203 protein-coding genes, 17 tRNA genes, 1 pseudogene and 1 riboswitch (2 of these 222 only partly in view) are annotated in these 230,686 nt (G+C 43.8%); of the genes and pseudogenes, 80 read left to right on the top strand and 141 right to left on the bottom strand.

Going from position 1 to position 230,686, the window contains the following annotated elements; translation table 11 throughout:
• Both alr and AC3CH4_RS01345 read right to left on the bottom strand, forming a co-directional pair.
• Positions 1 to 994, bottom strand: partial view of an alanine racemase gene (gene alr / locus AC3CH4_RS01350; protein ID WP_017078240.1) — the 5' portion only. 92 nt of this gene lie to the left of the window's left edge; 994 of the gene's 1,086 nt are visible here — the first part of the coding sequence; its start codon is at positions 992 to 994; its stop codon lies off the left edge, out of view.
• Positions 995 to 998: 4 nt separating this feature from the next.
• Complete coding sequence (locus AC3CH4_RS01345) at positions 999 to 2,390, bottom strand: replicative DNA helicase (RefSeq protein WP_171309440.1); 1,392 nt, start codon at positions 2,388 to 2,390, stop codon at positions 999 to 1,001.
• Between the two features lie 176 nt (positions 2,391 to 2,566).
• Between AC3CH4_RS01345 and AC3CH4_RS01340 the strand changes: the two genes are divergently transcribed.
• Positions 2,567 to 3,466: a DUF481 domain-containing protein gene (locus tag AC3CH4_RS01340; RefSeq protein ID WP_065205751.1), complete on the top strand. Its 900-nt coding sequence runs from the start codon at positions 2,567 to 2,569 to the stop codon at positions 3,464 to 3,466.
• Positions 3,467 to 3,720: 254 nt separating this feature from the next.
• Here AC3CH4_RS01340 and rplI read toward each other — a convergent pair whose 3' ends face one another.
• The 5 genes from rplI to rnr all read right to left on the bottom strand — a co-directional run bounded on the left by rplI (position 3,721) and on the right by rnr (position 8,673).
• Complete coding sequence (gene rplI / locus AC3CH4_RS01335; protein WP_004735854.1) at positions 3,721 to 4,173, bottom strand: 50S ribosomal protein L9; 453 nt, start codon at positions 4,171 to 4,173, stop codon at positions 3,721 to 3,723.
• 38 nt (positions 4,174 to 4,211) lie between these two features.
• A complete protein-coding gene (gene rpsR, locus AC3CH4_RS01330) occupies positions 4,212 to 4,439 on the bottom strand; it encodes a 30S ribosomal protein S18 (protein ID WP_000090472.1) in 228 nt (75 codons plus the stop codon).
• A 132-nt stretch (positions 4,440 to 4,571) separates the two neighbouring features.
• Entirely contained in the window at positions 4,572 to 4,985 is a 414-nt protein-coding gene (rpsF, locus tag AC3CH4_RS01325; RefSeq protein ID WP_004735855.1) for a 30S ribosomal protein S6, read from the bottom strand.
• Positions 4,986 to 5,277: 292 nt separating this feature from the next.
• Positions 5,278 to 6,018: a 23S rRNA (guanosine(2251)-2'-O)-methyltransferase RlmB gene (gene rlmB / locus AC3CH4_RS01320; protein ID WP_004735856.1), complete on the bottom strand. Its 741-nt coding sequence runs from the start codon at positions 6,016 to 6,018 to the stop codon at positions 5,278 to 5,280.
• A gap of 156 nt (positions 6,019 to 6,174) precedes the next feature.
• Complete coding sequence (gene rnr / locus AC3CH4_RS01315) at positions 6,175 to 8,673, bottom strand: ribonuclease R (protein ID WP_017078239.1); 2,499 nt, start codon at positions 8,671 to 8,673, stop codon at positions 6,175 to 6,177.
• 248 nt (positions 8,674 to 8,921) lie between these two features.
• On the opposite strand from rnr, the gene AC3CH4_RS01310 reads away from it, so the two are divergent.
• Positions 8,922 to 10,331 (top strand): amidohydrolase, encoded by a 1,410-nt coding sequence (locus AC3CH4_RS01310; protein ID WP_029224282.1) that lies wholly within the window; start codon positions 8,922 to 8,924, stop codon positions 10,329 to 10,331.
• Between the two features lie 187 nt (positions 10,332 to 10,518).
• On the opposite strand, the gene motX is transcribed toward AC3CH4_RS01310, so the two are convergent.
• A complete protein-coding gene (gene motX, locus AC3CH4_RS01305) occupies positions 10,519 to 11,154 on the bottom strand; it encodes a flagellar protein MotX (RefSeq protein WP_171313366.1) in 636 nt (211 codons plus the stop codon).
• A 349-nt stretch (positions 11,155 to 11,503) separates the two neighbouring features.
• Positions 11,504 to 12,820 (bottom strand): adenylosuccinate synthase, encoded by a 1,317-nt coding sequence (locus AC3CH4_RS01300; protein ID WP_017078237.1) that lies wholly within the window; start codon positions 12,818 to 12,820, stop codon positions 11,504 to 11,506.
• Positions 12,821 to 12,992: 172 nt separating this feature from the next.
• On the opposite strand from AC3CH4_RS01300, the gene AC3CH4_RS01295 reads away from it, so the two are divergent.
• Positions 12,993 to 13,181: a DUF2065 domain-containing protein gene (locus AC3CH4_RS01295; RefSeq protein ID WP_026012244.1), complete on the top strand. Its 189-nt coding sequence runs from the start codon at positions 12,993 to 12,995 to the stop codon at positions 13,179 to 13,181.
• Between the two features lie 223 nt (positions 13,182 to 13,404).
• Here AC3CH4_RS01295 and hflC read toward each other — a convergent pair whose 3' ends face one another.
• The 8 genes from hflC to tsaE form a co-directional block, all read right to left on the bottom strand.
• Positions 13,405 to 14,382 (bottom strand): protease modulator HflC, encoded by a 978-nt coding sequence (gene hflC, locus AC3CH4_RS01290; RefSeq protein ID WP_054548394.1) that lies wholly within the window; start codon positions 14,380 to 14,382, stop codon positions 13,405 to 13,407.
• 2 nt (positions 14,383 to 14,384) lie between these two features.
• On the bottom strand, positions 14,385 to 15,587 hold the full coding sequence (gene hflK / locus AC3CH4_RS01285) for an FtsH protease activity modulator HflK (protein WP_017078236.1): 1,203 nt from the start codon (positions 15,585 to 15,587) through the stop codon (positions 14,385 to 14,387).
• Between the two features lie 27 nt (positions 15,588 to 15,614).
• Complete coding sequence (gene hflX, locus AC3CH4_RS01280; RefSeq protein ID WP_004735864.1) at positions 15,615 to 16,922, bottom strand: ribosome rescue GTPase HflX; 1,308 nt, start codon at positions 16,920 to 16,922, stop codon at positions 15,615 to 15,617.
• 44 nt (positions 16,923 to 16,966) lie between these two features.
• Positions 16,967 to 17,233 carry an RNA chaperone Hfq gene (gene hfq / locus AC3CH4_RS01275; RefSeq protein WP_004735866.1) on the bottom strand — a complete coding sequence of 89 codons (267 nt, stop codon included), beginning with the start codon at positions 17,231 to 17,233 and terminating at the stop codon, positions 16,967 to 16,969.
• A 193-nt stretch (positions 17,234 to 17,426) separates the two neighbouring features.
• On the bottom strand, positions 17,427 to 18,359 hold the full coding sequence (gene miaA / locus AC3CH4_RS01270) for a tRNA (adenosine(37)-N6)-dimethylallyltransferase MiaA (RefSeq protein ID WP_054548395.1): 933 nt from the start codon (positions 18,357 to 18,359) through the stop codon (positions 17,427 to 17,429).
• Positions 18,360 to 18,456: 97 nt separating this feature from the next.
• Complete coding sequence (gene mutL, locus AC3CH4_RS01265; RefSeq protein WP_488543194.1) at positions 18,457 to 20,760, bottom strand: DNA mismatch repair endonuclease MutL; 2,304 nt, start codon at positions 20,758 to 20,760, stop codon at positions 18,457 to 18,459.
• Between the two features lie 48 nt (positions 20,761 to 20,808).
• A complete protein-coding gene (locus AC3CH4_RS01260; RefSeq protein ID WP_017078233.1) occupies positions 20,809 to 22,530 on the bottom strand; it encodes an N-acetylmuramoyl-L-alanine amidase in 1,722 nt (573 codons plus the stop codon).
• Positions 22,524 to 22,988, bottom strand: coding sequence for a tRNA (adenosine(37)-N6)-threonylcarbamoyltransferase complex ATPase subunit type 1 TsaE (gene tsaE, locus AC3CH4_RS01255; RefSeq protein WP_004735870.1), 465 nt, complete (start codon positions 22,986 to 22,988; stop codon positions 22,524 to 22,526). Before tsaE ends, AC3CH4_RS01260 begins: the two co-directional genes overlap by 7 nt.
• Positions 22,989 to 23,235: 247 nt before the next feature.
• On the opposite strand from tsaE, the gene queG reads away from it, so the two are divergent.
• A complete protein-coding gene (queG, locus tag AC3CH4_RS01250) occupies positions 23,236 to 24,378 on the top strand; it encodes a tRNA epoxyqueuosine(34) reductase QueG (protein ID WP_488543193.1) in 1,143 nt (380 codons plus the stop codon).
• 631 nt (positions 24,379 to 25,009) lie between these two features.
• On the opposite strand, the gene AC3CH4_RS01245 is transcribed toward queG, so the two are convergent.
• From AC3CH4_RS01245 to orn, 18 genes are all read right to left on the bottom strand, one after another.
• Positions 25,010 to 25,085, bottom strand: a tRNA-Gly gene (locus tag AC3CH4_RS01245).
• Positions 25,086 to 25,162: 77 nt separating this feature from the next.
• Positions 25,163 to 25,239 (bottom strand) — tRNA-Met (locus AC3CH4_RS01240).
• A gap of 61 nt (positions 25,240 to 25,300) precedes the next feature.
• A tRNA-Gly gene (locus AC3CH4_RS01235) sits at positions 25,301 to 25,376 on the bottom strand.
• A 77-nt stretch (positions 25,377 to 25,453) separates the two neighbouring features.
• Positions 25,454 to 25,530, bottom strand: a tRNA-Met gene (locus AC3CH4_RS01230).
• A gap of 103 nt (positions 25,531 to 25,633) precedes the next feature.
• Positions 25,634 to 25,709: transfer RNA gene (locus tag AC3CH4_RS01225), tRNA-Gly, on the bottom strand.
• Positions 25,710 to 25,786: 77 nt separating this feature from the next.
• Positions 25,787 to 25,863: transfer RNA gene (locus AC3CH4_RS01220), tRNA-Met, on the bottom strand.
• A gap of 51 nt (positions 25,864 to 25,914) precedes the next feature.
• Positions 25,915 to 25,990, bottom strand: a tRNA-Gly gene (locus tag AC3CH4_RS01215).
• Between the two features lie 77 nt (positions 25,991 to 26,067).
• Positions 26,068 to 26,144: transfer RNA gene (locus AC3CH4_RS01210), tRNA-Met, on the bottom strand.
• A 61-nt stretch (positions 26,145 to 26,205) separates the two neighbouring features.
• A tRNA-Gly gene (locus AC3CH4_RS01205) sits at positions 26,206 to 26,281 on the bottom strand.
• Between the two features lie 75 nt (positions 26,282 to 26,356).
• Positions 26,357 to 26,433 (bottom strand) — tRNA-Met (locus AC3CH4_RS01200).
• Positions 26,434 to 26,493: 60 nt separating this feature from the next.
• Positions 26,494 to 26,569, bottom strand: a tRNA-Gly gene (locus tag AC3CH4_RS01195).
• Positions 26,570 to 26,644: 75 nt separating this feature from the next.
• Positions 26,645 to 26,721: transfer RNA gene (locus AC3CH4_RS01190), tRNA-Met, on the bottom strand.
• A 104-nt stretch (positions 26,722 to 26,825) separates the two neighbouring features.
• Positions 26,826 to 26,901: transfer RNA gene (locus tag AC3CH4_RS01185), tRNA-Gly, on the bottom strand.
• A 76-nt stretch (positions 26,902 to 26,977) separates the two neighbouring features.
• Positions 26,978 to 27,054 (bottom strand) — tRNA-Met (locus AC3CH4_RS01180).
• 61 nt (positions 27,055 to 27,115) lie between these two features.
• Positions 27,116 to 27,191 (bottom strand) — tRNA-Gly (locus AC3CH4_RS01175).
• 76 nt (positions 27,192 to 27,267) lie between these two features.
• Positions 27,268 to 27,344: transfer RNA gene (locus AC3CH4_RS01170), tRNA-Met, on the bottom strand.
• 61 nt (positions 27,345 to 27,405) lie between these two features.
• Positions 27,406 to 27,481 (bottom strand) — tRNA-Gly (locus AC3CH4_RS01165).
• Between the two features lie 179 nt (positions 27,482 to 27,660).
• Positions 27,661 to 28,206, bottom strand: coding sequence for an oligoribonuclease (orn, locus tag AC3CH4_RS01160; RefSeq protein WP_065682092.1), 546 nt, complete (start codon positions 28,204 to 28,206; stop codon positions 27,661 to 27,663).
• 149 nt (positions 28,207 to 28,355) lie between these two features.
• On the opposite strand from orn, the gene rsgA reads away from it, so the two are divergent.
• The 5 genes from rsgA (at position 28,356) to AC3CH4_RS01135 (ending at position 35,415) form a co-directional block, all read left to right on the top strand.
• On the top strand, positions 28,356 to 29,411 hold the full coding sequence (gene rsgA / locus AC3CH4_RS01155; RefSeq protein ID WP_004733350.1) for a small ribosomal subunit biogenesis GTPase RsgA: 1,056 nt from the start codon (positions 28,356 to 28,358) through the stop codon (positions 29,409 to 29,411).
• 125 nt (positions 29,412 to 29,536) lie between these two features.
• Positions 29,537 to 30,448, top strand: coding sequence for an archaetidylserine decarboxylase (gene asd / locus AC3CH4_RS01150; protein ID WP_065207274.1), 912 nt, complete (start codon positions 29,537 to 29,539; stop codon positions 30,446 to 30,448).
• 296 nt (positions 30,449 to 30,744) lie between these two features.
• Complete coding sequence (locus tag AC3CH4_RS01145) at positions 30,745 to 32,160, top strand: SLC13 family permease (protein ID WP_065207275.1); 1,416 nt, start codon at positions 30,745 to 30,747, stop codon at positions 32,158 to 32,160.
• A gap of 295 nt (positions 32,161 to 32,455) precedes the next feature.
• Positions 32,456 to 34,336 carry a methyl-accepting chemotaxis protein gene (locus tag AC3CH4_RS01140; RefSeq protein ID WP_488543192.1) on the top strand — a complete coding sequence of 627 codons (1,881 nt, stop codon included), beginning with the start codon at positions 32,456 to 32,458 and terminating at the stop codon, positions 34,334 to 34,336.
• Between the two features lie 191 nt (positions 34,337 to 34,527).
• Entirely contained in the window at positions 34,528 to 35,415 is an 888-nt protein-coding gene (locus AC3CH4_RS01135; RefSeq protein WP_114634281.1) for a DMT family transporter, read from the top strand.
• A 71-nt stretch (positions 35,416 to 35,486) separates the two neighbouring features.
• Here AC3CH4_RS01135 and epmA read toward each other — a convergent pair whose 3' ends face one another.
• Positions 35,487 to 36,458 (bottom strand): elongation factor P--(R)-beta-lysine ligase, encoded by a 972-nt coding sequence (epmA, locus tag AC3CH4_RS01130; RefSeq protein WP_102448512.1) that lies wholly within the window; start codon positions 36,456 to 36,458, stop codon positions 35,487 to 35,489.
• Between the two features lie 451 nt (positions 36,459 to 36,909).
• On the opposite strand from epmA, the gene frdA reads away from it, so the two are divergent.
• Genes frdA through frdD form a run of 4 tightly spaced genes read left to right on the top strand, consistent with a single transcriptional unit; the run spans position 36,910 to position 40,280 of the window.
• Positions 36,910 to 38,733, top strand: a complete 1,824-nt coding sequence (gene frdA / locus AC3CH4_RS01125) for a fumarate reductase (quinol) flavoprotein subunit (RefSeq protein ID WP_488543191.1) — start codon at positions 36,910 to 36,912, stop codon at positions 38,731 to 38,733.
• Positions 38,733 to 39,497, top strand: a complete 765-nt coding sequence (locus tag AC3CH4_RS01120; protein WP_004733343.1) for a succinate dehydrogenase/fumarate reductase iron-sulfur subunit — start codon at positions 38,733 to 38,735, stop codon at positions 39,495 to 39,497. The genes frdA and AC3CH4_RS01120 overlap by 1 nt, the downstream gene beginning before the upstream one ends.
• Position 39,498: 1 nt before the next feature.
• Positions 39,499 to 39,882: a fumarate reductase subunit FrdC gene (gene frdC / locus AC3CH4_RS01115; RefSeq protein ID WP_017076351.1), complete on the top strand. Its 384-nt coding sequence runs from the start codon at positions 39,499 to 39,501 to the stop codon at positions 39,880 to 39,882.
• Between the two features lie 11 nt (positions 39,883 to 39,893).
• Positions 39,894 to 40,280, top strand: a complete 387-nt coding sequence (frdD, locus tag AC3CH4_RS01110) for a fumarate reductase subunit FrdD (protein ID WP_017067166.1) — start codon at positions 39,894 to 39,896, stop codon at positions 40,278 to 40,280.
• 313 nt (positions 40,281 to 40,593) lie between these two features.
• Here frdD and efp read toward each other — a convergent pair whose 3' ends face one another.
• Complete coding sequence (gene efp, locus AC3CH4_RS01105; protein WP_004733338.1) at positions 40,594 to 41,160, bottom strand: elongation factor P; 567 nt, start codon at positions 41,158 to 41,160, stop codon at positions 40,594 to 40,596.
• A gap of 33 nt (positions 41,161 to 41,193) precedes the next feature.
• Here efp and epmB point away from each other — a divergent pair, with 33 nt between their 5' ends.
• The 3 genes from epmB to AC3CH4_RS01090 all read left to right on the top strand — a co-directional run bounded on the left by epmB (position 41,194) and on the right by AC3CH4_RS01090 (position 43,342).
• Positions 41,194 to 42,216: an EF-P beta-lysylation protein EpmB gene (gene epmB, locus AC3CH4_RS01100; protein ID WP_488543190.1), complete on the top strand. Its 1,023-nt coding sequence runs from the start codon at positions 41,194 to 41,196 to the stop codon at positions 42,214 to 42,216.
• A gap of 13 nt (positions 42,217 to 42,229) precedes the next feature.
• Positions 42,230 to 42,748 (top strand): prepilin-type N-terminal cleavage/methylation domain-containing protein, encoded by a 519-nt coding sequence (locus tag AC3CH4_RS01095; RefSeq protein ID WP_054547902.1) that lies wholly within the window; start codon positions 42,230 to 42,232, stop codon positions 42,746 to 42,748.
• 105 nt (positions 42,749 to 42,853) lie between these two features.
• On the top strand, positions 42,854 to 43,342 hold the full coding sequence (locus AC3CH4_RS01090; protein ID WP_017076347.1) for an MgtC/SapB family protein: 489 nt from the start codon (positions 42,854 to 42,856) through the stop codon (positions 43,340 to 43,342).
• Between the two features lie 141 nt (positions 43,343 to 43,483).
• On the opposite strand, the gene AC3CH4_RS01085 is transcribed toward AC3CH4_RS01090, so the two are convergent.
• From AC3CH4_RS01085 to AC3CH4_RS01070, 4 genes are all read right to left on the bottom strand, one after another.
• A complete protein-coding gene (locus AC3CH4_RS01085) occupies positions 43,484 to 44,962 on the bottom strand; it encodes a sensor domain-containing diguanylate cyclase (protein ID WP_488543189.1) in 1,479 nt (492 codons plus the stop codon).
• Between the two features lie 262 nt (positions 44,963 to 45,224).
• On the bottom strand, positions 45,225 to 45,782 hold the full coding sequence (locus AC3CH4_RS01080; RefSeq protein WP_004733330.1) for a VC2662 family protein: 558 nt from the start codon (positions 45,780 to 45,782) through the stop codon (positions 45,225 to 45,227).
• 261 nt (positions 45,783 to 46,043) lie between these two features.
• A complete protein-coding gene (groL, locus tag AC3CH4_RS01075; RefSeq protein WP_017086888.1) occupies positions 46,044 to 47,690 on the bottom strand; it encodes a chaperonin GroEL in 1,647 nt (548 codons plus the stop codon).
• A 51-nt stretch (positions 47,691 to 47,741) separates the two neighbouring features.
• Positions 47,742 to 48,032 carry a co-chaperone GroES gene (locus AC3CH4_RS01070; RefSeq protein WP_076667770.1) on the bottom strand — a complete coding sequence of 97 codons (291 nt, stop codon included), beginning with the start codon at positions 48,030 to 48,032 and terminating at the stop codon, positions 47,742 to 47,744.
• Positions 48,033 to 48,486: 454 nt separating this feature from the next.
• Between AC3CH4_RS01070 and AC3CH4_RS01065 the strand changes: the two genes are divergently transcribed.
• The 3 genes from AC3CH4_RS01065 to AC3CH4_RS01055 all read left to right on the top strand — a co-directional run bounded on the left by AC3CH4_RS01065 (position 48,487) and on the right by AC3CH4_RS01055 (position 52,632).
• Complete coding sequence (locus tag AC3CH4_RS01065; protein WP_488543188.1) at positions 48,487 to 49,824, top strand: MATE family efflux transporter; 1,338 nt, start codon at positions 48,487 to 48,489, stop codon at positions 49,822 to 49,824.
• A 134-nt stretch (positions 49,825 to 49,958) separates the two neighbouring features.
• Positions 49,959 to 50,447: a methylated-DNA--[protein]-cysteine S-methyltransferase gene (locus tag AC3CH4_RS01060; RefSeq protein ID WP_488543187.1), complete on the top strand. Its 489-nt coding sequence runs from the start codon at positions 49,959 to 49,961 to the stop codon at positions 50,445 to 50,447.
• Positions 50,448 to 50,754: 307 nt separating this feature from the next.
• A complete protein-coding gene (locus AC3CH4_RS01055) occupies positions 50,755 to 52,632 on the top strand; it encodes an acyltransferase family protein (RefSeq protein WP_488543608.1) in 1,878 nt (625 codons plus the stop codon).
• 153 nt (positions 52,633 to 52,785) lie between these two features.
• Here AC3CH4_RS01055 and AC3CH4_RS01050 read toward each other — a convergent pair whose 3' ends face one another.
• The 26 genes and pseudogenes from AC3CH4_RS01050 to yjbE all read right to left on the bottom strand — a co-directional run bounded on the left by AC3CH4_RS01050 (position 52,786) and on the right by yjbE (position 84,821).
• Complete coding sequence (locus tag AC3CH4_RS01050; RefSeq protein WP_488543186.1) at positions 52,786 to 53,742, bottom strand: IS110 family RNA-guided transposase; 957 nt, start codon at positions 53,740 to 53,742, stop codon at positions 52,786 to 52,788.
• Between the two features lie 354 nt (positions 53,743 to 54,096).
• Positions 54,097 to 55,629 carry a 2,3-bisphosphoglycerate-independent phosphoglycerate mutase gene (gpmM, locus tag AC3CH4_RS01045; protein WP_488543185.1) on the bottom strand — a complete coding sequence of 511 codons (1,533 nt, stop codon included), beginning with the start codon at positions 55,627 to 55,629 and terminating at the stop codon, positions 54,097 to 54,099.
• Between the two features lie 168 nt (positions 55,630 to 55,797).
• A pseudogene (locus AC3CH4_RS01040) lies at positions 55,798 to 56,928 on the bottom strand (ISAs1 family transposase).
• 336 nt (positions 56,929 to 57,264) lie between these two features.
• A complete protein-coding gene (locus tag AC3CH4_RS01035) occupies positions 57,265 to 58,431 on the bottom strand; it encodes a nucleotide sugar dehydrogenase (protein WP_488543184.1) in 1,167 nt (388 codons plus the stop codon).
• Positions 58,432 to 58,498: 67 nt separating this feature from the next.
• Positions 58,499 to 60,436: a polysaccharide biosynthesis protein gene (locus AC3CH4_RS01030; protein WP_488543183.1), complete on the bottom strand. Its 1,938-nt coding sequence runs from the start codon at positions 60,434 to 60,436 to the stop codon at positions 58,499 to 58,501.
• 84 nt (positions 60,437 to 60,520) lie between these two features.
• The gene (locus tag AC3CH4_RS01025) at positions 60,521 to 61,114 is read right to left on the bottom strand and encodes a sugar transferase (protein ID WP_488543182.1); all 594 of its coding nucleotides are present in this window, start codon (positions 61,112 to 61,114) and stop codon (positions 60,521 to 60,523) included.
• The gene (locus tag AC3CH4_RS01020; RefSeq protein WP_488543181.1) at positions 61,107 to 62,267 is read right to left on the bottom strand and encodes a DegT/DnrJ/EryC1/StrS family aminotransferase; all 1,161 of its coding nucleotides are present in this window, start codon (positions 62,265 to 62,267) and stop codon (positions 61,107 to 61,109) included. Before AC3CH4_RS01020 ends, AC3CH4_RS01025 begins: the two co-directional genes overlap by 8 nt.
• A gap of 4 nt (positions 62,268 to 62,271) precedes the next feature.
• Positions 62,272 to 62,877 (bottom strand): GNAT family N-acetyltransferase, encoded by a 606-nt coding sequence (locus tag AC3CH4_RS01015; RefSeq protein ID WP_488543180.1) that lies wholly within the window; start codon positions 62,875 to 62,877, stop codon positions 62,272 to 62,274.
• The gene (locus tag AC3CH4_RS01010; protein ID WP_488543179.1) at positions 62,867 to 64,081 is read right to left on the bottom strand and encodes a glycosyltransferase family 4 protein; all 1,215 of its coding nucleotides are present in this window, start codon (positions 64,079 to 64,081) and stop codon (positions 62,867 to 62,869) included. The genes AC3CH4_RS01015 and AC3CH4_RS01010 overlap by 11 nt, the downstream gene beginning before the upstream one ends.
• A 4-nt stretch (positions 64,082 to 64,085) precedes the next feature.
• Positions 64,086 to 65,216 carry a non-hydrolyzing UDP-N-acetylglucosamine 2-epimerase gene (gene wecB / locus AC3CH4_RS01005; protein WP_488543178.1) on the bottom strand — a complete coding sequence of 377 codons (1,131 nt, stop codon included), beginning with the start codon at positions 65,214 to 65,216 and terminating at the stop codon, positions 64,086 to 64,088.
• A 9-nt stretch (positions 65,217 to 65,225) separates the two neighbouring features.
• Positions 65,226 to 66,329 (bottom strand): UDP-2-acetamido-2,6-beta-L-arabino-hexul-4-ose reductase, encoded by a 1,104-nt coding sequence (gene wbjC, locus AC3CH4_RS01000; protein WP_488543177.1) that lies wholly within the window; start codon positions 66,327 to 66,329, stop codon positions 65,226 to 65,228.
• Positions 66,329 to 67,366 carry a polysaccharide biosynthesis protein gene (locus AC3CH4_RS00995; protein WP_488543176.1) on the bottom strand — a complete coding sequence of 346 codons (1,038 nt, stop codon included), beginning with the start codon at positions 67,364 to 67,366 and terminating at the stop codon, positions 66,329 to 66,331. The genes wbjC and AC3CH4_RS00995 overlap by 1 nt, the downstream gene beginning before the upstream one ends.
• A gap of 19 nt (positions 67,367 to 67,385) precedes the next feature.
• Positions 67,386 to 68,480 carry a glycosyltransferase gene (locus AC3CH4_RS00990; protein WP_488543175.1) on the bottom strand — a complete coding sequence of 365 codons (1,095 nt, stop codon included), beginning with the start codon at positions 68,478 to 68,480 and terminating at the stop codon, positions 67,386 to 67,388.
• Positions 68,477 to 69,565, bottom strand: a complete 1,089-nt coding sequence (locus AC3CH4_RS00985; protein ID WP_488543174.1) for a glycosyltransferase — start codon at positions 69,563 to 69,565, stop codon at positions 68,477 to 68,479. Before AC3CH4_RS00985 ends, AC3CH4_RS00990 begins: the two co-directional genes overlap by 4 nt.
• A gap of 7 nt (positions 69,566 to 69,572) precedes the next feature.
• Entirely contained in the window at positions 69,573 to 70,886 is a 1,314-nt protein-coding gene (locus AC3CH4_RS00980; protein ID WP_488543173.1) for a hypothetical protein, read from the bottom strand.
• Entirely contained in the window at positions 70,865 to 71,983 is a 1,119-nt protein-coding gene (locus AC3CH4_RS00975) for a glycosyltransferase family 4 protein (RefSeq protein WP_488543172.1), read from the bottom strand. The genes AC3CH4_RS00980 and AC3CH4_RS00975 overlap by 22 nt, the downstream gene beginning before the upstream one ends.
• 1 nt (position 71,984) lies before the next feature.
• On the bottom strand, positions 71,985 to 73,415 hold the full coding sequence (locus tag AC3CH4_RS00970) for an oligosaccharide flippase family protein (RefSeq protein WP_488543171.1): 1,431 nt from the start codon (positions 73,413 to 73,415) through the stop codon (positions 71,985 to 71,987).
• Positions 73,416 to 73,435: 20 nt separating this feature from the next.
• Positions 73,436 to 74,641: a polysaccharide pyruvyl transferase family protein gene (locus AC3CH4_RS00965; protein ID WP_488543170.1), complete on the bottom strand. Its 1,206-nt coding sequence runs from the start codon at positions 74,639 to 74,641 to the stop codon at positions 73,436 to 73,438.
• 2 nt (positions 74,642 to 74,643) lie between these two features.
• Positions 74,644 to 76,083, bottom strand: coding sequence for a Coenzyme F420 hydrogenase/dehydrogenase, beta subunit C-terminal domain (locus AC3CH4_RS00960; protein WP_488543169.1), 1,440 nt, complete (start codon positions 76,081 to 76,083; stop codon positions 74,644 to 74,646).
• Positions 76,084 to 76,170: 87 nt separating this feature from the next.
• A complete protein-coding gene (locus AC3CH4_RS00955; RefSeq protein WP_488543168.1) occupies positions 76,171 to 78,333 on the bottom strand; it encodes a polysaccharide biosynthesis tyrosine autokinase in 2,163 nt (720 codons plus the stop codon).
• 118 nt (positions 78,334 to 78,451) lie between these two features.
• On the bottom strand, positions 78,452 to 78,892 hold the full coding sequence (locus tag AC3CH4_RS00950) for a low molecular weight protein-tyrosine-phosphatase (RefSeq protein WP_488543167.1): 441 nt from the start codon (positions 78,890 to 78,892) through the stop codon (positions 78,452 to 78,454).
• A gap of 64 nt (positions 78,893 to 78,956) precedes the next feature.
• Entirely contained in the window at positions 78,957 to 80,093 is a 1,137-nt protein-coding gene (locus tag AC3CH4_RS00945; RefSeq protein WP_488543166.1) for a polysaccharide export protein, read from the bottom strand.
• Positions 80,094 to 80,594: 501 nt separating this feature from the next.
• Positions 80,595 to 82,871, bottom strand: a complete 2,277-nt coding sequence (locus AC3CH4_RS00940) for a YjbH domain-containing protein (protein WP_488543165.1) — start codon at positions 82,869 to 82,871, stop codon at positions 80,595 to 80,597.
• Complete coding sequence (locus tag AC3CH4_RS00935; RefSeq protein WP_488543164.1) at positions 82,871 to 83,785, bottom strand: capsule biosynthesis GfcC family protein; 915 nt, start codon at positions 83,783 to 83,785, stop codon at positions 82,871 to 82,873. The genes AC3CH4_RS00940 and AC3CH4_RS00935 overlap by 1 nt, the downstream gene beginning before the upstream one ends.
• Positions 83,786 to 83,802: 17 nt before the next feature.
• Positions 83,803 to 84,504: a YjbF family lipoprotein gene (locus AC3CH4_RS00930; protein ID WP_428786604.1), complete on the bottom strand. Its 702-nt coding sequence runs from the start codon at positions 84,502 to 84,504 to the stop codon at positions 83,803 to 83,805.
• A gap of 101 nt (positions 84,505 to 84,605) precedes the next feature.
• Entirely contained in the window at positions 84,606 to 84,821 is a 216-nt protein-coding gene (gene yjbE, locus AC3CH4_RS00925; protein WP_102440971.1) for an exopolysaccharide production protein YjbE, read from the bottom strand.
• Between the two features lie 250 nt (positions 84,822 to 85,071).
• On the opposite strand from yjbE, the gene AC3CH4_RS00920 reads away from it, so the two are divergent.
• The 5 genes from AC3CH4_RS00920 to AC3CH4_RS00900 all read left to right on the top strand — a co-directional run bounded on the left by AC3CH4_RS00920 (position 85,072) and on the right by AC3CH4_RS00900 (position 89,665).
• A complete protein-coding gene (locus AC3CH4_RS00920) occupies positions 85,072 to 85,506 on the top strand; it encodes a rhodanese-like domain-containing protein (protein ID WP_012603060.1) in 435 nt (144 codons plus the stop codon).
• Between the two features lie 99 nt (positions 85,507 to 85,605).
• Positions 85,606 to 86,082 (top strand): protein-export chaperone SecB, encoded by a 477-nt coding sequence (secB, locus tag AC3CH4_RS00915; protein WP_004733234.1) that lies wholly within the window; start codon positions 85,606 to 85,608, stop codon positions 86,080 to 86,082.
• 267 nt (positions 86,083 to 86,349) lie between these two features.
• The gene (gene gpsA / locus AC3CH4_RS00910) at positions 86,350 to 87,414 is read left to right on the top strand and encodes an NAD(P)H-dependent glycerol-3-phosphate dehydrogenase (protein ID WP_488543163.1); all 1,065 of its coding nucleotides are present in this window, start codon (positions 86,350 to 86,352) and stop codon (positions 87,412 to 87,414) included.
• Positions 87,415 to 87,594: 180 nt separating this feature from the next.
• The gene (cysE, locus tag AC3CH4_RS00905; protein WP_009847961.1) at positions 87,595 to 88,416 is read left to right on the top strand and encodes a serine O-acetyltransferase; all 822 of its coding nucleotides are present in this window, start codon (positions 87,595 to 87,597) and stop codon (positions 88,414 to 88,416) included.
• 97 nt (positions 88,417 to 88,513) lie between these two features.
• Entirely contained in the window at positions 88,514 to 89,665 is a 1,152-nt protein-coding gene (locus AC3CH4_RS00900; RefSeq protein WP_488543162.1) for a murein hydrolase activator EnvC family protein, read from the top strand.
• Positions 89,666 to 89,769: 104 nt separating this feature from the next.
• Here AC3CH4_RS00900 and AC3CH4_RS00895 read toward each other — a convergent pair whose 3' ends face one another.
• Positions 89,770 to 90,405 (bottom strand): TetR/AcrR family transcriptional regulator, encoded by a 636-nt coding sequence (locus AC3CH4_RS00895; RefSeq protein WP_146455643.1) that lies wholly within the window; start codon positions 90,403 to 90,405, stop codon positions 89,770 to 89,772.
• Between the two features lie 266 nt (positions 90,406 to 90,671).
• Here AC3CH4_RS00895 and rfaD point away from each other — a divergent pair, with 266 nt between their 5' ends.
• The 9 genes from rfaD to AC3CH4_RS00850 all read left to right on the top strand — a co-directional run bounded on the left by rfaD (position 90,672) and on the right by AC3CH4_RS00850 (position 100,388).
• The gene (gene rfaD / locus AC3CH4_RS00890; protein ID WP_372244884.1) at positions 90,672 to 91,613 is read left to right on the top strand and encodes an ADP-glyceromanno-heptose 6-epimerase; all 942 of its coding nucleotides are present in this window, start codon (positions 90,672 to 90,674) and stop codon (positions 91,611 to 91,613) included.
• A gap of 35 nt (positions 91,614 to 91,648) precedes the next feature.
• On the top strand, positions 91,649 to 92,644 hold the full coding sequence (lpxM, locus tag AC3CH4_RS00885; RefSeq protein ID WP_146455647.1) for a lauroyl-Kdo(2)-lipid IV(A) myristoyltransferase: 996 nt from the start codon (positions 91,649 to 91,651) through the stop codon (positions 92,642 to 92,644).
• Complete coding sequence (waaF, locus tag AC3CH4_RS00880; protein ID WP_428785301.1) at positions 92,641 to 93,699, top strand: lipopolysaccharide heptosyltransferase II; 1,059 nt, start codon at positions 92,641 to 92,643, stop codon at positions 93,697 to 93,699. The genes lpxM and waaF overlap by 4 nt, the downstream gene beginning before the upstream one ends.
• Positions 93,693 to 94,973, top strand: coding sequence for a lipid IV(A) 3-deoxy-D-manno-octulosonic acid transferase (waaA, locus tag AC3CH4_RS00875; RefSeq protein ID WP_488543161.1), 1,281 nt, complete (start codon positions 93,693 to 93,695; stop codon positions 94,971 to 94,973). The genes waaF and waaA overlap by 7 nt, the downstream gene beginning before the upstream one ends.
• A 118-nt stretch (positions 94,974 to 95,091) precedes the next feature.
• A complete protein-coding gene (locus AC3CH4_RS00870; protein WP_488543160.1) occupies positions 95,092 to 96,720 on the top strand; it encodes an aldolase catalytic domain-containing protein in 1,629 nt (542 codons plus the stop codon).
• Positions 96,704 to 97,363: an HAD family hydrolase gene (locus AC3CH4_RS00865; RefSeq protein WP_488543159.1), complete on the top strand. Its 660-nt coding sequence runs from the start codon at positions 96,704 to 96,706 to the stop codon at positions 97,361 to 97,363. Before AC3CH4_RS00870 ends, AC3CH4_RS00865 begins: the two co-directional genes overlap by 17 nt.
• Before the next feature lie 2 nt (positions 97,364 to 97,365).
• Positions 97,366 to 98,112 (top strand): 3-deoxy-manno-octulosonate cytidylyltransferase, encoded by a 747-nt coding sequence (locus AC3CH4_RS00860; RefSeq protein ID WP_488543158.1) that lies wholly within the window; start codon positions 97,366 to 97,368, stop codon positions 98,110 to 98,112.
• An 11-nt stretch (positions 98,113 to 98,123) separates the two neighbouring features.
• Positions 98,124 to 99,377, top strand: a complete 1,254-nt coding sequence (locus AC3CH4_RS00855) for a hypothetical protein (RefSeq protein WP_488543157.1) — start codon at positions 98,124 to 98,126, stop codon at positions 99,375 to 99,377.
• Positions 99,378 to 99,407: 30 nt separating this feature from the next.
• Positions 99,408 to 100,388, top strand: a complete 981-nt coding sequence (locus AC3CH4_RS00850) for a polysialyltransferase family glycosyltransferase (protein WP_488526802.1) — start codon at positions 99,408 to 99,410, stop codon at positions 100,386 to 100,388.
• 159 nt (positions 100,389 to 100,547) lie between these two features.
• On the opposite strand, the gene AC3CH4_RS00845 is transcribed toward AC3CH4_RS00850, so the two are convergent.
• The 14 genes from AC3CH4_RS00845 to AC3CH4_RS00780 form a co-directional block, all read right to left on the bottom strand.
• Positions 100,548 to 101,321, bottom strand: a complete 774-nt coding sequence (locus tag AC3CH4_RS00845) for an oxidoreductase (RefSeq protein WP_488526801.1) — start codon at positions 101,319 to 101,321, stop codon at positions 100,548 to 100,550.
• Positions 101,321 to 102,010 (bottom strand): acylneuraminate cytidylyltransferase family protein, encoded by a 690-nt coding sequence (locus tag AC3CH4_RS00840; RefSeq protein WP_488526800.1) that lies wholly within the window; start codon positions 102,008 to 102,010, stop codon positions 101,321 to 101,323. The genes AC3CH4_RS00845 and AC3CH4_RS00840 overlap by 1 nt, the downstream gene beginning before the upstream one ends.
• 8 nt (positions 102,011 to 102,018) lie before the next feature.
• On the bottom strand, positions 102,019 to 102,981 hold the full coding sequence (locus AC3CH4_RS00835; protein ID WP_488543607.1) for a Gfo/Idh/MocA family protein: 963 nt from the start codon (positions 102,979 to 102,981) through the stop codon (positions 102,019 to 102,021).
• Between the two features lie 27 nt (positions 102,982 to 103,008).
• Complete coding sequence (locus AC3CH4_RS00830; protein WP_488526798.1) at positions 103,009 to 104,070, bottom strand: nucleotidyltransferase family protein; 1,062 nt, start codon at positions 104,068 to 104,070, stop codon at positions 103,009 to 103,011.
• A 47-nt stretch (positions 104,071 to 104,117) separates the two neighbouring features.
• On the bottom strand, positions 104,118 to 104,771 hold the full coding sequence (locus AC3CH4_RS00825; protein ID WP_488543156.1) for an acetyltransferase: 654 nt from the start codon (positions 104,769 to 104,771) through the stop codon (positions 104,118 to 104,120).
• The gene (neuB, locus tag AC3CH4_RS00820; protein ID WP_488543155.1) at positions 104,764 to 105,837 is read right to left on the bottom strand and encodes an N-acetylneuraminate synthase; all 1,074 of its coding nucleotides are present in this window, start codon (positions 105,835 to 105,837) and stop codon (positions 104,764 to 104,766) included. The genes AC3CH4_RS00825 and neuB overlap by 8 nt, the downstream gene beginning before the upstream one ends.
• 51 nt (positions 105,838 to 105,888) lie before the next feature.
• Positions 105,889 to 107,055: a UDP-N-acetylglucosamine 2-epimerase gene (gene neuC, locus AC3CH4_RS00815; RefSeq protein WP_488543154.1), complete on the bottom strand. Its 1,167-nt coding sequence runs from the start codon at positions 107,053 to 107,055 to the stop codon at positions 105,889 to 105,891.
• The gene (locus AC3CH4_RS00810; protein WP_017086716.1) at positions 107,055 to 108,212 is read right to left on the bottom strand and encodes a LegC family aminotransferase; all 1,158 of its coding nucleotides are present in this window, start codon (positions 108,210 to 108,212) and stop codon (positions 107,055 to 107,057) included. Before AC3CH4_RS00810 ends, neuC begins: the two co-directional genes overlap by 1 nt.
• A gap of 8 nt (positions 108,213 to 108,220) precedes the next feature.
• A complete protein-coding gene (locus AC3CH4_RS00805; protein WP_488543153.1) occupies positions 108,221 to 109,411 on the bottom strand; it encodes a UDP-N-acetylglucosamine 4,6-dehydratase in 1,191 nt (396 codons plus the stop codon).
• 217 nt (positions 109,412 to 109,628) lie between these two features.
• A complete protein-coding gene (locus AC3CH4_RS00800; protein WP_488543152.1) occupies positions 109,629 to 109,826 on the bottom strand; it encodes a hypothetical protein in 198 nt (65 codons plus the stop codon).
• Between the two features lie 268 nt (positions 109,827 to 110,094).
• On the bottom strand, positions 110,095 to 111,015 hold the full coding sequence (locus AC3CH4_RS00795; RefSeq protein WP_488543151.1) for a glycosyltransferase family 2 protein: 921 nt from the start codon (positions 111,013 to 111,015) through the stop codon (positions 110,095 to 110,097).
• Between the two features lie 64 nt (positions 111,016 to 111,079).
• The gene (locus tag AC3CH4_RS00790; protein ID WP_488543150.1) at positions 111,080 to 112,915 is read right to left on the bottom strand and encodes a DUF3413 domain-containing protein; all 1,836 of its coding nucleotides are present in this window, start codon (positions 112,913 to 112,915) and stop codon (positions 111,080 to 111,082) included.
• A 30-nt stretch (positions 112,916 to 112,945) separates the two neighbouring features.
• Positions 112,946 to 113,662, bottom strand: coding sequence for a 3-deoxy-D-manno-octulosonic acid kinase (locus tag AC3CH4_RS00785; protein WP_488543149.1), 717 nt, complete (start codon positions 113,660 to 113,662; stop codon positions 112,946 to 112,948).
• 8 nt (positions 113,663 to 113,670) lie between these two features.
• Positions 113,671 to 114,057 carry a diacylglycerol kinase gene (locus AC3CH4_RS00780; protein WP_488543148.1) on the bottom strand — a complete coding sequence of 129 codons (387 nt, stop codon included), beginning with the start codon at positions 114,055 to 114,057 and terminating at the stop codon, positions 113,671 to 113,673.
• 102 nt (positions 114,058 to 114,159) lie between these two features.
• On the opposite strand from AC3CH4_RS00780, the gene AC3CH4_RS00775 reads away from it, so the two are divergent.
• The 4 genes from AC3CH4_RS00775 to coaD are packed head-to-tail and all read left to right on the top strand — an operon-like array spanning position 114,160 to position 117,553.
• On the top strand, positions 114,160 to 115,203 hold the full coding sequence (locus AC3CH4_RS00775; protein ID WP_488543147.1) for a glycosyltransferase family 9 protein: 1,044 nt from the start codon (positions 114,160 to 114,162) through the stop codon (positions 115,201 to 115,203).
• A gap of 4 nt (positions 115,204 to 115,207) precedes the next feature.
• A complete protein-coding gene (locus AC3CH4_RS00770) occupies positions 115,208 to 116,023 on the top strand; it encodes a glycosyltransferase family 2 protein (protein ID WP_488543146.1) in 816 nt (271 codons plus the stop codon).
• Positions 116,024 to 116,036: 13 nt separating this feature from the next.
• The gene (locus AC3CH4_RS00765; protein ID WP_171328772.1) at positions 116,037 to 117,074 is read left to right on the top strand and encodes a glycosyltransferase family 4 protein; all 1,038 of its coding nucleotides are present in this window, start codon (positions 116,037 to 116,039) and stop codon (positions 117,072 to 117,074) included.
• Complete coding sequence (gene coaD, locus AC3CH4_RS00760; protein ID WP_171328770.1) at positions 117,071 to 117,553, top strand: pantetheine-phosphate adenylyltransferase; 483 nt, start codon at positions 117,071 to 117,073, stop codon at positions 117,551 to 117,553. The genes AC3CH4_RS00765 and coaD overlap by 4 nt, the downstream gene beginning before the upstream one ends.
• 46 nt (positions 117,554 to 117,599) lie before the next feature.
• On the opposite strand, the gene AC3CH4_RS00755 is transcribed toward coaD, so the two are convergent.
• The 6 genes from AC3CH4_RS00755 to radC form a co-directional block, all read right to left on the bottom strand.
• Complete coding sequence (locus tag AC3CH4_RS00755; RefSeq protein WP_171328768.1) at positions 117,600 to 119,585, bottom strand: LTA synthase family protein; 1,986 nt, start codon at positions 119,583 to 119,585, stop codon at positions 117,600 to 117,602.
• 103 nt (positions 119,586 to 119,688) lie between these two features.
• Entirely contained in the window at positions 119,689 to 120,498 is an 810-nt protein-coding gene (gene mutM / locus AC3CH4_RS00750) for a bifunctional DNA-formamidopyrimidine glycosylase/DNA-(apurinic or apyrimidinic site) lyase (protein WP_479253353.1), read from the bottom strand.
• 2 nt (positions 120,499 to 120,500) lie between these two features.
• A complete protein-coding gene (locus tag AC3CH4_RS00745; RefSeq protein ID WP_488543145.1) occupies positions 120,501 to 121,049 on the bottom strand; it encodes a hypothetical protein in 549 nt (182 codons plus the stop codon).
• Between the two features lie 310 nt (positions 121,050 to 121,359).
• The gene (gene rpmG, locus AC3CH4_RS00740; RefSeq protein ID WP_002535344.1) at positions 121,360 to 121,527 is read right to left on the bottom strand and encodes a 50S ribosomal protein L33; all 168 of its coding nucleotides are present in this window, start codon (positions 121,525 to 121,527) and stop codon (positions 121,360 to 121,362) included.
• Positions 121,528 to 121,540: 13 nt separating this feature from the next.
• A complete protein-coding gene (rpmB, locus tag AC3CH4_RS00735) occupies positions 121,541 to 121,777 on the bottom strand; it encodes a 50S ribosomal protein L28 (RefSeq protein ID WP_004728407.1) in 237 nt (78 codons plus the stop codon).
• 292 nt (positions 121,778 to 122,069) lie between these two features.
• Positions 122,070 to 122,744 carry a RadC family protein gene (gene radC, locus AC3CH4_RS00730; protein WP_102545150.1) on the bottom strand — a complete coding sequence of 225 codons (675 nt, stop codon included), beginning with the start codon at positions 122,742 to 122,744 and terminating at the stop codon, positions 122,070 to 122,072.
• 223 nt (positions 122,745 to 122,967) lie between these two features.
• On the opposite strand from radC, the gene coaBC reads away from it, so the two are divergent.
• The 3 genes from coaBC to lpxL all read left to right on the top strand — a co-directional run bounded on the left by coaBC (position 122,968) and on the right by lpxL (position 125,959).
• Positions 122,968 to 124,209 (top strand): bifunctional phosphopantothenoylcysteine decarboxylase/phosphopantothenate--cysteine ligase CoaBC, encoded by a 1,242-nt coding sequence (gene coaBC, locus AC3CH4_RS00725; protein ID WP_488543144.1) that lies wholly within the window; start codon positions 122,968 to 122,970, stop codon positions 124,207 to 124,209.
• Positions 124,210 to 124,348: 139 nt separating this feature from the next.
• A complete protein-coding gene (gene slmA, locus AC3CH4_RS00720; protein WP_016768952.1) occupies positions 124,349 to 124,939 on the top strand; it encodes a nucleoid occlusion factor SlmA in 591 nt (196 codons plus the stop codon).
• A gap of 39 nt (positions 124,940 to 124,978) precedes the next feature.
• On the top strand, positions 124,979 to 125,959 hold the full coding sequence (gene lpxL, locus AC3CH4_RS00715) for an LpxL/LpxP family Kdo(2)-lipid IV(A) lauroyl/palmitoleoyl acyltransferase (RefSeq protein WP_488526781.1): 981 nt from the start codon (positions 124,979 to 124,981) through the stop codon (positions 125,957 to 125,959).
• 129 nt (positions 125,960 to 126,088) lie between these two features.
• On the opposite strand, the gene pyrE is transcribed toward lpxL, so the two are convergent.
• Entirely contained in the window at positions 126,089 to 126,730 is a 642-nt protein-coding gene (gene pyrE / locus AC3CH4_RS00710) for an orotate phosphoribosyltransferase (RefSeq protein ID WP_004735727.1), read from the bottom strand.
• 215 nt (positions 126,731 to 126,945) lie between these two features.
• Positions 126,946 to 127,662 (bottom strand): ribonuclease PH, encoded by a 717-nt coding sequence (gene rph, locus AC3CH4_RS00705; RefSeq protein WP_004735726.1) that lies wholly within the window; start codon positions 127,660 to 127,662, stop codon positions 126,946 to 126,948.
• Between the two features lie 283 nt (positions 127,663 to 127,945).
• Here rph and AC3CH4_RS00700 point away from each other — a divergent pair, with 283 nt between their 5' ends.
• Entirely contained in the window at positions 127,946 to 128,812 is an 867-nt protein-coding gene (locus AC3CH4_RS00700; RefSeq protein WP_114634198.1) for a YicC/YloC family endoribonuclease, read from the top strand.
• A 312-nt stretch (positions 128,813 to 129,124) separates the two neighbouring features.
• On the opposite strand, the gene cspE is transcribed toward AC3CH4_RS00700, so the two are convergent.
• The 5 genes from cspE to AC3CH4_RS00675 form a co-directional block, all read right to left on the bottom strand.
• Complete coding sequence (gene cspE / locus AC3CH4_RS00695; protein WP_004735656.1) at positions 129,125 to 129,337, bottom strand: transcription antiterminator/RNA stability regulator CspE; 213 nt, start codon at positions 129,335 to 129,337, stop codon at positions 129,125 to 129,127.
• A gap of 470 nt (positions 129,338 to 129,807) precedes the next feature.
• A complete protein-coding gene (locus AC3CH4_RS00690) occupies positions 129,808 to 130,440 on the bottom strand; it encodes an alternative oxidase (protein ID WP_114634193.1) in 633 nt (210 codons plus the stop codon).
• A gap of 212 nt (positions 130,441 to 130,652) precedes the next feature.
• Positions 130,653 to 131,078 (bottom strand): phosphate-starvation-inducible protein PsiE, encoded by a 426-nt coding sequence (locus AC3CH4_RS00685; protein ID WP_017079068.1) that lies wholly within the window; start codon positions 131,076 to 131,078, stop codon positions 130,653 to 130,655.
• Positions 131,079 to 131,456: 378 nt separating this feature from the next.
• Complete coding sequence (locus AC3CH4_RS00680) at positions 131,457 to 131,951, bottom strand: hypothetical protein (protein ID WP_054547976.1); 495 nt, start codon at positions 131,949 to 131,951, stop codon at positions 131,457 to 131,459.
• Positions 131,942 to 132,766: a winged helix-turn-helix domain-containing protein gene (locus AC3CH4_RS00675; protein ID WP_488543143.1), complete on the bottom strand. Its 825-nt coding sequence runs from the start codon at positions 132,764 to 132,766 to the stop codon at positions 131,942 to 131,944. The genes AC3CH4_RS00680 and AC3CH4_RS00675 overlap by 10 nt, the downstream gene beginning before the upstream one ends.
• 308 nt (positions 132,767 to 133,074) lie before the next feature.
• Between AC3CH4_RS00675 and AC3CH4_RS00670 the strand changes: the two genes are divergently transcribed.
• Complete coding sequence (locus AC3CH4_RS00670; RefSeq protein ID WP_171328759.1) at positions 133,075 to 133,644, top strand: outer membrane protein; 570 nt, start codon at positions 133,075 to 133,077, stop codon at positions 133,642 to 133,644.
• A 278-nt stretch (positions 133,645 to 133,922) separates the two neighbouring features.
• On the opposite strand, the gene AC3CH4_RS00665 is transcribed toward AC3CH4_RS00670, so the two are convergent.
• Positions 133,923 to 135,293: an NCS2 family permease gene (locus tag AC3CH4_RS00665; protein ID WP_065207346.1), complete on the bottom strand. Its 1,371-nt coding sequence runs from the start codon at positions 135,291 to 135,293 to the stop codon at positions 133,923 to 133,925.
• A 58-nt stretch (positions 135,294 to 135,351) separates the two neighbouring features.
• A riboswitch (purine riboswitch) is annotated at positions 135,352 to 135,451 on the bottom strand.
• A gap of 348 nt (positions 135,452 to 135,799) precedes the next feature.
• On the opposite strand from AC3CH4_RS00665, the gene gmk reads away from it, so the two are divergent.
• The 4 genes from gmk to recG all read left to right on the top strand — a co-directional run bounded on the left by gmk (position 135,800) and on the right by recG (position 141,759).
• Positions 135,800 to 136,423, top strand: coding sequence for a guanylate kinase (gmk, locus tag AC3CH4_RS00660; RefSeq protein WP_017109197.1), 624 nt, complete (start codon positions 135,800 to 135,802; stop codon positions 136,421 to 136,423).
• A 279-nt stretch (positions 136,424 to 136,702) separates the two neighbouring features.
• Positions 136,703 to 136,975: a DNA-directed RNA polymerase subunit omega gene (gene rpoZ / locus AC3CH4_RS00655; protein ID WP_004735648.1), complete on the top strand. Its 273-nt coding sequence runs from the start codon at positions 136,703 to 136,705 to the stop codon at positions 136,973 to 136,975.
• Between the two features lie 45 nt (positions 136,976 to 137,020).
• A complete protein-coding gene (gene spoT, locus AC3CH4_RS00650; RefSeq protein WP_004735646.1) occupies positions 137,021 to 139,147 on the top strand; it encodes a bifunctional GTP diphosphokinase/guanosine-3',5'-bis pyrophosphate 3'-pyrophosphohydrolase in 2,127 nt (708 codons plus the stop codon).
• Positions 139,148 to 139,680: 533 nt separating this feature from the next.
• Positions 139,681 to 141,759 (top strand): ATP-dependent DNA helicase RecG, encoded by a 2,079-nt coding sequence (gene recG / locus AC3CH4_RS00645; RefSeq protein WP_488543142.1) that lies wholly within the window; start codon positions 139,681 to 139,683, stop codon positions 141,757 to 141,759.
• A gap of 75 nt (positions 141,760 to 141,834) precedes the next feature.
• On the opposite strand, the gene envZ is transcribed toward recG, so the two are convergent.
• Positions 141,835 to 143,130, bottom strand: coding sequence for a two-component system sensor histidine kinase EnvZ (gene envZ, locus AC3CH4_RS00640; protein ID WP_488543141.1), 1,296 nt, complete (start codon positions 143,128 to 143,130; stop codon positions 141,835 to 141,837).
• Between the two features lie 153 nt (positions 143,131 to 143,283).
• The gene (gene ompR / locus AC3CH4_RS00635; RefSeq protein ID WP_004735642.1) at positions 143,284 to 144,003 is read right to left on the bottom strand and encodes an osmolarity response regulator transcription factor OmpR; all 720 of its coding nucleotides are present in this window, start codon (positions 144,001 to 144,003) and stop codon (positions 143,284 to 143,286) included.
• 178 nt (positions 144,004 to 144,181) lie between these two features.
• Here ompR and greB point away from each other — a divergent pair, with 178 nt between their 5' ends.
• Positions 144,182 to 144,664: a transcription elongation factor GreB gene (gene greB, locus AC3CH4_RS00630; RefSeq protein ID WP_017079316.1), complete on the top strand. Its 483-nt coding sequence runs from the start codon at positions 144,182 to 144,184 to the stop codon at positions 144,662 to 144,664.
• Positions 144,665 to 145,366: 702 nt separating this feature from the next.
• Positions 145,367 to 147,697 (top strand): Tex family protein, encoded by a 2,331-nt coding sequence (locus tag AC3CH4_RS00625; RefSeq protein ID WP_488543140.1) that lies wholly within the window; start codon positions 145,367 to 145,369, stop codon positions 147,695 to 147,697.
• A gap of 138 nt (positions 147,698 to 147,835) precedes the next feature.
• Here AC3CH4_RS00625 and AC3CH4_RS00620 read toward each other — a convergent pair whose 3' ends face one another.
• Both AC3CH4_RS00620 and bioH read right to left on the bottom strand, forming a co-directional pair.
• The gene (locus tag AC3CH4_RS00620; RefSeq protein ID WP_004735616.1) at positions 147,836 to 148,309 is read right to left on the bottom strand and encodes a hypothetical protein; all 474 of its coding nucleotides are present in this window, start codon (positions 148,307 to 148,309) and stop codon (positions 147,836 to 147,838) included.
• 339 nt (positions 148,310 to 148,648) lie between these two features.
• Positions 148,649 to 149,425 (bottom strand): pimeloyl-ACP methyl ester esterase BioH, encoded by a 777-nt coding sequence (bioH, locus tag AC3CH4_RS00615; protein WP_065207350.1) that lies wholly within the window; start codon positions 149,423 to 149,425, stop codon positions 148,649 to 148,651.
• Between the two features lie 93 nt (positions 149,426 to 149,518).
• On the opposite strand from bioH, the gene AC3CH4_RS00610 reads away from it, so the two are divergent.
• The 5 genes from AC3CH4_RS00610 to AC3CH4_RS00590 all read left to right on the top strand — a co-directional run bounded on the left by AC3CH4_RS00610 (position 149,519) and on the right by AC3CH4_RS00590 (position 155,092).
• Positions 149,519 to 150,232 (top strand): phosphoribosyltransferase family protein, encoded by a 714-nt coding sequence (locus tag AC3CH4_RS00610; protein WP_372244866.1) that lies wholly within the window; start codon positions 149,519 to 149,521, stop codon positions 150,230 to 150,232.
• Between the two features lie 109 nt (positions 150,233 to 150,341).
• On the top strand, positions 150,342 to 150,926 hold the full coding sequence (nfuA, locus tag AC3CH4_RS00605) for a Fe-S biogenesis protein NfuA (RefSeq protein WP_171328894.1): 585 nt from the start codon (positions 150,342 to 150,344) through the stop codon (positions 150,924 to 150,926).
• A 314-nt stretch (positions 150,927 to 151,240) separates the two neighbouring features.
• A complete protein-coding gene (gene nudE / locus AC3CH4_RS00600; protein WP_017094150.1) occupies positions 151,241 to 151,792 on the top strand; it encodes an ADP compounds hydrolase NudE in 552 nt (183 codons plus the stop codon).
• A 36-nt stretch (positions 151,793 to 151,828) separates the two neighbouring features.
• Positions 151,829 to 152,656 (top strand): 3'(2'),5'-bisphosphate nucleotidase CysQ, encoded by an 828-nt coding sequence (gene cysQ / locus AC3CH4_RS00595; protein ID WP_488543139.1) that lies wholly within the window; start codon positions 151,829 to 151,831, stop codon positions 152,654 to 152,656.
• Positions 152,657 to 152,884: 228 nt separating this feature from the next.
• On the top strand, positions 152,885 to 155,092 hold the full coding sequence (locus AC3CH4_RS00590; protein WP_488543138.1) for a DUF7151 family protein: 2,208 nt from the start codon (positions 152,885 to 152,887) through the stop codon (positions 155,090 to 155,092).
• Positions 155,093 to 155,169: 77 nt separating this feature from the next.
• Here AC3CH4_RS00590 and AC3CH4_RS00585 read toward each other — a convergent pair whose 3' ends face one another.
• From AC3CH4_RS00585 to gspC, 12 genes are all read right to left on the bottom strand, one after another.
• Positions 155,170 to 155,949, bottom strand: coding sequence for a type II secretion system protein N (locus tag AC3CH4_RS00585; RefSeq protein ID WP_488543137.1), 780 nt, complete (start codon positions 155,947 to 155,949; stop codon positions 155,170 to 155,172).
• Between the two features lies 1 nt (position 155,950).
• Positions 155,951 to 156,439 (bottom strand): type II secretion system protein M, encoded by a 489-nt coding sequence (locus AC3CH4_RS00580; protein WP_017081685.1) that lies wholly within the window; start codon positions 156,437 to 156,439, stop codon positions 155,951 to 155,953.
• Between the two features lie 20 nt (positions 156,440 to 156,459).
• Positions 156,460 to 157,707, bottom strand: a complete 1,248-nt coding sequence (gene gspL / locus AC3CH4_RS00575; RefSeq protein ID WP_488543136.1) for a type II secretion system protein GspL — start codon at positions 157,705 to 157,707, stop codon at positions 156,460 to 156,462.
• Complete coding sequence (gene gspK, locus AC3CH4_RS00570) at positions 157,676 to 158,725, bottom strand: type II secretion system minor pseudopilin GspK (RefSeq protein ID WP_488543135.1); 1,050 nt, start codon at positions 158,723 to 158,725, stop codon at positions 157,676 to 157,678. Before gspK ends, gspL begins: the two co-directional genes overlap by 32 nt.
• Positions 158,718 to 159,467, bottom strand: coding sequence for a type II secretion system minor pseudopilin GspJ (gspJ, locus tag AC3CH4_RS00565; protein ID WP_488543134.1), 750 nt, complete (start codon positions 159,465 to 159,467; stop codon positions 158,718 to 158,720). Before gspJ ends, gspK begins: the two co-directional genes overlap by 8 nt.
• Positions 159,454 to 159,849, bottom strand: a complete 396-nt coding sequence (gspI, locus tag AC3CH4_RS00560; protein WP_171312285.1) for a type II secretion system minor pseudopilin GspI — start codon at positions 159,847 to 159,849, stop codon at positions 159,454 to 159,456. Before gspI ends, gspJ begins: the two co-directional genes overlap by 14 nt.
• On the bottom strand, positions 159,836 to 160,429 hold the full coding sequence (gene gspH / locus AC3CH4_RS00555) for a type II secretion system minor pseudopilin GspH (protein ID WP_017079328.1): 594 nt from the start codon (positions 160,427 to 160,429) through the stop codon (positions 159,836 to 159,838). Before gspH ends, gspI begins: the two co-directional genes overlap by 14 nt.
• Before the next feature lie 99 nt (positions 160,430 to 160,528).
• Positions 160,529 to 160,972, bottom strand: coding sequence for a type II secretion system major pseudopilin GspG (gspG, locus tag AC3CH4_RS00550; RefSeq protein WP_009848023.1), 444 nt, complete (start codon positions 160,970 to 160,972; stop codon positions 160,529 to 160,531).
• A gap of 88 nt (positions 160,973 to 161,060) precedes the next feature.
• The gene (gene gspF / locus AC3CH4_RS00545; protein ID WP_004735600.1) at positions 161,061 to 162,281 is read right to left on the bottom strand and encodes a type II secretion system inner membrane protein GspF; all 1,221 of its coding nucleotides are present in this window, start codon (positions 162,279 to 162,281) and stop codon (positions 161,061 to 161,063) included.
• Position 162,282: 1 nt separating this feature from the next.
• The gene (gene gspE / locus AC3CH4_RS00540; protein ID WP_488543133.1) at positions 162,283 to 163,785 is read right to left on the bottom strand and encodes a type II secretion system ATPase GspE; all 1,503 of its coding nucleotides are present in this window, start codon (positions 163,783 to 163,785) and stop codon (positions 162,283 to 162,285) included.
• Positions 163,785 to 165,806 carry a type II secretion system secretin GspD gene (gene gspD / locus AC3CH4_RS00535; RefSeq protein ID WP_017086960.1) on the bottom strand — a complete coding sequence of 674 codons (2,022 nt, stop codon included), beginning with the start codon at positions 165,804 to 165,806 and terminating at the stop codon, positions 163,785 to 163,787. The genes gspE and gspD overlap by 1 nt, the downstream gene beginning before the upstream one ends.
• Before the next feature lie 41 nt (positions 165,807 to 165,847).
• The gene (gene gspC, locus AC3CH4_RS00530) at positions 165,848 to 166,744 is read right to left on the bottom strand and encodes a type II secretion system protein GspC (RefSeq protein WP_488543606.1); all 897 of its coding nucleotides are present in this window, start codon (positions 166,742 to 166,744) and stop codon (positions 165,848 to 165,850) included.
• Positions 166,745 to 167,060: 316 nt separating this feature from the next.
• Between gspC and hslR the strand changes: the two genes are divergently transcribed.
• From hslR to AC3CH4_RS00510, 4 genes are all read left to right on the top strand, one after another.
• Positions 167,061 to 167,447, top strand: coding sequence for a ribosome-associated heat shock protein Hsp15 (gene hslR / locus AC3CH4_RS00525; RefSeq protein ID WP_004735595.1), 387 nt, complete (start codon positions 167,061 to 167,063; stop codon positions 167,445 to 167,447).
• Between the two features lie 18 nt (positions 167,448 to 167,465).
• Positions 167,466 to 168,359 (top strand): Hsp33 family molecular chaperone HslO, encoded by an 894-nt coding sequence (gene hslO / locus AC3CH4_RS00520; RefSeq protein ID WP_488543132.1) that lies wholly within the window; start codon positions 167,466 to 167,468, stop codon positions 168,357 to 168,359.
• A 337-nt stretch (positions 168,360 to 168,696) separates the two neighbouring features.
• Positions 168,697 to 170,322 (top strand): phosphoenolpyruvate carboxykinase (ATP), encoded by a 1,626-nt coding sequence (gene pckA / locus AC3CH4_RS00515; RefSeq protein ID WP_017091441.1) that lies wholly within the window; start codon positions 168,697 to 168,699, stop codon positions 170,320 to 170,322.
• Positions 170,323 to 170,475: 153 nt separating this feature from the next.
• Positions 170,476 to 172,446, top strand: a complete 1,971-nt coding sequence (locus tag AC3CH4_RS00510; protein ID WP_488543131.1) for an AsmA family protein — start codon at positions 170,476 to 170,478, stop codon at positions 172,444 to 172,446.
• A gap of 51 nt (positions 172,447 to 172,497) precedes the next feature.
• Here AC3CH4_RS00510 and AC3CH4_RS00505 read toward each other — a convergent pair whose 3' ends face one another.
• From AC3CH4_RS00505 to AC3CH4_RS00495, 3 genes are read right to left on the bottom strand one after another with little or no spacing between them, the layout of a single operon-like run.
• Complete coding sequence (locus AC3CH4_RS00505) at positions 172,498 to 173,433, bottom strand: bifunctional GNAT family N-acetyltransferase/hotdog fold thioesterase (RefSeq protein WP_488543130.1); 936 nt, start codon at positions 173,431 to 173,433, stop codon at positions 172,498 to 172,500.
• Between the two features lie 16 nt (positions 173,434 to 173,449).
• Positions 173,450 to 173,884, bottom strand: a complete 435-nt coding sequence (gene dtd, locus AC3CH4_RS00500) for a D-aminoacyl-tRNA deacylase (RefSeq protein WP_017076169.1) — start codon at positions 173,882 to 173,884, stop codon at positions 173,450 to 173,452.
• Entirely contained in the window at positions 173,856 to 174,797 is a 942-nt protein-coding gene (locus AC3CH4_RS00495) for a virulence factor BrkB family protein (protein ID WP_017076170.1), read from the bottom strand. Before AC3CH4_RS00495 ends, dtd begins: the two co-directional genes overlap by 29 nt.
• A 42-nt stretch (positions 174,798 to 174,839) precedes the next feature.
• Here AC3CH4_RS00495 and AC3CH4_RS00490 point away from each other — a divergent pair, with 42 nt between their 5' ends.
• The gene (locus AC3CH4_RS00490; RefSeq protein WP_017093967.1) at positions 174,840 to 175,481 is read left to right on the top strand and encodes a DUF2959 domain-containing protein; all 642 of its coding nucleotides are present in this window, start codon (positions 174,840 to 174,842) and stop codon (positions 175,479 to 175,481) included.
• Positions 175,482 to 175,501: 20 nt separating this feature from the next.
• Positions 175,502 to 176,032, top strand: coding sequence for an AAA family ATPase (locus AC3CH4_RS00485; protein WP_488543129.1), 531 nt, complete (start codon positions 175,502 to 175,504; stop codon positions 176,030 to 176,032).
• 191 nt (positions 176,033 to 176,223) lie between these two features.
• Here AC3CH4_RS00485 and typA read toward each other — a convergent pair whose 3' ends face one another.
• A complete protein-coding gene (gene typA, locus AC3CH4_RS00480) occupies positions 176,224 to 178,056 on the bottom strand; it encodes a translational GTPase TypA (RefSeq protein ID WP_004735586.1) in 1,833 nt (610 codons plus the stop codon).
• A 564-nt stretch (positions 178,057 to 178,620) separates the two neighbouring features.
• Here typA and glnA point away from each other — a divergent pair.
• The 5 genes from glnA (at position 178,621) to gepA (ending at position 186,269) form a co-directional block, all read left to right on the top strand.
• A complete protein-coding gene (gene glnA, locus AC3CH4_RS00475) occupies positions 178,621 to 180,030 on the top strand; it encodes a glutamate--ammonia ligase (RefSeq protein ID WP_004735585.1) in 1,410 nt (469 codons plus the stop codon).
• A gap of 226 nt (positions 180,031 to 180,256) precedes the next feature.
• Positions 180,257 to 180,826, top strand: a complete 570-nt coding sequence (locus tag AC3CH4_RS00470; protein ID WP_428783974.1) for a DUF4124 domain-containing protein — start codon at positions 180,257 to 180,259, stop codon at positions 180,824 to 180,826.
• 168 nt (positions 180,827 to 180,994) lie between these two features.
• Positions 180,995 to 182,071, top strand: coding sequence for a nitrogen regulation protein NR(II) (gene glnL, locus AC3CH4_RS00465; RefSeq protein WP_017079339.1), 1,077 nt, complete (start codon positions 180,995 to 180,997; stop codon positions 182,069 to 182,071).
• Between the two features lie 122 nt (positions 182,072 to 182,193).
• Positions 182,194 to 183,597, top strand: a complete 1,404-nt coding sequence (gene glnG / locus AC3CH4_RS00460; RefSeq protein ID WP_017081697.1) for a nitrogen regulation protein NR(I) — start codon at positions 182,194 to 182,196, stop codon at positions 183,595 to 183,597.
• A gap of 107 nt (positions 183,598 to 183,704) precedes the next feature.
• A complete protein-coding gene (gene gepA / locus AC3CH4_RS00455) occupies positions 183,705 to 186,269 on the top strand; it encodes a phosphodiesterase GepA (RefSeq protein ID WP_488543128.1) in 2,565 nt (854 codons plus the stop codon).
• 86 nt (positions 186,270 to 186,355) lie between these two features.
• On the opposite strand, the gene hemN is transcribed toward gepA, so the two are convergent.
• From hemN to AC3CH4_RS00430, 5 genes are all read right to left on the bottom strand, one after another.
• The gene (hemN, locus tag AC3CH4_RS00450) at positions 186,356 to 187,747 is read right to left on the bottom strand and encodes an oxygen-independent coproporphyrinogen III oxidase (RefSeq protein WP_004735579.1); all 1,392 of its coding nucleotides are present in this window, start codon (positions 187,745 to 187,747) and stop codon (positions 186,356 to 186,358) included.
• Between the two features lie 345 nt (positions 187,748 to 188,092).
• Complete coding sequence (locus tag AC3CH4_RS00445; RefSeq protein ID WP_017079341.1) at positions 188,093 to 188,581, bottom strand: DUF2489 domain-containing protein; 489 nt, start codon at positions 188,579 to 188,581, stop codon at positions 188,093 to 188,095.
• A gap of 6 nt (positions 188,582 to 188,587) precedes the next feature.
• On the bottom strand, positions 188,588 to 189,145 hold the full coding sequence (gene yihI / locus AC3CH4_RS00440; RefSeq protein WP_004735577.1) for a Der GTPase-activating protein YihI: 558 nt from the start codon (positions 189,143 to 189,145) through the stop codon (positions 188,588 to 188,590).
• On the bottom strand, positions 189,145 to 189,783 hold the full coding sequence (locus AC3CH4_RS00435) for a class I SAM-dependent methyltransferase (RefSeq protein ID WP_171315489.1): 639 nt from the start codon (positions 189,781 to 189,783) through the stop codon (positions 189,145 to 189,147). Before AC3CH4_RS00435 ends, yihI begins: the two co-directional genes overlap by 1 nt.
• A 557-nt stretch (positions 189,784 to 190,340) precedes the next feature.
• Positions 190,341 to 190,958 (bottom strand): c-type cytochrome, encoded by a 618-nt coding sequence (locus AC3CH4_RS00430; RefSeq protein WP_004735574.1) that lies wholly within the window; start codon positions 190,956 to 190,958, stop codon positions 190,341 to 190,343.
• 148 nt (positions 190,959 to 191,106) lie between these two features.
• On the opposite strand from AC3CH4_RS00430, the gene yihA reads away from it, so the two are divergent.
• Positions 191,107 to 191,766 carry a ribosome biogenesis GTP-binding protein YihA/YsxC gene (gene yihA, locus AC3CH4_RS00425; protein ID WP_054547998.1) on the top strand — a complete coding sequence of 220 codons (660 nt, stop codon included), beginning with the start codon at positions 191,107 to 191,109 and terminating at the stop codon, positions 191,764 to 191,766.
• Between the two features lie 230 nt (positions 191,767 to 191,996).
• A complete protein-coding gene (locus tag AC3CH4_RS00420; RefSeq protein ID WP_428783972.1) occupies positions 191,997 to 192,602 on the top strand; it encodes a GTP-binding protein in 606 nt (201 codons plus the stop codon).
• Between the two features lie 266 nt (positions 192,603 to 192,868).
• Here AC3CH4_RS00420 and spfP read toward each other — a convergent pair whose 3' ends face one another.
• The 4 genes from spfP to hemB all read right to left on the bottom strand — a co-directional run bounded on the left by spfP (position 192,869) and on the right by hemB (position 198,158).
• Positions 192,869 to 192,916 carry a small protein SpfP gene (gene spfP / locus AC3CH4_RS00415; protein WP_438356636.1) on the bottom strand — a complete coding sequence of 16 codons (48 nt, stop codon included), beginning with the start codon at positions 192,914 to 192,916 and terminating at the stop codon, positions 192,869 to 192,871.
• A gap of 193 nt (positions 192,917 to 193,109) precedes the next feature.
• Positions 193,110 to 195,923: a DNA polymerase I gene (gene polA, locus AC3CH4_RS00410; RefSeq protein ID WP_065207366.1), complete on the bottom strand. Its 2,814-nt coding sequence runs from the start codon at positions 195,921 to 195,923 to the stop codon at positions 193,110 to 193,112.
• Positions 195,924 to 196,601: 678 nt separating this feature from the next.
• Entirely contained in the window at positions 196,602 to 197,036 is a 435-nt protein-coding gene (locus AC3CH4_RS00405) for a GNAT family N-acetyltransferase (protein WP_237300534.1), read from the bottom strand.
• A 78-nt stretch (positions 197,037 to 197,114) separates the two neighbouring features.
• Entirely contained in the window at positions 197,115 to 198,158 is a 1,044-nt protein-coding gene (gene hemB, locus AC3CH4_RS00400; RefSeq protein WP_017095616.1) for a porphobilinogen synthase, read from the bottom strand.
• A gap of 208 nt (positions 198,159 to 198,366) precedes the next feature.
• On the opposite strand from hemB, the gene AC3CH4_RS00395 reads away from it, so the two are divergent.
• Positions 198,367 to 199,128, top strand: coding sequence for a TatD family hydrolase (locus tag AC3CH4_RS00395; protein ID WP_054548002.1), 762 nt, complete (start codon positions 198,367 to 198,369; stop codon positions 199,126 to 199,128).
• 361 nt (positions 199,129 to 199,489) lie between these two features.
• On the opposite strand, the gene tatC is transcribed toward AC3CH4_RS00395, so the two are convergent.
• From tatC to rmuC, 7 genes are all read right to left on the bottom strand, one after another.
• On the bottom strand, positions 199,490 to 200,245 hold the full coding sequence (gene tatC / locus AC3CH4_RS00390; RefSeq protein ID WP_004735567.1) for a twin-arginine translocase subunit TatC: 756 nt from the start codon (positions 200,243 to 200,245) through the stop codon (positions 199,490 to 199,492).
• 144 nt (positions 200,246 to 200,389) lie between these two features.
• Positions 200,390 to 200,797 carry a Sec-independent protein translocase protein TatB gene (tatB, locus tag AC3CH4_RS00385; RefSeq protein WP_004735566.1) on the bottom strand — a complete coding sequence of 136 codons (408 nt, stop codon included), beginning with the start codon at positions 200,795 to 200,797 and terminating at the stop codon, positions 200,390 to 200,392.
• Positions 200,798 to 200,800: 3 nt separating this feature from the next.
• The gene (gene tatA / locus AC3CH4_RS00380; RefSeq protein WP_004735565.1) at positions 200,801 to 201,055 is read right to left on the bottom strand and encodes a Sec-independent protein translocase subunit TatA; all 255 of its coding nucleotides are present in this window, start codon (positions 201,053 to 201,055) and stop codon (positions 200,801 to 200,803) included.
• A gap of 54 nt (positions 201,056 to 201,109) precedes the next feature.
• Entirely contained in the window at positions 201,110 to 202,744 is a 1,635-nt protein-coding gene (gene ubiB / locus AC3CH4_RS00375; RefSeq protein WP_171328720.1) for a ubiquinone biosynthesis regulatory protein kinase UbiB, read from the bottom strand.
• The gene (locus tag AC3CH4_RS00370) at positions 202,741 to 203,346 is read right to left on the bottom strand and encodes a ubiquinone biosynthesis accessory factor UbiJ (RefSeq protein WP_488543127.1); all 606 of its coding nucleotides are present in this window, start codon (positions 203,344 to 203,346) and stop codon (positions 202,741 to 202,743) included. Before AC3CH4_RS00370 ends, ubiB begins: the two co-directional genes overlap by 4 nt.
• 98 nt (positions 203,347 to 203,444) lie before the next feature.
• Complete coding sequence (ubiE, locus tag AC3CH4_RS00365; protein WP_341635425.1) at positions 203,445 to 204,224, bottom strand: bifunctional demethylmenaquinone methyltransferase/2-methoxy-6-polyprenyl-1,4-benzoquinol methylase UbiE; 780 nt, start codon at positions 204,222 to 204,224, stop codon at positions 203,445 to 203,447.
• Positions 204,225 to 204,289: 65 nt separating this feature from the next.
• Entirely contained in the window at positions 204,290 to 205,822 is a 1,533-nt protein-coding gene (rmuC, locus tag AC3CH4_RS00360; RefSeq protein WP_488543126.1) for a DNA recombination protein RmuC, read from the bottom strand.
• A gap of 138 nt (positions 205,823 to 205,960) precedes the next feature.
• Between rmuC and AC3CH4_RS00355 the strand changes: the two genes are divergently transcribed.
• Positions 205,961 to 206,869 carry a DMT family transporter gene (locus tag AC3CH4_RS00355; RefSeq protein ID WP_474356011.1) on the top strand — a complete coding sequence of 303 codons (909 nt, stop codon included), beginning with the start codon at positions 205,961 to 205,963 and terminating at the stop codon, positions 206,867 to 206,869.
• A gap of 149 nt (positions 206,870 to 207,018) precedes the next feature.
• Here AC3CH4_RS00355 and AC3CH4_RS00350 read toward each other — a convergent pair whose 3' ends face one another.
• From AC3CH4_RS00350 to ftnA, 3 genes are all read right to left on the bottom strand, one after another.
• Positions 207,019 to 208,212 carry a BaiN/RdsA family NAD(P)/FAD-dependent oxidoreductase gene (locus AC3CH4_RS00350; protein WP_017075504.1) on the bottom strand — a complete coding sequence of 398 codons (1,194 nt, stop codon included), beginning with the start codon at positions 208,210 to 208,212 and terminating at the stop codon, positions 207,019 to 207,021.
• Positions 208,213 to 208,449: 237 nt separating this feature from the next.
• Positions 208,450 to 208,773, bottom strand: a complete 324-nt coding sequence (gene uspB / locus AC3CH4_RS00345; RefSeq protein WP_017075505.1) for a universal stress protein UspB — start codon at positions 208,771 to 208,773, stop codon at positions 208,450 to 208,452.
• A 68-nt stretch (positions 208,774 to 208,841) separates the two neighbouring features.
• Positions 208,842 to 209,369, bottom strand: coding sequence for a non-heme ferritin (gene ftnA / locus AC3CH4_RS00340; protein WP_017075506.1), 528 nt, complete (start codon positions 209,367 to 209,369; stop codon positions 208,842 to 208,844).
• 189 nt (positions 209,370 to 209,558) lie between these two features.
• Here ftnA and uspA point away from each other — a divergent pair, with 189 nt between their 5' ends.
• Both uspA and AC3CH4_RS00330 read left to right on the top strand, forming a co-directional pair.
• On the top strand, positions 209,559 to 209,993 hold the full coding sequence (gene uspA, locus AC3CH4_RS00335; protein ID WP_029225116.1) for a universal stress protein UspA: 435 nt from the start codon (positions 209,559 to 209,561) through the stop codon (positions 209,991 to 209,993).
• A gap of 52 nt (positions 209,994 to 210,045) precedes the next feature.
• Positions 210,046 to 210,924: a carboxylate/amino acid/amine transporter gene (locus AC3CH4_RS00330; protein ID WP_102497588.1), complete on the top strand. Its 879-nt coding sequence runs from the start codon at positions 210,046 to 210,048 to the stop codon at positions 210,922 to 210,924.
• Positions 210,925 to 211,161: 237 nt separating this feature from the next.
• Here AC3CH4_RS00330 and AC3CH4_RS00325 read toward each other — a convergent pair whose 3' ends face one another.
• The 3 genes from AC3CH4_RS00325 to AC3CH4_RS00315 form a co-directional block, all read right to left on the bottom strand.
• Complete coding sequence (locus AC3CH4_RS00325) at positions 211,162 to 211,746, bottom strand: hypothetical protein (protein ID WP_488543125.1); 585 nt, start codon at positions 211,744 to 211,746, stop codon at positions 211,162 to 211,164.
• A 121-nt stretch (positions 211,747 to 211,867) separates the two neighbouring features.
• Entirely contained in the window at positions 211,868 to 212,647 is a 780-nt protein-coding gene (locus AC3CH4_RS00320) for a class I SAM-dependent methyltransferase (protein WP_102553914.1), read from the bottom strand.
• 141 nt (positions 212,648 to 212,788) lie between these two features.
• A complete protein-coding gene (locus AC3CH4_RS00315; RefSeq protein ID WP_488543124.1) occupies positions 212,789 to 215,899 on the bottom strand; it encodes an EAL domain-containing protein in 3,111 nt (1,036 codons plus the stop codon).
• 125 nt (positions 215,900 to 216,024) lie between these two features.
• On the opposite strand from AC3CH4_RS00315, the gene asnC reads away from it, so the two are divergent.
• The gene (gene asnC, locus AC3CH4_RS00310) at positions 216,025 to 216,489 is read left to right on the top strand and encodes a transcriptional regulator AsnC (RefSeq protein ID WP_004735550.1); all 465 of its coding nucleotides are present in this window, start codon (positions 216,025 to 216,027) and stop codon (positions 216,487 to 216,489) included.
• Positions 216,490 to 216,547: 58 nt separating this feature from the next.
• Here the strand turns inward: asnC and AC3CH4_RS00305 are convergent.
• Positions 216,548 to 217,788, bottom strand: a protein-coding gene (locus tag AC3CH4_RS00305) for an IS3 family transposase (protein ID WP_488543605.1) whose coding sequence is annotated in 2 segments (ribosomal slippage) — positions 216,548 to 217,416 and positions 217,416 to 217,788 — 1,242 coding nt in all. Because the reading frame shifts where the segments join, the coding sequence is not laid out codon by codon here.
• Positions 217,789 to 217,942: 154 nt separating this feature from the next.
• A complete protein-coding gene (gene prlC, locus AC3CH4_RS00300; RefSeq protein ID WP_488543123.1) occupies positions 217,943 to 219,985 on the bottom strand; it encodes an oligopeptidase A in 2,043 nt (680 codons plus the stop codon).
• 278 nt (positions 219,986 to 220,263) lie between these two features.
• On the opposite strand from prlC, the gene AC3CH4_RS00295 reads away from it, so the two are divergent.
• The 5 genes from AC3CH4_RS00295 (at position 220,264) to AC3CH4_RS00275 (ending at position 225,259) form a co-directional block, all read left to right on the top strand.
• Positions 220,264 to 221,118 carry a 23S rRNA (adenine(2030)-N(6))-methyltransferase RlmJ gene (locus AC3CH4_RS00295; RefSeq protein WP_029222664.1) on the top strand — a complete coding sequence of 285 codons (855 nt, stop codon included), beginning with the start codon at positions 220,264 to 220,266 and terminating at the stop codon, positions 221,116 to 221,118.
• A gap of 188 nt (positions 221,119 to 221,306) precedes the next feature.
• Positions 221,307 to 222,662 (top strand): glutathione-disulfide reductase, encoded by a 1,356-nt coding sequence (gene gorA, locus AC3CH4_RS00290; RefSeq protein WP_054548012.1) that lies wholly within the window; start codon positions 221,307 to 221,309, stop codon positions 222,660 to 222,662.
• Positions 222,663 to 222,845: 183 nt separating this feature from the next.
• Positions 222,846 to 224,162, top strand: coding sequence for a serine/threonine-protein kinase (locus AC3CH4_RS00285; protein WP_488543122.1), 1,317 nt, complete (start codon positions 222,846 to 222,848; stop codon positions 224,160 to 224,162).
• A gap of 2 nt (positions 224,163 to 224,164) precedes the next feature.
• Entirely contained in the window at positions 224,165 to 224,758 is a 594-nt protein-coding gene (locus tag AC3CH4_RS00280) for an ECF-type sigma factor (RefSeq protein ID WP_488543121.1), read from the top strand.
• Positions 224,759 to 225,007: 249 nt separating this feature from the next.
• A complete protein-coding gene (locus AC3CH4_RS00275; protein WP_171313169.1) occupies positions 225,008 to 225,259 on the top strand; it encodes a DUF6482 family protein in 252 nt (83 codons plus the stop codon).
• Between the two features lie 89 nt (positions 225,260 to 225,348).
• Here the strand turns inward: AC3CH4_RS00275 and AC3CH4_RS00270 are convergent, their stop codons facing one another.
• Positions 225,349 to 226,590, bottom strand: a complete 1,242-nt coding sequence (locus tag AC3CH4_RS00270; RefSeq protein WP_488543120.1) for an NADH:ubiquinone reductase (Na(+)-transporting) subunit B — start codon at positions 226,588 to 226,590, stop codon at positions 225,349 to 225,351.
• A 343-nt stretch (positions 226,591 to 226,933) separates the two neighbouring features.
• Between AC3CH4_RS00270 and AC3CH4_RS00265 the strand changes: the two genes are divergently transcribed.
• The 4 genes in view from AC3CH4_RS00265 to AC3CH4_RS00250 are tightly spaced (at most 3 nt apart) and all read left to right on the top strand, a layout consistent with a single transcriptional unit that may run on beyond the window.
• Positions 226,934 to 228,226: a serine/threonine protein kinase gene (locus tag AC3CH4_RS00265; RefSeq protein ID WP_473577541.1), complete on the top strand. Its 1,293-nt coding sequence runs from the start codon at positions 226,934 to 226,936 to the stop codon at positions 228,224 to 228,226.
• Positions 228,227 to 228,228: 2 nt separating this feature from the next.
• On the top strand, positions 228,229 to 229,665 hold the full coding sequence (locus tag AC3CH4_RS00260; protein ID WP_488543119.1) for a chromosome partitioning protein ParA: 1,437 nt from the start codon (positions 228,229 to 228,231) through the stop codon (positions 229,663 to 229,665).
• On the top strand, positions 229,665 to 230,255 hold the full coding sequence (locus AC3CH4_RS00255) for an ECF-type sigma factor (RefSeq protein WP_473576553.1): 591 nt from the start codon (positions 229,665 to 229,667) through the stop codon (positions 230,253 to 230,255). The genes AC3CH4_RS00260 and AC3CH4_RS00255 overlap by 1 nt, the downstream gene beginning before the upstream one ends.
• A gap of 3 nt (positions 230,256 to 230,258) precedes the next feature.
• Positions 230,259 to 230,686 carry the 5' portion of a hypothetical protein gene (locus AC3CH4_RS00250; protein WP_488543118.1) on the top strand. The gene runs 1,126 nt beyond the window's last position, so only the first 428 of its 1,554 coding nucleotides appear in the window; its start codon is at positions 230,259 to 230,261; its stop codon lies beyond the right edge, outside the window.

Here is a 230,686-nt window from a genome sequence, read left to right as displayed (position 1 = left end):
GTAAGCCTTTACCCCACAGAGTCGCTTCATCGCCCACTTGATCTGCAGCATCAGGGCCAAGGTCGACCGTTAGCATGTCCATTGACACTCGTCCTGCGATCGGTACTTTTCGTCCATTAACGAACACTGGAGTGCCGTTAGGTGCCATGCGTGGATAACCATCACCGTAACCAATCGCGATCACGCCAACCTTGGTATCACGTTCACTGGTCCAGTTAGCGCCATAGCCTACGCTTTCACCCGCTTTAACATCACGAACCGCAATCAGATGTGAGGTCAGAGTCATCACAGGCTTAAAGCCAAGTTCTTGCGCTGATTTATCAGCAAAAGGCGAAACACCGTAAGAGATAATTCCCGGACGAACCCAATCAAGGTGGCTGTTAGGCCAAGCCAATAGACCCGCAGAGGCAGCAAGTGAACGCTCACCTTCACAACCGTCAGTGAGAGATAAGAAAAGCTCAGTCTGTTCAACGGTGGTTGCTCTATCAAGTTCATCAGCACAACCAAAGTGGCTCATGTAACGTAGAGGTTTGGCAACATTCGCACATTGATGCAAACGCTCAACAAAGTTTTGGTATTGCTCAGGGCGAACACCTAATCGGTGCATGCCACTGTCGACTTTAAGCCATACCACAACCGGTGTTTCCAAATCTGCATTCTCTAGCGCGCTTAATTGCTCTTCACAATGCACCACGGTTTGAATGTTATTGGTCACCAGGATGGGTAAATCACCCGAAGAGTAAAACCCTTCCAGCAACAAAATGGGTTTAACAATACCACCAGCTCGCAGCTGTAAGGCTTCTTCAATACGTGCCACACCAAAAGCATCTGAGTTTTTCGAGTGCTTAGCGATATGCAGTAAGCCGTGCCCGTAGCCATTCGCTTTCACAACCGACATAACTTTACACTGTGGAGCCTTCGACTTTATCTGGTTCAGGTTATGTTCGAGCGCGTTTAAGTCAATGCTTGCCGTCGCTGCTTTCATATAAGTCATTAACTTACTCATCATCAAATGCAGGACCTGCATAGTTATCAAATCGGGAGTGTTGACCTTGGAATGTTAAACGAACCGAACCGATAGGACCGTTACGTTGCTTACCAAGGATGATCTCAGCGATGCCTTTCAGTGAACTGTCTGGGTTATAAACCTCATCACGATAGATAAACATGATCAAATCGGCATCTTGCTCGATAGAACCTGATTCACGCAAATCCGAGTTTACTGGGCGTTTATCAGCACGTTGCTCTAGGGAACGGTTAAGCTGAGAAAGTGCCACAACCGGAACGTTCAACTCTTTCGCTAGCGCTTTTAGGGAGCGAGAAATTTCGGCGATCTCTAACGTACGGTTTTCAGACAACGAAGGTACACGCATTAATTGGAGGTAATCTATCATGATCATAGAAATACCATCATGCTCACGAGCAATACGTCGAGCACGCGAGCGTACTTCTGTTGGTGTTAAGCCCGAGCTATCATCGATATACATATTCTTCTTATCCATAAGAATACCCATACTCGATGAAATACGCGCCCAATCTTCATCATCCAATTGACCGGTACGAATCTTGGTTTGGTCGACACGAGAAAGTGACGCAAGCATACGCATCATCAGCTGTTCGGCTGGCATCTCAAGAGAGAAAATCAGAACGGGCTTATCTTGTTTCATCGCCGCGTTTTCACACAAGTTCATCGCAAACGTGGTTTTACCCATCGATGGACGCGCAGCAACAATGATTAAGTCTGAACCCTGTAGGCCTGCTGTCTTCTTGTTAAGGTCGTTAAAGCCAGTATCGACACCAGTAACACCATCTTGTGGCGATTTATATAAGATTTCGATACGTTCTAGCGTCTTCTCGAGAATGCTATCAACGTTTTGTGGGCCTTCGTTTTCACTTGCTCGGCCTTCTGCAATCGCGAAGACTTTACTTTCAGCAAGATCAACCAGCTCTTCCGATGTTCGACCTTGAGGGTCATAACCAGAATCGGCGATCTCATTCGCCACACCGATCAGGCTGCGAACCAGTGCTCGCTGTGCCACGATATCAGCATACGCATTAATGTTAGCGGCACTTGGGGTGTTTTTGGCTAAGTCAGCAAGGTAAGCAAAGCCACCTACGTCTTCTAGCTGCTCACGAAGCTCTAAATGTTCAGAGAGTGTAATCAGGTCCAGAGGAGAACTTTCTTCAAGGATATCCTTTACCGCTTCAAAGATCAGACGGTGAGGACGGCTATAAAAGTCTTTGGCCACAACCTTTTCAGCAACTGTATCCCAGCGTTCGTTATCCAATAACAAACCGCCAATAACAGATTGCTCAGCTTCTAATGAATGTGGCGGGACCTTGATGGCGTCCACCTGATCGTTGGCTGATTTCTGACTTTTGGTATCCACTATGACTACACTCAATAACTAATAATGATCGTTCATTATACCCAAGAACACTCATTTGTAATCCGTTCCTAAGCGTTTGTTTTATTCTTCAGGAAGAATTTACCTATTGCTGACGGAATTAACCAAGGGTAGCATTACGATCCTGCCATTCACTCACTGTATAACTAGAGGTATGCGTGTCCAAATTATTGGCTCTGAGCACTGGTCTTCTAAGCTCTGGTCTTCTAAGCACCAGCCTTCTGAGCTCTCCGTTGGCCTTAGCTGATGATGATGCTAAAGCCTCTGTCGATGCAATCCTCGACTCTATAGTAGTTTCAGAACCTACTGTTGAGCCGATCGTCGTTGCACCGACACCTGAAAAAGATATGGATATCGCACCAAGTGATACGAGTGACACAGAACTGCCGAACCCACTCAAGACGGAAGTCGAATTTGGGTATCAGTCGCATACTGGTAATTCTGATTCACGATCGCTAAATGCCCGCCTAAACGGTGAGTATACGGCTGGCCGTCATAGAACCAGTGGCGAATGGAAATACTACAACCTCTACAAAGACGGTGAAGAAGATAAAAGACAATCGACTTACTCGGCTCAGAGTGACTACAAGTTAAGCCCTAAAACCTACCTTTACGGCAGCTTCAAAGGTGTCGATTCTCGATACAGTGCTTACTTTAAAGACTACACAATCTCTAGTGGTTTGGGTTATCAGTTCTCGAACACTGAAGAGTTTGTGTTGGAAGTCGAAGTCGGACCGGGTTTTCGTTACCAAGAACCTAATCTCGATGAATTGGACGACGATGACATCATCTTCCCAGAGATTGTTGAAGAGGCGATTTTCCGTGGCAATGTGAATACATCATGGCAGGTGTTGAAGAATTTGCAGCTCAAGGCTGATGTGACGTTAGTATCTGGCCACAGTAACCTGAAATTTGATACAGAATTAGAAGCGATCAACGATATTACTGACAATATCGCACTGAAGATTGCCCACTCTCGTCAATACCACGATAAAGTGCCTGATGGATTAAGCAAAGAAGACTCAGTGCTGTCGATTAACCTGCTCTTTCAGTTCTAGTCTCCAGAGCTATTCTAATCTCAAGAGCAGTTCTAGTCTCAAGAACTATTCTAATCTCAAGAGCAATTCTAGTCTTAAGGCCACCTCTAACCTTGAGAACAGACTGTTCAGCAATAAGGGCTTTTGGATCACTGTAAGCTTTTTACTTACCATAACCCCTTCGCTATATTTTCCTATATTTCAGACATAAAAAAACACCAGCCGAAGCTGGTGTTTAAAACTTTCAAAAGAAAGAATTCGTCTTGGTACTGAAATTACTCAGCTGCAACGATAGCGATTTTCGCAGTAGCAAAAACTTCAGAGTGAAGTTGGATGCTTACTTCGAATTCGCCGATGTTACGTAGAGCGCCTTCAGGTAGGCGTACTTCGCTCTTAACTACTGCAACACCAGCTGCTGTAATAGCATCTGCGATGTCACGAGTACCGATAGAACCGAATAGTTTGCCTTCGTCACCAGCTTTAGAAGCGATTGTAACGCCTTCTAGAGTGTTAACTGTCTCTGCGCGAGCTTCTGCAGCAGCTAGTTGCTCAGCAACTTTAGCTTCTAGTTCAGCACGGCGAGTTTCGAACATAGCAACGTTGTCTTTAGTTGCCATAACTACTTTACCCTGTGGGATAAGGAAGTTACGAGCGTAACCAGATTTAACGTTTACTTGGTCGCCAAGGCCACCTAGGTTACCGATTTTATCAAGTAGAATAACTTGCATTATCTTAGTCCTCTTAAACTATTGTTAACTATTACCGATTACTGATGCTTGTCAGTGTACGGTAGTAGAGCTAGGTAACGAGAACGCTTGATAGCGCGAGCTAGCTGACGTTGGTATTTAGCACTTGTACCAGTGATACGGCTAGGTACAATTTTACCAGCTTCAGTGATGTAGTTTTTTAGAGTTGCTACGTCTTTGTAGTCAATCTCTTGTACGCCTTCTGCAGTAAAACGGCAGAATTTACGACGACGGAAGAAACGAGCCATGGGCTATCTCCTGATCTAAATTTAATAATGCGGTATTAACACAGGCTTATAAATAAGCGTAAGCAAATGCTTGTAGTGAAAATACCTAAACGAGTTGAATAAAATTTAATGACCTAAAAGGCCAAAAAAGAATTACTCAGCAGCAGCTTCTGGCTTAGCTTCTTCTTCACGACGTGGTGCACGTTCTTCACGGTCATCACGACGAGGAGCACGCTCTGCACGCTCTTCTTTTTGCTTAAGCATGATAGATTGCTCAGTCACAGCGCCTTTAGTGCGCATGATCATGTTACGTAGAACTGCATCGTTAAAACGGAAAGCAGTTTCTAGCTCGTCCATCACTTCTTGGCCAGCTTCAACGTTCATAAGAACGTAGTGAGCTTTGTGAAGTTTGTTGATTGGGTAAGCCATTTGACGGCGGCCCCAGTCTTCTAGACGGTGGATAGTACCGCCAGCTTCAGTGATTGAACCAGTGTAACGCTCGATCATGCCAGCAACTTGCTCGCTTTGATCAGGGTGAACCATGAATACGATTTCATAATGACGCATTTGGTTGCTCCTTACGGATTATTAGCTTCCACGAAAGGCTCGGTCGTCCAAGGGAAGCAAGGAACTAAAGAAAAATGACCGAGTTTTAAGGACGGCAAATATTATAGAAAGAACCCGGTATTGGCAAGCGGTATTTGGCTAATAATGAAACAGTTTTTCTTTCGCCATCTAGCCATCTGACAAACCAAACGATTCCGTCATAACAGCCTAAAAAGAAACGCCCACCAGCAAGTGGTGAGCGCTAATAAATTCATGGACTTAGAGTCGTTTTGCCTTTTGATTAAGCTTAACGCTATTGAGCTAGGCGCTGACGTACCGCTTCGAACAGACAGATGCCTGATGCTACCGAAACGTTGAGGCTCGACACGCTGCCTGACATTGGAATCTTAATTAGGTCATCACAGGTTTCACGCGTTAAACGACGCATACCGTCACCTTCTGCACCCATAACTACCGCAAGAGGACCCGTTAGCTTCGCTTGGTAGATGTCATGCGTCGCTTCACCTGCGGTACCCACGAACCATACACCTTGCTCTTGTAGAGCGCGCATTGTACGGGCTAGGTTGGTTACGCGCACTAGAGGAACGGTTTCAGCCGCACCACACGCTACCTTGCTTACGGTTGCCGTTAGCGGCGAAGAGCGATCTTTAGGTACGATAACAGCCGCCACACCAGCAGCATCCGCGTTACGTAGACAAGCACCTAGGTTATGAGGGTCTGTTACGCCATCTAGAACCAACAGCAGAGGCTGTTCGTGCTGCGCTAGGATATCGTCTAGGTGAGTTTCATTAAGCTGCTTAGCAGGCTTCACCTTAGCAATAAGACCTTGGTGATTTGCACCCTGTGCTTTTTCATCAAGCGGCTTACGGCCCATTTGTTGAATCGACACACCAAATTGCTGCAGTTGATTCAGTAATGGAAGAAGACGATCGTCTTGACGACCTTTAAGCACGTACGCTTCAATAAAGCGTGCTGGATCTTTTTCTAGTACGGCTTTCACCGCGTGAATACCGTAAATAAATTCGTTACTCATTGTCTCTGGTTACTCTTATTGCTCAGAGATGAATGACATCAAACCCGATGCACCCACCCCTGTGTTGTTTATTTCGAGAGTATGCGTCTTGCGCCTGATACTCTCGCATTTAAATTCGTTAGACGTTAAGCCTTGCTGTCATTGTAAAACAATAGCTTAAGACTTATCAGCCTTTGGCTTACGACTTGCAGTACGCTTTTTCTTAGCTCGCGCCTTCGCAGCACCGGTTTTATTCGCTGACTTCTTCTTAGCTGAACTTTCAGAGCTACCGTCTGGTCGCTTAGTGGGTTCAACTAAAGGCGTCGCAGGTACACCCGGCTTATTACTCTTCACCGCTGAACGCTTTTTGCTTTTCGCCTTTTTCATCGCTTCAGCCGCACGCTTCTTGGCTGTTTTACCTTTACCACGAGGCTGACGATCGGTGTCTTCTAAATCAAAGTCGATTTGGCGAGTTTCTAGATTAACCGCAGAAACCTTCACTTTAACCGAATCACCTAAGCGGTAGATGTTACCTGAGCTTTCACCGACTAAACGCTGACCAACAGCATCAAATTGGTAGTAATCATTCGCTAGCGCTGAGATATGTACCAAGCCATCAATGTGCAGTTCAGTGAGACGAACAAAGAAACCGAAGCCAGTCACGTTAGCAATTACGCCATCCATCACTTCGCCGACATGGTCTTGCATGTACTCACACTTAAGCCAGTCGTTCACTTCACGCGTAGCATCATCAGCACGACGCTCAGTCATTGAACACTGCTCGCCGTAGAAGTCCATATCATCGAAAGTGTAGTGGTAACCACCGGTTGGCGTCCAACGCTCACTCTGACGGCCTTCTTCTTTCGCAATAAGGTACTTAATCGCGCGGTGCAATAGCAAATCTGGGTAACGACGAATTGGCGAGGTAAAGTGAGCATAGCGTTTAAGAGCTAAACCAAAGTGACCTGCGTTGTCCGCGTTGTATACCGCTTGCTTCATCGAGCGCAGTAGCATGGTTTGGATTAACTCACGATCTTCACGCTCATTAATCTGTTGCATCAGTTGTGCATAGTCTACTGGTGATGGCGACAGGCCACCTTCCAGCGTTAAACCTAGCTCACTAAGGAAGCTCTTAAAGCCAGTTAAGCGCTCTTCTCCCGGAGTATCGTGAACACGGTACAGTGCAGGTTCTTTCGCTTTTTCTACGTAAGACGCCGATGCGATATTCGCAAGAATCATACACTCTTCGATGATCTTGTGTGCATCGTTACGGATGACTGGTTCAATACGGTCAATCTTACGATCCGCATTGAAGATAAACTTAGTTTCTACCGTTTCAAACTCAATCGCACCACGTTCATCACGCGTTTTCTTAAGTACCTTGTACATCTTATGAAGCTCTTCAAGATGTGGTACTTCAGGCTCGTAACGCTCACGAAGTTCTTCATTGCCATCTAAGATAGCGCCAACTTTGTTGTAAGTCAGACGGGCATGAGAGTTCATTACCGCTTCGTAGTGCTTGTAACCCGACAGTTTACCTTTGTCTGAGATAGTCATCTCACACACCATACATAAACGGTCGACTTGAGGGTTCAATGAACATAAACCATTAGAAAGGACTTCTGGCAGCATTGGCACAACTTGTGACGGGAAGTATACCGAGTTACCACGGTTAATCGCTTCTTTGTCTAGCGCGGTATCTGGGCGAACGTAGTAACTTACGTCAGCAATCGCTACCCACAGGCGCCAGCCTCCGCCTTTCTTCGCTTCACAGTAAACCGCATCATCGAAGTCACGCGCATCTTCACCATCAATGGTAACCAATGGTAGTTTGCGTAGATCAACACGTCCTTCTTTTGCTTCTTCAGGAACATGCTCACCGAGGTTTACGATTTGCTTATCTACCGCTTCAGGCCACTCTTGTGGGATCTGGTGAGTACGGATCGCGATCTGCGTTTCCATACCCGGAGCCATGTTTTCACCAAGAACTTCGGTCACTTTACCCATCATGTTACGAGAACGACCACCACGATCCGTAATTTCAATCACAACCACATTACCCATTCGAGCACCGCCTTTATGCTCGGTAGGGATCTGGATGTCGTGACTAATACGAGAATCATCAGCAACCACGTAAGAATGACCGTATTCTAGGAAGAAGCGGCCAACAAGTGGGGTTTTGCGCTCTTCAAGAACACGAACCAAACGACCTTCACGACGACCACGTTTACTGTTGTCAGTAGGCTGAGCCAGTACGTAATCACCGTGCATGATGGTTTTCATCTGGTGATGCGGCAACACGATATCATTGTCTTTACCCACACTGCCGTCTGGGCGAACCCAACCATGACCGTCTTTATGACCAATCACATAGCCTTTAATCAATTCCATCTTCTCAGGCAATGCGTAGCACTGACGACGGGTAAAGATAAGCTGTCCATCACGTTCCATTGCACGTAAACGACGACGCAGCCCTTCATATTGTTCCTCTCCAGCAAGACCCAAAGCTTCGAATAGATCGTTACGGTTCATTGGGATATTCGCGTCTGTTAGAAACGAAATAATGAACTCTCGGCTTGGTACTGGGTTTTCGTAATTTTTCGACTCTCGGTCGGCAAAAGGATCAACAGTGGTTGTCGCTGTCGTGTTTTCTGACATTGGTGTGTTTTTTGACATAGGCGGGCCTGCTTAAGCAAGGAATGTATATACCCCTAGTATATCTGATGCTAGGGGTAAGCTACAGATATGCTTTGGAAAAGCCTAAAATAACCTAAGATTGATACATATCTTCACTTTGTGAAACATCGCTTCATAGAGGCGGACTATCATCAAAATTTCAAGCAAACGATAAAACAAACGTTTGCGCCATGAATGAAATACACTATTATCCTGACACTTTACCAACTCCTGTTCTGAGTATTGATATGAAACTAAAACGCACCCTATTGGCTTCAGCAATGGCAAGCCTCGCTCTATTTCCATTTGCGAGTTCAGCAATGGAAAAAGCTGACTTGATGATTACCGATGCGATGGTTCTAACCATGAACCAAGACAAAACGGTTTATGAGAGCGGTACTGTTGTCGTAAAAGACAACAAAATCATTGCCGTTGGTGATGCTTCACTAGAGAAGCAGTACCAAGCGAAACAAGTGTTAGACGTGGATGGCGATATCGTGATGCCGGGTCTCATCAATACTCATACTCACGTATCGATGACGGTTTTCCGCTCGCTGGCCGATGATGTGCCTGACCGTCTTCACCGTTATATCTTCCCTCTAGAGAAGAAACTGGTATCGCGAGACATGGTGCGTATTGGCGCTAACCTTGGTAATGTCGAAATGGTTAAAGGCGGTGTCACGACTTACGCCGACATGTACTACTTCGAAGATGAAGTTGCGAAAACCGTCGATAAGATCGGTATGCGAGCCATTCTTGGTGAAACCGTTATTAAGTTCCCAGTCGCTGATGCGGCTAATGCTGAAGAAGGCATCCAATACGCGCTGAATTTCATTGAAGAGTACAAAGACCACCCGCGTATCACACCCGCGTTTGCACCACACGCGCCTTACACCAACACCACAGAGATACTGCAGAAGATCTCTAAGCTCTCTCTAGAGCTCGATGTACCAGTAATGATTCACCTTGCAGAATCACACCGTGAAGAAGAGAAAATCGCCGAGCGTTCAGATGGACTATCACCGGTTCAATACATGGACAGCATTGGCGCACTCAACAAAAACTTGGTGGGTGCACACATGATCCTCGTTGACGATCATGATATCGAGCTGGTGAAAAAATCGGATATGGGTGTGGCTCACAACATGAGTGCCAACATCAAGTCAGCAAAAGGCGTATCTCCTGCGCTTAAGATGTACGACGAAAACGTTCGTATTGGTTTAGGTACTGATGGCCCAATGTCTGGTAACACACTGAGCACCATTGATGAATTCAACCAAGTCGCTAAAGTTCACAAGCTGGTGAATAAAGATCGTGCCGCAATGCCGCCGATCAAAGTGATCGACATGGCAACAATGGGCGCAGCAAAAGCGCTACACATGGAAGATAAGATCGGTTCTCTTGAAGCCGGTAAACTCGCTGACATCATAGTGATCGATACGAAAGCGCCAAACATGGTTCCGGTCTACAACCCATACTCGGCATTAGTTTACTCAGCTAACTCGGGTAACGTTCGCCACACCATCGTTGACGGTAAGATCATCATGCAAGACCGCGACATGCTAACAGTCGATGAAGATAAAATTCGCCAAGAAGCACTCGATTTCACCAAAGTCGTTCGTAAGACGGTGATTGAATCTGGTGAAGTTGTTCAATAACGACTAAAACTAAATCACTGCGCTTTCTGTTTAATCTAAAAATCGGTTAAACAAAAAAGCAGTTCAGATCAAAAAAGGCCTCATAGGTATTTACCTACGAGGCCTTTTTATATCGATATCTTTCTATATCAAGATAGATGGCTAACGAGTGCAGTCGTTCACCATCAACCTTAATTAATATTCGTAATTACCAGAACACGTCTCGACGTTTTGCTCGAGCGATAATGTTGTCCGGCATTCTCTGTTCCAGACCGCTACGAAGCACGGTGATGCGTTTGTGTTGCCTATCATCCGCAGTCACCGAGTTGTATAACCAGCGGTAAGCATCTTCATAATCTAACGGGCTACCGTAATCACGCAGCAAGAGTTCCGCTAAGTGAATGCTTGCACTTAGATTACCCATAGAGGCCGCTTCACGTAAATACGGAATCGCGCGCTCTTTGTCCTGTTGAACCAAGGTTCCACGAGAATAATAACGACCTAGCTGCTCTAGTGCAGCCGGTAAACCTTGATGCGCCGCGTTTTCCATATAGTAAATGCCAAGCTCGACATCTTGTGGAACACACACGCCCCAAGCCAACATATCACCGTATAAAAACTCATAAGAAGGCAAGCTAATACGCGTCGCACGAGCAACGATATCTTCAACTAACTGGCACTTATCAGCTTTCACTCGCTCTAGATGTTGATTATTCTCGATTAAATTAATCAATTCAGCTTCTGTATATATTGGAACGGGCTCTCCCACGTCAGTCAAACTTGCATGACTCAAGGGTGAGCTCAGCGCCATTATCAATGAAGCTGCTACAATTCGTAGCTTCATACCTGCACTCTATTATCTGTCGCTAAAGTTATCTATTGAGGGCCGCAGAGGATTTCTACACGCACAAAACAGGGTGAACTTCACTTTCCATGATATCTGTATCGGCAATAACCCTGACGGCTTTAGACAAAACTTGCCGCTAATGGGCAATATTTTGCCTGATGACGCTTAAAAGATCACCATCAAAGAGTGCGTGGCTAAATTGCAGGTATTAAAAAGCCGACTTAATAAAGTCGGCTTTTATAAAACTATTTCATTATCAGAGCACTTTAATTAACAAAGCACTTTAATTAACAAAGCACTTTAATTACCACAGCACGGTTAGTGCCTGGTAATCACTCAGCGGGCATTATGCGCCGTATGGGTGAACCTTGATGATAGTTTCGTTACGATCTGGGCCAGTTGATACGATATCAATTGGAACGCCAGTTAGGTCTTCGATACGCTTGATGTAATCTAGAGCAGCTTGTGGAAGCGCGTCGATAGATTTAGCACCAAATGTGTTTTCAGACCAACCAGGCATTGTTTCGTAGATTGGCGTTGCTTCTTCGAATGACTCAGCAGCCATTGGAGAAACTTCTAGGATAGAACCATCTTTCATCTTGTAACCAGTACAGATTTTCAGTTCTTCTAGGCCATCTAGAACGTCTAGTTTAGTTAGACAGATACCAGATAGAGAGTTGATTTGGATTGCACGACGCATAGCAACAGCATCGAACCAACCAGTGCGGCGTAGACGACCAGTCGTTGCGCCAAACTCGTGACCAACATCGCCTAGGTGCTTACCAACTGGGTCTTGTTTTTCAAGGCCATCGTATAGCTCAGTTGGGAATGGACCTGAACCAACACGAGTACAGTAAGCCTTAGTAATACCAAGGATGTAACCGATGTGACGAGGACCAAAACCAGAACCTGCAGCAACACCACCAGCAGTCGTGTTAGAAGACGTTACGTATGGGTAAGTACCGTGGTCGATATCTAGTAGCGTACCTTGAGCACCTTCGAACATGATCTTGTCGCCGCGCTTACGTGCTGCGTCTAGTTCGTCAGTTACGTCGATAACCATCGCAGTTAACATGTCTGCGTAGCTCATCGCTTGCTCAAGAACTTCTTCGTAGCTTACTGTTTCAGCTTTGTAGAAGTGCTCTAGTTGGAAGTTGTGGAATTCCATAACTTCTTTTAGCTTCTCAGCAAATGCTTCTTTATCGAAAAGGTCGCCAACGCGTAGACCGCGACGAGCAACTTTATCTTCGTAAGCAGGACCGATACCACGACCCGTTGTACCGATAGCTTTAGCGCCACGAGCGATTTCACGCGCGTTGTCGATTGCAATGTGGTACGGAAGAATTAGAGGACAAGCTTCAGAGATGAAAAGACGCTCACGTACTGGGATACCGCGATCTTCAAGAGGTTTCATTTCTTTAAGAAGTGCGTCAGGCGATAATACTACACCGTTGCCAATAACACATTTAACGTTATTGCGTAGGATACCTGATGGAATTAAGTGAAGAACGGTTTTCTCACCGTCAATTACAAGTGTGTGACCTGCATTGTGACCGCCTTGGTAGCGAACCACGTATTTTGCATCTTCAGTTAAAAGGTCAACGATTTTACCTTTACCTTCATCACCCCATTGGGTGCCTAGAACGACTACGTTATTTCCCATCTTTCCAATTTCTGTTGCTAATTAAAAATGGATTCTAGCACCGAATCACATTTCTTGCAGTCATTTTTTGTTCATAATTGTTAAAGCTAACGACAAGCAAATTTGCAATGACACCGCGAAGATCCGTAAAGATGCTGATATTATTATCTTTTTACAGGCAAAAGGCAGCAACATGTCTAATTCTATCTGGCTCGCAATCGGGCTTGTTCTTATCGTTGAAGGGCTGGGGCCCTTGATTGCACCCAATGGCTGGAGAAACATGGTTGCTCAATTAAGCCAACAGCCAGACACGCAACTGCGTCGAATTGGCGGTTGCCTTGTGGTTGCCGGCGTCGTTATCGCTTTCATGACCTACCGCTAGGCTCTCTCAAAGCACGGCTCTGTCGCTCGATTTCCCTCGAGGACGCAATGGCCAATATTCAGTCTTTAGTCTTTAGTCTTTAGTCTTTAGTCTTTAGTCTTTAGTCTTTAGTCTTTAGTCTTTAGTCTTCAAAGAATAGAAAACAAAAAGGCTCCCATAATGGGAGCCTTTTAAGTTTTAACGTATTTTGCTTATTGAGCTAAGCATCCGCTAACGCATCAGCTTATTTTGCTGGAGCGCCGCTCGCTTGATTCATGTATTGGAAGAAGTCAGTCTTCGGATCCAGTACTAGAATGTCGCTCTTATCGCTAAATGATGTCTCATAAGCTTGCAATGAACGCATGAAGCCATAGAACTCAGGATCTTTACTGTACACATCAGAGTAGATCTTCGCTGCTTCTGCATCTGCATCACCACGAGTGATTCGAGCTGTACGGTCAGCTTCTGCAAGAACTGTTGCTACTTCTAGCTCAGCTTGAGCACGGATAACTTCTGCTTTCTCACGACCTTGAGAACGGTGTCTACGAGCAACCGATTCACGTTCTGCACGCATACGGCGGTAGATAGATTCACTGATTTCGTCAGGAAGGTTAATCTTCTTCATTCGGAAATCAACAACTTCAACACCTAAATCAGCCATCGCACTTTCTGACGTTCCAGACAAAACGTTTTCCATGATCTTGTCGCGTTCGCCATCAACTTCTAGAGCTTCTGCAGCCGCTACCGTTGTAACAACTTCGCTATCAGCAGAGTCTGGCAGGATGTCCTTATTACGAGGGCCTGACACGATCTGCTTAATTTCACGAGCACCAATTTCAGAACGAAGAACATCTGTCACTTTACGCTCAAGAAGTGCTTCTGCCGTCATGATATTGCCGCCGCCGGTACTCAGATAAAAACGTCCAAAATCAGCAATACGCCATTTTGCGTAGGTATCAATTAGAACGTCTTTTTTCTCTGATGTTACGAAACGGTCAGAACGACCATCCATCGTTTGAATACGAGCATCAAGTACTTTTACGCGATCAAACAGTGGCAGTTTAAAATGCAAGCCTGGTTCATAGATTCGTGATACGCCGTTGTCATCGAGAACTCGACCAAAACGAATTACCATGCCACGTTCGCCTTCTTGAATCACAAATAGTGACATCAATAGAAGGGCAATCGTCACAACTAATACAGGGATCATTAATTTACGCATTATTAGTATCTCCCTTGACGTGAACTGTCTGAACGAGTTTGAGTGCTAGACTTTGGATCAGCTTGAGTTTCTAACTCAATTTGATCGTAAGTTGATGATGCTTTTGCAGGGCGAGTGCCCGACTGAGAACCACCTTGTGCGCCTAGCTTATCAATTGGTAGGTATAGCAAGTTACCGCTTGATTCAGAATCAATCAGGACTTTCGATGTGCTTGAGTACACTTTTTCCATTGTATCAAGGTACATACGGTTACGTGTTACTTCAGGAGCAGCTTGGTATTCAGGTAAAAGCTTCTCGAACTGAGCAACCTGACCCAAAGCACCATTAACAATACGCTCAGAGTAACCGACCGCTTCTTTCTTCAAACGCTCAGCTCGACCTGTTGCTTTTGGAAGAATGTCATTTCGGTAAGCTTCAGCTTCACGTTCAAAACGCTCTTCATCCTCACGAGCCGCGATAGCATCATCAAATGCATCTTTCACTTGCTCAGGTGGACGTGCTGACTGGAAGTTCACGTCAACAATCAGAATACCCATGTCGTAGCTATCAATAATACGGTTCAACGTTTCTTGAGTGCTCTGACGAATCTGCTGACGACCACTTGTTAGGATACTATCCATTAGTGAGTCACCAATTACCGCACGAAGCGCAGAATCAGTTGCCTGGCGTAAGCTATCATCCGCATCCGTTACACGATACAAGTACTTGTACGGGTCAGAAACACGGTATTGAACGCCCATTTCAACCGTCACAACGTTTTCATCTTTCGTTAGCATGGTGCCAGAAGCACGTAGAGAACGAATAGCTTGAACGTTAACCAGTTGCTCATCTTTAATTTCATCGATGAAGCGTGGGTGCCAGTTAAGACCCGGTTCTTCGATACGGTCGAATTGACCCAGTCGAAGTACAACGGCTCTTTCTGCTTCGCCAACGGTGTAGAAACCAGCGAAGAACCAGATAGCAATCGCAATGACAGCAATGACACCAAAGCCAATCGCACCGCCACCACCAATAGATGGCCCGTTACCGTTGCCACCTTTTTTACCAAACTTGCCACCTAACTTTTGACTTAGTTTACTAAACACTTCGTCTAAGTCTGGCGGTCCTTGATCTCGGCCGCCGCGATTATTGTTCTTACCCCAAGGGTCATTATCGCGGCCGTTATTATCGCCGTTGTTATTATTTCCAGGCTCATTCCACGCCATTAGAAAGCTCCATCATTTGATATGACGTTATACTGTAGCAGTCTCTTTGGTAACGATAAAGTCACCTAAGAGCGCCCCTTCTCTTTTTTCAAGTTTAGACCAATCTATTTGTTGCATTCGGATATCTATCAACAAGTTACCATTTTCATCATACTCTTCCTGTTGAATACATTTCATCTCGAAGAATAAGCTGCGAATACGGCCTTGATGTTGATGTGGAATACACAACCGGAATTGAACCATTTGACTCGCTAAACGCTCAGTTAAAGCCTCAAACAGCAGTTCAATCCCTTCTCCTTCCATTGCAGAAACCCAAACAGCGCGTGGTGCGCCCTCTTCGTCTCTTTCAATTCGAGGTTTTTGGTCTTCCATGCAGTCAATTTTGTTCATGACTACAAGGGTTGGCACTTCATGAGCATCGATTTCTTCTAATACTTCATGAACAGCCTGAATGTTCTCACGAAAGCGGTCATCACTGGCATCAACAACATGTAACAAAATGTCAGCTTCCTGCGTCTCTTGTAACGTAGCCTTGAACGCAGCGACCAAGTCGTGTGGTAGATGACGGATAAAACCTACGGTATCTGCGAGAATTGCAGGCCCGACATCTGCCAATTCAATCTTACGTAGTGTTGGGTCTAGAGTTGCAAACAGTTGGTCTGCCGCATAAACACCTGCACTAGTGATTTGATTGAAAAGTGTTGATTTCCCTGCGTTGGTATAACCAACCAAAGAAATTGTTGGGATTTCAGCTCGATTACGAGCACGTCGTCCTTGTTCACGCTGCTTAGCCACTTTCGCTAAACGACGTAATATCGCTTTTATACGGTCACGCAACAAACGTCGATCGGTTTCCAGTTGAGTTTCACCTGGACCACGAAGACCAATACCACCTTTTTGCCTTTCAAGGTGAGTCCAACCACGAATCAATCGGGTAGAGATATGACGAAGCTGAGCGAGCTCAACTTGTAGCTTACCTTCATGAGTTCGCGCACGTTGTGCAAAGATATCTAAGATTAAACCCGTGCGATCAATCACACGACATTTACACAATTGCTCGAGGTTTCGCTCTTGGGCAGGAGAGAGAGAGTGGTTAAAAATCACAATTTCAGCACCGGTCAGCTGAACGGCTTGAGCGATTTCTAGGGCTTTACCTTCTCCAACGTAGTATTTAGGGAGTGGGGATTGTCGGCTACCAGTAATCACTTGTAGCGTTTCTACCCCCGCTGAGGAGACCAGCATTTCACATTCGCTTAGGTCTTCCCATTCTCCCTCTTGCGTGAAGTTGATATGAACAAGTACGGCTCGCTCGCCGGATTCATAACGGTCAAACAAGCAACCAACTCCTTATTACAGCGTAAGCTGTATCAATTGAACGATTAATCTTCAGTCTTCTCTGGACGATCAGATGGCGCACGCTGTTGCTCGCCGCTGTGGTGACTAACTGCACGAGCAGGAACCACAGTAGAAATCGCATGCTTGTAAACCATTTGGTTTACTGTGTTCTTCAATAAGATCACGAATTGATCGAAAGACTCGATCTGACCTTGCAGCTTGATGCCGTTAACAAGATAGATAGAGACTGGAATGCGCTCACGACGGAGTGCATTTAGGAATGGGTCTTGTAGCGATTGCCCCTTAGCCATTTTATTTTCCTTATTTATATTTTGTTGTAATTATTTAGCTAGTGGTGCACAAAAAGGTGCGGCCTTTGCATCTGAGCTAAACGAATAAAAAAACTCCGTTGTTATTGAAAGGCTGTGATTTTTAAAAGCCTCAATAACTGATCCTTTTCAGAGTATATTCACGCAAAAAGCGATCACATTATACACAGCAATACTAATCAGATGCTATTGCATCTGAAAGAGTTTCTAACGCCTGATCAATGTTTTCGCTATCCAACCAAGTTAAATCATCCCAACTGCGTAACCAGGTGATTTGTCGCTTGGCCAATTGACGGGTTGCGCAGACACCACGGAAAACCGCTTCGTCTAAATCGCAATTCCCATCTAAATAATCCCACATCTGCCTATAACCAACGCATCGGATCGATGGCAGTTCAGGGTGAAGATCGTCTCTGGCATATAGCGCCTTCATCTCATCTTCAAACCCCGCCTCTATCATCTTCTCAAAGCGAAGTTCAATACGGCGATGGAGCTCTTTCCTTTCCTTGGGAGCTATTGCAAATTGTTTTACACGAAATGGCAGGCTATCGCCTTTCGTTTGAGTTAGCTCTGTTAATGTTTTACCCGAAATTCGGTAAACTTCCAATGCCCTTGAAAGCCTTTGTGGATCATTTGGGTGTATTCTTTCAGCGGATACGGGATCTATCTCTCTTAATTGATCATGCAATGCCTGCCAACCCTGTTCAATAGACTCCGCTTCAATCTGCTTACGAATCTCTTGATCCGCGGCCGGTAATGGCGATAAGCCTTCCAACAATGCTTTGTAGTACAGCATTGTGCCACCAACCAGTAACGGAATTTTTCCTTCCGCTACAATCTTATTCATTTCATTGATCGCATCACGACGAAAATCTGCCGCAGAATACGCTTCGCTTGGATCGAGAATATCAATCAAACGATGGGGCGCGAGCGCGAGCTCTCCTGCATCCGGTTTAGCGGTGCCGATATCCATGTCTTTGTAGATCAATGCTGAGTCGACACTGATGATCTCTACTGGGTATTTCTGACGTAAGCGGATAGCTAAATCTGTTTTTCCTGATGCCGTAGGGCCCATTAAAAACAACGCTAAAGGTAATTTTTCAGTCATGATATTTTGTATTTGTTTCTCTGTTAGAGCGCTTTATAAAAAAGGGCTTTGTGTCGCGACGTATTCAGCTAAAAAGACAAATGCCATCGCGAAAAAGTTAAACCGTAAACGCGGCTATGGTCGCTGAAAAGTCGATAGGATTGACAAACTCTGGATCATCTAATGGAAGTAGACCATGCCAAAGCTGTTCAAGTTCCCCAACTAGTTGAACCGCTTCAGATAAAGTGTAGTCGCTTTTTACTTGTGCCGTTTGAATCCCGATCCAGTTGACCAATGATGGCAACATATCGTTAAAAACATTAGCAGCGTTAGAAACATTATCTGCGTTAAAAACAGTAGCAGCGTGATTATCGACAATCTGAGCGTTTAATGAAGCCGCGTAAGATAACAGATATGGGATCAAAATTTGTAAGTTTTGCTGCCTCAAAGGAGAAGGCACGCCCATCACCATTACCGCTTCACTGTTTCGCGCCTTAAGCTCAATCCCCAATAACGCCAGTGTTTGGCTCAACGCCTTAGCAACCTCGACAAGTTCACTACCAAGCTTAATCGATAAAGGCACCAATAACGGTTGGCTTTTTAACGCCCCTTCTCGAGTATCAAGTTGGCCAATCACACGTAGCAATTCCGCTTTGGCTAGAGACACCAATACGCTGCCGTTTTTGTTTCCCATTACCAAATACTGGCGTTCCACTACCGAGACGGCTTTGCCTAAGTCCATCACAGGTGCTCTTGGCTTTGAATGAACAGGATTCTGTTGAGCAGGCTTAGCTTCTATATTTTCTATGTTTTCTCTATTTTCTATGTTTCCTACTGGTGCCACATGCTCTTGAGGAGATGATGGAGCTACAACTTGATCATCAAAATCTGGCGTTTTCAGAAGCTCTTTGTAGGCTTTCACTTCTCGCTTAGAGGGCGCGGGTTCACCATGATGCTGGTGTGGCTCTTTCTCTTTTTTAGGTTCAGGTCGAGACTCGATCCACTCTTGACGAGGAGACCCGGTAAAACTGGTTTCGCGAGGCGACGAGCCTGTGTTAGCTGAACTAATACTAGTAGACGAATCTAAGTTGGTTGAAGAGCCCCTGCTAGACGATGAACCTCGGTTGGCTGTTGAGCTATAGTGTTGCCCACCATCATTAACGCTGTGTTGAGGCTGATCATTCGCTTGTTCAGACTCAGCCTTTCTTGGGTATGAAGGCGTTTGATCAATAGCATGTCGCGCCCTTTCAGATGGAGGGCTTTGATCAGATACTGGGTTTTGATCCGAATAAGCAGGGACAGTGCTTTCTTGCGTTGGGTAACTCGTCGTATCACTAGATTCAGGAATTGCATTATCTTGCTGATAATTCGTTGCTTCTGATTGATGAAACGCAGACTGCTTGATTGGTACCGCATTAATCTGTTTGCTTTGGGCTAGTCCATCACTCAATGCCTGATAAATGAAATCATGCACAAGGCGAGCTTGGTGGAAACGCACTTCATGTTTTGCAGGGTGAACATTCACATCCACCTGATGCGGGTCTAATTCAATAAACAGTACATAAGTTGCGAATTGGTCTGGACGCAGGCTAGTCTCATAGCTTTGACGAATCGCATGATTGATCAGCTTGTCACGCATCATACGACCATTCACATAGCAGTATTGCAGATCGCTTTGTTGTCTTGCTCCTTCTGGCGTGGTGATCCAGCCATGAAGCTTTAGGCCTTGATGCTCAAGTTCGATCTTAAGCATATGACGAACAAAAGGATTGCCACATACCGCAGCGATGCGTTTTTCTGCTTGAACTTGTGTTTTGGCAGCGCGGTACTGACGAATCATTTTGCCGTTATGACGAAGGTTAATCGTCACATCAAAGCGACTCAATGCGATGCGTTTAAGCAGCTCATCGATATGCGTGAATTCGGTTTTCTCGGTGCGTAAGAACTTGCGGCGTGCTGGCGTATTGAAGAACAGGTCCAACACCTCAACCGAAGTACCAATAGGATGTGCTGCAGGCTGCAGCTTCACCTGCATGTCACGGCCTTCACTGTGTGCTGCCCAAGCTTGATCTTGAGTGGCAGGGCGTGAAGTCATGGTTAAGCGCGCAACAGAGCTGATACTCGCGAGCGCCTCACCACGAAAACCAAGGCTGACGATCGCCTCAAGGTCATCAAGGGTATGAATCTTAGAGGTAGCATGACGGCTCAGCGCCAACGCAAGCTCATCTTTAACGATGCCCTTACCGTTGTCACGAACGCGGATCATCTTAGCGCCGCCTTTCTCGATATCAATATCGATACGTGTGGCACCTGAATCCAAACTGTTCTCAACCAACTCTTTCACAACTGAAGCTGGTCTTTCTACCACTTCACCCGCTGCGATTTGGTTAGCTAACCGAGCTGGCAGTATTTTGATCGTCATATTTATAGCCTTACTGCCATTGATGGAAACATGTCTGCGTTAAAAAGCTTACTTGTGCGGAATAATCAACACCTGCCCCACCGCTAGGCTGTCAGATCGTAGCTTATTCGCTTGGCGAATACTGTTAACACTCACGCCGTACTTAGAAGCAATCTTGCCAAGGTAATCACCTCTTGCGACTTTATGTTTACGCAGAGGGACATCTTTCACTTCAACCGTAATACGTAGCTTCTGGCCTACTCTAACGGTTTCAGATTTCAAGCGGTTCTCACGTTTGATATCTGCCACCCGTACTTTGTAACGGCTGGCTATCTTGCCTAGGTACTCTCCAGACTTAACCGTGTGGGTTATGGTCTTGGTTTTCACTGCGCTGCTTGATGATGACCCTGAAGCACTGCTTGGGATCTTAAGCACTTGGCCGATCGCTAGGCTGCTCGATTTCAGATTGTTGAATTTCATCAACGTCTGTGTCGACGTGCCATATTTACTCGCAATCACAGACAGAGACTCACCACGAGACACTTTATGTTGGCTCACGCTACCCGTTGACGACGTTGCATTAGACAAGATAATCCCTTCTGGCGGGTTAGCCTTCAAATACTTAACGACCGCTTTGGTCACTGCTCGTGCCAATTTATCTTGGTGCGAACGTTGGAAGAGCAGCTTCTCTTCGGTCGGATTCGAAATAAAGCCCGTCTCGACCAAGACCGATGGTATCTGTGGTGAACGTAATACCGCCAAACTGGTATTGATTGGTTTACTGTTATGAAGCTTAGCAACCTTACCCATCTCAGACAGAATGGTGGTTGCGAGCTTATAGCCCTCTTTCTGTGAGTGGCTGAACTGCAAATCAAGCAGAGTTTGGTTTACGTTCTTATCATCAATATTGCCAGTGAAAGCCGCACCGCTACCACCGAGTAATTCAGACTGCTTCTCTTTGTTCTCGATCCATCGAGAGATCTCAGTATTTGCGCGTCGAGTATTCAACACAAACACCGAACCACCTCTTGGTTGAGGGGTCGTAAAAGCATCCGCGTGAATAGAGATAAACAGATGAGCTTCGTTTTCACGAGCAATCGCGACACGTCGGTTAAGGTTTACAAAGTAGTCGGCGTTACGGGTCATACGAGTTTTGATCCCAGGAACCGCATTCAACTGTGCAGCAAGCTTACGAGAAATACTCAGAGTCGCATTCTTTTCATACTTACGACTTGGACCAATAGAGCCTGGATCCTCACCACCGTGACCAGGGTCAATCACGATCAGAATGTCTTTCTGACGTTTAACCTGATTAATATTTTTGCTCACCGTTGGTTTACTCGGCTTCGACGTCGTAGTCCCCTTGCTTGCCGCACCATGAGGTAGATCGATCACCAGACGATGTCCGTACTGACCACCAGGAGTCGGGCTGAGTTTAAACAACTCCGCTGTAGAGGACTTCTTCAACTCAAAAACCAAGCGATAGGTGTTTTTGTCTGGCGGAGAACTCTTACGAATCTTAGATAGAACGGGGCTATCTTTCACCACGACCGGTAACTTAGTTGCAAGGTTAGTATGTTTTAAATCGACTACTAAACGACTCGGGCTACTCAAGGTGAAATAGCTAAAGTCCGCTTCTGATTTTAAGTCAATAACCACACGAGTTTCTTCTGGGGAAGGCCAAACCCTTAAACTTTTCAGTGAGTTTGCAGAAACAAGTGAAGAAAACAGTATAGAAAAAACAGCAGCCATCATGGCTACTGCTGAAATAAGGCGTCTAGAAATCAACATAACTCCAACTGACTAAGTAAGCGCTGTCCGTATTCACTATTAGCGGTTAAAGAAACAATACGGTGGTCGTCTTGGTAACGAATATCAATGTCCAAATCGGCTTCTGGTAGCATCCCATAGCCTTTCTCAGGCCATTCAACCAAACAGATAGCATCTGGTGTGAAGTAATCACGAATCCCCATGAACTCTAATTCTTCAGGATCGGCTAAGCGATAAAGATCGAAGTGATATACCTGCCAATCGGCAAGTTGATAAGGTTCAACTAGAGTATACGTTGGGCTCTTTACATTTCCTTGATGACCAAGTGCTTTTACAAAGCCACGACTGAAGGTCGTTTTACCTGCGCCAAGATCACCATGCAGATAAATAGTCGTCTGCTGTGAGCAAAGATTAGAAAGCTCCGTCCCTAATTGAATCGTTGCTTGTTCATCTTTCAAAGTAAATTGTTTCGTGCTCATGAATACGTTCTCTAAAAATCGATCGTTGACTATATAAAAATCAAAAGAACAAGAATAGTAAACCGTGATGCTTTTAGTAGACAAGCACTCAAGTGTAAGTTCTATGAAAAATACTGATCAAAACACGTCAGTTCTGGTCAATATCACTAAGATCCGTTAAGATCCGCCCCCATTTTTGCCGAACCTAGTTTTAATTAGCCTTATCTCTAATTGTAAAACAGAGAAAATAAGAATTAAGAATGAAGCCATGAATCTAGACCATCTTGCTGAAAAAATTAAAATCTGGGGAAAAGAGCTAGGCTTTCAAAAAGTTGGCATCTGCGATGTTGATTTAAGTGAACACGAAGCCCCTCTTCAAGCATGGCTAGATGTTGGCAACCACGGCGAAATGGATTGGATGGCTCGACATGGAATGATGCGTGCACGTCCTGATGAACTTCATCCAGGCACCATTCGAGTGATCAGCGCCCGAATGAACTACCTGCCACCAGAAGCTCAATTTGCTTCTAACCTAAGCGATACCACTCAAGGCTATATCAGCCGTTATTCCTTAGGCCGCGATTATCACAAATTGTTCCGTAACCAGTTGAAAAAGCTGGGACAAAGAATTGAGAAAGAAGTCGAAGGTTTAGACTCGCGTCCTTTCGTGGATTCAGCGCCTATTTTAGAAAGACCGCTCGCTCAAAAAGCGGGGTTGGGTTGGACAGGTAAACACTCGTTAATTCTCGATAAAGACGCGGGGTCTTGGTTCTTCCTAGGAGAACTGCTCGTTAACATCCCTCTCCCAGTAGATACGCCAAGTATCGATGAGTGCGGGAAATGTACCGCATGTATCACCTCTTGCCCAACGGGTGCCATTATCGCCGACGGCGTAGTCGATGCTCGAAAATGTATTTCGTACCTAACCATTGAATACGATGGTGTGATCCCGGAAGAATTTAGAGACGCAATTGGTAACCGTATTTATGGTTGTGATGACTGCCAGTTAGTTTGCCCATGGAATCGCCATGCCGAACTCACAGAGCAAAAAGACTTTCATCGTAGAGAAGATTTCCAAGAAGCCGATCTGGTTTCACTTTCAAGTTGGGACGAAGCAACCTTCCTAAAGAAAATGGAAGGCTCAGCAATAAGACGTATCGGCCACACCCAGTGGTTGCGCAATATCTTTGTTGCGATGGGCAATGCGCCATTTCAACAACGCATTGTTGAAACACTAGAATCTCATCAAGGCAAAAATGAAATGCTAGATGTGCATATTGAGTGGGCTTTGAATAAACAACTACAACAGTTGCCGAATGCCAATAGCATCCAAGAAGGCAAGAATAAAGTCTCCACCAAAAAGCACCGACTGATACGTATTGTTGAGAAAGGCCTACCAAGAGACGCCTAGCCCTTTAGCAGCAACGATTAGCTCGTTAACCTACCTAAATAGTCCAATATTTAAGACAACCCGTTGCACATAATTTTAGAACAATGTTTGACCTTGTTCTCAATTTTAGCAATGTGGAAAAAATTCAGAACTCTCGTAAACTTCCGACACTCTCACAAAGTTAAACACAGTACCGATAAATGATTAAGATCAAAAAACAACAAGTTAACGATCTTTTATCAAATTCAAGATAAACACTCAAACTGATAAAAAACAACAAGTTACGATCGCCACAATTCAGCTAATATATTGAAAACAAGAAAGATCTTTTGGGGATATGTAAAGAATTAAGTCTGAAATAACTTTATCAACCAAGTTATCCACACCTAACATTTTGTGGATAAGTCTGTTTATAGATGTGAAAAACCTCAAGTATCTGCTTCAGAGACCTGATGTTTACTAGCATTCCAGTTGCTAAGAAAAATTTAAGACAAAAAAATATCCACCATGATGGAGGATTATTTGCTTTTTGGGGGGATTATGCTTCGCAGCATTAAAGAAAGAGCGTGACCTTTAAGGTCGTCTTTAAACTCTGTGATCTAAAGAAAAACACGGTGGCTTAAAGAGTCTTAATAGCTTTTTAGAAGAAAGCTGGAGCGATACATCGGGTTCGAACCGATGACCTCAACCTTGGCAAGGTTGCGCTCTACCAACTGAGCTAGTATCGCATTAGTTAACCGTTAATTCTGTCTGCTAAGAAGCTAAGAGCTTACTGTAAAGCAGTGACTAACGTGTAACTGTAATGTGGTTGCGGGAGCCGGATTTGAACCGACGACCTTCGGGTTATGAGCCCGACGAGCTACCAAACTGCTCCATCCCGCGTCCGGATGCATTATTTGAGTTAATGACTCTATATTTCCAACATCAATCCTAAGAAAGAATTTGGAGCGATACATCGGGTTCGAACCGATGACCTCAACCTTGGCAAGGTTGCGCTCTACCAACTGAGCTAGTATCGCATAAGCTAACCGTTCATCTTTTCTGCTAAGAAGCTAAGCGCTTACTGAAAGGCAGTGATCAACGTTTAACTGTAATGTGGTTGCGGGAGCCGGATTTGAACCGACGACCTTCGGGTTATGAGCCCGACGAGCTACCAAACTGCTCCATCCCGCGTCCGGATGTTTCTCTTTTCGCATCATTACCGTTTAAGACAATGAGACTAAACCATTTTCATTCTGAGTACTTTCTCTAGGAGATGACTTCTAAGAACTGAATTTGGAGCGATACATCGGGTTCGAACCGATGACCTCAACCTTGGCAAGGTTGCGCTCTACCAACTGAGCTAGTATCGCATAAGCTAACCGTTCATCTTTTCTGCTAATAAGCTAAGTTCTTACTGCAAGAAAGTAATCAACGTTCAACTGTAATGTGGTTGCGGGAGCCGGATTTGAACCGACGACCTTCGGGTTATGAGCCCGACGAGCTACCAAACTGCTCCATCCCGCGTCCGGATGCATTATTTAAGTTAATGACTCTGTTCTCTAAAAAGAGAGAATTTGGAGCGATACATCGGGTTCGAACCGATGACCTCAACCTTGGCAAGGTTGCGCTCTACCAACTGAGCTAGTATCGCATAAGCTAACCGTTCATCTTCTCTGCTAAGAAGCTAAGTTCTTACTGCAAGAAAGTAATCAACGTTCAACTGTAATGTGGTTGCGGGAGCCGGATTTGAACCGACGACCTTCGGGTTATGAGCCCGACGAGCTACCAAACTGCTCCATCCCGCGTCCGGATGCATTATTTGAGTTAATGACTCTATATTCCCAACATCATTCCTAAGAAAGAAATTGGAGCGATACATCGGGTTCGAACCGATGACCTCAACCTTGGCAAGGTTGCGCTCTACCAGCTGAGCTAGTATCGCTTAGTTAACCGTTAAACTTGTCTGCTAGAAACTAAGTTCTTACTGCAAAGAAGCTATCAACGTTTAGCTGTAATGTGGTTGCGGGAGCCGGATTTGAACCGACGACCTTCGGGTTATGAGCCCGACGAGCTACCAAACTGCTCCATCCCGCGTCCGGATGCATTGTTTAAGTCAATGAGTCTATTTCCCAACATCAATCCTAAGAAAGAAATTGGAGCGATACATCGGGTTCGAACCGATGACCTCAACCTTGGCAAGGTTGCGCTCTACCAGCTGAGCTAGTATCGCTTAGTTAACCGTTAAACTTGTCTGCTAGAAACTAAGTTCTTACTGCAAAGAAGCTATCAACGTTTAGCTATAATGTGGTTGCGGGAGCCGGATTTGAACCGACGACCTTCGGGTTATGAGCCCGACGAGCTACCAAACTGCTCCATCCCGCGTCCGGATGTTTCTCTTTTCGCATCATTACCGTTTAAGGACAATGAGACTAAACCATTTTCATTCTGAGTACTTTCTCTAGGAGATGACTTCTAAGAACTGAATTTGGAGCGATACATCGGGTTCGAACCGATGACCTCAACCTTGGCAAGGTTGCGCTCTACCAACTGAGCTAGTATCGCATAAGCTAACCGTTAATCCTGTCTGCTAAGAAGCTAAGTTCTACTGCAAGGCAGTGTTCAACGTGTAACTGTAATGTGGTTGCGGGAGCCGGATTTGAACCGACGACCTTCGGGTTATGAGCCCGACGAGCTACCAAACTGCTCCATCCCGCGTCCGGATGCATTATTTGAGTTAATGACTCTATATTTCCAACATCAATCCTAAGAAAGAAATTGGAGCGATACATCGGGTTCGAACCGATGACCTCAACCTTGGCAAGGTTGCGCTCTACCAACTGAGCTAGTATCGCATTAGTTAACCGTTAATCCTGCCTGCTAAGAAGCTAAGTTCTACTGCAAGGCAGTGTTCAACGTGTAACTGTAATGTGGTTGCGGGAGCCGGATTTGAACCGACGACCTTCGGGTTATGAGCCCGACGAGCTACCAAACTGCTCCATCCCGCGTCCGGATGCATTATTTGAGTTAATGACTCTATATTTCCAACATCAATCCTAAGAAAGAATTTGGAGCGATACATCGGGTTCGAACCGATGACCTCAACCTTGGCAAGGTTGCGCTCTACCAACTGAGCTAGTATCGCAATCTGAAACGTCTTTCGTCGTTCAGGGCTGCGAATTATAAGAGCATTTTTTTGTGATGCAAGTCCTTAATGCAAAATTACGAAAGTTTTTACTCAACTGCTGTAAAAGCACGCAGATTTGCAAAAAAATCAGCTCTTATGTCCCTGAAAAGTTAGATAAACGTGATCATTTGATCTGATTAGATGTTAATAATCGTTTTTCGGTAGTACTGCAGTTCAGCGATCGACTCACGAATATCATCCAATGCAAGGTGACTTCCCGACTTTGAAAAACCATCGAGAACTTCGGGTTTCCAACGACGAGTCAGCTCTTTCAGGGTACTTACATCGACATAACGGTAATGGAAGTACTCTTCCAGCTCTGGCATGTGTTTGTATAAGAAACGGCGATCTTGGCCAATGCTGTTACCACAAATCGGTGATTTACCTTTTGGTACCCACTTCTCAAGAAACTGAATCGTTTGTTGAATAGCCTCTTGCTCTGAAACCGTGCTTTCTTGAATTCGTTTCACTAGGCCGCTACCGGTGTGGGTGGTTGTACACCACTCGTCCATCTTGTCCAATTCACTCTGAGGTTGGTGAATAGCCAAAACAGGTCCTTCAGCCAGGATGTTAAGCTCACTATCAGTAACGATAGTAGCAATTTCAATGATTTTATGAGTTTCAGGATCAAGTCCTGTCATCTCTAGATCAACCCAAATAAGGTTCTGATCGCTAAAGGACATAAGGCGTCGCCTATTTGTTTATGTATAAAAGAGGTACTATACCCAAATAACTATACTCAAACTAGCTTTAGGGCCATCGAAATCAATGGTACCAACAACATTCCGTTTGAGTCCTCAATCATCAAGTTAGATGTGTTAAGTGAAAAATTGTGGCTAAAAAAAAGAAGTTAACCAAAGGTCAAGTGCGTCGTGTACGTAGCAACCAGAACAAGCGACTCAAGAAAGAAGATTCTATCCAGTGGGATGAGAACATGCTTGGCGGAACAAAAAGCGGACTCGTAATTACGCGCTTTGGCCAACATGCCGATATCGAAGATCTTGAAACCAACGAAGTTCACCGTTGTAACTTACGCCGCAGTATTGAAACGTTAGTTTCTGGAGACAAAGTCATTTGGCGCGCAGGACTTGAATCAATGGCCGGCATCTCTGGTGTTGTAGAAGCCGTTGAGCCAAGAACGTCAATGCTAACTCGCCCTGATTACTACGACGGCCTAAAACCGGTTGCTGCTAACGTTGACCAAATGGTTATCGTTTCAGCTGTACTGCCAGAGCTATCACTTAATATCATCGACCGTTACTTGATCGCCTCTGAAACGGTGAATATTGCCCCGTTAGTTGTGCTCAATAAAGTCGACTTGCTGACAGAACAACAAATTAGCGAATACCGCGAAACGCTGAAAATATACGAGAAAATCGGCTATAAAGTCATGTTCGTCAGTAAAGAGTCGGGTTACGGCATCAAAGAGTTGGAAGCCGAACTGAAAGATCGTATCAACATTTTCGTTGGTCAATCTGGCGTAGGTAAATCCAGCGTAGTGAATGCACTCATGCCAACATTAGACATTGAAGAAGGCGCGGTTTCTGAAAACTCAGGACTGGGTCAACACACTACGACTGCAGCGCGTTTGTATCACTTCCCTTCTGGTGGTGATCTTATCGATTCCCCAGGGGTACGTGAATTCGGCCTATGGCATTTAGAACCCGATGAAGTCACTGATGCTTTCATTGAATTCAAACCATACCTAGGTGGTTGTAAATTCCGTGACTGTAAACACAATGACGATCCTGGATGCCTGCTACGTGAAGCCGTTGAAGACGGTAAAATTAGCCGCTTACGTTTTGCTAGCTACCATCGCATTATTGAAACAATGGCTGACAACAAAGATAACCGTCAGTACTCACGAAGCAAGAAAGCCGACCTCTAATCGCGTTTTTGTGAACAAATGTGTGCATTTACTGACAATTGGCGCGAATTTAAGTAACATCTCGCGCCCTAAACCGTCATCGACAGATTTAATTGAAAAACAATTAGCATTGGAAAATTAATACAATGGATAAGATTAAAGTTGGATTGCAGTACTGGATCCCACAGCATGGGCTAACTCGCCTAGTCGGTAAACTGGCATCTGCTAAAGCGGGTGGCTTAACGACAGCGATCATCAACTGGTTCATCAAGCAATACAAAGTAAACATGGATGAAGCTCTGCATAGCGATCCAAAACACTTTAAAACATTCAATGAATTCTTCGTACGTGAATTGAAAGAAGGCATGCGCCCTGTCGCTGAAGGCGAATCCGTGATTGTTCACCCCGCTGATGCTCGCGTAAGTCAGTTTGGCCCAATTACTGACGGTCAACTGATTCAAGCTAAAAACCATAACTACTCAGCTCGTGAGCTATTGGGTGGTGATGCTGCTCTAGCGGATGAATTTAAAGACGGCGAATTCGCAACGCTTTACTTGTCGCCAAGTGATTACCATCGCGTGCACATGCCATGTGACGGCACACTGCGTCAGATGATCTACGTTCCGGGTGACCTTTTCTCAGTTAACCCGTTAACGGCAGAGAACGTTCCAAACCTATTCGCACGTAACGAGCGTGTGGTTTGTATCTTTGATACTGAGTTTGGCCCAATGGCACAAGTGCTGGTTGGCGCAACTATCGTTGGCAGCATCGAGCAAGTATGGGCTGGTACCATTACTCCACCTCGCGGTAACTCAGTTTACAAATGGGATTACCCTGCACAAGGTGATACAGCCGTCGTCTTGAAGAAAGGCGAAGAGATGGGCCGCTTTAAGCTTGGTTCAACGGTTATCAACCTGTTCGCTAAAGACGCAATCAAGTTTGACGAAACGATGCAAAATGGCGAGAAAACCGTTCTAGGCACCCCTTTCGCGCATATCGCGGGCAAAGACGCTGAGACTGAAGCTGTTGATTCAACAGAGAACACAGACCAAGTCTAACTCTCTGAGTTAACTTAGTAAGCTTTAAGGGCGCGTTAGTTTTCTATTTTTAGAGAATAACGCGCCTTTTTCTTATCTAGTTCGAGACATTTCCCTTCAAGGTTTCAACCAATCTAACTACCGATAACCTTATTCTCAACGAGCAGTACGTCGAATTGCTCATAAAAAGATTGACCAAAAACAAAACAACTGTCGAAACCTTAAACAACTTTCCGATTTTACAACCCGTCTCCAAGTACCAAAAATCCAGATAACTTACTCTATTTGAAGATATTTTATTCATAGGGTCTTTGTACATGCCTAAACTCAATGTTGGCGTTCTGGCCAAGCTGTTGATTTGTTTTGCGATTCCCTTGGGCGTGTTATTCATGCCGATAGATTCAATACCAATCGATGATCTCACGCTGATTCAACACCGCTTGTTGGCAATATTCTTGTTGGCCGCTCTACTGTGGGTGCTTGAACCCGTTCCGGTATTCGCCACTTCCATTTTGATCATTGCGCTTGAACTGGTGATGATTTCCGACAAAGGCTTACACCTATTTAGAAATCCACCAGCGGGACACGATCTCGGTGATTTAATCAAATATACCGACATATTCGGTGCATTTTCGTCACCAATCATCATCCTCTTCATGGGTGGTTTTGCGCTCGCGATATCGGCATCTAAGTACGAACTCGACAACAACTTAGCCCGAGTATTGCTCAAACCATTTGGTACAGAACCGCGCTTCATTATGCTCGGCTTAATGCTGATCACCGCCGTGTTCTCAATGTTCATGTCAAATACCGCAACAACGGTAATGATGCTCGCACTGCTAGGTCCAATCGTGGCGTCAGCACCAAAAGGCGACATGGGGATCAAGGCGTTGGTGTTGTGTATTCCAATTGCTGCTAACACTGGTGGTATCGCGACACCCATAGGTACACCACCCAACGCCATCGCACTTCAATACCTGACGGGTGAGAACAGTATCGACTTCCTTAGCTGGATGATGATGGGCTTGCCCTTCGTAATCATTCAACTGACCATCGCTTGGTTCCTTCTACAGAAATTTTTCCCGTCCAAGGAAAGAAACATGGTGCTCAAGCTTGATGGCCAATTTAGAAAAAGCTGGCGTGCGATTGTGGTTTACGTCACCTTCGCCGCCACCATCCTATTGTGGATGACCACCAAACTGCATGGTATGAACACCTATGTGGTGTCTATCATTCCACTGGCTGTCTTTACCCTAACGGGCATCATGGGCAAAGAAGAACTTAAGCTGATTAACTGGGATGTATTGTGGCTAGTAGCAGGTGGTATTGCGATTGGTATAGGACTAGATAAAACAGGCTTAGCCGTGGCACTCGCACACGCGATTGATTATGAGTCGCTCTCACCAACGGCGGTAGTGCTAACGTTATCAATCGTATGTTGGTTAATGGCGAACTTCATGTCGAACACCGCGACTGCCAACTTGTTGATGCCGATCGCCGCTGCGATTGGCGCATCCATGGAAAGCTTGGTTGCGATAGGAGGCCTGCAAGGCTTGTTAGTTGTCGTCGCCTTCTCTGCATCGCTAGGTATGATTTTACCCGTATCGACACCACCAAACTCGTTGGCCTACTCGACCGGGCTTATCGAAAGTAAAGACATGGCGAAGATGGGTATCATCTTAGGGATCGTCGGCTTGCTGATGGTCTACCTCGCGTTGTTCATCATCACCTAATAGACGTTCAACGATCACTTTTATTCCGACTAAGGTGCTAAATGTAAATTTAGCGCCTATTAGCGCTATCTCACGCACAATGACCACAACAAGTGATTGATTTTTAAATTAATAAACAACTGTCACTTTACTTCACTGTTTTACAAAAATCAGAGTAAATATATTTAGAATTTATGATTTTAAACACATTCATTCTGCCTAAGACAACGACAATATACCCCTATAAGAAACACATCACTTCAATATCAAGTACGTCACCGTAGTTAGGTTTTTGTCTAATAAAGAGGAATGGACCTTGAGACATACTATTAAGTTTAAAATTCAGATCGCGATTGCGGTCATTATCGCCGTCGTGAGTGGCGCTCAAGCTTGGATATCAGTTAATCAGCTGACTCAAGAGACTGAAGTCGCGATCAACCAAGAAATGAAAAATGTCAGTGTTGGCACCACCAATTACATTGCCGATTGGCTCTCAATCCGCAGTGATATGATGCTTGCCAATGAATCGACCATTTCAAGCAATAGCAACTCTGATCGCGAGTTATTGATCACCAAGCAAGCCGCACAATTCTTGTCTGTTTATGCTGGGTTCAGCGATGGCACTATCGCCTATGGCGACAAAGGTGAAGATTGGCCAACAGGCTACGACCCGCGCACTCGCCCTTGGTATAAAGATGCAAACGCAACATCAGACCTCATCATTACCGAACCTTATCAGGACTTTGACGGCAGCATTGTCATCAGCTTTGCGAAAGCATTCAGTGGTGATAGACAAGGTGTTCTCGCGGCCGATCTAACCGTAACCAGCATTATTGATACCGTGCTCAATGTAAAACTGGAGAACGATGGTTTTGCGTTTTTAGTCGACGGCAATAACAACATTGTGGCCTACAGTGATGAAGAACTGAGTCAGAAACCACTGACCAGTTTGAATCCAGAACTAACAACCAGCAAGGTGTCACAACTGCTCCAAGACCAAATGATCACCACTCTCACTTGGCCTGGTCAAGGCGATAAGCTAGTCTATATTGCCAATGTCCCGAACACCGATTGGTCGTTAGGTATCGTTATCGATAAAGACATGGCGTTTTCTGCAGTATCCGATGCCATTCAATTCATCACTCTGACCTCTTTGATTTTGTACATCATCATTTCAATAGCGAGTACCGTGGTTATCAACCGCCTACTTTCTCCATTACAAACACTGTCTACAGCGCTGACTCAGCTCGCTCAAGGCAGAGGCGACCTCACCCAACGCATTGATATCACACGTATGGATGAGATTGGTAAACTTGCCGAGCTTGTGAACCAGTTCTTAAGCCAAATGCAAAGCATGTTGAAGGGCGTGATAGAGCACAGCCACGATCTCAACAACCATGCAGAGAAAGCCAATCAACTGGCGACCCAATCTTCGATTAGCGTTGAGAATCAACAAAACGATATCAACCAAATTGCGACCGCGATTCATGAAATGTCGGCTACCGCAGCCGAAGTGGCTAGCCATGCCGAATTAACTGCATCCGCTTCTCAGGCATCCGCTACCGCTTGTAATGAAGGCCAAGAGGTAATCCAACAAAACCGCGATGCGATTACTGGCCTTGCGACTCAAGTTGAAGACGCCGCCAATGTTATTCGTGAATTAGAGAGCAATGCGCAAAGCATCAATCAGATCCTATCCACCATTCAAGGCATTGCCGAGCAAACCAATCTGTTGGCATTGAATGCAGCGATTGAAGCCGCTCGTGCGGGTGAACAAGGTCGTGGGTTTGCGGTTGTGGCCGATGAAGTGCGCGTGTTAAGTCAGAGAACGCATGGATCGACCGAAGAAATCCGCGTGATGATTGATACGCTGCAAAAGAATACTGAACATGCCGTTGAAAGCATGACCACCAGCACTCAACTGGCAGAGAACAGTGTTGGCTTCGCAGAACAAGCCCATGGCAGCCTGACTAAAATCACGCAAGCGATCACGGAAATCAACGACATGGCGCTGCAAATCGCCAGTGCTGCAGAAGAGCAACGCGCGGTCAGCGAGGACATCAGCCGTAATACACAAGGAATCAAAGATGCCTCTGACGATCTAGCACAACAAGCGGAAAGCAGCCGCAATAGCTCAAATGAAATGAGCAGCGCTGCAGAGTCAATGCGCCAAGACGTAGAGCGCTTTAAGGTATAGCGCTTTGAGGTATAGCGCTTTGAGGTATAGCGCGCCTCAAGCAAAGTAAGTTGAACCACACCAGCAAGCGACAGCTGACATAAACTAATAACTGAAACAAAGTCGTTCTTTCATAAGAATCACTTTGTTCTCAGTTCGGTTTGATGCATATTGATGAGCTAATTTATCCCAGACACAAGGATGTTATTCAGATGGGATTTGAATGGTTAGCTCTAGCTGCCGCTTTTCTATGGGCGATTGCAAGCCTAATGTCAGTAAAGCCTGCTCAACACTTAGGTTCTTTCGCCTATAGTCGTTGGCGGATGGGTTGTACCGCGATCATCTTATCGAGCATGGCTTGGTTTACGGGTGGGTGGTCAAGTGTCGAAGCCGACCTAGTCACGCCGATGATGCTATCTGGCCTAATTGGCATCTTCATTGGTGATACCGCCCTATTTGCCTGTTTGAACCGCATGGGTCCGCGCCAAGCGGGTTTGCTGTTCTCTTGTCACGCCGTGTTCTCGGCGATTCTTGGTTACTTCCTGTTTAGCGAAAGCATGACTTCGGTGGAGCTTATTGGCTCGGCGTTGGTGTTTAGTGGTGTATTAACCGCAATCTTCTTTGGTCGTCGAGGGCAATCGAATAACCAACTCGAAACCATTAAGGGTACGGTGTGGATTGGTGTGGCGCTGGGAATCACCGCCGCGATCTGCCAAGCATTGGGCGGCATTATTGCCAAACCCGTGATGCAAACCAGTATCGACCCAATTGCAGCCTCTGCCATTCGAATGATCACCGCCTTTGTTGCTCACTCACTGTTTCGCTTAACAGGCGCCAAGCTTTCGCGCGCGATCAATCCAATGAATAAACAAATATTCGCAATTACTGCGGTTAATGGCTTTTTAGCGATGGCGGTGGGAATGACACTGATTTTGTATGCGTTGCAGGAAGGCAATGTCGGTATGGTCGCACTGTTATCTTCGACCACACCCATCATGTTGTTACCAATACTCTGGTTGTACACCAAACAGAGGCCAAATGCCTACGCTTGGATAGGTGCCATTGTTGCCGTAGTTGGCACTGGAATTCTGGTCAGCTAGTGGCACCGGTATTCTGGTTAGCGAGTGAAGCTGATTAGAAGCGGATTCTCAGTAAAAACAAAAGCAAAAAGCTAAGAACGCGGGAACGGAAAAGCCGTCACGTCATCGATATGGTCGTAGCCCAAAGCCAGCATGATTAGCCTGTCGATACCTAAAGCAACACCCGCACAGTCTGGTAAGCCCGCTTTTAATGCCTCAATCAAGTGATGGTCAATCGGTTGAGGCGATAAGCCCATCTCAATACGTTTGGCATTATCACCTTCAAAGCGCTGAAGTTGTTCTTGTGGTTTATCGAGTTCATGGAAGCCGTTTGCCAATTCAATCCCTTTGAAGTACACCTCAAAGCGATCCGCCACTCGTGGATCATTCGGGTTAATCTTGGCTAACGCCGCTTGTGATGCTGGGAAGTCATAAACAAACGCAGGCACTTGTTGCCCTATCTTAGCTTCAACCCCAATACTAAACAGCAGCTGCAGCAAGGTGTCGCGGTCTTCTTCTGGTTCTGCAATGTCGCTGAGCCCAAGTTTCGCCGCAGCTTGCTTTAGCGTATCCATCGAATCTTCCAGTGGACACACACCTAACACATCAATAAAGGCTTGTTGGTAAGTCATTCGCTGTGCTGAGCCTGATTTAAGCACCTGCTGTAACAGCAAATCCATTTCATCCATCAGGTCATGATGATCAAAACCAACGCGATACCACTCCAACATAGTGAACTCAGGGTTGTGATAACGGCCATTTTCTTCGTTACGAAAAGACTTACAAATTTGGTAGATACAGCCACTGCCCGCCGCTAACAGTCGTTTCATATGAAACTCTGGGCTCGTCATAAAGAACAGTGGCTGGCCGTGCGCATAACCCGGCCCTACGAATTCAGTTTTGAAGGTATGTAAATGCACGTCCGTCACCGTGGCGTGACTCATCGCAGGCGTATCCACTTCCATCACGTTTCGTTCTATGAAGAACTGACGAATTTGATTAAGGATATCAGCACGTTGCTTTAACTGCTTAATGGTTGCGGCCGGTTGCCATGTAGAGTGCATTATTAAGTTCCATATCACTGAATTCTAGGCGACGAAAATTACCACCTTTCGTCTCTTTTGTAAGCTTCTATCTGTCTATTGATGAAAGCAAAATGTTGTTTTAATGAAGCCAGAAAATTACGTTCTACAATACAATTATCAATACAGCTTTCACATCAACATTGATAACGAAAATCATACTCAACAAGCCGTTAACACCCGTCCTGTGGGTTAATCGTTATCAACAATTCATTGCCGTGATTGCAGTCACATAACCTATAATTTCTATGCCTCCATATGCATTACCGACCTAAAAACCCAAATGCATCAATTTTTGAAATGCCTTCCTCTCTTACACTGAACCTACCACTTAAGGCTTAGGGGTGCTAAATGGTTCCTACGATTTAGAACCTCCTAAATAAGCTTTTTATAATAACAAGCGGAATACTCCGCATCACACTGGAGAATAACTGTGAAGACAATTACCACAGATATCGCAGTCATCGGCGCAGGCGGCGCTGGTCTTCGTACAGCTATCGCTGCGGCTGAAGCTAATCCTGAATTGGAAGTAGCACTGATTTCTAAAGTTTACCCAATGCGTTCGCACACGGTAGCAGCAGAAGGCGGTTCAGCAGCAGTAATTAAAGACGAAGATAGCCTAGATAACCACTTCAACGATACTGTTGGCGGTGGCGACTGGCTATGTGAACAGGATGTTGTTGAATACTTTGTTGAAAACTCGACTCGCGAAATGATCCAAATGGAACAATGGGGCTGCCCATGGAGTCGTAAAGAAAACGGTGAAGTAAACGTACGCCGATTCGGCGGTATGAAGGTAGAGAGAACGTGGTTCGCAGCGGATAAAACCGGCTTCCACATGCTTCATACTCTGTTCCAGACTTCGATGAAGTACGACACAATCAAACGATTTGATGAGTACTTTGTGGTGGATTTGATCGTTGAAGATGGCGAAGTACAAGGCCTAATCGCGATTCATATGTCTGAAGGTGAGCTTGTTACGATCAAAGCGAAATCTGTTGTATTAGCAACGGGTGGCGCAGGTCGTGTTTACCACTGTAATACCAACGGCGGCATCGTAACTGGCGACGGTATGGCAATGGCTTATCGCCACGGTGTACCACTGCGTGATATGGAGTTTGTTCAATACCACCCAACAGGCCTACCGGGCACTGGCATCTTGATGACTGAAGGTTGTCGTGGTGAAGGCGGTATCATCGTCAACAAGAACGGCTACCGTTACCTACAAGATTACGGCATGGGCCCTGAAACTCCAGTGGGCGAGCCGAAGAACAAATACATGGAACTGGGTCCTCGTGACAAAGTTTCTCAAGCATTCTGGCACGAGCAGCAGAAAGGCAACACCATCAAGCACCCGCTTGGTGATGTCGTACACCTTGACCTACGTCACCTTGGTGAAGAGTACCTGCAAGAACGTCTTCCGTTCATCTGTGAGCTTGCAAAAGCGTACGTAAACGTTGACCCAGCAAAAGAGCCAATCCCAATTCGCCCGACCGTTCACTACACCATGGGTGGTATTGAAACTAACGGTACGTGTGAGACTCGCATTAAAGGCCTATTCGCCGTTGGTGAATGTGCTTCAGTTGGCCTGCACGGTGCAAACCGCCTAGGTTCTAACTCTCTGGCTGAGTTCGTCGTATTTGGCCGCGTAGCCGGTGAACAAGCCGTGAAACGTGCAGCTGAATTCAAAGGCTGGAATGAAGAAGCCATCACTAAGCAAATTAAAGCGGTTGAAGATCGCATCACAGGCATCTTGGCTCAAGAAGGCGATGAGAACTGGGCTGATATCCGTACTGAAATGGGTCACACCATGGAAGCGGGTTGTGGTATCTACCGTCAAGAAGACTTGATGCAAGAAACCATCGACAAAATCACTGAACTGAAAGCACGCTACAAGAAGATCAGCATTAAAGACAAAGGCAAAGTGTTCAACACTGACCTACTTTACGCTATCGAAGTGGGCTACGGTCTTGAAGTTGCTGAAGCAATGGTTCACTCAGCGATTCTTCGTAAAGAATCTCGCGGTGCACACCAACGTCTAGACGACAACTGCACAGAACGTGATGATGTGAACTTCCTGAAACACTCTCTATCTTTCTACAACGAAGATGCAGCACCAACTATCGACTACAGCGGCGTTAAGATTACTAAATCTCAACCTAAAGCTCGTCTATACGGTGAAGCAGCCGAGAAAGCCGCTGCTGCTGAAAAAGCGGCAGAAGAGAATGCGAAGAAGAGCGAAGAGGAGCAAGCATAATGTCAGCGAATCGAATCCAAAAAATTGAAATCCTGCGTTATGACCCTGAGCACGATGCAGAACCTCACTTTCAAACCTTTGAAGTTCCGTTTGATGAAACCATGTCAGTACTTGATGCGATTGGTTACATCAAAGATAACCTAGATAAAGACCTGTCTTACCGTTGGTCTTGTCGTATGGCGATTTGTGGTTCTTGCGGCATCATGGTTGATGGCGTGCCAAAACTGGCATGTAAAAGCTTCTTACGTGACTACCCGAATGGCTTCAAGATTGAACCATTGGCTAACTTCCCAATCGAGAAAGATTTGATTGTCGACATGACGCCGTTCATCGAGCGCCTTGAAGCCATCAAACCATACATCATTGGTAACGACCGTAAGCCAGAAGACGGCACTAACATCCAAACTCCAGAGCAAATGGCGAAGTACAAACAGTTCGCTGGCTGCATCAACTGTGGTTTGTGTTACGCAGCGTGTCCTCAGTTTGGTCTAAACCCTGAGTTCATCGGCCCTGCGGCACTTGCTCTTGCTCACCGCTACAACCTAGATAGCCGTGACAATGGTAAAGCTGAACGTATGAAGCTTATCAATGGCGACAATGGCGCTTGGGGCTGTACGTTTGTAGGTTACTGTTCTGATGTGTGTCCGAAGAAAGTAGACCCAGCGGCTGCAGTAAACCAAGGTAAAGTTGAGTCTTCAATGGACTTCGTTATTTCGATGTTCAAACCTGATGGCGAACCGGTTAAAGCGACGGAGGAAGCGTAATATGAGCAATCGTAAACCTTATGTTCGTGAAATGAAGAGAACGTGGTGGAGCAACCATCCGTTCTACCGTTTCTACATGCTACGTGAAGCGACTGTACTGCCTTTGATTCTATTCACTCTGTTCCTAACCTTCGGTTTGGGTTCGCTAGTGAAAGGTCCTGAAGCGTGGGAAGGTTGGTTAAGCTTTATGGCTAACCCTATCGTTATCGGTATTAATATCGTGGCACTGCTAGGCAGCTTACTGCACGCTCAGACCTTCTTCAGCATGATGCCTCAAGTAATGCCAATCCGTCTTAAAGGCAAATTGGTAGATAAAAGAATCATCGTACTGACCCAGTGGGCAGCGGTGGCATTTATTTCTTTAATCGTTCTTATGGTGGTGTAAGGAGCTTCGTTATGAACACAAATTACAAAGTGAAACCTGTTAACCACAACCCGCAACGCTCTGATGAGCCAATCTGGTGGGGCCTATTTGGTGCTGGCGGTACTTGGTTCGCGATGATCACACCAATCACGATTTTAGTGCTGGGTATCTTAGTGCCAATGGGCATTATCGATGCGGATGCAATGAGCTACGAACGTGTCTCTGAGTTCGCCACCAGCATTATCGGTGCGCTATTCATCATCGGTACACTAGCACTACCAATGTGGCACGCAATGCACCGTCTTCACCACGGCATGCACGACCTTAAGTTCCACGTCGGCGTTGCAGGTAAAGTTGGCTGCTACTTTGTTGCAGGCCTAATCAGCGCACTGTCTGTTATCTTCATCTTCATGATCTAACAGTTAAGAGCAGATTCGGGATTCGAGTAACCGAGTATCGAAGAGCTTAAAAGCAGAAAAGCGAAAGCAGAGCTAGGTTATCCAGCTCTGCTTTTTTATTGCTTGTCGAATCTATTATCCTCTAACTCGCTCCTGCTCTTCGTATCTCGCATCTCGTTTACTCGCATCTGCCCTTCAAGCTCTTCGTATCCCGCATCTCGTTTACTCGCATCTGCCCTTCTGCTTTTCCAGATCGCCAGATACAAAAAAGGCCGCTCATAAGCGACCTTTTCTATTTCACTGAGCCACCTCAAACAAGGTGGGCACAATCAAATTATTTTACACGACCAACGTATTCGCCAGTACGAGTATCAACTTTAACAACTTCACCGATAGCGATGAATAGAGGTACACGAACGACCGCGCCTGTTGCTAGAGTTGCAGGTTTACCACCCGTACCTTGTGTATCGCCTTTAAGGCCAGGATCAGTTTCAGTTACTGGGATCTCAACAAAGTTTGGCGGAGTAACAGTGATAGGGTTATCATTCCACAACGTTAGAGTACAAACGTCATTTTCAACTAACCATTTTGCTGAATCAGCGACTGCTTTTACGTCTGCTGCGATTTGCTCAAATGTTTCGTTGTTCATGAAGTGGTAGAATTCGCCATCGTTGTATAGGTAGCCTAATTCAACGTCAACAACATCTGCAAGCTCGAAGCTTTCGCCTGACTTGAATGTTTTCTCTAACACTTTGCCTGACAGCAGTTTACGAAGTTTTACACGGTTAAACGCTTGGCCTTTACCTGGCTTAACGTATTCATTGTCGATAATTGCGCAAGGCTCATTATCTAACATGAATTTTAAACCGCCTTTGAATTCATTGGTGCTTACTGACGCCATGATTTTCTCTTCCACATCTTTGAGTTAATTTCAATGCCGCATATCATAACCCGAAAAGTCGAATCTGTTGAGCAAAACTGGCTCAAACAACTATCGAATGCGATCTCTGACCCGACAAAACTGCTTCAAGCATTGGAAATAGACCCAACACCGTGGCAAAAAGGATTCGCAGCACGTGAGCTGTTTTCACTTCGAGTCCCTCTTAGCTTTGTTGAGCGAATGGAAAAAGGCAACCCACACGACCCTCTATTGCGTCAGGTGTTACCACTCAACGAAGAGTTCGAGGTTCATCAAGGCTATTCAGCCGATCCACTAGAAGAGCAAGAAAACGCAATCCCGGGGTTGCTGCACAAATACAAAAGTCGCGCGCTAATGATTGTAAAAGGGGGCTGCGCCATCAACTGCCGCTACTGCTTCCGCCGTCATTTCCCTTACCAAGACAACAAGGGTTCTAAGTCTGTGTGGCAAACTAGCCTCGACTATGTGGCTCAACATCCAGAGATCAACGAAGTTATCTTATCCGGTGGTGACCCTTTGATGGCCAAAGACAGCGAACTCGAATGGCTGATCAATGCCATCGAACAGATTCCGCATGTAAAAACCGTTCGAATTCATAGCCGATTACCGGTTGTGATCCCTGCTCGAGTGACGGATGAGCTATGCCAATTGTTAGCTCAAACTCGCCTCAACGTGGTAATGGTCAGCCATATAAACCATGCCAATGAAATCAACGTGGAGCTCAAACAAGCTTTCCATAAGTTGAAACTCAGTGGTGCGACTTTGCTTAATCAAGGTGTGATGCTAAAAGGCGTTAACAATAGCGCTAACTCTTTGAAAGAATTAAGCGAAAAGCTATTCGATGCCGGTGTTTTACCTTACTATATGCATGTACTTGATAAAGTTCAGGGCGCAGCTCACTTCTATATCTCCGATGAAGAAGCAAAGATGCACTTTAAGGGTTTGATCTCTGAGGTTTCTGGCTACCTCGTACCTAAGTTAACTCGCGAGATTGGCGGCCGCAGCAGCAAGACGCCACTCGACCTACATATTGAATAAAGAAGTTACCAAAATGAAGACGCATCCGAACAATAACTGGTCCTCTAACCGAGGCTTTACCATGATCGAATTGGTTATCGTAATTGTCATTCTGGGTATTGTGTCGGTGACTGCCGCTTCTAAGTTTCTCAATCTACAGAGTGATGCTCGTATTTCAGCCCTTCAAGGTTTGAGAGGCGGTATGCAAAGTGCTGCTGACATGGTTTACCCGATTGCAATTCAGCAAGGTTTAGAAAAGTTAAGCGCTGCTAAAATTACAATCGAAGGTGACAACATAGAACTTGCATATGGATACCCAGCGGCAGACTCAGCAAATGCTTGGAGTCTGTTGATTGAAAGTACTTTCGCAGATTCCATATTTAATGCGAATGATCCTGCTGAATGGTATTTCCATAATACTTCTAAAGAAATACCATGGATTCGTTTCATGACCAAAAGTAAGAAGAAATCTTCGGAAGACTGCTTCTTACTTTACAACGAAGCAACCTCTTCTTCTGCGCCTAGCTTTGAATTAACGACAAGCGGCTGCTAGCTTTTAAGTCACCTCTATCAACCGTTAAGACAAAAATTTTTTGTTCGATCGTCCGGTCTATTATTAGCATACTCGGCTCTATTCTAAATTTTTAGGAGGGGTGATATGCCACAATTTATAGAACAAACTCTCAACCTTGCCCCCTTTAGCTGGGCAGGTCTCGCAGCATGCATGTTATGTGGTTCTTTAATCGGAATCGAAAGGCAAACCCGCGGTAAACCCGTAGGAATACGAACCTCCATTTTGATTATCAGCGGTACTTATTTCTTTCTCACCATGGCGATTAGCTTATCTCCCAACACGCTCGATCAAGCCCGCGTGCTTGGTCAGATAATAACGGGGGTGGGATTTCTTGGGGCTGGTGTAATGATGACGCTTGATGGCAAAATTCATGGCGTCACGTCTGCGGCCATTATTTGGGTGTTGGCTGCGTTGGGGATGATGATTGCGTTAGGACACCTTTCTCAGTCTGTCATCATCACTCTAATGGCGCTTGTGATACTGCTTGGTGTCGACAAGGTGGAAAACAGTTTCCAAAGCCTGCGTCGTGGTGTGCATCAGAAGTGGATGAATAAAGGTCGCGTGAAGAAGTAACCTCTAATTTTAGATGCGTTTATCTTAAAGACATTTTGTCCTTAGATTCGATTTCTTAGAGGAAAATTCTTAGAGACGAATTCTTAGAAACGAAAAAGAAGCCTAGTCAAACGACTAGGCTTTGAGTTTTTAGACAAGCGCTTAATGCACGTGAATACACACTTGGTTCTTGCCCGCGGCTTTCGCCTTATAAAGCTGCTCATCCGAAGAACGAATACTCTGGTTTTCCCACAAGTGACCAACACTGTCGAACTTGTACAGAGAGTAGAGCGTCGCGCCACCAGACACTGAGATATTAATCTTGTCGCCAGCTGGAGAGCGGTAGCACTGCAGGCTAATGTCATTCTGGATTCGTTGAAAAATCGATGAAAGCAGCTCTGAGGATTCACCCGTGATCGCGACAACAAACTCTTCACCACCAAACCGTGCCACGATATCTTGCTGCCTAACGCTGTTCAGCATCAACTGAGCCACATGGCAAATCACCTCGTCCCCTGTTTTGTGGCCATAGCGGTCATTAACCACTTTAAAATCATCGATATCAAACACGCCAACACCAATAATCGGCTGTTCGTCCTGAGCCAGTAATCGAACTTCAAAGCCGCGTCGATTCAGTAAGCCAGTTAATGGGTCGCACATTGCTAGGTCATTCAAACGCTGGTGTTCTTGTCTTGTATAAAAACGCCATAGCCATAAAACCGAGAGCAAATACAAAACAAACAGTATCGAAAGCTGAATCTTCTCCATCTCCAATACATGCAGAAAGTGCTCGCTCTTCTCTTCTTCAATACTGAGATATAACTGGGTGTTAATGTCATCAACATACAGAGGCTTGGAATAGGTAAAGTCCATAACCCCGTACTTGTTTGCGCCTCGAGTACTGGTGACTTTATAACCATGGGTAGGGTTCGATACGAGATTAGAGACATAGCCATCGACACCCAATACCCCTTTAAACTCGCCATTAACGTAGATCCCTTTAGTTAAGGTCACCACTTTCTTACCTGTTAAGTAATCATCGTATTGACCGGTATACACTACCTGTTCTTGGCCTTGAGCTAAGCCAAAGCGAATCGTATTAATCCAATATGGTCGGCTATTTACGACAGAGTCAAACGTATCGCCTTTCATATATTGGGCAATCTCGGAGGGGGAAGAGATAATAAACTTCTCTTTCGAAATGAAGTAAATCGCAGAGATGGTCTCTATGGTATTGGCAAAATAAGCCATGGTCGGCGCGATAAACAGGCGCTTCCCCGCCTCGGTATAAAGGTCCGATTTCGGGTCGCACATCTCGCGAGGGCCAGAGAACATAAAGTCAAAGCGAGGGGCATGTTGCTCTTCACTGGTAAAATAGCACGTTTCATCTTCGATCTTTTTCTCATGCGAGAATACGTAGGTGTCACCATGCAGTGGGTAGAGCGCAGTGATGTTGTACTCAAGCGCATTAATGATCTGTGTGAGCTCCGCTAAAGAGCGTGTCACGCCTTGGTTTTCGATTCCATACTGTTTATCTGATTCTTCCGCTGAATCAACGAGCAACAAGCTCAAAACTACTAAAAAACTGGCGGTAAGGCCTAAGAAAGCCTTTTTAAAATCGACGGTATGGGGATTAATCAAAGCATATAAATCATCGTTGGGAATTTATCGCACATTGTACTTATAAGTAAAAATACTGCAATAGGAAATATAAAACAGAATGCTTATTGGATGGTTGGAGAAGTTTATCGTAGACGTAGAATTGAATATAATAACGCCTAAACAAGGGTTTAGGCGTTGATATACTTAGTCTTTAATCGCGTATGCGCTAACTAAAAGCAATGTGCTAATTAAAAAGCTAATACGCTAAGCCAATAGTAGAACCAAAGGCTAAACGACCGCTTTATTTAGCAAAGTTTACAATCGGGAAGCACGGGAAGAAACCGTTATCAGCACAGTTGATCAGACCAATCTGTACGCCTTCGATTTTGTTGGTTTTGTTGAAGATACCAACCTGAACCGTCGACACTTCTGAAAGGTTCGCCGCACCAACATCAACCATAGTGTTGCCTTCTGAGTAGTTGACGAAGCTCACGTTCGCGCCTTTCACATCATTAGTGATGTTCACAGCACCTAGGTTAAGACCCGTTGTTTTTCCTGGGTTCCAGTTGAATATACCCAAAGAAGCACCGGTCATTTCTTGGTTTACTTTATGCGCACCAAAAATACCCAGGTTCACACCCGTCGTGGTTTGTGTTTCTGACATACCCACAACCGCAAGATCGACACCTTTAACGTCGTTCACTTGTCCGTGAAGCAGAGCCAAACGTACACCACCAACCGCATCTGAATCCGGAGCATTGAAGCCATTGATCGTTGAAAACATAACAGGCGAAGAAGCAAATGCTGCTGGCGCCATTACCGCTGCAGACACAGCAAGTACTGAAAGTAATTTTTTCATTGGGGAGTCTCCACTGACTTATTGTTGACTTGATTAATCCATTTTCAATCAAGCATTTATTATCCTTTATTCAACAGCTATCCATGTTAGATCAATGTCATAACTGTACTGTTGAATATAAGACGCAAAATCATAAAGAGCAATGGTTAAGAGCAGATGCGGGATGCGAGTAACGAGATGCGAAAAGAATAAAAACGGAGACCGAAGTCTCCGTTTTCAAAGCTTATGTATAGCTTTCTCTGTTACGAGAAAGGGGGATGATTACATCATGCCGCCCATGCCACCCATACCGCCCATGCCGCCCATATCAGGCATTGCAGGGCCAGAATCTTGTGGCTTGTCAGTGATCATCGCTTCTGTTGTGATCATAAGACCAGCAACTGATGCTGCGAACTGAAGTGCAGAACGCGTTACCTTAGTTGGATCTAGGATACCCATAGCAATCATGTCGCCGTATTCGCCAGTCGCCGCGTTGTAACCGTAGTTACCTTCGCCAGCACGAACGTTGTTAGCAACAACAGATTCTTCATCACCAGCATTCGTCGTGATTTGACGGATAGGCGCTTCCATTGCACGTAGTGCAACGCGGATACCTACGTTTTGCTCTTCGTTGTCGCCCTCAAGGCCAGCAACTTTAGATGCAGCGCGGATAAGTGCAACACCACCACCAGCAACCACACCTTCTTCAACAGCAGCGCGAGTTGCGTGAAGTGCATCTTCTACGCGGTCTTTCTTCTCTTTCATCTCAACTTCAGTCGCAGCGCCAACTTTGATTACTGCAACACCGCCAGCTAGTTTAGCTACACGCTCTTGAAGTTTTTCTTTGTCGTAGTCAGACGTTGCATCTTCGATTTGTTGACGAATTTGAGAAACACGACCTTTGATCATGTCTTCATTACCCGCACCATCGATGATGGTTGAGTTTTCTTTAGTGATCGTAATGCGCTTAGCTTGACCTAGGTCTTCTAGCGTTACTTTTTCAAGGTCTAGGCCGATCTCTTCAGAGATAACCGTGCCGCCCGTTAGGATAGCGATGTCTTGCAGCATAGATTTACGACGGTCGCCGAAACCAGGTGCTTTAACCGCCGCCACTTTAACGATGCCACGCATGTTGTTCACAACAAGAGTTGCTAGCGCTTCGCCTTCAACATCTTCAGCGATGATAAGAAGTGGACGAGATGCCTTAGCAACTGCTTCTAGAGTCGGAAGAAGTTCACGGATGTTCGACACTTTCTTGTCGATAAGAAGAATGAACGGGCTATCTAGGTCAACAGAACCGGCTTCTTGGTTGTTGATGAAGTAAGGAGACAGGTAACCGCGGTCAAACTGCATACCTTCAACTACGTCTAGCTCGTCTTGCAGAGCCTGACCTTCTTCAACCGTGATAACGCCATCACGACCTACTTTTTCCATCGCTTCAGCAATGATGTTACCTACTGTCGAATCAGAGTTCGCAGAGATAGTACCTACTTGAGCAATAGCTTTCGTGTCTGAACAAGGAACAGAAAGGTTCTTCAGCTCTTCAACAGCCGCGATAACCGCTTTGTCGATGCCGCGCTTAAGATCCATTGGGTTCATGCCAGCAGCAACCGCTTTTAGGCCTTCAGCGATAATAGACTGAGCCAATACTGTTGCTGTAGTTGTTCCGTCGCCCGCCGCGTCATTCGCTTGCGAAGCCACTTCTTTAACCATTTGTGCGCCCATGTTTTGGAACTTGTCTTCAAGTTCGATTTCACGTGCAACTGAAACACCATCTTTAGTGATAGTCGGTGCGCCAAATGATTTGTCTAGAACAACGTTACGGCCTTTAGGACCTAGCGTTACTTTTACTGCGTCAGCCAGAACGTTTACACCTTCTAGCATTTTAATACGTGCGTCGTTACCAAATTTAACGTCTTTAGCAGCCATCTTAATTTCCTTTAAAATTCTTTATTAAATCAGTTCAATGTGTGGCGCGGATTACTCAACGATCGCCATGATGTCGTTTTCAGACATGATCAGAACTTCTTTGCCGTCGATCTTTTCAGTTTTAGTGCCGTAGCCTTCAGAAAAGATAACAGTATCGCCAACTTTAACGTCCAATGGTTGCACTGAACCATTTTCTAAAATGCGGCCTTTGCCAACAGCTAGAATAATACCGCGCGTTGATTTTTCAGCGGCAGAACCAGTTAGAACGATGCCACCAGCAGATTTAGATTCAACTTCTTGGCGCTCAACGATAACTCGGTCGTGTAGAGGACGGATATTCATCGGTCAGATCTCCTGATAATTTCCATTTAATTTGATAGTTGCCACGATTGGCATGGGGTTACCCAATATGTTGGGGCGATGTGGGAGAACCCAAGGGGGAAAAGATAAAAATTGTGATCTAAGGGGCAGATAAGAGCGGGTAAGAGCAGATGCGAGTAAACGGGATGCGAGATACGAAAAACAAAAACGCCCCTGCGAATAATCCTGTGTAAATGTCAGGGAGGTTAAGCAAAAGAAGGCTGCTTTTCTTTTCTCCGCTTTTAGCTCTTCGATACTCGTTTACCCGCATCTCGTATCTGCTTTTAAGCTCTTCGCATCTCGCTTACTCGAATCCCGCTTCTGCTTTTAAGCTCTTCGTATCCCGATTACTCGCATCTCGTATCTGCTCTTTAAGCTATTCCCTTCCCGCCCGCATCTGTTTATCCTACGCTTTTGGTTTCTATCGGCGTTTTGCATGCAAGATAAGCACGGGCTATTAACTGCCCCAATTGAGAGTACATTGCGTACCATGACCATACCGACCATATTCGGTATGGTGGCGATCTTGATGTTTAACCTCGTCGATACTTTCTTTATCTCGTTGCTGGGTACTCAAGCCTTAGCAGCGGTGAGCTTTACCTTTCCAGTCACCTTTGGCATCAACTGCATCACCATGGGAATCGGCATCGGCCTTTCGACATGTATTGGGCGATTGCTTGGCCAAGGTTGCGCACAAAATGCAGCACGCTTTACCTGTCATGGCTTATTACTGGCTCTGCTTCTTGTCGGCTGCGCTTCTACGCTAGGTATTACTTTCTTAGAACCTATGTTTACCCTGTTAGGGGCAAAGCAAGAGTTGTTGCCGCTGATATCGGAATACATGTCGGTGTGGTATCTCGCGATCCCATTGTTGGTCATTCCCATGGCAGGCAATAGCGCGATTCGAGCAACCGGTGATACAAAAACGCCCGCCAAGATCATGTTACTGGCTGGGCTTATCAATGGCATTTTAGATCCGCTGCTCATCTTCGGCTATGGGCCTTTTCCTGAACTGGGGATTCAAGGCGCTGCGATTGCCAGTGGTTTCAGTTGGTTTGGTGCTTTATGTGGCTCACTGTACGTGTTGACCGTACGAGAAAAACTGCTTGCTCCTCCTAAGCTGAAAAACATCGTCAGTGACTGGCGACAAATCCTGAAAATAGGCACACCAGCCGCTTTGTCTAACGCTCTGAATCCACTTGCTGGCGCTATCATCATGATGATGCTGGCCAAGCAAGGTACTGAAGCCGTGGCAGCGTATGGCGCAGCGCAACGTATTGAGTCCATTCTGATCATTGTGTTGATGTCTCTTACTTCTGCTCTTACGCCTTTCATGGCTCAGAACTTTGGCGCAAACAACCCCCAACGCAGCTTTAAGGCTCTGTTTCTAAGCATGCGCTTTGCCATATTATTCCAAGGGTTAGTGTTCTTAATGATGGTGCCATTAAGCATTCCTTTAGCCGCCCTTTTCTCTCAAGAAGAATCGGTGCGAGGCATATTGTGGCATTACCTGCTAGTTGTGCCCTTTAGCTATGGGTTCCAAGGCATTGTGATGATGCTGATCAGCGGCATGAACGCAATGCATCAACCACTTAAAGCCTTCCAATGGAGCTTCATGCGCTTGTTTGTGTTTACCTTGCCCTTTGCGTGGATAGGCAGCCAAATCGATGGTGTCGAAGGGATGTTTGTTGGCTTAGCACTAGGAAACATCATGGGCGGTATTTCTGGGTACTTGTTTGCGCTTCGAGTAGAGAAAGATTCGAGATGCGAGTAAACGGGATACGAAAAGATATAAGAGCAGATACGAGATTCGAGTGGCGTTCGACTTACCCCCGTCATTCCCTATAGCGAGGGACGAGCGTAGTAGGGAATCTTGTGCGCATAATGATTTAGTTTAGGGAAATAAATATGACAGCGAATAGTTTTCAATCGGTCTATGACGCGCCGATTGGCAAGATGATCATTATTAGTGATGGAGAGTCGATTATTGAAATCGACCATGTAAATCATGATGAATCCATTACGAGTAACCCTGATGAGCTTTGCCAACTAGCAACAAAGCAGTTAAATGAATACTTCGCAGGTACGAGAATCGAATTCGACCTGCCTTTGAAAGCTATCAAAGGTACCGATTTTCAGAAAGCTGCTTGGCAAGCTCTTACCACTATTCCTTACGGCGAAACCATCAGCTACGGTGAACAAGCCAAGCGAATGAATAACCCCAAGGCAGTGCGTGCTGTGGGTGGTGCAAACGGCAAGAACCCATTTAGCATCGTCGTGCCCTGCCACCGAGTGATTGGTGCGAATGGTACCCTTGCAGGTTACACGGGTGGCATGAGCCGAAAGGAGTGGCTACTAGACTTTGAGCGTTCAATTCTCAATAAAGCCAACAAATAGCCCCATGTCCCTACAGCGAGACGAAAGTGATCCAAAACCACCATATTCATACCTAACTTGGTACATGTAGAGTTAAGATATACATTAAATAGTGCCATTTAATTACAAAATCAAAGGCCGATTGTGGAGAGGCACATGAATTAATCCTCTAATCATCCACAGAACGATTCCAGTACGTGAAATTCTAAGTAGACCATTTGTCATAGCGGGCATATCACGCAGATTACTTTAAGCTTAAGTCATAATTTCTTGCCTTGTCTTTCCTTGTCTTTACAATAACCATATTTTGAAATTTGAGTATATTGTGATGAATTTTAGGTATGATATAAATGGGTTGAGAGCGATAGCTGTAATTGCTGTTGTTCTATTTCACTTTAACCCAACTTGGGTACCAGGTGGATTTGCTGGTGTAGATGTATTTTTTGTCATATCTGGTTTTCTAATGACAGGGATAATCTTTAGAGGGCTAGAAAGTGATAGTTTAAACCTATTCAAGTTTTATGTAGCTCGTGCTAATCGAATCATTCCTGCTCTTGCGGTTTTATGTTTGGTACTTCTAGTGTTTGGGTGGTTTTATCTCACTTCTCTAGATTACAAAACGCTGAGTAAGCATGTTGCTAGTAGTATTGGATTTGTTTCCAATGTGGTCTATTGGAGAGAATCAGGATATTTTGACGCGACCTCACATGAGAAATGGCTACTACATACATGGTCATTGTCAGTAGAGTGGCAATTCTATATTCTTTATCCCGTAGTTTTGATAATCCTCAAAGAGTTTTTATCTTTGGAAAACTTAAAACGGATAATCATACTTGGAACAGTATTAAGTTTTGGCCTGAGTGTTATTGCAACAATGAAGTGGCCAAATCCAGCTTACTATCTACTCCCGACAAGAGCTTGGGAAATGATGATAGGTGGTATTGCATTTCTTTATCCTTGGCATTTATCTAAAAACAAAAAAAAACTAACAGAGCTTACAGGTTTTCTTCTCATCCTGGCCTCATACTTTTTTGTGTCTAGCGCTATTCCGTGGCCTGGTTATTTTGCTATATTTCCTGTTTTAGGAGCCTATCTGGTAATTATTTCTAATCAGCAGTCTAGCATAATCACTAACAACAAAATTTTTCAAAACATAGGCCTATGGTCATACTCAATATATTTATGGCATTGGCCAGTTGTTATATTTGGTTATTATTTTGAAATTTCAAATTGGTTTTTATATGGGTTACCTTTGTCAATTTATTTTGGTTACATTAGCTTTAGATATATTGAAAGTTTAAGGTTTAAATCACTTCCTTTTTGGCGTGATATTTTTAAAGTCAAGCCTATGTATATGGTAATTATTATTGGAGGGCTTTCAAGTATAATATTCATTAGCCGAGGTTTTGAGTATCGAATGCCTAAAGAGTTTCTTGAGGTTGCTAGCAAAGCAAAACCTAGCCCTTATCGAGACAAGTGCCACATAGGAACATATCAAAAACCAGCCCTATCATGTGAATACTTTGAAGACAACGTTCAGTGGGCGATCTTAGGAGATAGTCATACTGTTGAAATTGCTTATGCTCTTGCTGAAAAGTTAAAAAGTGATCAACAAGGACTTAAACACTTTAGTTTTTCTGGTTGTATACCCTCTTACCTTCAAGATGCTAGTTACTCTAAATGTGCAAGGTGGTACAACGAATCGGTAAATTATATTATTAACGATAAGAACATCAAAAATATTGTATTTAATCATAGGTATTCCTCAGCCCTTTGGGGAGATCATGCATCTATTTATCCAGAAATAGGAAATTTGAGCAATAAGTATCAAGATATATTAAACTCAATAGATGATGCCATCATAGCCTTAGCTAATAATAAAGAAAAGGTCTTTGTCTACCTTCCTATTCCAGAAATAAAAAAGCCAATTGGTAGTTTACTATCAAACTCATGGCTAAATAATTTAGGGTATGACAATATCTCAGGTGCAAGTTTGGATTTTTATAACAAAAGGAATAGTTTGATAATTAATCATTTTAATAAACAGAATTATCCCGAAAATGTGTTTTTTTTAAACACTAAGGAAGCATTTTGCGATGAGAATGATTGCTTTGCTGTTAAAAATGGTCAGGCTCTCTACTTTGATGATGACCATCCATCTGTCGTAGGTGCTAGGTTATTAGTTGATCTAATTCCTTTTGATTAAACGCAACCTTGTTATACATGTTAAGACTTGGGGCTGAGCTATCAGCCTCTTTTTCATAACCTTATTCAATTGAATTAAAATGAATTTAAAGTAAGCTTAGCAAAGCTAGTCCAGCGAGAAAATGCAGTTAACAAACGACTATGGCGTCAATGATTAGTTTTTGGCTGTATTTCCATCCCACATGGCGCCATCTCTCAGCATAGAGTTAAGGGTCACAACCATCTTTCGGACACACGCGATTATTGCGACTTTCTTAGGCTTTCCGGCAGCTAAAAGTCGAGCATAATTCGCTTTGAATACAGGGTTACATTGCATGGCTGACATCATTGCCATATATAACACTGTGCGTACTTGCGCTCGACCGCCTTGGATCACGCGCTTACCTTTGTAGCGTCCACTTTCGCGTGTGATTGGAGCGACACCAATCAGTGATGCCGCTTGTTTATTCGTGATGTAACCAAGTTCAGGTACGTTGCTAATTATTGATGCGGCGGCAATGTTTCCTATTCCGGGGACGCTTTGCAATATTGTGTTTTTAGCCTGGTATTCAGGGCTATCTTCAATGAGTTTAACGAGCTTTTCTTCTAACTTGGTGATTTGATTTTTTATCGTGGTTAGCATTGGCTTGATAGTTGGATGGAGAGAAGCGGGAAGTATCTGGATTCGGTTTTTTTCCATGGTTTGCATGGATAACAACTGGTTTCGGCGAATAACTAAGTCACTCATTAAACGTATGTTTTTTGGCTTTATTACAGTAAGAGCTGGTTTGATTGCTTCTCCATAGTGAGCGATCAACTCTGCATCTAAACGATCATTTTTAGCTCTGCGGCCAATAGCACCAGCGAATCGTTTTATGTGGACAGGATTTGCTCTAACAATAGGTAGTTGAGCTTCTGCACATGCAAGAACAAAAGGCATTTCTAATCGGCCTGTTGCTTCAATAACTATACGTTCAGGATTATGACTTTTAATTGTTTTGAGTGCTTTCTTGATTCCTTTTTCATTGTTCTCTACTGAGAAAAATAGGTCTAGTGGCCTGATATGGATGTCTAATTGTGTTTTGCCGGTATCAACTCCAACGTTGATGCTTTGATTGATTTTGGTATTCATAATAAGCTAACTCATGCTTGCGTAATGCGGGTTCAAGACCCAGTCGACTATTCGAGGTTTATGCTTGAAGTCCTATGTAGCGTTCATGTTTGTTATCGGTCTCTCGATAGAGGAGCCAGCGTTTAAACGAACTGCTACATAGAAAGCTTTAGTTGCAGCTAAAGCCTGGGTCTCACATTACCCGATTGGAGTGCTTATTATCCATACAAGTACATTTAAAGTAATAAAATTCTGATCTTACGCACTTTTTATATATAACGCTCTAAATTCGACCCTTACCCCTCCTAAAGCCGAGAGACAAAAAAACGGCCACACTCGCGTGCAGCCGTTTCAGTATTCGATGCTAGTTAAAAGCTATTTAACCAGAACTTCACCCGTCATTTCTGATGGGATATCTAGATCTACTAGAGAAAGCATAGTTGGAGCTAGGTCAGACAGTTTGCCGCCCTCTTTGAACTCAACTTCTTTGTCACCAACGTAAATTAGAGGAACTGGTAGGTTAGTGTGAGCCGTGTGAATACCACCCGTTTCTGGGTTTACCATCATTTCCGCGTTACCGTGGTCAGCAGTGAGCAGCATTTGACCGCCTACGTCTTCGATAGCTGCTGTTACTTTGGCAACACACTCGTCCATTGCTTCGATAGCTTTTTCTGCCGCTTCGTAAACACCAGTGTGACCAACCATATCTGGGTTCGGGTAGTTACAGATGATAGTGTCGTACTTACCAGACTTGATAGCCGCAACCATCTTCTCAGTTAGCTCAGCAGAGCTCATTTCTGGTTGTAGGTCGTAAGTCGCCACTTTTGGAGAAGCAACTAGTTGACGCTCTTCACCTTCAAACTCGTTCTCAACACCACCATTGAAGAAGAATGTAACGTGCGCGTATTTCTCAGTTTCAGAGATACGTAGCTGAGTTTGACCTTGCTTAGATATCCACTCACCGTATGTGTTCGCTAGAGAAGCCGGTGGGAAGCCGATAGCTAGCGGGATATCAGCAGCGTATTGCGTTAACATCACGAAGTTGATTGCTGGGAATACTTCGCGCTCAAAGCCGTCGAAATCAGGCACGAAAGTACGAGTGATTTGACGTGCTCGGTCAGCACGGTAGTTCATGAAGATAACTGCATCGCCGTCTGCGATAGCTGCGTCTTCTTGACCTTCAGCTTTGATAGCTGTTGCTTTAACGAATTCGTCGTTCTCGTCACGAGCGTAAGCCGCTTCTAGACCAGCAACTGCAGATTCTGCTGTGAATTCCGCTTTGCCTAGTGTTAGAAGATCGTAAGCTACTTGAACGCGATCCCAGTTGTTATCACGGTCCATTGCGTAATAACGACCAACTAGAGAAGCAACACAGCCTTTACCTAGCTTAGCGAATAGGTCTTGGAAACGCTGTAGAGAGTTTTCTGCGCTACGTGGCGGTGTGTCACGACCGTCTAGGAAACAGTGTAGGTAGATTTTCTCTGCGCCACGTGCTGCAGCCATTTCAACTGCAGCGTAGATATGGTCTTCGTGAGAGTGTACGCCACCTGGAGACATAAGACCCATGATGTGTACTGCTTTCTCAGCTTTAACCGCTGAGTCAATAGCTTCTACTAGAGCTGGCGTTTCAGTGAACTCACCGTCAGCGATAGATTTAGTGATGCGAGTTAGGTCTTGGTATACAACGCGACCAGCACCAATGTTAGTGTGACCAACTTCTGAGTTACCCATTTGACCATCAGGTAGACCTACGTCCATACCAGAAGCAGAGATTAGTGTGTTTGGTTTGTTAGCAAACAGGCTATCGATAAATGGAGTTTTTGCATTAGCGATTGCGTTATTTGCAGTGTCTTCACGGTGACCGTAACCGTCAAGAATCACTAGAGCCATAGGCTTCTTAGCTGACATAGGGCTGACCTCGTTCAATTCAAAATAAATCGGTATAAAAACAAATTAGCGTAATTTTACTACAGTTTACAGTCAAAACTGTAGTGGAAGATCAAGAAAGGTAGCAGGTAGCAGGATCAGAGCTGAAAAAAAGCTTCTTTTGAACTCATCGATGAACCCAGGGCAAGATTACGAAGCCCCTTGTCCTGCAATGACTTGCGAAAGGTAACTGTTGCTACGGTTTGCTTTTTTCTGCTTTCTTTTTATCCCTGCTTTGAAGCTAGTTTCTTCCGTCAGCAGGTTTAAAGCTATATGTCTTATAACTGCTAAATTCTCACCAGCTTGCTCTCGACGTATCCGACATTCATCTTCTTTAAAACCTACGTCTAATCGCCAGTGCATCTGATTTTCGATGCTCCAATGTGCTCGCGTGCTCTCTAGTAAAGCTTTAGCCGTCAGTTTCGCTGAGCTTATGTAATGCTTGATTTGCATTGTTTCTGCTGGTTTATCACCTTCTTGACGAATTGAAACGACCATACCAATTGTTGAGAGTCCCGCCCAATCAAGCGCTATATCGCCTAAGAAATCTGTATTGTGAACAACCATACTCAAACGCGTTTCTGTACGACCATGCCCTTTCTCTTGAGTGACGTATTTATCCCCTTCAAAACTATTAAGCATACTAGAGTTAAACACTTGACCAATCGCTTGCTCCAATCGTTTTTGATTCCCTTTGACTGCTAAGAGATAATCTGCGTCTTGAGCAACTATCTTTTCAGCTATGTCCTTTTGGCATCCCATTGCATCAATCGTCACTAAGCAACCTCGCAAAGAAAGTATCTCAAGCAGTTCAGGGATCGCTTTTATTTCATTGCTTTTCTCTGCAGTTTTAACCTGCCCTAACACAATTTGATTTGCTGCACTAAAGGCACTAACCATATGAATCGCACCACAACGTTTGTCTTTGTTGTATGTGCCTCTGAGAGTTTTGCCGTCGATAGCAATCACTTCCCCCTCAGTCACCTCATGACAGTCTTTCATTCACGCAGTAAAGCATCGTTGCAGTTGCTTAGCGGAAATAAGATTGATAACTCGGGCAATGGTATCGTGTACTGGTATGCCCTGTTTGAAATCACCATACTGTCTAAGCCACTCCAAGTTATCTTCACCAAAATCTTCAATATCCTCCCAACCTTCAGCACCAGCAATCACTGCTGCAATTGTTAAGAAGATAATGTCTGTTAGCGTGTGCTCTATTTTCCAAGCTTGGCGAGGGTCTCGAATAACTGAAATATGGTCCAAAAGGCTTAATCCGTTCATTAGGCTAAATATCTGCTGTTAAAAAACAGTATATGATCACACCTAAATCTGATCATCAAATCGATCTTGGATGTATTGAGATTATTGTGACTTCAGTATCTAATTAGTGAAAATATGACTACTCGTCATCCCTTATTCCATAAGGGTTTTTCATGATCTTGCCCTGTCGCAGAGAGGAAACGAGTTCCGTAGCCTGCTACGGGGAAAAGACATTTTCTGATCATTGTTGACCTTCAATTCTAACATTAGAAACACGATCTAAATTCTGAAGCAATCACAAAGGCGTACAGACCTTCCTAATTATCTTATTGACAACATCAAGTAAATGAATAAATGCTAATCGCTACCAAATAGGTCGCGCGTATACACTTTTGCTTCTACATCTCTAATCTCATCGACCATTCGATTTGATACGATTACATCACATGTAGCTTTAAACTTTTTAAGGTCCTTAATCACCTCTGAGTGGAAAAACTCACTTTCCTTTAATGCAGGTTCATAAACAACAACCTCAATGCCTTTTGCTTTTATTCGCTTCATCACACCTTGAATACTTGATGCTCGAAAATTATCAGAGCCAGACTTCATAATTAGGCGATAGATACCTACTCTTTGTGGTTTTTTAGATAAAATCGATTCAGCTATAAAATCTTTACGAGTACGGTTAGCTTCAACTATTGCACCAATAATTTCATTTGGCACATCTTCATAATTTGCACGTAACTGCTTAGTATCTTTAGGTAAACAATAACCTCCATAACCGAATGATGGATTATTGTAGTGACAACCTATACGAGGATCTAAACCCACTCCTTCAATTATCTGACGGGAGTCTAAGCCATGAGTTTCAGCATAAGTATCTAGCTCATTAAAATAGGCCACTCGTAATGCTAAGTAGGTATTTGAGAAAAGCTTAACTGCCTCCGCTTCCGTTGAGTCAGTGAATAGTATAGGTGCCCCTTTACCCAAAGCACCCTCCAATAAAAGATCAGCAAATATTTTTGCACGTTTCGATTGCTCCCCTACGATAACCCGTGATGGATATAGGTTGTCGTAAAGTGCTCGACCTTCACGCAGGAATTCTGGCGAAAAAATAATATTACTGCAGTTGAATTCTTCAGATATACGTTTCGTATATCCTACCGGCACCGTGGACTTAATCACCATAACAGCATTTGGATTGATTGCCGTTACATCTTTGATGACAGCTTCAACTGACGTGGTGTTAAAATAATTTGTTTGAGGGTCGTAATCAGTAGGGGTTGCAATGATTACATAATCTGCATTTTTATATGCAACCTGCTTATCCAACGTGGCTCTAAAATTTAACTCTTTATTACTCAAAAACTCTGAAATTTCTTCATCTACGATAGGCGACATTTTATCATTAAGAAGTGCAATTTTTTCTTCGAGAATATCAACAGCAATTACTTCATGGTTTTGTGCCAACAGCATCGCATTAGACAGACCTACATAACCAGTACCTGCTACAGCAATTTTCATTATTAATTATTCCAATTAAGTATCAATGTTTCCAACACTAGGCACTAAGCCAACAATATCTATAGTATTATTTTTCTAGGGAGCATGAATTAACCCTCTGACTAGCACTCCAAACCAAGTCTCCAATACCATCAGTCGGTTTAAAACCCGTTGGTGCATCCAAAAGCAACTTTCTAATAGTCTCATGTTCCAAACTATGGCAAGCAAAGTCTAAGGATTCAAGTAGATTGTTATACTCATCGATTGGCAAAAATACCTCATGAGCTGTCATGATCCGTTCATGAGCAGTTCGTTGAACATTATCTCCAATCAACAACTCTTCATACAATTTCTCTCCCGGACGAAGACCAGAGAATTGAATTTCGATATCACCATGAGGACTCTGCTCATTTTTAACAGACAAGCCAGAAAGATTAATCAAGTTTTCAGCGAGATCTGTAATCTTAACTGACTCTCCCATATCAAGAACGAATACATCCCCCCCTTTGCCCATCGCACCCGCTTGAATAACAAGTTGAGCAGCTTCAGGAATCGTCATGAAGAAACGAGTAATATCAGGATGAGTTACGGTTAAAGGACCACCCGCTTTAATCTGTTTTTTAAACAGCGGGATTACAGACCCAGAAGAACCAAGAACGTTACCAAATCGAACCATACAGAAACGAGTACCGTTCTCTTTCTGGTTCTCTTGCTCAGCTAAGGCTTGCAAGCCCAATTCTGCCATGCGCTTGGTTGTACCCATCACATTTGTTGGACGTACCGCTTTGTCTGTTGAGATCAACACAAAAGACTCGACATCAGCTTCAATAGCCGCTTTCGCGGTATAGTAAGTGCCATAAACATTGTTTCGTACACCTTCTACAACATTATACTCAACAAGCGGTACATGCTTATACGCAGCAGCGTGATAAACAGTCTCAACCTTAAAAGACTTCATTGCCGTAAGAAGACGATGCGAACGTTGAACTGATCCCAGAAGAGGGACAATGTCTACATCAAGATTTTTGAATTCTTTTAATAAAGAAAGCTCACGATCAATTTGATATAAGCCAAATTCAGATAGCTCAAACAAAACAAGTGTTTTTGGCTGCTGTTTTAAGATCTGACGACACAATTCTGAGCCAATCGAACCGCCAGCACCAGTTACCATAACAACTTTGTCTTTGATGTTAGCTTCCATTAAAACTTGCTGAGGAGCTACTGCATCACGTCCTAACAAATCTTCAATTGGTACATCAGTCAACTCGTCAATTTTCGCTTTTCCAGATACGATATCCGCCATATCTGGAACAGTTTGGATTTCTACAGGTAACGGAGCTAAAAGATCTAAGATCTGTTTACGGCGAGCGCGAGAAGCACTCGGAATCGCAAGCAAAATTTTAGAAACATCATACTTCTCAATCAAAGCTTCTGCTTTAGATAAATCAACAACGGGCAAACCAAGAATCATAGTATTTGTGAGAGTTTTATCTTCATCGATAAACGCTCGAATACGATAATTTTCGGAAGCGCGAAGTGCAACTGCAAGCTGACGTCCACCAGAGCCTGCTCCATAAATTACGACTTCTTGACGCAAGTCCTTTAACGGTGAAGTTGTAGCTACAAGGTTGCGAACAATTAAGCGAGAACTGCCACATAACAGAGCTAAATAGGCACCATAAATAACTGGTATTGTTCGAGGCACAGGTTCTTGCAGATAATACGCAAAAACAGCTAAAGCAACTGAAGATAGTACAGCACCAGCTGTAATGACAAACAAAGCTTGAAATGTCAAATACCTTAAAACAGCACGGTATAAACCTAATTGTGTGAAAATGATGATGGTACAAACTACAGTCAAACCGACTAATAGTAGAACATCACTACTTCTAATTAGTAAAACATCCCCTAACCTAGTCCATAAAGCCAAGTAAAATGAAAATAATATTATTAAGGAATCTACCGCTGCCGATATTCCTCTTTTTTTCCATCTTGGTAGCTGCCAAACTTTGTCAAAACGTTGCATATTTTGTCTCATTAAGCCAATTTTTATAAAAATACTGCCCAGATTACTTAGGCAGTATTTCAATCATCTTTACTAATAAACACATTATCTAGTTATTATTTTAGTAATAGTTTTAAATATTAACTGAATATCACCTAAAAAGGTTTGCTTCTCTACATAGTCAACATAGAATTTTTGTTTGATTGGAAGAACATGCTCAATGTATGCCTTTCTAGGATCATCATACTTACCGAGAATTTCATTCTCATCAACCATTTCTATAGATGCTTTATCTGTGATACCAGGCCTAACAGAAAGAACGATTTGTCTAATATCACTTGGGTATTCGTCGATAAATTCTTGAACTTCTGGTCTAGGACCAACAAGACTCATCTTGCCTAGCACCACATCAATAAGCTGAGGTAACTCATCGACTTTTGATTTTCTCAGAAATTGCCCTGAAGCAGTGATGCGGCTGTCTTTACCAACGGTTAAGCGACCTTTATTTTCAGAATCGCCGCGCATAGTTCTGAACTTATGGATTCTAAAAACGTCACCATTTCTACCTACTCTTTCCTGACGAAAAAAAATAGGCCCTGAAGAGTCAAGCTTAATCCAAATCGCAACGATGATAAAAAGTGGGGCAAGCAGTACCAGTCCCACAATACAGCTAACTAGATCAAAAGTGCGCTTAAGCATTCTTCAACACCTGTTTAACGCCTTTAACCACGCGGTCAACATTGACTTCAGTCATTTTGGTATATAACGGAATCGTAACTTCATTTTCAAACAGTTCTTGAGCAATTGGGAACATCTCAGGAGTCAAAGCGTATTCATCTCTCCAGTAAGGGTGCAAATGCAGCGGAATGAAGTGAACGGAACACCCAATACCGATTGCAGCCATTTCTTCAATAAACTTGTCACGATTAATCGCAGCTGCATCGAGTTTGATTGGGTACAAATGCCAAGCATGCTCTGCAATGTTTTCTGGGCACGGTGGTATTGACAAAGCTAAACCTTGCAATTCCTTATTGTAATACTCAGCCATTGAAACTCGTTTATCATGAAACGAACGCAATCTCGCCAATTGATGAATACCAATAGCTGCTGCGATATCAGGCATGTTGTACTTGTAGCCAGGAGCGACGACTTCATATGACCATGCTGGTTTAGTTGAAGTGTAGCGATCAAACGCATCTCGGCTGATACCGTGCAATCTCATCACCTTACATCTCGCAGCGATATCAGGGCAACTTGTCACCAACATACCACCCTCGCCCGTTGTCATCGTCTTATTAGCATAAAAACTAAAGACGGTTACATCACTATCTAAAGTACCTATCAGCTGGCCTTTATATAGTGTTGGCAAAGCATGAGCTGCATCTTCAACAACCTTAATGCCATGAGACTTTGCAATGCTCAGGATAGAATCCATTTCACATGCATATCCAGCAAAATGTACTGGAATCACCGCTTTGGTTTTATCAGTGATCGCTTTTTCAAAAGCCGACACTGACATATTGTACGTATCAGGCTCGATATCAACCATCACAGGTGTCGCACCAAGGTAACGCACAATCTCAGCGGTTGCGGTAAAGGTATAAGTAGGCAAAATAACTTCGTCACCTTCACCGACTCCCACTGCCTCTAAAGCTAAGTGCAAGCCAGAAGTCGCTGAGTTTACAGCCACCGCCTCAAGGTCTTCACGACCTAAAAACGAGACGAAATTTTCTTCAAGTCGTTTAGCCTTAGGGCCTGTTGTTACCCAGCCAGAGCGCAATGAATCTACAACTTCAGCAATTTCTTCTTCGCCAATTTCAGGTAGCGCAAACGGTAAAAAATCTGTACTCATCTCTTTAAACGACCTCAATTGATTTTATTAATCTTAACATTTCTCGTTGACCAGACTGCTTAAACTCTGACTCAATTGAGAATCCACATTTGTTGTAAAAGCCCAATACAGAGCCATTCTCATTCTTATCAGTAATTAAATAAATGGTCTCAGAAGTCTTTTTCTCAGATAGTATTTCATTCAAGTCATTGAGTAGAAACTTACCGATACTTTTACCTTCAGAATAAGGGTCAACGGCTAAACTACTTAGTAAAAAGCTATTATTGAGCCTTTCAACGGAGTCACCCTTATAGAAAAGTGCACCATAAAGTTTTTTGAAAACTAAAGATGGTTTTTTAATTAGACTTGGCATAGCGGCTAAGAAAAATGAAAGCCACTTTTCTTTTCTTAAGTTCGAGAAAAAGACATCTGGTTGCTCTGTTCCTGCAGAAAAACCAATAACTTTAGAACCCAAAACAGCGACTTGCAATACACCTTTATCAATGAAACCTTTATATAGAAGACGTAAGAATTTAGGCCCTAAAAAAGTCAAAAAGAAGCCCTCAAACGCATTGATATGGATCTCTACAATGCGTTCAACATCATCATACGTCGCGTTCCTACTTTCCATATGATACTGCCTTTTTCAAAACTGAATCCAATGAGCAATAGCCATTTTCCAAGGAAAACTTACTTAAATAAGTCTTCCTAGAATTTCTCCCTAACAATGCCCAATCGTCACGACCATTCGATAACTCCCTGATCGCGTCAGCTATAGATTCTGGGTTACTTGGCGTTGGGTAATAACCACATTCACCTTCGCGAATAATATCTTGAGTTTCGCCTGATACCGCCATAATAATTGGCTTAGCTAATGCAGTGTAAGACTGAGTTTTCGATGGAATTGTGATTTTAAACAGAGGCTCATCTCTAAGGTGTACCAGTAAGGCATCATAATTAACCAACTCTGAAAACAGATCTTTGGGAGGGACATACCCTAAGAAATTGACATTTTGAAGTTTTAAGTCTTTCACTTCTTGTTCAAGAGTTTCTCTTTCAACGCCACCCCCGATAAGAGATAGATGAACATCAACATCACTCAGTAACCCCATCGCTTGCACTACTGACTTTAAGTCTTGTGCTGCGCCCAAGTTGCCCGCATACGCCAGTTTAACGGTCCGGTTGGAAGTCACGCTGTAGGATGACTGCTCCAAAGCCGAAGAAATCAGAGCTTCTTCTGGACACCAGTTATACACTACATCGATCTTATCTTCGTTAACTCCTCGTTCAACAAGAGTCTTCTTAAAGCCCTGAGATAAAACGACAACTTGACTAGAGAATTTATAAACTAAGCGACACCAACCACCGATCAAGGAAGTCACTATTTTATTGCTACCAAGCCCCGTCGCCGTAAGTGAATCAGGCCACAAATCTTGTACATCGGTAATGTACGGAACGCGTTTGAATAGCGTCATTAACATACCAATCAATCCCGTCGTAGACTGCGGATGATAGGTATAAACCACTGAAACGTTTTTTGACTTCAACGCAAAAAGTAATGCCATCAACGTAAAACTAATGTAACTCCACGCCCTAGATAACTTCGATTTGGAGTGAGATATGTGGGACCAAACTCGTGTAATTTTGACTTGGTCTTCGTAGCTCTCATCTACTAGCTTTACTTTATATCCGTCATACACTTTCCCCACAGGGTAGTTAGGGAAAGTGGTAATGACTTCTACTTCATGGCCTTGGTCAACCCAGTGCTTCATTAAAGCGTGACCTTTAATTGAATACTCAGGGTCATACAACTGACTAATGAATAGAATTTTCATTGGATTAATATTCTTTCCAAACGACTCGTTTAACGTAGTCTGTGTAAGAGTGGATGATACGTACCACCTTATCAGACACATTTGGCATACTATAATCTGCTACTTGACGTAGTAAACGAGTTTCGCCTGAAGGCTGGCTTTCAAGAACTTTCAATCCTTGCATCACGCGCTCAACTCCTAGACCCACCATCATTACTGACGCTTCTTCCATACCTTCTGGTCTTTCATGTGCTTCACGCATGTTCAAAGCTGGGAAGTTCATAATTGAAGACTCTTCATTGATGGTGCCGCTATCAGAAAGAACCGCTTTTGCATTCTTTTGAAGGTGGTTGTAGTCATGGAAACCCATTGGCTTAAGTAGCTGGATATTCTTGTGAAACTCTAGCCCTTGAGCCTCTATACGATTTCTCGTACGTGGGTGAGTGGAAACGATAAGAGGCAAATCATAGCTTTCCGCGACCGTATTCAGTGTTTCTGCTAACTTAGCTAGTTGCTTCGGAGAATCCACATTCTCTTCACGATGCAAGCTCACTACAAAGTACTCGCCTTGGTTTAGTTCCAGTCTTTGAAGAACATCTGAAGCGTCAATCTGATCCATGTAATGATTCAAAACTTCAAACATCGGACTGCCCGTCTTGATTACGCGATCAGCAGGTAAGCCTTCAGCAAGAAGGTAGTCACGAGCAATAGTGCTGTATGTTAAGTTGATATCAGAAGTATGATCAACAATACGACGGTTTGTCTCTTCAGGAACACGCTGATCAAAACAACGGTTACCTGCTTCCATATGGAAGATAGGCACTTTACGTCTCTTTGCAGGAAGGGCTGAAATACATGAGTTAGTATCACCAAGTACAAGCATTGCTTCTGGCTGTACTTGCTCAAGCACTTCATCAACTTTAATAATTACTTGACCAATGGTTTCTGCAGCATTTTTACCTGCTGCATTTAGGAAATAATCTGGCTTGCGAACCCCAAGATCATTGAAGAAAACTTCATTGAGCTCAAAGTCATAGTTTTGCCCAGTGTGAACTAGAATGTGTTCGCAATGCTCATCAAGTTTAGCAAGAACACGAGACAAGCGAATAATTTCAGGGCGAGTGCCAACCACTGACATTACTTTCATTTTTTTCATCATTTTACCTTACAGAGGTTTAGCAATTGTATCTGGAGCTTCTCGATCGAAGATTTCATTCGCCCAAAGCATAACAATCAGCTCTTTTGAGCCAACGTTCGTTACATCGTGTGACCACCCAGGAACCGTTTCAACAATCTCTGGAGTTTCACTGTCTACGCATAGCTCATAGCGCTCTCCAGTGATCACATGCTCAAATTTGAACAACGCTCGACCTTTGATCACTAGGAATTTTTCATTCTTAGTATGATGGTAATGGCCACCACGAGTGATTCCAGGATGAGCCGTGAAGAACGAGAATTGACCAGCTTGCTTGGTCTTTAGCACTTCACTAAAGACACCTCTTTCATCCCCATAACTTGGAATGGTGTAACTGAATTGATTAGGCTGCATGTAGCTTAAGTAAGTTGAATACAGAGCACGCTCTAAACCCATCCCCACATTTTCAGTAATTAAGCTATCGCGGCTTCCTTTGAAGTCTTTCAGCGTATCTGCAACATAACCAACGGTAGTAGGGTACTCTGGGGTAACTTTCACAGAACCAGATGCAGTTTCACCATCTAATAGAGCCATCAAGCATTTACATACGTCATCGATGTAAATCAGAGTCACAGGGGCTTTAGGATCATGGATTGTAATCTCAATGTCATTGAGAATATTGTGACAGAAGGTAGCAACGAAAGAGTTGTAGTTTGGACGACACCATTTACCAAAGACATTTGGAAAACGGTAGATGAAATAAGGCGAACCTGTTTCCTGCCCATAAGCTTCTACAACTTTCTCTGCTTCCGCTTTACTGGCACCATACGCATTATCACTCACAGCCTGTGTTGACGAACTGATCATCAAAGGCACTTTACGACCATTAGCCTTCAAAGTCGTGACAATATGAGACGTCAAATCTGCATTACCTTCTTTAAATTCTGAATCATTTTTAGGGCGATTCACGCCCGCAAGATGGAAAATAAAGTCAGTGGTAGCGAGAGCGTCATTCAAATCATTCTCAGATGTATCACGATCTACTTCAGTGACTATGTATTTACCTTGTTCTTTTAGAAACAAAGATAAATTCTTACCAATAAACCCTTTTGCTCCAGTAATTAGGATTTTCATTAGACACCTTCCGGAACGTTAACGCTGCCAGCTTCGATATCCGCGATAAAATCCAATTTATGAAGCAGCCTAATCATGCTTGAAACATCTAAACGTTCAGTATTATGCGAATTATAATCTTCAATAGTGCTTAGGTCTTGCTCCCCTTCTTCGACATATTGAGAGTAATTTAAATCTCTATTATCAGATGGAACTCGGTAGTAGCCACCTTGATCTTCAGCAACAAACATTTCTTCACGACTACACAGCGCTTCAAACAACTTTTCGCCATGTCGAGTTCCAATAACATTAACTTGATGATCAGGTTTTGAAGTGATTTGTTTCAAAGCTTCAACCAAAACTTCGATTGTTGCTGCAGGTGCTTTTTGGACAAAAATATCACCATTCACACCATGGGTGAATGCGTGTAATACCAAGTCTACTGCGTCATTTAAAGTCATCATGAAGCGAGTCATGTTCGGGTCTGTAATAGTGATCGGGTCACCATTTATGATTTGACGCAAAAACAGTGGGATAACAGAACCACGAGACGCCATAACATTGCCGTAACGAGTGGCTGATATTACAGTTTTATTAGACTCAACATTGCGTGATTTTGCGACAATGACTTTTTCCATCATAGCTTTAGAGATGCCCATTGCATTAATTGGGTAAACTGCCTTGTCTGTACTCAAACAAACAACTCGCGATACTTCATTAGCAATACAAGCTTCTAAGACGTTTTCAGTACCTAGAACATTTGTCTTTACTGCTTCCATTGGGTGAAACTCACAGGAAGGTACTTGTTTAAGAGCTGCAGCATGATAAACAAAATCAACACCTCGAGTAGCAGACAGAATCGAGTTATAATCACGAACATCACCGATATAGAACTTAAGCTTAGATGAGTTATATTTTTTTCGCATATCATCTTGTTTTTTCTCATCTCGAGAGAATATGCGAATTTCTTTAACATCCGTTTCTAAAAATCGGTCTAAGACTGCGTTACCAAATGAGCCAGTTCCACCTGTAATTAAAAGTATTTTATTATTAAACATTAATAGTTCCGTATAATTTTTAACTAGCAATAATATCCAAGTATCTTTGAGCTCTGTCTCTAGCAGTAGGGAGCTTCTTGGATATTTTCTTTGAGTAAGACATTTTATTGGCGATCAAATCAACATTGATTACTGTTTCATATATTTTTTTAGCTATATCTTCCGGAGAGTTAGGGTCGAAATAAACTGCAGCATCACCACAAACCTCTTTAACAAAGTCAAAATTAGACGCAAATACTAACTTTTCCATTTTCATAGCTTCGATCGGCGACGCAGAAAAGCACTCTAATAGGCTTGGGAAAATTAAGGCATCAATACGACGATAAAAATTAGGACATTGATAAACTGTAATTTCACCTACTGTTTCAATAGCCTTTATTTTATCAAATCCTAAATTAACCATCTCCGTTTCACTAAGCGTCAATAGCACCTTAGCATTAAAGCTATATTTATTTCTAAGTATATCTATAACGTGTGGTAAAATCGTCAAATTTTTATGTAAGTAAGCTCTACCTAAAAAGCCCAATGTAAATGTTGTTTCTGATTTAGGGGCGGAGATAGGAGCCCATAGTCTAGGATTATCATATAGAGATGATATACAGTTAGAAACAGTATACAAGCTATCCTTCTTGAAACCTTGATCTATCAAAGCCAATTTCACATGATTCTGCTCAACAATTAAACCATCATACCTCTTAAAAATATAGCTTTGTAAGAAAAATCGAGCACGATATTTTATTCTATTGTAAATATTAAGTAATTCATATGCATTGTTATTTGGATAAGCAATCCAAGGCTGCGCAAAGCCGCAAAAGTGCTTTTTAGCTTTAACTGAACCATAGAAAGGGCCAAAAACCGTGAAGCAAACATCATACTGTTGACTAAAAATAGGTGGCAACGAGAAAACACTAAAATAAGATAATACATCAACCACAAGAAAATTTTTAAATTTATCTTTTGGAAAATTATCGGGCAAATTTCGAAAGACAGAACTGGAACACGCTATAGATATTTCATATTCACATTCAATTGTAGCAAGCTCTGTTAAAAAAGAACTAGCTACTTGAACACCGCCTCCTGAATGCAAATTTGAAGCGTTTATAAGAATTTTCATTTTAACTCTTTCATAAGTTTAATATTGGCTATGGCCTTGTTAGCCATTTTATGCACAGTCAAATTTTCTTCGTAATATTTTCTGGTTGAACTTGACAAATCACAAATTGAATTAACATCTTGTTTAGATATATAATCTAACAGTTCACACTCATTATCAAATATAAAACCATTAACACCATCTTTTATATACGAATATTCCACACATTGATGTAATGATGGACTCCTACGATAAGTAATAACAGGCTTTTTCTGCATCATTGCCTCTACAATTGAAAGCCCACACCAAGCTGGCTGAAAGTACAATGAAGCAATGGAAAAAAGCTCAGATTTCATATTATCATCATATATCCCACCAAAGTCATAAACATTATGAAACATTGAAAAATCTGGTTTTAATGCTCCTTCACCTATAATAATAAGACCAATATTTTCAGGTAATTTTTCTGCCAGAGATAATAACAAATCAATCCTTCTGTTTTTTTGAGTAAATCGCGCACAGAAGATCAAATTAAAACTAGTTTTTATATTATATTTATCTCTAACGAATTCTTTTTCAATATAATGATTTCGATTATAATCAGACAATGTATTGTTAAGACCAACCACTCTTTCGGAGGCTCTTATTTTTTTCCATATCGTTTCTTCTTGCTCTGTATATAACCACATAGATGTGCTCAATCTATTGAATGTAACTCGAAGTGAATTTAGTTTTTTTTCTTCGACTAAATAGTTCGGAACACTAATGCCATGTCCAAAAAGAATTGTTTCACAATTCGTTCGAATAAATTTAAACCAAAAAAGAGCAAACCAAACAGAGATATTTTTAATCTCACCAGGCAAAACAACTATGTCATATTTAAATAGCAAAGGAAGTATATTAAAAAGTGAACAATGACGTAAACGAATAGAACTAAGCTTTTTAAAAAAAAGACTTGATGAAGATCCGTTTTCTATCTTATTCGTTTGAGCATACGAGAACAACTCAACATCCAAGCATTTGTCCGAACAGATTCGAGAAATAAACTCTTGACGATAATGTGGGTAATATTCTTGTACGATTGCTACCCGTAGTTTCTTTTTCAAAACAGCCTCACTTAAACTTGAAAATTGCCACATTCAAAATAATTAAAACCAATATACATGATATTACTGTTGAAAAAGCACTTATAAAATCACCACGCATAACCAATATAAAGAAAGAACAAAAATAGATATAAAAGTATTTGTACAATTCTCTATTATAAACAACTACTTTTCTAGACAAATAAACAAAAATACCGTACAAAAAAACAACGTAAATTAAAATTCCGAGATAACCAAAATTAACAAACCCTTCAGAAAAATAATTCATAGATATATTAGAAAATGAATAACCCAATTGTTCGGCCATAAATGAGCCACTGCCAATAGGCTTAGATGACCAAATACTTCTTGGTATAAAGAATAATAGATTACCTACAAGTTGGTAGCCGTATGTAATAATATATTCATCAGTAACCCTTAACAAAGTCTGATAACTATCAAAATGACCAACCGTATAAAACTTATCGGAAATTGAAAAGTCGAAATCCGAAAAACTATCCATCCGTCTGAACTTATCTAGTAGTGGAAAAACTGTATTCAAAGACAAAATAATCAACAATGAGAACATAAGCCCTTGTTTTAGCATGGGTAACATTATTATTAAAGTGGGCAAATATATTGACGCTACCATGAATCTAGGCATAGAAGAAGGAAATGCTACAATTAGGAGTGTGCAAAAAAATAGTATCTTATGCCGTAAGCCTATATTTGTCTGATATGCATAAATAAATACAAAAAGAACAGAAAACTTGGATACTCGATCTAGTACCAGCGACAATGCTGAAAATCTACCCTCTTCAAACTCAGCACCTCTAAACATTAAGGAAGGAATAGAAAAATTGTTCACAATCAGAGCAAGTGTAATGCTTGAGATTACAACACACCACAATTTCCATTTAACACTTAAACTAATTTCGAAGCGTCTAAATTCAAATGAAATATCATTTAAGTATTTATGGTGAAAAAAGTATGCACAAAGAAAAAAAGTATTGATCAAAAACAAAATGATGTTGACTAAAATATAAGTAGAGTCAGGGAAAGGCTTATTTATACCGTATACCACATCACTAAGATATTCAATAGAGGGGACATAACCAAAAAAAACGAGAGAGAAAACAAAATATATTGAAAATAATGATAAACCTTTGTAAATATAAAAGCCAACACATGACTGAAATATTATCAAGAAAAATAGCATTGAAATAAATAAATTCTCATTAGGCTTATTCATGACCATTAGTGGTAATAAGCTAACTATAAAGATATAAATAACAAAGAGTGCGCTTATAGCATCCAAAGCTAATTTCTTTTTAAAATACATGACATACTACTAGTTAATTTTTTATCAATATTATCTATCATTGAACTGATAGAATACTTAGTTCGAGCTACTTCTCGTGCGTTGGTGGCAATTCTGGGAATGCTCTCTTTATTTTCAATTATTTGATTTATTTTTATCGCGAGGCTATCGGGGGTTAAATCTTCATATAACCAACCGGTATCTAAATCGGATATTGTTTCACTAGGACCTCCTATTGATTGTGCAAGTGCAGGTGTTCCCTGTGACATAGCCTCTACAATAGATAAACCAAAACCTTCTGGTATAGTTGTAGCACTAATTAGCACATCGCTAATTTTATAAAACTGCGCCACATTACTTGATTCACCAACTAGTAATACTGTTCTTCCAAGTTCATAATTGCTAATCCGTTCTTTTATATCAAGCCCAACTTCACCCTCAACTGGTCCACCACAAATTATGAGATAAGGTTCTACACCAACTTGCTTTAAGCGATGCAAAGCATCGATAACTATATCGTGCCCCTTAATTTTAGTTAAACTGGCGATCATGCAAAAAACAATACTATCATCCGGGATTTTTAACTCATTTCTACTCAATCCCCGAGAATAGTCTTCATCTAGCTTTTCAATATCAATTGCAGGATAAACAACATAATTAGCCAAGCAACTAATACCAGTACTTCTTGCAGTATAAAATGAGTTAGGTAAAACCTTTAATCCAGTAACAGAAATGATAAACCTATAAATTAACTTATTAACATTTAGCGGATATCTATCACTAATTACATTGGGCATCATCCAATTGATAGAATTTTTATTAATCCACCTTGACAAACTAGCAAAGGGGATCAATTTGGGGTTCTGTAAAATAAGGTCATCACAGCCTTTACTCTTTATAAGATTTAACGCACCAATAATCCCCAAGTCAGTAATGTAATGAACGCTACTGATTCTTGACAAATCAAGACCTTTTTGAGAGTTGGGTTTGGTTTTGAAAAGAACATGTACTGATGCACCTTGATTAACATATCCTTTAATCAAGTTGTTCCAAACAGTTTTTACTCCGTACCCTTCAGTTCCCATTAACAAAAAAAATATAGTTTTACTTTTAAACATATCAACCCCGGAACTTAATAAAGTTCATTTTAACCAACCTCCAATTGAAAACTAAATTAACACATATATATATCAGTGAAATAGTAATTGACGAAAAGAGTAATTCAAAAAAACCCTCATTAAAAAAACGGGAATAGGATAAAAAAATAACAATGCTAGCATAAGGTATTAATATCTTTAATATGACTATACATGACTTTTTCACATCAACTTGAAGTAACTTTAATGAATATAAAAAAGACAAAATACCTGAAAGTACTCGTTGCAATGCGGTAGCCAAAGCAGCGCCTATTAAACCACCTTCATTTGCACCGAAATAAACAAAAATCGATAGAGATAAAATTTCAAGTAATGAAAATAGTGCTCTTTTTTTCCACATAGCGTGTGATTCTAGTATAACATAACTTAGAGTAGTCAAAATTCTAATAGGCACAAATGATGCACAAATTACAGCTATTGGCACTGCTAAGGCCCATTTATCTTTCCATATGAATTCAATTAAAAAAGGGCTCATTTTCATAATGAAAATACAGCCAATTCCCATTAAAAGACTAGATAACACACTAATGTTTAGATAAGTTTCAGACAGTTTTTCCACATCACTTTTCATCCGTGAGAAAATGGGTAGCAATGTTTGGTTAATACCAGAAGTTATCAGAACAGTTATACTACCTACCAACATAAATGCAAAATAATATGAACCAAGCTCCTCAATTGACAAAAGATGACTTATAACCAAAAAATCAACCCTACTGGATACTGATAATAGGAACCCTGTTATTAGTAAATATCTATTTTCATAAAGACCAGATAACAATCTACCAATATTAAATAAAAAAGAGAGCTCTAGTCCTTTAGACGCCAATCGTAAAAGCAAAAGGTGTATAGCCGAACCTATAGTTACGGCTATAGCCATAGTGAATATTTCCGCCCCAAAATAAGCTATAAAAATCATAAATATATAATAAAATGATGTATAGCATATAGCTATTTTATTTATACATCTAAAATCTAGCTCAACGCTAAGTTTAGATATATATAAATGCGAAATAGCTATAATTGGAATACTAACAGAAAAGATAATATAAACATAAATTAACCGATCAATATCCATCATGTTCGAGTTAATAATGCCTAACAAAATAAAAACAAAAACACCTAGTATAGAAAAATAGAAACTTAACTCAGAATAAGGTTTTATATTTATTTTAAATACCTCGGGGGCACTTATTAATTTTTTTGATAGTCCACTATTTTGAAAAACGTTCACAAATATCATGGATGATGCAACTATAGCAAACACACCATACGTAGTAACATCGAGAACATAACCCAATACAACTTGGTTTATAAATGACAAAGATTTGGTCACAACCGTAGCTAATACTGTCCACAAGAATCCACTAATTAGCTTATCTTTATAAGTTGCCAAAATATATCACCTGTCAAATTTTATATAATATCTTTACAATCACTCCAAGCCGGTAAACCCATTAAGTATTTCTCTGTATCGACTGAAATACAAGAACCTTCATTAGCAAATTTATTTCTGTTTTCAATAAAATTAGAAACATACTCTGAAGATATTTTATCTGCGCTAATCGCATCGAAGCAATGCGAAACGTTCTCGAAAGGAGTCTGACTTTTTAGGGTTTCCACCATTGTATATGCTTTACTACTATAGCCTAGAAATATAACCGATTTACCTAAAGTCAAAGAGTTTAAACATCCATGCATTCTAGCACCTATAAACAAATCTATCTTGCTTAATTCATCCGTGATGGTTGATAGGCTGCACTGTTCATTAAAGACATATACCTTTTCCTTAGTAGACTCACTTAAAGAGTTATAAAGAGTTTCTATAGCAATACGATCATCAATACTCTTGTTCCTTGTTACTGAAGTAACATGTGGTAGAAGGTGAATTTCATAGCCTTGTTTAGACAGTTTTTCAATTAGGTCTACGTATACCTTAACAACGTCATCACCAAATTCCCTTAGTAAGATAGGAGTAAAGTTAACCGCAATCTTCCTTATTTCATTATTACTAAATTGGGATACAGGCCTAAGACTAAATATTGGGTCGGGGTACATGCTAGTATTATTTTTGACACCGAAATTCTCGAGGTAGTTTCTTGTCCCTTCATCTCTAACTAAGAGTTTCCTGAATCTTTTTAGATGTTCAATTAATCCAGTCCTATCTTTTTCCGTAAGAATTTCAAAACGCTCCATATTGGCACCAAACATCAATGATGGAACATTATTTTTTGATGCATATTTCTCGAAACAAACCCAGTCTTGAGGGGGTTGGTTGCCAAACATCGTATAGATATCACCACCTACAGATATAAACAAATCAGCATTTTTAATATATTTACTATCGAATCTCGGTATCCAAGCTTTTTCAAATAATCCTAGCTTTCTGCTGACCCCTCTGAAATATTTCCTCCATTCAACCATTGGTATTACATGCACACAATCCAAGTCAGATAGAAGATTGCTATCATAGTCTACTTGATAGCTTGGAAAGTAGAATGACAGTTCGTAATTTGAAAGCCTCTTAGAAATAAAGGCTATAGTTCCTCTCAAAATTATTTCACATCCAACATTACTTAACAATAGATTAGACAGGATGATATTTTTATGCTTCTTTTTCATTTCTATTCAACTTCTCTACTTTTAAATAACTCTACGTTGTATGTCCTTGTTATCTTACGAACAAAGTGATTTATTTTCAAAATCACTTTAGATTTCATTCGATTTAAAAAAGACGGTACTAAAATCTTTTCATATTCATTTGATATCGGAGTCATAATATTATCAAAGACACCAATATCATTAGCGTCTTTTGCTGACTTGAAAGCAGTATGACTCATTTCGCGCATATATTCTCTATATTTATATACTCGTTTTCTGTACTCACTGACATCAATAGAGCCTGGTCTTATTCTTTTTACAGGAACATTTTTACCCGCGTCCACTTTGGCTTTTAAACGAAAAGAAAGCCCTTCAGTCCTGTGTACAATGCCTGCTCTTTGTGATTTATAGACGTCATCTTCATCAACAACTTCAACATTTAGCCTTCGTTCCGAAATTCCTTTTTCGATTAACTCTGTTATGATCTTGTTTCGTGATAGGACAATATTTGTCCCTCTGGAATCCGATTTATATTTATTTAACCATGCATCACCAATAACAATGTCTGCCGTTTCCGCAAATACATCATCGCAAAACTCGCATGAATTTAACTTAAAAAAGCCTTTCCCCCAATCTCCTCCTTTAAGAGCCACCATTGGGGTTACTATACGCTTTCCTAGATCTGAAGTTGAAGAAAAGCCATAACTGCTTGCCCCTCGATATTTTAACTTTCTTCTAAAGTCGACATTTCTAAGGTTGTTAGGTCTATTTCCTTGTTGCCAAGCTAAGTACTCTGAAAAACCGGCACTTTTTAGATGTCCACAAACAATACCAATAGTATACTTTATTTTATGAGCTATGTTTTTGTTGTATAACATTTGCAGTCGAATTGCCTTTACAAAACAAGGAACACCTATAAATGCATACCTCTTATCTCTAGATTCTGATATTTTTTGTAATACATTCTCTAACGTAATGGGATAATATTTAGATCCAGAACCTTCTTTAATTTCTTCTATACTATCTGATATACAATACTCAAAAATATGCATAGAGCTAGTAGATTGCTTTACATGAATTAGCGCATCGATTTCACCAGATTTTACTAACTCGGACGACAACCAACTAACCATTCCTCCTGAACTTCCATTCTCGCAATAATTATCTTCCAAGACATTACCAGCGAAACATTTATCAATATAGCCTAAGTTTTTTTTGTATTTCAAGTTAGGTTTATCTAAGAAAAGTTCTGCTATATCATCTTCATTCTTTTCACTAGAAAATGGACAGACCTTATTAATCATATCCTCTTCGACGTCTTTATCGGGCTCTACTTTAACTGGAGTATATAAACCTTTGTCATCTAAATTCATAGTGAGATGATTGCTAATTGTACACCCACCACAACCTACACAATAATCTCCCAACACAACTTCATCAATATTTTTTATATAAATATCCACATTACCACCGATTATTTATAAGCTGAGAAATAATTTCCCTATAAGTTATAGTTTTTAGACTATTCGTGAAGTCCAAATCCTGACAAACTACTTTTCACTATTATAAGTATAATTATAGTAACCATAAGAGCTTGAGGCTTTCTTCTCAATCGCATTGAAAATAACACCTTTCACCTGAATACCTGATTGTTCAAAGCGGTTGCGAGCAACATCAATTTCCTTTATGGTATTTTGACCAAACCGAGCAACCATTAATGTGGTGCCAGCGAAGGCGCCAACAATACTTGGGTCGGTTACTGCCAGTACAGGTGGGGTATCGACAATCACCAAGTCATACTCTTTTGATACCCACTCCATTAGCTCTGCAAAGCGTGGGTGCATTAGCAGTTCAGATGGGTTGGGTGGTACTTGGCCACGGGTAATGATTTCTAGGTTTTCGACTGGAGTCGACTTCACTGATTGAGCGAACTCTTTCTTGCTGCTCAATACATCAGAAAGGCCATTGTCCCATTTCACACCAAAGCTTTGTTGTAGGTAGCCTTTACGCATATCCGCGTCAATCAACAGCACTTTTTGGCCTGTTTTTGCAGCTACCGCGGCAAAGTTGGTCGAGATAAAAGATTTACCAATACCCGGCGCTGGGCCAGAGATCATCAAAATATTATTTTTGGCTTCAAGCATTGCAAAGTGCAAGCTGGTACGAAGGCCACGCAGCGCTTCAACCGAAAGATCCGCAGGGTTCGATTCGGCAAGCAGTGCTTGCGTCCCCTTGGTTTGCTGCTTCTTCGATTTAAAGCGGTTGGTTAGCTCCAATTGCAAATCTGACTTTGGTACCGCTGCGTAAACCGGAAGGCCGATTTGTTCAATTTGGTCTGGGCTTTCCACACCACGGTGGAACGCCGCTTTCACTAATACAAACGCGACACTTAGCATGCCACCTAATAGCGTTGCTAATACAACAATTAGAGGCTTCTTAGGTTTTACAGCGCGAGCATACGCTTGCGCATCGTCTAAAATACGAACGTTACCGACCGTACCCGCTTTGATGATGCTTAGTTCTTGAACCTTGTTCAATAGCTGGATGTAGATCTGTTGGTTTACTTCAACATCACGTGTCATACGCAGTACTTCACGTTGTGTTTTCGGTAGCTTTTGTATTTGCTTGTTTAGGCGCTCTTTTTCACCCAGTAGCGTTTTACGCTTATCAAGCAGGGCTTTGTAGGCTGGGTGATCTTTAGTAAAGCGCTGGCTGATTTCACTCTCTTTAAATGTTAGTTCGTTCAATTGCGCTTCAAGCTCTACCATTACCTTCAAGGTTGATTGTGCTTCTAAACCCAAATCGATCGATTCGTTCTTTTGGCGGTAATTGTTTAATACGTCTTCATAGCCAGTTAGCTCAGATTTAATACCCGGAAGGTGACTTTCTAAGAAAGAAAGGCTCTTCTCTGCTTCCGCTGAATTACGCTTCACGTTCTGTAAAAAGTAAATCTGGCTAATGTGATTGAGGATTTCAGAGATTTGCTGCTTGTTTTCACCTTCAAAGCTCAGCTTCAAAATGCCAGTCTGCTTGCCTTGCTCAGACAATGATAAAGACTTCTTCAACCATTCGATCGCTTCTAGTCGGCTACGTTGACTAATAGAGAATTCAAAATCGTTATGCGATTCAAAACCAGCCACAAACAAGCTGTAGTCGTCGGCTGTTGCTAGCTCACCCACTTTGCCTTGCAAGATAACGCGCTCATCGTCACGAACCAGTTGGTAAGTGCCTTGCTCGGCATCGAGAATCTGAATGGTGTGTGCGTAACCGCTCGCATAGCTTGGCAAAGTAAAACGGCTCACTGCGATGTGGTTAATGTCGCCAGTTAAGCGAGCAAAACCTTTACCGACGATAGGTGCGTAGTTCGGTGATGTCACCGTCGTTAGGTTAAACTTATCAACCGTTTCGCCCAAGATCATACGAGATTTGATGATCTCCACTTCTGTCGTGGCAGAAGATTCTTGAGAGAACAACTCGCCCATGTCACCGACCATCGATGAAATACCGCCAGAGCTCTTCTCTTCAATTTGAATCAGTGCATCGGCTTTGTATATCGGCGTTGAAAGCAATGCAAACGCAATACCAAACACAGCAAAAGCGAATGTGGTCAGCATGATTAGCCATTTAGCGTCCAGCAGAATGCCAAGCAGTTTTCCTAAATCTATCTCATCTGAATTCTCAGTCTGTGATTGCCTAGATGGTTGTGTTGTCATCGAATTACTATTTCCTAAAACTCGTACTATTTTGTTGGTTGGTTTTAAACAAACCAACCTAAATCGTTTATGCTGACTAAAAGCTTACTCGATTGAATGAGAGGCTTTGTTAAATTGATTACAGCTTTTTCGCCCACGCTTGCGCCGCTTCATCAATCAATTGGTAAGCATGCTCAAAAGCTTCTCGGCTTTGGCGATATGGGTCAGGAATGTCTTGTTGACCGATCCACTGGCCGAACAACATGGTTTTTCCGCGCGCTTCTGGAGAGATCTGAGTCAACGCTTTCATATGGCCTTTTTCCATCACCAATATCAAATCATACTGCGCACAAAGCTGAGGCGTGACTTGTTGTGATTGGTGACCTTCTACATCCACGCCATTTTCTGCTGCAATGAGAATTGCAGTTTCATCTGCTGGTTTGCCAATCAAACGGCTTTTTTCCGCAGCAATACCTGCAGATGCCACCTGTTTGTTTGGCAATAGTTTTTGCAAAACACGCTCGCCTGATGGAGAGCGGCAAATATTGCCAACACAAACCACTAGAATTTTATTAAACATAAATTACTATCAACCATATAAACCGGGCCACACAGAATGTGACCCGATAGTTAACCTACTGTATTTACGGCCAGTTACGAATACGTAGCACGCCTTCAGTCAATTCATTGAAACCAGTAATAGTTGGAACAAGTTGTCCAATTACGCGGTTCCAACGGCTTATAGGCGCTGCCGTTACATAAACAATATCATACGGCTTCAAATCAAACTCAGTACCAATTACCAAAGCAGAAGCATCTTCAATATTCAGCTGGTAGATATCTGCCATACGCTTTGATTTATCATCAGAGGTACGGATCACAAATACACCTGTCGCGTCGGCAGATAGTTGATTGATGCCACCCACATTACTCAACGCTTCAGTAAGGCTCATACCGACTCGATCAATCTTTAGTAGCTGCGGCTCATTCACTTCACCCATCACAAAGACTTTTTGATTGTCATTACGCGGTACATGGACAATATCACCGGCTTGCAATAAGCGGTTTTGCGTTAAATCACCGCGCTGCATTAGTCCATACAGTGAAATGTTCTCTTCAACCCCATTACGCGTTAAAGAAACATTACGCCAATCTGCATTTTCAGATAAGCCACCAGAACGGTTCACCGCATCAAGCAATGTTAAAGGAATATTAGTAATCGCTTGCTGACCAGGCTTGGAAACTTCACCAGTCACGTAGGTTTTTTTAGAACGGAAAGCCGCTACATTCACATCCACCTGCGGGCTTTCAATATACTTTGCCAAACGTTCAGCCACATCTGCACGAATTTCACGAACGGTTTTGCCAGCGACTTTTACTGTTCCAATGTATGGGTAAAAAATGGTGCCATCTGCATGTACCCAATTACCCGCTTCAGAAGCACTACGGTAAGAGCCAGCTGGAATCGTTAGCTCTGGGTGATCCCAAATCGTGACATTCAAAATATCCCCCACGCCAACTTTGTACTCATACTTTGCGATATCGACATCTAACTCTGGATTAGCTTGAGATATCGACTGCGTTTGGCTTTTATAACTAGAGACAGTTTGCGCTGTTAGAGGGTAGAGGTTAACAACATCTGAAATATCCGCAGCTTGTTGTTCTTCAGAAGGAAGAATCACATTCTTATCATCGGTAGTAAGGTGCGTGCCTGGAGTCGTACAGCCAACTAATAAAGCGGGCAATAACGCAAGAAGGAGACGATTTTTCTTAATCTTCATGTTAACCAAATCATAGTTGAGAAAATGTAATCACGTCCAAGTGATACAAGATAAGTGACCTTACCATTGGCAATGGCTTAAACGGTGGGCGCAAGGAGTGATAGTTTGATATCGGTTCCACTTTAAATTGCTTTCAGGCACGCTACCGCCCGTTGATATGCCGCGACATCACACTGCGTAGTTATCTGTGCACCATAAGCGGCCCGTGAACGGTAAAGAAAAGCCAATGGTGATTTTATAAAGCACGCATCAAAAGCATGCTCAAACTTAATCCGTATGTATTATCCACAGTTTGTTTTTATTATCAACCTTGTTGAATGGTTTAGGGGGAGATACGAGATGCGAGTGTCGGGTAAACGAAATGAAAAAAGGGCAGATTCGGGATACGAGTAACCGAGTGGTGAAGGGATAAAAAACAGTGACGGGATGCAAAAAGAACTGCTCTTCGCATCCCGTATCTCGGTTACTCGTATCTGCTCTTAAGTTATTCGTATCTTCGCTTTATTCCACCTTACTTGGTCTTTGGAACCAAGGTGAGCGAGCGTCGGTTTGGTCGAACAAGTTGTATTGCTTATTCAGCACTTGTCCACCATCACGAGTCAGCGGTTGCCATGTGAACTGAGATCGGCTTGAGCTCGGCTTAACCGTGATTAGATCGAATGGAATCGATACGTAAAAGCCTTTGGTGTAACTGCCTTCACCGTATTCTTCAGTGGTCATGTCGGTTAAGCTGACAAAGGCGCCAGCGATAACACCACTCTTGAACTGCTTCGAGAAATCGATACGAGTACCAATATCTCCCGCTAAGAATTTACCCACACCAACTTTAAACAAAGTGTCACTTAAGAAATCCCACTGCGGCATGTAGTAGCCGGTAACAAATCCGGTGGTGCCTTTATCAATCACCTTGTAGTAAGCCTGATCTTTTTCATGGTATTGCAGCTCTTCATCAAACGTACCAAACCAACTTTCTGGGTCACGCTGACTGATGGCTGTGGCGTCGGCACCAATTGCCCAGTTACTGTTGTATGGGCGGTAAAGTACTTCACCACCTACACCCGCAAACATGCTCTCTAGGTAACCACCATAGGCTTGAGTGTAGATACCACTGCCATAGTCTTCAAACCACGTAAGCTGCAAGCGGTCTAAACGAACAGGCTCGTCAACGTAAGAACGGAAAAGCGTTCGCACTCGTGGCGTTTGCGCAGTGCCATCTGTTGGAATTTCATAATTAAATTTATCGTAGTTGTCGATCAAGTTGATATACAAAGAACCAGACAGCTCAATGTTGTTGGTCGCCCAGAAAGACGCATTGGTGTATAAGCCTAGAGCATATAGGTAAAAATCTTCCGCTGAACCAAAAGATTGCGCCAAGTTAGGCGCGACAGACACGTCAAAACGTTCTCTGCCATCGTGATAAGCGATCGCCGATTTCGATTCAACATCACTTGGCTGTGTAGCGTCTTGAATATCCGAGTCTAAATACTGGTATGTAGCGACTTGCTTAAATTGATTGGCATCGATAGCGGTTTGATTTAACTCGCCTGCGTTGCTAGTTTCAACGATCTTATAGGTGTCAATATAGTCAGGGACATGGTTAGCAATAACCGTTGCCCCACGTTCCAGCGCGACCTCTCGATTGCGGTATTTCACCTGCTCGCCTTTCACAATCAACGTATTGTCGTCGACCAAGATCTGCGCTTGCTCATAACCCGCGATGGTCTCAAGTTCTTGGGTCAACTTGGCCAGTTCAACCTCATCCATGCTGCTTGCTTCGCTTGGTCGCAAAGTCGCCGCTTCGGTATCTCGCCACACGGAGGCTATTTGATTAAAGTTGGTGGTTAAGTCAAAGCCCATGGTTAAGGTGTCACCACGCTCATAACTCACTTTTGCCGTTGCCCAATCAGTAAAACGGTACACAGCACCCACGTTCCATGGCGTATGTTGTGTCATGTCGACACCACCACGCATAACTGGGAAATCTTGTGAATAATCATTGCTGTCGTATTCAAGCTTCAGCGTTAATGGCTTATAAGGTGTTTGATATTCTAAACCACCATAAATTGCCGCATCGCCTTTGAACCAACGCTCAAAATCGACCATCCCTCCGTTACCTTTCGTATCTGACTCACGCTCACAGAATTTATCACTGGCTTTACAGAACGGATTGGTAATATTACCACTGGTGCCCATGTAGCCCCAGCCCATGCCTAACGTGACGTCAAGTGGGCCAAATCGCTTGCTCGCCGCAACAAATTCACCATCAAATAACCCTGTGCCGCCAAAGTCGCGCACTCCGACAGAAAGCTCCGGCAAATAGTAGCCTTCTTCCATTAAGCGAACTTTAAAATCGATGCCTTTATCAGTGTACTTAGTACAACCACTGAATGAGTTTTGCGAGCAATCTGCGCTGCCATTACCGCTATAAAGCAGATCCTGAACTTGGGTATAGCGAATGGTAGTTTCTAACCAAGGCATCAATTGCAGGCTAACGTTATAGAAATAATATTCGTTATTGAACGATACACTTAGGTTGAATTCACCCTCTGGAGCCATACGCGCGGTGGGCATTTGCATTAAACCCACCCCCCCAAAGTCCGATTGAGAGTGTTTTAGCGTTGGCGTGCTAAAGCCCGAAACCTCGACTTGAGAAGGCTGCTGCTCTTGCGTAGTGGCAGAAAAGTCTTGTGCACTAACAGCAAAACTGCTGACAGCCAGCAAGGCACCCGTAATCGAACTTGCGAGCAGAGTTAATGGAAATGATTGAGTAGCCGACATTACAGATTAACCTTATGACGTAGAAGTTCGACAATGTCTTGATTCAAAGTGGAAAACTCAGAAGGGAGTGAATCAAAGGCAATAAAAATAATAGCACCGGGAGCAAAGTAAGCGGGCTTACTGTTCCAATAGGCATAACTGATTTCATTCACCTGCCCATCGGGTTGGATGACAAATGCCGTGCTGTTATCAGCAATATCGAGCAGCTGGCCTTTTGGCAACCGCGTTAAATAGTTATCTAGCTGAGCGTGTTCAACCAAAGGCAGCGTCTGAGCTTGCTTTACTGCCCCGACTACATTCACAGAGGTTGGGCGAGCGGTTAGATATAACTCAAAGTGCTGTTGTTCCGCTGATTTAGCGCTAACCCCTTGCGAAGCTGGTTTTTTTAATGCCGTAGCTGACTGTTTCGACGCCGTAGCTTGTTGTTTTGATGCCGTCGCTGACTGTTTCGATGCCATAGCTAGCTGTGTTGATGCAACAGTTGGCTTTTTTGAAACCAATAAAGGATTCTTATCTGTCTGAGACATCACTGCATTTGGGTCTAACTCAACAAAGTAACGTGCTTGATAATCAAAAGATTCGAGCTGCTTAAGCACAGATTCTGCTTGTGGCTCTTGTAAGGCTAAATGCTTGAGCTTATCCAACACCTGTTGCTTTACCTTGTCTACCTGCGGTTGAGCATTGCGATCAAATAACTGGGCAGACAGCGGGAAGTACCCTAACGCGCCATTCGCATTGGCATCCGTTAATACTTGTTCTAAGCGCGTAGGTTGCGAATATTGCAGCGTGATACCTTGCATCGGTAACTCAACCGTAAGCACTGGAACTTGGCTTTGAGCCGTGGCAAGTGGTGGCACTAGAACGCTACAAACCGTAAGTACTGCTGTGTACCCTAGTTTTTTTAAATAATTCATTTTATTCACTCACCACTTTATTCTTTAATTTGATTGGGCTTTGACTTATTCGTTTGATAAGGCTTTAGCAAGGTCAGCTCTAAACGGGTCATCTCTGGGCCAAGGTATTGAACCGTTTTGACGACCTGTCCCTTTTTGTTTACCCAATACTGGTTCTCAATATCTTGTCCTAGGGCTGGGTAACGGATCTGCTCGACAAACTTACGCGCTTCAATGTTCGCAATCGGGGTTTGTACGGTTTCTTCACTAATGTATGTTCGAACAATGTTTGCACTGTAGCCAAATCGGTAATCTGGTTGCCAATCGTAAGTGGCTTGCCACTCTTGAGCCTTGGACGTTGCCGACAAATCAAAACTCGGTACTAATGCATTGGCCGGTTTAACGGTTAAACCAGATAGATTTTCATAAGGCAATAATAAGGTTTGAACCACTCGTCCATTTTCCGTCACGATCATGGCTTTGTCTGATGACATCCATTTGAGTTGTTCAGCCCCGGTTACAGGATTTTGACCAACAAAAGCCAACACCATAAAAATCTTACCTTGGTCGTTAATTTCGGCATAGATACTAGCGTAAGGCAGATCTTGAATATATTTGGCCGTGGTACTGACGTCGGCATCACCAAAGAGAGCTTCATTGAATGTGGAATTAAGATCTTGGAACTGTTGTGAGCAACCAGTAACTAGCAGCCCTAAAAATACGATAAGCGGTTTGATCATGATTATTTTGCTTCCTAGCGAGGCTATTTAGGACACACTGATATAAAAAAACCATTTTATGCTTTCACATAAAATGGTTTTATACAGACTACAAATAAGAACTATTTAGTTGTAGTTGTAGTTGTAGCGCCGCCGTCGTTAGAAGCAACAGCAACTGCTGCGCCTACTGCGACTGCTGCAGTTGTTACTGCTACTGTTGTTGCTGTACCCGCTGCTGCTGTTGATGCGCCAGCGCCTGCTGCTGCGCCTTCTGCTGCTGCAAAAACACCGCCAGAGAAGCTAACAGCTAGTGCTGCTGCTAAAGCCATTTTTTTCATAATGATTCCCATTAATATAAACGTTTATATGCTGAGGTTAAGAATAACCTCAACTGATTGTTCAGCTTAAACAACCAATTGACAATATTAGTGAATAAATGTGTTCAAGTAAATGCATAAATTGTAGACAGAAACCATTTTACATCTCACCAGTCATCACAACCCTATGCTTCCTCTGTATTCTCCTATCCTTTATCGCTATACTCCTGACCTATAGTTTTTCGCCCAATAACGAATAAGAGTTCAAGATATGCAAGAGTTAGTTCCATTTGTTCAAGAGAATATGATTTTAGCCATCGTATGGATCGGCTTGGTTGTTGCCATCATTGCGAACGTTATCAAGACATCAAACGCAGCCTACAAAGAGATCACGGCAGCGCAAACCACACACATGATTAACCGTGAAAATGGTATTGTGGTTGATATTCGTACTAAGGATGAGTTCAAAAAGGGCCATATTACGGACGCAGTTCACATTTTGCCGTCAGATATCAAAGCAAATAGCTTTGGTAGCCTTGAAAGCCACAAAGCAGACCCAATCATCGTAGTATGCAAGACAGGTCAAACCGCTCAAGAAAGCGCGAACTTGCTGGTTAAAGCTGGTTTCGAAAACGTAAGCGTACTGAAAAGTGGCTTAGTGGCTTGGAGCGAAGCTAATCTTCCTTTGGTTAAAGGCAAGAAATAGCTTAAAGGCAAGAAGCGGCTGACCGATAAACTAACTTTCAGGCTCTGTTCGATAAATACAATGAACAGAGTCTAATTTAAAATTTTTAAGGACAAGAAAATGGCTGAAGCAGCACAACAAGACGCACAACAAAACTTCGCAATCCAACGTATCTTCCTAAAAGACGTCTCTTTCGAAGCGCCAAACTCTCCAGACATGTTTCAAAAAGAGTGGAACCCAGATGTAAAACTGGACCTAGACACTCAAAGCCGTGAACTTGGCGAAGGCGTTTACGAAGTCATCCTACGTCTAACGGTTACGGTTAAGAACGCAGAAGACACTGCATTCCTTTGTGAAGTTCAACAAGGCGGCATCTTCTCTGCAAGCGAAATGGAAGCTGGCCAACTAGCACATTGCCTAGGTGCATTCTGCCCTAACATCCTGTTCCCATACGCTCGTGAAACGATTTCTAGCCTAGTGGTTAAAGGTACGTTCCCACAACTGAACCTAGCGCCAGTAAACTTTGATGCTTTGTTCATGAACTACCTACAAAACCAAGCTCAACAAGCTGAACAAACTGAAGGCGAGCAAGCTTAGGTTTTCAAGTAGAGCTTAAGTTTCGAAATAGAACTACTCTGACTAATGCTCAAATCGCTTATTTTTAAGAAGCTGGGCTTTTATTAGATAGCTAGTTTTCGTTAGATAGTTAGCTTTTAAATGCACATCGCAGCTTCTGCGATGTGCATTTTTTATTTACACTGTACTTTGATAGAGAGATTTTTTTTCTTAGTAGATCTCTTTTTCTGCTTAGTAAAGAGTTTCTCCCGAACTCTTCGATTTCCCTCATTATTTTTAGGTGGAAGCATGACAGAAACAACTCGCCCGACTCACGCGAAAGCCGCTTACGGTAAAGATAGCGCTTACGGTAAAGACATTGCGATGACAGTGATTGGCGCAGGTTCTTACGGAACATCTTTAGCGATCTCTCTAGCGCGTAACGGTGCCAATATTGTTCTTTGGGGACATGACCCTGTTCATATGGCTCGCCTCGAATCTGAGCGTGCGAACAATGAGTTTCTACCAAATATAGCTTTCCCAGACAGCTTAATTATTGAGTCAGATATAGAAAAAGCCGTGACTTCAAGCCGAGACCTTTTGGTTGTCGTTCCAAGCCACGTGTTTGGTATCGTTTTAAATAGCCTTAAGCCTCACTTAACAGAGAACTCTCGCATCTGTTGGGCAACCAAAGGCTTAGAGCCAGAAACAGGCCGCCTACTTAAAGACGTCGCGCACGATGTGCTTGGTGATGGTTACTCACTGGCTGTTCTGTCTGGCCCTACTTTTGCCAAAGAACTAGCAATGGGTATGCCAACGGCTATCTCTGTCGCTTCACCAGATGAAGTATTCTTAGAAGAGCTGCAAGAAAAAATCCACTGCGGCAAAACATTCCGCGTATACGCAAACTCTGATTTCATCGGCATGCAACTGGGTGGCGCGGTTAAAAATGTTATCGCAATTGGCGCAGGCATGTCAGATGGTATTGGCTTTGGTGCTAATGCTCGTACCGCACTTATCACTCGCGGCTTAGCGGAAATGAGCCGATTAGGTGCAGCTCTTGGTGCGCAACCAGAAACCTTCATGGGCATGGCAGGGTTGGGTGACTTAGTACTAACCTGTACTGATAACCAATCACGCAACCGTCGCTTTGGTTTGGCACTTGGCGCAGGCAAAGATGTGGATACCGCACAAGAAGAAATTGGCCAAGTCGTTGAAGGTTATCGCAACACTAAAGAAGTTTGGTTATTATCAGAACGCATGGGCGTTGAGATGCCAATTGTTGAACAAATTTATCAAGTGTTGTATCAAGGAAAAGATGCACACCTGGCAGCACAAGATCTGCTTGCTCGAGATAAAAAATCAGAAAGATAATAAGAGCAGATACGGGATTCGAGTAAACGAGATGCGAAAAGAGTAAAAGCAGATTGAGCGCTTAAAGAAGGCTGCTTTTCGTTACTCGCATCTCGCTACTCTAATCTGTTCTTGTCGCTCTTCGCATCTCTCATCTCTCATCTCGCTACACGTATCTGGTTTAAAATAATGGATGGTAAAATGAAACACTGTGAACAACAAAAAGTTTGGCAATGCATTGTGAAGGAAGCTCGACAGCAGTCGGAGCAAGAGCCTATGCTTGCGAGTTTTTATCATGCCACGATCATCAACCATGAAAGTTTAGGCGCAGCCCTTAGCTACATCCTAGCAAACAAGCTAAAGACGGCTTCAATGCCAGCAATGGCGGTGCGTGAAGTAGTTGAACAAGCATTTAAGCAAGATCAATCAATTATTGATGCGGCTGCTTGTGATATCTGCGCGACGGTAAATCGAGATCCTGCGGTCGAGATGTACTCGATGCCTCTGCTTTATCTGAAAGGCTACCATGCTTTGCAAGGTTACCGAGTGGCTAACTGGCTATGGAAGCAAGGGCGTATTGCACTTGCTACTTACCTACAGAACCAAATTTCAGTTGCTTGCCAAGTGGATATTCACCCAGCCGCTCGTATCGGTAAAGCGATCATGCTCGACCACGCCACCGGTATCGTGATTGGCGAAACAGCCGTCGTTGAAAATGATGTATCTATCCTTCAAGACGTTACTTTAGGTGGTACCGGTAAAGAAGGTGGCGATCGTCACCCTAAAATCCGCGAAGGCGTAATGATTGGTGCTGGCGCTAAAATACTCGGCAACATTGAAGTGGGTGAAGGCGCGAAGATTGGTTCTTGCTCTGTGGTTCTTCAGGCAGTACCACCACATACGACCGTCGCTGGAGTTCCTGCAAAAATTGTAGGAAAACCGAAAACCGACAAACCATCTTTAGATATGGACCAAGGGTTCAATGGTCGCTCTCAGAACTTCATCCATGGTGATGGGATTTAAGAGCAGATTCGAGTAATCGAGATACGAAGAGCTTAAAAGCAGATGCGGGATTCGATTAGCGAAATTCGAAAAATTAAGAGCAGATGAATACAACTAAATGACGATAATGATGAAACAAATTCGAGCCATTAGCCGGACTCTTCTGATATCTACCAGCCTTTGCGCTGCTCTGTTATCTACATCGTCATTTGCCGCCTCTCAGGGGGAACTGAAAGGCGTCTCAAGCGAAATATCTCGCCAACAAAAAAACCTTTCCTCACAGCAGAAAAAACTCGACAACCTACAGGCAAACCTCAAGAAACAAGAGCTATCCATTGTTTCGCTTGAAAAGGCGATTCTAGACAGTAAAAAGCAACTCAATACGGCCAATGCAAATATTGCCAAGTTAGACACCAAGATTAAAGCACTTACTGCTCAGAAGAAAGTCCATACCGACAAGTTAGAACAACTGATTCAAACTTACTACATGACAAGTCGAGCTAAAGCGTCTTCTCACATCCTCAACACAGGTGTGGAAGAAGATCGTATCAGTCACTACTACCAACACCTTGCCAAAGCGCGCTCCGCAACAATCAAAACGATTGAACAGACGCAACTTGAATTAGAAGAAAGCCATAAACAGCGTCAACTTGAGCAAGAACAGATAGCATCACTATTAAAACAGCAAACCACCAAGCGCGATACGTTAGCCAAAACTCAAACTCAGCGTAAGAAAACCGTTGGCAGTATTAAAAAGAACATTTCGGGTGATAAGAATTACTTGGCGGAGCTTCAGCGCAATGAAACTCGCCTAAAAGCTGAAATAGCGAAAGCAGAGAAAGCAGCTCGCGAGAGACGTAATGCAATCCCTATGGATGGGTTAGCCAAACGTAAAGGCAAACTGCCTTGGCCAATCAAAGACAAAGTTCTGCATAACTACGGTTCACGCCAAACGGGGCAAATTAACTGGAAAGGCATGGTGATCAACGCTAAGTATGGTCAGCAAGTTAAGTCTGTTTATTCAGGCACGGTAGTATTTGCCGAGTACTTACGAGGTTATGGCTTAGTGGTTCTTCTTGACCACGGTAAAGGCGATATGACGCTCTACGGCTTTAACCAAGCACTTTTAAAGAAAGAAGGTGACAAGGTTAAAGCGGGTGAAGCGATTGCACTTGCAGGTGACACTGGCGGCCAAACGCGCCCATCACTGTACTTTGAGATTCGTAGAAACAGCCAAGCTCAGAATCCAAAGAGTTGGTTAGTTAGGTAAGAGCAGATACAAGGTTAGAGTAAAACGTTACATGAAAAATGCTAGCCTAGTCGTCGCTGTACCCTGCTTTTCGTTACTCGAATCTCGATTACCCGCATCTGGCGTTAGCTGTTCAAAGCTTTCACACCATCTTCCAACAGTGTCAGCTGCTCAAAGCCTTGAGTTGTCGCAATCGGTTTAACAGTCGCGATCATCTGTAGCATTCCTTGATGAACGACTTGCTCTGTAATTTGAGCTTTTGGAGACATCGCAGATTGATACGCCAACCAACCCGATGCGATCAAGTGAAGAGACGTCACCATCGACTTCATTTCCGCATCCGTTGCTTTAAGCAAGTTCAACTCAACAAAGGCTCTCATAATATCGACAAGGTTGGTTTGCAATCTTTCTTGCACAGCCATGTAATCAAGATGGAGTTTTTCATCACGTGACAATATTTCAGGCAGATTCGCATAGAAGAATCGGTACTTCCACATTAGCGTGAAGATAGAATCTAAGTAGGTCTTTAGTAGCGTCAGGCTTTCTTGCTGGCCTTGAATCGGCGTGAACCTTTCAAGCAACTCTGTTGAATAGAGGGTGAAGATATCACGTACAATTTCTTGTTTGTTACGGAAGTGGTAGTAGAGGTTACCAGGGCTAATCTCGATATGCTCAGCAATATGATTGGTCGTAATACTACGCTCGCCGTGCTCATTAAAAAGCTCTAGAGCAGCGTAAACAATCTTGTCACGTGTTTTCATTAGTTACTAGTATCCCTATCCGTTTAGTGGTTCAGTATATCGCCACTAAGCGGATAGATCGAGCTGATAACATCTGGTCTGCGAAGCTCAATATTCACCCGCTCATAAGTCGCTCACCATGTTTATCTTAGACGTCGCATTGGATAGCTAAATTCATGAAGTTAATTCATATACTAATGAATGAGTAACCTGGGTTTGCACTAGCCCGCCTTTGTCATTCCTTGCTATACTCGCGGTAGTTTTATATTCAAAAGAGTAGGAAAAGTATGATTATCGTAACGGGCGGGGCTGGTATGATTGGCAGCAATATTGTTAAGGCGCTGAACGAAGCAGGCCACAACGATATTCTAGTTGTCGACAACCTAAAAAATGGTAAGAAGTTTAAAAATCTTGTCGACCTAGACATCACCGACTACATGGATCGCGACGACTTCCTAACTCAAGTTATGGCTGGCGATGATTTCGGCCCTATTGAAGCTATTTTCCATGAAGGTGCTTGTTCGGCAACGACCGAGTGGGATGGTAAATACATGATGCTCAACAACTATGAGTACTCAAAAGAGCTACTTCATTACTGTGTTGAGCGTGAAATCCCCTTCCTATACGCCTCTTCTGCCGCTACTTACGGTGAGACCAATACTTTTATCGAAGAGAAAGAGTACGAAGGCGCATTAAATGTCTACGGTTACTCTAAACAACAATTTGATAACTATGTTCGTCGCTTAACAGCAGATGCTGTAGCGCATAACGAGACGTTACCTCAAATTACTGGTTTCCGTTACTTCAATGTTTATGGCCCTCGTGAAGATCACAAAGGCAGCATGGCCTCTGTTGCTTTCCACCTAAACAACCAAATGAACGCCGGTGAGAACCCTAAACTGTTCGCAGGTAGCGAAACCTTTAAGCGTGATTTTGTTTACGTAGGTGATGTTGCCGCCGTAAACCTGTGGTTCTTAGAAAATGGTGTTTCTGGCATCTTTAACCTAGGCACCGGCAATGCTGAGTCTTTTGACGAAGTAGCCAAAGCGGTCATTAAACACCACGGTAAAGGTGAAATCGAAACGATTCCTTTCCCTGAGCATTTAAAAGGCGCTTACCAAGAATTCACACAAGCAGACTTAACCAAGCTTCGCGCTGCTGGCTGTGATGTGGTATTTAAAACGGTTGCAGAAGGTGTTGCGGAATACATGACTCTGCAGAACCAATAATCACTCTCTTACTTTTCAATGACTGAGAGCTTTCAATGACTGAGAAGCGCAACGACTTCGATCCAGCGGCCTACAATCCCACCTTCAAGTGGGACTTTCTTGCTCCTAAACATTGGGGTACTTGGCTTGGTGTTTTGGTGGGGATACCCTTGGTGTTTTTCCCACAAAAAACAAAGTACTGGTTAAGCTGCAAGCTGGCAAAGTATTCGATTAAAAAGCCAAGTCGCACCATTAATAATGCTTGGATTAACTTCGGCCTCTGTTTTCCAGAAAAAAGTGACGAAGAGAAAGAACAACTGCTTGAGAAAACGCTAACCACTGCCGTTTCATTTTTGCTTAACTTTGCCTCGCTCTCACTACGCAGTCAAAACTGGTTAACCAAAAACACAACCATTCGTGGTATTAACAATATTCATGAAACGCTGGAACAAGGGCACAAAGCGATCCTATTAGTGCCTCACAGCTGGGGGATTGATATTCCCGCAATCTATCTAGCCTCTCAAGGTTTACCCGTTTCTGCGATGGCGAAGAGACAGAAGAACCCTGTGACGGACTGGTTAATGCATAAACAACGCGTTCAATACGGTGGCCGGGTATACGAACGTGACAATGGCATCAAACCTTTTATCAAATCAGTAAGAGATGGTTACTTAGGTTACTACTTACCTGACCAAGATCACGGTCGAGAGCACAGTATCTTCGTTGATTTTTTCAATGTATCAAAAGCAACGTTGCCGGGGCTTGGTAAGCTTTCTAAAGTCAGTAGAGCAAAAATCATTCCTGTATTCTCAAACTATGACGCTCAAACGGGTCAATTCAGCATTGATGTACTCCCAGCTTGGGAAGATTACCCTTCACAAAGCGATCATCAAGATACACAAAGAATGAATCAGTTTATTGAAGGTGCGGTAAGGAAACGTCCTGAGCAATACATGTGGGTATTGCGTTTCTTGACGACTCAACCCGATCCAGAAAGTACCTATAACCCTTACGAAGACAGAGAGCTGTGGCTCAAGACGTATACACGATGAAGAAGATTCTGATAATAGGTCCATCTTGGGTGGGCGACATGGTAATGTCACAGTCGTTGTACATTACACTCAAACAACAACACCCAAATGCACTGATTGACGTAATTGCACCCGGTTGGTGTAAACCGATTCTTGAGCGTATGCCCGAAGTCAATCAAGCGATTGAGATGCCTCTTGGCCATGGTGAGTTCAATTTACTTGGGCGCCGAGCCATTGGTAAAACGCTTCGTGATACGAAATATGACCAAGCTTTTATCTGTCCAAACTCAGCCAAGTCAGCATTGATTCCTTGGTTTGCAAACATTCCAAAGCGTACTGGCTGGAAAGGCGAAATGCGTTATGGTCTATTGAATGACCTTCGCCCTAACAAAAAATCGTTCCAATACATGGTGGAGCGCTATGTCGCGCTTGCTCATCCAAAAGCAGAGATGATTGACTCTAGTTCTTTGGGGGGATTAGAACAGCTACCGAGACCCGCTCTAACCATTCTCAAAGATGAGCAGTTAAAAACGACAGCGAAGTTTAAACTGACTCAGGATACGGCCATCACAGGCCTTTGCCCTGGTGCAGAATTCGGCCCGGCTAAGAAATGGCCTGAAACGCATTATGCAGAAGTCGCAACGTCGATGAGCAAATCAGGCAAGCAAGTTTGGTTGTTTGGTTCTCAAAAAGATGTCGAAACGTGTAACAACATAAAGGCACTTGTTCCTGAACAGTTACAATCAAAAATTCATGTATTAGCCGGTCAAACCAGCCTCATTGAAGCAGTAGACTTGCTTGGCGCTTGTCAAACTGTGGTGGCCAACGATTCTGGCTTAATGCACGTTGCTGCTGCTGTTGGTTGTAATGTTGTTGCGGTATACGGCTCAACATCGCCCAAATATACACCGCCACTCGCTGAGAAAGTCGAGATTGTGCATACTGATATTGATTGCCGCCCATGTTTTAAGCGTGAATGTGAGTTCAAGCACTTAAAGTGTTTGACGGAGCTGTCACCGCAACAGGTCATCAATAGTATCCATAAACTGGAAGCCATTTCGGTGAGCGCATGTTAGTCCGGTTTTTTTATACACTGCTTCTTGCGCTTGTGGCCCCGCTATTACTCTTTAGCTTATATAAAAGTAAGCCAAATAAGCCGAAGTTTGGTAAACGCTGGAAAGAGCACTTTGGGATAACACCCCAGATCAAATCGAACCAACGCCCTATCTGGATTCATGCCGTCTCTGTCGGCGAGAGTATCGCGGCTGTACCTCTGATCAAAGAGATCAAAAAACAAAACCCAGACCAAACTATTGTCGTCACAACGACAACCAGTACCGGTGCAGAGCAAATTGAAAAATTAGGTGCGTTGGTTGAGCACCGCTACATGCCTATCGATTTTAGCTTTGCTGTTAAGGGCTTTCTAAAAGCGGTGAACCCAACACAGATGCTGATTATCGAAACCGAGCTTTGGCCAAATACACTTAACGTGGTTAATAAAGCAGAGATTCCAATTACCGTCGTTAATGCTCGTCTATCAGAAAAGTCATGTAACAACTATGCCAAGGTTCAACCACTATTTAATTTGCTGCATCCCTGCCTAACCAAAATACTTTGCCAAACTGAATCTGACGCTGCACGCTTCGAATGTTTAGGTGTAGATAAAAACAAATTGGCTATCACTGGTTCAATTAAGTTTGATATTCAAATTTCAGACGAAGTAAGAGAAAAGGGCAAAGCACTAAGGGCTGAGCTTGGTGCAAACCGTCCTGTATGGATAGCTGCCAGCACTCATAAAGGCGAAGATGAACAAGTGTTTGCTGCACATAAACAAGTATTAGAGTCTAATCCTGACGCCTTGCTGATTGTTGTTCCTCGCCATCCTGAGCGATTTGATGACGTATTCGAGCTCAGTCAAACATTCGGTTTTGAGACAGAACGAAGAACGAAGCAAATGAGTAAACAAGCCCCTATAACAGACAGGACTCAAGTCTACCTAGGGGATACCATGGGTGAGATGCTGATTTTAATGGGTGCTGCCGATGTCTGTTTTATGGGCGGCAGTTTACTTGGCGACAAGGTTGGTGGGCACAATGTATTGGAACCGGCAGCTTTAGGTGTCCCTGTAATATCCGGCCCTAGCTATTACAATTTTAAACAAATTGTTGAAAAAATGCTTAAAGCGAATGCTATAAGTGCTGTTGACAACAACCAATTAAACAACCAGTTAATTTCAATGTTTACCAACTTAGACTCTCGAAAAGCACAAACAGTAAATGCAAAAACAATTGTCGAACAAAACGTAGGTGCCATAAATAAAACAATTTCCGAAATAAATACGAAGTTTTAGCCCACTTAAGGTTATTATTTAAGTTCAATGTCTAAACTTAAATAGACCTCTATTTTCGATAGATACCAATTTTTGCTATCTTCTACTTAGTTTAGTATTATCAAAAGGTCATTTAAAAATGAATACTGATACCATTTCAGTCCTCGATTGCACATTACGTGATGGTGGCTACTATAATAACTGGGATTTCAACCCAGAAGTGGTCGATCAATACCTTAACAGCGTAGCAAGCGCAAACATCGACTACGTCGAGTTAGGCTTGCGCAACTTTGCAAAGACCGGCTTCTTAGGCGCATTCGCTTACACGACTGAAGATTTCATCAATACCCTGACTTTACCTGAAGGCCCAACTTACGGTGTTATGGTCGATGCGAAAACTATCCTTGAATCAGGCATACCAATCGAAGACGCGATTGATGAGCTCTTCGTGCCTGCGGCTAACAGTAAAATTGAACTAGTTCGTGTTGCAGCACACTTTCATGAAGTAGATCTTTCAGCGCCTATCGTCACTCACTTGAAAAAACTGGGGTACATCGTAGGTTACAACCTTATGCAAGCTGGTGGTAAACCCGATGACGTTATTGCGGATAAAGCACGTCAAGCAGCAAGTTGGGAAGGTTTAGATGTTCTTTATTTTGCAGACTCACTAGGCAATATGGATGGTCAAGAAGTACAACGCATTGTAACGGCACTTCGTACTCATTGGACTGGTCCTATGGGTATCCATACCCATAACAACATGGGTAAAGGCTTAGATAACACACTTTCAGCAATGGAAGCTGGTGTCTCGTGGTTAGATACGACAGTGACTGGTATGGGGCGAGGCGCAGGCAACACTCAAACTGAAAGCTTACTGGCTTACCTAGACAAATGTGATTCCAAGTATCAACCCAAACCAATCTATGAATTGGTTATTCGTCATTTTGAAGCAATGCAAAAAGACTACGGCTGGGGCAGCAACTTGCTTTATTTCCTCGGCGCTCAAAATGACGTGCACCCTACCTATATTCAGAATCTGCTATCCAATACCCACTACGGTACAGACGAAATCATTGGCGCGATTGACTACCTCAGTAAACTAGAGGGTACGACATCGTACAACGGTGCCGTATTTGATACGGCGTTGAGCTTCTCTGACAGTAAAGCTGAAGTAACAGGTAGCCAAGATGTACAAGGACTCTTTGATGGCAAAGATGTACTTGTTATTGCTAATGCACCAAATACAGAAAAATATGCTTCCGCAATTGAGATGTATATTAAGAACACTCAATCTGTGGTTATTTCAATTAATACTACCGCACACATTGCACCTGAATTAATTGACTACTATGTTATTTCTCACAATTCAAAGTTCTTGTCAGAGTCAAAACTCTACAAAGGGTTAGATAAAACCATCATCCTTCCAAAATGTCGCTTTACAGCTTCTGAGTTGTCAGAGCTTGAAGGTTTAAACTTAATTGATTATGGATTAGAGGTTGTAAAAAATACATTTGCAACGCAAGGCACTCATACAACAACGCCATACGATATTACTACAGCTTACATCCTGGGGGCTTTGCTGGAATCACAAGTCAACGCCATTTCCGTGGTTGGTTTTGATGGTTACGCTCAAGATGACGTTCGCCAGCAAGAGATGGTAGATATCTTGAATCTTTATCATGCGCATGAGAAAAGCCTAGAAATCACATCTTTGACTCCAACCAGCTACCCGGTTGCTAAAGGCTCTGTTTATGCCCCAGTTAAGTGATTATAATATATACATTTTTGATTGTGATGGGGTCATTTTAGATTCCAACCAATTGAAAATCGAAGCTATGAAAAATGCGCTGGAGGCGCATTTTTCAGCTCAAGATCTTATTATTGAATGCATCGATTATTTCCGTCATAACTTTGGTAAGTCTCGCTTTCATCATGTCGCTCACTTTCTCGATAATATCCTCGATATTGAAAAGGAACAAAGGAATAAACTTGAGCAGCTGATTTTGGCAGACTTCTCCAAACAATGTCGCACCTTATATTTAATGGCACAGCTAACCCCTAGCTTTATGGCATTTCTTGACCAGTGCAAGGGTAAGCGATACGTTGCGAGCGGCTCTGAACAAGGTGAGTTAAGAGATGTCTTTGCCCAACGAGGTTTAGATGTTCACTTTGATGGTGTCTTTGGCTCTCCCACACCAAAGGCTGAGCTTATCCAACGTATTCTTGAGCAAGAACAAAACACAAATGCAGTCATGTTTGGCGATGCTGAGTCTGATATGTCATCCGCTCAACAGAATCACATCGACTTTGTGTTCTACGCGCCTTATTCCAATGTCAAAGAGAAGATGATTGAGCAGTGTCATTTGCAGCAACACTTGATTATCGATGACTTTTCAACTGTGAGATTCTAATTATGAGCAATGAAAAAACTTTCGCTGTCGTTATTCCTGCACGTTACGAGTCTAGCCGATTCCCAGGCAAGCCATTGGTCGATATCTGTGGGAAACCAATGATACAGCACGTATGGGAGCTTTGCTGTCTAGCCACAGGCCAAGATAAAGTGTATGTGGCAACCGATGATGCTCGCATCCAAAGCGCCGTTCAAAGCTTTGGGGGGCAAGTAGTGATGACAAGCTCAGAGTGTTTAACCGGTACAGACAGACTTGCAGAGGCCAACTTGCAGCTTGACTGTGACTTCATCGTTAATGTCCAAGGTGATGAGCCACTTATCAACCCAAACGACATCAATACGGTGATTAAGGCTTTTTTAAAAACCGGTAATGTGACTAACGCGATGTGTGCTATCACTTCAGAGCAAGAGTTCCGCTCTTTTACTGTCCCTAAGGTCACATTCAGTCAATCAGGTAAGCTACTTTACATGAGTAGAGCTGGCATTCCTCAGACTAAAACGAGTGAATATAAATTTGGTTACAAGCAAGTGTGTATCTATGCCTTCTCAAAAGAACAATTAGCGTTTTTCTACAGCAAGAAAGTAAAAACTCGCCATGAGCAAGTCGAAGATATTGAGATACTACGCTTCTTAGAGTCCGATTACATTGTTGATATGGTCGAAGTTGAATCAGGTTCATTAGCTATTGATATTCCAGAAGATATTGCTGTTGTGATCGATAAAATGAACAAAGATTCTCAAATGAAGTAAGGTATTAAATCATGAATAATGTAGAAGAGCTTTTTTCATTTGATAAAGCCCAAGCAACACAATTCCTTATCGACACTGTTACCTCGAAAGACTTGTCGATCAAGCATCCGACTAAAAATATAGCTACTTTTAGTCGACAAAGTAAACGCTATCGAAAAGCAAATATTATTTGTTTCACAGATGAGCAAAATGCAAACCCATGGTATTTGATACAAATTTATGACTTTGTAAATGGTTACATTTGCGAAGATCAAGTCTTCAACCCTTTAAATGCCAGTGAAATCAATGAGATAGAAAAGTTGATTTGTGATAATCAATTAACTTTCAACTACTATAAGAACAGTAAGAATATCGATGGTCTGATTTTCTCTCAGGTTAGACCTTATCACTATATTTACGACCAATATGTAAATTATTTCGCGCTGAGCGAACTATCGAATATTGATGAGTATTGCTACACAGATAAGAACTGCTTTTATCGAGAATTGCCAAACAATAAACAATTAAAGCAAGTCAAAGAGCAAGGTTGTTACTTATTCCCTTGTATCAAAGGAGGAGACTATGACTCATCAACCGCAACCAAGATGCATAAGTTCCTCCAAAGCAATCATGTGAGCCAGCATGTAGATACAGAACTAACCCTCTGGTTTGGTATTACAGCACAGAAAAGATCTTGGATAGAACAGTCACAAAGCTGTGTAAAGATCGCAAAAAGGTTAAGTAGGCACTACAGCAGTATCACTTTATTCATTGATGGTTGGACTTCACTTGCGGGAGGGGTTCCTGATAGTCCGAAAGATATTGCTCGTGATAACTCTGTTTTTTTTGCTATTCGAAAGCAACTTAAGAATGAAAAAAATTTGAAAGTCGTTAGTCTCATCGGTAAGGATTACAAAGATAAAGTCTCTTATGCTAATACTACTGATGCTTTTGTTGCGAACTCAGGAACTGGTGGCATGGTACCAATGATGTTTTCTGACAAACCTGGAATCATTCATTCAAATGGACGCTTACACACCTTTGAACGTTCATATAGCGATAAAATCAAGGTAACTGATATTGATAAAATCACTGCCGAAGAACATGCCATTGATGCAGGTGTATACTCTATAGACTGGAGAGTAATCTATAATGATCTATGCGGAATACTCCAGTTAGAAGATGAATTAGAAGAAAGAAAGCCTATGAAAAACAAGTTTTTCCTAAATTTAAAAAAGGTAATTTTTAAGAAAAACATCCAAATCTGGTCAAAAATTAAAAAATAAAATTGCCCTTTATATACCAACGAGATCCTTATGAACGTTTTTTTAGTTACCTCCCCTTTTCAATACATTTGTGCCAATGAAGCTCGTGTCGCTTATCAAGCCAACAAAAACGTATTGGTGTTGATTGAACAAGACAATTCAATAGGACAGCGTCAGATGGCTTCGTTATTGAATGAAAATGACTGGCTGAAAGTGATTCGTTTTCCTCGTAATAAGCGCACGACCATTACACCGAAAATCATCAGGCAAATTATGACCCTAAGTCAAGGTCAGCTAGATACTCTATTCTATAGTGAGTACTTTTCATGGCGCAGCAAACTACTTATCCGAAACTTACCATTCAAAAAACATGTTTTCTTCGATGATGGCACTATGACGTTTTTTGATTACTACGATCATATTGAATCAAAGGCTAAATATTATCGACCTCGTTGGCTACAAGACTTCCAACTTCGCTTAAAAGGCATCCAACCGATAGGACGTTTGGGATATTTTGATAACACCGAGATTTTCTCCATTTTCCATTTCGAAAACTGCATAACGGTGCTACGTGAGAACAAATTATCGGTATTGCGGGAGCAAATTAGTCTGAGCTCAGGAGGGGGCAAACCTAAAAATGTCTTTATTGGTCAAGGTAGTGTTGATGAGTCAGGACGAATCAAAATCGCAGAGTATTTGAATTTAATCCGTGCTGCTATCACACCAAATCAATCAGAACCCTTGCTATACATCCCTCACCGTACAGAAGCAGAGCACGTCACTGAGCAGGTAAAAGGCCTAGAGGGAGTGCAATACCATATGCCAGATTTCCCAATTGAAATCGAACTTATGAAAATAAAAGTCCGGCCTAGTACTATAATTGGACTCTCCTCTACTGCCCTCTATACCTTGTCAAAAATCTACCCTGAGGCGAATATCCAACTTATCCCACCAATAGCTGTTGTCAAAGGAGAGAGGGATAAGCGTATTGCAAATTATTTAAACAACTACTTTACATATTTAAAGGCCTAGATAAGGCAACCATAATATCCGCCCTCTAAAAAGGCAACTTTAATTGTTAGGTGGTAGAGAAGAGCACTACTTTTTCATGCGGTTACTTTTCGGAGGTATTACCGGGTAACAGCTCCTCATAACCAATACTACTGCCAATAAGCCAATTTTTATTTTAAATCAAAGACTAAACCCGTCATCCACGACGATATTCTGCCCTGTTACATAACGAGACTGCTCAGAGAGCAAGAAGAGCACAGAACCAACAACCTCTTCTACATATAGCATGCCTGCACCATGGGTGTTGTTTTTGTAGGCCTCTAAAAATGCGTCTGGTTGATGGTCGAAGATCCCACCTGGACTAACACAGTTTGTACGAAAACGGCTGTCATTAACGTAGGCTGCAGCGTACTTACTCAAATGCTGAATCGCTGATTTAATTGCTGCATACTCTACTGGCATCGTCATCGGAGTGTTGTCATAAATATCAAACTTCGGAGCAACAACACCGTATATCGAGGAAATATTCACTAGTGATAACGGGTGTTCTGTGCGCTTGAAGTAAGCAGCAGCTTGCTGGACAAACAAAAACGCACTCCCTAAATGCAGAGACAGATTGTCATTGAAACTGTCAAAGCTCACATCAAAGAAATGCTTACCGTAGGTTTTGTTTCTTGGGTAAGTGGTGTTTACGGCCCCATCTAACGGCGTATTCCACCCCTCGAAAAAAGCCTTAACTGAGTGCTCATTGGTCACATCCAGCTCAACTAACGAAAATAATTCGTTATCCAGTTCAACTCCCACACTCTCTAAACGTTCTTTCGTCGCATCAACATTGATATCGGCAGCAATAACTTTTGCCCCCTGAGCAAGCACAGCAGGAACTAAACGAGATCCCAATAAGCCCCCAGCTCCAGCAATTAATATCGTCTTACTCTTTAGAAGTTCATTCATCACTCTTCACCCATAACAATAGCTTCTGCTAGTTTAAAATCATAAATATCATCGATATCTATTGCCCTTTCCTTCGGTACCTCGATGCTCGTCACTTTGCCACTGAACAGTCCGTAATTATCCAAGACAAAGCAAGGGGTTGTTGCATAAACAACGGTAGTTATATCAAATACTTCTGGAGCATCTTGTCGTCTTGTTACTTCACCACTTGGTTTATTCACTAATTCAACCAAGCCGTGTTCGTCTTTCTTTACCATGTTAAAAAATGGGCTGCGGCTTGCGGGAGTCACGGAAATACAAATATCCGCAGAATCTTTCTGAAGTTGTAGGATCGACGATTCCACGTCTTCAACACTGCGCAAAGGACTCGTTGCTGGCAGACTAATAAAGTGAGCAAAGTCGCCATAGTTGGCTTGTACCCACTCAACAGCATGACGCCATGAAAGCCACTCTGGGCTCGTGTCTGTTGCTAGTTCTTGTGGGCGTTCAATCAATGTTGCACCACAACCCACGGCGACTTTGGCAATCTCGCTATCATCAGTTGAAACAAAAACATCGCTAATCGATGCACAGGCTTTCGCTGTTTCAATCGAATATTGCAATAGGGGTTTACCAGCAAGTGGTTTAATGTTCTTGCCAGGTAAGCCTTTAGAGCCCCCACGAACAAAAATAAATGCATAGTTTTTCATTGGATAGCCTAGCCTTTAGTTTGAGTTTGAGTTTGAGCATGCTGCTTAATTGTTTCGATTAACTCGACCGTTTTACCAGCCTGTTGAAGGTCAATACAACTATGCTTATTGCCTTTAGTCATATTGATGAAGTCTTGCAACATATTGAGGTACATTTTGTTTTTATCCCAAGCCGGGTCGCTATAAACAGTACTTTCACCAGTATTGTTGGTCTGCTTAACCTCATTTTTAATCAGGTCCCATTCAACCGTACCTTTACTGCCAACAAAGCGGCAACGTCGATAAGCTTGGCACTGTAAAAAATCCAAATGAATATTGACCAAAGTACCACTCTGGGTAGTTGTGACAACATCAACCAAATCTTCCACCTCTAAGCCCAGTTCATCTGAAGAACGTAAGTGAGCGTGTTGTAAAGTTAAATCGCCAAGAAGCCACTGTGCATAGTCTAACTCATGGCTGAGCTCTAATAATGCCCCCCCGCCTAATTCTGCATTAGCAGATACACTGCTTCGATAATCTTTACTTGGGCGCCAATCAGGTAGGTACTGTCCTATTTCAATATACGCATTGTAGAGTTCTCCAATTGCCCCTTTGTCTAATAGTGCTTTTACTTCCAGACTTGAAGGCAAGTAACGTAAGCAATAACCGACAGCAACCGGAGTTTGCGCTTTATCAACGACAGTCTGTAAGTTGTGCACATCTTCAACACGTGTTGTCACTGGTTTTTCAATCAATGTTGGAATACCAGCCTTCAATAACGGGATTGTATGCTCAGCGTGGAAAGGGGCAGGAGATGCAGCAATAACAAGTTCCACATCTGAGCGAATGATCTCATCAAGATCAGAGACGACTTGGTCACAATCAGATACAGGATCTGCTGGAACTCTCCCACTCGCCGACATAGCCAGTAGTCTGCACTGTGGAAACAATAGCTTTAAATTTCTTCTATGTCGGGTAGCAATATTACCCAACCCGATAACAGCAACAGTTTTCAAAACTTAGTCCAGCCCTAGTGTATGAATATCTGCTTGCGCGCGATTAAAGTCATCCATACGACCTATATCCAACCAATATTCATGAATTGGAAACATTAAAACGTTATCACGCTCATTCATATGCTCTTCAAGCAACGTTGGCATATCCACTCGATGATTTTTAGGTACCGAATCAATGACGTCAGGTGACACTACATAAATGCCTGCATTCACAAAAAAGCGCTGAACTGGCTTCTCTACCATACTGGTGATTTTGTTGCCTTCGCCATTAATCACACCATATGGGATCTGATAGTCGTACTCTCTCACACACATTGTTGCGTCAGCGCCGTTATCAACGTGAAAATCAAGAAGACGTTGGAAGTCGACCTTAGTTAAAACATCGCCATTCATCATGATCAGTGGCAGATCTTTTGGTAAATCCTTAGGTAATAATCCCAGTGCACCACCTGTACCTAAAGGCTGCTCTTCGTGAACATAGGTAACATTCACACCCATTTCATTCCCATCGCCAAAATGCGCTTGAATTTGCTCAGGCATATAGTGAGTAGAAATGTAGAAGTTAACAAAGCCTGCTTTAATAAAACTTCGAATAACGGTTTCTAGGATTGGCTTATTGCCGATATGCAGCATAGGTTTAGGGCACGTATCGGTAAGCGGCTTAAGACGAGTGCCAAACCCACCAGCCATAATAAATACAGGATTCTGGTGTTTCGGTTGATGAAGTGCTCCATGAAGAGTTTCTAGCCCAACAACTTTGTCACTAGCATCGAGTAATGGGATCGACAATATCCCCCGACTTTCCATCAACTCAATTAACTCTTCTCGAGAAGACTCTTCGAGTGCTGTTGTCGGATTAGTGTTCATCACCTCTGACACAGATTCAGTCAACGGCAAGTTATTGAGTAAACCACGTCGAATATCGCCGTCTGTAACGACACCAAGCAGTGCATGTCCTTCATCGACAACTAACACAACTCGTAGCGCTTCGTTATTAATGATTTCTAATGCGTCTCGAATTGTGTTGTCTGGTTTAATTAGCACGTTGTTCCAACAATGACTCATGGCACACCTAATTTTAATTTTTTGAATGCTTGGCAACTTACAGCAAGCTAGTATGGTTCGATAATGCTTCTAAAAGGATAACATATGCTTTGTGGTGGTAAGGGTTTCGTTAAAATAGCACCCGCTCCGACAATAGAAAGTGTGCCTAATGTAACACCTTGTATCACCGTTGCATTCGCCCCTACGTAACAACCATATTCAGTTTTGACTTGGCCACACAACGTTGCTTTAGGAGCTATGTGGTTGTGAGCACCAATCTGGCAATCGTGCTCTACAATCGCGCTAGTATTGACGATGCTATGCCGCCCTATGGATGCACCAGCCTGTATAACTGCTCCTTCCATAATTTGAACACCATTTTCTATAGTTGCATATTCAGAGAAAAATGCAGTTTCAGCAATGACACTTTCAAATCGATAGCCTAATCCAATGAAGTAGCTCGCTATCTTTTCCCGCAAGTTAGATTTAGGCATCGCACCAATACCCAACACAAGTCTAACGTCATTGGGAGAAAACTGTTCTACGTCACTATCTTTGAGAAACTGCTTAATCCCCGAGAAAACCCTACGCTGGGAGACATCATCAGGACAAATCACCGCAACTATCTCACGCCCTTGGCGAAGTAAGATATCAGCAAGCACACTAGCATGGCCGCCCCCACCAATTAATACAATTGGCAGCTTAAAAACGACGCTACTCAAGAATCAGCTCTCCAGCTCGATATGCCTTGGAAGAAGTGCGCTCGAGCATGTCCCAATAGCAATAAGGTGACATACCATTACCCGGTCTTTTAATCGTCATGTTTTCGGGTGAAAATGCTTCACCTTCGTCAATATCACGATCAGCGACCAGACTTTTCCTCGCCACCGCTTTATTTTTCACCTCTGATACCGTTGGTGTTTTTACGCGACTTCCTAATGCCAACTCGACCTGTCGAATTGCGCTGACCATGGCCGTTAAGTCTTGAGGTTCAAGAGAAGCTTTGTGATCCGGTCCTTCCATGTTGTTATCTAGCGTAAAGTGCTTTTCAATCAACACCGCACCGCGAGCGACAGCTGCAATAGGAATCGTAATACCTTGACTGTGATCTGAATAACCTGCAGGCAGGTCAAACGCACGACCTAAAGTGTCCATTGCTTTAAGGTTAATCTCTTCCATTGGTGCTGGGTATTCAGTCGTACAGTGTAAAATGGTCACTTTAGTCTTTAGAGCTTGCTGACCCTCATCGGAAGCATAAGCCTCTTGGAAGGCTTGTTCTGAAGGTGTCGCGCTATCATCCGCAGTATAACCGAATGCAATAACTCCCAACGCCGTTTCGATCTCGGACAACGTCGCCATACCGGTAGAAACAATCAAATCACACCCTGTGCGAGCATGCTCTAACACAAGAGGTGCGTTGGTTAGCTCACCAGACGGTAGCTTCAAACGAGTTAAACCAAGGTCGTTGACTAAGAAATCCAAGCTCTCTGAATCAAAAGCCGTTGATAAAAACTCTATGCCGAGTTTCTCACAGTGTTTTACCAATTCATGGTGGGCATCATAGGAGAGCTCTAAGCGACTTAGCATAGCTAATTGCGACTCTTGCTTTTGTGTATTAGTGACCTGATAGTCTGCTTGCTTAGCTTCTTCAGTTACGAGGTTTTTCGCTTTAAACGTCTGAAATTTTACAATATCAGCTCCCGCCTGATGCGCTGCGTCAACCAGCTCAAATGCCAGTTTTTCATCACCATTATGGTTTACGCCTGCTTCGGCAATAATCAGAGTCATACCGCTCTCTCTTTAATTTTCAAGTGACTAAAAGCTAAATTTATAACTTTGTTAGTTCGGCAAATCGTGGAATGTCTTACATGGATTGAAATCCAATATTTTGATCATCTCAATGACCTTGCCACTGGTGTTTCCCTGCCCGTAAGGGTTCTCTATCGCTTCCGTTGGCTCTTTATAGTCACGAGCCACTGCTGAGAGCATCGCTCGCTCAATATCGACTTGATTTGCTTCACAATGCAACACACTCTTAGCAGCCAAACGGCCTTTCTGACGCACACCGATATCGACAGTCGGGACATCAAACGCTGGCACTTCAATAATGCCGCTAGAAGAGTTACCAATAACCGCCGAAGCATGCTTCACTGCGCTTAGATAACGCACTTGCCCTAACGAAGGGATTGCCAATACGCGTTCTGGTTGGCTTGCAGCGTAAGCTTCCAGCATCGGAATGATGCGACGCCCACCATCATCAGCATTTGGGTAAGTCAGAATAACTTGATGCTCTTGAAAAGCATCTAAAGCATCTAGCAAAGCTTGAAAGGATGCTTCTGGCGCTTCATTGCCGAGTGTCACCGGATGATAAGTCACCAAGAAAAACGGCTTAGTCAAAGAAAAGTTGAGAGATTCCCCCAACTCGCCCAATGACATGAAGTCAGCACGTTTAAGGTGGTCAAGGCCTATTGCACCGACATTTCTTACTCGCTCAGGTGCCTCACCCAATTGAATCACCCGCTGACGATATTCGTCTGTCGACGTACCATGCAGGTAGCTCAGCTTGGTAATTGCATGACGAATCGCATCATCGTATGCGCCTTCTGTAATTTCACCACCATGCAAGTGAACAATAGGAATACGCAAAATCATCGCCGTTTGAGCAGCGGCTAATGCCTCAAAGCGATCGCCAAGTATAACCAATACATCAGGCTGTAGACGTGCTAAAGAGTCCGAAAACCCAAGGACACCAAGGCCCATACTTTTAGCGGTACCTACGGCAGAATCAGACGAAAGCAGGATTTCAATTTTTTCATCAATCTTAAATCCATCTTTTTCTATCTGCTGATAGGTCTCCCCAAACTCCGGCGAAAGGTGCATCCCCGAAACGAGAAGCTGCAGTGTTAAATCGGGATCACTTTGAATATCTTTCAAAAGCCAAAAGAGCAGACCATACTCTGCTCTTGTTCCAGTAAAAACCGCTACTTTCTGAATCTTGTTTTCCATTAAGCGCCTTTAGACAGTTGAATGGGTGTGCTCGGAATGTTGATCAAATGCGCTTCAATAAACTCAGACTGCGTCAAGTCACCACGCAATGCGTTCTCGAACATAGGAAGACGATGCATCAACTGCCAAATAGGACGCGTCATGACACCCGCAGAGTTGGTTTCTTCCAAAATTTGTGCTCGTGATGCTGTATCTGGGCAAATAATCGCATTCAGCCAATAATTCGATGTCGCGTATTCTGGCTCTGTCACGAATGTAAATTCTGAACCGGAGAAAAAATGTTGGTATTGTTCAGCCAATTGGCGCTTCTGAGCTAGGTATGATTCGAGCACTTCCATTTGTGCACAACCCAATGCGGCATTCAAATTTGGCATTCGATAATTGAAGCCAGGCTCATCATGATAAAACTCAAAAGGGTGTGGGACCTTAGCTGTCGTGGTCACGTGCTTAGTACGAGCACCCTGCTCTTGAGTTTTACACAGAACCATACCACCGCCACCGGTTGTAATAACTTTATTGCCATTAAAGCTGATCGCAGCATAATCACCGAATGTACCTGTATGTTGGCCTTTATAGAAAGAGCCCAAACTTTCTGCTGCATCTTCCACTAAGACCAGTTGCCACTTTAAACATACGGCGACTAACTCATCGAGTTCGACAGGGTGGCCGAAAGTGTGCATCGGAACCACAGCGCGGATGCGTTGTCTTGTTTGTCTATGGATACAACCTTTTTCAGTCAACTCAGCGTGTTGTGTTAGATAGTGGTCAACAGCTTTAGGGCACAAGCCTAAGCTTACCGGAGATATATCAACAAAAATTGGCTCTGCACCCATGTGGTACAGGGCATTGCAAGTCGCAACGAAGGTCAAAGCTTGTGTAACAACCAAATCACCACGTTGTACGCCCGCCATATAGAGTGCTGCATGTAAAGCCGCGGTGCCATTGACAGCAGCTACCGCCTTAGCACTTCCGGTGTAAGCTTCAATCTTCGATTCAAACTGATCCACAAATTTACCAACACTTGAGACAAACGTACTCTCAATGGTTTCTGTGACGTAAGCTTTCTCGTTGCCATTGAATGTTGGCGCATGCAAAGGAACAAACTCATTGGTTTGGTAAGTATCACGAACAAATTCAACTAATGATGCAGGTTTCATGATCTCTCCTACATTTTACTGTCTAGATATTTGCCTGTTTCTTTGTGTCCAAAGTCAGGAATCATAGTAAAGAATAGCTCGACGATTTGCTCTTTACTCCACTCTCGATCTGATTTCATTTGACCAATTGTACTTTCAAATAAATTCAGTAACTCTTGCTGATACAAAGGGTCGTTTTTAATAATGCCTAGGTTTGCAAAACGCTCCATATCGAGTGTTTCTTTATCGGTAAAAAACTCTTCAAAGTCTTTCTCACCAGTAGTGTCACTAGACGTAAACAAACAAGGCCACTTGCCTTGTGATGGAAGTGTTTTCGCCAACTCACGGGCTTCATCTTCGCTTTCACAAAGATGAGGTTCGTAACCGCGTTGCTCAAGGTACTTCACAGCAATATCTGCAAATGAGATTAAGTGAAGCGCTTCACTAAGTTTAGGGAAGAAGATGTCTCTGTTTCCACCAAAAATGCACGACATTAAGCATAACTCACCAGACTCTTGAGGCGTGACGAAGTAGCGTTTAATGTCATTTGGCGCCACGATAGGTTGGTTTTTCAATAGACGTTGGTTAAAGCCATGTAATAGAGAACCATCAGAGAATGCCACGTTAGCAAAACGTGCTGTCGAGATAGCCATCTCTTCACTTTTACGCATTAGGAACATCTCCATAATACGCTTTGATGCTCCCATCATATTGACTGGATTTGCCGCTTTATCTGTCGAGACACAGAAGTACTTCTTCACACCTGCATCGACAGACTGTTGAATGGTCTTGTCAGTATTAAACACATTCACATCAATCATTCGCATTAGCGTGTACGGATCTTTTTCACTACGGACATGCTTAAGTGCCGATAAGTTCAACACGTAATCGTATTGGCCATCTGCCTTAATAAACGCATCATACTCAATCGAGCCGATATCGAGAGCAAACGTTTGAAAGTCACCATTGATGTAACCAAAAGAACTACGAATATCTCGAACCCCCTCCACCATGTTATTCTCACTGATATCAACAACATGCAATTTCTTTGGATTGCGTTTAAAGATCTCTTTAGTAACCGCTTGACCAATAGAGCCTGCACCACCAAGCACAAGAAAACGGGAATCCGAAACAATACGAGACAGCTCAGCTTCATGCTGACCAATGTCGTGAGTAAACAAAGCATCGGTACGACCGATCAAAGATAAAAGTGAGTTCATACAACCTCTTTAACACTAAACTTTAAAACTAACATTTATTATACCCGAACAATCTGAGGATGCAGGTTCGAATATCTCAAAATTATCATCAATTCGAGACGTCAACGATCCTGTGAGCTTTGGGAGAGTCTAGTCGAGGAATCGGTCGATTACTGCCTCAATCGCGCGTTTGGTCTTGAAGTAGAAACTATATGTCGACTTCTCTTTCATTACCTTCTTAATCATTCGATTGGATTGAGGTTTGGGCCGACGATGTTGGATGAACGGCATTGATAAACACCATCGACGCATTCTCGCCACAGTTTGCTTCTAGAATTTCGTAAATATCTAGAACGCGTGCCGTATAACTAAGGCTAAATACTTCTTCAACATAGGTAGCAACTTGATGAGGATGTGAATAGGTATCCTCTGTCAAATATTCGACATAGTACATAGGTTAAATGGAAGAAAATTTGCTTTAGCTACCTCCATTTTCAGGCTTGAGAAATCATAGTCTAACTCAAACCATAAGAAGTAAGTAACACCGCTTTAATGCTCACACTCTTGATTATCACGAGTGGAATCATGTACCTGTTCACATGCTTCTTTTACTTAGGAGTCAATGTGAATTTCATCAGTTTTATGAATAAGCCTGAAACCATAGAAAACCAAGCACTCTCAATGACCACGAGAATAATAAAAAACTAAAACTTCAACATGCTCTTTATCATCTTTCCTGACCAACTCACAATAAAAGGAAATAAACTTTTAATCTGATGACCTTTAATATAAGAAATCAAAGAGATTGCATATTTTCTATCTTTTTTTGTTAACTGAACTGGAATATCATGAATATCTCGCAATAAAATCAATAAATCTTCATTCTTAGTAAGATACGAATCTAACTCTACTTTCCAAAGAAACTTCGATATAATAAAACGACGAGTCAGTGTAATAAACATTTTCAATGTTAAGTATTGAATTATTTCTTTAGGAACTTCCTTACTATCTAACAACAATCTAATAGCATTAGGGGAATCCTTCATTAACAGCTCCCCATTTGATGTTATAGAGTTAGCTAATGCTCTTCTGTAAGCATAAAATGTAATGTTAATAGTCGACAACCCTTCAGCTCGGCATAACAACCTTGGAACAGTTGCTGTATCTTCAGATACCATACCTACAGGAAATCTTAATCCATCAAACAACTCAGATTTATACAACCTAGCACAAGCCATAATACCATTACTTAATTCCTCAAGAGGGGTTACATTTACTGGTGTGCACTGAGTGACATCAATATCATTGAAATTTACTTCACTTTCAAAACGAAAGTTCCTAAAACTAATAATACTAGGCTTATCATTACAATATACAGAAATTAAAAACTCACAAGTTCTAGGATGTAACGCATCATCACTATCAAGAAATAAAACAAAATCACCAGTCATTATATCAAGCGCACTATTTCTTGCTTCTGACAACCCTTGATTAACTTCTTTTTCAATTAATTTAAAACCGTACTGTTCTTTATACTTCCTTGCAATTGACAAGCTCCCATCAGGAGATTTATCTTCAACCAGTATCACCTCAATATTATCATAAGTTTGATTAACAATTGACATTAAACAGTCATCTAAGAAGCTCTCAACATTATATATTGGTACAATTATAGTTATAACATTCATTTTATTTATTAAACCTGCTAATTTGTTCTAAAGCTTCTTGAAGGTAAGTGAAATTTGGCTTTTCTCCCTTAATTTGACGATTTGTTTTGTCCATAAATTGATATTGACCACCAGCGCCGACTTCTAAGATGTTGTCATCTGAGATCACAGCATATCCACTATAATTCGATGAGATGATCCAATCTCTATCAACGTGCTCACCCAGCAGATCCTCTCCTACTGAGTAATCTTTGACGTCATTGGTTACACCGAGGTAATGCTTCATAACTGTTGGCACAACATCTTGGTGACTAGTCAGGCTTTGTGAAGACCACTTCGTGTCTAGTTTATTAATGCCCGGGCCAAATATCGCAAAAGGCACTTTCACTTGAGCATCGGTAAAGTTGCTATTGTGCCCCCAGAAATTCATCTTGTTATCATTCATTTCTTGGCCATGGTCACCTGTGATAATTACAAGCGTATTCTCAAGGTCGCCCGTTTCTTTAAGCTTGTTCAGCACTTGTTCTGCCACAGAGTCTACGTAGCGCACACTTGTCTTATAACGATTAAAGAATGGTTGGGGATCGGTCTCATTATTGAGCTTCAAGTAGTTAACCACTTGTAACATTGGTTCATAACGAGGTTCGAAGCCTTTAGGGAAGTCATAACCATGCGGTGCATCATAGAACAGGAATGAAAATGCAGGCTTCGAATGATCACGATTTTCATACCAATTTAGCCAATCTTTCGTCAAATTAGCATCAAGTGCCGAAGGACGGTTACCTTTCGAACCAATACGAAGATTTTCAACATTGGTGAATACTGTTTGGTTAAACTCAGGCTTTCTTAGCTGTGCAGCAGTAAAGATACCTAAATCGTAATCGAGTTCTTGTAGGCGATCGATGAAAACAGGGCTTTGTTGATTCGCTAAAAAGCCATGCCAGTATGTACCAGGAATACCGTAAAACAGACCAAAAATACCGGTGCGAGTCGCATTACCTGCAGCCATATGGTTTTCAAAGATTAAACCGTCTTGAGCGAACTCCCACATAGCGGGTGTATTGTCAGCATTAAATGTGTCATATCTCCAAGAATCGACAACAAGGAACATAATGTTGACTGGTTTTTCAACACTCTCTATTTTCAAAGGAGATAGCGGATAGTTAAGGTCGCTCTTACGATTTAACGTCAGTGACTTTTGGCGAGTAATCGCTTCTTCATCTATCCAACCATACTTTTTCATCATGCTGTTTGACGTCGCTGGATAGAACAGAGGTAAGTAGCGCTTCACCATTGTCACGGGCTGATACGCATGCGCAGCTGCCCAAATGTGAATACCATGAGTTGCTAATAGTGTTAGGAAAGTAATACAAGCAAACTTACGACCTAGCTTGTACGAACGTACTGGTGCATCGTTTTCCAACCAACGGATCAAAGCCCACTGAAGTCCAAGCAGTAAAGCAATACCACTTATCACCATCACCCACGTAATCAGTGGGAAGCTGACGATTTGTCCTGAGAGTACCAGTTCAAGAACAACGGCATTGATATGAAAACGGTACTGTGCAAAAACAATCGTATCGATGAAAAGTGTTGCTACACCAATTGAGGCGATGATTGCTTGTAATAAGTTTCTTGGGGTCTTGGGTAGGAATAAGCTAGGTAGCGCTACTAGACCGATTAACGCCGCAATCAACGTCATTTGCCCAAAAACAGACACTATAATAAAAACGACGGCTAATGGCTCTGAAGGAAACTCAGGCAAAAATGAGAAATAACGACACGCAATCAACATAGCAACGAGAGCATTCACCAGAATAAACCACCCGTGTGCATGTAGCCTCTGTTTCAAAGACATATTTATTTTCCTAACTAATTTTATGGATGACTATTTAGCGAAATAATCATTGTATCCTGCAAGAAGAGTATCGAACTCCTCTTCTTGCCAATGTATTTGACGTTTATTTAACTCTTTAAAGAAAGAGCGCTTCAGGCGATCGAGGTTGGATTGCTTCCAATAGCGTCCTTTACCATAACCACACTTATCGAAATCGATAATCCAAATTCGTTCACGCTTATCAATGAGAATATTATGAATATTTAAATCGGTATGATTAACACCCACGCTGTGCATCTTCGCTATTTGGTGTCCAATCTCACGGTACAAGTCTGCCGAGACTGAGGTTGTTGTCAAGATATCGACAAGACCTGTGGCACCAGCAATCTTCTCACTCAACAAATCCGCTCGATATGAGAATCTAGCTTTGGTCGCTCTTGCGGCGATAGGTTTCGGAACATTTACACCAGCTTCGATCAAATCATTAAGCAGCTGCATTTCCATATAGCTACGTGTCTTATCCCAACCACTAAACCAATAACTATCTTGAACCAACTTACCAAGTAGACCACCGCGACGATAGTGTCGAAGCGCTGCTGATAATTTCCCTGTATCAACAAACCAAGTAGTTCCTCGACCTGCTGCACTGCCTATCACACTTTCCAGGCCTTGCCAGTATTCGATATCAAACACTAATTCAGGAGGATGAGCCAACAGCTGAGCGTCAAACCATATTACAGAGTTACTTGTGTGGATTTTTTTGATCATGATTTAGATTACCAATAATGATTGATCAGAATAAAAGCCCAAGTAAAACCAGCAAATAGTAGAGCAACGAATACCGCTGCAGAGCCGATGTCTTTAGCTCTACCACTAAGCTCATGGCGCTCAACACCCACTCGGTCAACAACCGCCTCAATAGCAGAGTTCACCAACTCGACAATTAACACCAGAACCACAACACCCAACATGAGAACTGTTTCTATAAGACTGACATCTAACCAAATCAACGCAACAATCGCGACACACAACAGAATCAACTCTTGTCTAATTGCTGCTTCATATCTAAAGGCAGCTTTCAAGCCCTTGATAGAGTAGCCCGTGGCTTTAATGATCCTTTTAAGACCAGTATTTCCTGGTTTTCCTTGGTTTTCTGCTGTCATGTGTGAGCCATCTGCTATTTGGTAAGTGTAAAACGAGCACTATTTTACATTTATCGGCGCTGTCTGCATAATCTTAGACAATTAAATTTATGAGCGTTTTTTATGCCCCTTTTTACTCAACCACCTGAATCTGTTTGTTTTTTGCGTCTATCCGCTATTGGTGATGTTTGTCATGCTGTTGCGGCCATACAAGCCTTGCAAAAACAATGGCCTACAACCAGAGTAACCTGGATTATAGGAAAGGTTGAAGCTCAATTGTTAGAAGGGCTAGAAGGTGTCGAACTGGTCATATTTGATAAAAAGGCTGGGCTATCCGGAATGCAATCAGTATGGAAGCAACTGTCAGGGCGAAAATTTGACGCATTAATTCATATGCAACTAGCACTGAGAGCAAGTTTACTGACTTTAGGCATCAAAGCAGTTCATAAAGTAGGATTTAACTTTAAACGAGCCAAAGAGGCTCAATGGCTTTTCACTAATAAAAAAATTGGGGATATTCAATCTCAACACGTTCTCGACAGCTTCTACTCTTTTGTCGAATATTTAGGTGTACCTCGCTCTATACCCGAATGGAACTTACCTATTGGTACCGAGGATACTCTGTTTGCCAAAGAATCATTGGGCTCTAACCCTACGGTTGTCATTAGCCCAGCAGCAAGTAAAGACGAACGTAACTGGTTGCCTGAACGCTACGCTGAATTTGCCGACTATGTAATATCTCAGGGTTACCAAGTAGTTATTTGCGGATCTCCCGCCGAACGAGAAATTACTCTAGCAAAAGTAATCACAGAAAAGATGACTCAACCAAGTATTAACCTTGTTGGAAAAACATCATTAAAACAATTAACAGCTATTCTAAAAGAATCCACTGTTGTTGTTGCTCCCGATTCAGGGCCGGCTCATATTGCCACCACTCAAGGAACACCTGTCATTGGTTTGTATGGACATAGTAACCCTTTGAGAACTGGCCCATACAACAACTTATCCTCTGTCGTCACTGTGTATGAAAAACACGTTGAACAACAACATAAAAAACCTATATCTGAGTTACCATGGAGTACTCGGGTCAAAGGCGACCATATTATGGCAGATATTTCGGTCGCATCAGTTGTGCAATCTTTCGAACAAATTACACAAGGTAAATAACATCATGCCAAGTACAGAAAAACCAACATTAGCCGTTGCTCTGATTGTTAAAAATGAAGCACAAAATCTTAATGATTGTTTAAAAACTGTCGCCGATTGGGTTGATGAAATTGTTGTTCTCGACTCTGGTAGCACAGATGAAACCGAGCATGTTGCTCGTAAGTACACAGACAAATTTTACGAAAATAAACAATGGCCTGGTTTCGGGCCGCAACGACGTCTAGCTCAAGAGTATGTTAAGTCAGACTTTGTACTTTGGTTAGATGCAGATGAACGGGTTACTGATGAGCTCAAATCGAGTATTCAACAAGCCGTTGAAAAAAATGAATCAAACACTCTTTATAGTATTTGTCGCTTAAGCTGGGTATTTGGTCGCTATATACGTCATTGTGGTTGGTACCCTGACCGAGTAGTACGCTTGTATCCAACAAAACTAACTAAGTATGATACCGCGCAAGTTCATGAAAAAGTGCTAGTTGATAAATCAATGGTGGTACAAGTGCTATCCGGTGACGCGATTCACTTCACTTACAACGACCTAGAGCACTACCTCAAAAAATCCAATTCTTATGCTCTAGCTTGGAGTGCTGACAAAGCAAAACAAGGTAAAAAGGGCAGTTTTTCAAGCATCATTACTCATGCTTTAGCCTGTTTTATTAAAATGTACATTCTCAAAACTGGCTTCCTAGATGGCAAGCAAGGACTATTGTTATCGATGCTCTCGACACACTACACCATCGTGAAATATTCGGACCTATGGATCAGAACATCGACAAAGAAACACGATATGCGTGAATGCCATAAACAAAATGTTAATTAAGCGAGAAACTAGAATGAACATTTGCCATGTCAATCTTGCTACTGGGTTTAGTGGTGGGGAACGACAAACATTAGTGTTGATTAAAGAACAAATTAAACTCGGCTATACTCTGACTGTTGTTGCTAACCCTAAAAGCCCTTTTTTTGTAGAAGTTGAAAAACTCAACTGTCGCGTATTCCCTTCGAAGCACTTTTTGTTAGGGCATCGGTCTATAATTACCAAGGACTGTACCCTAATGCATGTGCATGAAGGTCGAGCTATTTACTGGGCCTACATACAAAAACTGCTCTTCAAAAAACCTTATATCATCACCCGTCGCATTGATAACCCTTTGAAAAAAAAGGCTCTATCCCTACGAGCTTATGAAGCAGCGTCTGCCATTACAGGTGTTAGTAACAAAGTAGTCGAAGTGGTCAAGCGAAGGCACCCCAAGGCTCACGCTGTCTTCATACCGGACTCTCCAGCAAGATATACATCAGATCCAATTGAGGTAAAAAAAATACGTGAGCAATTTGAAGGCAAGTTTCTCGTTATAAAAGCGGCCAAAATGTACAAACACAAAGGCTTTGACATCGCGATTGAAGCTGCAACACTACTGAATAACATCAACAAAAATATAGAGTTCGCTCTGCTTGGTGACGGCCCTGAATTCGAAGCACTTAAAGCACAAGCAGCTGGTGCATCGAATGTTTATTTCATGGGGAACCAGAAAGAGGTCGGTAACTGGTTTGAAGCTGCCGATTTACTGATTCATACATCTCACACCGAGGGGATGGGCTCTGTCATTTTGGAAGCTATGGCAGCAGGGTTACCCGTCGTGGGTTCAAAAGCAGGAGGAATCCCTGATGTTATTACACATGATGAATCTGGATTGTTGTTTGAAATAGCAGATGCCAAAGAATTAAGCGCACACATTCAATCTATCTACCACTCGAAAGAGCTGCGAGATAGGCTCATCGATGGTGCGGCTCAGCATCTAAATAAATTTGAGATCGAAACCACGGCTCAAACTTATCAATCACTCTACCAACAGTTTGAGAAACAATTATGAACAAGAAAGTTCTTTACCCTGGTACTTTTGATCCACTCACCAATGGACACCTTGATCTAATAGAACGAGCAGCTGAAATGTTCGATGAGGTGATCATTGCCGTAGCTGCTAGCCCTAGCAAAAATACGATGTTCACTTTGGAAGAACGGGTAAATTTTTGCATCGAGGTAACTCAACATCTTGATAATGTGACAGCACAAGGATTCAGTGGACTCATGGTCGACTTCGCCAAAGAAGTAGAAGCAAATATATTAATTAGAGGTTTGCGTACTACAGTCGACTTTGAATACGAATTTGGACTAACCAACATGTATCGTAGGTTAATGCCAGGTTTGGAAAGTGTGTTCTTAACACCTGCTGAAAAGTATGCCTTTATCTCGTCTACTATAGTCAGAGAGGTCGCTATTCATGGTGGGGATGTTACTCAATTCGTTCCAACAGTTATTGCAAAAGCACTTCACACTAAGAAACACGCCTAAGTACAATCAGCCCTCCACTATGGAAGGGCTGATGTTTTTCTACAACCTAAGGAGCTGACGTAATTTGATAGCGCAAATAATAATTTTGTAACTTACGATAATCTTTAGCCCAATTAGAGTCGGGGTTTTCCGTCGACTTTTTGTGATTTAGCAACTTATTGTCATCTCGCCAAGGATACAATTGTTCCGCATTAGAATTAGCGAAAGCCCCTTTTTGAGTAATTGTTCGAGAGCTGTTGTAACCAATATTACTCACACCATCTTGAGATAGCATGTTTTCACCGCCTAGAGAGACATAATCTTGGCTAGACAAACTGAAATGATACAAGGTTGGATAGACATCTCGATGTGAACCAATCCGATATTGATCATACTCATAGTCTGTATTGTCTAAAATTTCAGCTGGGACATACATATAGAATGGTACGCCAAACGTAAGACCGAACTCTTCCTTAGTATTCGTCGCTAAATAACGTACACGATGATCACCTGAAGCAGCTATCAAGGTTTGCTTACTTAACGGTGATGCCTTAACACCAGTAATAAATTGCCCTAAAGAGTCGTTCGCATATTGGTAAACCTGAAGTAGATCTTTCGCTTCCTCTTCCATTGGGCCGAGTAATTGTTTTAGTCGATAGCTTTCTTGTACAGGCTTAACTTGATAGTCTGAAGGCGATCTAAATGGGGAGTGATTGGTCACCGTCATGATATATATCATCTGCGGCTTGTCCGCTTCATCAAGCAATTTACGAGCAAACTTAAAGATAAATTCATCTGGAACCCCCCAGGTATCCGTTTCCTCTTTAGCTTCTGGGAATGCTTTGATGATGCTATTTTCGTCATAAACAGCATCAAAACCTTGACGTGGTAGATAATTTGCCAAATTACGCCACATACTGTTACCACCATATATAAACACGACATCATAGCCCGCCTGTTTATACGGCAAGACAGCAGAACTTGGCAACTCAACGCGTTGTGCATTTGAGTGGCTGATTGTCGGTATAGCACTATGGAACAGCATCATAACAATGCTGTCTATCGTCGCAGATGTACCCGCCATGAAACGCTCAAAGACAAAATCTTCATCAAAGTGTTTTCTTAAAGAGCCCAAAAGATCATTGTTTTCTGGGTCATCTTCCACAAGCACATTGCTTCCAAGCCCCTCCATCAATGCCATTACGACGTGAGGTTGATGGGCTTCTAGGTAATCATTTTTAGGCGTCGTATAAATCGGATTAGGCTGCCCCAATACCTTGAGCATTTGCTGCTCTAGTGCTTGCTTAGAAATAGGCTCAAATTTAGATTGTTTTTTATAGTCACTCTTGGCCCAATCAAGCGCCATAAACGCATTCGGGGTAATATTATTTAAAGGTGCGTATTGTGAAACATTTGCATGATAGCGCTTCAAAGGTAACGTCCCGATAGAACCACGAGCTATCATCACTGTGACCCCAATGACCATAACGACTGACACTACAACTTGCCACCATCGACGATCAGCCCACTTTTTTTCATTAAAATAGGTGGTTAATTTACTTGAACCCAAATAGCCTAACAATCCGATGAAGATAGCGGTAAGAAAAGAGCGCAATATCGGATAGTCTGCCCAAGCATTCTCAAGAACGGCCTCAGTATCATCATCAACTAAGCCAAAAACAAAGACATCAATATAAGTCCCATAAGTGACATAGTAGTAATAGTTGGCAATAGACATTGCTGAAAGTAGAAAAAATATCAATGCGCTGTAGTTAGGTATAAACCGGATGAATTTTTGATATAGATAAGAAAAACTAGAAAGGATAAGTCCAACAAGTAACAGTGGTGCAAAACCTATTGCAACAACTTTAGCATCAAAACGAAAACCAACCCAAAAGGCACGCCAGACATCCGCCTCAATACCTATCAGTTCTGAAGAGTCGACGATCTGAAAGTAGAACATTGCACGAGAAAGCGATAAGAGTGCAATGCCAGTAAAAAAAAGCACTATGAGGGTGCGAGTTAACTTACGATAGTTTTGGTCAAAATCCATATGATATGCTTGTGGATAAAGTGGTTTGAAATATAACGGAGCATGCTACCACAGCCGAGTTCTACACTCGGCTCATTAATCAAAAAGTGACCTTTCCAAACAGCTAGATTTGACAGTGTTCACAAAAGAACGTATTCCGCTGCCCTATTTTTAACTCTTGGATTAGAGCTTCACAGTTAGGGCACTTTTCACCGGCTTTCCCATAGACTTGTAGCTCTTGGGCGAAATACCCCGGCTTGCCATCTGCTTGCGCGAAATCTTTTAAAGTGGTGCCACCTTGTTTTATAGCAGTGGCAAGTACCTCTTTAATCTCTTGAGTTAACAAGATCCACTCGGCTTGAGTTATCTTGTTAGCAGGGCGAAGTGGATGAATTCTTGAAGAAAATAATGCTTCGTTGGCGTAGATGTTTCCCACGCCTACCACTACTTTGTTGTCCATAATGAACTGTTTGACGGCAACCTTACGCTTTTCTGCTTTCTCAGCGATGTAGTCTGCGTTGAAGTCGTCAGTTAATGGCTCAGGACCAGAACCAATTAATACAGTATGTATCTCATCAGGCGCCGACCATAGCCAAGCACCAAAACGACGCGGATCGTTGTAACGCAATATCTTGCCATTGGTGAGCTTCAGATCAACATGATCGTGTTTTGCTGGCGGGAAATCTGCGTCTAACACGCGCAGTGAGCCAGACATACCAAGGTGAACAATTGCTGTGCCAGTATCTGTCTCAATCAATAGATACTTTGCGCGACGTGAGATAGAGCGAATCACCTGTCCTTCTAGTTGCTTAAGTTCTTGAGGGATATCCCAACGCAGTTTCGGTGTACGAAAAGTCAGAGTCTTTATCTTCTCACCGACTAAATGAGGCGAGATCCCCATGCGGCTTACTTCAACTTCGGGTAATTCAGGCATAGTTAGTCGTCCGATTTAGGTAGTTTGTCTGATATAGGTAGCTTGTCTGCTTTAAAGAGATGGTCTGATTTAAATGAATCTTCTGAGCCAAAGCTTGGAAACAAGTAGCTCTCTTCAATAGACACCGCCAGCCACTGATCGTTCCAGTTTTTAAGCAGCCAGAACTGAGGCAGTTGATAATAGGTAATACGCTGTGGCTCTTCTTGGTCTTGATACCATACCTCGATAGTGTGCGGGGTGTTCAGTTGTGGTGAGAGGTCGGTATAGGTTTGAGAATCGACTTCGGTGCCCACAAGTTCCTGCCATCGCTGCGACAACTCTTGCGCATTGGTAGTTTGAGGAAGTGTTGTATCTTTAAATTGATAAACCCAATGATCGTCTTCTAGCACAACGGACCAATTAGCAAAGTGCAAAGCTTGAAGCTCAGCTGCTGGATTTAAAAGAGAAGGATAAAAGCTGCTGACCGTAACTTCAGGTTCGGGCTCGATCAAATAAGCTTTGATCAATGTTGGAAGGTTTAACACCCCAATAAAAGCAATCACACTGAACATGAGTATGTTGTTCCATCGGCGTCCACGATATCTCATCTGATTCTGCTCATCTAACCTATTGAGTGTTCAGTATATCGTGAAAAAGGCGATACTTTCTATGTTGCGCTATTTTCTATCACATAAGCCCATCGGCAAGTGTAACGTCTGTGCGGTAGGTGCCAAATTGAGCCAATGAAACTTACGTCTATCAAAAACACTGAGTCTTCTCGAAAAAGCTTAAGCGACTCAAATTTTGGGCATAAAAAAACCCAGCTATAAGCTGGGTTTTTAATTTATTCTTCTATAAAAGAAGAGACAAAGGGGCTATCAATTACTTGATTTTAGCTTCTTTGTACATAACGTGCTGGCGAACTACTGGATCAAACTTTTTGATCTCAAATTTGCCTGGCATGTTACGCTTGTTCTTGTCAGTTGTGTAGAAGTGACCAGTTCCAGCAGAAGATACTAGACGGATTTTCTCACGAATGCCTTTAGCCATTGCTTAATTCCTCTTAAACGTTTTCGCCACGTGCACGGATATCAACAAGAACAGCATCGATGCCTTTCTTATCAATAATACGCATGCCTTTAGCAGTTAGACGTAGTTTAACAAAACGTTTTTCGCTCTCTACCCAGAAACGGTGAGTTTGTAGGTTCGGCAGAAAACGACGCTTGGTAGCATTGCGTGCGTGTGAACGGTTATTACCCGTTACTGGACGCTTACCAGTTACTTGACATACTCGGGACATGAATGTCTCTCCAAATCGTTTCAGCTCGATATCAACCTTGGTGGCCGAACCTCTCTATCAATTCTGAAAATAGAGGTAAAAACCATAATGGAAAATCCATTCAAGGCTATCAAAGGTCGCGTATTATACTAACTTGACATGCATTGCTCAAGACCCGAACAGATCCTTTTTAAGGATTTCGTGATCTTTTTTTGAACAGGGCAGCTATTTGAGTAATCAGAGCTGATTTAAGGTTCTAAAATGTGGGCGGAATGATAGCAGATTTAACGCAACTAACAACCTAAAATGTGATTCAAATCCATCCGCGCTCTGCAAAAGAGATAACTTCGCCATCTCCAACCACAAAATGGTCGAGAATTCGGATGTCCACCAGCGCCAATGCATCGATTAATCTGCGTGTAATTCGCCTATCTGCTTGGCTTGGCTCCGCGACACCAGAAGGATGGTTGTGCGCTAGGATTAATGCCGCAGCATTATGATGAAGTGCCCGTTTCACTACTTCTCTAGGGTAAACTGATGCTGCATCGATGGTTCCTTCAAACATCACTTCATCCTTTATTACTCTGTTTTGGTTATCTAAGAACAAGATATAGAAGGCTTCTCGCTGGCGATCACGCAATATGCTCGAAAGATACAACTTGGTATGGCTTGGGCTAGTGAGTGCATCACCTCGAGATAAAGTTTCGGCCAAATAACGTTGCGTCATCTCTAAAACGGCCTGCAACTGGACATATTTCGCCTGCCCCATCCCTTTATGAGCACAAAACTCAGTCTCGGTTGCAGAAAAAAGTTGGCGCAGCGAACCAAAATCTTTGATCAACTTGTCAGATAACTCTAAAACGTTCATCCCTTGTGTGCCGGTTCGAAGAAATATCGCTAACAACTCCGCATCACTTAAAGAGTCTGGCCCTCGACTCAGTAGTTTTTCTCTTGGCATCGACTCAACAGGCATCTTACTTATAGGCATATAAAGGCTATTTAGGGTCATTAATACGACCCGTCAGCTTAATGAGCTTGTCACCAGAGATCCTTTGATAAAGAGAAAAGGAAACGAGTCGCTAGCAAAACCGTGTAATTGATAGGTTTGATAACACCAACTTGATGAGCATCAAGTCTGTTCGAATTCTGCTTCTAGGCACTAATCCTTTGTTCTGATATCGTAAGTCCCAGAGAAATTAAGGAACAGAATCATGCAAACATTGGTTAATCAACTGAGTAACGCTGACCAACAAGGCCTAGCTGGAAAAAAAATCCTCCTTGGCATTAGTGGTGGTATCGCTGCGTATAAATGTGCCGAACTGACTCGACGCTTAATTGAACGTGGTGCGCAGGTACAAGTCGTCATGACGAATGCAGCCAAGGAGTTCATCACTCCTCTCACCATGCAAGCCGTCTCTGGAAGGCCAGTGTCTGATAGTTTGCTTGATCCTGCTGCTGAGGCTTCCATGGGGCACATCGAGCTCGCGAAATGGGCTGACCTCGTGTTATTAGCGCCAGCTACCGCAGATCTTATTGCTCGCATGACGGCGGGTATGGGCAACGACCTACTGACCACTCTGGTTTTAGCAACCGATGCGCCAGTTGCGGTATCTCCGGCAATGAACCAACAGATGTACAGCCACCCAGCGACTCAAGAGAACATCGCGACGCTAAAACGTCGTGGCTGTGAAATCTGGGGCCCTGCGGCTGGCGAACAAGCCTGTGGCGATGTGGGTATGGGACGTATGTTAGAGCCAATGCAGCTCGTGCACCGTTGCGAAGACTTCTTCCAACCTAAGCCGCTTGCTGGCCGTTCTGTGTTGATTACTGCAGGTCCAACTCGCGAAGCTATCGATCCTGTGCGTTACATTACTAACCACAGTTCGGGCAAGATGGGCTATGCACTGGCTGAAGCGGCCGCTAAACAAGGCGCAACAGTGACTCTAATCAGCGGTCCAGTATCACTAGCAACGCCAAATAAGGTTAATCGTATTGATGTCGACAGCGCTCAGCAGATGTTTGATGCTGTGAGTACCAATGCTGCTCAACACGATATATTCATTAGCTGCGCTGCAGTAGCCGACTATCGTCCACAGTCCATTGCAGACCAAAAGCTTAAAAAGGTCGATGGTAAAGACGACATGACCATTCAAATGGTTAAGAACCCAGACATTGTCGCTTCTGTTGCCTCAATGACAGAAGGCCGTCCATTTACTGTCGGCTTCGCTGCAGAAACTCAAGACGTTGAGAAGTACGCGCGCGGCAAACTGGAAAGAAAGAACCTCGATATGATTTGTGCTAACGATGTCTCTGTCGAAGGCCAAGGCTTCAATAGCAGCAGTAATGAATTGCACCTTTATTGGAAAGACGGTGATAAACCTCTGCCACTGGATAGTAAAGACACACTTGGTTTCCAGATCCTCGATCAGATCCAACAGCTTATTGGTGCATAAACGCACAAATTTGCTCTGACAATCTGCTGACACCTCTCGATTCTGTTGACCTAGGGCTCACAAAACTAGGAAACAGAATTGAATGGTGTTTATAATCCTGCTTCACTCAATCCTCATCTTTAGGAAAGGAAGTAAATAGATGGCTGGTACTCGAAAATCAAACCGTCGTGAAGAAATCCTACAAGCTCTCGCACAAATGTTGGAATCGACCGAAGGTGCTTCTCGTATCACAACGGTAAAGTTGGCCAAGCAAGTCGGCGTATCTGAAGCTGCGCTCTACCGCCACTTCCCAAGCAAAGCTCGCATGTTTGAAGGCCTAATAGAGTTCATTGAAGAAGCGTTGATGTCTCGAATCAACCGTATTCTCGATGAAGAAAAAGACACTCTTGAGCGTATCCGCCTCGTGATGCAACTTATCTTAGTCTTTTCTGAGCGCAACCCTGGTTTGACTCGTATTTTGTCGGGCCATGCCCTAATGTTTGAGAATGAGCGCCTGCGTGAACGCATCAATCAGCTTTTTGAGCGTATTGAGACTCAACTTCGCCAGATCTTACGTGAAAGGAAGCTTCGTGAAGGGAAATCGTTCCCTGTTGATGAGAAGATCTTAGCGGCTCAACTGCTCGGTCAGGTTGAAGGCAGTCTGAATCGATTTGTACGTTCTGACTTCAAATATCAACCAACCGAAAATTTTGATGCTTACTGGGCTCTGTTAAGCGCTCAGATTAAGTAGCAATCAAATTAAGTAGCAATCAAATCTTAAGTGATGGTTATGACGACGAAAACTTCTCCGACAAACAGCACTGCACAACACGTTATTACTAAGCCACCTTTTACTCTGGCACTGCTCCACCCTAAATATTGGGGAGTGTGGTTCGGTTTTGGGCTATTGGCGCTTATCGTTAATGTTCTCCCTTACCGTATATTATTACTGCTAGGTCGTTCATTGGGTTCTCTTGGGGCTCGTTATGGTAAAAAGCGCGTAGCGGTCGCAACACGTAACTTGGAACTCGCCTTCCCAGATAAGCCAGCAGACGAAGTCGCTGCCATGGTCAGTGAGAATTTTAAGAATACTGGTATGGCGCTGATCGAAACCGGCATTACTTGGTTTTGGCCGACGTGGCGCTTCAAAATAATCCTAGTAGATAAAGACACCCAAACACTACGAACTCACAAAGCCAACGGTAAAGGTGTTTTGTTGTGCTGTGTGCATGCCTTGAACCTAGAGATCACTGCGCGAGCAATGGCCGTTCTTGGTATTTCTGGTTTAGGTGTTTATCGCCCGCACAACAACCCAGCTTACGAATTCATTCAATACCGTGGTCGTACTCAGAACGGCAACCGCCTTATCCATCGTAAAGACGTTAAGCGTATGATTCGAATCCTGCGTCAGGGTGAGATCCTTTTCTATCTGCCGGATCATGACTACGGCCGTAACAAGTCTGTGTTTGTGCCTTTCTTCGCAGTAGAAGATGCATGTACCACAACAGGCACCAGTATTCTGGCTTACACTAGCCGATGCGCTCTTGTTCCGGGTTCAGGGTTTAGAAATGCCGATGGTAAGTATGAAATCATGGCGGATGAGTCAATAGAAGATGACTATCCACGCAAAGATGAAAAAGCCGCAGCCGCTTATCTAAACCGCTATCTTGAGAAAATTATCTTACGAGCACCAGAACAATGGATGTGGCTACACAAGCGCTTCAAAACCATGGAAGACCCAGAAATGGAACGCGGCATTCGTTATAAATAGATAAGAAAGCAGCTCATCTCAATAGAAAAGTAAAAGGCCCGAAAGAGTTATCTCTCTCGGGCCTTTTTGCTTTTTCGATTCTTAACCTAGAGCGCTAAACCATCAGGTTCAACTTCTTCAGCTTACGAATTAGATACCGTATTGAGCGCGGTACGCTTTTACAGATTCAAGATGTGCTGCGTCGGTGCCTTTCTCTTCAAGGAAGGTCACCAAATCAGTCAGGCTAACGATTGAGATAATCGCACAACCGAAGTCACGCTCTACTTCTTGAATCGCAGACAATTCGCCTTTGCCTTTCTCTTGACGGTCAATCGCAACAAGCACGCCCGCTAAGTCAGCGCCGTTTGCTTGGATGATTTCCATCGACTCACGAATCGCTGTACCTGCAGTGATCACGTCATCCACTAGCATGATACGACCTTCAAGTTCGCTACCCACTAGGTTGCCACCTTCACCGTGGTTCTTCGCTTCTTTACGGTTGAAGCAGTAAGGCGTGTCCACATCGTGGTGATCAGCAAGTGCAACCGCTGTTGTCGTTGCAATTGGGATACCTTTGTACGCAGGGCCAAATAGTACGTCGAACTCAATGCCTGAATCTGCCAATGCTGCTGCGTAGAAGCGACCTAAGCGTGCTAGGTCACGACCTGTATTAAACAATCCAGCATTGAAGAAGTAAGGGCTCTTACGGCCAGACTTTAAAGTAAACTCACCAAACTTAAGTACTTCTTTCTCTAGTGCAAATTCAATAAATTCACGTTGATATGCTTTCATGTTTTTCCTCTACGTTTATTCAATAAAACTTAATTAACTTAAACTCATCTCAGTATCTTCTAAGTAGTCGTGCTTTCCGCTAGGCAACAAGCTCGCGAACCCCGTGAGCTTACGAGTAGTAAGTGATTCGGGTGAGTAAGCGCAGTTAACAACGCGGAGGGCGCGAATACGACGAAGATAAAAAAATAGCCCCCAATGTGGGAGCTATCTAAAAACTAGTCGGCCAACGCAGCTTTCTGCGCTTCGACGATATCGGTAATGCCCTTATTCGCTAGGGCTAAAAGCTGCATCAGCTCTTCGTGGCTGAACGGTTCGCCTTCTGCGGTGCCTTGAATCTCAATCATCTTACCGTCTTCCGTCATTACAACGTTCATGTCGGTATCAGCTGCTGAGTCTTCAACGTACTCAAGGTCACACAGTGCTTGTGCACCAACGATGCCCACTGAAACTGCCGCTACGTGGCCTTTCATTGGGTTCTTTTTCAGTTTACCGCTTGCAAGTAAGCTGTTGATAGCATCAGCCATTGCAACGCTTGCACCTGAGATAGAAGCAGTACGAGTACCGCCGTCTGCTTGGATAACATCACAATCGACAGTGATCATGATTTCACCCATTACTTTCAGGTCAACAACAGCACGTAGGCTACGCGCGATCAGACGTTGGATTTCCATCGTACGACCACCTTGCTTACCGCTCGCCGCTTCACGACGGTTACGAGTGTGTGTTGCTCGTGGAAGCATACCGTATTCAGCGGTTACCCAACCCTTTCCTTGGCCTTTTAACCAACGCGGCACGTTTTCTTCTACCGTCGCATTACATAGAACTTTAGTGTTGCCGAACTCAACTAATACAGAACCTTCAGCATAAGCTGTGTAGTTACGAGTAATTTTAATTGGACGAATTTGATCTACAGCGCGGTCATTTGGACGCATTGGTATCTACCTTATTAACAGTCTGAAGTGATTTACTATCGAAAGAGTGCATCACCTAAGAAAGGGGTGAGACAGTTTTGATTGGGGCAAGATTATATAGCAGTTTATCTTTCAAATCTATTTACCATTCAAAGCGACTTACGACTTAAAGAGACTTACGACTCAAAGGTACTTACCGTGAAAGGCTATTTATCGCGGAAAAGAGACAAGCTTCGGGTGCACCCCGTATCGTGATACTATGCGTGCGCGTTATTTTCAGAATGATAAAAGACAGGAAAATTCGATGATTTATAGTATGACCGCGTATGCACGCAAAGAAGTAAAAGGCGATTGGGGTACAGCAGTATGGGAAATCCGTAGTGTAAACCAACGCTACCTTGAAACTTACTTCCGTATGCCTGAACAGTTCCGTGGTTTAGAGCCAATCTTACGTGAGCGTTTCCGTAAGCGTCTAGCTCGCGGCAAGGTTGAATGTAACCTACGTTTTGAAGCAAACCCAGCAGCGAAAGGCGAGCTAAGCATTAACGAAGGTTTGGCTCAGCAAGTAATCAACGCCGCTAACCAAGTAATGACCATGACAGGTGAAGACAGCCGTCTGAACCCATTCCAAGTTATGAACTGGCCTGGCGTGATGGAAACGCCAGAGCAAGACATGGATGCCATCAACAAAGATCTACTGGAAGCATTCAACGATGCCATCGCAGAGTTCATTGATGCTCGTGCTCGTGAAGGCGAGAACATGAAGGCGCTAATCGTACAGCGCTTAGATGCGATCACTGAAGAAGTGGTTAAAGTTCGCACACGCATGCCTGAGATCCTAGAATGGCAACGTGAGCGCCTTCTTACCAAATTTGAAGATGCTAAAATTGAACTTGAAGGTTCTCGTGTTGAGCAAGAACTTATCCTACTTGCGCAGAAGTCAGACGTAGCAGAAGAGCTAGACCGTTTAGACTCTCACGTGAAAGAAGCAAATGTCGTATTGAAGAAGGGTGGTGCTTGTGGCCGTAAGCTTGACTTCATGATGCAAGAGTTCAACCGTGAGTCAAACACGCTAGCGTCTAAGTCTATCAGCACAGACATCACAGCATCAGGCGTAGAGCTTAAGGTTCTTATCGAACAGATGCGTGAGCAGATCCAGAATATTGAATAACAGTTTGTCAGTAACACGCTGTGAATAAGCCATTAGCTGAATCAGTGTTGATTAGATCAAGATAAGCTCCTAGTTTTAGGGGCTTTTTTTATGGATACAATAATGCCAATCAGGATGAGTAAGTGAGCAGGTTGTTACGCAGGAGATTTGTTTGGAGCAAGAGATAGATACAGCTATAGATAGAACAGAGAAGCGGATTTAGCAAAGGATTTTAGAATATTTTGAGGGGGTATTACAGGTGGAACTAGAGGGGAAAGATTTAAGGGAGAAAGTGACGCAAGTTGCTAATGCAACCTGCGCCGACTTAAAATCTTATAGAGCTACAACGTTTGCAGCTTGAAGACCTTTTTGGCCTTGCTCTACTTCGAAAGACACTTGTTGGCCTTCTTTAAGAGTCTTGAAACCTTCAGATGCGATAGCACGGAAGTGAACGAATACGTCAGCGCCGCCGTTGTCTTGAGTTAGGAAACCGAAACCTTTCTCTTCGTTAAACCATTTTACTACGCCGTTTGTTTTGTTAGACATGATGTGTCCCTTATATAAAAATAAAAAATTAATCGCCAAAAGTGCGATGCGCTGAAAGCTTGAATTATTTAATGTATCTATGAAGCCAAGGGAAACACTGAGAATAACAATGAAGCAATACTAAGGGTTTTACTTTACAACTGATGTTTCATTTAATAACTCTGAAAACAGAGCGAGGCCATTCTTGGTGATCTGGGTCGGGTTGTAAAGCTTTATTTGAAAATAATTGATGTTTTTTTGTTCGGTTGGCTTAAATTACAGCCCTACTACGCCATTAAGCTCATTTATAACGCTTTGATCTTAAGAAATTTACTCATAGTACGACTCTCTAAGCACTCCCCCTCAGGTAAGTCCGTATTTCTAGTATGCATAGAAAAGCTCAACCCCATCCCAGGTTTGAACCAGTAATTAAGACGACCTTATTTTCTGGTTGTTGAGCTTTATTTGTCATCATTATGTCTTTTTGATGATTAGCACTGATGATCGGGTAAGTCTTGGGTTTTATAGAGATCGGCAATGTCGTGATTCTTATCTCTATGTTTAGCTTCATCTTCCCTTATGCAGAAAAGCACATCCAAAAACGTAGCATTCTCGGGTAAGCGATAATATTTAATCGCAATTTCAGGTGCGGGATGATTGGGCAACGTGCCATCTTGAATTTTCGAGATATATTCGGAGTAACTATTACAAGCTTCCTCTTCAAAATACCCAACGATCCTATGTGCCGTTTTAGATGAGACTAAGTAAATCAATCCATAGATGAGTAGAAAGATGAACTGTAATAGCATCACTAAAATGCGCTCTATAATGGACGGGTTGGTAACGGTAAGGAAAATCATCAAGTGCATCCGTTCATTATCCGCTTCGTCCAGTAGCTCTTTGATCCAACCACCATCGTCTTTCATGCGACGCAGAGCTTTGAGGTGATTGAACACTCCCGCCACCATGCCCGGCACCGCCGCTATGGTTTCCAACAACATGGCTCGTTTGGCTAAGTGTTTTCCATAAAACAAGTTAAGTGTCTTTTTGAGAAGTCGAGTAACAAGAAGTGCAACCTTTTCGGAGAAGATTTCAGGTTTATAATGAGTGCTTTCAAAATGCATAGCGTGTTCCTTATATGAGTCTAATACTTACTAATCAACATTCATGCCAAGACACAAAGCCTTGTACATCAAGGTAAAAACAACAATTAGAGTCTTATTGACAGCACAATTTCAGTAAAAAAAGAGACATGTTTATGTCTTTTAGACACACTAAGGACAATAAAAAACCCAGCAACATGGCTGGGCTCTTATTAGCTTATAACCTGATTGATTTACTCATCCGGCTGCTTGGTTCTTAGATCGACATATGGCCAATAATGATGCCCAACACGAATCAAGAGTGTTGCTGCGGCCAAGATAAATGCCGCTAAAGATAACCAAACGATCAATACCGCATCGAGTTCTTTCATGCCTAAAGTGATGTAACGAGCAATTGCCATCATCGCGATGTAGATGGGGTATCGCACTGGGATCTTACCGTTCATCACAAACTGCTGAACCATCGCCAACACTTCTAAATAGATAAACATCAGCAGAATGTCGGTCAATTGCACTCGGCGTTCAGCGAAGACATGCATGAACTCTTCGACCATCGCAAACAAGGTCGCCAGTGTGATCGCCACCAGCAATACCGCTTCCATAATGTGGAATACTTTTAAAAACGGCTTACTAAAAGATTTAGGCAAGTTAGAAGGCATAGTCACTCTTCAAAAAATAATTAATCCAGTCTCTACAATAGCATGCATCAATATAAGTCGCGTACTGTCAAAGCATCGCCATCAATTCATCGGTAACCACCAGTAAGAAGCAAAGGTAAGAAACAACAGATAAAACAATGGCCCCACATTCACTGCAGAGCCATCTGTTTGTCTTTTACTTAGCGGCTTTTTAGTGGCTAATAGCCTTAAAGCAGAATCAGGTAAGTTAAGAACACCACACACAGGCCGTAGATAAGTAGATACACTTCTTTATACAAATCAAAACCACTAAAAATAAACTCAATTAAATTAAGTGCCTAAGTTTGAAAGTGTCATAATAGTACACGCTGATATCGGAGTGAATATGGTTCAAAATCGTCATTTGGAATAGCAGATATGATTCCTCTCTTCTGCATGCCCTTTACTGAACAAAAACAACTGGTCACCTTTCACTTTATACATCAGTTCAATTTTAGCTCTTACCAGAGCGTCCATATCACGAACAAAGATCTCATTGCCAGTTGGCTTTAGATTCCAGTCGATATGTTGATAGGCAACCGATAGGAGACCATTCTCAGCAATGTAGTTTGCTTCATAATAGACTTCGTAGGGCTTGGTTTCTCCGACAAGTGTCTGAACATAACCTTTCTGAAAAATCAGCAAACTGTCATTTGAGGTAAACTCTAAAATAGAGCGATCAGCGATCTCTTGATAGTGACGATACCCTTGCGAAACAAACCCCTCATCAAGCTGAACACATGCCCAACGACTACCCGCTAACTGTTGTTGCTCAAACTTCCACTGATACAACGCCACACCGATGACACAGGTAGCAAGCGCAATATTGAAAACGACGACCGATTTTATCCGCATATTGATCGAGCCCTCCTAATTGCTTTCACCACCGTCTCTGATAAATCATCAATACTCACCGAATGATTCACGTAGCTTGCGTTCTTACTGCCGTGTTTCGCAAAAGCAAAAGTTTTAATCATATAAACGTCGTCGTCATAAGCAGACTCTGCGATTCGCAGATACATATCCGCATGACAGGTTGGAAACGATTGAGTCGCTAATTCATATGCGAGCAGTCGACCGTCACTTATTAAATAAGCACTGTCATAAAGATAAAAATCGGTCACGCCAATCTGAAAATGTTGATACTCACTAGGCTGGAGAAACTGTGGCTTTCGGATAAAAGGCTTAGTAAAAAAAACGAACACCAAACAGGCTAGCAGCAATACCGTTACAAACCCATGCCAAGAATACATGTTCATTTTCAAGGTAGGGGCAGGCTTAAGGCTCACCTCTTCTAAAACGATTTCTTGCTCTTGGCTAACCCGAATTGCTCGGTTTCCTATTTTCTTAATCGGCTCTTTGCCACTGTGAATGTTCAGAACGTAGCCAATTTTGCTGACTGTTTTCAAGGTGACATCGCGCGCGCGCAACTGCTCGAAGTTTTTCCTTAAACCTGAAATGACATTAGTGATCGCTTGGTCAGTGACTAATGCGCCCCCCCAACACGTTTCAAATAGTCGTTCACGAGTAACGTGAACACCCTGGTTTTCAAGTAACAAACTCAACACTGCATATGGAAGCGGGCGTAATTGAATACATTCACCATCGGCATTCGATAAAGTTAGAGTCGTTGGATCGAGAATCAAATTGGAAAAACAGACTCTATGCATACACTCACTATTACTGAAATTAGGGCTCACACAACCAAAAAACACACGCGTGAAGAGCTGGATCCTACCATTACCAAGTCAACTGCGTAAGCATTGAGTACAATCCATCTACCTAAAGCAAAAGTTCTTACAGAAAAAATACAACATCAACTATATCAATGAATTATGCAATAAAGATAAAAATATATAAAAGGGGAATTATCAATAAACCGACAACTCATGAAGTTTATATGAATTCCATCTTTAGTTTTATATTGCCATTGAACACATAATGCGCACCACTTTTTATCCCCGATGAGATGAATCTAATGAAAAAAGCAGTGATCCTTCTGGCAGCATTTTCTGCCTTTGCCAGTGCCCAAGAGCAAGCAGTTGAGAAAGACGTATCTGGCTTTTACCTAGGTGGTGGTTTTGGTACCACAACTTACGATGACGATGCCGCGTTTTCTACACTAGAAACAAAATACTCAACGCTTAAGTTGATTGGTGGCTATCAATTTAACCGCATTGTTGGCGTTGAAACACAATTCACCAAATACAGTAATATAACAGCATCAGGCTTGTCAGGTTATGCTATCGAGACAGCAGGCATATCTATTGCTGCAAACCTTGGCTACACCTTTGATAGCGGTTGGCGTCCATTTGGTACCATAGGTCTAACGCAGCTTTCATTTGATGTTGATGACTATGGTAGCAAAGATGAAACAGCATTGCGTCTGGGCGCAGGTGTAGAATACACACCAGCAAGCCTTGAGAACCTAAACTTCCGTGTGGCTTACGAAGTTGATACCTTCAGCGTTGATACTGGCCACTGGTTATACAATGATGTGACCGTTCAACTTGGTAGCTTCTACGCTGGCGCAACGTACAAATTCTAATAACGAACACTTCGTTGGCTAGTAAACGTAAAGAGGCGACCACCGTCGCCCTTTTTAGATGAACATCAGCAGAATGGCGGTAAGTTGAACTCAACGTTCAGCAAGAACGAGCATAAATTTAAGATACAACAGATACAACAGATACAACAGATACAACAGATACAACAGATACAACAGATACAACAGATACAAAAATGGCCCCACATTCACTGCAGAGCCATCTGTTTGTCTTTTACTTAGCGACTTTTTAGTGGCTAATTGGTAGTGGCGAATTAACCTTATAGAAGAATCAGGTAAGTTAAGAACACCACACACAGGCCGTAGATAAGTGGGTGTACTTCTTTGCGCTTACCTGCCACAACCATAGTAAATGCGTAGCTGATGAAGCCCATCGCCATGCCGTTTGCTGGTGAGAAGCTTAGCACTGTAAACATGATGGTGAAGAAAGCCGCAATGCGTGACTCTTTCTTTTCCCAGTTAATCTGACCAAGGCGACCCACCATGTAGATGCCTACCACTACCATCGCAGGCGCGACCATTGCCGCTGAGAAGATAGAGAAGATTGGGTATAGGAATAGAGACACTAGGAATAAGCCAGCCACCATGACTGCCGCTAAACCTGTTTTCGCACCTTGAGAAGAGGCAATACCCGATTCAGAGAAAGCAGTGATCGATGTGGTACCAAGAATCGAACCAATCACTGTTCCGCCCGCATCAGCAACTAAAGCCGATTTCGCATTTGGTACCTTGCCATCTTTGTCGATGATACCCGCATCACGACCAACACCAACAATCGTGCTTAAGCCATCGAAGAAATCGACAATCAGGAAGATAAGGACGATGAACAATAGGTCGAACATTTTCTCAGGGGTGAAAGCTGAGAAATCAAAGATCGCACCGAAGCTGCCCGCCATACTTGGTGGCATAGAAACGAATTGATCTGGGATTGGTGCGTTTGATGTACCTAAGAACACATCAGCCAAAATCGTCAATGCAATCGCTGAAACAAACGAGATAAACGTTGCCAGCTTAATGTCACGAACCATACAGCCCAGAGCGATGAAGATACTCACATAAGCGATAACCACTTGTGGGTCTGAGATGTCACCTAAGCCAACCAGTACAAACGGGTTAGACACGATGATGCCTGCATTCTTAAGTCCTAAGAAAGCAATGAATAAGCCGAGAGATACGGTAATCGCCAACTTCAAATCTTCAGGAATCGATTCAATCATCGACTTACGAATATTGGTCAATGAGAAAGCGAGATAAAGGATACCCGATAGGAAGATGCCAAATAGCGCTTCATTCCAAAGTACAGCGACTGAACCACTTAACAGTAAGCCTTTGAAGAAGCCGTTCATGCTCATACCTGGAGCCAGCATCACTGGGTAGTTACCCCAAATGCCCATGATAAGCGTTGCGATAGCAGCAGAAAGAGCGGTAGCCGTAAATACAGCCCCTTTGTCCATCCCCGGGATACCACCCAAAATTGCTGGGTTAACCGCCAAGATATAACTCATCGCTAGGAAGGTAATAAAACCTGCGTATAGCTCAGTGCTGATCGTGGTCTTTCTCTCTGAGAGTTTGAACATGGTGTCAAGCGAGCCAGACGTTTTCTGGGCTTTCAGGGTGGAGTCGGTATTCACAACAAAACCTATGTAATAAATTAAGAAATTTGAGATTCAAATGCTGTGAGAATAGAGGGATCTCTACACTAAAAACTGTAGTCACCAAGGTAGGCTCGGTAGTAGAAACATCTAGTCCATATCACTAGATATATACAGCATTTAATCGTTTGCGCGGATTGTAAGGATTGAGATTAAAACTTCAACAAATTTTGTCCAGATCACATAAAAAAGTGAAGATGACGAGTCATTGCAGTTATACAAAGATCCTTGAAAAGATCATTCGCTGATAAATAACGATCAAGCCAGTTGTTCTCAATCATCTAAATATGCTACTCTTCGCCTCCATTTTTCTGACCTAATTTTCACCAGTTGTCTCTATTGGTTTCACTCGTTATCCCTTTATAGATGTAACCACCGAAACAATTAGTAGATGCACCACCGGAACAAAAATTAGGGTCAGTGCTATCTTTTATAGTGTCGGTTTATCGCCCTCACTCAATCCAACCAACAGTGGAAATATACAGATGGGCATAGGTACTCTTTACATCGTATCTGCACCTAGTGGCGCAGGTAAATCGAGCTTGATCTCAGCAATGCTGGAAACCAATCCAACCTACGCAATGAAGGTATCTGTTTCACACACCACTCGCGGTATGCGCCCTGGTGAAGAAAATGGTGTTCACTACCACTTTGTAGAGAAACATCACTTTGAAGATCTCATCAAGAAGAGTGAGTTCCTAGAGTATGCTGAAGTATTCGGCAACTACTACGGTACGTCACGTGTTTGGATTGAAGAAAACCTAAACCGCGGTATCGATGTATTCCTAGATATCGACTGGCAAGGTGCTCGTCAGATCCGTGAACAAATGCCTCAAGCGAAGAGTGTCTTCATTCTTCCACCATCAAATGGTGAGCTAGAGCGTCGTTTAAATGTTCGCGGTCAAGATAGCGACGAAGTTATTGCGAAACGCATGAGCGAAGCAAAATCAGAGATTTCTCACTATGCAGAATACGATTATGTGATCGTGAATGATGACTTTGATGCAGCCTTAATGGACTTCAGAGCAATCATTCGTGCGGAACGCTTAAAAGAAGATAAGCAAGCAGCTAAATACAGCGGCATGCTTACAGCACTACTAGCGGAATAATCTCTGATACCAATCGTAGTAAACAACTGGTCATTCTAGCTTGCTAAAAAGCCTGATAACGTCGTTATAATTTTTGATTGTAGGGTCACTACTTATCGAAAAGTTCTGCCTTGTTCTCAAACTTTTTTCCGGCGCTATCTCTGAGCACTTATTTACTGTGATTGGTATAACTGGATTTTCCATTGAGATAAGTATACGGTGAGCTAGAAAGTCTCTAGTTAAACTTGTATACTTTCTCGTCATATAAAATTTATTAGTTAATTACTATTTGGAGTCCTCATGGCACGCGTAACTGTTCAAGACGCTGTTGAAAAAGTTGGCAACCGTTTCGACCTAGTTCTTATTTCGGCTCGCCGCGCACGTCAAATGCAAACTGGCGGCAAAGATTCACTAGTGCCTGAAGAAAACGATAAGCCGACGGTTATCGCTCTTCGCGAAATCGAAGAAGGTCTTATCACTAAAGACGTACTAGATGCTCGTGAGCGTCAAGAGCAACAAGAGCAAGAAGCGGCTGAACTTGCAGCAGTAAGCAGCATCGCTCACACTCGCTGATAGAATCAACGTCATTCGAACTAATTAACCTTCCGGGCCTTTAATTTGTATCTATTCGATAGCCTCAAAGACGTTGCCCAAGAATACCTAACAGAGCCTCAAATTGAGGCTCTGCGTCAATCTTATGTGGTAGCGAGAAATGCCCATGAAGGGCAAACCCGTTCAACGGGTGAACCATACATAATCCATCCTGTTGCTGTTTCAAGAATCCTGGCAGAAATGCGTCTGGATATCGAAACCCTGCAAGCCGCCCTACTCCACGATGTAATTGAAGATACTGAAGTTACAAAAGAGGAGCTAGAAGCTCAATTCGGCAATACCGTTGCTGAACTGGTTGATGGTGTATCTAAGCTGGATAAGCTTAAATTTCGTGATCGCAAAGAAGCGCAAGCAGAGAACTTCCGTAAGATGGTTCTCGCCATGGTGCAAGACATCCGCGTTATCTTGATCAAATTAGCTGACCGTACTCACAACATGCGTACGCTTGGGGCACTTCGTCCTGACAAAAAGCGTCGTATTGCTCGTGAAACTTTAGAGATCTATTCTCCGCTAGCTCACCGTCTTGGTATTCATAACATCAAGACCGAACTAGAAGAGTTGGGCTTCGAAGCCCTCTACCCTAACCGTTATCGCGTACTCAGAAATGTAGTGAAAGCTGCGCGTGGTAACCGTAAGGAAATGATCCAACGTATCCATAGCGAAATTGAAGGCCGTCTTGAAGAAGTCGGTTTGTCTGCTCGCGTCGTAGGTCGTGAAAAGAACTTGTTCTCCATCTATAACAAGATGAAAACCAAAGAGCAGCGCTTTCACACCATTATGGACATCTACGCTTTCCGCGTAGTGGTTGATACCCCAGACACTTGTTATCGCGCACTTGGCCAGGCTCACAGCTTGTACAAGCCACGCCCGGGACGCATGAAAGATTACATTGCGGTACCAAAAGCCAACGGCTACCAATCTCTTCATACGTCAATGATCGGCCCTCACGGGGTACCTGTAGAGGTTCAGATCCGTACCGAAGATATGGAGCAAATGGCCGATAAAGGCGTCGCGGCGCACTGGTCTTACAAAGGCAGTGGCTCACGCAGTAGCAATGGGACAACCGCACAGGTTAAAGCACAGCGTTGGATGCAGAGCTTACTTGAGCTTCAACAAAGCGCAGGTAACTCATTCGAATTCATTGAAAACGTTAAATCTGATCTGTTCCCAGATGAGATCTTCGTGTTCACGCCGAAAGGTCGTATCGTCGAACTTCCTGCGGGTGCAACAGCGGTCGATTTTGCTTACGCGGTACATACCGACGTCGGCAATATGTGTGTAGGGGCTCGCGTCGACATGAACCCTTACCCACTCAGCAAGTCGCTGAAGAACGGTCAAACCATTGAGATCATCAGTGCTCCGGGCGCACGTCCGAATGCTGCATGGCTCAACTACGTGGTGACCTCACGTGCTCGTACTAAGATCCGTCAGGTTCTGAAGACAATGCGCCGTGAAGAGTCGATTACCCTAGGCCGTCGTCTACTGAATCATGCACTTGGTGAACACTCTATTGCCGATATCGGCCAAGAGAACCTCGAGCATGTATTGTCTGACTTACGCCTAGAAAGCGTTGAAGACTTGCTAGCATCGATTGGTCTTGGCGAGCTGATGAGTATCGTCATTGCTCGTCGCCTACTGGGTGATGCTGACGAACTGACTGAAGTGAAAAACAACAGCGATGCGCCTAGGAAGAAACTAGCTATCCGCGGAGCTGAAGGTCTACTACTGACTTTTGCAAATTGTTGTCACCCGATCCCTGGCGATCACATCATTGCTCATGTATCTCCAGGTCGTGGCCTTGTGGTTCACCGCGAAACGTGTCCAAACGTCCGTGGCTACCAAAAAGAACCAGACAAATACATGGCGGTGGAATGGTCTGACGATTACGATCAAGAGTTCACAGCTGAACTTCAGATCGACATCCAAAACCACCAAGGTGCACTGGCAGAGTTAACGAACGTTATCTCAAAAACGGGCTCGAACATTCACGGTATTTCAACCGAAGAACGTGATGGACGCCTGTACACAGTGACTATCTTGCTGACAACCAAAGATCGTGTTCATCTTGCAAGTATTATGAAAAAGCTACGTGTGATGCCACACGCGCTGAAAGTAAAACGTCGTAAGAACTAGATCTAACAGCAGATAAATAAAGCAGATGAGAGATACGAGTCTCGAGATGCGAAGAGCAAAAGCTTTTCACCACCTCAACTCTTCGTATTTCGAGTCTGCTTTAATTTTTTGTACCGCCCTGTTCTTTTCTTAGCTCGCTTACCCAAGTCTCGAATCTGCTCTTATCTCTTCGTATCTCGTTTACTCGCATCTCGAATCTGCTCTTAATCTCTTCGCATCTCGTTTACCCACATCCCGTATCTGCTCTTATCTCTTCGAATCTCGTTTACCCGTATCCCGCATCTGCTCTAATCTTTTCGCATCTCGTTTACCCGCATCCCGCCTCTACTCTTATTCCCTTCGCATCTAGCTTACTCGCAACCCGAACCTGCTCTTAATCTCTTCGCATCTCGTTTACCCGTATCCCGCATCTACTCTTATTCCCTTCGAATCTCGTTCACTCTCATCCCTCATCTGCTTCTAAGCTTTACCCTGTACAAAAATCCAGTAAAATGCTTGAATAGATTATCTCTCTTACGTTTATGAGCCTTGTTATGTCACAGCTTTTATCTGCTATCCCTCTCAACTCTTTATCTGGAGTCGGCGCTAAAGTCGCAGAGAAACTAGAGAAGGTTGGGCTTAACAATGTACAAGACCTGCTGTTTCACCTGCCTTTGCGCTATGAAGATCGAACGCGTATCTATCCCATCGTAAAACTGCATGCTGGTTTATGGGCAGCAGTGCAAGGCAAGGTAATGCACGTCGATACCATTTTCGGCAAACGTAAGATGCTCGCAGTAAAGATCAGTGATGGTAATGGCACTATTACCCTACGTTTTTTCAACTTCACTGCAGGCATGAAGAATAACTTTGCCGAAGGCAAACAAGTGCATGCTTATGGTGAGATCAAGCGCGGTAATATGGGGCTTGAGATTGTCCATCCCGACTACAAATTCTTTGCGCCGAGGCAACAGCCAGACGTTGAAGCCAACCTAACTCCAGTGTACCCAACCACTGAAGGACTAAGACAAGTCACGCTGCGTAACCTTACCGATCAAGCTTTAGAGTTAATCGACAAGGCCGCAGTTAATGAGTTGCTTCCATCCGGTTTATACGACCACCAAATAACACTCGCGCAAGCACTGCATACCATTCACAGGCCTCCTCCGGGCATTGACCTAGAGCTGTTTGATGAAGGTAAACACCCTGCGCAGCTGCGCCTGATTATGGAAGAGCTACTGGCTCAAAACCTATCGATGCTGTCTGTTCGTAGCAAAGGACAGCAAGACAAAGCGATGCCTTTCCCTCAGGTAAACACCCTCAAAGATAAGTTGTTAGCTCAACTTCCATTTTCACCAACCAATGCTCAAGTAAGGGTGACTAAAGAGATCGAAGCCGACCTTGAAAAGCCACACCCTATGATGCGTTTAGTACAGGGTGATGTAGGTTCAGGTAAAACCTTAGTCGCCGCACTGGCAGCCGTTCGCGCACTCGAACATGGTCAGCAAGTGGCACTGATGGCACCAACCGAGCTATTGGCAGAACAGCACGCGATTAACTTTGCTAACTGGTTTGAGGCGATGGGCATTCAAGTCGGTTGGCTGGCAGGTAAACTCAAAGGTAAAGCTCGTGAAACGGAACTAACACGTATTGCCAGCGGCGAAGCGCAAATGGTGGTCGGTACTCATGCGCTATTCCAAGAACATGTCGAGTTCAAAAACCTTGGCTTAGTGATCATTGATGAGCAACACCGATTTGGCGTCCACCAGCGATTAGAACTGCGTGAGAAAGGCGCAAAGCAAGGCTACTACCCCCATCAGTTGGTCATGACCGCGACCCCAATCCCACGAACGTTAGCAATGACGGCCTATGCCGACCTTGAAACTTCTATTATTGATGAACTGCCACCGGGACGAACACCAATTCAAACCGTGGCAATTCCTGATACCAAGCGCGATGACATTGTTGAACGTGTGAAAAATGCGTGTCTCAATGAAGGCAAACAAGCCTACTGGGTGTGTACGCTGATTGATGAATCAGAAGTACTTGAAGCTCAAGCTGCAGCTGATACGGCAGAAGAGCTGCAACGCAAACTGCCTGACGTAAAAATTGGTTTAGTGCACGGTCGAATGAAACCCGCCGAGAAACAAGCGGTAATGCGAGACTTCAAAGAGAACAAGCTGCACCTGTTGGTCGCTACAACCGTCATCGAAGTAGGTGTGGATGTACCGAACTCGAGCTTAATGATCATCGAGAACCCAGAGCGCCTTGGCCTAGCACAACTGCACCAACTACGAGGCCGTGTTGGCCGTGGTTCAGTCGCAAGCCATTGTGTACTGCTGTATCACTCGCCACTGTCTAAAACCGCTCAGAAGCGCTTAGGTGTGCTTCGTGAAAGTAACGATGGCTTTGTGATTGCACAACGCGATTTAGAGATCCGTGGCCCCGGTGAACTGCTTGGCACCAAACAAACTGGCTTAGCGGATTTCAAGATTGCCGACTTAGTCCGTGACCAAAGGTTGATCCCTGAAGTGCAGCGTATTGCGCGTCATATTCACGATAGCTACCCAGACAACGCCAAGGCGATCATCAACCGCTGGCTAGGCGAGCGCGATGTTTACTCTAAGGCTTAATTAGCAAAAACACTGTCATTCAAAAACGTAAAAGGCTTCCTCAAGGAAGCCTTTTTAATGCTAGTAAATTCAAACCTAAGGCTTCACAGGGAAACTGATCTGCGCTTTTAAGCCACCTTCACTGCGGTTATTCACGACTACCGCGCCTTGGTGCTGGCTGACAATACGTTTCACAATCGCCAAGCCTAAGCCGGTACCTTCACTGCCACGAGCGGTGTCACCACGCGTGAACGGTTCAAACAACTTACCGACTTGGTCTTGCGGGATCCCCGGGCCATTATCTTCAACGGTCACCCAAGCCAGTTTATTATCGGCCGTCATGCCAGTCGATACCTTGACCCAACCATTGCCATAGCGCAGCGCATTCACCACCAAGTTACTCACGGCACGCTTCATCGCGATCGGGTTACCTAGCGCAGGCTTCATCGACTCTGGAATATCGGTTTCAATTTGTACCTCGTAGCCACCTTCAGAGCTAGAAACTTCTCGGGCAATATCATCGACAAATACCTCTTGGAATGAATCTCGATCAACGGGCTTTAGGTAATCCATAAACTGGCTGATGATCTCATTACACTCTTCGGTATCACTGATGATCCCTTCCGCTAAATAGCTGTCTTCTGGTGACATCATCTCGGTCGCTAAGCGAATACGCGTTAACGGAGTACGTAAATCATGACTGATACCTGCCATCAACAAAGCGCGGTCTTCTTCGAGTTCTTGGATACCTTTCGACATCTGATTAAAGGCTCGAGTTACCGAGCGGATCTCTTGCGCACCTTGTACTGGTAGCGGTGGTGGAATATCACCACGCCCCACACCTTGGGCGGCTTTCTCTAGCGCTATCAAAGGCCGGTTTTGCAAGCGAATGAACAGCCAGCCACCCGCGACAATCAACATCGCCATGATCAGGCTGTTACGGAACAGAGGCGCAAAGTCTTCTTCTTGCAGCTCAGACAGAGGAATACGAATCAAGGAGTTAGGCAGCTGTGCGATGTCCATCCACAACACGTAGCTATCTTTACCCAAGATCAATCGCACTTCGGTTTCAGAGCCCAACTCTTTGGTCATCTCCTCACTCATCAGGTCGATTGCTACTGCATGGTAATACTCACCCGCAGCTTCGCTGTCCTTGGCGTGAACCGTCACTCCTAGCTGCTCAAGCACACGTTGACGTAGTGGTGCATCAATCTCGATATCACTGCCTTGATCCAAGACGAGGTTTAGCTCGTGAGCCAGAATCTTATTAAACTGCTGCAAACTCGGCATCAATGCATAATTGAACACCGCGTAATACGAAAAAATTTGGCTGGCAACCAACAGGGTTAAGAAGAGCACTATCGACTGAGTAAAGGAGCTACGTATGCGCATAGAAGACCTAAATTGAGGGGATGATAAAGGGATATAATGGAAACTATAACTCTAAACCCTTGTGCTGAATACAAAACGGGCCATCGCATTTTAATGAGATGACCCGTAAATTCACAGAACCGATGAAGCTGATATAGAGCTTACAAAACCGGCTTAGACTGCTTTGCCATCTGGAACGAATACGTAACCCAAGCCCCACACCGTTTGGATATAACGAGGTTTACTTGGATCTTCTTCAACTAGACGACGCAGACGAGAAATCTGAACATCGATAGAACGTTCCATCGCTGAATACTCACGGCCACGCGCCATGTTCATCAGCTTATCGCGAGACATTGGCTCACGAGCGTTAGTGACCAGTGACTTCAGAACCGCAAATTCACCGGAGGTAAGAGGCATTGGCTCTTCGCCGCGGAACATTTCACGTGTACCTAGGTTCAAGCGGAACTCACCAAATGCAACCACAGATTCTTCTGTGCTTGGCGCTCCCGGCGCTTCAATCACTTGGCGGCGCATTACCGCTTTGATACGCGCTAGTAGTTCGCGAGGGTTAAATGGTTTTGGCAGGTAATCATCCGCACCCACTTCCAAGCCCACAATGCGATCCACTTCATCACCCTTTGCCGTCAGCATAAGGATAGGTAGCGAGTTGTTTGCGTTTCTTAGACGACGACAGATCGAAAGACCATCTTCGCCCGGCAACATTAAATCCAATACCATCAAGTGAAAATTTTCACGGGTTAACAGGCGGTCCATCTGCTCACTGTTTGCCACGCTACGCACTTGAAAGCCTTGCTCTGACAGATAGCGTTCTAGCAATGCACGTAGACGAGCATCGTCATCGACCACTAAAATTTTGTAGTTTTCTTGCATGTAATGGTTCCACCTATTAAAGCTTAAACCTGAGGTTAAGCATTCTTGGTAAATTGTATATTGGTATAAGACATTAAAAATGTAACATTATTGGGGAAAAAGTCGCCTAAATAATTGTTAACGTATGTTGCCTTTCTATATATTCTATCTTAGATCATCATTTCATTAAGTCAGATTTATGAAAACCAAACTTATCACCCGCGAAGGTTATAACAAGCTCAAAGCAGAACATGACCACTTATGGCACGAGAAGCGCCCAGAAATAACCAAAATAGTCACTTGGGCTGCAAGCCTTGGAGATCGATCAGAAAACGCAGATTACACCTTCAATAAGCGTTTGCTTCGTCAGATTGATCGCCGAGTCCGTTTCTTAAGAAAATTCCTACCTGATGTGACTATCGTTGATTACTCACCGCAACAAGAAGGTAAGGTATTTTTCGGTGCTTGGGTGGAAATTGAGAATGATGATGGGGAAATGAAGAAGTTTCGTATTGTCGGCCCTGAAGAGATCTACGGTGATGCGAAAGGTTATATCTCTATCGACTCGCCAATGGCTAGAGCTCTGCTCAAGAAAGAAGTGGATGATGAGTTTACGGTAACCACACCGGAAGGCGATAAAGAGTGGTTCATTAACTCGATTCGCTACGCAGACGACGCGTAAAGTTTATGCCTTGGCTTATGGCTTATGGCTTATGGCTTATGGCTTAGCGTGATTAACCGGCCATCACAGGTCGAGCAGACAAACTCAAACTCCAGATAAAAGAAAACCCCGCTAGGCTTGCGCCTGGCGGGGTTAAGTCTCTATCGCAGCAATCCGGCTACTGTTTATCTCTTCGAGATAAGGTGCTCCCTGCATCTGTCCTTGATAGTGGCTAAATCCTTTAACCAATTTCCTTTTTGTTCATCGCCATCCTAGCGGTGTCCATTCTAGCCTGTCATCCTGACTGGCGAATCTCATCCAGAGATTATTACTTCCTTGCTGACCACTCATCCTAAGTAATCAAATCTTCATCCTGAAGATACCTAGTCCATTAGGCTTTTTCCTGTTCCTGCCAACTCCCTGTCGACAAGTTAAATATTACGGTATTTGGGCGAGTTTCCTAGATAGTCCCAAAAAACATTTCAGGTGAGAAATACGCATCAAAACATCATGTAATTAAAAATCAACAACTTACAATTAAATTAAGACATATTGACAGGTTTAAGGCGACTTAGGCTTACATCACGTGTGAGAGATCTCGCACAAAGCGGATATCACAAACGGAAATTCGACTTCTGACAGGATAATTACACAGCCAAAGCTAGAAAAAGCGTACGCTCACCCCCATGTATTTGTCATGATATTAAATAAGAGATTCATCGGATGAGCCAAGCTATCTGTCGACTGATTGCTGAAGAACTGAATGTTCGTTCAGAGCAAGTCACCGCCGCAGTAAACCTAATTGACGACGGTAACACCGTTCCCTTTATTGCCCGCTACCGTAAAGAAGTCACGGGTGGCTTAGACGATACCCAACTACGTAACCTTGATAGTCGCCTTTCATACCTTCGCGAACTTGACGATCGCCGCCAAACGATTCTTAAGTCGATTCAAGACCAAGGCAAACTCACGCCAGAATTAGAGCGTGATATCACTCAAGCCGACAGCAAGACGCGCCTAGAAGATCTATACCTGCCATACAAACCAAAGCGTCGTACCAAAGGTCAGATCGCAATCGAAGCAGGCTTAGAGCCACTTGCCGATACACTTTGGAATGAACCACAGCACGATCCTGAAACCGAAGCCGCTAACTTCATCAGCAGCGATAAAGGCATTGCTGATACCAAAGCGGCACTGGATGGTGCACGAGCGATCATCATGGAGCGCATTGCTGAAGACGCAAACCTACTTGAAAAGATTCGCCAACACCTCACGCGCAACTCAGAACTCGTTTCACGTGTCGTGACGGGGAAAGGACAAGCAGGCGAGAAATTCAAAGATTACTTCGAACACAACGAAACACTCAACAAAGTACCTTCACACCGTGCGCTTGCGATGTTGCGAGGCCGAAATGAAGGCTTCCTAACGCTGGCAATGAATGCTGACCCAGAGCAAGAAGAAGGTGTACGTGGTTCTTACTGCGAGAACATCATCTCTGATCACTACGGTATTACCCTGAGCAGCGCTCCTGCGGATGCATGGCGTAAGCAAGTGATTAGCTGGGCATGGCGCATCAAGGTTTCTATGCACATGGAAACTGAGTTGATGGGCGCGATGAAAGAACGCGGTGAAATCGAAGCGATTGAAGTGTTCGCAACCAACCTTAAAGACTTGTTGATGGCGGCACCGGCTGGCCCTCGTGCAACCTTGGGCTTGGATCCGGGTTTACGCACCGGTTCGAAAATCGCCGTGGTGGATTCAACGGGTAAGGTTCTAGCAACAGAAACCATTTACCCTCACCCACCACAGAAGCAATACGACAAGTCTGCGCACGTGGTTGAGCAGATGGTTCGCCAATACAATGTTGATTTGATTGCGATTGGTAATGGTACGGCTTCACGCGAAACAGACAGCTTTGTTGCTGATGTGATTAAGCGTGGCAACCTTACAGCACAAAAAATCATTGTTAGCGAAGCGGGCGCCTCGGTTTATTCTGCTTCTGAGTTAGCAGCGAAAGAATTTCCAAACATGGATGTATCGATTCGTGGTGCGGTGTCTATTGCGCGTCGTCTGCAAGATCCACTGGCAGAACTGGTGAAGATTGACCCTAAATCGATCGGTGTGGGCCAATACCAACACGACGTGAGCCAAACTATGCTCGCTAAGCGCCTAGATGCGATTGTCGAAGACTGTGTAAACGCGGTTGGTGTTGATGTGAATACGGCCTCTGCCGCCCTGTTAACTCGTGTTGCTGGCCTTTCTAACACCATCGCTCAGAACATCGTGGACTTCCGTGATGAAAACGGTCGCTTCGAAGCGCGTACAACACTCAAAAAAGTCGCTCGTTTAGGGCCAAAAGCGTTTGAACAGTGTGCGGGGTTCCTAAGAATCATGGATGGTAAGAATCCACTAGATGCATCTTCAGTTCACCCAGAAGCTTACCCATTGGTGAAAGCCATCGCCGAGAAGAACCACAAAGACATCAAGTCTCTGGTGGGTAATACAGGCTTCTTACGTGGTTTACATGCGGTTGATTACACCAATGAGAACTTCGGTGTACCTACGGTAACCGACATCATCAAAGAGCTGGATAAGCCGGGTCGAGATCCTCGTCCTGAATTCAAGACAGCAACCTTCGCCGATGGCGTAAATAGCATGTCTGACCTAGAACCCGGCATGATCTTAGAAGGTGTAGTTTCAAACGTAGCCAACTTTGGCGCCTTCGTTGACATTGGTGTTCACCAAGACGGCTTGGTGCACATTTCAGCGCTAACCGATCGTTTTGTCTCTGATCCTCATGAAGTCGTGAAAACGGGGGAAATCGTCAAAGTGAAGGTGATGGAAGTCGATGTTCAACGCAAACGTATTGCGCTAAGCATGCGTATGAAAGATGAACCCGGCCAAGACAACCGCGCACAACGTTCAAGTGCACCTCGCACGCAAAACCGCCAGAATCAAAATTCGCAAGGTGGACAACGCCGCCGTGAAGAACCGCAACAAAACGCGGCGATGGGTGGTGCTTTTGCCGCTGCCTTTGCTAAAGCGAAGAAATAATAGGTCAATGAAACGACTGCGTGTCGCGAAATAAATAGCCTGTAAAAACAGAAAACCTGCATCCCTTAGGGTATGCAGGTTTTTTTATTATGTGTTCAAAAAAGACATCGAAGTTTGGTTGGGTCATAAGTTTTCGATTTATAACACGACCAGCATTCCTGATGGAGCATGAGGCGCAACAGCATGACCATAATGATATTTTATGACCTTACGTCGCTTCTCCATCTGTCCCTCTTGAATCGCCGCATCTAAAACATGCTTTGGCAGGCGGAAACGCATGGTATAACCTTTTCCTTGATCGGCACTGTATGTTCTCAGTGCCAATAAGCTGAACAACCTATCAAAAGGATCTTGAGGCTCTTCTTGGCTAATCGAATTGGCCTCTGACTCGTTCTCCATTTCATAACCAGGATGGTCTGAAGGATCCCAAGCCGACTGCTGCCTTCGCTTATCGTCCGGTTTTACCTTTCGCTCTGCATTGGTTTTCGCCAATGCTACGGCGGGAGCGACAGGTTCTCGAACTCTATTATCACGCGCAACTTGCTCTGTTTGCACATTAACGGATGGGGCGATCAGTGGCACACTCACTGCAGTTGCAGGTGACACAATCATCGCGAACTCCTCAAGAATCGCCCATCGTTATTGCTATAACGCTGTTGTACTGTGAGTCAGCACAACAGGCATAGCCCAACTTACCGCAATCAGCTCAGGAGAGAGTTAGGTCTGAGTATCATGCAACGCCTTGGTGTTATACCAATCGTAGTAAATAACTGCTCATCCTAGCTTGTTAAAATGCTCGATAACGGCGTTAGAACTTTTGATTGTAGAATAACTACTTATCAAAAAGCTCAGCCTTGTTCTCAAGCCTTTTTCCTACGCTATTTTTGAACACTTACTTACTGTGATTGGTATTAGGTTATATATCGACCAAGCCAGCGATAAATTTAGCGATTATTTTCGCGCGAAGCTGACCAGTTCACTGCAAAAGGCATCTGCTTCAGTCATAAAAGGCGCATGTGAAGACTGAGTGAAGATGTATTGTTCGGTATGAGGTAAGGCTTTGCCCAAGTCTTTTGCAACCTTGATTGGCACAAGCCCATCTAATCGACCGTATAAACGCAGCATAGGCACAGAGATCTGCGGTAATTGTTCACGGAGGTCAACGTCTGACAGCATTTTCAAACCCGCTAACAAAGAATCAGGATTCGGTAGCGGACGAGACAGCACCGCTTGCTTGAGCTGTTTGACATCTTGTCTTGCAGAAGGGCTGCCCATGGCTTGCAATGCCATAAAACGTTCGATGGTGGTTTGAAAATCTTCAACCAACTGTTCTGTGAATGCGGTTAATACGTTTGGCTGAATACCTCGCCATAATACGGGTTCTTTTGCGGCTGCGAATTTAGGAGAACTGGCGACAGTCACCAATTTGCTTACGTAATCTGAGTGATGGAGAGCCATGTGCGTCGCGACCAACCCACCGAGTGACCAACCCACCCAAATCGCTTGCTTGGGCGCGTCGACCAACAGTTGTTGAGCAATCTCTTCAAGATCTTGAGCGTGGCTGTGAGCACTGTGTCCATACCCTGGAAGATCGACAACATGCACTCGGAAGTCAGCTTCTAAAGCAGTAACCGTTTGCTGCCATACGGCACCATTCATACCCCAGCCGTGAACCAGAACTAAATCAGGTCCTTGCCCTGAAACATGCCAATATAATGCGTCACTCATTCTCAATATTCCCTACTTTTTCCATCAGCAATAACCTGTATTTTTCAGTATGGTGAGCAAAAGGAACACCATAACCCAAAAGCATCACAAGCTATGTTATCCGATTGGCTTCAAAAACACACACCACGTCTGGTCACACCTCAATGCCACTTATGCAAGCTAGATAAGTCGCACAGCGATGCTCACCCTCGATGGTGTGATTCTTGTCTTAATCTCTTTGAGTCAGTTCCTCGTTGCCAACAATGTGGCTTGAAAACACTGACGATCGTCGAACAGTGTGGTCAATGCTTATCTCAACCTCCACCTTGGCATCGTCTCTATTGTGTTGGGGACTACACCTTCCCAACGGCACGTTATATCCAACAGATGAAATACGCCGATAAGTTCTGGTTTGCTCGTGATCTGTCGAAACTGCTAGCGTCACGAATTCAACATCCAGCAACGTTGATTACCAGTGTTCCTTTACATTGGACTCGATACATTCATCGAGGCTTTAATCAGAGCCAGTTATTGGCACATTACACAGCTCAGGAACTGAACGTTAAAAATACGGTTTTATTTCGACGTTCTCACTCAACACCTTCACAACAAGGATTAACCAAATCGGCAAGACAGAGCAATCTCAAAGATGCTTTCACGCTGCATAATACGAATTTCTCAGCGATTGATTACCCTCACATCGCGATAATTGATGATGTTGTAACCACAGGCAGTACAGTGTATCAATTATGCCAATTACTACTTGAAGTGGGCGTTAAAAGGATTGATATTTACTGCATCTGCCGCACTCCTGAGCCCTCTGGATAATTGCTGTGAATCGCTACTTGTACAGCAATCCAACAAAAAAGGGCTGAATTACAAATCTGACAGGAGTAGAATGGCGCTAATAACCTACAAATCTACTCAGGTATTCGTCGTGTCAAATATTACTATTACAGAAACAGCTCAAACTCACTTTGCCAATCTGCTGTCACAGCAGCCTGAAGGTACAAACATTCGTGTGTTCGTGGTAAACCCAGGCACACAAAACGCTGAGTGTGGTGTTTCTTACTGCCCAACAGATGCTATCGAAGCGTCTGACACTAAGCTTTCTTTCGACGCTTTCTCGGCATACGTTGATGAGCTAAGCCTACCATTTCTAGACGAAGCTGAGATTGACTTCGTAACTGATAAAATGGGCTCTCAACTCACGCTAAAAGCACCAAACGCTAAAATGCGTAAAGTATCAGACGACGCAACTCTGATAGAGCGTGTTGAGTATGCAATCCAAACACAAGTGAACCCACAGCTTGCTGGCCACGGCGGTCACGTTAGCCTAGTAGAAATCACTGACGAAGGCGCAGCTATCGTTGCATTCGGCGGCGGTTGTAACGGTTGTTCTATGGTTGACGTAACGCTTAAAGAAGGCATCGAGAAAGAACTTCTTCAACAATTCGAAGGTGAATTGACGGCCGTTCGTGATGCAACTGAGCACGATCGCGGTGAGCACTCTTACTACTAATCACTTTACGACTAAGCACTCATGCAGTCTTAGCCAGTAGAAAGTTAAAGATTCAATCAAAAGGTTGATGCGCAAGCATCAACCTTTTTTTTATGTTTAAAACAGCAGAGCACTTCCGAACCGTCTATTTCTCGTTCAATGCTAATAATGACGGGCGAGTTACCATTTGCAGTAAGGTATTCAAGTGATCGCAATCGGTTCCTGATCCAATAATTCCAGGATATGAAAACTCGGATCTAGGAACTCAACTCTATTTCCCCTATATTAGAATGACTTTATAAGAAAGAATTCCAATGAGCTAAGGAGCGAGCGCAATGACAAAAAGGACCAAGCCAGAAATTTTGGCTCAACAAACTGTCGCTCAATCAAAACTATTCTCTATCGAGTCTCTCGATTTACGCTTTTCAAACGGTGAAGAGCGCACTTACGAACGCATGAAGCCCAGCGGTCGCAACGCAGTAATGATGGTTCCGATTACTGAACAAGGCGATATTCTGTTAGTTCGTGAATACGCAGCAGGCACAGAGCGCTATGAACTCGGCTTCCCAAAAGGGCTAATTGATCCCGGTGAGCAGCCCAATCAAGCCGCCGTTCGTGAACTAAAAGAAGAAATTGGCTTTGGTGCCAACAAGCTTACTCCTCTAAAAGAAGTGATCCTTGCACCCTCTTATTTCTCTAGCAAAATGACGCTGTTTATCGCAGAAGAACTCTACCCAGAAAAACTAGAAGGTGATGAGCCAGAGCCACTAGACATTGTGCGCTGGCCACTTGCTCAAGCCGAAGAACTGTTAACGCATCTCGACTTCTGTGAGGCTCGCAGTATTACAGCCCTACTATTAGCCCTTCGTGTATTAAACAATAATTAGAACATTCAGGCTCGCTCGAAGAGTAAGAGAATATTTATGCCAATAACAAAAGATTTGTCTCACCTCCTACCCTCTATCATTGAGATTGCTCGCTCTGCAGGCCAACTCATCTTAGAGATTTACGAGAAAAAGGATTACGAAGAGTTCACTAAGAGTGATGACACTCCAGTAACCAGTGCCGATCTTGCAGCACATAAGCTGATATTAAAAAAACTCAGTGAATTGACGCCTGATATTCCCGTATTATCCGAAGAAGACGCCGACATCAGCCTAGAGCAACGCTCTCAATGGGATCGCTACTGGTTGGTTGACCCACTCGATGGCACGCAAGAGTTCATCGCAAGAAGTGGCGACTTTGCAACAATCATCGCCTTAATTGAGCATAACAAGCCGGTAATGGGCGTCGTGTACGCGCCTGTTTCAGGTGTGAGCTATTACGCTTACAGTGGCAAAGGCGCTTGGAAGATCCCAGACCTCAATGACAATGTAAAAATCAAAACGCATCGTCACGAGCTACCAAACCAGTCGATCGCGATGGCAATCAGCCGTCGCCAAGACATCAATCGCATCACTAACCGTATGAGCTCTGATTGGAACTACGACTTGGTTCCTCTAGGTTCAGCAGCGCTTAAAGCATGTTTAGTCGCAGAAGGTGCTGTGGACTGTTATCTACGTATTGGACCAACCGGAGAGTGGGATACCGCAGCAACGCAATGTATTGTTGAAGAAGCGGGAGGCCGAATCCTAAGCACTCAACTCGAGCCGCTTTCTTATAACGAACGTGAGACACTAGAAAACCCGAATTTCATTGTATTAGGTGATGCTGACTTGCCTTGGTCAGAAATATTACAAGGTAAATATTAACTTTATCTAAAGCACCGCTATCGATGATGTGGTGCTTTTTCTTCTCAAAACCCGGAACCAAAATAACAATTCCATCAATAAAAACTGACTATTTTATCATTATCATTCATAAAGTTAAGTAGCTCAAAGTTCTTATTTATATCACATTTGTTTCATTGACAAAGTTTAGACCGCCCGATAAAAACATTCCTTGTATGTATCTATATTAATTTCATATATCACAAGGATATGTTAGTGAACGTCAATGCTAGGCTTACTAAAAAAACTCTGATTGCTACGTCCGTAGCTTCTATTTTACTTTCTGGTTGTGGGAGCGATAGTGGTTCTTCAGATAGTTCATCAAATGAGGGGGCAGTACAGAAAGACGCGTTCATTTCTACGTTAACTCTCCCTGTTGGTGATTCGGAATGTACTAATGGTGGCTTGAAAGTTATTGCTGGTTACGATGATAACGAAAATAACGTACTAGAAGATAGTGAACATGTTTCCAACAAAACCATTTGTCACGATGGAACAAATAATACCCAGCAAGAAGGTAGCGATATCTTCAATCAAGCTCTAGTGTCGGTTGCTTTAATAGCTAAAGCGGACACCAGATGTGATGCAGGAGGGCAACTTGTTACTCTTGGGGTAGATACTAACAATAATAGTATTCTTGATAACAGCGAAGTTCAATCATCAGAAGTATTGTGTAGTATCGGGGCTGATTTCGCGCCAAGTGCCGTAATCAACTCAATTACAGCTAATCCGGCCATTGTTGCTGCAAGCGCACAAACAACGCTAACCGCAACCATCAGTAACCTTCAATCGAGTGATAAAGTCACTTGGTATAACGGAAATGGGGATGAATTAACCACATCCGACCCACTCCAAATCACTGTTCAGGCAGGAGCTGCTGTCGGCCAAGAGAAGTATCAACTCAGCATTGAAACGACCAACGATCAAGGTCAAATCGTACTACAAACCAAAGAGATCATCATCACCGTCGCGGAAGCTCCTGCGCCAACACAGTCTGTCGTTCTCGACAGCCAACAAGTGTTCTTACCTGAAGGTTATACAACCAGTGCTCTTACTGGTGATGTAACAGGTACTATTATCTACGCTGAGCCTGTGACTACCGTTGCGGCCGCTTCGACAAGAAGCTCACTTCCAACACCAGATAACACTGAGCTTGCAGGGTTTGTTGCAGAGAGAGGGGCATTAACGGGACAAACAACAGCTCAAGAAATCCTTGTTGCTGGGGTTAGTGCTTTTGCATCTAAACTAAATAGTGCCCAAGTAGTACAAACCTCTCTAACCACTTTGGAAAATGGTGATGTTAATGCAACCTACAAGATCACATTACGAACTGGGTTAAAACTCACGGACATTCTGAATACTCTAATAAATCAAGTAGCCGTGAATAAAGTTGGGGGGACAGCAAGTGCCCTAGTTCCTGCGGCTTCTGAAGTAATACAAACTGAGTACCAACTTGATATTACAACTAGCTACAACAAGGTTGCAGACAGTGCAGTTATTACCAGTACATTGGTGCAGAACGACAAGGTTTTGAATTACTCAGATCTGATTGTCTCAACGACATCGGAAAGTATCCAAGCATCTAAAGATGCAACACTGCAGTTGCAAAATGATACGTTTACCGCTCTTGATCAAACGACTTCTAAAGCAGATTTCCTATTTGTCATCGATAATTCAGGCAGCATGGGCAATGAGCAGCAAGCGATCAGTGATTTGACTGTAGCCTTTACAGACACAATTCAAAACGCGGGTGTGGATTTCATGGTTGGTACCATTACAACAGATTCAGATGAACTGCGTGGGAATGGATTTACTAATGACTTAGTCCAGATTGCTGAAGATTTTAAACCTGGTACCAGAGGGAGCGTTACGGAACGTGGGATATATTACTCTGAACTTGCACTCCAAACCGATGGAACTGTAGAACTTGCAGGATACCCAAGATCTGGCGCTTCACTATCAGTCGTAATCATGAGTGATGAACCCAGTCAATACAAACAGTACAACACTCCAGAGTTTGATCCAAACAACAACTTATTCCTTGATAACGGCTATCGAGTTTACTCTATTGTCGACCCATCAGATGCAGCTCGCAGCCAATATGATGACCTTGCTACATCGACTCTAGGTAAGACCTTAAATATCAATGTTACTTCTGAGTACAAGGCGTTTGTTGAGGTGATGGCCCAAAATGCTGGGGCTTCAAGTGCTGGCTATAAGCTTTCTAAAGCTGAAGCACAACATATTCTTTCATCATCGATTCTAGTCACCGTTAACGGCACGAAAGTAAACCGTAACTCTTCGAACGGTTGGCAATATTACCCACTATCTGAGTCTATCGTATTTACAGGGGCAGCTATTCCGACACAAGGCTCTGATATTGTAATTGCTTATCAATATGTAGATGACGCAAAGTAACTATTAGTCCATAAAGAAAGGGCGATAGAATTTCATTCTATCGCCCTTTCTTTTACTCGTTCACTTTTAAAAAAGCACTAAAAACGACCTTGATAAGTAAATTGGTATTTACCTTGGCTATCAGGGTTGCCCAACCACTTAAGCTGACTCTGCATTGCTGGCGGGAATTCAGCGCCTGGCTTAAACCACGCCGCTGATGTGTAGCGTTGATTTGGCGTTAGGCTCGCCGAGAACTCGCTGTCTACCTGATCGCTCTTCTGAGCGCCTTTGGCTGCAATTGTGTTGTCTTCACAGGTAATATCCGCAATTACAGGACCAAGGTCTAACGAACCCACTGGCGAGTCGACTGCTGCACCAGACCAAGCAAGCGTACCTTCACCTGATTGGCACCAAGGTTGAGCATGAACCGCATGCTTGATCGTCAGTTCAACTTGCCCTGCAATAGACACTGGCACTGGGATAGCCGGCGCATATTTCATCACGTTGCTGGCTGGCATTGATGCCACTAAGTTTTCCGCGTAAGCACCGCTCATGCTATACCCGACACGTCCTTTTCCTGATAAGTTCATGTCGCTGTTACGGCCAAAGCGAACCGCAAGTTCTGCTTTGGCTTGGAATAGTTTAGAGAACTGGAAGTCCCACTGCACTGAGCCGTAATTGACACGCTGCCACGCGATATTGTTAGCGCGACCTTGCCAAACGGTGCCCTCAACGCCTTCAATGCTTAAACCACGCACGACGGGTGCATGCTTGAGAGCAAAAGCGGCAGGCAAATGCAGCAACAAGCTTACCGAGAAAAAAACGATAAAAATGACGCTGAATAACAGGCCATATTTGAAAGATAAACCGCGTTTCACATTAACCTCGTTTAAACTGTAGTCGGTTGATCTCAATAACCCCAGGGCTATCAGAGCGATCAATATCCATAAACTCAACCTCAACACCCTGCTTTTCTTTCAGGTATGTCAGCCAGTCAACGAACTTATTAAATGGCACAGGCTTAATCCAAACTTGCAGCATCTCACCGCGTGGTTGCACGCGTATCAGCTCGATGTTAAAACGACGCATAGAAGCAGGCACAGATTGGTTCAAAGGCTGACTGGCACTGATGCCACCACTGCCTCGTAGTTCAACCACTTGATTGGCTTTGTCGGTTACCCAAGCCAGAAGTTGCTTCTCACTTTGAATGCGGCTTTGTGCAAGCTCGGCTCGTTGGCTAAGTGGTTGTATTAATCCCCAATAGACAACGCCCAGTATCAATAAAATAGAACAACCAATAACTAATCGTTGTTCCCGCTGACTTATTGAAGTCCACCACGCTTGGAGTGGTTCAATCATATTTCTCATCACTGATCTCCTTACGCAGGTTATTGATGGGGTTTAAGAGTAAAACTGCCAAATACGGCATCGCCATTACGGTTCAATGGCCCTTGCTCAACGACAAACTTCTCTTCGAGCTTCACCCTTGCGGTCTCAAAGTGTTGGAAGTCAGAACTTTTCGCCTGCAGTCGAACCTCAGAACGGTTGCCATCGTAGCGAATGCTTTCAACTTCGATCGTCTTCACTTGCCCTAAGGTTTCAGGCAGCAAAGCTAACCAACCAAGTAAGGAATCACCTTCGCCTGAACCACCGTATTTTTTGGCTTCGTCGCTCATCTGACGCTTGAGGTAACTCACGGTCGGAATGCGTTGTTTACCAGGCAGCACCGCTCTAAAGATACGCTCACTCTCCATGCGGTAGGCTTGTGCTTGCGCTTCGTATTGCTGAACCTTCAACACTTGTTGAGTCACAATCACGGCCACCAGCAAACAAGCAGCAATCGCCACTTTCTGCCAAACACGCCAATATTTACTGAATGAAGATTTGGTTTTAAAGGTGCCAGTCAGTAAATTTACGCCGCTTGTGATCGCTTGCTGACTCAATAAAGACATCACCAACTCGGCAGGCTTTGCTTGCCACTCGAGACCGCTTTGCTGTTGAACGTCGTCGCTCGGCATCGCGGTATAGCTGAAGATAGTCGTCGCTTGCTCTTCCTCACCAGCGACAATCCAGTCACTTTTCAGGAACATCGGTAACCATGCTTCACTGATCGATACAGCTTGATAGTGACCTTGACGTTGAGAGTTACCTTGACGCAATAGCCAATGTTGGTCGATCTGTAGTGCACTGACGCCTTGTTCTTCCAAAGGCACTGCTAGCGTATCTGGTAGCACCTTGCGGAAGATTATATTGGCTTCGCGAAACAGGTCTAAAGCTTGTTTTAACCATTCACGATCCACACCACACACGGTAGCGTGAGTGGCATCTTTATCTAAAATGGTCAGGTGTAAGTCTTCGATATCTTGTGCGACTTCGTCTTCTAACAAAAACGGCAGCATAGAGTCGAACTGGCGAGCAGCACCTTTCGGGATCTCAACACGCTTAATTAAGCATTCATTTCCCGGCAATAAAGCGATACAGCTGCGCTTCTCAGCGTAAGGCGTTAACTCGTCAAGCTGTTCCCAGCTAGACAGTTCACCGCTTGCTATCACTTCTTGTTGGCTTGTCGACCAAACTAACCACTGCACAGGGCTCTGTGGTTCGCTACTCAGTCGAACGGTCAGAAACTCGCTCACTGATTCCTCCAAAACGACGGCGTACTACCGTCACTGTTTCTCGATTACTACTATAGAAAAGCGTCCGTATACGTACACGTGACTGCTCAACTAATACCTCTGCATCTAGCTCAAAATAGGCGCTATCTACAGTTAAATATGCTTTCGCTTTTTTACTGACTTCGGCACTCACACCAACAATGGCAGGTTCAGCCATGAAAGCATCTACCGTATCCCAACCATCAAATGGGCGTTTGTCTATCAGCTGTTTGGCATCCGATTCACTTAAGCCGGGCGCAAACATCGCTTCCAATAAAGGCGCTTGCTTTTCCGTGAGTGTATTCACGTTCAAACGGAAATCATCGGTTGGCAGAGCACAAACAAAGGGACGAACCTTATTCATCACTTCACCAGTGACCTGATAAACCGCTCGTAGCTCCGATTCATCAGCCATTAAGCCATTCGCCGCTAAATAAGAGGGCTTCATCGCTTCATACGTGCTGTCTTCTACGCCAGACGAAGAGGTGGTTCGTGTATCAACATCAACAAACTCCCACGTTGAATTTGCGATAACCTCAGCCTGATAAGGATCAACGTCTTGGTTTTCCAGTAAGGTTTGCCAAACCGTGATTAAATAAGGAGCCTGGTTACTTGAAGTGGTCGTCACTCCGGCTAAGGCATTAAGATTAAAGCAAGCCTGTGCATCCACGATACGACCTTTGACTTGGCCATAATCCAATGGGTATACCTGCTCTTCTAACGCCCATGGTTGGCTTAGGTTCACCGTATCACTGTCTTTGTAACTTTGCCTAATACCGTCTTGCACCAACGCTTCTACACCAATGCTATACCAGTAAGCCTGTTGGTAATTCAGTTGGTTGCCAACGCGCTTGAATTGGGTAAACAAACGCTCGGACATACTGCCCGCAATGGTGGCCATGATAGCCAGTAGCATCAGGATCACGATCAGTGCCACACCACGCTGCTTACGCCCTAAGGCAGAGCTTCTCTTAGTAAGGCGATTGATTCGATTAGCCATTATTCCCCTCACTATTTGAAGAGTCATCAGCGTCATCGGCTTGGTCTAACGTACCACTTGGCGTGAGATAAACACGTTCTATCTCACCATAATCTTTCAAAGTCAGCTTTAGTCTTACCGCTTTAGGCAATGATTTATCGGTTTGCCACTCTTTACCCCAACGACTGCCATCATAAAACTCAAATTCCAAGCTTTCGACATCATCAAGCAGAGGAGTAATTACGCCTTGCTGGCCTGCTGGTGTATCGGGATAGCGCCACCACACTCGCTCAAGCGTTTCTTCTTTGAGGCGGTAACCCACTTTCGTCACCTCACCTCGAGGAAACTGCTGTTGCGGGTTATGCCAACCAAGGCGAGTAAACATGATGCCAATACTATCGGAATCCAGTAAATACTCTTTCATTAAAATCAGCTTAGATGATGCTTCTTCACCGTTGGTACGAAATTTTCGCACCGCCATCTGGCGAAAATCATTATCTAAAATGACTAAACTGCGTTGCAGTTGGTTCAAACGAGCACTGCGCTCAATCGAGATCTCGTTGCTTCGCTGCACCTGATTAACCACCTGATAAGCCGCCATACTTAACGTGGCAAAGATAGCGATCGAGACCAAGACTTCAATTAAGGTAAAGCCTCTCCCTTTGGAAGATAGACCTTGTTTACGCGGCGTACGCTTATTTGCCGACATGCTTTTAGTTAGCGACACGATCTTAGTTAACCACATTCTCTTAATTAACCACATAACTGCGCACCGTAACGACTGGAGACGCTTTCTTGCTGGTTGCCGCACTCACATCAAATGCCTTTAACAAATCATCACTTGTATCGATGGGAGTCACCTTCCAGAACCACTCTCTTCCCGCTAACTCTTGCGTGCCCTGCGCTTTTTTTAACTTCTCAGGATGCAGCATGACTAAGGCCATCTGATTATCAACGACCATCGCCGCGAAGGTCTTTTCTTCGAGATAACTGAGTGTATTGATGTGCTGAGTAACAGCACGAATCACACTGATCGCCGCCGTCGCAAAAATAGCCAGCGCAACTAATACTTCAAGCAGAGTCATTCCTCGAGAACCAAGAAGCATACTGCGAGAACGATAAGGAGAACGGTTATTCTTCTTCATCTTCTTCTCCCGGCTCAAGTAATCGAATCTCACCATTATCCAACACTCGAATGCGCCAACCATCTTGTATTGTGTCACCCGTGTTAGGGTAAAACGACAATACAAATGGCGTCATTTCAGCACTCGACAAGATGTAGACCTGTGGTGGCTTGGGCTTCTTTTCCTCTTCCAGATCCGCAAACATGTCTTCATCAAATAAGCTTCCCGGATTAAAAAGACGATCATCGTCTTCCCACGCGCCACCACCTAATGTCAGCGACAGTGCCAGTTCTTCCGGTAATTCAGTTGAAGAAGGGATCTTTTCGAACTCAGTTTCTTGCCAGCCATCAGACTTCAAAGTCATCAGAACGTAAGTCGATTTTTTTTCATCAACACGAACACCAAAATCTAAGCCACTCAAAATAGCCTCTTCATTGAGTAGCTGAATTCGCTGATAAAAGCTTTGAGCGTATTTTTTAGCAACATCTTTGCTATTGGTAGGGATGGTCGAGATCACCGCGACCGCCGATACTGACAGTAATACCAACACCAAAAGAATCTCAATCAAGGTGAAACCTGGCTGTGTTTGCTTAGTTTTCACCTTGTAGACTCCATTTTTTGCGTACTACCATCAATAACGTATCAAGCGACAATAACGAATCAAACAACAGGAACGTATCAACCGACAACAAGCCGAAGCTTATTGGAAGTCCTGCATGTTCCAGTTGCCGATATCCGCAGCAATACCTTCACCACCTTCTTGACCATCAGCGCCAAGAGTGAAGATATCAATTGTGCCGTTATCGCCAGGACTTAGGTATTGGTACTCGTTACCCCATGGGTCGTTAGGCAGACGCTTGATGTAACCACCGTCACGGTAGTTACGAGGCTCTGGGCTGCTTGGCTTAGAAACTAATCCATCAAGGCCTTGATCCGTTGTCGGATAAACGCTGTTATCCAGTTTGTACATGTCGAGCGCGTTCTCTAGCGCCACGATATCAGTGATGGCTTTTTGTTGATCCGCCTTCTCTTTGTTGCCCAACAGGTTAGGCACAACAAAACTTGCTAAAACACCAAGGATAACGACAACAACCATGACTTCTAATAGGGTAAAGCCTGACTGTTTCTTCATTTTATTTTTCATTATTTTCTCCAAATTACAGACAGCGAGTTGAAGGTAATGATGTCCTTCGTCTCGATAATCCAAAAACTAACGTCCTATGAGCGACTGATTAACCGCTCATCAAATTGTTCATTTCAAGCATCGGCATCAGCGTCGCCATCACAATGAACAGCACTAAGCCTGCCATCAAAGCGATAAGGGCTGGGGTAAAAATGCCTAAGGCGATGTTTACGGTCGACTCAAAACTTTGGTCTTGGTTATCAGCCGCTCTTGTCAGCATCTGCTCCAACTGGCCACTCTGCTCACCACTGGCGATCATATGCAGCATCATCGGGGGAAAGAGTTTGGTTTGATCAAGCGCTTTACGCAGGCTTGCCCCTTCTCTAACGCTGTCTGATGCCTGCAGTACTTGCTGTTTCACGTGATGATTCGACATCACATCTACCGCGACCTTCATCCCTTCAAGGATAGGAATCGCACTAGAGGTACAGATAGAAAGTGTTCGTGCAAAGCGAGAGGTGTTGATCCCTTTCGCTATCTTGCCGATCAACGGGATGCTCAATAATTTGCGATCCCAGCTCATGCGAACGCCCGGCTTTTTCAGCGCAGTCTTAACCAACACAATCACACCAATGGTCAACACCAGTAATTGGATGCCCCAATTCTGGATAAATTCACTCGATGCTAATAAAAATTGTGTCGACTGAGGAAGCTCTTGTCCCATTTGGATAATAGGCTCTACGATCTTAGGCACTACCGTTGCCAGTAGGAACGACACAATCGTCACCGCAAACACCACCAGCACGATTGGGTAGATCATCGCTTGCAGCAACTTAGAACGCATCTTCTGACGGTTTTCTGCGTAGTCAGCCAATCGTTCCAATACCGCATCTAGGTGCCCTGACTTCTCACCAGCAGCAACCATGGCTCTGAATAGCTCATCGAAGATATGGGGATAATCAGACAAGCTGTCGGCTAACGAGTAACCTTCCGTCACCTTAGAACGTACTGCCAATAACATGGTACGAATACGTGGCTTTTCGGATTGTTCAGCCACCGCTTTCAAGCATTCTTCCAACGGCATACCAGATTGAACGAGCGTTGATATTTGACGAGTAATAAGCGCAAGATCAGGTGTACTGATGCCGCGTTTAAAGCTGGTCGATGGCTGAGCACCTTTTGCTGTTTTTGCTTTAGCCTCGGTCATCTCAACCGGCATCAAGCCAAGTTCTTTGATTCTTTGGCGAGCCTGACGAGCATTATCTGCTTCAATTGAGCCTTTTTTACTTTTGCCTTTGGCATCCAGTGCTTTGTATTCAAATGCCGCCATACTAGACTTCCTTGGTCACACGCATCACTTCTTCTAGGGACGTTACCCCTTTCAGAACTTTGCTCAAGCCATCATCTCGAATACTTGGTGTTGTGCCACGAATTGCTTTTTCAATCGCCTGTTCACCCGCTTCACTGTGAATCAACTCTTGTACTGAGTCATCAATCATCAGCAGCTCATGAATACCGGTACGGCCTCTGTATCCCTTATGGCCACACTCTTCACAACCTTTGGCATGGTAAAGCGTCAGGCTTTCTTTCTTCTTCAACCCAAACAGTTTCTTCTGCTCTTTATCGGCTTCATAAGGTTCTTTACATTCGTTACATAAAGTACGAACCAAGCGCTGAGCCAAAACACCCAGCAGCGAAGAAGAGATTAAGAAAGGTTCAATGCCCATATCACGCAGACGCGTGATCGCACCGATTGCTGTATTGGTGTGAAGGGTCGACATAACTAAGTGACCCGTTAAAGAAGCTTGAACAGCGATCTCAGCGGTCTCCAAATCACGTATCTCACCAATCATAACCACATCAGGATCTTGACGAAGAATGGCACGTAAGCCTCGCGCAAAGGTCATATCAACCTTAGGGTTCACTTGTGTTTGACCAATGCCATCGATATCGAATTCGATTGGGTCTTCAACGGTTAAAATGTTTCGTTCATTACTGTTTAGTTCTTGTAGACCAGCGTACAAGGTCGTCGATTTACCTGAACCTGTCGGGCCGGTCACCAAGATAATGCCGTGTGGGCGCTGAATCAGCTTACGGAAGTTTTCATGGTTTTCTGCTGTCATACCTAAACTGTGCAAGTCTAGACGAGTGGCGTTTTTGTCCAACAGACGCATTACCACACGCTCACCGTGCGAAGAAGGCATGGTTGAAACACGAACATCAACCGCTCGGCCACCAATACGCAGAGAAATACGACCATCCTGTGGCACGCGTTTTTCCGCAATGTCCAATTTAGCCATAACCTTGACACGTGAAACCAATAACGGAGCCAGTTTACGGCTTGGCGCTAAAACATCACGCAGCACACCATCAACACGGAAACGAATCGACAACGACTTCTCAAAGGTTTCGATGTGTATATCCGAAGCACCCTCTTTGATCGCCTCACCCAGCATCGCATTGATTAACTTGATGATTGGTGCATCATCTTCTGATTCAAGTAAGTCTTCGTCTTGAGGCAGTTCTTCCGCTAGTGAGAAGAAATCATCACTATCAGCACCAATGTCTTCCATGAGCTGACGAGCTTCTGAAGAGTCACGCTGATAAGCATCGGTCAGTTTTTTATCAAACTCATCGAGAGTAATCGCTTGTGGCGTGAAACCATTTTTCACCACTCGATTCACTTCAATGATCGCCGCCGATTTCAGTGGCTCAACATAATAAAGTATCGGTGCGCGCTCTGGATGTTGATACTCCAACACCATCTTATAGCGATTCGCAAAGCTAAACGGCAAGCGCTGATAAGTACTTGCCGCCCCTACCAATTCAGCCATTATTCTTGTTCCATTTGATCGATGAAGGCTTGAATTTCCGCCGGGTGATTCATGTCGGCACCAAATTTAGGCAATACCGGGATGTTATCGTCTGCCATTAATTTCAGTCCTTGCTCAGCCTTGTACAACTGCTCAGCACGGATGAAGTTGTATTTACGCTGCGTGATACCATCGGCTGTCATACCATCACGAATAATGGTTGGTTTGATGAAGACCATTAGGTTCTTTTTCTCAACCTGAGTACTGGTTGATTTGAACAGGTGCCCTAGAACAGGGATATCACCCAAGAACGGCACCTTAGATTCACTTTCCAATGCTCGCTCGTCAATCAGACCACCCAACACCAGCATTTGACCGTCTTGAACAATCACTGACGTATTTAACTGACGCTTAGCAAAACGCACATCAACCGCACCATTGGCGCCTAATACGTTCGATACTTCTTGTTCTATTTGCAGCTGAACCGAGTCACCTTCATTGATTTGTGGCACCACTTTCAGCTTGATACCCACTTCTTTACGTTCAACCGTTTGGAATGGGTTGTCGTTGCTTGAACCTGCGGTCGAGCCAGTTAAAACAGGCACCTCTTCACCCACAATGAACGACGCTTCGCCGTTATCCATCACGGTGATACTTGGAGAAGATAGGATATTTGAATTTGAATCGGTTGCTACCGCACTGATCAATGCAGTCCAGTCGCCCATCACTACGCTCATTGCGGCGCCATTAACGCCAGAAAGTGCAGAAGCTAAAGATGAGTAGTCACCGGATTCGGTCACACTATAAGGGACTCGATTACCATTATTGTCAGTGTAGTATTCAGTACTCGTTTGATCTTTTGCTTCTTCCAAACCAACCATTACGCCGCCAATCGATGCACCAGTGTTGCTGTACTGAATCATGGCACCCGTTTCTAGGTTACCCCATTGCACACCAAGATTAACGCCGTCGCCTTCAGCCATTTCAACAATCAGAGCTTCAATCAAGACTTGAGCACGACGAATATCCAACTGTGCGATCACATCCTGCAGCGCGTTCATAATGTCCGGCTGAGCGGTAATAACCAGAGAGTTGGTATCGCTGTGAGCGGAGATCATCACTTGGTTGCGTTGCGATGAGCTGCCTTTGGTTGAAGATTGCTTTTCTGATTGCAGGTTGTCCGACACGCCTTTAAGCACATCGACTAAGTCTTCTGCTTTTGCATACTTAAGATAAATAACTTGGTTGTTGCCTTTGGTCGCCATTTCAACATCAAGCTGTTCAATCAGCCTTCTTAAACGGCTACGTACTTTAGGGTCGCCTGAGATAAGAATCGCATTGGTACGCTCATCAGCAACTAATTTAGGTTGTAGGAAGGCAGGTGTGTTTTTAGCATCTGTGGTTTTGCTTAACGCATCAACAATACGTACCATTTCTGCCGCAGAGGCATTCTTTAGCTCAACGACTTCAATCTCTTTATCACCCGCTTGGTCAACGCGCTTGATGATTTCAGCTAAACGGTTTACTACCGCCGCTCGGCCCGTAATAAGGATGATGTTGGCTGGGTCGTAATGCACAACGTTACCCGCACCTGCATTGTCGTTTAGTTGACGAAGCAGAGGAGAAAGTTCACGTACTGAAACATTACGAACCGTCACAACACGTGTCACCACGTTGTCGCCTTTGATCGTGTCACTGTCTCCAACGACTGGAATTGCTGATGTTTTCGAATCCTTGGCTTTGATGATCTTAAGAACACCTGAGTCCATTTCGACAACCGCGTAGCCATACACTTCCAATACGTTTAGGAAGAAGCTGTAATATTGCTCTTCATTGAGTACGTCGTAGCTGCGTACATCGATTTTTCCGCGCACCGAAGGGTCAACGATGATCGTCTTCTCTAGGTTACGACCAACAATATTAATAAACTCTTGAATATCAGTGCCTTTAAAGCTGGCACTAAAATCACTCGCGATGGCTGCGGGTGTGCAGATTAAGCTTCCTGCCAATAACCATGCACTTTTCTTAAACCAATGCTTCACGTACTTCTCCTACACTTTCGTCCTTCGTTAGACGCAAAGTTTTAAAATTCAATAAACACTTCATGTTGTTGACCATCTCTCTCGACGATGAGGTTTAGCTCTGTCAGCTCTGAGATAGAACGGAATATGTTGCCCATAGCGGCTGGGTCTGTCAGGTCTTGTCCATTTAACTGAGTGGCAATATCTCCGTTTTGGAGCCCAACAGAGTTAAAAAGTTCTGAATCTTTGCCAGGGCTCACGCGATAACCAATTACTTTATCGTCGCGTTTCACCTGAGACAGTCGAACATATTGGAAGATTTGTTGCGGATCTTTCATTATCTTCGCTTTAATTTCATCTAGCTTCTCTTCTGCAGAAGCTGGGTTGTTGCCACGCACAGAAGAAGAGGTACGAGGTGGCGCAGGCGCTGATACAGACAAACGCTTGTACTCAATACCTTCAAGCATCAGGGTTTCGTCTCGCCCAGAGTTATCGATGATCACACGATCGACCAATACGGCCTTGAGCTTAGCTCTAGTGCCTTCAATCTCTTCGTTAATTCCGTAGGTCGCTTGTGTGCCGCGATTGGCAATCACCGCCAAGCTCAGTTTTGGATTAGAACTGGCTACTGCACCCACTAAAATGAGGTTCAGTCGCGTCTTTGGCGCATCTTGGATAACTTGCTGCTCAACCACAGCAGGCGTGGTTGGGTTATAAGCACCAAACATGTTGCTCTGCTGCAAAGAAGAGATATCAAGAGTCGATTGAGGCGTTGAAGACGATGAAACCGTTGCTGCCCATGGCACGACGGTTTGCTCAGCAGGTTCAATAAACCATGCAAGCTGTCCTAAAATCCATGCGGAAGCTGCGATCAACACACAACAAAGAACAAGGCTCAGTTTCTGCTGGAGTAAAAATCCATTCTCTAAAAATCGGCTCAGCACCGGAGAGTTATCCATGCGAAGTTTGAGCTCTAAAAAGTTCACGTTCCCTAACCCTTTCTATAACGAATAAAGCTGTAACCTACTAAACTATCAGCTTTTTTGTTCATACATTCTGTTCCTGCTTATTGAAAGCATAAGATCCTGAACTATATCATAGCAAATCTATAAATCGGCATTACCTGAGCTATTTTGTAATCTTCCTTGAAAAAAAAGCCAATCGCCTCCACATAAGCTTCTACTAAGTGTGATAAGCGTCATCAAACAACATAAGTTGCATGCTGTGAATAACAGTTAAACCGCATCATTTCTAACTGAAAAGGCACTGTCCTATATGAAAACGACTAATGAAGCTGTCAGACTCGATAAATGGTTGTGGGCAGCACGCTTTTATAAAACTCGTTCAATTGCTCGCAACATGGTCGATGGTGGTAAAGTCCACTATAATGGTCAGCGCAGCAAACCCAGCAAAATCGTAGAACTTGGGGCAGTGATTACCCTGCGCCAAGGGAATGAAGAAAAGACGGTCACCATAGAGAAAATATCCGCACACCGCGGCGGAGCGCCAGTCGCTCAAACCCTCTATGAAGAAACCACCGAAAGCTTGGCAAAAAGAGAAGAGTTTGCACAACAACGCAAGCTAAATGCTCATAGCCCAGCACCAGAACGTCGTCCAGATAAAAAGCAACGTCGTGACATCATCAAGTTCAAGACTCAATAAGCTAGAAGGAATAGCCAAATGGCAGACCCAATGTCTACAAGTAATGTTTTAAATCGCTACCTATTTGAAGACCTATCAGTACGTGGTGAATTGGTACAGATGGACGAAGCGTACCAACAGATTATTTCTAGCAAGGAATACCCAGCGCCAGTACAAAAGCTGTTGGGTGAGCTACTGGTTTCAACGACGCTGCTAACGGCGACCCTAAAGTTTGAAGGCTCTATCACGATGCAACTGCAAGGTGATGGCCCAGTAACTCTAGCTGTTATTAATGGCGATAACGATCAGAAGATTCGTGGTGTTGCGCGCTTTGACGGTGATATTGCTGACGACGCTGGCCTGCACGACCTTATAGGTAAAGGCCACCTAGTGATCACTATCGATCCTAAAAAAGGTGAGCGTTACCAAGGTATCGTTGGTCTTGAAGGCGAAACACTTGCTGACGTTCTTGAAGGTTACTTTGCTAACTCAGAACAGCTTAAGACTCGTCTGTGGCTACGTACGGGTGAATATGAAGGCAAAGCACACGCTGCGGGTATGTTGCTGCAGGTTATGCCAGACGGTACTGGTACGCCAGATGACTTCGAGCACCTAGAGCAGTTAACTGACACGGTTAAAAACGAAGAACTATTCTCTCTAGAAGCGAATGATTTGTTATACCTCCTATATAACCAAGAGAAGGTTCAGGTATTTACCCCTCAACCTGTCGAGTTCTTCTGTGGTTGTTCTCGTGAACGCAGTGGTGCGGCTATCATTACTGTTGCTCAAGAGGAGATCTACGACATCCTGAGTACGGAAGGTAGTGTTGCTCTTCACTGTGATTACTGTGGCACAAACTACTCGTTCGATAAGGGCGACGTTGATGCACTGTACGCAGAAGCAGCAGATAAAGGCGACAATACGGTTCATTAATTTACAGCGTACCAAAAACACGTAATTTACCCCAAAAAGGTCAGCACTAAGCTGGCCTTTTTTGTGATCAAAATAGCGCAAAGCCCGTAACATCTCGTAATAAAATCACCGCTTAATTTTAATCAATTAATAATGTTCTCGCCTCTAGCGCAAAGGTTTGCGTACAGGATAGACTAGTTGGGCCAATATGTGACGAGGCGCTTAAAACCCCATGGTTAATATGGATATTTTTTGAGCTGTATCCCTGTTTCCCCCGAGTCTCGTTGCTAGCATGGTGAGCAGATAACAATAAAAAATTAATACAAAATCCCTACAAAATATCCTACAAGGAGCACCTATGACCGTTATGGAACATACAAAGGCTGCACAAATTGATCTAACTAAGCACGGACTGACTGGCGTTACTGAAGTTCTTCGTAATCCTAGCTACGAGCAGTTATTCGTTGAAGAAACACTGCCAGGTTTGGAAGGCTACGAAAAAGGCGTAGTAACGGAACTAGGCTCTGTTGCGGTTGACACTGGTATCTTTACTGGACGCTCACCAAAAGATAAGTACATTGTTAAAGATGACACTACGCGCGATACCATGTGGTGGTCAGATCAAGGCAAAAATGACAACAAACCGATTACAACTGAAGTTTGGAGTGAGCTGAAAGAGCTTGTGACAACTCAGCTATCTGGCAAGCGCCTGTTTGTCATCGACGGTTATTGTGGTGCTAACCCAGATACGCGTTTAAGTGTGCGTATTATTACTGAAGTAGCGTGGCAAGCGCACTTCGTTAAGAACATGTTCATTCGTCCAACTGACGAAGAGCTAGCAACGTTCGAACCTGATTTCGTGGTAATGAACGGTGCTAAAACAACCAACCCTAACTGGGAAAAGCAGGGTCTAAACTCTGAAAACTTCGTTGCTTTTAACCTAACAGAGCGCGTTCAAATCATCGGTGGTACTTGGTACGGCGGTGAGATGAAGAAAGGCATGTTCGCAATGATGAACTACCTGCTTCCTCTGCAAGGCATTGCTTCAATGCACTGTAGTGCAAACGTTGGCGAGAAAGGCGATGTAGCCATCTTCTTCGGCCTGTCTGGTACAGGTAAAACAACCCTATCAACCGATCCTAAGCGTGAGCTAATCGGTGATGATGAGCACGGTTGGGATGACGATGGTATCTTCAACTTCGAAGGTGGTTGTTACGCGAAGACGATTCGTCTATCTAAAGAAGCAGAACCAGAAATCTACAATGCAATCCGTCGCGATGCACTGCTAGAAAACGTAACGGTTCGTGGTGATGGTTCTATCGATTTCGATGACGGTTCAAAAACAGAGAACACTCGTGTTTCTTACCCGATTCACCACATCGACAACATTGTTAAGCCAGTATCAAAAGCAGGTCACGCTCAAAAAGTTATCTTCCTAACAGCGGATGCGTTTGGTGTGCTACCACCAGTATCTAAGCTGACTCCGGAGCAAACTAAGTACCACTTCCTATCTGGCTTCACAGCTAAGCTAGCAGGTACAGAGCGCGGTATTACTGAACCAACACCAACGTTCTCTGCGGCATTTGGTGCGGCATTCTTAACTCTTCACCCAACTCAGTACGCTGAAGTGCTTGTGAAGCGTATGGAAGCGGCTGGCGCTGAAGCTTACCTAGTGAACACAGGTTGGAATGGCACAGGCAAACGTATCTCAATCCAAGATACTCGTGGCATCATCGACGCTATCCTAGATGGCTCAATCGACCAAGCTGAAACTAAGGTTATCCCTATGTTTAACCTAGAAGTACCGCTAGCGTTGCACGATGTTGACCCAGCGATTCTTGACCCACGTGATACTTACACTGACCCACTACAATGGGAAAGCAAAGCGAAAGATCTAGCAGAGCGCTTCATCAACAACTTTGATAAGTACACAGACAATGCTGAAGGTAAGTCACTGGTTGCGGCAGGTCCTCAACTAGACTAACCCAACATCTGCTCGGGCCAAGCCAAAAGCGAACGCCCAATTTAAAGTGATATTTTTGTAGCAAGCCCCTCTTTTGAGGGGCTTTTTTGTTGCTGCTTGCCCCTTTTTGTTCCACTCTGTTTTGAGACTATTGAAATTTAAGGCTTTCAGGGAATGAAAAAGGTATTCATGGTGATTGGCATTGTGGTGGCCATCATCGTTGCGACTATCGCAGCGTTGTTATTAAGCCTACAAACTCAATACCGATCGGATGTTGCTAACTTTTTTATCAAGCATACGCTTGAACAACCTGTACTCATTGAAGACGTTGAGTATCAGGCGCCTTATCACATTACCTTGATGGGCATTACCCAAAGCCAACCTGATAAACAAAAACCTCTCTATATCGACAAGATCGATCTTTGGTTCAGTCCCAGCTCGATTACAGAAGCTAAGCTGGTCTTGGACTCCGTCTTGATCAGTGGCCTACAGTTGGAGATAAGCGATCTAGAGACATTCACGCCGTTATTCACCCAACCAAACATCAAGCTCCATCAGCTAGCCATCAATAATCTCGATTTTTCGACCCTAGACTTTAATGCGCGAGGCATCGACCTCCAGATCTCCGATCCAACATGGGATGACAACAACGCATTGTTGCCTTATGGCAAAATCCAACTCTCAGCCACGCAGCTGTATTGGCAAGGAGAAGCCTTCGATAACCTGTTGTTTGACCTAGACTTAAAACCTAGCGACAGCACGCTTTATGGCGCTTCATTTGACTGGCGCGGTGCCAAGATTTCAGGACAAGCAGAGCAGTATCAGCAAGATTGGTCGTTGGTGAATGTGACCGTCGATGGCTTACGACTCAATCAGAAACAGACCCAAAGCCTACTAAGCAAAGAGTGGGATGTAGCCGGTATTCAGATCAATCACATCAATAGCTTAGATATTCTGCGCAGCGACGTGGAATGGCAAGATGGTCACCTCGCAGCTTTTGATGCCTCACTGGAAAATATCCAACTGCCTTTTGAACTGTGGAAGCAACAGAAGGCCATTTTCTCTCTGCAAGCAGAGGGAGTGACCATTGATGATGACATGTTCATAGAGCCAAGTATCAAGCTCAATTTAGATCCGAACCAGATTCTGATTGAAGATTTCTATACTCAATTCTTACAAGGCAGTATTCAACTTAATGGCGAAGTAACCCCTAACAGCATTCAATTAGCGCAGCTCGACCTGCAAGGCATAAAGTGGATTACGGAAAGCCAAGATAAAGTTCTACCATCCGCTCGCCTATTGCCTTGGCTGACACAGCTTCAGAAAGCCTCTATTGACCGACTTAATATAGAACGTAGCCAACTTATCCAACTCGCAAACAAACCTTACTGGCAGGTCTCAGGGCTGCATGTAGAAGGACATCAGGTTCAACTGCTGCAACAGAGAAAGTTAGGACTGTGGCAAGGCAAGTTGATGGTTAGCGCCAACGATGCTAGCTATCAAAATATTGTCAGTGTTCAACCCGTAGTTGAAATGAATAGCCAACAAGGAAAATGGACGCTGACACGCCTGTTTATGCCACTAAAGCACGGCTATATTGAAGCCAACGCGACACTCGACTTCAACCAAATCAGTAAGCCATGGAGCTTAGATATCTCTGCCGATGGGTTACCCATAGCACCCATGCTGCAGCAACTCGAATTACCGCTTGATGCAACCGGCTATGGTGAGTTTGAACTTCAAGCCGCAGGCTTGTATGGCGATTCCTTGATGTTCGGTTATTCAACCACAGGGCAACTCACTGGCAGTGTTCGCCAAGGTGTGATGACCTTTAACGATAAGCTTTCTGAAGCCTCGACTGATAACGTGTTTGAAATCCCAGAGCTTAATGCGAATTTTGACCGTGGTCGCTTCACTCTTGAACCAATGCACATTATTGGTGCGTCCGCAGCAGAGCAAGGTACACAAAGAGTTCAAACACTCAACGGTGATGTCTCTGGAGAGCTCGATTTGCTTAAGATCGAGCAACACACTCTCTCTATTTCCTTATCGGATCAATGCCACCAAATATCAGGAAAGCTCACCCAAGCAGAGTATTCCGAGATTAACGACTGCCAACAAAAAAGCGCCACTCCACAGGAGTAGCGCCTTCTATCTGTATCTGTATCTGTATCTGTATCTGTTAGCCAGTGTCAGCTATACGCTTACGTTGGAGTCTGTTGATAATCGCTTTTTGTAGTCAGGGATCAGCATATAGGTTCCCGTAAACTCGACTGCTTCCACATCGCCACTGTTAATGGTCACATGAATGATGATGCGAGCTTTTCTGCCCGACGCGAGGCGATCTAAATCGCCACTGATCCCATCCAATGACGTAGATGCGACTGGGTTTTGCTCGACTGGGTGACGATAACGAATATTACTGTCTGCCAGTACGATATCACCGGTCAGCCCACGTTCTTTCATCAGTAGCCAAGTCATTCCCCAACCCGTTAGAGTCGCCAAGGTAAAAGCTGAGCCAGCAAACATGGTGTTATGAGGGTTAAGGTTGGGATTCAACTGAGCGCTACACTCAAACTGATAACCCGTGTATTGGTTAATCTTGATGCCCATTTTGTCACTGATCGGGATCTGATTTTCCCAACGCTGCTGAAGCTCATTACACCATTCTGGTTTGCGCAGTACATCAGCCATTGGGTCAAGAGGTTTCACCATCTGTTGGTGACGCACAGGGCCGCGTTGATCATTAATTTCACCACGACGTTCAAACTCATTCTTCTCATAGAATGAGATCGCATCTTCGCGTGCATTACACACCAAACGCTTCGCCCCTTCTTGACGTGCCAGTGACTCTAGCGCAACCAAGATAAGTGAGCCCATGCCTTTACTTCGGCGAGAATTCTTCACCGCCATATAGCGGATCTGCCCCTCTAGATCTGGAGTGATGTAAAGGCGGCCAATCGCCATTGGGCGACCACGACCATCGACAATCATACGATGGTGACTCATGGCATCATACTCATCACGCTCGGAACCTACCGGCATACGCCAAGGTTCACGCAGCATCTGCCAACGAAAATGGTAATACTTGTTCAGTTGATTTTCGGTGGTCGGTGTTATCAGTTTAAACATGCATATTCCTTTAAGTTTAAACCTGGAGCCAGAATGTTACTGGACCATCATTAACCAATGACACTTTCATGTCGGCTGCAAATCGGCCACGTTCCGTTGGCAATACTGATTCACATTGGTCAGAGAAATAATCGTAAAGACGCTTTGCATCTTCAGGGTTTGCTCCGCGAGAAAAACCCGCTCGGGTTCCTTTTTTTGTATCGGCTGGCAGTGTAAATTGAGAAACTACCAACACTTTACCTTCAACCTGTTTTACGTTGAGGTTCATTTTTCCGTCTTCATCTTCAAAGACACGATAAGTTGTCACTCGTTCCATCAAACGTTTGGCTTTGACTTCGTCGTCACCTTTTTCCACGCCTAATAGAACCAATAAGCCTTGTTCAATCTCACCAACTACTTCGCCATCAACACGGACGGCAGCTTCACTTACTCTTTGAATCAGGGCTATCACTGTTGTTTCCTTGCTCTGGAATTTCATCGTTATCCAGCGAGTGTACCATTTCTTGCGAGTCACTCCACTGTTCGTGCTCACCAAGCGCGGCTGTCACTTCAGCACCCACTAACACGATTAACCAGCACAAATAAACCCAAACAAAAAGAATCGGAATCGCCGCTAAAGCACCGTAAATCAACTGATAAGACGGAAACTGAGTAATATAAGCTGCAAAACCTTTCTTGCTTAATTCAAACAGAATGGCCGCAACCAAAGAGCCTGCAGCAGCATGAGAAAAGTGTATCTTTTTGTTTGGAACGAGAAGATATAAACCGAAGAACGCAAAGAAAGAGAGAATCAAAGGAAGCTTGCGAATCACGGTATTGAAGGCACTCGAGACGACTTCGTTTTGCAGCAAATTCAATGACGTCACGTAAGAGGTCGCGGCAATGCTGGCGCCCACTAAAATTGGCCCAAGGGTTAGCACCATCCAATACATAGAGAAAGACAACACCGCACGTCGCTTTTCCGTTACGCGCCAGATGTAGTTCAAGTTCTTATCAATATTGGAGATCAGCATCAGAGCTGCAATGAATAAGAACACACTGCCTACAGCGGTCATTTTTCCGGTATTGGCGACAAATTCAAGCAAAGCACCATGCACTGCATCCCCTGACGCAGGAACAAAGTTGGTAATGACAAAGTTTTGAATCACGAGACCGACATCAGCAAAGATTGAGAATGACGATAAAATCGATAGCAGAACCGTCAGCATCGGCACAATGGAAAGCAGAGTAATGTACGCTAAATAGCCCGCGTTCACGTTGACTCTATCGTGCGTCATCCGCGTAAGAAGATAGCGGGAAAACTGGATGCTTCCTGTGGCTGCCTTTTTTATCTTCAACTTGTAACTCCCTTGTAACTCGTTCATAGTCCTAATTAATATTCCGTCACTTAACTATAGGAAACTAGGATGCCTTATTTAATAGTTATAGTCCTCTCTATTTTTTCTCTAACTGGATGCCAGTCCGCTTATTACTCTGCCATGGAGCAAGTGGGTTACCACAAGCGCGACATTATGGTCGACAGAGTAGAAGACGCGAAAGAGTCGCAGCAGGATGCTCAGGAAGAGTTTACCAGCGCACTTGAAGCCTTGAGTAGCCTGACGAACTTCAGTGGCGGCGACCTTGAAGACATGTACAACCAAATCAACGATAAATACCAAGACAGCGAGAAAGCCGCGCAAAATGTCAGTGATCGGATTGCTGCGATTGAAGACGTGTCAGATGCGCTGTTTGCAGAGTGGCAGAGCGAGTTAGACCTCTACACCAGTGCTTCACTGCGCCGTTCGAGTGAACAAAAACTGCGAGAAACCCAATCGTCTTACAAGACCATGCTTTCAGCAATGAAACGCGCTGAGAAGAAAATGGACCCGGTACTCAACACCCTTCGCGACAATACGCTTTATCTAAAGCATAACCTCAATGCGAGTGCTGTCGGTTCGTTGCAGGGCGAATTTATGAGCTTAGAAAAAGACATCGCCTACGCGATAGAACAGATGAATGCTGCAATAGCAGAATCGGATAAGTTCCTAGCTCAACTGAACCAGAAGTAGCGCTACAGATAAAGAACACGATGCAACCTATCATTATTACTGGCGGCCCCGGAGCCGGGAAGACAACACTGATCAATGCCTTGGGTGACATGGGTTACCCAACCTTCGCGGAATCTTCTCGACAGTTAATTGAACAGCAGAGCCAACTTGAGAACGGTATCTTACCTTGGTTAGACCTACCGGGCTTTGCTCGCCTGTGTCTCACTTTCATGAATGAGCAAAAGGAACAGGCCAACCAGCATCCGGTTGCGTTTCTCGATCGCGCCATTCCAGATATCTGCGGTTACTTAACTCAGGCGAACCTTGAGATTGACAAAATCTACCGAGAAGCTAGCCAAGGCTATCACTCACAAGCCTTGTTCTGTCGCCCTGAGGCATCTATTTACGTACAAGATGATGTGAGGCCTTATCCGCTTGAAGAGGCGTTAGAGGTTCACCACGCGTTGGTCAGAGTCTATCAAGAGCTTGGGTATGAGGTGGTCGAGGTGCCATTTATGTCAGTCGAAGAACGGGTTCTATTTGTTACAAGCCATCTAGGTATCAAAAGCTAGATCCCCAACTCGGTCGCCCCTCCCTCTTGAGGATGACGAAGACTTGAACGCTCTTCGTATCTCGCATCTCGTTTACCCGTATCTACTTCAATATCACATAAAACAAAAGCCCCGAGTAGCTAGGCTACTCGGGGCTTTCTTACTTATTCTAAAACGTATTGCTTGATAGCTAGAAGCTAGTCAGCTGGCAATTAAGCCTTAGCTGGACGTGCAGCACGCTTACGGTCGTTTTCAGTAAGAAGTTTCTTACGGATACGTACGTTTAGTGGCGTTACTTCTACTAGTTCATCTTCATCGATAAACTCAAGAGCTTGCTCTAGAGTGTGCTTAATCGGTGGAGAAAGAACTTGTGCTTCATCAGTACCAGATGCACGAACGTTCGTTAGTTGCTTACCTTTCAGACAGTTTACTGTCAGGTCGTTTGAACGGTTGTGAATACCGATTACTTGACCTTCATAAACTTCATCAGCGTGCTCTGTGAATAGACGACCACGAGCTTGAAGGAAGAACAATGCGTAAGTCAGTGCTTTACCCGTTGCGTTAGAAATTAGAACACCGTTGTTACGCTGACCAATGATACCGCCTTTGTAAGGACCGTAGTGATCGAACGAGTGGTAGATAAGACCAGAACCAGACGTCATTGTAAGGAATTCAGTTTGGAAACCGATAAGACCACGAGAAGGCATCATGAAGTCCATGCGAACACGGCCTTTACCATCTGGTGCCATATCTGTTAGCTCACCCTTACGTAGACCGATGCTTTCCATGATCGCACCTTGGTGCTCTTCAACTACATCGATAGTAACCGTTTCGAACGGTTCCATTTTCTGACCATCTTCTTCTTTGATGATTACTTCTGGACGAGATACTGCTAGCTCGAAACCTTCACGACGCATGTTTTCGATCAGGATAGAAAGGTGAAGCTCACCACGGCCTGATACGCGGAAACGGTCTGGACTTTCAGTTTCTTCAACACGTAGTGCAACGTTATGAACCAATTCTTTTTCAAGACGCTCAAGGATGTTACGTGAAGTTACAAACTTACCTTCTTTACCCGCGAACGGAGAAGTGTTTACTTGGAAAGTCATTGTTACTGTTGGTTCATCAACAGACAGTGGTTCCATTGCTTCAACATTGTTTACGTCACAGATAGTGTCTGAAATTTTCAGTTCACCAAGACCTGTGATTGCAATGATGTCGCCAGCATTAGCTTGTTCTACTTCGTGACGCTCAAGACCTAGGTAACCAAGTACAGTACCTACTTTACCGTTACGTTTTTTGCCTTCAGCATTCACGATAGTTACTTGTTGGTTTGGCTTAACAGAACCACGAGTAACACGAGCAACACCGATAACACCTACGTAAGAGCTGTAATCAAGTTGCGAAATTTGCATTTGTAGTGGACCTTCAAGGTCAACTGCAGGTGCTTCTACTGTATCAACAACAGCTTGGAACAATGGTTCCATGTCTGTGCCAACTTCGCCTTCTTCCATTGTTGCCCAACCGTTTAGAGCTGAAGCGTAAACAACAGTAAAGTCTAGTTGCTCATCAGTCGCGCCTAGGTTGTCGAACAAGTCAAATACTTGGTCCATAACCCAATCAGGACGAGCTCCAGGACGGTCAATCTTGTTGATAACAACGATTGGCTTAAGGCCGTGTGCGAAAGCTTTTTGCGTTACGAAACGAGTTTGAGGCATTGGGCCATCAACTGCATCAACGATCAGAAGAACTGAATCAACCATAGACATGATACGTTCAACTTCACCACCGAAGTCCGCGTGTCCAGGGGTATCTACGATGTTGATACGGTAATCATTCCAGTCAATTGCTGTGTTCTTAGCAAGGATTGTAATGCCACGCTCTTTTTCGATGTCATTCGAATCCATGACACGCTCTTCAGCTTCACCACGAGACTCAAGAGTGCCTGACTGTTGTAGTAGTTTATCAACCAAAGTCGTTTTACCGTGGTCAACGTGCGCGATGATCGCGATATTTCTTAACTTATCAATCTGTGGAGTAGACATGGATTCTCGATTCACTCATAAAAGGTAGCCGTCAATTATCTCAAAAGTTTGGATAATAACCGCTAGCTTGATTTAAAAAACGGTCAATAATATACCAGATTTTAGACAAAAACCCAGAAATATGTGATCTCAACCAAGGCTTTTTTCTTTATTAGCGATTCATATCCGCTTAACTTTGATTCAATACAGTATCTAACAGTCTAATTCGTAGGATTCTAAAAAAGCATCCGCCGCAAGATGGACAGCCAAATCTCCGGAAAAATAACAAAAGTGGATTGACAACTTAGGCAATTCATTGCTGAATGGTGCTCGCTTATGTTTCATATTGGTGCACAGATAAGCAATTGCACCAACAAGGTGCATCAGAAGATCATTTTGGTGCAAAAACCAGAATTAATGAAACAAGAAAACAAGTAAATCATTGAAATTAATGGAATAATTTTTTTGGCACGTTTTTGGCTATAGATAAATCAGCATCGATTAATGCACTTATAGACATTAATCAATGCTAGTTTCAACCGAATCGAGCTAATACCGAATTAATAACACTGGAGGTTATCCAAGATGTCAGTAGAAAATGTACTATCCCTGATCCAAGAGAACGAAGTTAAATTTATCGACTTACGTTTTACTGATACAAAAGGTAAAGAGCAGCACATCTCTATTCCTTCTCACCAAGTTGATGCAGACTTCTTCGAAGAAGGTAAAATGTTTGACGGCTCTTCAGTAGCTGGTTGGAAAGGCATTAACGAATCTGACATGGTAATGATGCCAGACGCAGCTTCAGCTGTACTGGACCCATTCACAGAAGATGCAACGTTAAACATCCGTTGTGACATCCTTGAGCCTGCAACAATGCAAGGCTACGACCGTGACCCACGCTCTATCGCTAAGCGTTCTGAAGAATACCTACGTTCTACGGGTATCGCAGACACAGTTCTAGTTGGTCCAGAGCCAGAATTCTTCCTATTCGATGACGTTAAGTTCTCAAACGACATGTCTGGTTCTTTCTTCAAGATTGATGATGTAGAAGCAGCTTGGAACACAGGTTCTGATATCGAAGGCGGTAACAAAGGTCACCGTCCTGGCGTTAAAGGCGGTTACTTCCCAGTAGCTCCTGTAGATTCATCTCAAGACATCCGTTCAGCAATGTGTCTAGTAATGGAAGAGATGGGCCTAGTAGTTGAAGCTCACCACCACGAAGTAGCAACTGCGGGTCAAAACGAAATCGCAACTCGCTTCAACACGCTAACAACAAAAGCGGATGAGACTCAAATCTACAAGTACGTTGTGCACAACGTTGCTCACGCATTTGGTAAAACAGCGACATTCATGCCTAAGCCACTAGTTGGTGACAACGGTTCTGGTATGCACGTTCACCAATCTCTAGCAAAAGACGGCGTTAACCTGTTTGCTGGTGATAAGTACGGCGGCCTATCTGAAATGGCGCTTTACTACATCGGTGGTGTAATCAAGCACGCTCGTGCAATCAACGCATTTGCTAACCCGTCAACGAACTCGTACAAGCGTCTTGTACCTGGTTTTGAAGCTCCGGTAATGCTTGCTTACTCAGCACGTAACCGTTCTGCTTCTATCCGTATCCCAGTAGTACCAAGCCCGAAAGCACGTCGTATCGAGCTACGTTTTGGTGACCCAGCAGCGAACCCATACCTATGTTACTCAGCAATGCTGATGGCTGGCCTTGACGGTATCAAGAACAAGATCCACCCAGGCGAAGCTATGGATAAAGATCTATACGACCTTCCAGCAGAAGAAGCGGCTGAAATCCCAACCGTTGCTGAATCTCTAGAAGTAGCACTTAAAGCGCTAGACGACGATCGTGAGTTCCTAACAGCTGGCGGCGTATTCTCTGACGATTTCATTGATTCTTACATCACACTGAAATCTGACGACGTACAACGCGTGAACATGGCAACACACCCACTTGAGTTTGAACTGTACTACTCAGTTTAATCTCCTGTAGAGATAAGCCATTTCTTACTGCAACCTTGTAAGAATCGCTGACTAAATATTAGGCTCGCCTCGCAGGCGGGCCTTTTTTATATACTCCCTCCCCCTGCTTCCTCGTACCATACCTTAGACAAAAGCCCTCAGAGGCTGCTGCTATAAATACAATAAAATCAATAACAAAACCAACGCCAAACGTGAAATCACCTAGCGGTGAAAAGAGGCTAAAGATATGAAAAATATACTGTTCCTGATCGGGTTAACAGTCGCGATCTCGTGCTCTGCTCAAACGGTGTATACCTGGGTGGATGAGGATGGTGTTCTCCACTTTAGTGATAACCCTAGCGCTCAAGATGCCAAATCTCTTCGCCTACCGGATGTGCAAGCATCAGCGCCGGCTCCTAAATTTGAAGCCTCGACGCCCGTTGATGCTGCAGCTTCATCTACAACTAAAACGGCAACGCCAGCTCAGGCTCAGGGGAAAACAGAAAGCACGAAACGTGAGGCACCAGCTCAACTAGCCCTCATCATGCTGACTCCCGTTCATGACCAAACCATCCGTAGCAACCGCGGCTTAATCCCTATTCAAATAGAACTTAGCCGCAAGCTTGGTATTGGAGAACAGTTGCAATTGATGCTCGATGGTCGTCGCTATGGCGCCCCACAAACCCAACCGAATTGGGAACTGAAAGGTATCGATCGAGGTACTCACACCATTGCAATTCAAGCACATAGAAGCGGCAAGCTTATTGCATCTACTAGTCCAGTCACCGTGTATTTACATCGAGCGACGCTCAAGTAGGCCAATGTGTTAAAAGAGACTGAATTACCTCTACTTTTCACCTAATCGAAGCAGCTTTCAGCGACTCTAATGAATTATCTTTAGCTTCTGGTTGATATGCGCCATACTTGAACTTAGCTACGCACCAATTTGGTGCAGTGAGAAAAACACCAGTTCAAGGACGAAATAGTGAATCGATCAGCCAAAAGCGACAGCATAGATACACATCATCTTTCCAGCGCCATTCTCGACAACATGGTGACCTCAACATTGATGCTCGATGAGCAACTGTATGTCCGATACGCCAACCCGGCGGCTGAACAACTCTTTTCACAAAGCGCGCGACGCATCGTCGATCACCCATTGAGCCAACTCATCCAACACGCCTCACTGGATTTGGCGCTTCTGACGCAACCGCTACAAAGTGGCCAGAGCATTACCGACAGTGACGTTACCTTCGTTGTTGATAACCGCCCACTGATGCTTGAAGTCACGGTTAGCCCAATCTCTTGGCAACGAGAGACGCTGTTATTGGTTGAGATGCGCAAGATAGACCAGCAAAGACGCCTCAGCCAAGAACTCAACCAACACGCACAACAACAAGCAGCTAAGCTGTTGGTGCGCGGGTTAGCACATGAGATTAAGAACCCACTCGGTGGCTTAAGAGGTGCGGCGCAGTTACTTGGGAAAATGCTTCCTGATCAGTCTCTTAATGAATATACGCAGATCATTATTGAGCAAGCCGACCGCCTAAGAGCTTTAGTTGATCGCCTGCTTGGCCCTCAGAAGCCGGGGACCAAGTCAGAAGAGAACCTACACCAGATACTTGAGAAAGTCAGGCAGCTCGTGGAACTCGAGTCGGGTTCAACGCTCGCCATCGAACGAGATTACGACCCGAGCTTACCGGACATTCTGATGGATTCAGCACAAGTTGAACAAGCGATGCTCAATATCGTGAGTAACGCGGCACAGATTTTAAAGGCGCAAGAATCAGGGAAAATCACCATTCGCACCAGAACGGTGCATCAAGCCAATATTCATGGGCAGCGACACAAACTCGCAGCGCGCATTGAGATCAGCGATAACGGCCCCGGCATCCCCGATGATTTAAAAGACACGCTGTTTTACCCAATGGTCAGCGGACGAGAGGGTGGCACAGGGCTGGGACTATCGATTTCTCAAAACCTGATCGATCAGCACAATGGAAAAATTGATGTTGAGAGCTGGCCGGGTAACACCACATTCACGATTTACCTACCCATTTAGGTCAACAGAACCTCGCGATTGGACAGCGAGATGAAAGGCTTAACTCGGTAACACAAAGATTAAAGACATCATAAAAACAACAATGATTATCACAATAGAATTGGCTGCAAAGGAATTGAATTATGAGTAAGGGATACGTTTGGGTCGTCGATGACGACAGTTCTATACGCTGGGTCGTAGAAAAGACGCTGTCATCTGCGGATATAAAGTGTGAAACATTTGCTGATGCTGAGAGCGTATTGCTTGCTCTTGAACGCGAAACACCAGACGTTTTGGTGTCCGACATTCGCATGCCTGGCATTGACGGGATTGAGCTGTTACACCAAGTTCACCAGCGCTCTCCCGACCTGCCAGTGATCATTATGACCGCGCACTCAGACCTCGATGCAGCGGTGAATGCTTATCAAAAAGGGGCTTTTGAGTATCTACCTAAGCCGTTTGATATTGATGAGACACTGACTCTAGTAGAGCGAGCCATCGCACACAGCCAAGAGCAAAAGCGAGAACAAGCCAGCGAAGTAGCCGAAGAGACCAACGCACCAGAAATCATCGGTGAAGCACCGGCAATGCAGGAAGTTTTCCGAGCTATTGGCCGTTTGTCTCGTTCATCCATTTCGGTTCTTATTAATGGTGAATCTGGTACTGGTAAAGAATTAGTCGCGCACGCTCTGCATCGTCACAGCCCAAGAGCTAAAAAGCCATTCATTGCATTAAACATGGCGGCAATCCCTAAAGACTTGATCGAATCAGAGCTGTTTGGCCACGAGAAAGGCGCCTTTACTGGCGCTAACAGTGTTCGCCAAGGACGATTCGAACAAGCCAACGGCGGCACTCTGTTTCTTGATGAAATAGGCGATATGCCACTCGATATTCAGACTCGGCTACTGCGCGTGCTTTCTGATGGTCAATTTTATCGTGTCGGTGGGCATTCTGCGGTTAAGGTTGATGTTCGTATCGTTGCAGCAACCCACCAAGATCTTGAGCGCTTGGTGCATGACGGTGGTTTCCGTGAAGACCTTTTCCATCGACTGAACGTTATCCGAATCCATATTCCGGCACTGCGCGAACGTAAACAGGACATTGAAAAACTGACTCACCACTTCCTAGCATCAGCCGCTGAAGAGCTTGGTGTAGAAGTGAAGACACTGCACTCAGAGACCATCATGAAGCTCAATCAGCTAAATTGGCCGGGTAACGTACGTCAGCTTGAGAACATCTGTCGTTGGCTCACAGTCATGGCAAGCGGCAGTGAAATACTCCCTTCAGACTTGCCTCCAGAACTGTTGGAAGAAAAAGTGGTGACGACCTCAGGGACTGGAGATAACTGGCAACAACTGCTCGCTAATTGGGCAAAGTGTGCGCTTGATTCCGGAGAAAAAGAGCTACTAACTTATGCTCTGCCAGAGTTTGAACGTATACTGCTAGAGGCTGCACTCAACCATACCAATGGTCATAAACAGGATGCAGCCAAGGTTTTAGGTTGGGGAAGAAACACCCTAACCCGTAAACTCAAAGAACTGTACTGACCAGATATGACTTTCGATACAGCGACTTTTTAACCAAAAAAGGGTCGCTTGGTTTGAATAGTGTCGGTACAATTAAGGTATGCCATTCACTAAAGTTGTAGCTAAAGATGTCTTTGAAAACACAAATTACATTGAGAACCGCGGTGGTTCTGCCATTCGTGATGATTTTTCTGTTCACTATGAGCGTAATGGTTTTCACTCAAAAGCAAAGCTACAAAGAGATGGTGAGTGATGTTAGTGCACGCCAACTAACATCACTTACTGACCATGTTCATCAAAGCCTGTCCAATTTTTTAGAAAAACCATTTCACGCCAACCTCTCGCTCAGCCATAACATTGGCTACCACCATCTTTATCAAGCGGGCAACCTTAGCAAGGTCCAAGACTACATTCTTTATACGTTTTCAGACCATTTCACAGCTATACCTCAACTCGATGTGATCGGCTTTGGTTCTGAAGATGGTAACTATGTCGGTTTTCGTAAAGAAGCTAACAACGGCTATACCTTGATGGTACAAGACGACCGTACTAACGATCAGCTGGTCATTTACCGTGGCAGCAAGATCAGCGAAGACATTCGATCGGTGATTTCAGGTTACGACCCGAGGGTCCGCCCTTGGTACACACCCGTTGCTACACAAAAAAAGGCTGTATGGTCGCCAATTTATGCCAATGCAGATGAACGACAAGAGATCACCTTATCTGCCCTCGCCCCTATCTATGATGACAACGAATTCAAAGCCGTCGTCGTTAGCGACATTAAGATCAATACCTTTAATGCGTTTCTCAAAGAACTCAAAGATAAAACGGATGCCTCTGTTTATATCATTGATAAGCAGCAACGCTTGGTCGCTCACTCGGGCGGAGGTAGCGTGGTCTCTTGGGGAACAGGGAAAACCAATAAGGGCCAACGCTTACTGGCATCAGAGAGTGCTAACCCGGTAATACGTGAAAGTGCTAGCTACGTAGACCAATTTCACCTAATCGATAATTTGGGCGTGCAGCGCTTTAGCTTTCGCCTAGACAACGAACGATACTTCAACCAGATCACCCCTTATGAAGATGAGCACGGCATCACTTGGTTTATTGGTATGTCGATCCCTGAAAGCAACCTACTCGGTGAATTACCTGAAAACCAAAGAAACAGTTGGTTGCTCGGGCTAGCGCTGAGTTGCATTGGTGTCATTGCTGGGTTAATTGCGTTTAATCGCGTTACCCAACCCATCACCTCAACAGCGGATGCGGCAAAGCGTCTTGCTAAAGGTGATTGGGGCACGAGCATGCCAAAGACAGGGCATATCTATGAAACCAGCATGTTGGTGGAGTCATTCAATGAAATGGCCAACAACTTAAAGGCTTCCTTTCAAGCATTACAGTCTCAGCTTACCTATGACTCACTAACCAAATTATATAGTCGAGAAGGCTTTATCGACGCTGCCAAGAAAAACCCTGCAAACGAAAAAGGCACACTTTATTTAGTGGGTATTGATCGCTTCCGAGACATCAATGACAGCCTTGGTCATTACAATGGTGACCAATTGCTTATCATTGCGGCCGCTCGTTTAAGAGGTACATTGCCATCCGATTACCTATTAGCTCGCACTGGCGGTGATGAATTCGCCATTTACGCCCCGAACGTCATCCAAAGCAAGGAAGCTCAACTACTGACTAATCGCTTGCTTCAAACCTTTGCTTCCCCATTTTCAATGGAATCAGAAAGTGTCGCCATTAAGGTATCGATGGGCGTCGTCGGTGTATCTAACGTCCACGACATTGCGCTATTGCTGCGTAGTAGTAGCATTGCTTTGAGCAACGCAAAACAAGACAAAGCCAGTGTCAGCATTTACAGCCCTGAGATGGGTAAAGCATCAAGACATCGTACTAAGATGCTAGCGCGGATGAACCGAGCGATTGAACTTCAACAGTTCGAACCCTTCTATCAACCTATTATTGATCTAGAATCCGGATCGACCATTGGGGCTGAAGCTTTAGCACGCTGGATAGCCGATGAAGGAATAGTCTCACCACTTGAATTCATTCCTCTCGCTGAAGAGAGCGGGCTGATTTACGATATCGGCAAGCAAATTCTACATAAGTCGTGTCGAGATACTGCCATCGCGATTGAGTCAGGAAAATGGAGCAAGGACTTCTCTATTCACGTTAACCTTTCGGTCGATCAACTGAGTGAAAGTGGCTTTGTTGAACAAGTTAAAGGCACGCTACGTGACACCAAGCTACCAGCAAGCAACCTGACACTAGAGATCACTGAGTCACGCATCGTCGACAATGACCCTGCCATCATCGATAACATGCTGACGCTAAAAGCATTAGGCATCTCGATTGCAATTGATGACTTTGGTACCGGCTATTCGTCACTGGCTTATTTACACAAACTGCCATTTGATTGCTTAAAGATCGATCGCAGCTTCGTCAGCAAGCTCGAAAAAGAGAACCTAGATAGCTCTATCGTTGCAGCCATCGTCAATATCACCAAGGGCTTCAAGGTAAGCATAGTCGCAGAAGGTGTAGAAACTCAGCAACAAGCGGATCTACTCAAACAGCTGAAATGCCCGCAGGCACAGGGGTTCTTATACAGTCGCCCGGTTCCTTTTGAGCAATGGCCAACCGACCTCTGCAACGTAAAACAAAGCAGAAAAGAAAGCATGATGTAAAGTAGATAGAGAATTGACTTACAGATAGACACAAAAATGCCAGCATAATGCTGGCATTTTTTATATTTCTGTTCTCAATCGAGCGATTAAATCACACGAGAGAACTGCTGTTGGCGAGCCTTAGCACGTAGGTATTTATCGAAACACATACAGATATTACGAATCAACAAACGGCCACGTAAAGTCACGCGGATTTCTTTATCGTCAACTTCTACCAACTCATCGTTGATAAAGGTTTGCAGTAGCCCTAAATCTTCTTTGAAGTAACGATTAAAATTAACCGAGAACTCAGATTCGATCATGGTTTTATCAAGCTTAAAGTTACAGATAAGCTGTTTGATCACTTCACGACGTAGAAGGTCGTCACTGTCTAGAGCAACACCTTTCCAAAGCGCGTGGCGAAGGTCATTCACCTGAGCGTAATACTTCTTCAGCTCTTTCTGGTTTTGAGCGTAAGCATCACCGACCATAGAGATTGCAGAAACACCGAAGCCAATTAGGTCAGCTTCACCTTGGGTCGTGTAGCCTTGGAAGTTACGATGCAGAATACCTTCACGCTGTGCTACTGCTAGCTCGTCTTCAGGCAGAGCAAAGTGATCCATACCAATGAACTGGTAGCCCGCGCCCGTTAAAGTCTCAATGGTATCTTGGAGGATTGCCATTTTCTCTTTTGGTTCAGGTAAGTCTTCATCTTTAATCTTACGCTGCGCAGCAAACAGTTGCGGCATGTGTGCGTAGTTAAATACCGATAAACGACCCGGTTTCATTTCTAACACTTGCTTCAATGTTTCCGCGAACAAAGCTTGAGTCTGCTTTGGTAGGCCGTAGATCAAATCAAGGTTGGTTGAACGGAAGCCTAGCTCTTTCGCACGTTTAACCATCGCAATGATGAACTCTTCATCTTGCTCACGGTTAACCAGTTTCTGCACTTCTTTATTGAAGTCTTGCACACCAATGCTCAGGCGGTTGAAGCCTTCGTTACGCAGGTGGTCAAGTACGTCTAGCTCAATCTCACGCGGGTCAACTTCAATACTGATTTCAGCGTCAGCAGTGAAATTAAATTCCTCACGCAGAATCATCATCAAGCGAGTAATTTGTGTTTTGGTCAAGAACGTTGGCGTACCACCACCGAAGTGCAATTGCGTCACTTCACGGCCATTCAACAAAGAGGCGCGCTGGCGGATTTCATGTTCAATCACATCTAAGTACTCATCCGCTTTGTGCGAGTGACGAGTAATGACTTTATTACAACCACAGTAGTAACAAAGCTTATGACAGAACGGGATATGCACGTAAAGAGAGAGTGGACGCTCAGGGTACTGAGTACACGCCATGTCGTAATCAGCGACGGTAAACGCTTCATGAAACTCCAACGCTGTTGGATATGAAGTGTAACGAGGTCCCGAATAGTTGTACTTGTTTAAGATCTCTTGATCCCAAACGATTTGCTGATTCGTTGTTACTGGCTTGCTCGACATAGCGGTAATTCCAATTTAGATCCGCGAGAACTTAAGGTCTCTCAAATCATTTTACATACATTAAAATATAGACGGGTTATTTTGCCACACGACCTGTAAGGTCGTTCCAAGACAAAATCAATTTTTCAGACAAAAACTCAGAACTGCTAGCTTGATCACTAACAAAGCGTCGGGATTAACGAGACGCAAAAGGTAAGAAGGCTCATTTAACATCGTCTATTAAAGACAAGGCGACTTAAAAACAAGATGCATTTAGGACAAAAAGTCTTAAATGCATAGGTATTAAAAGCAGCGCGTCTAAAAACTAAATGTTAAACAAGCCTCTATATTTAAAAGTCTTAGTGACTAGATCATCTGAATGTTGATTTGGTTGTTGAGAGGCTTAACCTTCTCCTGCAACCTTTTCAAATCTTCAATGACCGCATCATTCAAGCGAGTCTCCGCCTTATGGCGTGTGAGATTCTGCTGCATGCGCTCTTTCTTCGTCAGTTCCTGCCTTCCATCTCCGCGAGCCATATCTTTTACGATATGGTACAGCTCAGAAAGAGCGGGATACTCAGAATCAAAATCGACACGCTCATCACCCTGAACGTTATCCATAATGATACACACTCGGATACTGATCTCAGGTAAGTCACACTGGCCTTGAATACCCGCTAAGCACAAAGTATTTACGTTTTCGTAAATCGTCGCGTTACGTTTTTCAATGGCAAGTGCTTGATGCTGCTTTTGCAACTCCGTCTGCTTCTTCACTTGAAGTAGAAGGTAACCTGCGTAAGAGCCCAAGCCGAGAATGATAATTCCACCAGCAATTGCTAATAAGGTTACGTTCATTGGCTATTAACCTTTAAAGCTGTCTAAGTCGAAATCTTCGAATTGAGATAGCAAGTCTTCGTCAGAGCTTGCTTTCTTCTTAGATGCAACTGGTGCTTCTTCGAAGATCTCTTCTTCATCGTCTTCTGGCTCTAGCAGACCTAAGCGGCCCATTAGGTGTTCGATACGATCAAGTTTCTCATCAACAAACTTCTGCAGGCCAGCACCTAGGTTTTCACCATTTTCGATACGATCTAGCAATGTGTTCAGTTGAGCATCATTCTCAAGCATCTCTAACTCTTGTTCGTTAGATAGCTTGCGCTCTTGTTTGGTCGACTTCTTCGCTGGTTCAACAATCAGCGGGATTTTTTTCTTGCTGCCTAAACGAGGGTCGCGAGCTAGTGCAGCTTTACGCTGTTTTGCTTCGCTACCATCTGAGTGACGGCTGCCAGACTTAAGACCTTTACGCTTTTTAACACGCTTACGTTCACGACCTTCAACATCAGATTCACTACGGTTACGAGTAACCATAGGTTCCGGAGCACCAAGTGCTCCCGGTTTTCTTGATTTCTTACTACGACCCATTACTGCACTTTCCTCAGTAAAATTACATCATTTCCAAAAAATTCTAGTTCGAGCTTATCCCGCTCTGCCAAAAACTGGAATGTTTGACGACTAAAGAAGACGACATGTGTCGGGTCATTCTTGTAGTGCCAACCAGCAAACGCGTCTACGTCTATTACTAGTTTAGTCATAAGACCAATCCAGCCCTTGGGTTTAACTAAATTCAACCATTGCTGCCACACTTTGTCTGGGTGATAAAGATGCTCTATCACCTCCGTGGCAGTCATAAAGTCATACGTTTTTTCCAACACAGAAGCTTCTGGGTGGTAATAGATATCGTACAACTCCATGGTGTGTCCGGCTTCTTCTAACATAATAGATAGCGTAGGGCCTGGGCCACAACCAAAATCCAACCCGTATGAGTTAGATGAAATTTTGTCTGTTAGTGGATCCGCGATGCGAGATAGAAAACGGCGATAGCCTGCATCACTAGGATCGTTCTCATGGAGATCATAGTGTGCTTTCTCTTCTTTTGCTTCTAACCTTTGTTCAGGTTTAACAAATACCAGTTCACATTGCTGACATTGCAGATAGGCTCTGCGTTTGTCTTCAAAATAGTGATTCACGCCTTGGTGATGGCATAAGGGACAAGTATACATAGCACATCCTTAAACAGGGATGCGAAACATACCAGAAACTGAGTTTATAGTGGAGAGGTATTGGGTGTTTTTTCATCAAATCAATAAAAAAAGCGATAGGAAAACCTATCGCTCTCTAAATCTGCCTATATCGGCCAAAATTTGCATACTCAACTTGGTACACAAATCTCCATTTGTTATTGGTGCTTTCCATGCCAAATTTGTTTGTTGTTCATCGTCCTGATGAGTTTTGGCTATCCTTTTCTAACACCTTGTTGCTGGGCTGTCCTAGCCTGATCCGTTTCTGTCTATACCGTTAGACTAGATGACCATCCGTATCTAAGTCAGCTCCTAGCTGATGGCCGTTACTTTACCGTGTTACAAAAAGACTACAAGAGTTCAAGTTCACACTTTTGTACACAAATCGATCACACATTGATAAATCAGACATCAGCGCAAAACATATTAATAAAACCAATACAAAAGAAAACGCCCCGACCATTACTGATCGGGGCGTCTCTTCAATCTCGCTCGAGCGTACATTTCTTTACTCTGGCTAAGAGCAAGAAACCGACATATTAGTGTAAACCACCAACGTACTTCGATAAGGTATCAATATCTGCGTCTGTTAACTTTTTAGCTACATCACGCATCATCGCATTCATGTCGTTATTACGGCTACCATCGCGGAATTTCTCAAGTTGAGCCTTGATGTAATCTGCGTGCTGGCCTGAAATCTTAGGGAAACCAGAAAGTTCGGTACCGTTACCACGTGGACCGTGACAAGCAATACACGCCGTTACGCCGCGTTCTGCGTTACCCGCGGTGTAAAGAACCTTACCTTCATCTACTACATTCTCAGGAGTAGAGTTACTAGAGATAGGTAGCGATGCGTAGTACGCCGCTAGGTCAGCCATATCTTCTTCAGATAAAGACATCGCCATTGCACCCATTACAGGTTCATTACGACCTTGCTTACCACCACTGGTCATACCGAGCTTAAGCTCTTTTAACTGCTTCTCTAGGTACTTCTCATGTTGACCAGCCAGTTTAGGGTACTGCGTGATCAGACTGTTGCCGTCAGCACCGTGGCAGGCAACACATGTTTGTGATTTGGCTTTACCAGCTTCAATACTACCTTGAGCCCATACTGAGCAGCTGGCTAAAAGACTCAAAATTAGCGCTAATTTCTTCATGACATTCCATTATAATTATCAAGCTTCCAGTACCACTCTATGTTGCCACTCATGGTACAATAGGCGACCTTATGCCGAGCACGGTTATTTTACACAAATTCACAAAAAAGTAATCAATCGACTACACAAAGTCGAGATGGAGTTAACAGTGAGCGTAAAAATTCATTATCAAAACACGCATTTCATTACCAGTGCACCTGATATTCGTCATTTACCAGAAGACGAAGGGATCGAAATTGCGTTTGCAGGACGCTCCAATGCTGGTAAATCTAGCGCGCTAAATCGCGTTACAAACCAAAAAGGCTTGGCGAAAACCAGTAAAACACCCGGTCGAACTCAGCTAATTAACCTATTTAAGGTAACGGACGGTTGTCATATCGTCGATTTACCTGGATATGGCTTTGCTCAAGTCCCTCTTGAGCTGAAGAAAAAATGGCAGAAATCGCTAGGTGAATACCTACAGCGACGCGAAAGCTTGAAAGGTTTAGTGGTATTGATGGATATCCGTCACCCAATGAAAGACCTTGACCAACAAATGATCTACTGGGCTATCGATAGCCGCATCCCAGTGCAAGTTTTGTTAACAAAAGCAGACAAACTGAAAAGTGGCGCTCGTAAAGCGCAACTACTGAAAATCCGTAATGATGCGAAATCTTTCGGTGGTGATGTAGCGGTTGATGTCTTCTCTTCAATGAAGGGCATCGGCGTTGATCAACTGCGAGCCAAGATGGATGAGTGGTTTGCCCCAGCTTTTGCTGACCAGATTCTTGATGAACTGGCTGACGAAGAGCACAACGACGCAGAGTAGTTCTTCTATCTATAGCTTTATCTATAATTAGAGGTTAAAGCACTTACAGCAAGTGATTTAGCCTTATTAATACCCTTCCTTATATAGGTGGGGTATTTTTTTGCCCCAAAATTAGTGAGTTAAACCTAAGTCTTGAGAATTAAAGACAATATTAATCAGTTAGAAACGAGAGAAGTGAACCATACTAAAAGACACATCTAAATAAACAGAACAATGAGAAAGGAATGCTCATGTGGAAAAAACCCTTGGCGACCATCGCACTTATATTGATCTCATTTTCCGGTGTAACATCTGAATCGGAACAGCCCAAGACCGAGGCCGCTCTGGTCAATGTTGATATGACCTTAGATCTCGACGGCATGGAGAAGTACGCTCAGGAGGCAAGTGAATCTCTCGAGGTCATATCACAATCGTTGCAAGCTATCGTCAACAACCCCAACCTTAGTGAAGACCAACAAAAAGCCCTGAATCAAACCGTTGAAAGCATCAACAAGCTTGCGAGCTCTACCAAGACATCACTCAATCAACTCCCACAAGCCTTAGACCAATCTCGACTCGCCTTTAAAAAGACCAGTCAAATGCTATTGGATGATATTCAGACCAAGATCATCATTGCGTTAGCAACCGTTATCGCTGTCATTGTTATCGCTTTGACTGCTATCTATCTACTCATCCTAAAACCCATGCAGCAAACCTTGGTGAAAGCGACCCACAATATCTCTTCTATGGCGCAATCCATCCAAATCACCGCCGAAGCGCTGAAATACAGTACTGAGAAACAACAAGAAATCATGGATTACATTGAGCATTCACCCACTCAATACACTGATAAATAAGGCGTAAGCTATCAATCCTTTATCGGCAACTTGTAAAATAAAAGTTATTTTAAATGATAAAACAATCAAATTAGAGACGGATTTAAATTACCAAATGCTGATCGAATTCCAGATCTAAGGCAAATCAGGTGTTTATCACTGAGCTTGAGAAAGCGTAAGAAAAGACACTAAAAAGGGCGAGTTTACGGGAGTAATAGTAGGTTAGAAATATTTTTCTTTCGCACAAGAAAAAACGCCCCAGTCAAATACTGACTGGGGCGGCTGAATCAGCCTAATCCAATAACGTGAAACAAAAGGTCTGAAAGATAGAACATCTTACCTCTGTACCCTACAAGATTTAATGTACAACAATTGCTCAGAAATGAAAACAATTTTTGTAGTTTTTTTTCATGAATGTTTTATTAAAACACCTAAATTCTTCTTACGGTTTAACTTTATTCGAGACAAAAAAAAGCCAGTGTTTGTGCACTGGCTCATACTAATTCACTCAATAAGGTCAAAAACTGATTAGTGGGCTTGATCCCAGTTGTCACCGTGGCCTGCTTCCGCGACTAACGGTACTTCTAGATCAGCGGCTGACTCCATCAATTCTTGTACTTTACTTTCAATTTCGGCTAAAGCTGACTCTTGAACTTCAAATACCAATTCATCGTGTACTTGCATCAATAGCTTCACACGACCATCGCCTTCCGCTTGAATCCACTCATCCACTAACAACATCGCTTTCTTAATGATGTCTGCTGCAGTACCTTGCATCGGTGCATTGATCGCCGCACGTTCAGCGGCTTTACGACGCATGCCATTACGAGATTGGATTTCAGGCAGGTGCAACCGACGACCGTAAATGGTTTCAACGAAGCCTTGCTCTGAAGCAGCGCTGCGTGTGTCTTCCATGTACTGCATTACACCAGGGTAGCGTTCAAAGTAAGTGTCCATGTAGTGCTGTGCTTCACCACGAGGAATCCCCAGTTGCTTAGCCAAGCCAAAGGCACTCATGCCGTAAATAAGGCCGAAGTTAACGGCTTTAGCACGACGACGCTGTTCAGTGGTAACTTGATCAATAGCCACGCCGATAATCTCAGCAGCCGTTGCCGCGTGAATATCTTTGCCTTGTTGGAACGCTTCCAGCAGCGCTTTATCAGCCGATAGGTGCGCCATGATACGCAATTCAATTTGAGAGTAATCGACCGCTAGGATCTTCCAACCATGTTGTGCAACGAATGCTTGGCGAATACGACGACCTTCTTCATTACGAATTGGGATATTTTGTAGGTTTGGATCAGTCGAAGACAAACGACCGGTTGCCGTTACCGCTTGGTGGTAAGAAGTATGAACGCGACCCGTTTCAGCGTTGATCATCTTCGGCAGTTTATCTGTGTAAGTAGACTTCAGTTTCGCAAGGCCACGATACTCAATGATCAGCTTAGGCAACGGGTAATCAAGGGCCAGCTCTTGCAACACTTCTTCGTTAGTTGAAGGCGCACCTGATGGCGTTTTCTTGATAACCGGTAGACCCATTTTTTCAAACAGGATCGCTTGCAGCTGTTTTGGCGAGTTCATGTTGAACTCTTGCTCTGCAATCTCGTAAGCTTTCTGCTCTAACTCATCCAGACGAACCGCAATCTCTTGTGATTGAGCCCCTAACAGCATGTCATCGATGAATACGCCAGTACGCTCAATGCGAGACATCACAGGAATCAGTGGTACTTCGATTTCTTCATAGATGGTTTTAAGCTTTTCATCTTGCTCGATGTTTTCCATCAGGCGGTTATGCAGACGTAGTGTCACGTCAGCATCTTCTGCAGCGTATGGAGACGCTTCACCCAGCTCAATCTGGTTGAAAGTAAGTTGTTTCTTACCTTTACCTGCGATTTGCTCAAATGAGATGCAGCTATGCTGTAGGAAGCGTAGCGCTAGGCTGTCCATATCGTGCTTGCCACCTACGCTATTGAAAACGTAAGACGCCAGCATAGTGTCGTGTTTGATGCCTTTCATCTCGATACCGTAGCGCGCTAGCACACTCATATCGTACTTTAGGTTTTGCCCCACTTTTGCTTGAGCATCATCTTCAAGAATCGGCTTAAGCTGTTCAAGTACCCAATCACGATCCAGCTGCTGCGGTGCGTCTAAGTAGTCATGGGCAACAGGTACGTAAGCGGCAACGCCTTCTTCGGTTGCGAATGACAGGCCGACAAGGTTAGCGACCATGTAATCTAAGCTGTCTGTTTCAGTATCGAAAGCAAACAATTCAGCTGCTTTAAGCTTTTCTAGCCAAACATTGAATGACGCTTCATCGAGGATGGTTTCGTAGTTACTGCGATCAATCGTCACGGCAGACGTATTCATCTCTACAGTAGACGTTGTTGCAGAAGCGCTGCTGCGTACTGAACCAGCTCCCGTTGCTGCAGATCTTTCATCCGCCTCAACCACACCACTGCCACCTTCAAGCAGCTCGTTCAACCAAGATTTGAAAACCAGTTGGCCGTATAGTTTGATCAGCTCGTCGATATTCGGCTGTGCTTTGACGAGTGACTCTGGTGTCTCTTCAAGTTCAACATCTAACTTAATCGTCGCAAGCTGGTAAGACATATCAGCATTGTCTTTATTATCAGCCAGCTTCTTAGCCATGGTTTTCGAACCACGGAAACCAAGCGCCGCAATATCATCAAGGTTTTGATACAACTTTTCGATACTACCGATACCTTGCAGCAATGCTGTTGCGGTCTTATCACCAACACCTGGAATGCCCGGAATGTTATCCACTTTATCGCCCATCAGCGCGAGATAATCGATAATAAGCTCAGGCGGAATACCAAACTTCTCAATAACACCTTCACGATCCATCACCACGTTGGTCATGGTGTTGATTAGGGTAACGTTGTCATCGACCAGCTGCGCCATATCTTTATCACCGGTACTAATAAGCACAGGCATACCCATCGCAGAAGCTTGAGAAGCCAACGTACCAATCACATCATCTGCTTCAACGCCAGGAATAGAGATAAGTGGTAAACCCATCGCACGAATCACATTGTGCAATGGTTCTATCTGGCAACGAAGATCGTCAGGCATCGGTGGGCGGTTTGCTTTGTACTCTGGGTACATATCATCACGGAACGTTTTCCCTTTCGCATCAAAAATAACCGCAATACGATCAGAAGCAAATTGACGCATCATGCTGCGTAGCATGTTAACCACACCATAAACAGCATTCGTTGGGATATCACCATTGCTCATGGTGCCAGGGTAAGCATGGAACGCGCGATATAGGTAAGAAGAGCCATCGATCAGAATCAATGGATTATCAGGAATACGAGCCATAATGTTTGTGAATCCAGTAAGTACAGAAATTATCTGTTAAGAATGCCACGTCTGTTGGTTGGATTCTACGTTGTCGATCTGTATCCGTTCACTCGGTTGTGTTCGTAATAATCGATTTGTTGTTATTTTTTGTTCTTAGACACAAGCGTTCTGTGGATAACTCTGTTTATATTATTTACCCACCCTGTTGAGAACTAAGGTAAACCACCAAAAAAACGCAAATAAACCACTGAAAATAAACGATAAAATTACAGATCGAACATATGATCAACGATCTTTTCTCGATCTTGCATTGTGGAAAAGAATGCTGATGGCGTTTTATTCATAAAAAAACGTGCCACTAAATATGCATCTTGTTGAAATGGAGGTATAAAAAAAGCGACACCCGAAGATGTCGCCTAGCAAAAACCGGTAAAGCCATTCAAATTGAATACCACAGCTTTACCTAAAAGCTATAAATTACACTGGAAGCAATGTGAGCAATGTCGTGTCAAAAAGAACTTAGTACAAGTTCGCGAGAATTCTGTTGGGTAACCAAGTAGATACTTGAGTACTTAACATCCTTGTGAACATTTCCTCATTCCCTAAGACGAAGTTAATAATAATGATTCTCATTTAATAGTCAACAATTAAATGATAATAAATCTCATTTAATTTATAAACCGTTCACCACAGTGCTCAAATTTGCTTCAAAAAATGAATTCTATGGGCATTAATGTCTTCTTTTTCTTCTAATTTTTCGATTAGGTAACCGTTTCTCAATAACAGACGCAGCATCGCAGGAAACTGGTTACGAGATTTCACTTTCAGCTGTTGGTAGCCCTGTTGCTTCACCCACTGTTCTTGAGTATCTAATTGCGCCTGTGCAACACCTTTATTCCTTGCGATCGGTGATACGCCACCAAACCAGCTGTAAAACGTGTTTTCATCCAATTCATAACCGATCTTAAAACCCAGTAACACACCCGCCTCTTCAGCAACGAGGATCAGGCTTGTTTTACCCGCTAATCGCTCCGATAAAGACGCTACACTCTCTTTTTTGGCAAACTCGGTAATCTGTTCAACAACAGAAACAACCTCTTCTAATGAGCCTTCACGCACAATAACAGACATCTTGTTTCATCCTCATAAAACAAAAGGGCTGGCACAACGGCCAACCCTTTGGTGATCATATGGTTTGCTTGATCGTACTTACTTGCCTTGCAAGTGCTCAGCAGCTAGTGCGTTATCTTCAGCAAGCCACTCTGCGACATCTTTAGCGAAATACGTCAGGATGCCATCAGCGCCAGCACGCTTAAAGCACAACAGTGATTCCATGACGGTTTCGCGCTCTTTCAGCCAGCCGTTTTGAATCGCCGCTTTGTGCATCGCGTATTCACCAGATACTTGGTAAGCAAACGTAGGCGCTTGCAGTTCGTGCTTAACACGACGAACAATATCAAGGTAAGGCATGCCTGGTTTCACCATCACCATGTCCGCACCTTCATTAAGATCCATCGCGACTTCATGAATCGCTTCATCGCTGTTGGCTGGATCCATCTGGTAGTTCTTCTTGTTACCGCCTTTCAGGTTCGAAGCACTGCCAACTGCATCACGGAATGGGCCGTAGTAGCACGATGCATATTTTGCAGAGTACGCCATGATTTGAGTATGAATGTAGCCAGCTTCTTCTAACGCTTCACGGATTTTACCAATACGGCCATCCATCATATCCGACGGTGCAACCACATCAGCACCCGCTTCAGCATGAGACAGAGCCTGCTTGATTAAGACTTCAGTCGTCTCGTCATTCATCACGTAACCATCTTCATCGATGATGCCGTCTTGACCGTGAGTAGTGAACGGATCCAGTGCTACGTCAGTAATCACCCCCATATTTGGCACGTGCTCTTTGAGTAAGCGTACTGCTCGTTGTACCAAACCTTCAGAGTTATGAGCTTCAGCCGCGCATAAACTTTTAGCATCTTGGTTCACTACCGGAAACAGAGCAATTGCAGGAACACCCAATTTTGACAGGTAATCCGCTTCCTCAAGCATAAGATCGATAGACAGGCGTTCAACGCCTGGCATTGACTCTACAGGCTCACGACGCTCTTTACCCATAAGAATAAACATTGGGTAGATTAGATCATCCACAGACAATTGATTTTCTGCCATTAGGCGACGGCTAAAGTCGTGCTTACGCATACGGCGCATACGGCGACCTGGGAATTGACCTTGAATTGAAACAGACACTAGATTCTCCTTGCCTAGTCTAAGCACCGAAATGCTTAGATATGAAAAGTGCAAAATACAGGCAAAAGCATATCACTGATGGCTCAGGACGCTAACAGTAAAATATAAAACCCACTCAAAAACAGGGATAAATGGCAAAAAATGACCTTCTCCTCACACTGCCGTATACTCATGACAACTCAGAAAAGACTGCTTTCAGGACACAATAATGATCGACACCCACGCCCATATTTACGCGAGCGAATTCGATGAAGACCGCGAACAAGTCGTGCAACGCGCGCTTGCTCAAGGCATTGATACGATTCTACTGCCTAACATCGATTTAGAATCTATCGAGCCAATGCTCGCGACGGAAGCTCAGTTTCCGGAGGTATGTCGTTCAATGATGGGCTTACATCCTTGTTATGTGGATGCAAATATCGAACAGACCCTGAAAACCATTCGAGCTTGGTTCGATAAGCATGACTTTATCGCCGTGGGTGAGATAGGTATCGACCTGTACTGGGATAAAACCTTTAAAGCAGAACAAGAGATGGCGTTTGTGACTCAGCTGCAGTGGGCAAAAGAGCTCAATCTACCTGTGGTGATCCACACGCGAGATTCCATTGAAGAAACACTCACCCTACTTCGCAAAGAACAAGATGGAAGCTTACGCGGCGTATTCCACTGCTTTGGCAGCAGCTTAGAGGAAGCTCAAGCGATCAACGAGCTAGGCTTTCATTTAGGTTTAGGCGGCGTATCGACCTTTAAGAACTCGGGGATGGATAAGGTAATCCCACATCTTGATATGAATTACGTCATCCTAGAGACAGATTGCCCGTATTTGGCACCAACACCGAATCGCGGTAAACGCAACGAGCCCGCGTACACCGAACTGGTGGCAAAACGCGTCGCTGAATTACGCGGAATTACCCTTGAAGAAGTCGAAAACATAACCACCATCAATGCTAAATCATTATTTAATCTATGATGAATCTATTAATAAGTGAATATTACGGATTTACCCTCAATTTATTTGAGAAAACAATGTGATATGTATACTATCAACCGCCTGCATATGGAGGTAGTTGATTATGTGTGACCATTCACAACACTTACAACGTCAACATCGAACTCTATGGCATAAAATTTGGGGCATCAAAGAGCTCTATATATGCCAAAACTGTGGTTATCAGTTAAAGATTCGATAAACAGACATAATAAAAAAGCGGCCTAGGGCCGCTTTTTTATTATGTGATTTTTACTGAAGAACTCTAACGATCATGCTCATCCGTGATGACTACTGCTTTAGCATCTGCGAACATAGCATCTGCAAACATGGCATCTGCGAATTAAGACTCCGCTTCTTCCTCTTCATCCGCATCTGGTTTACGCACATAGAAACGCGCGAAGAACAGACCAATCTCAAACAGAATACACATTGGAATCGCCAACAGTGTTTGCGAAATCATATCAGGCGGCGTTAGCATCATGCCGACAATAAACGCACCTACAACAATGTAAGGGCGCTTCTCTGCCAGTTCTTTAGGTGTCGTTGCACCCGTCCAACATAGCAAGATAATGGCTACTGGCACTTCAAAAGCGATACCAAAGGCAAAGAACAGCGCGAGTACAAAATCAAGATAACTCGATATGTCGGTTGCGAACTCTACTCCCCCTAATGATATAGCGGTAAAAAAGCCAAATACCAAAGGGAATACAATGAAGTAAGCGAACGCCACACCACAGTAAAACAGCAATGAGCTTGAAGCCAATAACGGCATGATCAAGCGCTTCTCATGCTTGTATAAGCCCGGAGCGACAAAAGCCCACACCTGATACAAAATAAACGGAACCGCGAGGAATATAGACGCGATCAAGGTCAGTTTTAAGGGTGTAAAAAATGGTGACGCTACATCTGTTGCGATCATCGTCGCGCCTTCAGGTAAGCGATCTACCAAAGGTGCAGAGACGAACTCATAAATATCATTAGCGAAATAAATTAGCCCAACAAACACCACCAGAACCGCAACAATCGCGCGCAATAGGCGATTACGCAGTTCTAGAAGATGGCTAATTAAAGGCTGTGTCTGCTCAGTCGAAGACATGTCAAACCTCTTAAACAGGAAGATCGAAAAGGAGCCGCGCACCTATCTATCCAGTTGAATTGGTATCCACTTGAATAGTTATTTACTTAAATAGCTGTCTACTTAAATAACTACATAAGTATCTGGCGACTCCTCCTTGCGAGACTATTCGGCTTTCTTATCTGACGGTGCTGAAGCTTCACTGTTGACCTGAATGGTTTCAGATTCCACAGTTTCCGTGACACTAGGTTCAGTCTCACTCGGCTTATCAGACTCAGGCTTAGCATACGGGCGTTGAACTTGAGCAGCGGCCTGCTTAAGTTCATCAACTGATGCTTTTAGGTCTGGAGATAAATCTTCCATACCCATTTTTTCCGCCTTGCGTAGGTTTTCTTGCAGCTCTTGCACCTTAAGCTCGTGAGAAAGTTCATCTTTCACACTGTTTGCCATGCTTTTCGCTTGTCCAACAAACTTGGAAATACTGCGAATCGCCACAGGCAAACGCTCAGGTCCTAAAACGACTAACCCAACGACAGATATTAATACCAGTTCCCAAAAACCGATATCAAACACGATTTACGCCTGCTCTTTGTCTTTCTTTGTTTCAGCAGTCGTTTCAGCGCTAGCTTCTTTCTTCTGCTGTTCAATGTTCTTTGGTTCAAAGTCTGCGTCTTTCTTATCTGCAGGCTTGTCTTCATCGCTCATTGCTTTTTTGAAGCCTTTCACCGCTGAACCTAAGTCACCGCCCATGCCGCGCAGTTTCTTCGTTCCGAAAAGTAAAATTACAATCACAGCAATGATTAGAAGTTGCCAAATACTGATACCACCCATTGTCATTGTCCTCGGGTCTGTCTACACATAAAAAATATTAAGGGAGTCTACTGTCTAACGACGGTAAGCTCGCCAACTTAGCAGCCAAAATGTGACACCTGCGATGCCACAGCCCATAGATAGCTGCTCATAAGGGCTTGAAACTAATATTGCGGAGCATACGACTAAAGTAGCTCCAACGCCAAACAAAAACTTTCCTGTTGCTTGCTGACGCTTACTATCTCGGTAACCTTGATAAAGCTGATCCATTCTGTGGTTCATGGCTTTACCTTGGCGCAAGCTGTCATAAAGTAGCTCTGGCAGCTCTGGCAGTTTTTCTGCCCAGAATGGCGCACGCTCTTTTACTGCGTTAATCACAGCTTGCGGCCCCACCTGATTCATCATCCAGGTTTCAAGGAAAGGCTTCGCCGTTGCCCACAAATCAAGTTGCGGATACAACTGACGGCCTAGGCCTTCGACATACAACAAGGTCTTTTGAAGAAGCACCAACTGAGGTTGAACCTCCATGTTGAAACGTCTTGCTGTATTAAATAAGTTTAGCAACACATGGCCAAATGAGATCTCGCCAAGTGGTTTTGCAAAAATTGGCTCACACACCATGCGAATCGCGAACTCGAAATCGTTAACGTTGGTGTCGTGTGGCACCCAACCTGAATCGACATGTAGCTCTGCAACTTTACGATAATCTCGATTAAAGAAAGCCAGTAAATTCTCTGCTAAGTAGCGCTTATCTTCACTGTTTAGCGTGCCGACAATGCCACAATCTAAGCCAATCCACTGAGGGTTTTCTGGATTTTCAGGGTTAACGAATACGTTGCCTGGGTGCATATCCGCATGGAAAAAGCTGTCTCGGAATACTTGGGTAAAGAATACCGTCACGCCACGTTCAGCCAGCAATTTCATGTTGGTGCCGTTAGCTTCCAATGTCGCGATATCCGATACTTGAATACCGTAGATTCGCTCTGACACCATCAAGCTTTCACTGCTTAAATCAGAGATAACCTCTGGAACATACAGCTCTTCGCTGCCTTCAAAATTACGTCGTAGCTGAATGGCATTTGCCGCCTCACGGCGCAGGTCCAGTTCATCGATTAGCGTTTTTTCGTACTCATGAACGACTTCAACAGGTTTCAAACGACGTGCTTCAGGAAGAGACTTAGCGACTATACGCGCCATTCGGTGCATCAGTTTTAGATCTGCATCAATCACCGGGCGAATATCAGGTCGAATTACCTTCAGAACAATCTCGCGGCCGCTCTCTTTTAGCTTTGCAGTATGCACCTGAGCAATAGAAGCAGAAGCCAATGGCTCGATATCAAAGTCGGTAAACCAGTTATCTAGACTGCCACCCAGTGCCTTTTCCATGTCTTGCTTGGCCAGTTGACCATCAAATGGCGCCACTTGGTCTTGCAATAAAGCCAATTGATCAGCGATATGAGGAGGAAATAGGTCACGACGCGTTGACATCATTTGACCAAACTTGATCCACACAGGCCCTAACTCTTGCAAAGCGAGACGCAAGCGCTGACCCAATTCTTTATCTTGATGCTTGTTCTTGAGCCAAAACAGAGACTTTCTCGCCAACAATGGGGCTTTAGTCAAATGGTGCTCAGGCATCAATTCATCAAGGCCATACTCTAACTGTACCTTGATAATATGATAAAGACGTTTCAGTTCTGTTGGGGTCATGCTTTCTCCAACAGAGCGTTCAATTTAGCTTCAAGGCGGGCAACTGAGCTTTTTATGTCATCAACCTGATCGCAAAAATTCACCACTTCTAGCGGAGCCGGTGCAATCTTCCACTCTTCAGTCAAAACCTGAGCAACATGGTTTTGATGCTTAGTTGCTTGCTTCGCCACAAGGCTACCGACGTTTTTAACGCCTTGTACCAAGGTGTGAGCAACCACATCGCCAGTCACACGTGACAACCACTCTTCCAAATCAGGCTTGCAGTCTGTCATTAGTTGAGCAAACTTCTGCGCCAGCTGAATATCACCTTCTAAAATCAACTTATCTTGCTTGATCAACTTAGTGATGTTCGATTGCTCACGCAATTCAGGCAGCACCGATAGGTTCAAAGATAGGTAACAATCCGGTTGCCCTTCATATTCCGACAACACATCAATCTGCTGGCTGAAAACGAAGGTGAGTGTTTTATTCAACTCTTTCAAATTGACTTGAATGATCTGCCCTTTTAAACGAGATAAACGACGAACCAACGTTGGATCATCGTTCACTAAAGTATTTAAAGAGGTTTCAATAACCGCGGTTACCAATGGATCAAATGGCATGACTGTCCTTACCTTTGAAAACGGATAAGCCTTAACCTATCCGTTCTATCTTTATTCTTATTTTCTAGCACACTAAACGAGCCTGCTACCAAGTTCGATTAGAACTTGTAACCTCGGTGCAGCGCAACAATGCCGCCCGTTAGGTTGAAGTATTTTGTATTTTCAAAACCCGCTTCTTGCATCATGCCTTCCAAAGTTTCTTGGTTCGGGTGCATGCGGATAGATTCTGCAAGGTAACGGTAGCTGTCTGCATCGTTAGCAATCAGCTCACCCATTTTTGGTAACAGGTGGAAAGAGTATGCGTCGTAAACCTTTGATAGTGGTTCAAGTACTGGCTTAGAAAACTCAAGAACCAACAGACGACCACCCGGCTTAAGTACGCGATACATTGAACGCAGTGCTTGGTCTTTATCGGTTACGTTACGCAGACAAAAGCTGATCGTAATGCAATCGAAGTAGTTGTCAGGGAAAGGCAACTCTTCAGCATTCGCTTGTACGTAATGTACATTGCCAACAATACCGCTATCACGCAGCTTATCGCGGCCAACATTCAGCATTGAGTTGTTAATATCAGCAAGAACCACGTGGCCTTTTTCGCCAACGATACGCGAGAATTTCGCAGTCAGGTCGCCAGTACCACCACCAAGGTCTAGGATACGTTGACCAGGGCGAACGCCACTGCAATCAATCGTGAATCGCTTCCACAAGCGGTGAACACCACCCGACATTAGATCATTCATGATGTCGTATTTAGCGGCTACAGAGTGAAATACCTCTGCTACTTTCGCGACTTTTTCGTCTTTTGCGACTGTTTCGAAACCAAAGTGTGTGGTTTCTGACTCTACTACTGAATTTGTCTGCACGCTTGTGTCCATAATGCTGTTATCTACCATGGTAAGTTCTCGTCGACAGCGCACTCTGTATTTAAAGGCGCTGCGGCCGATTAGTTTACTTTATCCTCAGCGGGTTGTCTTTCTACTAAGGAGGCATTTTCTGAAAAAGCCTCATTTTGAGCCATTTCAGCTATCCCAATCGAGATCGACTTTTTCACTTCAACACCAAGGTGTTTGAAGCTTTCAGCTTGACGAATCACATTGCCACGCCCAGTCACTAGCTTATTCATTGCTCCTTGGTAGCTTTGGTTGGCTCTATCTAATGAGCTTCCGAGACCTTCCATATCATCAACGAACAGGCGTAATTTGTCGTAAAGCTTGCTCGCGCGTTCAGCGATAACTTGCGCGTTCTGGTTCTGTCGGTCATTACGCCACAGGTTATCAATGGTGCGCAGTGCCACCAGCAGGGTCGTAGGGCTGACCAAGATAATGTTTTGCTCCATCGCATCTTTGACTAAGCTAGGATCGGCTTGAATCGCCACCTGAAACGCAGGCTCTACCGGAATAAACATCAGCACATAATCAAGGCTCTGAATGCCTTTAAGTTGGTGATAATCTTTTTGGCTTAAACCCTTAATATGCGCGCGCAGCGACACCAAGTGATCACGCAATGCAACATCACGTTGTTGATCAGTTTCAGCATTGAAGTAACGCTCAAACGCCACCAAGGCCATTTTTGAATCCACCACCACTTGCTTGTCTTGTGGCAAATGCACAATCACATCCGGTTGGTAACGCTTGCCTGCATCGTTTTGCAGGTTCACTTGAGTTTGGTATTCATGGCCTTCTCGCAGCCCTGATTCAGCGAGCACTCGCGCAAGTACTACCTCTCCCCAATTACCTTGCTGCTTGTTATCACCCTTTAGAGCTTGAGTCAGATTCACAGCTTCACGTGTCATGCTCTCATTAAGACGCTGCAGGTTTTTAAGCTCATGCACCAAGGTATGACGCTCTTTGGCTTCTTGGCTAAAGCTGTCATTGACTTGCTTCTTGAAGCCCTCTAATTGCTCTTTCAGCGGCGACAACAAACCTTCCAAGCTCTGTTTGTTCTGCTGGTCAACCTTGGCAGTTTTACTCTCAAATAGTTGATTTGCTAACAGTTCAAACTGTTGCTTCAATCGAAATTCCGCTTGTTCTAACAATTGCAGCTTTTCATTGTTGGCGAGGTTTTCTTGATCGTGTCTTGCTTCTTGTTCTCGAAGTTCAGCCTCTAACTCAGACTTATGCTCCTTAAGAACATTGATATCATCGGCGTACTGCTGGCGCTCTTGTTTCACGGCTTCAAAATAGCGCAGCTTTTCCATTGCGGCCATCACCTTGCCGTGCGCCTGCTTGAGCTCGAATGCCGCTTTGTCTCGGTCGTCATCCAGTTCATTGAGCTCTTGTTGTGCCTCTGCGAGCGATGACTTGAGCTGCGCCTGTTGAGACTCATGCAACAAACGATCGGACTTAAGTTGCTGCTCCAGCAATCGCTGCTGAAAAGAGAGCTTCTGTTTAACCCACCAACCCACAACGCCACCGCTGACGAGCGCGCCAGAAATTGCAGCAATAAGCGTTGCTTGGTGTTCGATAATCCATTGCATGATAATGATTTAGCCTAATTGGAAATAACTCATTAAATGGTATTTTGATACTGGATAAATGTCCAGTTTGCCGTATTAAAATTCGACAGATAGACTAGGCGCTCCGTATTCTGCCCCATCACATTAGAATGAGTTGCTATGAACGAACGTCGTGCCTTGGGCTTTGGCCTTTCCGCAGTATTACTGTGGTCAACAGTTGCTACTGCTTTTAAGCTGACCCTTGCTGAGTTTTCACCGATCCAAATGCTGACCATCGCTAGCATTGTGTCTTCTATCGCATTGATTGCCATCTGTGCCTTTCAAGGCAAGCTTTCTCAGTTGAGTACTACGTTTCTTTCAAACCCTTGGTATTACTTATTGCTTGGTTTAGTCAACCCATTGGCTTACTACCTGATTCTCTTCAAAGCATACGATTTACTGCCCGCTTCTCAGGCTCAAGCCATCAACTACAGTTGGGCAATCACCCTAACCTTAATGGCGGCAGTTTTTCTGGGGCAAAAAATTCGCAAACAAGATTGGGTTGCTTGTACCTTCAGCTATGCGGGCGTGGTGGTCATTGCCACCAAAGGTGATGTACTGGGAATGCAATTCGATAGTCCACTAGGTGTGGCACTGGCTCTGCTTTCAACGCTGCTTTGGGCGGGATACTGGATTCTCAATACCAAAAATAAAGCTGACCCTGTGGTGGGTGTATTGCTTGGTTTCTTAGTGGCGCTACCATTCGCGATTGGTTTAACCCTTTACGAAGGCGAAAGCTTTAGCCAAATCACAGCGAAAGGTTGGATGGCCGTGACTTACGTAGGCCTATTCGAGATGGGTATTACCTTTGTGCTGTGGCTCTCAGCGCTAAAACTGACCAACAATACAGCGCGTATCAGCAATCTAATTTTTGCCTCACCATTTATCTCATTGATGCTACTTTCGACCATTATTGGCGAAGAAATCCACCCTGCGACACTATTTGGTTTAATGCTGATCATTGCGGGTTTGGTTATTCAACAGATCAAATGGGGAAAGAAGAAAAACAACCTCAACCCTGATAGCTGATAGCTGATAGCTGATAGCCAACGAAACTAAAATTCTCGCACTACACACCCTCCAGAGTGAGTAGCGATAGCAAACTTTAGAAACAAAAATGGCGAGCCCTATGACTCGCCATTTTTATGTAATTTAAATCTAATGGGTAAGCTAAAAACTTAAACCCACTGGCCTGCTGCAAAGCCTGAGCTCCAGCACCATTGGAAGTTATAGCCGCCTAACCAACCGGTTACATCCATTACTTCACCGATGAAGTAGAGGCCAGAGACCGTCTTACATTCCATCGTTTTTGAGGATAGGTGATTGGTGTCTACACCGCCTAGAGTCACTTCGGCCGTTCGGTAACCTTCGGTGCCGTTTGGCGCGATTTTCCAGTTCTCTAGATGTTCTACAATGTCATTCAACTGCTTTTCGTTGAACTGCTTGAGCGGTTTGTCTTCGAGCTCTTTGCGGTCTATCAACACCTCAACGAAACGCTTTGGTAATGCTTTCGCTAAAGTATTTTTCAAGCTCTGATTTGGGTGCTTCTCGCGAGAATTTTCAAGTAACTCGGCAACGTCCACTTCAGGTACAAGATTGATAGAAACAGATTGACCTGCTTTCCAGAATGAAGAGATTTGCAGTACCGAAGGACCAGATAGGCCGCGGTGAGTAAACAGTAGCGCTTCTTTGAATAAAGTGCCGTCTTGCGCAGTGATCTCGGCAGGAATCGCGATACCGGAAAGCTCAGCAAAGGCTTCTTTGTCTTCTTTATGCAGAGTAAACGGCACCAAACCAGCGGTTGTTGGAACAACCGACAAACCAAACTGCTCAGCTACTTTATAGCCAAATGGGGTCGCGCCCAGTTTTGGCATTGAAAGGCCACCGGTTGCAATCACCAATGAATCACACTCAACTTCATCGGTATTGAGATGCATCTTGAAGCCAGCGTCTGTTTTCTCAATCGAATGAACATCACAACGGTAACGTTCTTCAACCTTTGCTTGCTTACATTCTGCTAGCAGCATGGTGACGATATCTTTTGAGTTATGGTCATTCACACAGAACAGTTGCCCGTGATCGCGTTCTTCAAATTCAATACCGTGCTTACTTACCATCGAGATAAAATCCCAATTGGTGTATTGAGAAAGTGCCGATTTCACAAAGTGGCTGTTATTACACAGGAAGTGATTAGCACTGACATCATAATTAGTAAAGTTACAGCGACCGCCACCAGCAATAAGGATTTTTCTTCCCGGTTTTTTTGCATGATCTACGACGAGTACTCGTCGGCCGCGTTTGCCTGCTTCTGCTGCACACATTAAGCCAGCTGCACCTGCGCCAATTACGATTACGTCAAATTTTTCACTCATTGCGGTTCTGCTTTCTTCACTTTTGCATCACGAAGCACACCTTGTGCTCATAACGCCACCAATAAAAAAGGATGTGCATAACAGCACATCCTTACTAATTGCTCGCTATTCTAACGGCAATTTTCAACTTTGCAATTGATGTTCATTCGTGCAAATTTCTGTCAGCATCCACAACATAAAGCGGGCGACTGATTCAGCGAATCGAGTTCTAATTAATCACTCAAATCATCTTAAAATTTAAACGATGAATGAAGACAGTAGCGTTACACCAAGTAGAGAGACGGACAATATAAATAACTGTCTCACTCGATCACATTTTGTCGTAAACACGGCATCATGATGATGGTGATACTCTTTACTTTTTATGTAACTAAACAAGCGAACTTGTTTGGTCATATTGCCATGGGTTGTGAAAAAACCACCGCCATCCACTTGTTGATAAAGCAGAGGGTGAGCTTCTCGCATGATATAAATAAGTGTTCTTAGCGCAGTAAGATATCGCGCCCAGTTCAAACATGTCACAACCATTAGTGCAAATAGAATAGTGTCGCCGCTGATCATCCTTTCCTCCCTACATCTTCAAGGGAATACTCAAGAGAAAAAGATAATCAGTGTCTTTTTCTTACAGCCTAAACTGCAGGAGCTTCCATAATTGAAGATGAACCATCTTTTGCCAATTGCGCTAGGTCTTTATCAATAAAGAACAGTGCTTTACCGTCTTCACCAACGAGCTCTAGCTTATCCAATACACCTTTAAACAACTTCTCTTCTTCGTGTTGCTCTGCAACGTACCATTGCAGGAAGTTGAAGGTTGAGTAGTCTTGTGATGTGAAAGCAACGTGGGCCAGTTTGTTGATCTTTTCAGTGATCATTTGCTCATGTTCATAGGTTTCACGAAACACTGCGCCAAGGCTTTCGAATTCATGTTTTGGCGCTTCAATCGCACCAAGAATTGGCATTGCACCTGTTTCACTAACGTAAGTGAAAAGACGCTGCATATGTTCCATTTCTTCTACTGCATGAACACGCAGAAACTCTGCTGCACCTTCAAATCCTTTGTCTTCACACCAAGCACTCATTTGTAAGTATAGGTTGGATGAGAAAAATTCTAGATTAATTTGATCGTTCAGTTGCTCAACCATAGTTTTTGACAGCATTTAAGACTCCTAATTACACCCTCAATTTTCTTTACTATATCACTATTTAATGAATATCTCGCTGACCATTAGTTAACCGATATTTCGGACTATCACTACGCAAGACGGTGGATATGAGATCACTTCAGCAAAAAAAGGCATCACATAGTGCTAATCTTTAATCAGACAATGAATAAAAGAGGTAGCAATATGAGTTACAAACATATTTTGGTCGCAGTCGATTTATCAGATGACAGCAAATTACTTGTGGATAAAGCGGTAGCATTGGCTAAGCCATTGGAAGCCAAAGTCTCTTTTATCCATATCGATATTAACTACGCAGAGCTTTATACCGGCCTGATTGATATCAACATGGCCGAAACCCAACACAATGCGATGGAAGCCTCTCGTATTCAGCTACAAAATTTTGCTGACTACGCTCAATACCCAATCACTCACACTTTGGTGGGCAGTGGCGACTTGAGCCATGAGCTATGTGACACCATCAATGAGTTCAATGTCGATTTGGTTGTCTGCGGTCACCATCAAGATTTTTGGAGCAAGCTGCTTTCTTCAACACGACAACTGATCAACTCTTCACCCGTTGATATGCTGGTCGTGCCTCTAAGAGATTCAGAAGACTAATGATTTAAGGTTAGGTAACATACAGCTCATATCTTATTAACGAAGTTTTACTATGAGCTATTTAGCTGGTGTTACCCTCCTATGGGCGTTCTCCTTTAGCCTGATCGGCGTTTACCTTGCTGGTCAGGTTGATTCTTGGTTCTCTGTTCTGATGCGTGTTGCCCTTGCTGGTATCGTGTTTCTTCCCTTCCTTAAGTTTCGCGGTGTCTCGCGTAAGCTGATCGGAAAATTGATGGCCATTGGTGGTATTCAGCTTGGGCTGATGTACTGCTTCTACTATCAATCTTTCTTGCTGCTCTCCGTACCTGAAGTCCTTCTTTTTACCGTATTTACCCCAATTTATGTCACTCTTATTTATGACTTTCTCAAAGGGCAATTCTCACCTTGGTATCTAGTGACAGCCGCTATTGCAGTATTAGGCGCGGTGTTCATTAAGTTTGCCGGTATCAACGACAACTTCTTAGTCGGCTTCCTTGTCGTTCAAGGCGCGAACCTGTGCTTTGCTATCGGTCAGGTGGGTTATAAGGTGGTAATGGAGAAGGAATCCGCTGAACTACCTCAGCGCACTGTATTTGGCTATTTCTACTTAGGCGCGTTGTGTGTGGCTTCGGTTGCTTTCCTGCTACTGGGCAACCCTGAGAAACTGCCAACAACCACACTTCAATGGGGAATCCTGATCTACCTTGGCTTAATTGCCTCGGGCCTGGGTTACTTTATGTGGAATAAAGGCGCATGCATGGTTAATACAGGTGCACTGGCCGTGATGAACAATGCATTGGTTCCAGCTGGCCTTGTGGTGAATATCCTGATTTGGAACAGAGATGTCGATTTGGTTCGCCTTGCCATTGGTGGAGGCGTTATCTTACTGTCTCTGCTTGTGAATGAGACTTGGGTAAAGAAGCGTGTTGCGAGAGATGCTAGTAATGCCTAGCGCGTTAAGCTAACAATCTTTAGTTAACTAATAAGCTGTATTTAGCTAACAATCTTTAGTTAACTAATAAGCTGTATTTAGCTAACAGGCTTTAGTTAACTAACAAGCTGTATTTAGCTAACAAGATTTATTTGACTCGCAAGATGTTTATTTAAACTAAGACCAAAAAAGCAAAAGAGCGACCGTAGGTCGCTCTTTTTAAATCATCTGCGCAGCAATAAGCTCTTCGAATTAACTTCAGTGGATGTGATTGTGGCTCACTACCTGAGTCTTGCTTTCAGTGAAGGCAACGTCATCAAGTTGTAGGTTGATGCGTTCAAGGTCACTTTCCAGTTTTTGGCTTTTCTTAAACAGCTTTTGCTGCTTCTTAATCATCTTCGCAAGCTTTTTGTTGTACTTCTCTTGTTTCTTCGCCGCTTTCTTCGCTTGTTTAAGCTCCGATTTATCATCACCACTCGCCTTGGCCATCAGCTTGGCTTTTTTCTGTGATGCTTTATCCGTAATAGATGCTTTATCTTCAATCTCAGCAACGGCTGGATCGAACATTTTCACAGTAGGTTCAAGGGTCTCGTTAATTTCCGCAAGCGATAACTCTGGCGCTGGCAATGTTTCAGCCAACAGTCCACACGCGACTTTTTCTTCGTCAGGCTTATTCTGGCAACCAAGAGGGGGAATTGCGGTTGGTTTGCATAGGTTTGCTTCGTCCGCCGATGAACGTGCACAAGAACGACACACAAACTTAGGTTGGGTAACCAAACTGTGGATCTCTCCTAGGTGTTCGGTAATATCTCGACGGTTTAACTTACAAAAGCGTTTAGCCATGCTACAACTCCAGCTAAGAATAATAATGATTCTTAGTTAGATATACATCCGTAACGCGGCTATCGCAAGTGTTAAATAGTAATTTATCGTATTTATGACGGGAAACTTTCTTAACGTGTTGCTAAGTCATTGATGCTTTAACATACACGTCAAATCGGTTCTTTTTGGTTTCTATCGCCATGCTCGGTTTTTGCTCACCTAACCAAGCTGCGTAATCCGGTCTTTTCACCACGACTCGTTTTGATGCGAGCTTAAGGGCGGGTTGCAATAGCGCATCTGCATCCATGTCTGCGCCAACCAAAGATTGGAATACGCGCATCTCTTTTTTAACCAAAGCCGATTTCTTTTTGTTCTCGGGGTGCGGGTACATTGGGTCAAGGTAGACCACATCTGGCTGTGCGAAATTAGGATCATCGCTTAGCTTATCTAAAGCGTCATGACTCGAAGCGTGAATCAACTTCATACGTTCAGTTACCCAACCGCCAATATCTGGATCTTGCTGCGCACGTTGTAAGCCATCATCAAGTAAGGCTGCCACAACAGGATGACGCTCGACCATTTGCACCTTACAACCTAAAGAAGCCAACACAAACGCATCACGCCCTAAGCCTGCCGTACCATCAAGAATGGTTGGCGTTGCGCCTTTGTTTAAACCAGCCGCCTTGGCGATCGCCTGACCTTTACCACCACCAAACTTACGTCTGTGACCGACTGCGCCTCCGACTAAATCAACAAAGATAGCGCCAAGTTTCGGTTCGTCCACTTTGCGTAACTCAAGTCGCTCGCTCGTCAGAACCAACGCAAAGTCGCTGTTTTCATCATGGGATAAATTCCAACGGGTCGCTAAGTCATTTAAATGATCGATTTGGGTAGCATCTTCGCAAATCAGTTGTAGTTGCAAGGTCGTCTCCAACAGACAGTAGTATTCAAAACAAAAGAGGCAATCAGTTTACCTGATCGCCTCAACAATACATATTAACCGAGAAAAGTATTCACGATAAAGCCTGAGCTCAGCCAAAGAGATTATAAGCAACCAAAGAGCTTATAGAATTCGCTCTTGTTGTAACTCTTCGACTAATTCCTCAAGTGGCTTAGGTCGGCCAATGATGTAGCCTTGCGCATAGTTCACGCCAAGATCGATCAGCTTGTCGATGATCTGCGTGTTTTCAACAAATTCGGCCACCGTGTGTTTACCCATCTGCTTAGCTAAATCATTGATCGAGCGAACCATCACATGGTCCATCTCGTTGACCGCAATATCACGCACAAACAAGCCATCGATCTTCACGATGTCGACCGGTAGTTTCTTTAAGTAACCAAACGACGATAACCCTGAACCGAAATCATCTAAGGCGATCATACAGCCCAACTCTTTAAGTCGCGTGAAGAACTTGATCGCTTGTTTCATGTTGCTCATGGCGGCCGTTTCGGTGATCTCTAAACAGATTTTATGGCACGGTATCGACGAGTCTCTCAAGCTCTCAATCAAGAATTCGACAAATTCTCGATTACCCATCGAATGACCAGAGAGGTTAATTGAACACATGCCAAGTTCATCAATCACTAATGGGCGTTGTTCCAGCCAACTCAATATTTGGCTCACGACTTGGCGATCAATCAGGTGTGCTATGTTGTAGCGCTCCGAGGCTGGCATGAAGATCCCCGGAGAAATATATTCACCCTTGATGTTTTTGATCCGCACCAAGATTTCGAAGTGCATTTTCTCGCTGTCTTTATCTAAACCAAGGATACGTTGTGCAAACAGTTCTAAGCGATCATTAGCCAAGGCTTCATGTACAAGGCTAACGCACTCCATTTCCAAATGACGGCGACGGAGATCTTCGTCATCTAGATGATAAAGGTTATAGCGATTACGCCCTTCCTCTTTAGCAGCATGACAAGCAGCATCGGCCTGAGCGTGTACCATCTGTGGTGAGGCCGCAGTATGGTCAATCAATCGGATACCAATAGAGCTGGTAAGATTAAGGCGAATATCACCCCACAAGAATGGGTTCTCGCTCATCGTCGAAATAATACTGCGACACACATTCACCGCATCTCGCTCAGTGCAATCTTTCATTAATACTGCAAACTCATCGCCCCCCATACGCGCTAACACGGCATTGTATGGCAATACCTCTTCCAGCAGCTTGGCACTGAACATGATTGCAGCATCTCCCGCTTCATGCCCCGCAGTATCGTTCAACACCTTCAGTTGGTCTAAATCTAAGAACAACATCGCATGAGTTCGCATGTGGCTTTCAACTTCTTTCAGCGCCTTTTGCAGCTCTTGTTCAAAGTGGTTGCGGTTGAAGGTATCAGTCAATAAATCGTAACGCGCTTGATACTCTAACTTTTCAGAAAGCTCGTGGGTTTCGGTGATGTCCTCACCAACAATCAACAGTTGATCCGATTCCACTAGCGGACGGATATTTTCACGAATCCAAATGGTGCTGCCATCGGCATGACGATATTCGATATCACGACGCCACACGCCTCGAATTTTATGCTGTGGTTGCAGTAAGATATGACGTGGGATCATCGCGTTTTCATCGACATAAAACTCTCGTGGTCGATGTCCCAATAGCTGATCAAGTGGGTACCCCAGTAGTTCTTCAGCGAACTGGTTCACTTGTTGAATACGGTTATTGCCATCGAGCGTTATCATCATTACTGGTTGTTTGTCGTAATACAGCTTTAGATTGGCTTCACGTTGGAACAGTTTGTTTTCCGCGAGTTTACGTGAGGTGACATCACGCGCTTCAAACAAGAATTGATTATCATCCCCTTCACTGCCCGGCATTGGCTTTAATGAAACATCCAACACCATTGCCCCGCGATCACGACACCACACTTCAGCTTCAAATCGTAAAACCTGATGTTCCTCTCGATAGATGAAATACTCCTTCAACACCTGCCTAGCCGAGTCTTCCCAGTGTTGGTGATGTTGAAGAGGTGTTCCCAATTTATAGCCTTGATTATACAAAAGTTCATGCAACTTGCTGTTGCTCGACAGTAACACTCCACCCTTATCAATAATTCCCATAAATTGCAGGCTTTGATCGAATATCGACTCAAGAAGTAGTTGGCTCTGACGGCTTGTACGTTCACTTTTTTGAAGGCGATTAAGGTAGTACATCAAGGTGACGATCACACATAACATGCTTAAGAAAAGTAGGCCGATCGTACGAATTTCATCGTGATAACGAACCCAAAATGGCTTGGGTTTGTTTAAGAAAGTCACCGATGCTTCATTTTCTGCGCCTAGGTTCCAGCGAGAGATTTGTTGATAGTCGAGTTTAATTTCAGCAGCACCTGGAACCACGGCGCGCAATGGAGCTGATGGGTTATCAAGTACTTCTAAAAGTATGCTTCCAGCCTCTCGACCTTGAATCTTTCCTCCTTGAATCACACCGCCAATAGCGCCATGCCCCAAGCCTAAATCGTTAACCATATAGATAGGTATTTGGCTTTTTTTATTTAATTCACGCCAATCTTCATTGCTAGTCACACGACCGTTGATGTCTCTAAAATAAACCCAGAATAACAAGCCATTACCCGGCTTTGCCTTTTGAGTAAATGCTATCAATTCTTGGTAAGTGTCTGGCGTGTAATGCTTCACAACACCTGACATCTCAGGGTTGTTTTCAAGGAAGATATCAATCTGGTTACGAACAGCCTCGCCAGTGACCGAGTGATCGGTTACCACATGAATTCTTTTTACCGACGTTTGAAGGCGCTTAATCAGTTCGATGTTGCTCGCCATATCGGTGTCTTCGGTTACGCCTGTCGCATTCAACCCTTCAATCATGCCTGGTGAAAAGTTGTTAATTCCCCCAAAAATCACAGGCGTACCCTTTAATTGCGGAGCCAATCGCTTCATTAGGTTCAAAGCGTTGTTATCACTCACGACAACGGCGGCAAAGTCTTCGTGCATCAATTTAGTTCTATAGAGTTGATACACGCGCTCCAAATATTCAGCATTCTGTGTGCGTTTACTATCGAGATATACGACTCGATAAGACAAGCGGGTTCGATCCAGCTCTTCTGCCAACCCTTTTTGGAAACTGTCTGTCCAAAAAAATCCTTGATGGTAAGAGTGAATAACCAACACATCTTTTGTTTGTGCTGAAGTAAAAAAACTCCAACACATCAAAATTAATAACAACGAAAATCGCACTGAATTCACCCTAACACTATAGTTGCTGCTAATATTATCACCCTTGGCTATGATGTGTACTCTAGCTAGTCTGATTTCATTCAATCTAAGGATTCTGCATGTCCACAACCACCGCTCGCCTGGATGACCTAGACCGTGCCATTCTAAAAACTTTAATGGAAGACGCGCGCACGCCTTATGCTGAAATGGCCAAGCAGTTCGATGTTAGCCCTGCGACAATTCACGTTCGAATAGAAAAAATGAGATCGGCTGACATTATTGAGCGTACAGAAGTGGTGGTAAACACTAAGAAGTTAGGTTACGACGTGTGTTGCTTTATTGGCATCAACCTCAATGCGGCCCGCGATTACCATTCAGCCATTGCCAAACTCAATGCTTTAGATGAGGTGGTTGAGGCCTACTACACCACCGGCGCCTACAATATTTTCGTCAAGTTGATGTGTAAATCGATAGAAGAGCTGCAATTTGTATTGATTGATAAGCTGCAAGCGATCGATGAAGTGCAATCAACAGAGACATTGATTTCATTGCAGAACCCGATCAATCGTAACGTCAATCCATAACGCCTATTGGTCTTATTTAAGATGATATACTGTCTCGTCCTAAAATACGTTGACGATTTTAGTAAGCCAGTAACGCAAGTTGCTGGCTTTTTTCATGCATCTTATTTGGCGTATTCATACCTAGGCTGAGATGTGGCCTCATTTCGTTGTACGTATAAATCGACTCTTCAACAAGTGTTTTCAACTCGCGAAGATCTTTGCATTGAGTAAGCAAGAACTCTTGCTTGAGGATACCATTGACCCGCTCAGCTAAAGCGTTTTGGTAACAGTCATAACCATCTGTCATTGATGGTGTTATGCCATACTTTTTAAGTTTCTCTTGATAGAGGTTTGAGCAATACTGAAGCCCTCTATCTGAGTGATGGATTGTCGCATGACAATAACATCGAGTTTTTACCGTCATATCTAAAGCCTTCACAACATCGCTCGCTTTCATTTCATTGCTGACTTCATACCCCATGATTTTACGGCTGAAGGCATCGGTAACCAATGACAAGTAGTGAACGCCCTCATTTGACTGAACATAAGTAATGTCGCTCACCAGAACTTCTTCTGGTTTTGACGGAACGACTTCTTTTAGCAAGTTCGGATGTTTTTTCATCCAGTGCCTGCTGTTCGTTGTTTTGGTATAACTTCGTTTCGGCTTAACGAGTAGGCGCTCTTCCCTGAGGTAATTAAACAAAGCATCACGGCCAAGTTTTATTCCCTTAGCTATCAACTTAGGCTTTAGTAAGAAATAGAGCTTACGAGCTCCCAACCGAGGCATAAACCGCCTTAGTTCAAGCACCATTCCTTTCACAGGAGCAAGCTCAGCCTGACGAGTGGTCTCACGCTTTTCTCTCTGATAGACACACTGACGAGATATATTGAGCAATGAGCAAGCTTTACTTAAGCTTACTTTCTTCTCTTTTTGAAGGCTTCTTGCTCCTTCGCTATATACTTTTTTCTTAGCGACATCCCGTGCTCAGCATCAAGAATATCAACACCCCTATTGAGAAGAAGGCATCTGAGGCGTTCATCTTCAAGCTCTTGTTCTAGTCGTTTTATTTTTTGGACAGGCGTTTCATTCGCTCTCGGTAATTTAGGCATCGCGCTCTTCCTTGGATTGTTTGTCCAATCCAATTTCCCATGCTTTCTTAACCAAGTAAGAACGGTCGAACGACCTTGTATGCCGTAAATTGATTGGGCTTGTTTATAGGTCATGTCGCCTTTTTCGATAGCGTCTACAACCTGTAATTTAAAGCCTAGTGTGTAATCACGCTGAGTGCGCTTAACGTAGTGTTTATTTGGAATGGTCATCATTAGTCCTCAATGTGTAAACACATTTCAGGACGGGACATACAGACAAAAAAAGAGCCTCTAACTAGAGGCTCTTTTCGCTATTAGCTCGTAACAAAGCTAATTAACTCGCAATAAAGCTAAGCAACTACCGCAGTTACGGAAATGATAGCAATTACGCGTTGATTCCCGCATGACGCAGCATCGCGTCGATTTGTGGCTCACGACCACGGAAGCGTTTAAACAACTCCATAGGTTCTTCACTGCCACCCATCTCAAGGATGTTGTTCAGGAAGCGATTACCCGTTTCAGTGTTGAAGATACCTTCTTCTTCAAATGCAGAGAACGCATCTGCCGATAGCACTTCTGCCCATAGGTAGCTGTAGTAACCTGCACTGTAGCCACCAGCAAAGATATGACCAAAGCTGTGTGAGAAACGGTTCCAATCAAGGCTTGGCAGTACTGACACCTTAGACTTCACATCCGCTAGTGTCTCAAGAACACGAGCACCGACTTCTGGGTCATATTCAGTGTGTAGAGTGAAATCGAACAAGCCAAGCTCAAGCTGACGCAGGATAAACATTGCAGACTGAAAGTTCTTCGCTGCTAGCATTTTCTCTAGCATCTCTTTTGGTAAAGCTTCACCTGTTTCGAAGTGACCAGAGATAAACGACAGCGCTTCTTCTTCCCAACACCAGTTCTCTAAGAACTGACTTGGCAATTCAACCGCGTCCCAAGGCACACCATTGATACCAGAAACCGCACCCGCTTCAACTTGCGTCAGCATGTGGTGGATACCGTGACCGAATTCGTGGAATAACGTCACCACTTCATCGTGAGTAAATAGCGCAGGCTTATCACCGACTGGCTTATTGAAGTTACACGTTAGGTAAGCCACCGGCGTTTGTAGTTCGCCAGATTCAGTCATGCGACGACCACGGCAGTCATCCATCCATGCGCCGCCACGTTTGTGTTCACGTGCGTATAGGTCTAGGTAGAAGCTCCCGCGCAATGTTCCAGTCGCATCAAAGATGTCAAAGAAGCGAACCGAGTCATGCCAAGTATCCACGCCTTCACGCTCTGTCACCGACATACCAAATACGCGGTTCAACACCTCAAACAAACCTGAAACCACATTTGATTCAGGGAAATATGGACGAAGCTCTTCATCAGAGATATCGAACAGGTCCTGTTTTTGCTTTTCGCTGTAATAAGCGATGTCCCACAGGTTTAGCTCAGACACGCCAAACTCTTTCTCAGCAAACTGACGTAGCTCTTCTACTTCACGCTCACCTTGTGGTTTGGCTTTCACTGCTAGGTCGTTAAGGAAGCCAAGCACTTGATCTGGCGTTTCTGCCATCTTGGTCGACAATGATTTCTCGCTGTAGGTGCTAAAACCAAGCATGCGAGCAATCTCATGACGCAGCTTAAGTTGTTCTGTGATGATCTCAGTGTTGTCCCACTTGCCTGCATTTGGACCACGATCTGAAGCACGCGTTACATAGGCTTCGTAAAGCTCTTTACGCAAATCTTGGTTATCACAGTAGGTCATCACAGGTAGATATGATGGGATATCTAGAGTCAGTAGGTAACCTTCTTGCTCTTTAGATTCAGCTGCGGCTTGTGCTGCCGCCAGTGCTGATTCAGGCATACCGGCCAGTTCAGCCACATCGGTGATCTGCTTGCTCCAACCCATGGTTGCATCAAGCACGTTGTTTGAGAATTGAGAGCCTAACTCAGACTGGCGCTTGCTGATTTCGCCATAGCGATGCTGCTCGTCGGCTGGTAAGCCAATGCCTGATAATTCAAAATCACGCAGCGCGTCGGTAATGGTTTTTTGTTGAGCTTGGTCTAATGCCGAGAATGCTTCACTCGCCTTGATCGCTTTATACGCTTCAAACAAGCCTTTGTGTTGACCCACCCAAGTGCCATATTCAGACAGCACAGGTAAGCAGCTCTCGTAAGCATCACGCAATTCATCACTGTTCACGACAGAATTCATATGGCTTACAGGTGACCAAATGCGGCCTAGACGATCATCCACTTCTTCAATTGGAGCAACGAGGTTGTCCCAGCTTGGTGAAGTATTACCTTCAAGTACTTGTTCTATCTTGTTGCGACACTCTTCAATCACTTGCTCAACCGCTGGCTTAACGTGCTCAGGCTTGATTTGTGAAAACGGAGGTAAGTCCGTGAAGGTTAATAGCGGATTAGACATATAAACATTCCTTTGGCTTTGGAGACTTTCGTCTTTTTATAATGAGGTCGTCTTACAGTCATCAGGCTAAGGAGCGCCCTAAAAAATCACCTGCGAATAGTTATTAAATAGTGCCCATGAAGGCAAATTTCAATAGTAGAACCAATAACTAACTGCATATAGCTAGCGACTGCTTCTGAATTGTTCGAGAATTTATAGCTCATTGAGGGTTATAATGGTCAGATTAACCCTACCTACACTAACCACACTCTAAAACGAGAGTGTTACGAGAGTTTAATTTGTTAAGTTATCGCCACAGCTTCCACGCGGGCAACCATGCCGACGTAGTAAAGCATATCGTACAGAGCCTTATTCTTAATTCTTTGAAACAGAAGGATAAGCCTTTTGTTTATCATGACACTCACTCTGGTGTAGGTCGTTACGACTTAACGCATGAATGGTCTGAAAAAACCGGTGAATACAAACAAGGTATTGCACGCCTATGGTCGGCAAGTGAAGCGGGCCAACAAGATCTTCCTGAAGACATTCAAAGCTACCTTGAGTCTATCTCAGCACTCAATAATGGCGAGAAACTGCGTTTCTACCCAGGTTCACCACGTGTTGCTCGCGCGCACCTGCGTGACCAAGACCGCATGGTATTAACTGAGCTTCACCCAGCCGATCACCCTCTGCTTGAGCAAGAGTTCCACCGCGATCGTCAGGTGTCTATCTATAAAGAAGATGGCTTCCAACGCTTAAAGGGCAGCCTGCCACCAAAAGAACGTCGTGGTTTAGTTCTGATCGACCCACCTTACGAGCTGGCAAAAGAGTATCGCGATGTCGTGACTGCGATTGCTCAAAGCCATAAACGCTGGGCAACCGGTATCTACGCAATTTGGTACCCGGTGGTAAACCGTTGTGACATCGAAGACATGATCGAAGGCCTTGAAGGCTTAGGCATCAACAAGATTCTACAAATCGAACTTGGCGTATCACCAGACACCAACGAGCGTGGCATGACAGCATCAGGCATGATTGTTATCAACCCACCTTGGAAGCTAGAAAGCCAAATGAATGAAATTCTTCCATTCTTGAAGGAAGCAATTGCGCCGGCAACCGGTCACTTCAAAGTAGAGTGGATCGTACCCGAGTAATCTCAAACTCGATGGCATAGGTTGAAGAATCTTCAATAGACTGTGACATACACGAATAAATTTTAAACAGGGAGATTGAGTTCAACCAATCTGCCCTCAATATAATAATTAGACAATTTAAGAATCTATAGGACGTAGGTATCCAGTGTTCTCACTGTGACTACAGCCTTCAATAAATGGAGAAAGTAATGGCGACTCATTTTGATTACATCTGTATCGGTGGCGGTTCAGGCGGCATCGCATCAGCTAACCGCGCAGCAATGCACGGTGCAAAAGTTGCACTTATCGAAGCTCAAGACCTTGGTGGTACTTGTGTAAACGTTGGTTGTGTTCCTAAAAAAGTGATGTGGCACGGCGCTCAGGTTGCTGAAGCGATCAACCTATATTCAGAAGACTACGGCTTCGACGTTGAAGTAAAAGGCTTCAACTGGGGCAAGCTGGTTGAAAACCGCCAAGCGTACATTGGACGTATCCACGAATCTTACGATCGCGTTTTGGGTAACAACAAAATAAACGTAATCAAAGGCTTTGCTAAGTTTGTCGATGAGAAGACTGTTGAAGTTAACGGTGAGCACTACACAGCTGATCACATTCTGATCGCAGTGGGTGGTCGTCCAACTATTCCAAACATCCCTGGCGCAGAGCACGGTATCGACTCAAACGGCTTCTTCGACCTGATGGAGCAACCAAAGCGTGTTGCGGTTATCGGCGCAGGCTACATCGCAGTAGAGATCGCAGGCGTACTAAGTGCACTTGGTACTGAAACACACCTGTTCTGTCGTAAAGAGTCACCACTTCGTAGCTTTGACCCAATGATCATCGAAACATTGGTTGAAGTAATGGAAGCGGAAGGCCCAACACTTCACACGCATTCTGTACCTAAAGAAGTTGTGAAAGAAGCGGACGGTACTCTGACTCTGCACCTAGAGAACGGCAACACTCAAAACGTTGACCACCTAATTTGGGCTATCGGTCGCCACCCAGCGACTGACGCTATCAACCTAGCATCAACGGGTGTTGCAACCAACGACCGCGGCTACATCAAGGTAGATGAGTTCCAAACGACAAATGTTCCTGGCATCTACTGTGTTGGCGACATCATGGAAGGCGGCATCGAGCTAACACCTGTTGCTGTTAAAGCAGGTCGTCAACTTTCTGAACGCCTATTCAACGGCAAAACGAACGCTAAGATGGACTACGAGCTAGTGCCTACTGTTGTATTCAGCCACCCACCTATCGGCACGATCGGTCTAACGACTCAAGAAGCTGAAGAGAAGTACGGCAAAGACAACATCAAGGTTTACACGTCTGGCTTCACTGCAATGTACACAGCAGTAACCAAGCACCGTCAACCTTGTAAGATGAAGCTTGTATGTGCTGGTGAAGAAGAGACAGTAGTCGGCCTGCACGGCATCGGCTTCACTGTTGATGAGATGCTTCAAGGCTTCGGCGTTGCAATGAAGATGGGCGCAACCAAAGCAGACTTCGACTCTGTTGTGGCTATCCACCCAACAGGCAGCGAAGAATTTGTAACGATGCGTTAATCGCAAATTATAAGATTGAAGACAGAAGCAGGCTTAGGCCTGCTTTTTATTAACCAGTTTGAACAAAAAAAGAACGCACAACACACTGATATGTAAAAAATTATAAAAGATTGTCAAATCTCAGCAAAATCTATAGCTTGTACTTATAGAATCCCGTTCATAATAATTCTTGAACAAGCGACAATGTCAGTAGCCAACACCCATATAACCGATCTTTTCTATCAATTATTGGATCTTTCTGAGGTAGAAAAAACAAAATATCTAAAAGAATTAAAAACACATCAAGTCGAATTATATGACAAGATTTATCCCTTTATCTGCACCTCAAAGCTAGAGCCTATTACGCGCATATTCGGTGTAGGCGCCCTCCAATCTACAAACAAAAAAGCGAACTTTTCTGATACATACATTGATAAGTACCACCTTTCTTACGAAATAGGTCGTGGGGGTATTGGTGTTGTCTATGCTGCCACTCGAGTCGACAAGACATTTCATCAAAATCTTGCCATAAAACTCATTCAACCAACACTGTCTCACCTCATAGATAAAGAGTACTTATTTCACGAAGCACAAGCACTTGCGACGTTGAATCACCCAAATATAACCAAAGTGATGGATGGAGGAACCTATAAGGGCTCTGTTTATATCGTAATGGAGCACATAAAAGGGTGTACCCTCAATGAATACCTTGCTACGTATTCACTGAATAAAACAAAGAAGCTCAGTCTATTTTTAAAGATATGCTCTGCCATTTCACACGCACACAAACACCAAGTTCTGCATACCGATTTAAAGCCAGAAAATATATTAATCGATTGTGAGGGGCACCCTAAGATACTCGACTTTAATTTAATGAGAGGAATCAGTGACCAGTTGTCTGCTTTCCCAATCACAATCAATGCCTACAGCCGTGACTACGCTAGCCCAGAGCAAATCAGCGGAAGCCCACCCACAATCCAATGTGATATTTACGCTCTAGGAAAGATCTTAAGTTTCATATTTCCTAAACTACCGATAAGTCAGAGTGACCTAAACTGCATAATTCAAAAAGCGACACGAAGCCACGCCTTACTTCGCTATTCAAGTACCAATGAACTTTACAACGACATTAAGCAGATAATCGCTTGCCGCCCAATCACAGCATACCAAGACCAACCATTCTATGCTGCTCTGAAGCTATGCCAACGCCGTCCGGTTCAATGTGCTTTGTCTACCGTGCTCATTTGGTGTGGTGTAGGTTTCTACACTCCTTTGATCAAAAAAAGCCAGCAACTTCAAATAGAAAAGCGCGCTTCTGAAAGGGTCACAAAGCAATTTGTCCGAACACTGTCTCTAATAAAAGAAAGCCCTAAATCAAAAGCATCGATCAATACAGTACTTAAACATACCCATAAAGCTGTTTTAGGCGATCCTGGTATACCAACAAAAACAAAGAAGAAATTGTTACGGATAATTTCCCCACGAACAATTAGGGCCGAATCAACAAAAGGAAACTGCTAACCATGAGTACCCAACTGACTGATATAGAATCCATTGTGAGCGATTGGAAAGCAGGACATAAAGAAGCAGAACAAAAACTCTATCATTTCGCTTACTCACACCTTTATTCACTCGCTCAAGATGAACGAAAAAGAAGTATAAGCAAACATGAACAAAGCTATTGGGTATCCTGGAGTAGTATCAACAATACAACGGCGTTGGTTCACGACGCTTACCTAAAGCTCTCTTCTGCCGATACCCAATCAATAAAAGACACTCGTGACTTTTTGTTGCTGGCAGCAAAAATAATGCGACAGATACTCATTGATAATGCGCGACGACAACAGGCAAAAAAACGACAACAACCCACATCAATCACCCATCAAGAACAAGTGCACTTTGAGAAACTAATCATTATGGATCAAGTGGTTGAAAATTTTACATTGAATTACCCAAGACAATCGAAAGCATTCAAGTTGAAATACCTCATGGGCCTTCAAACTCAAGAAATTAGCCAACTTCTAACCTGCAGTGATAGCTTAATTGAAAAAGACTTAAAATTTTCTCGCTTCTGGTTAACGAAAAAAATAAACACGCATCACAACCCAATTTATTGAAATTAAATTTACGATCTTTCGCTATAATTTCGCATCTTGTGAGATGAAGATAATATGTGTTGACGAAATTATTCAAGGCTTCGGCGTTACAACAAAAATCAATTGACCTCGTGGTTGATTCGATTGCCACTAGATAAACCAGAAGCTGTGCTTCTGGTTTTTTTCATTTTTACCCCAAATGAACCTTCAAACAACCATCAACGTAGATACAAAAACGAAGACCTATCTAGAACAGTAATGGAGTTTGTAATGAATCTACTAATTGAATCATTTGAAGGCGGGATCTACTTGGCTTACCAAATCATTGGCGAGCACAAGCAATTGATCAAAGACAACCACCAGCACCCAATGAAGTTTTTGAGCGTCAATCAGGCGCGTGACCACTTTAGTGACCAAGGTGTAGCATCGGCGACGCTTATCCATAACAGCGCTTATGATGAAATGTGCGGCGAGCATTGTGGCAACACACAACCGTTCGAGATTGATTTGAAGTGGAGTTAAATCAACTTCAAATCAATCGTGATAAAAATTGAAAGGCTTGCATCGATGCAAGCCTTTCTTATTGGGAGTAACTTCTCTCTACACTCAAATCAACGCGATGTTCGTTGTTGCCTACGTTTAATGTTTTGCTCTTTGACAATAAAGTCGAACAGTGGAGCGAACAGGTTGGCGAACAAGATGGCTAGCATGATGCCCTCTGGATAAGCAGGGTTAAGCACTCGAATACCTACCGTCATAACACCGATAAGAATCCCGTAAGCCCATTTACTGTTATTGGTGAAGGCTGCTGATACAGGGTCGGTCGCCATAAAGAACGTACCAAAGGCGACACCTCCCAAAACAAAATGCCAATAGAAGGGCATCGAAAACATAGAATTGGTTTCGGATCCGATCCAGTTCATCAAACTAGAAGTCACCACAAGGCCAATAATGACTCCAGCAACAATACGCCAAGAGGCAATATTCATAAAAATTAGAATCAAACCCGTCAGCATGATCAACAGTGAAGAAACCTCACCCATCGACCCCGGAATATTACCGATAAACGCATCCATCCAAGTTATCGCCTCGCCAGTCATATTGTTGATTAGCGAAGTACTGCCACCTTCATACCATTGACTCAAAGGAGTTGCACCTGAATAGCCGTCAGCTGCCACCCATACTAAGCCTCCCGACATGTTGGCCGGATAGGCAAAGTAGAGAAATGCACGACCTGCGAGTGCGGGGTTGAGGAAATTGCGACCGGTTCCACCGAACAACTCTTTGGCGACAACAATACCAAAAGTTATCCCTAGAGCAGCTTGCCACAACGGAATGGTCGGCGGGAGGATTAGTGCAAACAGCACCGAGCTAACAAAGAAGCCTTCATTAACTTCGTGCTTGCGAACGACAGCGAACAACACCTCCCAGAAACCACCGACGACAAAAACCGTGGCGTAAACGGGTAAAAAATAAAGAGCACCAAGCAGCATCTGGCTACCCCAACCGCTTGCCATCAATGATTGTGCATCCCCAAATGCCCACGACAAGCGCCAACTACTCTCAATCAGAGAGGCGAGTTCATTCAATTGATAACTGGATGTTAGCGCCGAAACACTCTGATGCCCGACGTTGTACATTCCCCAGAACATGGCTGGGAAGGTCGCTAACCACACTAGAATCATGATGCGCTTGAGATCGATGCTGTCTCTAACATGGGTCAGGCCTCGGTTTACGTTGCCGGGCGTATAAAATATGGTGGCGAACGCTTCATACACTGGATACCATTTTTCATACTTACCACCCGCTTCGAATTGAGGGGATACGTCCTCTAACCACTTATTCAATTTCATATCTTTATAACCTCATTTATGTGAGTCAATGGCAATACGAAACAAATAAGGTTAGAGAGCAATTTGCATAGTCCACCTTCATAAAGCGAACCTTTAACCAACTATTTCCTATGAGTCTCTGAGAAATAATCAAGAACCAAACTTTGGGGAGAAGATCACACATCATTTTTCCCTGAACATTTCTCAAAAATGCGACTCGTTAGCTCATTTTTTCATATGCAATTGATAAAAATATCGAAAAAGCATCTAAAATTCTTATAGAATGCGCGCATAATAAAAAACATAAAAAAGATCAGTTGTGCAAAATAAAAGCAGTGGTTCCACTGAGGTTTTTTATCACCTCATGGATCTCTCCGACGCGGAAAAAAGTCTCTATTTAGAGCGACTAGAGCAAGAACAACCCAGCTTATATCAGCAAATACTTCCTCTCATTAACGAAGTATCCTCAGAGCAGATCACATCACTGCTCGGCTTTCACGCACAACAAGCAACAGGATCCGAACTTAGCCTCACCGACACCTTAGTCGATAAATACTACATATCTCATGAGCTCGGTCGCGGTGGTATGGGAGTTGTCTATTCAGCCAGTCGAGCAGATAGGACCTTTGAACAAGACTTAGCGATCAAATTCATACAGCCAGCTCTTTCACATATTTTAGGTGAGCATGCTCTATTCCAAGAAGCGCAATTACTCGCACATTTAAACCATCCATGTATAGCCAAAGTGTTTGACGGCGGAGTCTACGAAGAGTCGGTCTACATTGTGATGGAACGGGTTGAAGGGGAAACACTTTCTCTGTACTTACAGAATCGTTCTTTCAGTGAAAAACAAAAGCTCAGTTTATTTAAAGAAATTTGTTCAGCAATTGAACATGCCCATCAGAAACAAGTACTGCATGCTGATCTCAAGCCTGAAAATATCTTAATTGACCCTTTGGGTTCACCTAAGATTCTCGACTTCAATCTAACCCAAAAGGTCAAACAACCTGCACCCCACCAAAGCTCAGATGCCTCCATACTAACAGCCTACAGCAAGGCCTATGCCAGCCCAGAGCAGATTGCAGGTCACTTCTTAACTCAACAAAGTGATATTTACTCACTGGGTAAGGTTCTAGCATTGATTTTTGACTCTTCTTCAAACTTAGATATTAATCTAATTGTAGAAAAAGCGACAAACCACGAACCTTATCGTCGCTATGCCAGCGTAAGTGAATTGCGCCAAGATATAGTACGTATCTTAGAGTTCCGCCCCATTTCTTTGAGAGAGAAGCAGCCGCTCTATTCATTAGCAAAGCTCTTAAAGCGGCGTCCGGTGCAGAGTGCTCTAACGATCCTATTACTGCTGTCAGGCGCCACATTTTCAACAGCGATATTCCATAAGAATGTCCAGCTACAAAAAGAAAAGCTAGTCGCGGAAGAGATGATGTATGAAGTGACGAGCCTGCTGTTTCATGCCAAAGGCAGTGATGCAGCAAAAATGTCAGTAGGCACGATGCTTGAACTCACTAGACGTCGGATATTATCAAACCCTGATTTACCCAAAGACGTTAAACAAAAAATGCTATTAGCCATGCTGACGCCATCACCTGAAAAGTCCGTGATTAACAAAAATAAAGAAAAGTCATCCAATAATTAATTATGAAAAAAATACTTCTCCTACTGATAACTCTCTATTCAACAAGCCTTTACATTCGTGCTAATGGTAGCGAACCTCTCACCGGGTATTTTATTGATTCCCCAGTATCAGGGCTTTACTACGAAACCAGCTCCAATCTTTCGGGCACCACTGATAAAGGGGCATTCCAATACAATTCAGGTGATATCGTCAGCTTTTTTATTGGCACCGACAATTCGGGTTACTTGCTGACAACGCTTTCTGGCCAGGAGGTAATAACACCAACCCTCTCGTCAACTCGTCCAAGCCGCAGCATCAACATGACTCGTTTACTTCTATCGCTTGATGATACTCCAGAACACCGTGATGAAATCATCTTAGCGAGTAAAGTTTTATCTGACGTAGAGTTTCAAAAGAAGCTCAAAAATCTCGACTTAAGCTACTTAGATGCTCAAGAATTAGGCATTGATCTTGTTTCAGTCAAAGAAGCTGCAAGACACCTCAACCAGAGCCAAGAATACATCAAGAATAACTTTGCCTCGGAGGAAATCATTTTTTCTCCGAAAGACAAAGTGCTTCATAATATTATTATTGCTAAGAAAGACTATGCCGGACGCGCCTGCTTTTACGACTTAGCTCATCACACTAATCCAAAATACAAAGGTCCGATTGGAGAGCTTAGCTACCAAATCACAGACACAGAACTCATTCAGTTCCCAGGAACCGGCGACTATTTTAACGGATGTAACCTGCGCCCTTACCAGACACCCCAGAAGATCATTCGCGAGCCATTATCCAACAGCGATGGTTGGACAGGCTTTACCAGTTGCGCTCAAAAAGGCTGCACACGCCATGATTTGAGTGGATTCTCAATTGAAGACTACAACGATGAAGGGGACTGGAAGTACCGTACCGTTGCATTGGATTTTGATACAGAAACTGAGCTATTGATGGAAAAAACCCAAGGTTTAGGACAGAAAGAACACATCCGTCATTCAAACAAAGCTGAGATGATTTGGTTTACCTATACCAATGATCGCGGTAATCACATCCCATATGAAGGTGTTTGGCAACATACTCAATATCAACAAGCCGACATCATAAATGAGTGCCTACTGATCAAAGATAAACGCATTTTTCTTGGCCCAAGCGACACTGAGACATGCTCAACAAACCCCCAGAAATACACGCAAGAGGTTACAGAAAAATTTGGAGATATGTGGTGGCTGACTAACCCAGAGCCTACAACTTCTCTTGCCCAGATGAATGTCACCGTGCGTTGGTATGACTCAGTACCACAGCAGCATTTCACCGCATGGGAATATTTACCTGCGGGTCAAGATTGGGACCAAGGCATACTCTATAGATTCAAACAAAAAATTTCACTAAACCCTGATAAATCCCATAATATCAGCACCCTATCAGTTTCTGAATTTACCAAGGTGAGGTCTAACAGCTAATGGCAACTGCAACTGCAACTGCAACTGCAACTCCAGATATCACACAAATCATCCAACAATGGCAATCCGGCGATAAAAGTGCCGAAACCGATTTATATCAATTTGCTTACTTACAACTAAGACACATTGCTCAACAAGAACGGTCTCGCAGCGCCCAAAAATATGGTACTGATAATCAAGTACTGAGCGACAGCATGAACAGCACGACTGCTTTGATTCATGATGCTTACCTGAAGATCTCCTCGTCTGACCTTCAATCGATCAAAAATAAAAAAGGCTTTTTCCTTATGGTTGCAAAAGTGATGCGCCAGATTTTAATCGATAATGCTCGCCACCTTCAGGCAAAAAAACGCCAACAGATAACCATACTGAGCGACAGCCAAGACGATAGGTTCGAGCAATTAATGATCATGGATAAAGCGATAGATAACTTCAGTATTCATTATCCACGGCAGTCTCAAGCCCTCAAGCTCAAGTACTTAATAGGTTTGAAAAATAGAGAGATCAGCGAGCTCCTAGAGTGTAGTGCAAGTCTGATTGAGAAAGATCTCAAGTTCTCTCGCTGTTGGCTACAGAGCAAATTGGTATAACGCATGAAAAAACGTGTATCTCTTGTTGTGTTAGTTGGGTGTAGTAGTTTGTTTGGGCTTCCATCATGGTTAGCTTCACAAGAACCGTCCACTCAGTCATTGTTAAAAGAAACCAAGTCATCGTTATCCGACCCGGCGTTCTCTAGGACTGGCTCAAACGAGGCAGCTTCCACTCCATCGAATGATTCAGAAGCATCCCTAAAGACTTTCATTGAAAGTAAACCAAAACAGGCGCTCAAGGTCGTGGCTACCTCTGCATTGACTGCCACCGTAGAGCCAGAGTTTTTACGAGAAGAATTCATACCAATTGACACTGTTACTCAAACGTTGATTGTGTCAAATGAAGGCGAACGAACAGACCGCAATCAAAAACCACGAGTAAACTCAGCGATCCAACAGAGTATTCAACACGAAATCAATCAATGGCCCTT

The sequence above is a fragment of the Vibrio sp. QJM3NY_26 genome, from assembly GCF_057786005.1.
Note: the sequence above shows the minus strand (reverse complement) of the source record. Positions and strands in the feature narration are given on the sequence as shown.

Bases quoted from the DNA above. Each gene is read 5' to 3' on its own strand.
- hslO (WP_488543132.1), top strand. From the start codon at position 167,466: ATGGCAGACCCAATGTCTACAAGTAATGTTTTAAATCGCTACCTATTT.
- AC3CH4_RS01020 (WP_488543181.1), bottom strand. From the start codon at position 62,267: ATGAGTACAGATTTTTTACCGTTTGCGCTACCTGAAATTGGCGAAGAA.
- uspA (WP_029225116.1), top strand. From the start codon at position 209,559: ATGAGTTACAAACATATTTTGGTCGCAGTCGATTTATCAGATGACAGC.
- AC3CH4_RS00355 (WP_474356011.1), top strand. From the start codon at position 205,961: ATGAACGAACGTCGTGCCTTGGGCTTTGGCCTTTCCGCAGTATTACTG.
- miaA (WP_054548395.1), bottom strand. From the start codon at position 18,359: ATGACTGAAAAATTACCTTTAGCGTTGTTTTTAATGGGCCCTACGGCA.
- gepA (WP_488543128.1), top strand. From the start codon at position 183,705: ATGTCTTTGAAAACACAAATTACATTGAGAACCGCGGTGGTTCTGCCA.
- AC3CH4_RS00855 (WP_488543157.1), top strand. From the start codon at position 98,124: ATGAATAATGTAGAAGAGCTTTTTTCATTTGATAAAGCCCAAGCAACA.
- tatA (WP_004735565.1), bottom strand. From the start codon at position 201,055: ATGGGTGGTATCAGTATTTGGCAACTTCTAATCATTGCTGTGATTGTA.
- ftnA (WP_017075506.1), bottom strand. From the start codon at position 209,369: ATGCTGTCAAAAACTATGGTTGAGCAACTGAACGATCAAATTAATCTA.
- rplI (WP_004735854.1), bottom strand. From the start codon at position 4,173: ATGCAAGTTATTCTACTTGATAAAATCGGTAACCTAGGTGGCCTTGGC.
- AC3CH4_RS00810 (WP_017086716.1), bottom strand. From the start codon at position 108,212: ATGAAACCTGCATCATTAGTTGAATTTGTTCGTGATACTTACCAAACC.
- AC3CH4_RS00255 (WP_473576553.1), top strand. From the start codon at position 229,665: ATGGCAACTGCAACTGCAACTGCAACTGCAACTCCAGATATCACACAA.
- AC3CH4_RS01090 (WP_017076347.1), top strand. From the start codon at position 42,854: ATGCCACAATTTATAGAACAAACTCTCAACCTTGCCCCCTTTAGCTGG.
- neuB (WP_488543155.1), bottom strand. From the start codon at position 105,837: ATGACTCTGATTATTGCCGAAGCAGGCGTAAACCATAATGGTGATGAA.
- AC3CH4_RS00445 (WP_017079341.1), bottom strand. From the start codon at position 188,581: ATGAACGTAACCTTATTAGCAATTGCTGGTGGAATTATCATTCTCGGC.
- rlmB (WP_004735856.1), bottom strand. From the start codon at position 6,018: ATGAGTAACGAATTTATTTACGGTATTCACGCGGTGAAAGCCGTACTA.
- AC3CH4_RS00265 (WP_473577541.1), top strand. From the start codon at position 226,934: ATGGATCTCTCCGACGCGGAAAAAAGTCTCTATTTAGAGCGACTAGAG.
- AC3CH4_RS00495 (WP_017076170.1), bottom strand. From the start codon at position 174,797: ATGAACGAGTTACAAGGGAGTTACAAGTTGAAGATAAAAAAGGCAGCC.
- pyrE (WP_004735727.1), bottom strand. From the start codon at position 126,730: ATGAAAGCATATCAACGTGAATTTATTGAATTTGCACTAGAGAAAGAA.
- AC3CH4_RS00850 (WP_488526802.1), top strand. From the start codon at position 99,408: ATGAACGTTTTTTTAGTTACCTCCCCTTTTCAATACATTTGTGCCAAT.
- gspC (WP_488543606.1), bottom strand. From the start codon at position 166,744: ATGGATAACTCTCCGGTGCTGAGCCGATTTTTAGAGAATGGATTTTTA.
- rfaD (WP_372244884.1), top strand. From the start codon at position 90,672: ATGATTATCGTAACGGGCGGGGCTGGTATGATTGGCAGCAATATTGTT.
- AC3CH4_RS00430 (WP_004735574.1), bottom strand. From the start codon at position 190,958: ATGAAGAAATTAGCGCTAATTTTGAGTCTTTTAGCCAGCTGCTCAGTA.
- coaD (WP_171328770.1), top strand. From the start codon at position 117,071: ATGAACAAGAAAGTTCTTTACCCTGGTACTTTTGATCCACTCACCAAT.
- AC3CH4_RS00805 (WP_488543153.1), bottom strand. From the start codon at position 109,411: ATGAACTCACTTTTATCTTTGATCGGTCGTACCGATGCTTTGTTTACT.
- lpxL (WP_488526781.1), top strand. From the start codon at position 124,979: ATGACGACGAAAACTTCTCCGACAAACAGCACTGCACAACACGTTATT.
- AC3CH4_RS01060 (WP_488543187.1), top strand. From the start codon at position 49,959: ATGACAGCGAATAGTTTTCAATCGGTCTATGACGCGCCGATTGGCAAG.
- AC3CH4_RS00350 (WP_017075504.1), bottom strand. From the start codon at position 208,212: ATGAGTGAAAAATTTGACGTAATCGTAATTGGCGCAGGTGCAGCTGGC.
- yihI (WP_004735577.1), bottom strand. From the start codon at position 189,145: ATGGGTCGTAGTAAGAAATCAAGAAAACCGGGAGCACTTGGTGCTCCG.
- AC3CH4_RS01015 (WP_488543180.1), bottom strand. From the start codon at position 62,877: ATGGAAAGTAGGAACGCGACGTATGATGATGTTGAACGCATTGTAGAG.
- AC3CH4_RS01095 (WP_054547902.1), top strand. From the start codon at position 42,230: ATGAAGACGCATCCGAACAATAACTGGTCCTCTAACCGAGGCTTTACC.
- bioH (WP_065207350.1), bottom strand. From the start codon at position 149,425: ATGAGTGACGCATTATATTGGCATGTTTCAGGGCAAGGACCTGATTTA.
- AC3CH4_RS00955 (WP_488543168.1), bottom strand. From the start codon at position 78,333: ATGACAACACAACCATCTAGGCAATCACAGACTGAGAATTCAGATGAG.
- gspE (WP_488543133.1), bottom strand. From the start codon at position 163,785: ATGGCTGAATTGGTAGGGGCGGCAAGTACTTATCAGCGCTTGCCGTTT.
- AC3CH4_RS00700 (WP_114634198.1), top strand. From the start codon at position 127,946: ATGATTTATAGTATGACCGCGTATGCACGCAAAGAAGTAAAAGGCGAT.
- AC3CH4_RS00895 (WP_146455643.1), bottom strand. From the start codon at position 90,405: ATGAAAACACGTGACAAGATTGTTTACGCTGCTCTAGAGCTTTTTAAT.
- gpsA (WP_488543163.1), top strand. From the start codon at position 86,350: ATGACAGAAACAACTCGCCCGACTCACGCGAAAGCCGCTTACGGTAAA.
- AC3CH4_RS00680 (WP_054547976.1), bottom strand. From the start codon at position 131,951: ATGCGGATAAAATCGGTCGTCGTTTTCAATATTGCGCTTGCTACCTGT.
- AC3CH4_RS00870 (WP_488543160.1), top strand. From the start codon at position 95,092: ATGAATACTGATACCATTTCAGTCCTCGATTGCACATTACGTGATGGT.
- AC3CH4_RS00420 (WP_428783972.1), top strand. From the start codon at position 191,997: ATGTGGAAAAAACCCTTGGCGACCATCGCACTTATATTGATCTCATTT.
- AC3CH4_RS00315 (WP_488543124.1), bottom strand. From the start codon at position 215,899: ATGTGTTGGAGTTTTTTTACTTCAGCACAAACAAAAGATGTGTTGGTT.
- AC3CH4_RS00395 (WP_054548002.1), top strand. From the start codon at position 198,367: ATGATCGACACCCACGCCCATATTTACGCGAGCGAATTCGATGAAGAC.
- AC3CH4_RS00785 (WP_488543149.1), bottom strand. From the start codon at position 113,662: ATGATCAAAAAAATCCACACAAGTAACTCTGTAATATGGTTTGACGCT.
- lpxM (WP_146455647.1), top strand. From the start codon at position 91,649: ATGACTGAGAAGCGCAACGACTTCGATCCAGCGGCCTACAATCCCACC.
- AC3CH4_RS01295 (WP_026012244.1), top strand. From the start codon at position 12,993: ATGTCTAATTCTATCTGGCTCGCAATCGGGCTTGTTCTTATCGTTGAA.
- epmB (WP_488543190.1), top strand. From the start codon at position 41,194: ATGCCGCATATCATAACCCGAAAAGTCGAATCTGTTGAGCAAAACTGG.
- AC3CH4_RS00625 (WP_488543140.1), top strand. From the start codon at position 145,367: ATGAGCCAAGCTATCTGTCGACTGATTGCTGAAGAACTGAATGTTCGT.
- tsaE (WP_004735870.1), bottom strand. From the start codon at position 22,988: ATGAGCACGAAACAATTTACTTTGAAAGATGAACAAGCAACGATTCAA.
- asd (WP_065207274.1), top strand. From the start codon at position 29,537: ATGGATAAGATTAAAGTTGGATTGCAGTACTGGATCCCACAGCATGGG.
- cspE (WP_004735656.1), bottom strand. From the start codon at position 129,337: ATGTCTAACAAAACAAACGGCGTAGTAAAATGGTTTAACGAAGAGAAA.
- coaBC (WP_488543144.1), top strand. From the start codon at position 122,968: ATGCAAACATTGGTTAATCAACTGAGTAACGCTGACCAACAAGGCCTA.
- AC3CH4_RS00435 (WP_171315489.1), bottom strand. From the start codon at position 189,783: ATGTATACTTGTCCCTTATGCCATCACCAAGGCGTGAATCACTATTTT.
- AC3CH4_RS00755 (WP_171328768.1), bottom strand. From the start codon at position 119,585: ATGGATTTTGACCAAAACTATCGTAAGTTAACTCGCACCCTCATAGTG.
- AC3CH4_RS00795 (WP_488543151.1), bottom strand. From the start codon at position 111,015: ATGTCAATTGTTAATCAAACTTATGATAATATTGAGGTGATACTGGTT.
- AC3CH4_RS01070 (WP_076667770.1), bottom strand. From the start codon at position 48,032: ATGAATATCCGTCCTCTACACGACCGAGTTATCGTTGAGCGCCAAGAA.
- epmA (WP_102448512.1), bottom strand. From the start codon at position 36,458: ATGCACTCTACATGGCAACCGGCCGCAACCATTAAGCAGTTAAAGCAA.
- AC3CH4_RS00620 (WP_004735616.1), bottom strand. From the start codon at position 148,309: ATGATTGTGTCACCTGCAACTGCAGTGAGTGTGCCACTGATCGCCCCA.
- AC3CH4_RS00505 (WP_488543130.1), bottom strand. From the start codon at position 173,433: ATGTTTAAACTGATAACACCGACCACCGAAAATCAACTGAACAAGTAT.
- AC3CH4_RS00940 (WP_488543165.1), bottom strand. From the start codon at position 82,871: ATGTCGGCTACTCAATCATTTCCATTAACTCTGCTCGCAAGTTCGATT.
- tatC (WP_004735567.1), bottom strand. From the start codon at position 200,245: ATGTCTTCGACTGAGCAGACACAGCCTTTAATTAGCCATCTTCTAGAA.
- hflK (WP_017078236.1), bottom strand. From the start codon at position 15,587: ATGGCGTGGAATGAGCCTGGAAATAATAACAACGGCGATAATAACGGC.
- AC3CH4_RS00900 (WP_488543162.1), top strand. From the start codon at position 88,514: ATGACGATAATGATGAAACAAATTCGAGCCATTAGCCGGACTCTTCTG.
- prlC (WP_488543123.1), bottom strand. From the start codon at position 219,985: ATGTCTAATCCGCTATTAACCTTCACGGACTTACCTCCGTTTTCACAA.
- AC3CH4_RS00975 (WP_488543172.1), bottom strand. From the start codon at position 71,983: ATGTTTAAAAGTAAAACTATATTTTTTTTGTTAATGGGAACTGAAGGG.
- AC3CH4_RS01055 (WP_488543608.1), top strand. From the start codon at position 50,755: ATGAATTTTAGGTATGATATAAATGGGTTGAGAGCGATAGCTGTAATT.
- wbjC (WP_488543177.1), bottom strand. From the start codon at position 66,329: ATGAAAATCCTAATTACTGGAGCAAAAGGGTTTATTGGTAAGAATTTA.
- rmuC (WP_488543126.1), bottom strand. From the start codon at position 205,822: ATGCAATGGATTATCGAACACCAAGCAACGCTTATTGCTGCAATTTCT.
- gspK (WP_488543135.1), bottom strand. From the start codon at position 158,725: ATGGCTAATCGAATCAATCGCCTTACTAAGAGAAGCTCTGCCTTAGGG.
- AC3CH4_RS00780 (WP_488543148.1), bottom strand. From the start codon at position 114,057: ATGACAGCAGAAAACCAAGGAAAACCAGGAAATACTGGTCTTAAAAGG.
- secB (WP_004733234.1), top strand. From the start codon at position 85,606: ATGGCTGAAGCAGCACAACAAGACGCACAACAAAACTTCGCAATCCAA.
- hemN (WP_004735579.1), bottom strand. From the start codon at position 187,747: ATGTCGAGCAAGCCAGTAACAACGAATCAGCAAATCGTTTGGGATCAA.
- AC3CH4_RS00930 (WP_428786604.1), bottom strand. From the start codon at position 84,504: ATGATCAAACCGCTTATCGTATTTTTAGGGCTGCTAGTTACTGGTTGC.
- waaA (WP_488543161.1), top strand. From the start codon at position 93,693: ATGTTAGTCCGGTTTTTTTATACACTGCTTCTTGCGCTTGTGGCCCCG.
- rpmB (WP_004728407.1), bottom strand. From the start codon at position 121,777: ATGTCCCGAGTATGTCAAGTAACTGGTAAGCGTCCAGTAACGGGTAAT.
- AC3CH4_RS01310 (WP_029224282.1), top strand. From the start codon at position 8,922: ATGAAACTAAAACGCACCCTATTGGCTTCAGCAATGGCAAGCCTCGCT.
- AC3CH4_RS00990 (WP_488543175.1), bottom strand. From the start codon at position 68,480: ATGAAAATTCTTATAAACGCTTCAAATTTGCATTCAGGAGGCGGTGTT.
- gspG (WP_009848023.1), bottom strand. From the start codon at position 160,972: ATGAAAAATAAAATGAAGAAACAGTCAGGCTTTACCCTATTAGAAGTC.
- greB (WP_017079316.1), top strand. From the start codon at position 144,182: ATGAAAACCAAACTTATCACCCGCGAAGGTTATAACAAGCTCAAAGCA.
- AC3CH4_RS00670 (WP_171328759.1), top strand. From the start codon at position 133,075: ATGAAAAAAGCAGTGATCCTTCTGGCAGCATTTTCTGCCTTTGCCAGT.
- AC3CH4_RS00330 (WP_102497588.1), top strand. From the start codon at position 210,046: ATGAGCTATTTAGCTGGTGTTACCCTCCTATGGGCGTTCTCCTTTAGC.
- AC3CH4_RS00510 (WP_488543131.1), top strand. From the start codon at position 170,476: ATGAAAAAGGTATTCATGGTGATTGGCATTGTGGTGGCCATCATCGTT.
- AC3CH4_RS00950 (WP_488543167.1), bottom strand. From the start codon at position 78,892: ATGTTTAATAAAATTCTAGTGGTTTGTGTTGGCAATATTTGCCGCTCT.
- AC3CH4_RS00610 (WP_372244866.1), top strand. From the start codon at position 149,519: ATGTTATCCGATTGGCTTCAAAAACACACACCACGTCTGGTCACACCT.
- cysE (WP_009847961.1), top strand. From the start codon at position 87,595: ATGAAACACTGTGAACAACAAAAAGTTTGGCAATGCATTGTGAAGGAA.
- cysQ (WP_488543139.1), top strand. From the start codon at position 151,829: ATGCCAATAACAAAAGATTTGTCTCACCTCCTACCCTCTATCATTGAG.
- groL (WP_017086888.1), bottom strand. From the start codon at position 47,690: ATGGCTGCTAAAGACGTTAAATTTGGTAACGACGCACGTATTAAAATG.
- rpsF (WP_004735855.1), bottom strand. From the start codon at position 4,985: ATGCGTCATTATGAAATCGTATTCATGGTTCACCCTGATCAAAGCGAG.
- wecB (WP_488543178.1), bottom strand. From the start codon at position 65,216: ATGAAAAAAATGAAAGTAATGTCAGTGGTTGGCACTCGCCCTGAAATT.
- AC3CH4_RS01260 (WP_017078233.1), bottom strand. From the start codon at position 22,530: ATGTTGATTTCTAGACGCCTTATTTCAGCAGTAGCCATGATGGCTGCT.
- neuC (WP_488543154.1), bottom strand. From the start codon at position 107,055: ATGGAAAACAAGATTCAGAAAGTAGCGGTTTTTACTGGAACAAGAGCA.
- gmk (WP_017109197.1), top strand. From the start codon at position 135,800: ATGGGCATAGGTACTCTTTACATCGTATCTGCACCTAGTGGCGCAGGT.
- AC3CH4_RS00485 (WP_488543129.1), top strand. From the start codon at position 175,502: ATGCAACCTATCATTATTACTGGCGGCCCCGGAGCCGGGAAGACAACA.
- rnr (WP_017078239.1), bottom strand. From the start codon at position 8,673: ATGTCAAAAAACACACCAATGTCAGAAAACACGACAGCGACAACCACT.
- AC3CH4_RS01080 (WP_004733330.1), bottom strand. From the start codon at position 45,782: ATGAAAAAATTACTTTCAGTACTTGCTGTGTCTGCAGCGGTAATGGCG.
- AC3CH4_RS00275 (WP_171313169.1), top strand. From the start codon at position 225,008: ATGAATCTACTAATTGAATCATTTGAAGGCGGGATCTACTTGGCTTAC.
- efp (WP_004733338.1), bottom strand. From the start codon at position 41,160: ATGGCGTCAGTAAGCACCAATGAATTCAAAGGCGGTTTAAAATTCATG.
- orn (WP_065682092.1), bottom strand. From the start codon at position 28,206: ATGTCCTTTAGCGATCAGAACCTTATTTGGGTTGATCTAGAGATGACA.
- AC3CH4_RS00945 (WP_488543166.1), bottom strand. From the start codon at position 80,093: ATGAAGATTAAGAAAAATCGTCTCCTTCTTGCGTTATTGCCCGCTTTA.
- frdC (WP_017076351.1), top strand. From the start codon at position 39,499: ATGAGCAATCGTAAACCTTATGTTCGTGAAATGAAGAGAACGTGGTGG.
- yjbE (WP_102440971.1), bottom strand. From the start codon at position 84,821: ATGAAAAAAATGGCTTTAGCAGCAGCACTAGCTGTTAGCTTCTCTGGC.
- AC3CH4_RS00980 (WP_488543173.1), bottom strand. From the start codon at position 70,886: ATGTATTTTAAAAAGAAATTAGCTTTGGATGCTATAAGCGCACTCTTT.
- AC3CH4_RS00920 (WP_012603060.1), top strand. From the start codon at position 85,072: ATGCAAGAGTTAGTTCCATTTGTTCAAGAGAATATGATTTTAGCCATC.
- AC3CH4_RS00770 (WP_488543146.1), top strand. From the start codon at position 115,208: ATGCCAAGTACAGAAAAACCAACATTAGCCGTTGCTCTGATTGTTAAA.
- AC3CH4_RS01065 (WP_488543188.1), top strand. From the start codon at position 48,487: ATGCAAGATAAGCACGGGCTATTAACTGCCCCAATTGAGAGTACATTG.
- AC3CH4_RS00745 (WP_488543145.1), bottom strand. From the start codon at position 121,049: ATGTTCAGTGTGATTGCTTTTATTGGGGTGTTAAACCTTCCAACATTG.
- AC3CH4_RS00405 (WP_237300534.1), bottom strand. From the start codon at position 197,036: ATGTCTGTTATTGTGCGTGAAGGCTCATTAGAAGAGGTTGTTTCTGTT.
- glnG (WP_017081697.1), top strand. From the start codon at position 182,194: ATGAGTAAGGGATACGTTTGGGTCGTCGATGACGACAGTTCTATACGC.
- gspJ (WP_488543134.1), bottom strand. From the start codon at position 159,467: ATGTGGTTAATTAAGAGAATGTGGTTAACTAAGATCGTGTCGCTAACT.
- AC3CH4_RS00845 (WP_488526801.1), bottom strand. From the start codon at position 101,321: ATGAATGAACTTCTAAAGAGTAAGACGATATTAATTGCTGGAGCTGGG.
- queG (WP_488543193.1), top strand. From the start codon at position 23,236: ATGAATCTAGACCATCTTGCTGAAAAAATTAAAATCTGGGGAAAAGAG.
- AC3CH4_RS00860 (WP_488543158.1), top strand. From the start codon at position 97,366: ATGAGCAATGAAAAAACTTTCGCTGTCGTTATTCCTGCACGTTACGAG.
- polA (WP_065207366.1), bottom strand. From the start codon at position 195,923: ATGGCTCGTATTCCTGATAATCCATTGATTCTGATCGATGGCTCTTCT.
- gspF (WP_004735600.1), bottom strand. From the start codon at position 162,281: ATGGCGGCATTTGAATACAAAGCACTGGATGCCAAAGGCAAAAGTAAA.
- AC3CH4_RS00490 (WP_017093967.1), top strand. From the start codon at position 174,840: ATGCCTTATTTAATAGTTATAGTCCTCTCTATTTTTTCTCTAACTGGA.
- uspB (WP_017075505.1), bottom strand. From the start codon at position 208,773: ATGATCAGCGGCGACACTATTCTATTTGCACTAATGGTTGTGACATGT.
- AC3CH4_RS00840 (WP_488526800.1), bottom strand. From the start codon at position 102,010: ATGAAAAACTATGCATTTATTTTTGTTCGTGGGGGCTCTAAAGGCTTA.
- AC3CH4_RS01135 (WP_114634281.1), top strand. From the start codon at position 34,528: ATGGGATTTGAATGGTTAGCTCTAGCTGCCGCTTTTCTATGGGCGATT.
- AC3CH4_RS01010 (WP_488543179.1), bottom strand. From the start codon at position 64,081: ATGAAAATTCTATTCATTAGTCAGTTGTATGACCCTGAGTATTCAATT.
- AC3CH4_RS01145 (WP_065207275.1), top strand. From the start codon at position 30,745: ATGCCTAAACTCAATGTTGGCGTTCTGGCCAAGCTGTTGATTTGTTTT.
- asnC (WP_004735550.1), top strand. From the start codon at position 216,025: ATGTCCACAACCACCGCTCGCCTGGATGACCTAGACCGTGCCATTCTA.
- hfq (WP_004735866.1), bottom strand. From the start codon at position 17,233: ATGGCTAAGGGGCAATCGCTACAAGACCCATTCCTAAATGCACTCCGT.
- AC3CH4_RS00325 (WP_488543125.1), bottom strand. From the start codon at position 211,746: ATGGCTAAACGCTTTTGTAAGTTAAACCGTCGAGATATTACCGAACAC.
- hflC (WP_054548394.1), bottom strand. From the start codon at position 14,382: ATGCGTAAATTAATGATCCCTGTATTAGTTGTGACGATTGCCCTTCTA.
- recG (WP_488543142.1), top strand. From the start codon at position 139,681: ATGTCACAGCTTTTATCTGCTATCCCTCTCAACTCTTTATCTGGAGTC.
- AC3CH4_RS01025 (WP_488543182.1), bottom strand. From the start codon at position 61,114: ATGCTTAAGCGCACTTTTGATCTAGTTAGCTGTATTGTGGGACTGGTA.
- motX (WP_171313366.1), bottom strand. From the start codon at position 11,154: ATGAAGCTACGAATTGTAGCAGCTTCATTGATAATGGCGCTGAGCTCA.
- hslR (WP_004735595.1), top strand. From the start codon at position 167,061: ATGAAAACGACTAATGAAGCTGTCAGACTCGATAAATGGTTGTGGGCA.
- pckA (WP_017091441.1), top strand. From the start codon at position 168,697: ATGACCGTTATGGAACATACAAAGGCTGCACAAATTGATCTAACTAAG.
- rpsR (WP_000090472.1), bottom strand. From the start codon at position 4,439: ATGGCTCGTTTCTTCCGTCGTCGTAAATTCTGCCGTTTTACTGCAGAA.
- AC3CH4_RS00775 (WP_488543147.1), top strand. From the start codon at position 114,160: ATGCCCCTTTTTACTCAACCACCTGAATCTGTTTGTTTTTTGCGTCTA.
- rpoZ (WP_004735648.1), top strand. From the start codon at position 136,703: ATGGCACGCGTAACTGTTCAAGACGCTGTTGAAAAAGTTGGCAACCGT.
- envZ (WP_488543141.1), bottom strand. From the start codon at position 143,130: ATGCGCATACGTAGCTCCTTTACTCAGTCGATAGTGCTCTTCTTAACC.
- AC3CH4_RS00590 (WP_488543138.1), top strand. From the start codon at position 152,885: ATGTTAGTGAACGTCAATGCTAGGCTTACTAAAAAAACTCTGATTGCT.
- glnA (WP_004735585.1), top strand. From the start codon at position 178,621: ATGTCAGTAGAAAATGTACTATCCCTGATCCAAGAGAACGAAGTTAAA.
- AC3CH4_RS01050 (WP_488543186.1), bottom strand. From the start codon at position 53,742: ATGAATACCAAAATCAATCAAAGCATCAACGTTGGAGTTGATACCGGC.
- AC3CH4_RS00370 (WP_488543127.1), bottom strand. From the start codon at position 203,346: ATGCCATTTGATCCATTGGTAACCGCGGTTATTGAAACCTCTTTAAAT.
- ubiB (WP_171328720.1), bottom strand. From the start codon at position 202,744: ATGACCCCAACAGAACTGAAACGTCTTTATCATATTATCAAGGTACAG.
- AC3CH4_RS00690 (WP_114634193.1), bottom strand. From the start codon at position 130,440: ATGCATTTTGAAAGCACTCATTATAAACCTGAAATCTTCTCCGAAAAG.
- AC3CH4_RS00830 (WP_488526798.1), bottom strand. From the start codon at position 104,070: ATGAGTCATTGTTGGAACAACGTGCTAATTAAACCAGACAACACAATT.
- gorA (WP_054548012.1), top strand. From the start codon at position 221,307: ATGGCGACTCATTTTGATTACATCTGTATCGGTGGCGGTTCAGGCGGC.
- frdD (WP_017067166.1), top strand. From the start codon at position 39,894: ATGAACACAAATTACAAAGTGAAACCTGTTAACCACAACCCGCAACGC.
- AC3CH4_RS00260 (WP_488543119.1), top strand. From the start codon at position 228,229: ATGAAAAAAATACTTCTCCTACTGATAACTCTCTATTCAACAAGCCTT.
- AC3CH4_RS01035 (WP_488543184.1), bottom strand. From the start codon at position 58,431: ATGAAAATTGCTGTAGCAGGTACTGGTTATGTAGGTCTGTCTAATGCG.
- rpmG (WP_002535344.1), bottom strand. From the start codon at position 121,527: ATGGCTAAAGGCATTCGTGAGAAAATCCGTCTAGTATCTTCTGCTGGA.
- AC3CH4_RS00765 (WP_171328772.1), top strand. From the start codon at position 116,037: ATGAACATTTGCCATGTCAATCTTGCTACTGGGTTTAGTGGTGGGGAA.
- AC3CH4_RS00935 (WP_488543164.1), bottom strand. From the start codon at position 83,785: ATGAATTATTTAAAAAAACTAGGGTACACAGCAGTACTTACGGTTTGT.
- mutL (WP_488543194.1), bottom strand. From the start codon at position 20,760: ATGACGATCAAAATACTGCCAGCTCGGTTAGCTAACCAAATCGCAGCG.
- gpmM (WP_488543185.1), bottom strand. From the start codon at position 55,629: ATGTCAGCTAAGAAGCCTATGGCTCTAGTGATTCTTGACGGTTACGGT.
- nudE (WP_017094150.1), top strand. From the start codon at position 151,241: ATGACAAAAAGGACCAAGCCAGAAATTTTGGCTCAACAAACTGTCGCT.
- AC3CH4_RS00865 (WP_488543159.1), top strand. From the start codon at position 96,704: ATGCCCCAGTTAAGTGATTATAATATATACATTTTTGATTGTGATGGG.
- AC3CH4_RS00285 (WP_488543122.1), top strand. From the start codon at position 222,846: ATGTCAGTAGCCAACACCCATATAACCGATCTTTTCTATCAATTATTG.
- AC3CH4_RS00685 (WP_017079068.1), bottom strand. From the start codon at position 131,078: ATGCCTTCTAACTTGCCTAAATCTTTTAGTAAGCCGTTTTTAAAAGTA.
- AC3CH4_RS00470 (WP_428783974.1), top strand. From the start codon at position 180,257: ATGAAAAATATACTGTTCCTGATCGGGTTAACAGTCGCGATCTCGTGC.
- AC3CH4_RS00270 (WP_488543120.1), bottom strand. From the start codon at position 226,590: ATGAAATTGAATAAGTGGTTAGAGGACGTATCCCCTCAATTCGAAGCG.
- AC3CH4_RS01030 (WP_488543183.1), bottom strand. From the start codon at position 60,436: ATGCAACGTTTTGACAAAGTTTGGCAGCTACCAAGATGGAAAAAAAGA.
- AC3CH4_RS00280 (WP_488543121.1), top strand. From the start codon at position 224,165: ATGAGTACCCAACTGACTGATATAGAATCCATTGTGAGCGATTGGAAA.
- slmA (WP_016768952.1), top strand. From the start codon at position 124,349: ATGGCTGGTACTCGAAAATCAAACCGTCGTGAAGAAATCCTACAAGCT.
- AC3CH4_RS00965 (WP_488543170.1), bottom strand. From the start codon at position 74,641: ATGAAAAAGAAGCATAAAAATATCATCCTGTCTAATCTATTGTTAAGT.
- rph (WP_004735726.1), bottom strand. From the start codon at position 127,662: ATGCGTCCAAATGACCGCGCTGTAGATCAAATTCGTCCAATTAAAATT.
- ompR (WP_004735642.1), bottom strand. From the start codon at position 144,003: ATGCAAGAAAACTACAAAATTTTAGTGGTCGATGACGATGCTCGTCTA.
- mutM (WP_479253353.1), bottom strand. From the start codon at position 120,498: ATGCCTGAATTACCCGAAGTTGAAGTAAGCCGCATGGGGATCTCGCCT.
- AC3CH4_RS01120 (WP_004733343.1), top strand. From the start codon at position 38,733: ATGTCAGCGAATCGAATCCAAAAAATTGAAATCCTGCGTTATGACCCT.
- gspI (WP_171312285.1), bottom strand. From the start codon at position 159,849: ATGAAGAAGAATAACCGTTCTCCTTATCGTTCTCGCAGTATGCTTCTT.
- AC3CH4_RS01300 (WP_017078237.1), bottom strand. From the start codon at position 12,820: ATGGGAAATAACGTAGTCGTTCTAGGCACCCAATGGGGTGATGAAGGT.
- AC3CH4_RS00675 (WP_488543143.1), bottom strand. From the start codon at position 132,766: ATGCATAGAGTCTGTTTTTCCAATTTGATTCTCGATCCAACGACTCTA.
- AC3CH4_RS00790 (WP_488543150.1), bottom strand. From the start codon at position 112,915: ATGTCTTTGAAACAGAGGCTACATGCACACGGGTGGTTTATTCTGGTG.
- typA (WP_004735586.1), bottom strand. From the start codon at position 178,056: ATGTCTACTCCACAGATTGATAAGTTAAGAAATATCGCGATCATCGCG.
- waaF (WP_428785301.1), top strand. From the start codon at position 92,641: ATGAAGAAGATTCTGATAATAGGTCCATCTTGGGTGGGCGACATGGTA.
- AC3CH4_RS00580 (WP_017081685.1), bottom strand. From the start codon at position 156,439: ATGAGAAATATGATTGAACCACTCCAAGCGTGGTGGACTTCAATAAGT.
- AC3CH4_RS00995 (WP_488543176.1), bottom strand. From the start codon at position 67,366: ATGTTTAATAATAAAATACTTTTAATTACAGGTGGAACTGGCTCATTT.
- radC (WP_102545150.1), bottom strand. From the start codon at position 122,744: ATGCCTATAAGTAAGATGCCTGTTGAGTCGATGCCAAGAGAAAAACTA.